Origin of the sequence: Paenibacillus sp. EKM10P (genome assembly GCF_011800655.1) — a bacterium.
Lineage (GTDB): Bacteria > Bacillota > Bacilli > Paenibacillales > Paenibacillaceae > Paenibacillus > Paenibacillus polymyxa.
This window is the reverse complement of the sequence record NZ_JAALET010000003.1, coordinates 461,372-670,170: the sequence shown is the minus strand read 5'-3', so window position 1 is coordinate 670,170 and position 208,799 is coordinate 461,372. Positions and strand designations below refer to the sequence as shown.

Annotated in this window: 203 protein-coding genes, 1 tRNA gene, 4 pseudogenes and 2 riboswitches; of the genes and pseudogenes, 126 read left to right on the top strand and 82 right to left on the bottom strand. The window is 44.9% G+C overall.

Annotated elements, in window-relative coordinates:
* Positions 1–302: 302 nt before the first annotated feature.
* Positions 303–1,391, bottom strand: coding sequence for an HD-GYP domain-containing protein (locus tag HFE01_RS12480; protein ID WP_107733625.1), 1,089 nt, complete (start codon positions 1,389–1,391; stop codon positions 303–305).
* A 206-nt stretch (positions 1,392–1,597) separates the two neighbouring features.
* The gene (gene gyrA, locus HFE01_RS12475; RefSeq protein WP_044786771.1) at positions 1,598–4,162 is read right to left on the bottom strand and encodes a DNA gyrase subunit A; all 2,565 of its coding nucleotides are present in this window, start codon (positions 4,160–4,162) and stop codon (positions 1,598–1,600) included.
* A 466-nt stretch (positions 4,163–4,628) separates the two neighbouring features.
* Between gyrA and HFE01_RS12470 the strand changes: the two genes are divergently transcribed.
* Positions 4,629–5,456: a YheC/YheD family protein gene (locus tag HFE01_RS12470; protein ID WP_016822437.1), complete on the top strand. Its 828-nt coding sequence runs from the start codon at positions 4,629–4,631 to the stop codon at positions 5,454–5,456.
* Between the two features lie 141 nt (positions 5,457–5,597).
* Here HFE01_RS12470 and gyrB read toward each other — a convergent pair whose 3' ends face one another.
* From gyrB to HFE01_RS12435, 7 genes are all read right to left on the bottom strand, one after another.
* A complete protein-coding gene (gyrB, locus tag HFE01_RS12465) occupies positions 5,598–7,508 on the bottom strand; it encodes a DNA topoisomerase (ATP-hydrolyzing) subunit B (RefSeq protein WP_016822438.1) in 1,911 nt (636 codons plus the stop codon).
* A gap of 31 nt (positions 7,509–7,539) precedes the next feature.
* Complete coding sequence (remB, locus tag HFE01_RS12460) at positions 7,540–7,791, bottom strand: extracellular matrix regulator RemB (RefSeq protein ID WP_007433255.1); 252 nt, start codon at positions 7,789–7,791, stop codon at positions 7,540–7,542.
* A gap of 16 nt (positions 7,792–7,807) precedes the next feature.
* Positions 7,808–8,923, bottom strand: a complete 1,116-nt coding sequence (recF, locus tag HFE01_RS12455) for a DNA replication/repair protein RecF (RefSeq protein WP_044786770.1) — start codon at positions 8,921–8,923, stop codon at positions 7,808–7,810.
* Between the two features lie 54 nt (positions 8,924–8,977).
* Complete coding sequence (yaaA, locus tag HFE01_RS12450; RefSeq protein ID WP_044786768.1) at positions 8,978–9,196, bottom strand: S4 domain-containing protein YaaA; 219 nt, start codon at positions 9,194–9,196, stop codon at positions 8,978–8,980.
* Positions 9,197–9,233: 37 nt separating this feature from the next.
* Positions 9,234–10,376, bottom strand: a complete 1,143-nt coding sequence (gene dnaN / locus HFE01_RS12445) for a DNA polymerase III subunit beta (protein WP_016822441.1) — start codon at positions 10,374–10,376, stop codon at positions 9,234–9,236.
* Between the two features lie 186 nt (positions 10,377–10,562).
* On the bottom strand, positions 10,563–11,909 hold the full coding sequence (gene dnaA / locus HFE01_RS12440) for a chromosomal replication initiator protein DnaA (RefSeq protein WP_044786767.1): 1,347 nt from the start codon (positions 11,907–11,909) through the stop codon (positions 10,563–10,565).
* Positions 11,910–11,923: 14 nt separating this feature from the next.
* Positions 11,924–12,214 carry a hypothetical protein gene (locus tag HFE01_RS12435; RefSeq protein WP_146169080.1) on the bottom strand — a complete coding sequence of 97 codons (291 nt, stop codon included), beginning with the start codon at positions 12,212–12,214 and terminating at the stop codon, positions 11,924–11,926.
* Between the two features lie 773 nt (positions 12,215–12,987).
* Between HFE01_RS12435 and rpmH the strand changes: the two genes are divergently transcribed.
* The 11 genes from rpmH (at position 12,988) to HFE01_RS12380 (ending at position 23,357) form a co-directional block, all read left to right on the top strand.
* On the top strand, positions 12,988–13,122 hold the full coding sequence (gene rpmH, locus HFE01_RS12430) for a 50S ribosomal protein L34 (protein ID WP_007433250.1): 135 nt from the start codon (positions 12,988–12,990) through the stop codon (positions 13,120–13,122).
* Between the two features lie 258 nt (positions 13,123–13,380).
* Positions 13,381–13,731 (top strand): ribonuclease P protein component, encoded by a 351-nt coding sequence (gene rnpA, locus HFE01_RS12425; RefSeq protein WP_013373922.1) that lies wholly within the window; start codon positions 13,381–13,383, stop codon positions 13,729–13,731.
* Positions 13,732–13,802: 71 nt separating this feature from the next.
* Positions 13,803–14,672 (top strand): YidC/Oxa1 family membrane protein insertase, encoded by an 870-nt coding sequence (locus HFE01_RS12420; RefSeq protein ID WP_016822442.1) that lies wholly within the window; start codon positions 13,803–13,805, stop codon positions 14,670–14,672.
* Complete coding sequence (gene jag, locus HFE01_RS12415) at positions 14,669–15,427, top strand: RNA-binding cell elongation regulator Jag/EloR (RefSeq protein WP_016822443.1); 759 nt, start codon at positions 14,669–14,671, stop codon at positions 15,425–15,427. Before HFE01_RS12420 ends, jag begins: the two co-directional genes overlap by 4 nt.
* 130 nt (positions 15,428–15,557) lie before the next feature.
* A complete protein-coding gene (gene mnmE, locus HFE01_RS12410; RefSeq protein ID WP_019689096.1) occupies positions 15,558–16,934 on the top strand; it encodes a tRNA uridine-5-carboxymethylaminomethyl(34) synthesis GTPase MnmE in 1,377 nt (458 codons plus the stop codon).
* A 98-nt stretch (positions 16,935–17,032) separates the two neighbouring features.
* On the top strand, positions 17,033–18,922 hold the full coding sequence (gene mnmG / locus HFE01_RS12405; protein WP_107733626.1) for a tRNA uridine-5-carboxymethylaminomethyl(34) synthesis enzyme MnmG: 1,890 nt from the start codon (positions 17,033–17,035) through the stop codon (positions 18,920–18,922).
* Positions 18,922–19,644, top strand: a complete 723-nt coding sequence (gene rsmG, locus HFE01_RS12400; protein WP_044786764.1) for a 16S rRNA (guanine(527)-N(7))-methyltransferase RsmG — start codon at positions 18,922–18,924, stop codon at positions 19,642–19,644. The genes mnmG and rsmG overlap by 1 nt, the downstream gene beginning before the upstream one ends.
* Before the next feature lie 385 nt (positions 19,645–20,029).
* The gene (gene noc / locus HFE01_RS12395; RefSeq protein WP_107733627.1) at positions 20,030–20,848 is read left to right on the top strand and encodes a nucleoid occlusion protein; all 819 of its coding nucleotides are present in this window, start codon (positions 20,030–20,032) and stop codon (positions 20,846–20,848) included.
* Positions 20,849–21,034: 186 nt separating this feature from the next.
* Positions 21,035–21,796: a ParA family protein gene (locus tag HFE01_RS12390; RefSeq protein WP_013373915.1), complete on the top strand. Its 762-nt coding sequence runs from the start codon at positions 21,035–21,037 to the stop codon at positions 21,794–21,796.
* Positions 21,789–22,631 (top strand): ParB/RepB/Spo0J family partition protein, encoded by an 843-nt coding sequence (locus tag HFE01_RS12385; RefSeq protein ID WP_090737512.1) that lies wholly within the window; start codon positions 21,789–21,791, stop codon positions 22,629–22,631. Before HFE01_RS12390 ends, HFE01_RS12385 begins: the two co-directional genes overlap by 8 nt.
* Before the next feature lie 204 nt (positions 22,632–22,835).
* Entirely contained in the window at positions 22,836–23,357 is a 522-nt protein-coding gene (locus HFE01_RS12380; protein ID WP_167437940.1) for a DUF4446 family protein, read from the top strand.
* Here the strand turns inward: HFE01_RS12380 and yyaC are convergent.
* Positions 23,311–23,916, bottom strand: a complete 606-nt coding sequence (gene yyaC / locus HFE01_RS12375; RefSeq protein WP_064963816.1) for a spore protease YyaC — start codon at positions 23,914–23,916, stop codon at positions 23,311–23,313. The genes HFE01_RS12380 and yyaC overlap by 47 nt on opposite strands.
* Before the next feature lie 250 nt (positions 23,917–24,166).
* On the opposite strand from yyaC, the gene HFE01_RS12370 reads away from it, so the two are divergent.
* The 3 genes from HFE01_RS12370 to HFE01_RS12360 all read left to right on the top strand — a co-directional run bounded on the left by HFE01_RS12370 (position 24,167) and on the right by HFE01_RS12360 (position 25,499).
* Positions 24,167–25,117: a mechanosensitive ion channel family protein gene (locus tag HFE01_RS12370; RefSeq protein ID WP_167437939.1), complete on the top strand. Its 951-nt coding sequence runs from the start codon at positions 24,167–24,169 to the stop codon at positions 25,115–25,117.
* On the top strand, positions 25,107–25,331 hold the full coding sequence (locus HFE01_RS12365) for a DUF951 domain-containing protein (RefSeq protein ID WP_013373909.1): 225 nt from the start codon (positions 25,107–25,109) through the stop codon (positions 25,329–25,331). Before HFE01_RS12370 ends, HFE01_RS12365 begins: the two co-directional genes overlap by 11 nt.
* Positions 25,332–25,408: 77 nt before the next feature.
* Positions 25,409–25,499 (top strand) — tRNA-Ser (locus HFE01_RS12360).
* A gap of 206 nt (positions 25,500–25,705) precedes the next feature.
* Here the strand turns inward: HFE01_RS12360 and HFE01_RS12355 are convergent.
* Positions 25,706–26,023, bottom strand: a complete 318-nt coding sequence (locus HFE01_RS12355; protein ID WP_016822453.1) for a hypothetical protein — start codon at positions 26,021–26,023, stop codon at positions 25,706–25,708.
* A 366-nt stretch (positions 26,024–26,389) separates the two neighbouring features.
* Positions 26,390–26,584, bottom strand: coding sequence for a YjzC family protein (locus HFE01_RS12350; protein ID WP_013373906.1), 195 nt, complete (start codon positions 26,582–26,584; stop codon positions 26,390–26,392).
* 318 nt (positions 26,585–26,902) lie between these two features.
* On the opposite strand from HFE01_RS12350, the gene rpsF reads away from it, so the two are divergent.
* From rpsF to HFE01_RS12230, 24 genes are all read left to right on the top strand, one after another.
* Positions 26,903–27,187: a 30S ribosomal protein S6 gene (gene rpsF / locus HFE01_RS12345; protein ID WP_007433230.1), complete on the top strand. Its 285-nt coding sequence runs from the start codon at positions 26,903–26,905 to the stop codon at positions 27,185–27,187.
* Positions 27,188–27,236: 49 nt separating this feature from the next.
* On the top strand, positions 27,237–27,728 hold the full coding sequence (gene ssb, locus HFE01_RS12340; RefSeq protein WP_010346813.1) for a single-stranded DNA-binding protein: 492 nt from the start codon (positions 27,237–27,239) through the stop codon (positions 27,726–27,728).
* 21 nt (positions 27,729–27,749) lie between these two features.
* Complete coding sequence (rpsR, locus tag HFE01_RS12335; RefSeq protein WP_013312800.1) at positions 27,750–28,022, top strand: 30S ribosomal protein S18; 273 nt, start codon at positions 27,750–27,752, stop codon at positions 28,020–28,022.
* A gap of 528 nt (positions 28,023–28,550) precedes the next feature.
* Positions 28,551–30,290, top strand: a complete 1,740-nt coding sequence (locus HFE01_RS12330) for an ABC transporter substrate-binding protein (protein ID WP_167437938.1) — start codon at positions 28,551–28,553, stop codon at positions 30,288–30,290.
* 68 nt (positions 30,291–30,358) lie between these two features.
* Entirely contained in the window at positions 30,359–31,321 is a 963-nt protein-coding gene (locus tag HFE01_RS12325; RefSeq protein ID WP_016822455.1) for an ABC transporter permease, read from the top strand.
* A gap of 11 nt (positions 31,322–31,332) precedes the next feature.
* Positions 31,333–32,256, top strand: a complete 924-nt coding sequence (opp4C, locus tag HFE01_RS12320; protein ID WP_016822456.1) for an oligopeptide ABC transporter permease — start codon at positions 31,333–31,335, stop codon at positions 32,254–32,256.
* Between the two features lie 13 nt (positions 32,257–32,269).
* Positions 32,270–33,253: an ABC transporter ATP-binding protein gene (locus tag HFE01_RS12315; protein ID WP_016822457.1), complete on the top strand. Its 984-nt coding sequence runs from the start codon at positions 32,270–32,272 to the stop codon at positions 33,251–33,253.
* Complete coding sequence (locus tag HFE01_RS12310; protein WP_167437937.1) at positions 33,250–34,215, top strand: ABC transporter ATP-binding protein; 966 nt, start codon at positions 33,250–33,252, stop codon at positions 34,213–34,215. Before HFE01_RS12315 ends, HFE01_RS12310 begins: the two co-directional genes overlap by 4 nt.
* Before the next feature lie 160 nt (positions 34,216–34,375).
* Complete coding sequence (locus HFE01_RS12305) at positions 34,376–35,317, top strand: D-alanyl-D-alanine carboxypeptidase family protein (protein WP_016822459.1); 942 nt, start codon at positions 34,376–34,378, stop codon at positions 35,315–35,317.
* Positions 35,318–35,550: 233 nt separating this feature from the next.
* Positions 35,551–36,612 carry an LCP family protein gene (locus HFE01_RS12300; RefSeq protein ID WP_167437948.1) on the top strand — a complete coding sequence of 354 codons (1,062 nt, stop codon included), beginning with the start codon at positions 35,551–35,553 and terminating at the stop codon, positions 36,610–36,612.
* A 45-nt stretch (positions 36,613–36,657) separates the two neighbouring features.
* Entirely contained in the window at positions 36,658–37,086 is a 429-nt protein-coding gene (locus HFE01_RS12295; protein ID WP_167437936.1) for a CBS domain-containing protein, read from the top strand.
* A gap of 189 nt (positions 37,087–37,275) precedes the next feature.
* Positions 37,276–37,578 carry a MazG-like family protein gene (locus HFE01_RS12290; protein ID WP_013373896.1) on the top strand — a complete coding sequence of 101 codons (303 nt, stop codon included), beginning with the start codon at positions 37,276–37,278 and terminating at the stop codon, positions 37,576–37,578.
* Positions 37,579–37,583: 5 nt separating this feature from the next.
* Positions 37,584–38,501, top strand: coding sequence for a DUF2232 domain-containing protein (locus HFE01_RS12285; protein ID WP_016822461.1), 918 nt, complete (start codon positions 37,584–37,586; stop codon positions 38,499–38,501).
* 11 nt (positions 38,502–38,512) lie between these two features.
* A complete protein-coding gene (locus HFE01_RS12280; RefSeq protein WP_016822462.1) occupies positions 38,513–40,501 on the top strand; it encodes a DHH family phosphoesterase in 1,989 nt (662 codons plus the stop codon).
* Positions 40,498–40,941 carry a 50S ribosomal protein L9 gene (gene rplI, locus HFE01_RS12275; RefSeq protein ID WP_016822463.1) on the top strand — a complete coding sequence of 148 codons (444 nt, stop codon included), beginning with the start codon at positions 40,498–40,500 and terminating at the stop codon, positions 40,939–40,941. The genes HFE01_RS12280 and rplI overlap by 4 nt, the downstream gene beginning before the upstream one ends.
* A 2-nt stretch (positions 40,942–40,943) precedes the next feature.
* A complete protein-coding gene (dnaB, locus tag HFE01_RS12270) occupies positions 40,944–42,302 on the top strand; it encodes a replicative DNA helicase (protein WP_013373892.1) in 1,359 nt (452 codons plus the stop codon).
* Between the two features lie 377 nt (positions 42,303–42,679).
* On the top strand, positions 42,680–43,966 hold the full coding sequence (locus HFE01_RS12265; protein WP_016822464.1) for an adenylosuccinate synthase: 1,287 nt from the start codon (positions 42,680–42,682) through the stop codon (positions 43,964–43,966).
* A gap of 229 nt (positions 43,967–44,195) precedes the next feature.
* The gene (locus tag HFE01_RS12260) at positions 44,196–44,852 is read left to right on the top strand and encodes a hypothetical protein (RefSeq protein WP_102997364.1); all 657 of its coding nucleotides are present in this window, start codon (positions 44,196–44,198) and stop codon (positions 44,850–44,852) included.
* Between the two features lie 309 nt (positions 44,853–45,161).
* Positions 45,162–46,685 (top strand): M23 family metallopeptidase, encoded by a 1,524-nt coding sequence (locus tag HFE01_RS12255; protein ID WP_102997365.1) that lies wholly within the window; start codon positions 45,162–45,164, stop codon positions 46,683–46,685.
* 232 nt (positions 46,686–46,917) lie between these two features.
* Positions 46,918–47,649, top strand: coding sequence for a response regulator YycF (gene yycF, locus HFE01_RS12250; RefSeq protein WP_013373888.1), 732 nt, complete (start codon positions 46,918–46,920; stop codon positions 47,647–47,649).
* Positions 47,646–49,475 carry a cell wall metabolism sensor histidine kinase WalK gene (walK, locus tag HFE01_RS12245; protein WP_025366252.1) on the top strand — a complete coding sequence of 610 codons (1,830 nt, stop codon included), beginning with the start codon at positions 47,646–47,648 and terminating at the stop codon, positions 49,473–49,475. The genes yycF and walK overlap by 4 nt, the downstream gene beginning before the upstream one ends.
* On the top strand, positions 49,472–50,809 hold the full coding sequence (locus tag HFE01_RS12240; RefSeq protein WP_019689082.1) for a YycH family regulatory protein: 1,338 nt from the start codon (positions 49,472–49,474) through the stop codon (positions 50,807–50,809). The genes walK and HFE01_RS12240 overlap by 4 nt, the downstream gene beginning before the upstream one ends.
* Before the next feature lie 21 nt (positions 50,810–50,830).
* Entirely contained in the window at positions 50,831–51,595 is a 765-nt protein-coding gene (yycI, locus tag HFE01_RS12235; protein ID WP_019689081.1) for a two-component system regulatory protein YycI, read from the top strand.
* A 6-nt stretch (positions 51,596–51,601) separates the two neighbouring features.
* Positions 51,602–52,408 (top strand): MBL fold metallo-hydrolase, encoded by an 807-nt coding sequence (locus HFE01_RS12230; protein ID WP_016822471.1) that lies wholly within the window; start codon positions 51,602–51,604, stop codon positions 52,406–52,408.
* On the opposite strand, the gene HFE01_RS12225 is transcribed toward HFE01_RS12230, so the two are convergent.
* Entirely contained in the window at positions 52,377–52,583 is a 207-nt protein-coding gene (locus HFE01_RS12225; protein WP_013373883.1) for a hypothetical protein, read from the bottom strand. The two genes, HFE01_RS12230 and HFE01_RS12225, sit on opposite strands and share 32 nt — an antisense overlap.
* 503 nt (positions 52,584–53,086) lie before the next feature.
* On the opposite strand from HFE01_RS12225, the gene HFE01_RS12220 reads away from it, so the two are divergent.
* A complete protein-coding gene (locus HFE01_RS12220; protein ID WP_019689080.1) occupies positions 53,087–54,322 on the top strand; it encodes a S1C family serine protease in 1,236 nt (411 codons plus the stop codon).
* 86 nt (positions 54,323–54,408) lie between these two features.
* Here HFE01_RS12220 and HFE01_RS12215 read toward each other — a convergent pair whose 3' ends face one another.
* Complete coding sequence (locus HFE01_RS12215; RefSeq protein ID WP_019689079.1) at positions 54,409–56,130, bottom strand: cellulase family glycosylhydrolase; 1,722 nt, start codon at positions 56,128–56,130, stop codon at positions 54,409–54,411.
* A 233-nt stretch (positions 56,131–56,363) separates the two neighbouring features.
* Here HFE01_RS12215 and HFE01_RS12210 point away from each other — a divergent pair, with 233 nt between their 5' ends.
* The 4 genes from HFE01_RS12210 (at position 56,364) to HFE01_RS12195 (ending at position 58,941) form a co-directional block, all read left to right on the top strand.
* A complete protein-coding gene (locus HFE01_RS12210) occupies positions 56,364–57,128 on the top strand; it encodes a class I SAM-dependent methyltransferase (RefSeq protein WP_107733633.1) in 765 nt (254 codons plus the stop codon).
* Positions 57,129–57,233: 105 nt separating this feature from the next.
* Entirely contained in the window at positions 57,234–57,401 is a 168-nt protein-coding gene (locus HFE01_RS12205) for a CxxH/CxxC protein (RefSeq protein ID WP_013373879.1), read from the top strand.
* Between the two features lie 81 nt (positions 57,402–57,482).
* Positions 57,483–58,448 carry an AraC family transcriptional regulator gene (locus HFE01_RS12200; RefSeq protein ID WP_107733634.1) on the top strand — a complete coding sequence of 322 codons (966 nt, stop codon included), beginning with the start codon at positions 57,483–57,485 and terminating at the stop codon, positions 58,446–58,448.
* Between the two features lie 4 nt (positions 58,449–58,452).
* The gene (locus HFE01_RS12195; protein WP_107733635.1) at positions 58,453–58,941 is read left to right on the top strand and encodes a DinB family protein; all 489 of its coding nucleotides are present in this window, start codon (positions 58,453–58,455) and stop codon (positions 58,939–58,941) included.
* 83 nt (positions 58,942–59,024) lie between these two features.
* Here HFE01_RS12195 and HFE01_RS12190 read toward each other — a convergent pair whose 3' ends face one another.
* Positions 59,025–59,369 carry a helix-turn-helix domain-containing protein gene (locus tag HFE01_RS12190; RefSeq protein WP_107733636.1) on the bottom strand — a complete coding sequence of 115 codons (345 nt, stop codon included), beginning with the start codon at positions 59,367–59,369 and terminating at the stop codon, positions 59,025–59,027.
* Between the two features lie 177 nt (positions 59,370–59,546).
* Here HFE01_RS12190 and HFE01_RS12185 point away from each other — a divergent pair, with 177 nt between their 5' ends.
* The 3 genes from HFE01_RS12185 to HFE01_RS12175 all read left to right on the top strand — a co-directional run bounded on the left by HFE01_RS12185 (position 59,547) and on the right by HFE01_RS12175 (position 62,190).
* Entirely contained in the window at positions 59,547–60,380 is an 834-nt protein-coding gene (locus HFE01_RS12185; protein ID WP_107733637.1) for a DNA-binding protein, read from the top strand.
* A gap of 179 nt (positions 60,381–60,559) precedes the next feature.
* Positions 60,560–61,039, top strand: a complete 480-nt coding sequence (gene rlmH, locus HFE01_RS12180) for a 23S rRNA (pseudouridine(1915)-N(3))-methyltransferase RlmH (protein ID WP_013312768.1) — start codon at positions 60,560–60,562, stop codon at positions 61,037–61,039.
* 194 nt (positions 61,040–61,233) lie between these two features.
* Entirely contained in the window at positions 61,234–62,190 is a 957-nt protein-coding gene (locus tag HFE01_RS12175; protein ID WP_107733638.1) for a hypothetical protein, read from the top strand.
* Positions 62,191–62,442: 252 nt separating this feature from the next.
* Here HFE01_RS12175 and HFE01_RS27305 read toward each other — a convergent pair whose 3' ends face one another.
* Positions 62,443–62,874: a hypothetical protein gene (locus HFE01_RS27305; RefSeq protein WP_243208181.1), complete on the bottom strand. Its 432-nt coding sequence runs from the start codon at positions 62,872–62,874 to the stop codon at positions 62,443–62,445.
* A 492-nt stretch (positions 62,875–63,366) separates the two neighbouring features.
* Here HFE01_RS27305 and HFE01_RS12165 point away from each other — a divergent pair, with 492 nt between their 5' ends.
* On the top strand, positions 63,367–63,528 hold the full coding sequence (locus HFE01_RS12165) for a hypothetical protein (RefSeq protein ID WP_243208180.1): 162 nt from the start codon (positions 63,367–63,369) through the stop codon (positions 63,526–63,528).
* A 350-nt stretch (positions 63,529–63,878) separates the two neighbouring features.
* Here the strand turns inward: HFE01_RS12165 and HFE01_RS12160 are convergent, their stop codons facing one another.
* Positions 63,879–64,481 (bottom strand): isochorismatase family protein, encoded by a 603-nt coding sequence (locus tag HFE01_RS12160; RefSeq protein ID WP_107733639.1) that lies wholly within the window; start codon positions 64,479–64,481, stop codon positions 63,879–63,881.
* 142 nt (positions 64,482–64,623) lie between these two features.
* Between HFE01_RS12160 and HFE01_RS12155 the strand changes: the two genes are divergently transcribed.
* Positions 64,624–65,466, top strand: coding sequence for a helix-turn-helix transcriptional regulator (locus HFE01_RS12155; RefSeq protein ID WP_107733640.1), 843 nt, complete (start codon positions 64,624–64,626; stop codon positions 65,464–65,466).
* 794 nt (positions 65,467–66,260) lie between these two features.
* Here the strand turns inward: HFE01_RS12155 and HFE01_RS12150 are convergent.
* Complete coding sequence (locus HFE01_RS12150; protein ID WP_090737553.1) at positions 66,261–66,683, bottom strand: tetratricopeptide repeat protein; 423 nt, start codon at positions 66,681–66,683, stop codon at positions 66,261–66,263.
* Between the two features lie 34 nt (positions 66,684–66,717).
* On the bottom strand, positions 66,718–66,876 hold the full coding sequence (locus HFE01_RS12145) for a hypothetical protein (protein ID WP_165082207.1): 159 nt from the start codon (positions 66,874–66,876) through the stop codon (positions 66,718–66,720).
* A gap of 146 nt (positions 66,877–67,022) precedes the next feature.
* On the opposite strand from HFE01_RS12145, the gene HFE01_RS12140 reads away from it, so the two are divergent.
* From HFE01_RS12140 to HFE01_RS12105, 8 genes are all read left to right on the top strand, one after another.
* Positions 67,023–67,649 carry a hypothetical protein gene (locus HFE01_RS12140; RefSeq protein ID WP_107733641.1) on the top strand — a complete coding sequence of 209 codons (627 nt, stop codon included), beginning with the start codon at positions 67,023–67,025 and terminating at the stop codon, positions 67,647–67,649.
* Between the two features lie 70 nt (positions 67,650–67,719).
* Positions 67,720–68,088, top strand: coding sequence for a hypothetical protein (locus HFE01_RS12135; RefSeq protein ID WP_025679340.1), 369 nt, complete (start codon positions 67,720–67,722; stop codon positions 68,086–68,088).
* A 632-nt stretch (positions 68,089–68,720) separates the two neighbouring features.
* Positions 68,721–70,505 (top strand): M3 family oligoendopeptidase, encoded by a 1,785-nt coding sequence (locus HFE01_RS12130; protein WP_167437935.1) that lies wholly within the window; start codon positions 68,721–68,723, stop codon positions 70,503–70,505.
* Positions 70,506–70,699: 194 nt separating this feature from the next.
* Positions 70,700–73,816: a DEAD/DEAH box helicase gene (locus HFE01_RS12125; protein WP_107733643.1), complete on the top strand. Its 3,117-nt coding sequence runs from the start codon at positions 70,700–70,702 to the stop codon at positions 73,814–73,816.
* Between the two features lie 225 nt (positions 73,817–74,041).
* Positions 74,042–76,006, top strand: a complete 1,965-nt coding sequence (locus HFE01_RS12120) for an elongation factor G (protein WP_107733644.1) — start codon at positions 74,042–74,044, stop codon at positions 76,004–76,006.
* Between the two features lie 118 nt (positions 76,007–76,124).
* Positions 76,125–76,625 (top strand): DUF4303 domain-containing protein, encoded by a 501-nt coding sequence (locus HFE01_RS12115; RefSeq protein ID WP_243208179.1) that lies wholly within the window; start codon positions 76,125–76,127, stop codon positions 76,623–76,625.
* Positions 76,626–76,658: 33 nt separating this feature from the next.
* On the top strand, positions 76,659–77,300 hold the full coding sequence (locus HFE01_RS12110; RefSeq protein WP_107733645.1) for a hypothetical protein: 642 nt from the start codon (positions 76,659–76,661) through the stop codon (positions 77,298–77,300).
* A gap of 121 nt (positions 77,301–77,421) precedes the next feature.
* Positions 77,422–77,949 carry a hypothetical protein gene (locus HFE01_RS12105; protein ID WP_107733646.1) on the top strand — a complete coding sequence of 176 codons (528 nt, stop codon included), beginning with the start codon at positions 77,422–77,424 and terminating at the stop codon, positions 77,947–77,949.
* 72 nt (positions 77,950–78,021) lie between these two features.
* Here the strand turns inward: HFE01_RS12105 and HFE01_RS12100 are convergent, their stop codons facing one another.
* Positions 78,022–78,402 carry a hypothetical protein gene (locus HFE01_RS12100; RefSeq protein ID WP_107733647.1) on the bottom strand — a complete coding sequence of 127 codons (381 nt, stop codon included), beginning with the start codon at positions 78,400–78,402 and terminating at the stop codon, positions 78,022–78,024.
* A 275-nt stretch (positions 78,403–78,677) separates the two neighbouring features.
* On the opposite strand from HFE01_RS12100, the pseudogene HFE01_RS27700 reads away from it, so the two are divergent.
* Positions 78,678–79,375: pseudogene (locus tag HFE01_RS27700) on the top strand (SMI1/KNR4 family protein); the annotation flags it as partial.
* Between the two features lie 106 nt (positions 79,376–79,481).
* Here the strand turns inward: HFE01_RS27700 and HFE01_RS12090 are convergent.
* Positions 79,482–79,721, bottom strand: a complete 240-nt coding sequence (locus tag HFE01_RS12090; protein ID WP_167437934.1) for a hypothetical protein — start codon at positions 79,719–79,721, stop codon at positions 79,482–79,484.
* Positions 79,722–79,923: 202 nt separating this feature from the next.
* Here HFE01_RS12090 and HFE01_RS12085 point away from each other — a divergent pair, with 202 nt between their 5' ends.
* Positions 79,924–80,358 (top strand): phage tail protein, encoded by a 435-nt coding sequence (locus HFE01_RS12085; RefSeq protein WP_243208176.1) that lies wholly within the window; start codon positions 79,924–79,926, stop codon positions 80,356–80,358.
* Positions 80,359–80,644: 286 nt separating this feature from the next.
* Here HFE01_RS12085 and desA read toward each other — a convergent pair whose 3' ends face one another.
* The 3 genes from desA to HFE01_RS12070 form a co-directional block, all read right to left on the bottom strand.
* The gene (desA, locus tag HFE01_RS12080) at positions 80,645–81,640 is read right to left on the bottom strand and encodes a Delta(5) desaturase DesA (RefSeq protein WP_107733650.1); all 996 of its coding nucleotides are present in this window, start codon (positions 81,638–81,640) and stop codon (positions 80,645–80,647) included.
* A 135-nt stretch (positions 81,641–81,775) separates the two neighbouring features.
* Positions 81,776–83,770, bottom strand: a complete 1,995-nt coding sequence (locus tag HFE01_RS12075) for a serine hydrolase domain-containing protein (RefSeq protein WP_107733651.1) — start codon at positions 83,768–83,770, stop codon at positions 81,776–81,778.
* Positions 83,771–83,937: 167 nt separating this feature from the next.
* Positions 83,938–85,026, bottom strand: a complete 1,089-nt coding sequence (locus tag HFE01_RS12070) for a GntR family transcriptional regulator (protein WP_107733652.1) — start codon at positions 85,024–85,026, stop codon at positions 83,938–83,940.
* A 290-nt stretch (positions 85,027–85,316) separates the two neighbouring features.
* Between HFE01_RS12070 and HFE01_RS12065 the strand changes: the two genes are divergently transcribed.
* The 5 genes from HFE01_RS12065 to HFE01_RS12045 all read left to right on the top strand — a co-directional run bounded on the left by HFE01_RS12065 (position 85,317) and on the right by HFE01_RS12045 (position 91,675).
* Complete coding sequence (locus tag HFE01_RS12065) at positions 85,317–86,930, top strand: xylulokinase (RefSeq protein WP_107733653.1); 1,614 nt, start codon at positions 85,317–85,319, stop codon at positions 86,928–86,930.
* A 1-nt stretch (position 86,931) separates the two neighbouring features.
* Positions 86,932–87,627: an L-ribulose-5-phosphate 4-epimerase gene (locus tag HFE01_RS12060; RefSeq protein ID WP_031462514.1), complete on the top strand. Its 696-nt coding sequence runs from the start codon at positions 86,932–86,934 to the stop codon at positions 87,625–87,627.
* 41 nt (positions 87,628–87,668) lie between these two features.
* A complete protein-coding gene (gene araA, locus HFE01_RS12055; protein ID WP_107733654.1) occupies positions 87,669–89,093 on the top strand; it encodes an L-arabinose isomerase in 1,425 nt (474 codons plus the stop codon).
* Between the two features lie 239 nt (positions 89,094–89,332).
* Positions 89,333–90,019: a P-loop NTPase family protein gene (locus tag HFE01_RS12050; RefSeq protein WP_243208175.1), complete on the top strand. Its 687-nt coding sequence runs from the start codon at positions 89,333–89,335 to the stop codon at positions 90,017–90,019.
* A 93-nt stretch (positions 90,020–90,112) separates the two neighbouring features.
* The gene (locus HFE01_RS12045) at positions 90,113–91,675 is read left to right on the top strand and encodes a sigma-70 family RNA polymerase sigma factor (RefSeq protein WP_107733655.1); all 1,563 of its coding nucleotides are present in this window, start codon (positions 90,113–90,115) and stop codon (positions 91,673–91,675) included.
* 137 nt (positions 91,676–91,812) lie between these two features.
* Here the strand turns inward: HFE01_RS12045 and HFE01_RS12040 are convergent, their stop codons facing one another.
* The gene (locus HFE01_RS12040; RefSeq protein ID WP_228552464.1) at positions 91,813–92,091 is read right to left on the bottom strand and encodes a hypothetical protein; all 279 of its coding nucleotides are present in this window, start codon (positions 92,089–92,091) and stop codon (positions 91,813–91,815) included.
* 621 nt (positions 92,092–92,712) lie between these two features.
* Here HFE01_RS12040 and HFE01_RS12035 point away from each other — a divergent pair.
* From HFE01_RS12035 to HFE01_RS12015, 5 genes and pseudogenes are all read left to right on the top strand, one after another.
* Positions 92,713–94,212 carry a malate:quinone oxidoreductase gene (locus tag HFE01_RS12035; RefSeq protein WP_025366231.1) on the top strand — a complete coding sequence of 500 codons (1,500 nt, stop codon included), beginning with the start codon at positions 92,713–92,715 and terminating at the stop codon, positions 94,210–94,212.
* Between the two features lie 264 nt (positions 94,213–94,476).
* Positions 94,477–96,216, top strand: coding sequence for a hypothetical protein (locus HFE01_RS12030; RefSeq protein WP_107733656.1), 1,740 nt, complete (start codon positions 94,477–94,479; stop codon positions 96,214–96,216).
* Between the two features lie 561 nt (positions 96,217–96,777).
* Positions 96,778–97,356 (top strand): TetR/AcrR family transcriptional regulator, encoded by a 579-nt coding sequence (locus HFE01_RS12025; RefSeq protein ID WP_107733657.1) that lies wholly within the window; start codon positions 96,778–96,780, stop codon positions 97,354–97,356.
* Between the two features lie 79 nt (positions 97,357–97,435).
* Entirely contained in the window at positions 97,436–98,146 is a 711-nt protein-coding gene (locus HFE01_RS12020) for an SDR family oxidoreductase (protein WP_016822505.1), read from the top strand.
* Positions 98,147–98,319: 173 nt separating this feature from the next.
* Positions 98,320–98,894, top strand: a pseudogene (locus HFE01_RS12015) (histidine phosphatase family protein).
* A 90-nt stretch (positions 98,895–98,984) separates the two neighbouring features.
* Here HFE01_RS12015 and HFE01_RS12010 read toward each other — a convergent pair.
* Positions 98,985–100,052: a DUF4367 domain-containing protein gene (locus HFE01_RS12010; RefSeq protein WP_107733659.1), complete on the bottom strand. Its 1,068-nt coding sequence runs from the start codon at positions 100,050–100,052 to the stop codon at positions 98,985–98,987.
* Positions 100,013–100,603, bottom strand: coding sequence for an RNA polymerase sigma factor (locus HFE01_RS12005; RefSeq protein WP_107733660.1), 591 nt, complete (start codon positions 100,601–100,603; stop codon positions 100,013–100,015). The genes HFE01_RS12010 and HFE01_RS12005 overlap by 40 nt, the downstream gene beginning before the upstream one ends.
* A gap of 241 nt (positions 100,604–100,844) precedes the next feature.
* Here HFE01_RS12005 and HFE01_RS12000 point away from each other — a divergent pair, with 241 nt between their 5' ends.
* A complete protein-coding gene (locus tag HFE01_RS12000; protein ID WP_243208174.1) occupies positions 100,845–101,924 on the top strand; it encodes an elongation factor G in 1,080 nt (359 codons plus the stop codon).
* Positions 101,925–101,986: 62 nt separating this feature from the next.
* Here the strand turns inward: HFE01_RS12000 and HFE01_RS11995 are convergent, their stop codons facing one another.
* Entirely contained in the window at positions 101,987–103,432 is a 1,446-nt protein-coding gene (locus HFE01_RS11995; RefSeq protein WP_107733661.1) for a DEAD/DEAH box helicase, read from the bottom strand.
* 286 nt (positions 103,433–103,718) lie between these two features.
* On the opposite strand from HFE01_RS11995, the pseudogene HFE01_RS11990 reads away from it, so the two are divergent.
* Positions 103,719–104,128, top strand: a pseudogene (locus tag HFE01_RS11990) (YjdF family protein).
* 146 nt (positions 104,129–104,274) lie between these two features.
* On the opposite strand, the pseudogene HFE01_RS11985 reads toward HFE01_RS11990, so the two are convergent.
* Positions 104,275–104,382: pseudogene (locus tag HFE01_RS11985) on the bottom strand (TetR/AcrR family transcriptional regulator); the annotation flags it as partial.
* 149 nt (positions 104,383–104,531) lie between these two features.
* Between HFE01_RS11985 and HFE01_RS11980 the strand changes: the two are divergent.
* The 3 genes from HFE01_RS11980 (at position 104,532) to HFE01_RS11970 (ending at position 106,598) form a co-directional block, all read left to right on the top strand.
* Positions 104,532–105,488 carry an endo-1,4-beta-xylanase gene (locus tag HFE01_RS11980; protein WP_013373834.1) on the top strand — a complete coding sequence of 319 codons (957 nt, stop codon included), beginning with the start codon at positions 104,532–104,534 and terminating at the stop codon, positions 105,486–105,488.
* 187 nt (positions 105,489–105,675) lie between these two features.
* Positions 105,676–106,227 carry a TetR/AcrR family transcriptional regulator gene (locus tag HFE01_RS11975; RefSeq protein WP_016822517.1) on the top strand — a complete coding sequence of 184 codons (552 nt, stop codon included), beginning with the start codon at positions 105,676–105,678 and terminating at the stop codon, positions 106,225–106,227.
* On the top strand, positions 106,227–106,598 hold the full coding sequence (locus tag HFE01_RS11970; RefSeq protein ID WP_016822518.1) for a DMT family transporter: 372 nt from the start codon (positions 106,227–106,229) through the stop codon (positions 106,596–106,598). Before HFE01_RS11975 ends, HFE01_RS11970 begins: the two co-directional genes overlap by 1 nt.
* A 108-nt stretch (positions 106,599–106,706) precedes the next feature.
* On the opposite strand, the gene HFE01_RS11965 is transcribed toward HFE01_RS11970, so the two are convergent.
* The 3 genes from HFE01_RS11965 to HFE01_RS11955 are packed head-to-tail and all read right to left on the bottom strand — an operon-like array spanning position 106,707 to position 110,342.
* Entirely contained in the window at positions 106,707–108,053 is a 1,347-nt protein-coding gene (locus HFE01_RS11965) for a GntP family permease (protein ID WP_107733663.1), read from the bottom strand.
* A gap of 26 nt (positions 108,054–108,079) precedes the next feature.
* Positions 108,080–109,618 (bottom strand): gluconokinase, encoded by a 1,539-nt coding sequence (gntK, locus tag HFE01_RS11960; RefSeq protein WP_107733664.1) that lies wholly within the window; start codon positions 109,616–109,618, stop codon positions 108,080–108,082.
* Positions 109,611–110,342: a GntR family transcriptional regulator gene (locus HFE01_RS11955; RefSeq protein ID WP_167437933.1), complete on the bottom strand. Its 732-nt coding sequence runs from the start codon at positions 110,340–110,342 to the stop codon at positions 109,611–109,613. The genes gntK and HFE01_RS11955 overlap by 8 nt, the downstream gene beginning before the upstream one ends.
* A 214-nt stretch (positions 110,343–110,556) precedes the next feature.
* On the opposite strand from HFE01_RS11955, the gene HFE01_RS11950 reads away from it, so the two are divergent.
* Together HFE01_RS11950 and HFE01_RS11945 are read left to right on the top strand one after the other, a co-directional pair.
* Positions 110,557–111,852: a GntP family permease gene (locus HFE01_RS11950; RefSeq protein WP_016822522.1), complete on the top strand. Its 1,296-nt coding sequence runs from the start codon at positions 110,557–110,559 to the stop codon at positions 111,850–111,852.
* A gap of 21 nt (positions 111,853–111,873) precedes the next feature.
* On the top strand, positions 111,874–113,019 hold the full coding sequence (locus HFE01_RS11945) for a glycerate kinase family protein (RefSeq protein WP_107733666.1): 1,146 nt from the start codon (positions 111,874–111,876) through the stop codon (positions 113,017–113,019).
* A gap of 165 nt (positions 113,020–113,184) precedes the next feature.
* On the opposite strand, the gene HFE01_RS11940 is transcribed toward HFE01_RS11945, so the two are convergent.
* Together HFE01_RS11940 and HFE01_RS11935 are read right to left on the bottom strand one after the other, a co-directional pair.
* Entirely contained in the window at positions 113,185–114,180 is a 996-nt protein-coding gene (locus tag HFE01_RS11940; protein WP_049828229.1) for a CdaR family transcriptional regulator, read from the bottom strand.
* A 277-nt stretch (positions 114,181–114,457) separates the two neighbouring features.
* Positions 114,458–115,576, bottom strand: a complete 1,119-nt coding sequence (locus HFE01_RS11935; RefSeq protein WP_107733667.1) for an RDD family protein — start codon at positions 115,574–115,576, stop codon at positions 114,458–114,460.
* 247 nt (positions 115,577–115,823) lie between these two features.
* Here HFE01_RS11935 and HFE01_RS11930 point away from each other — a divergent pair, with 247 nt between their 5' ends.
* A complete protein-coding gene (locus tag HFE01_RS11930) occupies positions 115,824–116,381 on the top strand; it encodes a GNAT family N-acetyltransferase (RefSeq protein ID WP_107733889.1) in 558 nt (185 codons plus the stop codon).
* On the opposite strand, the gene HFE01_RS11925 is transcribed toward HFE01_RS11930, so the two are convergent.
* On the bottom strand, positions 116,362–117,246 hold the full coding sequence (locus HFE01_RS11925; protein ID WP_107733668.1) for a GNAT family N-acetyltransferase: 885 nt from the start codon (positions 117,244–117,246) through the stop codon (positions 116,362–116,364). The genes HFE01_RS11930 and HFE01_RS11925 overlap by 20 nt on opposite strands.
* Positions 117,247–117,407: 161 nt before the next feature.
* Here HFE01_RS11925 and HFE01_RS11920 point away from each other — a divergent pair, with 161 nt between their 5' ends.
* Both HFE01_RS11920 and HFE01_RS11915 read left to right on the top strand, forming a co-directional pair.
* Positions 117,408–119,360, top strand: coding sequence for a BglG family transcription antiterminator (locus HFE01_RS11920; RefSeq protein WP_107733669.1), 1,953 nt, complete (start codon positions 117,408–117,410; stop codon positions 119,358–119,360).
* Between the two features lie 169 nt (positions 119,361–119,529).
* Positions 119,530–121,527 (top strand): PTS fructose transporter subunit IIABC, encoded by a 1,998-nt coding sequence (locus HFE01_RS11915; RefSeq protein WP_167437932.1) that lies wholly within the window; start codon positions 119,530–119,532, stop codon positions 121,525–121,527.
* A gap of 139 nt (positions 121,528–121,666) precedes the next feature.
* On the opposite strand, the gene HFE01_RS11910 is transcribed toward HFE01_RS11915, so the two are convergent.
* Together HFE01_RS11910 and HFE01_RS11905 are read right to left on the bottom strand one after the other, a co-directional pair.
* On the bottom strand, positions 121,667–122,008 hold the full coding sequence (locus HFE01_RS11910) for a DUF3243 domain-containing protein (RefSeq protein ID WP_013373818.1): 342 nt from the start codon (positions 122,006–122,008) through the stop codon (positions 121,667–121,669).
* Between the two features lie 115 nt (positions 122,009–122,123).
* Positions 122,124–123,038, bottom strand: coding sequence for a phosphatidate cytidylyltransferase (locus HFE01_RS11905; protein ID WP_045244764.1), 915 nt, complete (start codon positions 123,036–123,038; stop codon positions 122,124–122,126).
* 97 nt (positions 123,039–123,135) lie between these two features.
* Here HFE01_RS11905 and HFE01_RS11900 point away from each other — a divergent pair, with 97 nt between their 5' ends.
* A complete protein-coding gene (locus HFE01_RS11900) occupies positions 123,136–123,678 on the top strand; it encodes a hypothetical protein (RefSeq protein WP_107733671.1) in 543 nt (180 codons plus the stop codon).
* Between the two features lie 14 nt (positions 123,679–123,692).
* Here HFE01_RS11900 and HFE01_RS11895 read toward each other — a convergent pair whose 3' ends face one another.
* On the bottom strand, positions 123,693–124,586 hold the full coding sequence (locus HFE01_RS11895) for a diacylglycerol/lipid kinase family protein (RefSeq protein WP_017426050.1): 894 nt from the start codon (positions 124,584–124,586) through the stop codon (positions 123,693–123,695).
* A 148-nt stretch (positions 124,587–124,734) separates the two neighbouring features.
* On the opposite strand from HFE01_RS11895, the gene HFE01_RS11890 reads away from it, so the two are divergent.
* Together HFE01_RS11890 and HFE01_RS11885 are read left to right on the top strand one after the other, a co-directional pair.
* On the top strand, positions 124,735–125,601 hold the full coding sequence (locus HFE01_RS11890) for an SDR family oxidoreductase (protein WP_090889139.1): 867 nt from the start codon (positions 124,735–124,737) through the stop codon (positions 125,599–125,601).
* A gap of 160 nt (positions 125,602–125,761) precedes the next feature.
* On the top strand, positions 125,762–126,103 hold the full coding sequence (locus HFE01_RS11885; protein ID WP_090889137.1) for a zinc ribbon domain-containing protein YjdM: 342 nt from the start codon (positions 125,762–125,764) through the stop codon (positions 126,101–126,103).
* A 120-nt stretch (positions 126,104–126,223) separates the two neighbouring features.
* Here HFE01_RS11885 and HFE01_RS11880 read toward each other — a convergent pair whose 3' ends face one another.
* Positions 126,224–126,979: an AIM24 family protein gene (locus HFE01_RS11880; RefSeq protein ID WP_016822536.1), complete on the bottom strand. Its 756-nt coding sequence runs from the start codon at positions 126,977–126,979 to the stop codon at positions 126,224–126,226.
* 250 nt (positions 126,980–127,229) lie between these two features.
* Here HFE01_RS11880 and HFE01_RS11875 point away from each other — a divergent pair, with 250 nt between their 5' ends.
* Entirely contained in the window at positions 127,230–128,282 is a 1,053-nt protein-coding gene (locus HFE01_RS11875; RefSeq protein WP_107733672.1) for an LLM class flavin-dependent oxidoreductase, read from the top strand.
* A gap of 108 nt (positions 128,283–128,390) precedes the next feature.
* On the opposite strand, the gene HFE01_RS11870 is transcribed toward HFE01_RS11875, so the two are convergent.
* From HFE01_RS11870 to HFE01_RS11860, 3 genes are all read right to left on the bottom strand, one after another.
* Positions 128,391–128,900: a DUF1036 domain-containing protein gene (locus tag HFE01_RS11870; protein WP_016822538.1), complete on the bottom strand. Its 510-nt coding sequence runs from the start codon at positions 128,898–128,900 to the stop codon at positions 128,391–128,393.
* An 81-nt stretch (positions 128,901–128,981) separates the two neighbouring features.
* Entirely contained in the window at positions 128,982–130,490 is a 1,509-nt protein-coding gene (locus HFE01_RS11865; RefSeq protein ID WP_107733673.1) for an aminotransferase class V-fold PLP-dependent enzyme, read from the bottom strand.
* Positions 130,491–130,625: 135 nt separating this feature from the next.
* Positions 130,626–131,102 (bottom strand): DsrE/DsrF/DrsH-like family protein, encoded by a 477-nt coding sequence (locus HFE01_RS11860; protein WP_016822540.1) that lies wholly within the window; start codon positions 131,100–131,102, stop codon positions 130,626–130,628.
* Between the two features lie 208 nt (positions 131,103–131,310).
* Here HFE01_RS11860 and HFE01_RS11855 point away from each other — a divergent pair, with 208 nt between their 5' ends.
* The 3 genes from HFE01_RS11855 to HFE01_RS11845 all read left to right on the top strand — a co-directional run bounded on the left by HFE01_RS11855 (position 131,311) and on the right by HFE01_RS11845 (position 134,239).
* The gene (locus HFE01_RS11855; protein WP_146169082.1) at positions 131,311–132,039 is read left to right on the top strand and encodes a hypothetical protein; all 729 of its coding nucleotides are present in this window, start codon (positions 131,311–131,313) and stop codon (positions 132,037–132,039) included.
* Positions 132,040–132,138: 99 nt separating this feature from the next.
* Entirely contained in the window at positions 132,139–133,101 is a 963-nt protein-coding gene (locus HFE01_RS11850; RefSeq protein WP_019689021.1) for a radical SAM protein, read from the top strand.
* Between the two features lie 163 nt (positions 133,102–133,264).
* Entirely contained in the window at positions 133,265–134,239 is a 975-nt protein-coding gene (locus HFE01_RS11845) for an aldo/keto reductase family protein (RefSeq protein WP_107733675.1), read from the top strand.
* 84 nt (positions 134,240–134,323) lie between these two features.
* On the opposite strand, the gene HFE01_RS11840 is transcribed toward HFE01_RS11845, so the two are convergent.
* The 5 genes from HFE01_RS11840 to HFE01_RS11820 form a co-directional block, all read right to left on the bottom strand.
* A complete protein-coding gene (locus tag HFE01_RS11840) occupies positions 134,324–134,719 on the bottom strand; it encodes a hypothetical protein (protein WP_025366202.1) in 396 nt (131 codons plus the stop codon).
* A gap of 188 nt (positions 134,720–134,907) precedes the next feature.
* A complete protein-coding gene (locus tag HFE01_RS11835; protein ID WP_167437931.1) occupies positions 134,908–136,848 on the bottom strand; it encodes an ABC transporter permease in 1,941 nt (646 codons plus the stop codon).
* A complete protein-coding gene (locus HFE01_RS11830) occupies positions 136,838–137,599 on the bottom strand; it encodes an ABC transporter ATP-binding protein (protein ID WP_107733677.1) in 762 nt (253 codons plus the stop codon). The genes HFE01_RS11835 and HFE01_RS11830 overlap by 11 nt, the downstream gene beginning before the upstream one ends.
* A 102-nt stretch (positions 137,600–137,701) precedes the next feature.
* Complete coding sequence (locus HFE01_RS11825) at positions 137,702–138,706, bottom strand: sensor histidine kinase (protein ID WP_107733678.1); 1,005 nt, start codon at positions 138,704–138,706, stop codon at positions 137,702–137,704.
* Complete coding sequence (locus HFE01_RS11820) at positions 138,699–139,394, bottom strand: response regulator transcription factor (RefSeq protein ID WP_016822550.1); 696 nt, start codon at positions 139,392–139,394, stop codon at positions 138,699–138,701. Before HFE01_RS11820 ends, HFE01_RS11825 begins: the two co-directional genes overlap by 8 nt.
* Positions 139,395–139,559: 165 nt before the next feature.
* On the opposite strand from HFE01_RS11820, the gene HFE01_RS11815 reads away from it, so the two are divergent.
* The gene (locus HFE01_RS11815; RefSeq protein WP_019689016.1) at positions 139,560–140,189 is read left to right on the top strand and encodes a YfbR-like 5'-deoxynucleotidase; all 630 of its coding nucleotides are present in this window, start codon (positions 139,560–139,562) and stop codon (positions 140,187–140,189) included.
* A gap of 152 nt (positions 140,190–140,341) precedes the next feature.
* Here HFE01_RS11815 and HFE01_RS11810 read toward each other — a convergent pair whose 3' ends face one another.
* Positions 140,342–141,526, bottom strand: coding sequence for an RCC1 domain-containing protein (locus HFE01_RS11810; protein WP_107733679.1), 1,185 nt, complete (start codon positions 141,524–141,526; stop codon positions 140,342–140,344).
* A 116-nt stretch (positions 141,527–141,642) separates the two neighbouring features.
* On the opposite strand from HFE01_RS11810, the gene HFE01_RS11805 reads away from it, so the two are divergent.
* Positions 141,643–142,134 carry a hypothetical protein gene (locus HFE01_RS11805; protein WP_107733680.1) on the top strand — a complete coding sequence of 164 codons (492 nt, stop codon included), beginning with the start codon at positions 141,643–141,645 and terminating at the stop codon, positions 142,132–142,134.
* A gap of 48 nt (positions 142,135–142,182) precedes the next feature.
* Here HFE01_RS11805 and HFE01_RS11800 read toward each other — a convergent pair whose 3' ends face one another.
* Positions 142,183–142,890 (bottom strand): phosphodiester glycosidase family protein, encoded by a 708-nt coding sequence (locus HFE01_RS11800; protein ID WP_174821028.1) that lies wholly within the window; start codon positions 142,888–142,890, stop codon positions 142,183–142,185.
* Positions 142,891–143,128: 238 nt separating this feature from the next.
* Between HFE01_RS11800 and HFE01_RS11795 the strand changes: the two genes are divergently transcribed.
* Complete coding sequence (locus HFE01_RS11795) at positions 143,129–144,115, top strand: aldo/keto reductase (RefSeq protein ID WP_107733681.1); 987 nt, start codon at positions 143,129–143,131, stop codon at positions 144,113–144,115.
* Between the two features lie 114 nt (positions 144,116–144,229).
* On the opposite strand, the gene HFE01_RS11790 is transcribed toward HFE01_RS11795, so the two are convergent.
* From HFE01_RS11790 to HFE01_RS11765, 6 genes are all read right to left on the bottom strand, one after another.
* Complete coding sequence (locus HFE01_RS11790; RefSeq protein ID WP_107733682.1) at positions 144,230–144,529, bottom strand: spore coat protein; 300 nt, start codon at positions 144,527–144,529, stop codon at positions 144,230–144,232.
* Positions 144,526–144,738, bottom strand: a complete 213-nt coding sequence (locus HFE01_RS11785; RefSeq protein ID WP_107733683.1) for a hypothetical protein — start codon at positions 144,736–144,738, stop codon at positions 144,526–144,528. The genes HFE01_RS11790 and HFE01_RS11785 overlap by 4 nt, the downstream gene beginning before the upstream one ends.
* 29 nt (positions 144,739–144,767) lie before the next feature.
* A complete protein-coding gene (locus HFE01_RS11780) occupies positions 144,768–145,904 on the bottom strand; it encodes a zinc-dependent alcohol dehydrogenase (RefSeq protein WP_107733684.1) in 1,137 nt (378 codons plus the stop codon).
* On the bottom strand, positions 145,901–146,281 hold the full coding sequence (locus HFE01_RS11775) for a spore coat protein (RefSeq protein WP_167437947.1): 381 nt from the start codon (positions 146,279–146,281) through the stop codon (positions 145,901–145,903). The genes HFE01_RS11780 and HFE01_RS11775 overlap by 4 nt, the downstream gene beginning before the upstream one ends.
* Before the next feature lie 40 nt (positions 146,282–146,321).
* Positions 146,322–146,573, bottom strand: coding sequence for a hypothetical protein (locus tag HFE01_RS11770; RefSeq protein ID WP_016822564.1), 252 nt, complete (start codon positions 146,571–146,573; stop codon positions 146,322–146,324).
* Between the two features lie 73 nt (positions 146,574–146,646).
* Complete coding sequence (locus HFE01_RS11765; RefSeq protein WP_107733686.1) at positions 146,647–148,185, bottom strand: FAD-dependent oxidoreductase; 1,539 nt, start codon at positions 148,183–148,185, stop codon at positions 146,647–146,649.
* 155 nt (positions 148,186–148,340) lie between these two features.
* On the opposite strand from HFE01_RS11765, the gene HFE01_RS11760 reads away from it, so the two are divergent.
* Complete coding sequence (locus HFE01_RS11760) at positions 148,341–149,009, top strand: hypothetical protein (RefSeq protein ID WP_107733687.1); 669 nt, start codon at positions 148,341–148,343, stop codon at positions 149,007–149,009.
* A 210-nt stretch (positions 149,010–149,219) separates the two neighbouring features.
* Here the strand turns inward: HFE01_RS11760 and HFE01_RS11755 are convergent, their stop codons facing one another.
* From HFE01_RS11755 to HFE01_RS11745, 3 genes are all read right to left on the bottom strand, one after another.
* Positions 149,220–149,513 carry a DUF1330 domain-containing protein gene (locus HFE01_RS11755; protein ID WP_016822569.1) on the bottom strand — a complete coding sequence of 98 codons (294 nt, stop codon included), beginning with the start codon at positions 149,511–149,513 and terminating at the stop codon, positions 149,220–149,222.
* A gap of 145 nt (positions 149,514–149,658) precedes the next feature.
* Positions 149,659–150,033: a winged helix-turn-helix transcriptional regulator gene (locus HFE01_RS11750; protein ID WP_085980133.1), complete on the bottom strand. Its 375-nt coding sequence runs from the start codon at positions 150,031–150,033 to the stop codon at positions 149,659–149,661.
* A gap of 198 nt (positions 150,034–150,231) precedes the next feature.
* Positions 150,232–150,855: an acetate uptake transporter gene (locus HFE01_RS11745; protein WP_016822572.1), complete on the bottom strand. Its 624-nt coding sequence runs from the start codon at positions 150,853–150,855 to the stop codon at positions 150,232–150,234.
* A gap of 216 nt (positions 150,856–151,071) precedes the next feature.
* Between HFE01_RS11745 and HFE01_RS11740 the strand changes: the two genes are divergently transcribed.
* From HFE01_RS11740 to HFE01_RS11730, 3 genes are all read left to right on the top strand, one after another.
* A complete protein-coding gene (locus HFE01_RS11740) occupies positions 151,072–151,428 on the top strand; it encodes a nucleotide excision repair endonuclease (RefSeq protein WP_016822573.1) in 357 nt (118 codons plus the stop codon).
* Between the two features lie 109 nt (positions 151,429–151,537).
* Entirely contained in the window at positions 151,538–152,482 is a 945-nt protein-coding gene (locus HFE01_RS11735; protein WP_167437930.1) for a helix-turn-helix transcriptional regulator, read from the top strand.
* Positions 152,483–152,545: 63 nt separating this feature from the next.
* Positions 152,546–153,067, top strand: a complete 522-nt coding sequence (locus tag HFE01_RS11730) for a DinB family protein (RefSeq protein WP_064797576.1) — start codon at positions 152,546–152,548, stop codon at positions 153,065–153,067.
* Here the strand turns inward: HFE01_RS11730 and HFE01_RS11725 are convergent.
* The 4 genes from HFE01_RS11725 to HFE01_RS11710 all read right to left on the bottom strand — a co-directional run bounded on the left by HFE01_RS11725 (position 153,000) and on the right by HFE01_RS11710 (position 155,597).
* Positions 153,000–153,536 (bottom strand): Crp/Fnr family transcriptional regulator, encoded by a 537-nt coding sequence (locus HFE01_RS11725; protein WP_107733689.1) that lies wholly within the window; start codon positions 153,534–153,536, stop codon positions 153,000–153,002. The genes HFE01_RS11730 and HFE01_RS11725 overlap by 68 nt on opposite strands.
* 36 nt (positions 153,537–153,572) lie before the next feature.
* On the bottom strand, positions 153,573–154,313 hold the full coding sequence (locus tag HFE01_RS11720) for an SDR family oxidoreductase (RefSeq protein WP_016822577.1): 741 nt from the start codon (positions 154,311–154,313) through the stop codon (positions 153,573–153,575).
* A gap of 27 nt (positions 154,314–154,340) precedes the next feature.
* Positions 154,341–154,919: a TetR/AcrR family transcriptional regulator gene (locus HFE01_RS11715; RefSeq protein WP_016822578.1), complete on the bottom strand. Its 579-nt coding sequence runs from the start codon at positions 154,917–154,919 to the stop codon at positions 154,341–154,343.
* A gap of 132 nt (positions 154,920–155,051) precedes the next feature.
* Complete coding sequence (locus HFE01_RS11710) at positions 155,052–155,597, bottom strand: glutathione peroxidase (protein ID WP_107733690.1); 546 nt, start codon at positions 155,595–155,597, stop codon at positions 155,052–155,054.
* 234 nt (positions 155,598–155,831) lie between these two features.
* Here HFE01_RS11710 and HFE01_RS11705 point away from each other — a divergent pair, with 234 nt between their 5' ends.
* Positions 155,832–156,614 (top strand): YheC/YheD family protein, encoded by a 783-nt coding sequence (locus HFE01_RS11705; protein WP_016822580.1) that lies wholly within the window; start codon positions 155,832–155,834, stop codon positions 156,612–156,614.
* A gap of 113 nt (positions 156,615–156,727) precedes the next feature.
* Here the strand turns inward: HFE01_RS11705 and HFE01_RS11700 are convergent, their stop codons facing one another.
* Positions 156,728–157,438, bottom strand: coding sequence for an SDR family oxidoreductase (locus HFE01_RS11700; protein ID WP_064962806.1), 711 nt, complete (start codon positions 157,436–157,438; stop codon positions 156,728–156,730).
* 31 nt (positions 157,439–157,469) lie between these two features.
* Positions 157,470–158,021 (bottom strand): NAD(P)H-dependent oxidoreductase, encoded by a 552-nt coding sequence (locus HFE01_RS11695; protein ID WP_107733691.1) that lies wholly within the window; start codon positions 158,019–158,021, stop codon positions 157,470–157,472.
* Positions 158,022–158,184: 163 nt separating this feature from the next.
* On the opposite strand from HFE01_RS11695, the gene HFE01_RS11690 reads away from it, so the two are divergent.
* Together HFE01_RS11690 and HFE01_RS11685 are read left to right on the top strand one after the other, a co-directional pair.
* Positions 158,185–158,535 carry a winged helix-turn-helix transcriptional regulator gene (locus HFE01_RS11690; RefSeq protein WP_107733890.1) on the top strand — a complete coding sequence of 117 codons (351 nt, stop codon included), beginning with the start codon at positions 158,185–158,187 and terminating at the stop codon, positions 158,533–158,535.
* Positions 158,536–158,690: 155 nt separating this feature from the next.
* The gene (locus HFE01_RS11685; RefSeq protein WP_107733891.1) at positions 158,691–159,206 is read left to right on the top strand and encodes a DUF2798 domain-containing protein; all 516 of its coding nucleotides are present in this window, start codon (positions 158,691–158,693) and stop codon (positions 159,204–159,206) included.
* Positions 159,207–159,263: 57 nt separating this feature from the next.
* Here the strand turns inward: HFE01_RS11685 and HFE01_RS11680 are convergent, their stop codons facing one another.
* On the bottom strand, positions 159,264–160,004 hold the full coding sequence (locus HFE01_RS11680) for an SDR family NAD(P)-dependent oxidoreductase (protein ID WP_107733692.1): 741 nt from the start codon (positions 160,002–160,004) through the stop codon (positions 159,264–159,266).
* A gap of 159 nt (positions 160,005–160,163) precedes the next feature.
* Between HFE01_RS11680 and HFE01_RS11675 the strand changes: the two genes are divergently transcribed.
* Positions 160,164–161,051 carry a LysR family transcriptional regulator gene (locus HFE01_RS11675; protein ID WP_090889110.1) on the top strand — a complete coding sequence of 296 codons (888 nt, stop codon included), beginning with the start codon at positions 160,164–160,166 and terminating at the stop codon, positions 161,049–161,051.
* A 45-nt stretch (positions 161,052–161,096) separates the two neighbouring features.
* Here the strand turns inward: HFE01_RS11675 and HFE01_RS11670 are convergent, their stop codons facing one another.
* Positions 161,097–161,966 (bottom strand): AraC family transcriptional regulator, encoded by an 870-nt coding sequence (locus HFE01_RS11670; RefSeq protein ID WP_167437946.1) that lies wholly within the window; start codon positions 161,964–161,966, stop codon positions 161,097–161,099.
* Positions 161,911–162,045: a hypothetical protein gene (locus HFE01_RS27605; protein WP_256620833.1), complete on the bottom strand. Its 135-nt coding sequence runs from the start codon at positions 162,043–162,045 to the stop codon at positions 161,911–161,913. Before HFE01_RS27605 ends, HFE01_RS11670 begins: the two co-directional genes overlap by 56 nt.
* A gap of 170 nt (positions 162,046–162,215) precedes the next feature.
* Between HFE01_RS27605 and rlmN the strand changes: the two genes are divergently transcribed.
* The 3 genes from rlmN to HFE01_RS11655 all read left to right on the top strand — a co-directional run bounded on the left by rlmN (position 162,216) and on the right by HFE01_RS11655 (position 165,068).
* Positions 162,216–163,313, top strand: a complete 1,098-nt coding sequence (rlmN, locus tag HFE01_RS11665) for a dual-specificity RNA methyltransferase RlmN (RefSeq protein ID WP_167437929.1) — start codon at positions 162,216–162,218, stop codon at positions 163,311–163,313.
* A gap of 140 nt (positions 163,314–163,453) precedes the next feature.
* Positions 163,454–164,155: a dihydroorotate dehydrogenase electron transfer subunit gene (locus tag HFE01_RS11660; protein ID WP_167437928.1), complete on the top strand. Its 702-nt coding sequence runs from the start codon at positions 163,454–163,456 to the stop codon at positions 164,153–164,155.
* Positions 164,136–165,068: a dihydroorotate dehydrogenase gene (locus HFE01_RS11655; RefSeq protein WP_167437927.1), complete on the top strand. Its 933-nt coding sequence runs from the start codon at positions 164,136–164,138 to the stop codon at positions 165,066–165,068. Before HFE01_RS11660 ends, HFE01_RS11655 begins: the two co-directional genes overlap by 20 nt.
* 101 nt (positions 165,069–165,169) lie before the next feature.
* Here HFE01_RS11655 and HFE01_RS11650 read toward each other — a convergent pair whose 3' ends face one another.
* Positions 165,170–165,352 carry a hypothetical protein gene (locus HFE01_RS11650; protein ID WP_016822587.1) on the bottom strand — a complete coding sequence of 61 codons (183 nt, stop codon included), beginning with the start codon at positions 165,350–165,352 and terminating at the stop codon, positions 165,170–165,172.
* Positions 165,353–165,640: 288 nt separating this feature from the next.
* On the opposite strand from HFE01_RS11650, the gene HFE01_RS11645 reads away from it, so the two are divergent.
* Together HFE01_RS11645 and HFE01_RS11640 are read left to right on the top strand one after the other, a co-directional pair.
* Complete coding sequence (locus tag HFE01_RS11645) at positions 165,641–167,227, top strand: ATP-binding protein (protein WP_243208172.1); 1,587 nt, start codon at positions 165,641–165,643, stop codon at positions 167,225–167,227.
* Positions 167,224–167,961, top strand: coding sequence for a response regulator (locus HFE01_RS11640; protein ID WP_167437925.1), 738 nt, complete (start codon positions 167,224–167,226; stop codon positions 167,959–167,961). Before HFE01_RS11645 ends, HFE01_RS11640 begins: the two co-directional genes overlap by 4 nt.
* Positions 167,962–168,012: 51 nt before the next feature.
* Here HFE01_RS11640 and HFE01_RS11635 read toward each other — a convergent pair whose 3' ends face one another.
* Positions 168,013–169,032: a 2-hydroxyacid dehydrogenase gene (locus tag HFE01_RS11635; RefSeq protein WP_016822590.1), complete on the bottom strand. Its 1,020-nt coding sequence runs from the start codon at positions 169,030–169,032 to the stop codon at positions 168,013–168,015.
* A gap of 17 nt (positions 169,033–169,049) precedes the next feature.
* Positions 169,050–170,105 (bottom strand): AEC family transporter, encoded by a 1,056-nt coding sequence (locus tag HFE01_RS11630; protein ID WP_017426083.1) that lies wholly within the window; start codon positions 170,103–170,105, stop codon positions 169,050–169,052.
* A 291-nt stretch (positions 170,106–170,396) separates the two neighbouring features.
* On the opposite strand from HFE01_RS11630, the gene mmuM reads away from it, so the two are divergent.
* The gene (gene mmuM / locus HFE01_RS11625) at positions 170,397–171,344 is read left to right on the top strand and encodes a homocysteine S-methyltransferase (protein ID WP_167437924.1); all 948 of its coding nucleotides are present in this window, start codon (positions 170,397–170,399) and stop codon (positions 171,342–171,344) included.
* A 206-nt stretch (positions 171,345–171,550) separates the two neighbouring features.
* Here the strand turns inward: mmuM and HFE01_RS11620 are convergent, their stop codons facing one another.
* From HFE01_RS11620 to rhaB, 5 genes are all read right to left on the bottom strand, one after another.
* Entirely contained in the window at positions 171,551–173,839 is a 2,289-nt protein-coding gene (locus HFE01_RS11620; RefSeq protein WP_181955927.1) for a GDYXXLXY domain-containing protein, read from the bottom strand.
* A 143-nt stretch (positions 173,840–173,982) separates the two neighbouring features.
* Positions 173,983–174,879 carry a helix-turn-helix domain-containing protein gene (locus HFE01_RS11615; RefSeq protein ID WP_167437922.1) on the bottom strand — a complete coding sequence of 299 codons (897 nt, stop codon included), beginning with the start codon at positions 174,877–174,879 and terminating at the stop codon, positions 173,983–173,985.
* A 182-nt stretch (positions 174,880–175,061) separates the two neighbouring features.
* A complete protein-coding gene (gene rhaD, locus HFE01_RS11610) occupies positions 175,062–175,907 on the bottom strand; it encodes a rhamnulose-1-phosphate aldolase (RefSeq protein ID WP_123797807.1) in 846 nt (281 codons plus the stop codon).
* A gap of 51 nt (positions 175,908–175,958) precedes the next feature.
* Positions 175,959–177,215 (bottom strand): L-rhamnose isomerase, encoded by a 1,257-nt coding sequence (gene rhaA / locus HFE01_RS11605; RefSeq protein WP_167437921.1) that lies wholly within the window; start codon positions 177,213–177,215, stop codon positions 175,959–175,961.
* A 12-nt stretch (positions 177,216–177,227) separates the two neighbouring features.
* A complete protein-coding gene (rhaB, locus tag HFE01_RS11600; RefSeq protein ID WP_167437920.1) occupies positions 177,228–178,709 on the bottom strand; it encodes a rhamnulokinase in 1,482 nt (493 codons plus the stop codon).
* 328 nt (positions 178,710–179,037) lie between these two features.
* Positions 179,038–179,141: riboswitch (purine riboswitch) on the top strand.
* Between the two features lie 156 nt (positions 179,142–179,297).
* On the opposite strand from rhaB, the gene HFE01_RS11595 reads away from it, so the two are divergent.
* The 17 genes from HFE01_RS11595 to HFE01_RS11520 all read left to right on the top strand — a co-directional run bounded on the left by HFE01_RS11595 (position 179,298) and on the right by HFE01_RS11520 (position 195,366).
* Complete coding sequence (locus tag HFE01_RS11595) at positions 179,298–179,915, top strand: xanthine phosphoribosyltransferase (protein ID WP_016822598.1); 618 nt, start codon at positions 179,298–179,300, stop codon at positions 179,913–179,915.
* Positions 179,909–181,216, top strand: a complete 1,308-nt coding sequence (locus tag HFE01_RS11590; protein WP_016822599.1) for a nucleobase:cation symporter-2 family protein — start codon at positions 179,909–179,911, stop codon at positions 181,214–181,216. The genes HFE01_RS11595 and HFE01_RS11590 overlap by 7 nt, the downstream gene beginning before the upstream one ends.
* 252 nt (positions 181,217–181,468) lie before the next feature.
* A complete protein-coding gene (locus HFE01_RS27600; protein WP_016822600.1) occupies positions 181,469–181,600 on the top strand; it encodes a hypothetical protein in 132 nt (43 codons plus the stop codon).
* Positions 181,601–181,982: 382 nt separating this feature from the next.
* Positions 181,983–182,187: riboswitch (cobalamin riboswitch) on the top strand.
* A gap of 216 nt (positions 182,188–182,403) precedes the next feature.
* A complete protein-coding gene (locus HFE01_RS11585) occupies positions 182,404–183,987 on the top strand; it encodes an ABC transporter substrate-binding protein (RefSeq protein WP_167437919.1) in 1,584 nt (527 codons plus the stop codon).
* A gap of 15 nt (positions 183,988–184,002) precedes the next feature.
* Entirely contained in the window at positions 184,003–184,932 is a 930-nt protein-coding gene (nikB, locus tag HFE01_RS11580) for a nickel ABC transporter permease (protein WP_017426092.1), read from the top strand.
* 14 nt (positions 184,933–184,946) lie between these two features.
* On the top strand, positions 184,947–185,762 hold the full coding sequence (gene nikC / locus HFE01_RS11575; protein WP_016822603.1) for a nickel transporter permease: 816 nt from the start codon (positions 184,947–184,949) through the stop codon (positions 185,760–185,762).
* On the top strand, positions 185,762–186,685 hold the full coding sequence (locus HFE01_RS11570) for an ATP-binding cassette domain-containing protein (protein ID WP_167437918.1): 924 nt from the start codon (positions 185,762–185,764) through the stop codon (positions 186,683–186,685). Before nikC (HFE01_RS11575) ends, HFE01_RS11570 begins: the two co-directional genes overlap by 1 nt.
* Positions 186,682–187,458 (top strand): ABC transporter ATP-binding protein, encoded by a 777-nt coding sequence (locus HFE01_RS11565; RefSeq protein WP_167437917.1) that lies wholly within the window; start codon positions 186,682–186,684, stop codon positions 187,456–187,458. Before HFE01_RS11570 ends, HFE01_RS11565 begins: the two co-directional genes overlap by 4 nt.
* Positions 187,459–187,600: 142 nt before the next feature.
* Positions 187,601–189,226, top strand: coding sequence for a nickel ABC transporter substrate-binding protein (gene nikA / locus HFE01_RS11560; RefSeq protein WP_167437916.1), 1,626 nt, complete (start codon positions 187,601–187,603; stop codon positions 189,224–189,226).
* 46 nt (positions 189,227–189,272) lie between these two features.
* Positions 189,273–190,217 carry a nickel ABC transporter permease subunit NikB gene (nikB, locus tag HFE01_RS11555; RefSeq protein WP_017426097.1) on the top strand — a complete coding sequence of 315 codons (945 nt, stop codon included), beginning with the start codon at positions 189,273–189,275 and terminating at the stop codon, positions 190,215–190,217.
* Entirely contained in the window at positions 190,217–191,047 is an 831-nt protein-coding gene (gene nikC / locus HFE01_RS11550) for a nickel ABC transporter permease subunit NikC (protein WP_167437945.1), read from the top strand. The genes nikB (HFE01_RS11555) and nikC (HFE01_RS11550) overlap by 1 nt, the downstream gene beginning before the upstream one ends.
* A gap of 19 nt (positions 191,048–191,066) precedes the next feature.
* A complete protein-coding gene (locus HFE01_RS11545) occupies positions 191,067–191,888 on the top strand; it encodes an ABC transporter ATP-binding protein (protein WP_045244748.1) in 822 nt (273 codons plus the stop codon).
* Positions 191,889–191,929: 41 nt separating this feature from the next.
* The gene (gene nikE / locus HFE01_RS11540; RefSeq protein WP_045244747.1) at positions 191,930–192,739 is read left to right on the top strand and encodes a nickel import ATP-binding protein NikE; all 810 of its coding nucleotides are present in this window, start codon (positions 191,930–191,932) and stop codon (positions 192,737–192,739) included.
* A gap of 140 nt (positions 192,740–192,879) precedes the next feature.
* The gene (locus tag HFE01_RS11535) at positions 192,880–193,689 is read left to right on the top strand and encodes a transporter substrate-binding domain-containing protein (protein WP_016822611.1); all 810 of its coding nucleotides are present in this window, start codon (positions 192,880–192,882) and stop codon (positions 193,687–193,689) included.
* 30 nt (positions 193,690–193,719) lie between these two features.
* A complete protein-coding gene (locus HFE01_RS11530; protein ID WP_016822612.1) occupies positions 193,720–194,436 on the top strand; it encodes an amino acid ABC transporter permease in 717 nt (238 codons plus the stop codon).
* 4 nt (positions 194,437–194,440) lie between these two features.
* Positions 194,441–195,199: an amino acid ABC transporter ATP-binding protein gene (locus HFE01_RS11525; RefSeq protein ID WP_016822613.1), complete on the top strand. Its 759-nt coding sequence runs from the start codon at positions 194,441–194,443 to the stop codon at positions 195,197–195,199.
* An 11-nt stretch (positions 195,200–195,210) separates the two neighbouring features.
* Positions 195,211–195,366: a hypothetical protein gene (locus tag HFE01_RS11520; RefSeq protein ID WP_167442860.1), complete on the top strand. Its 156-nt coding sequence runs from the start codon at positions 195,211–195,213 to the stop codon at positions 195,364–195,366.
* 28 nt (positions 195,367–195,394) lie between these two features.
* Here the strand turns inward: HFE01_RS11520 and HFE01_RS11515 are convergent, their stop codons facing one another.
* The 4 genes from HFE01_RS11515 to HFE01_RS11500 all read right to left on the bottom strand — a co-directional run bounded on the left by HFE01_RS11515 (position 195,395) and on the right by HFE01_RS11500 (position 199,272).
* Entirely contained in the window at positions 195,395–196,378 is a 984-nt protein-coding gene (locus HFE01_RS11515; RefSeq protein ID WP_167437915.1) for a FecCD family ABC transporter permease, read from the bottom strand.
* A complete protein-coding gene (locus tag HFE01_RS11510) occupies positions 196,281–197,396 on the bottom strand; it encodes a FecCD family ABC transporter permease (RefSeq protein WP_243208171.1) in 1,116 nt (371 codons plus the stop codon). Before HFE01_RS11510 ends, HFE01_RS11515 begins: the two co-directional genes overlap by 98 nt.
* A 1-nt stretch (position 197,397) precedes the next feature.
* Complete coding sequence (locus HFE01_RS11505) at positions 197,398–198,375, bottom strand: ABC transporter substrate-binding protein (RefSeq protein WP_167437914.1); 978 nt, start codon at positions 198,373–198,375, stop codon at positions 197,398–197,400.
* 99 nt (positions 198,376–198,474) lie between these two features.
* Positions 198,475–199,272: a helix-turn-helix domain-containing protein gene (locus HFE01_RS11500; protein ID WP_167437913.1), complete on the bottom strand. Its 798-nt coding sequence runs from the start codon at positions 199,270–199,272 to the stop codon at positions 198,475–198,477.
* 114 nt (positions 199,273–199,386) lie between these two features.
* Here HFE01_RS11500 and HFE01_RS11495 point away from each other — a divergent pair, with 114 nt between their 5' ends.
* Positions 199,387–200,400, top strand: coding sequence for an asparaginase (locus HFE01_RS11495; protein WP_045244741.1), 1,014 nt, complete (start codon positions 199,387–199,389; stop codon positions 200,398–200,400).
* A gap of 38 nt (positions 200,401–200,438) precedes the next feature.
* Here the strand turns inward: HFE01_RS11495 and HFE01_RS11490 are convergent, their stop codons facing one another.
* Positions 200,439–201,386, bottom strand: a complete 948-nt coding sequence (locus HFE01_RS11490) for a Gfo/Idh/MocA family protein (protein WP_153794163.1) — start codon at positions 201,384–201,386, stop codon at positions 200,439–200,441.
* Between the two features lie 111 nt (positions 201,387–201,497).
* Here HFE01_RS11490 and HFE01_RS11485 point away from each other — a divergent pair, with 111 nt between their 5' ends.
* Positions 201,498–202,457 carry a helix-turn-helix transcriptional regulator gene (locus HFE01_RS11485; RefSeq protein WP_029514460.1) on the top strand — a complete coding sequence of 320 codons (960 nt, stop codon included), beginning with the start codon at positions 201,498–201,500 and terminating at the stop codon, positions 202,455–202,457.
* A gap of 42 nt (positions 202,458–202,499) precedes the next feature.
* On the opposite strand, the gene HFE01_RS11480 is transcribed toward HFE01_RS11485, so the two are convergent.
* Positions 202,500–202,745 (bottom strand): DUF6953 family protein, encoded by a 246-nt coding sequence (locus tag HFE01_RS11480; RefSeq protein ID WP_013373729.1) that lies wholly within the window; start codon positions 202,743–202,745, stop codon positions 202,500–202,502.
* 211 nt (positions 202,746–202,956) lie between these two features.
* Between HFE01_RS11480 and HFE01_RS11475 the strand changes: the two genes are divergently transcribed.
* Complete coding sequence (locus tag HFE01_RS11475) at positions 202,957–204,357, top strand: helix-turn-helix domain-containing protein (RefSeq protein WP_167437912.1); 1,401 nt, start codon at positions 202,957–202,959, stop codon at positions 204,355–204,357.
* A 210-nt stretch (positions 204,358–204,567) separates the two neighbouring features.
* Here the strand turns inward: HFE01_RS11475 and HFE01_RS11470 are convergent, their stop codons facing one another.
* The gene (locus HFE01_RS11470; RefSeq protein WP_167437911.1) at positions 204,568–206,310 is read right to left on the bottom strand and encodes an ABC transporter substrate-binding protein; all 1,743 of its coding nucleotides are present in this window, start codon (positions 206,308–206,310) and stop codon (positions 204,568–204,570) included.
* A 147-nt stretch (positions 206,311–206,457) separates the two neighbouring features.
* Here HFE01_RS11470 and HFE01_RS11465 point away from each other — a divergent pair, with 147 nt between their 5' ends.
* Genes HFE01_RS11465 through HFE01_RS11455 form a run of 3 tightly spaced genes read left to right on the top strand, consistent with a single transcriptional unit; the run spans position 206,458 to position 208,717 of the window.
* On the top strand, positions 206,458–207,969 hold the full coding sequence (locus HFE01_RS11465) for a DUF4153 domain-containing protein (protein ID WP_167437910.1): 1,512 nt from the start codon (positions 206,458–206,460) through the stop codon (positions 207,967–207,969).
* Between the two features lie 13 nt (positions 207,970–207,982).
* Positions 207,983–208,549: a hypothetical protein gene (locus HFE01_RS11460; protein ID WP_017426111.1), complete on the top strand. Its 567-nt coding sequence runs from the start codon at positions 207,983–207,985 to the stop codon at positions 208,547–208,549.
* A 12-nt stretch (positions 208,550–208,561) separates the two neighbouring features.
* Entirely contained in the window at positions 208,562–208,717 is a 156-nt protein-coding gene (locus tag HFE01_RS11455) for a hypothetical protein (RefSeq protein WP_017426112.1), read from the top strand.
* The last annotated feature ends 82 nt before the right edge of the window (positions 208,718–208,799 follow it).

Here is a 208,799-nt window from a genome sequence, read left to right as displayed (position 1 = left end):
TTATAGAAAGAGCGATTAGCTCATTTTGAAACTGACGAGATAAAATATCTCATTGTTTGATTTTGCGAACAAAATCATTTTACTCACTCGTTGTTCAGTTTTCAAAGATCAAACATTCGTTGTTTGCTTTAGAGTAACTCTCGTTCCCCTCAGCAACTTTTATAGTATATCATGTTATTCAGGTTTGTGTCAACACTTTTTTTAAAAGTGTTTTTCGCTTCTTTATTTCAACACTTGAAGCGACAAGAAAGAATATATCATATCTTCACTATATTGCGCAACTATTTTTTGAAAAGACCCAGTTAAGTAACAATACACTCGATATAAAGCTCTCTTTGAAGCATAAGGTTAATGATCTCCCCCTCTACTTGAATCAACGGACGAGTCGGGTGATCTCGATCAGCAAAAATAATTTCCCCTGTACGGTTATCATTCAGACGCACCTTGGTTCCATTATTAAATTGGGTTAACTTTTGTATGAAGACTTGCACGACACTCGGGTCCAGCTTTCCAAATGATTCTGATTTGATTTGCTCTAGAACCAGATAAGGCGATTGGGCAGGTCGGTATGTTTTTTCTAGAGTCATGGCATGGAATACATCAGCCACCCCTATAATTTTAGCGTATATATGGATTTGCTCTCCCTTAAGGCGCAATGGATATCCAGTACCGTCCACTTTCTCATGATGCTGAAGAGCTGCCAAACGTACACCTTCGTTAATAGCCTTCACATTTTTAAGCAATTGGTATCCTAGTGATGTATGGAGGCGTACTTCTTCTTGCTCTTCTCGTGTTAGTTGGGAGGGCTTGTACAGAATGGACGGGTCTATCTTAGCATTCCCTATATCATGAAGCAATCCGGCAAAAGCCACCTGCATCCAATCCTTTTGAGGCAACCCAATCCATTGTGCAATGGAGTAAGAGGTAAGGGAGGTTAGCACGGCATTGTGAAAAATATAGTCCACTTCGATCATAGCAGGCGGAGTATAGGTCATTACATTATAGCGTTGGATATATGCCAGCAAGGACTCCAGTTGTCCGCGCAACTCATATATAGATAAATTAGAGACAAGTACGGATTGAAACGCATTCTTAACAAGCATCACCATTTTGTCATACTCATCCTGGAATTGTTCGGCTTCATCTCGCCCATCTAACGAAGCTCCCTGCGATTCAGCTGTCCCAGATCGAACAGTGGTAGGCTCGCTACTGGATTTTGCAATATCATCCGTCCCTACCTCTACTTGTTGAATCAGGAACGCCTCTAAAATCTCTAAGTCACGTGGTAGCAAAATACGCCCTTTCGGTAGCAGCAGGCTGCCCATTTCAGTAAAAACGTCGCTTTGCAATTTAAGTCCTGCTTTTAATTCGGATATGGGTACAGTTGTCATGGTCAACCTCTCTGTTCTCACAACAGCTGCTCCAGCTGCCAGTTATGATGTCATTATATTACTTGGAAATGATCCTGTACATTCATTTTATGCCATTTAAAACGTGCTAGTCTGAATTGGTCAACCTGAACAAGAAAAAAAGACTCTCTTGACCAAATAGCCAGAGAGTCTCTTCAATCTAAATTTGTTGCTTCTATATTCAGGGCTTATTCGTCCCCAGAAGATTCTGAATCGTTACCTTCCGTATCTTCTGCATTCGCTCCAAGAGTTGGTTCAGCAGATGACAGAGTTAGCTCCTCACCAGTTCCTCCATCCTCTAATAAATCCTCAAGCAGTTCATCTTGCTCCTCATTCTTGTTCGCCCGACAAACCGTTGCAACCGAATCATCATCGCGAATATTAATCAATCTTACCCCTTGCGTATTCCGACCCATCGTGGAGATTTCCCCCATGCTAGTCCGGATCAAGGTGCCACTAGCTGTAATAATCATCAAGTCCTCTTCCGCTTTTACTACCTTGAGGCCGACCACTGGACCATTTTTATCGGTAACGTTAATCGTCTTGATCCCCTTGCCTCCACGGCTCTGGATACGATAATCCACAGCAGGGGTACGTTTGCCATAACCCTTGGCCGTTACGATCAGAATATCCAGGTCGGTATTGACGATATCCATGCCGATTACAGCATCGCTTTCGTCAAGACTAATCCCTTTAACTCCTGTAGCGCTACGCCCCATAGATCGTACGTCACTTTCAGGGAAGCGGATAGACATACCTTGTGCTGTACCGATAATCATTTCCTGCTGTCCATCAGTCAGCTTCACTTCGATCAGGGCGTCATCTTCACGCAGGTTAATGGCAATCAGGCCGCCTTTGCGGATATTCGCATAGTCATCAAGAGGTGTTTTCTTAATAATCCCATGCTGGGTCGCAAAGAATAGATAACTATCCTCCACAAATTCCTCAATTGGAATTACTGCATTGATCGACTCACCCTGCTCAATCTGAATCAGGTTAATAATCGGTGTCCCCCGAGCTGTCCGGCTTAAATCCGGAATCTCATAGGCCTTAATCCGGTATACCTTGCCCTTGTCCGTAAAGAATAACAAATGATGATGTGAATTCGTAATGAACAGATGCTCTACGAAGTCCTCATCTTTGGTATCCATACCTACTACACCACGACCACCGCGTTTTTGACTACGATACGTAGTAACAGGAAGGCGTTTGATATATCCAGTATGGGTTACAGTAATAATAACGTCTTCACGCGGAATGAGATCCTCATCCAGAATACTTTCTTCACCCACTGTAATTTCAGTGCGACGTTCATCGGCGAAGCGTCCTTTCAACTCATTCAGCTCTTCACTAATGATGTTGAGTACCAGATGCTCATTCGCCAAAATTTCGCGGTATTCCATTATCTTTTGAATTAGCTCGTTATATTCGTTCTCGATCTTCTCACGTTCCAAACCGGTTAAGCGTTGCAGACGCATATCGAGAATAGCCTGAGCCTGCTCAAGAGTCAGTGAGAAACGCTCAATCAGTCCTTCACGGGCTGCTTCTGCAGTTTGGGAAGAACGAATCAAGGAAATAACTTCGTCCAGATGGTCAAGAGCAATACGCAAGCCTTCCAGAATGTGTGCTCTAGCTTCGGCTTTTTTCAGATCAAATTCTGTCCGACGACGAATAACCTCAACCTGATGCTTGAGATAATAATACAAGACATCTTTCAGGTTCAAAATCTTCGGCTCATTGTTTACAATCGCAAGCATATTGATACCGAAATTGGACTGCATGGCCGTATGTTTAAACAAATTATTCAGAACGACGTTCGGGTTCACATCTCTACGCAACTCGATCACAATACGCATACCCGTACGGTCGGATTCATCGCGAAGATCCGTAATGCCCTCAATACGCTTGTCACGTACTAGTTCAGCAATTTTCTCGACCAGACGAGCCTTATTCACTTGGTAAGGCAGCTCATGCACGATAATCCGTGCTTTATTGCCAATCTCCTCTATGGTGGTCTTTGCACGCATGGTCACAGATCCGCGGCCAGTCTGGTACGCTTGACGAATGCCTGAGCGACCTAAGATATAACCTGCTGTTGGGAAATCAGGGCCTTGAATGTAGTCCATAAGTTCCATCGGCGTAATGTCAGGGTTTTCGATCAGTGCTTGTACACCATCAATAACCTCTCCCAAGTTATGCGGAGGAATGTTGGTTGCCATACCAACTGCAATCCCGCCGACACCGTTAACCAGCAAGTTAGGATAACGTGCAGGCAATACGACAGGCTCGTTCTCTTCACCATCGTAGTTAGGCATAAAATCAACGGTCTCTTTGTTCAAATCACGGAGCATTTCCATGGCAATCTTGGACAGCCGTGCTTCAGTGTAACGCATTGCTGCTGCCATATCTCCATCCACGGAGCCAAAGTTACCGTGTCCATCCACCAACATATAACGCAAGGAAAAATCCTGCGCCATCCGCACCATCGTATCATATACAGCCGTATCACCATGAGGGTGATACTTACCGATAACTTCACCGACGATTCTTGCCGATTTTTTATAAGGCTTATCTGGCGACATGCCTAGCTCGGACATCGCATACAGAATACGACGGTGTACCGGCTTCAGTCCGTCCCGCACATCAGGCAAGGCACGGCTAACAATAATACTCATGGCATAATCCATAAAGGATTCGCGCATTTCCACTCCGATATCCCTATTGATGATTTGCGAGTTATTTTGATCCGCCATGCTGGTCCTCCTTCTCATCCTTCAATACAGCGCTCTCTATGTGAAAAGCCTAACAAGACACTGCCTATATACTCCGCTCCTTGCGCAGGATTTTGGCTGAAATCCTCATCTGTATAATTATATTACTTTCACAAAAAGAGCACAATTAAACGCATTTGTCCTCTTTACAGCGTAAAACCCTCGTCATTCCCCTTCTGCCTGTAGCAGATTGCTATTTTCTTGTACAACTTACAAGCCCTGATTATAACAAATTCCCCTGAACTGGGGATTAGCCCCCACCCTAAGGGCCTTTTCCACATACAATACGTATACGGTCAGGGTTCTACTTAGCAAAATTCCGAAAAACGCCGTATTTCTCTATTATATCATTGTTTTACGCGCTTGTCCTTTAGTTTCCCTTGTTTTGTTAAAGGGTGTGAATTCCAGGTACATGACTCATATTTCGAAAAGAAAGGGATGAGAATACTTGTCTATTCAGCGAGTATCCAGTAAGTGGGCCAAAACAAATGCCATTCTTCCCCATCCGACATTGGCCGCTTATATACCGGAAACACGTTTGTACACGTTTGAGCATCTGAATGAAATGTTGGCGGTGTATGGAACTGTCTATATTAAGCCGGATAATGGTACCTACGGCAAAGGGGTTATGCGTGCAGAAAGGCAGACAGAGCAGCTTCCGCCGACAGAAGAAGGAATCATCGAGGAGAGAACTTGGTATGTACTTCGCTATGAAGTAGATATCCTCACCTTTGAAAGCCTGGATGAGCTGCATAGGGTGGTTTCTTCTCGTATAAAGAAACGTCCATATCTGATACAGCGCGGAATTCCTCTTCTTCAGCATGAAGCCCGTCCCTTCGATCTGAGGGTATTGACCCAGATGAACTTGAGACATCACTGGGAAACAACGCTTATTGTAGGACGTGTAGCTGCTCCTGACAAAGTCGTCACCAATCATCACAGCGGTGGGACAACGCGTTTTTTCAATGAACTGGTGGCTCCATATATGGATGTAAAGGAAGCCGTACGACTGGAGCAAAAATTATCGAAAATGGGCGAGCGAGTAGCCTGGCAGCTACAAAAAAGATACCCTCGTTTAAGGGAAATCGGGTTAGATGTGGGATTGGACCAGCAAAACTATCCATGGATTTTGGAGGTCAATACAAGACCAGCCATCAAAGTGTTCGCTTCCCTCCCAAATAAAAGCCTCTATCATAAAATATTCAGATATGCAGTAGGCTACGGCCGGTATACAGCATCCACAGGTAAACCTGTACGCTCTAAGAAAAAGGCCTAAAACATTGAAATTAAATATTCAAATCCATCCGGGCTGGTTAATGACAAGAAAAGGGACGCCCATTTGGGCGCCCCTTGTACACTCTTGCTTATACAACCCTAATGAACAGATAACATAGCCATCAGGATGGAATAACACACTTTAGAAATCTAGGTTTTTCACGTACTTCGCATGTTCTTGGATAAAGTCACGGCGAGGCTCTACATTGTCACCCATTAAGGTATTGAACAGCGTATCAGCCAGCATCGCGTCACTGACAGTTACCTGCAGCATTGTACGGCTCTCTGGGTCCATCGTGGTTTCCCAAAGTTGGGTCGCATTCATCTCACCCAAACCTTTATAGCGCTGTACATTGTACTTCGCATTTTCTCCAAATTCCTTGATGATCTCGTCACGTTCCGCTTCAGAGTTCGCATAACGCACAACTTTGTTACGCTCAACTTTGAATAGTGGTGGCTGAGCAATGTATATATAGCCTGCATCAATGATTTTGCGCATGTAGCGATAGAAGAATGTCAGCAACAATGTGCGAATATGAGCACCATCGACATCGGCATCTGTCATGATAATAACCTTGTGGTAACGGGCTTTGCTGATGTCAAAATCATCTCCAATCCCTGTACCCATTGCTGTTACCATTGACCGTATTTCATCACTGGACAAAATACGGTCCAAGCGTGCCTTTTCCACATTCAGGATCTTACCGCGAATTGGCAAAATCGCTTGAAAGTGACGATCACGCCCCTGCTTGGCCGATCCCCCTGCTGAGTCACCTTCGACGATGTACAGTTCACTGATCGAAGCATCCTTAGAGGAGCAATCCGCCAGCTTACCTGGGAGCGAACTGATTTCCAGCGCACTTTTGCGACGTGTAAGTTCACGCGCTTTGCGTGCTGCTTCCCGGGCACGAGCTGCTTGTAACGATTTATCAACTACACGGCGGGAGACGGACGGGTTCTCCTCCAGAAATTCCTGAAGTTTCTCTGCGAACAGGGACTCGACAATTCCTCGAACTTCACTGTTGCCAAGCTTTGTTTTAGTCTGACCCTCAAACTGTGGTTCAGGAATTTTGACGGAGATAATCGCTGTCAAACCTTCGCGTACATCGTCACCAGTCAAATTGGCATTGTTGTCCTTAATCAAGCCATTTTTGCGTGCATAATCGTTAATAATCCGGGTTAATGCACTCTTGAAACCTGATTCATGAGTTCCGCCCTCATGAGTATTGATATTGTTGGCGAAAGAATAAATATTCTCGGTATAGCTGTCGTTATATTGCAATGCAACTTCGACTTGAATCATGTCACGAGAGCCTTCGACATAAATCGGCTGTTCATGCAGGGCTTCTCTTTTTTGATTCAGAAACTGCACATATTCACTGATTCCACCCTCATAGTGGAATGTATCGCTGGCGCCTGTCCGTTCATCGGTCAAGCTAATTGCAATGCCTTTGTTCAGGAAAGCCAGCTCACGAATCCGCGTCTGCAGCGTATCATAGTCATATACGGTCGTTTCGGTAAAGATTTGTTCGTCCGGATAGAAGGTCGTTTGGGTACCTGTCTCTTCGGTGTCACCGATGACTCTGACATCATACTGTGGGGCACCACGATGGTATTCCTGCTCATATACATGTCCATCCCGTTTAACATGAACAATCATTTTGCTGGAGAGCGCGTTCACCACGGATACACCAACCCCGTGCAGACCACCAGACACCTTGTACCCTCCGCCTCCGAATTTACCACCTGCGTGAAGTACGGTCATTACGACTTCCAGCGCTGATTTTTTCATTTTGGCGTGTTCACTTACCGGAATACCGCGGCCGTTATCTGTAACGGTAATGCTATTATCTTTGTGAACGACAACTTGAATGCTGTTACAATAACCCGCCAGCGCTTCGTCAATACTGTTGTCCACAACTTCCCAGACCAGATGATGGAGCCCCTTGGCGCTCGTGGAGCCAATATACATCCCGGGACGTTTCCGAACCGCTTCCAGGCCTTCGAGGACCTGAATCTCGCCCGCATCATAAGACGGTTGATTCATAGACATGCCTTTCACCTACTTCTATAGATTTCTATGGTTAAGCATTGGCAACAAACTGGTTTGCCCGCTTTTTGAGTGTTGTTGAGGAGATGGGGGAATAATACACCGTATTCTGAGTCACTACGATGGACTTGGCTTCCTCTTCGCCAATCATCTCGACATGCTTTTGCTGTTGGGCGTGGTTCACGTATTGTTTGGAGATTTTAGAGGATTTTTCAATCGAGATATCGAAAATAGCCACAAGCTCGGACGAGCGGATGATCTTTTCTCCACCCAGATGAATATACATAGCAGTCACTCACTCCTTAGTGTTCCACATGCCCGCCGTGGACGTGATAAATATGGGCACCCTTAAGTCGTTCTGCGTTCAACGTCTCAATCCCGGTTGCCGTGATAAAGGTCTGTACCTTGCTTTGGAAAGTCTCGATCAGTTGAGTCTGACGATAGGGATCCAGCTCGGACAACACATCATCCAGCAGCAGGATAGGATACTCCCCAATTTCCTCATGAATTAATTCTATTTCGGCCAGCTTCAAAGACAGGGCCGTCGTCCGCTGCTGCCCCTGAGAGCCATACGTATGCACTTCTCTGCCGTTAATGGCAAAGGCCAAATCATCACGATGGGGTCCCGCCAAAGTCATGCCACGGCGGATTTCCTGTTCCCTCATTTGGGATAACTTTATCATAAATCGCTCCAATAAGACAGCTTCATCTTCTTCCTCTGGCTCACCGAAGGAGGGAACATAGGTTAATTTTAACTCTTCTGTCCCCCCTGCAATCCCTTCATGAATGGCTTGGGCCCACTTTTGTAGCTTTGTTATAAATTGTTTCCGCTTTTTTACAATTTTAACACCATGCTCAACAAGTTGCTCATTCCATACCTCCAGCATCAGCTGCACGGACGCCATATCTTTACCCCAAGCTTGCTTGAGCAGATTATTTCGCTGAACCAGCACTTTCTGATATTGCTGCAAATGATACAAATATCCTGGCGCAACCTGTCCGATTTCCATGTCAAGAAACCGGCGGCGAACCCCCGGTGTTCCTTTGACAATTTCCAGATCCTCGGGCGCAAACATGACCACGTTTAACGAACCGATAAAATCGCTCAGCTTTCGCTGCTCTAGCCCGTTGATCTTTGCTTTTTTGCCTTGTGTGGATAACGAGAGATCCAATCTGATTTTCCCGTATTTTTTATCCACATCGGCAGCTAGATGGGTGGAAGTAGCCCCGAAAGAAATTAATTCCTTATCGCGGGACGTTCGGTGACTTTTAGTCAAGGCCAATACAAAAATCGCCTCAACCAGATTCGTTTTGCCTTGCGCATTTTGTCCAATCAGCAAATTAACGGGCCCGAATTCATTCAGCTCCAGCTGTTGATAGTTCCGGTACTGCTGCAAAACAATGTTGTTCACAAACACATAGGGTCCCCCTTGTTATTCCGCACCTAAAAGGAGTCCTTGCCGTTCAGGCGATCATGCTCCTGCCGTAACCTCGAAACGTCCAATGTCCTCTACTTCTACGGTATCGCCTGGGTACAATTTTCTCCCCCGACGTTCTTCTGGCTCACCATTAACGCGGACTTGTCCCTCCTGCAGCAGGGCTTTAGCCATGCCTCCTGTGGATACACAATCGGCTAATTTCAAAAATTGATCGAGCTTGATGTAATCGGTCTGTATAGATATTGGTTTCAAGGCCTGTTCATCCTTTCGCTTGTTCGGGTGGGTGACGCTAGTTGGTTGTGCGATATGGCAGGATGATGTACAGCGCATTGCTGGAATCTGCCGGTTTTAAAATAATGGGGCTCATAATGCCAGTAAAAGCAATCGTCAGCTGCTCGCTGTCAATCACCTTCAGCACGTCGAGCATATATTTGGAGTTGAACGAGATTTTGAGTGGCTCTCCCTCAAATTTAGACACATTTACTTCCTCACGCACTTTACCAAGCTCAGATGAGCTGGAGGAAATCTCTAGATCACCGTTTTCCAACGATTGCATTTTTACAATATTCGTTTTTTCCTCACGGGACAACAAATAAGCACGGTCAATAGACTCGCTCAAACTTTTTGTGTCCACAACCAGTTCTGTTTTGTAGGAAGTCGGAATAATTCTAGAAGTATCAGGATAGGTGCCGTCCAAGATGCGGGAATAAAATAACACGCGATCCACCTTAAATAATACCTGATTGTCCGCTACGACGATATCCACAAGCATATTTTGATCCGGAATAATTCTGCTCAGCTCATTGAGCGTTTTACCTGCAATGACAACATTGCTAAAACGCAAGCCTTCAGAGGTCTCCAAATGAGCGCTGCGGGTGGCAAGGCGGTGGCGGTCCGTGGCGACAAATTTCAATTCACCCTCAGCCAGATTCCACAATACACCCGTCAAAATAGGTGTCGTTTCATGGGTAGAGATGGAGAATACCGTCTGTTTAATCATATTTTTAAGCAAATCACCTGGCACAGAGATGACTTGATTTTCTTCAATGTTGGGCAGCACCGGGAATTCCTCAGGGTCCAAACCAACGATTTGAATTTCAGTAGCACCGGATGAGATAAAGGTTTGGAATTGGTCTTTTACCTCCATGCGGATCTCCTGAGACGGCAACTTTTTAATAATTTCGACAAAGAATTTAGCGGGCAGCACTACACTGCCAGGTTGTTCGATCTGAACGACAGTTTGGTCACCATCCTCCATCGGAATAAAGGATTGAATAGAGATGTCTGTATCGCTGGCGGTCAGTGTGACTCCCTGGTGATTCACATCCAGCTTAATACCACTCAGAATTGGAATCGTGGTCCGACTGGATATCGCTTTGGATACATGTTGTATAGCCTCGTTCAAAACGTTTTTCAGAATGCTAATCTTCATAAGTTCCTCCTACGGGTTTTAATCCTGCAAGCACGCGTTGACGCGGGCCTTATATAGGTGATGTATATCTTTAAAATATATTAGTAATAGTAATAGGCGCACTGAATATGTGGATAACTATCTGTAACCCTAATAAAATCAAGCCTATCCACATGTGTATAAATTGTGTATAGGCTCTGAACTTGTTCAGGTTGGATTTTTGATTTTTTCTATTAGGTTGTTGATAACTTTAAATAGATCCTGATCCACTTGAATGGATTTGGAGATTTTTTCGTGCGCATGAATGACAGTCGTATGATCACGACCACCAAAAGCTTCGCCGATTTTCGGCAAAGAATAGTCAGTTAGCTCACGGGAAAGATACATGGCAATCTGCCGTGGAAAAGCTACAGCCTTCGTCCGCTTACGTGCTTTGAAATCTTCCAGTCGTAGATTATAAAATTCCCCGACTTGATGCTGTATATCCTGAATCGTGATCATTTTTGGACGGCTGGATGGGATAATATCCTTTAACGCCTCAGCCGCGAGATGGCTTGATACATCCTGATTGGTTAAGGAAGAATAAGCGACAACGCGAATGAGCGCCCCCTCCAGCTCACGGATGTTTGTATCAATTTGATTCGCGATATACATCATGGCCTCATTAGGAATATCCAGGTTTTCTGCCCGCGCCTTTTTCCGAAGAATAGCAATTCTCGTCTCCAAATCCGGCGGTTGAATATCCGTAATAAGTCCCCACTCGAAGCGAGAGCGCAGACGTTCTTCCAGCGTTGGAATTTCTTTAGGCGGTCGATCGCTTGAGATTATAATCTGCTTGCGTTCCTCATGAAGCGCGTTGAACGTATGGAAAAATTCCTCTTGCGTCGATTCCTTGCCCGCAATGAATTGAATATCATCAATGAGCAAAATATCAATGTTGCGATATTTATTCCGGAAACTCTCTCCGCGGTTGTCCCTGATGGCATTAATGAACTCGTTCGTAAACTTCTCCGACGATAAATAAACGACCTTGCTGGTCGGATTATGCTCCAAAATATAGTGACCGATAGCATGCATCAGATGCGTTTTCCCCAGACCTACACCACCGTATAGAAACAGCGGATTGTAAGCTTTGGCCGGCGCCTCGGCGACGGCCAGCGATGCCGCGTGGGCAAAACGGTTCCCCGATCCAATGACAAATGTATCGAATGTATATTTGGGATTCAGCATATGGGATACAGCTTCTTCTTGAACGACCGGCTGCTGCTGAGGTTGTTGCTGAAGGTCAACCTCGGTGGGCTTGTTCTCTTCAATAACGAACTTGACCTCTAAATGTTTGCCCAAAATCTCATAAACCGTTGCTCCGACTAACTTGGTATAGCGGCTTTCAAGCCATTCCACGGCAAAAGTTGTCGGTGCAGAAATCACAATGGAGTGGTCATTTAGTTTCGCTGCCTTGGTAGCCTTAAACCAAGTGTCGTAACTCGGCTTACTCAGCTTGGTTTGTATGATGGATAGAATTTGCTGCCATAGTTCAGAGGTATGGCTGTCCACAGACGTCACTCCTTTTAAATCCTGACATTTTGCCGAATTAAGCTGCAGAGAGCTGCTCCCGGCGCTTCGGCAAAACGCCTAAAATCACAAAAATATTGTTGAAGGCCATAAAAAGACATACCGCCGCCTAAATCATGCGGCAGTGTAGTGAGAGAACGCAGCACAAAATGCCCTGAAAAATAGTAATGGAAAATTCCACTGCTGATCAGCAGAAGAAAGGCGATATTTCTCAGGAAGGAATGTGCGGCACGATCCGTTCTCTTGATCCCGCAGGCCAAAACGGGACTGCAATATGTCGAAATCAAATGAAAAATGTAGAATATATCCCCAGAATCCCGAATACGCACAAAAATAAAAAGATGGATAAATTGAACTTGTTCACAACTTTATCCACAGGGTGTTGATAATATGGAGGGTAAAACAACATATTCACATTCAAAAGTAATATCATCATAGCAAAAGAAGCCTTGTATTTCAATGACTCGTGGTTATTTATCCACAAATTCAATCTGTTGTGTACAATTTTTATTCACAACACAAGATATTGTTTATAATTTGTTCAGTTTTCGACAATAACTCTTTTTTGCTCTAAAATGTTATGCACAGGTTATGACCATTTAAATCACAATTCCATTCTTTTTGTGGATCTGTGTATAACACCCGTTACCTTTTGGTTACACCGGGTTGTTTTTGTGTTGAAAATTTCCGGTAACGTTTCCGACAATATTTTTGACGAAACTGATAGTGGGGATTTGGAACGGCCTGGATTTAAGCCGTAAATGAATAGATGAAAAAAAAGGCGTTTTTAGAATAGGAACGTAAGCTACAGTAAAATGCTGATGAATGTTGATCATGGAGAAGAAACGAAAAAATCGGGAATAAAGGGATAGAAAAGAGTAGAGTGGGTGATGCAAAAAGAGGGAGAGGACTTGTGAATGTGAAAAAGAGGGAGAGAATTCAGAAGTACATTGACTTTGACCGCTATTTGTGGTTAAATGTACAAAGGTGTTTTTTGTGGAGATTGCTATGTTAGGTATATTCCATATAAAACGTATTCCTTGTAAGGAGGTGCAGCACAATGAGACCGACTTTCAGACCGAATGTCAGCAAACGTAAAAAAGTTCACGGCTTCCGTAAAAGAATGAGCACGAAGAATGGCCGTAAAGTTTTGGCAGCTCGTCGCCAAAAAGGTAGAAAAGTATTGAGTGCGTAATGCGTGCATAAAGACCACTACGGTGGTCTTTTTTTTCATAATTGAAGTATTTATGGATCGGATGCTTCTTCTATTGTAGAAATGTAGTGTAAAAAGAAGGACAAGTCCTACATCCTGCTCTATATTAGATGAAGTTTTTGAAAACGGATATAAAATAAGCGAGATTACCATGTTGGAATATTGTCCATACTTCTTACTATATAAGAGGTAAGGATTACTTACCGATATGTGTAAAAGAAATGAGCAAGGAGAAGCGCCGTGCAAAAAAAATTGCGTCTACGAAACCGGGCGGACTTTGGGCGCGTATACCGCCATGGCAAATCTTTTGCCAACCATCAGTTTGTGGTGTACTGGTTCCGCCGCAGAGAGGTAGAGCAGTTCCGCGTCGGAATTTCGGCTAGCAAGAAGATCGGCAATGCAGTTGTACGCAACCGGATGCGCAGGATCGTTAAGGAAATCGTGCGCCATCATGAGCAGGAATTGGTGGAGCAGATTGACCTGATTTTTATCGTTCGTAAGGGTGCGGTTACTAAGTCGTATCAAGAGCTGGAGAAAAGCGTGCTGCACGTTTTGCGCAAAGCCTCGCTGCTCAAGTCTACGCGCCGATAGTCAGTATCTTTGTCCTACAGGATATGGTATGATTTACGTTGGAATGGATTGGTTAAGAAAGGGGTTATGAAGTGTCGCGTTTGAAGACTCAACGAGGAAAATGGTTCCTCCTGATTGCCTTATTGGCACTTGTTGCTGTGCTGTCCGGATGTACCCAGGCGGCTCACAATTCTTACACGACGGCAGACTTGGCCAATGGATCTTGGTGGCAAAGATATGTCGTTTACTGGTTTTCGTATGCGCTGGATACATTTGCCCAATGGTTCTCTGGAGAATATGGCCTGGCCGTACTGATTCTGGTGATCATTGTGCGTACTATTATTTTGCCGCTTACACTCAAGCAAGTACGCAGTTCCAGAGCAATGCAGGCTATTCAGCCGCAATTAAAAGAAATTCAAGCGAAATACAAGGATACACCTGAGCGAGTCCAGCAAGAAACGATGAAATTGTTTCAAGAAAACAAGGTTAACCCAATGGCGGGCTGTCTGCCTTTGTTAGTACAGATGCCCATTTTCATCGCGCTTTATAATGCCATTTATTATAACTCGGCATTGCGGGATCATGACTTTTTGTGGCTCCAGTTAGGTAAACCGGATCACTTCTTTATCCTGCCGATTCTAGCAGCGATTACGACTTTTGTCCAAACTTGGATGATGATGAAAATGAATCCGACACCGCAGCAAGGACCCATGCAATTTTTGCTGTATGTCTATCCGGTGCTGATTCTATTCATGTCGTATAACTTCCCGTCTGCTTTGCCGTTGTACTGGTTTTTTAGTAATATTTACACGATTGTTCAAAACTATTTCCTTTATCGGAATAATGATAAGGACGCAGCATTGGCTAATGTAAAAACAGCGAGTCTCGCGAAAACAGGTTCCTCTAATAATAGTAAGAAAAAAGGCGGCAAAAACACGAAGGGGGCTAAAAAGTCGAGATGACCAAAGTCGTGACATCAGGAAAAACCGTTGAAGATGCTGTAAGACAAGGACTCTCCCAGCTGGGAGTAAGCCGTGAACGGGTAACCGTAAACGTGTTGGAACAGCCGTCAAAAGGATTCCTGGGGTGGCTAGGGGTCAAAAAGGCGAAGGTGGAGCTTACGCTGCTTTCTGAGCCGTCTCCTGAAACCACACACACGGCTGAACCTCATGTATCGGCTCAAGCACCTTCTGACGTGGGACAGGCTGTATCACAAGCTGGGTCTGTTGCGCAGGAAGCACAGATGAACATGGAAGCATCCAGGGGACATATAGATCCTTATGAAGAGGCGGTGCGTTTCATCCGTGAAACAGCTGCAGGAATGGGACTCGACGTCGAAGTCGATGTCCGTCATCGCAAGGATGAAAGTACACTGGATATCTCCGGTCCATCGCTCGGTATGCTGATTGGCCGCAGAGGACAGACATTAGATGCATTGCAGTACCTGACGAATATTGTTGCTAACCGTCATTCTGATAAATTTATCCGAATTGTGCTGGATGCCGAGCAATTTCGTGCACGTCGGCGGAAAACGCTGGAGGATTTGGCGGAACGATTAGCGAACCAGGCTGTTCGTTACGGCAAGGAAGTGGTACTGGAGCCAATGCCGTCCCAGGAGCGGAAGCTGATTCATGCCAAGCTCCAGCAGCATGCGCTGGTTAGAACATACAGCAAGGGGGACGAGCCTAATCGGCGCGTTGTCATTGCCAAGAAATAATCCGACGCAATGGCTCTCTGCAAGCTGCAGAAGCCATTGCTTTTTTTCTTATATTTCACACAATGAAACGGGTGCCGTCCTTGATGAAGGGCGGCAATGCCGTTTTTACTTGATAGGAGGTAGAAACGATATGCTGAGCGATACCATAGCTGCCATTGCAACGGCTGTCGGCGAGGGCGGCATTGCAGTTGTGCGGGTCAGCGGTCCAGAAGCGGTCACGGAAGTGGAGGCTTTGTTCCGTAGTAAAACGCCCTTAAGTAAGGCTCCAACGCACACGGTACACTATGGACATATTATAGATCCTCAAAGCCAAGAGAAGGTGGAGGAAGTTTTAGTTACAGTGATGCGGGCACCACGCTCTTTTACAACAGAAGATGTGGTAGAGATCAGCACTCATGGCGGGGTGGTAGCCGTTAAACGGGTGATGGATTTGTTACTGCTGCAAAATATACGTCTGGCTGAGCCAGGTGAATTTACGAAACGCGCTTTTTTGAATGGTCGTATTGATCTGAGTCAGGCGGAGGGCGTTATTGACTTAATTCGTTCCAAATCGGATAAAGCCTTTTCGATGGCTCTGAAGCAGGTGGATGGGCAGCTGTCCCAGAATATTCGTCGTTTGCGTCATGTATTGGTCGAGACACTTGCTCATATTGAAGTAAACATTGATTACCCTGAGCATGATGTAGAATCCTTTACGTCTGAGTTAATCAAGGATAAAAGCAGCCAGGTTATAGCGGAAATTGATCGGCTGTTGCACACAGCGGAGCAGGGGAAAATTTTGCGTGAAGGGCTGACTACAGCGATTGTCGGAAGACCGAATGTAGGCAAATCGTCGCTGCTAAACACGTTGGCTCAGGGCGAACGGGCGATTGTGACCGATATTCCGGGTACGACCCGTGACGTTATCGAGGAGTATGTGACGATTAATAATATTCCGCTCAAGCTGTTGGATACAGCTGGAATTCGCGAAACGATGGATGTCGTGGAACGGATTGGGGTAGAGCGTTCGAGAACGGCAGTTAGTGAAGCGGATCTGTTGCTCATCGTTATGAATGCCAACGAACCACTACATGAGGATGAAATGGCATTAATGGAACAAATCCGCGGTAGACAAGCGATTGTTATTATGAATAAAATGGACTTACCGGCCCAAATAGACCGGGATTTGTTGCTGCGCTATGTTCCTGAAGAGCTTATTGTGCCGATGTCTGTGAAGGAAAATGAGGGAGCAGATCGGCTGGAGCAGGCTATATCGAATTTATTCTTTAGCGGCAAGCTAGAATCAGCGGATATGACGTATGTCAGCAATGTACGGCATATTGCTTTGCTGAAGAAAGCGCGCCAATCGCTGGTAGATGCCTATGAGGCCGCTGATCAATTTGTTCCAATTGACATGATCCAGATTGATGTAAGGCTGGCATGGGAGCATTTGGGTGAGATTGTAGGCGATACTGCGCATGATGCGTTAATAGATCAAATATTCTCACAATTCTGTCTGGGCAAGTAGAACATTCAAGCATGGCTGTTTTAAGCCTGCTATCGTCATAGATACACAAGAGCATATTCGGGGTGAAGACTCGAATGTATAAGGGAGGCAAGAGAGGTATGGGATATCAAGGAGGCGACTATGATGTGATCATCGTCGGTGCAGGCCATGCGGGCGTAGAATCCGCCTTGGCAGCGGCACGGATGGGCTGTCGTACATTGATGATCACAATTAACTTGGATATGGTCGCATTCATGCCCTGCAACCCGTCTATTGGTGGTCCCGCAAAGGGTCATGTAGTACGGGAAATTGATGCATTGGGTGGCGAAATGGGTCGGAATATCGACAAGACATTTATCCAAATAAGAATGTTAAATACTGGTAAGGGTCCTGCCGTGCATGCCTTGCGCGCACAAGCAGACAAGTTCTCTTATCAGCATGCGATGAAGGAAACGATGGAGAAAGAACCGAATCTGACCTTACGTCAAGGCATGGTTGAAGAGCTGATTATAGAAGACGGCCAATGCGTAGGTGTGATTACGAAGACGGGCACAGAGTATCGTAGTAAAGCAGTTGTCTTGACGACGGGCACCTATCTGCGCGGAAAAATCATTATGGGTGAGCTGATGTATGAGAGTGGTCCGAACAATCAGCAGCCTTCGCTGAGACTTTCTGAACATTTGAGAGAGCTTGGGTTTGATCTCGTTCGCTTTAAAACAGGGACGCCACCACGTGTGCATAAGGATACGATTGATTTTAGCAAAACGGAAATACAGCCAGGCGATGATCAGCCGAAGTTCTTCTCCTATGAAACGAAGTCCTCGGATAATGAGCAGTTGCCTTGCTGGCTGACGTATACTTCAGTGGAAACACATCAGATTATTAATGATAATTTGCATCGTGCACCGATGTTCTCTGGTCTGATCGAAGGAACGGGACCACGTTATTGCCCCTCTATTGAAGATAAAGTGGTGCGTTTCAGTGATAAGCCGAAGCACCAAATCTTTTTGGAGCCTGAGGGTAAAAACACATCTGAATACTATGTTCAAGGCTTGTCAACAAGCTTGCCAGAGGATGTGCAATTAGCAGTACTGCGTACCATTCCAGGGATGGAAAAGGTAGAAATGATGCGTAACGGTTACGCTATTGAATATGATGCGATGGTACCTACTCAGTTGTGGCCTACTTTGGAAACGAAAAAGGTACCTGGCTTGTTCACAGCAGGTCAGATTAACGGGACATCCGGTTATGAAGAAGCTGCGGGTCAAGGAATTATGGCTGGGATTAATGCAGCTCGCAAGGTGCAGGGAAAAGAGCCCGTCGTACTGGATCGTTCTCAAGGCTATATTGGGGTTCTGATTGACGACCTGGTGACAAAGGGTACAAATGAGCCATATCGTTTGCTGACATCCCGTGCAGAATACCGTCTGTTGTTGCGGCATGATAACGCGGATCTTCGATTGACTCCGATCGGGCATGATATTGGTCTGATTACTGACGAACGATACGAGCGCTTTTTGGATAAAAAACAAAAGGTAGAGCAAGAAATTGAGCGTTTACGCTTAGCTAAAGTTCGCCCGGTTGATGTAAATGAGATGCTGGAGCAAGGCGGATCTGCACCGATACAGGACGGCAGTAATTTGTTAACAGTGCTGCGTCGACCTGAGATCAGCTATGCACAAGTGGCACAAATTTCGCCTTCACCTGTAGCTCTTACTGAGGAAGAGCAAGAACAGGTGGAAATCCAAATTAAGTATGCGGGCTACATTGAAAAGCAATTAATGCATGTAGAACGCCTGCAAAAGATGGAGAAGAAGAAGCTCCCAGAGGATATCGCATACAATGAAGTTCAAGGCTTGGCCATTGAAGCCAAGCAGAAGCTTGAAAAGATCCGTCCGATGTCCATCGGTCAGGCATCCCGTATCTCCGGTGTAACTCCTGCGGATATTTCCATTTTGCTGGTTTATCTGGAGCACTATAACCGTGTAACGGCAGCGAGGGGATCTTAATGGACGCGATACAACAGCAGTTTAAGCAGCGGCTGGCAGAGCATAGCATTGTGATTAATGACAGTCAGTTAGAGCAGTTTGAAACGTATTACCGTGTGCTGGTTGAATGGAATGAAAAAATGAACCTGACGGGCATTACTGAGCGAGATGCAGTGTACACCAAGCATTTTTACGATTCTGTTTCACTTGCCTTTTATGTTCCGTTAAATGATGTGGGGAGCCTGGCTGACATTGGGTCAGGTGCTGGTTTTCCTGGGATTCCCTTGAAAATATGCTTTCCACATATTCAATTGACCATTGTAGACTCATTGAACAAACGCATACAATTTTTAGCTCATGTTGTAGAGCAGTTGGGACTGGAAAATGTCGAACTGATTCACAGCAGGGCAGAGGAATTGGGGCGCAAAGCAGGATATCGTGATAGCTATGATCTGGTCACAGCCCGGGCTGTTGCCCGTCTCGCGGTACTAAATGAATTTTGTTTGCCTTTTGTCCGTGAGGGAGGCCACTTTGCAGCGATGAAGGGTAGCGACCCAACCGAAGAAATCAGGGAAGCCTCCTACAGCTTGAAAGAGCTAAAGGGAAAAATCAAGCATGTTCAGGCCTTTCAGCTACCTGTTGAGGATGCAGCCAGACATATGATTATTATTGAGAAAAGAGCAGCTACACCACGGAAATACCCGCGTAAGCCAGGTACTCCTTTGAAAACACCTTTAGTGTAAGTGTTTGAAAAAAGTGAATGTTTCACGTGAAACATTCACTTTTTTTATGGTTTATAAACTCCTTGCTTAAGATGACTCCTTGCCGAATGCCCTCTACATAATTTATTCTTTTATCCTTCTGAAAAGCTGTTAGAGACGATAGGATTATGACTGGAAAAGTGATAGAATAGAGATAATCGTTTTAGTGTAAGTTGGCTGCTTCCCGTACCCATGATTTCAGATATACATATAGGGAAGTGGGACAACAAATGTCAGGGGAGTACGTGGAGTGTACCCGCTTACGGCGCTGTTTCATATAGAAGGGTCTACAATCCCCGTAAGGAACTGTTTTTCACGAAGCGCTGTTTGTATGGTGCTATTATGAAATTAGGTGGTATTATACGGAATGAAAGAACAATTTTCCAAGCTATTTGGTTTGACGGAGCGCTCCAATGGGGACGAAATAAAACAAATTCCAGTTCGGGATATTGTCAGCAGTCCTTATCAGCCCCGCACCATATTTGACGACGAAAAGATTGATGAGCTATGCCAGACTATTAAGACGCATGGTGTAATTCAACCGATTGTCGTTCGTTTCCGTAATGGACAATATGAAATTATAGCAGGGGAACGTCGTTGGAGAGCTGTCACCAAGCTGGGTATGGAGACGATTCCAGCCATTGTTCGTGAGTTTAATGATTCACAAGCTGCATCCATCGCGTTGATTGAGAATCTTCAGCGGGAGGGCCTAACTGCGATTGAAGAGGCTGTAGCTTATCAAAAGCTGATTGACCTGCATCAACTCACCCAGGAAAGCCTCGCTCAGCGACTTGGCAAAAGCCAATCCACTATTGCTAATAAGATACGGCTGCTTCATTTGCCGGAGAGAGTGAAAGAGGCTCTAATGGAGCGGAGGGTGTCCGAGCGTCACGCTCGTGCATTATTGTCGTTAGAGACCGAAGAGCTACAGTACAAGGTTTTAGATGAAGTGATTGCTAAGGAACTCAATGTGAAGCAAACAGAGGCACGAGTTGCCTTCTATAAACAAGTATCCACGATTAAGAAATCTAAGCGGATTTCCTTTACCAAGGATGTCCGGCTTGCGCTGAATACGATTCGTCAATCCATTGATATGGTGTCTGGCTCAGGGTTGGATATCAAAACAAAGGAATCTGATCATGAGGATCACTATGAGATTGTCATTCAAATTCCCAAACGTAAGTAAGGGATGAAGCGTACAGCGGCAGCAATTGCCGCTTTTTCTGTCTAACGCCAACATAAAACCGCAGCATACTCGTATTCTATTTTGAAATTGCCGTTATCCGTAAGTTAAGGACTAAGTAACGTCTTCATAGAGCTTTTGCAATCATGGAACGTAGCAGGATTCCGATTAAATTATGAGGTGAATGAAGTGTCAAAAATAATAGCCGTAGCCAATCAAAAGGGCGGAGTAGGCAAAACGACTACTTCCGTGAATTTGGGCGCCGGACTTGCTTCCCTCGGCAAAAGGGTATTGCTCGTGGATATCGACCCGCAAGGTAATACAACTAGCGGTGTGGGTATCAATAAGGCGGATGTGGCAAATTGTATTTATGATGTACTCATTAACGAAGTTGACCCTAGCGAGGCGATTATCAGTACACAGGTTGAGGGATTGGATATTATCCCGGCAACCATCCAATTAGCTGGTGCTGAAATCGAGCTGGTACCAACTATTTCTCGCGAATTGAGATTAAAAAGATCACTTCAACTCGTCAAGCATAATTACGATTATATATTAATAGATTGCCCTCCATCACTGGGGATTTTGACGCTCAATTCCTTGACGGCTTCCGATTCAGTCATTATTCCAATCCAATGTGAATATTACGCGCTGGAAGGATTAAGCCAATTGTTGAATACCGTGCGATTAGTACAAAAACATTTAAATACCTCATTGCAAATTGAGGGTGTGTTGCTAACCATGTTTGACGCCCGCACGAACTTGGGTATTCAGGTGATTGAAGAAGTGAAAAAATATTTTCAAAGCAAAGTTTATCAGACGATTATTCCACGCAACGTGAGACTCAGCGAAGCACCATCACATGGCCAGTCCATTATTACGTATGATCCCCGGTCTCGTGGGGCAGAGGTATATATTGAGTTGGCAAAGGAAGTGGTATCTTATGAGTAAACGGTTGGGAAAGGGACTGGACGCACTTATTCCCTCCCTTACAGTCAGTGAAGAGGATAAGGTTGTTGACATTCCGCTCAGTCAGTTGCGGGCGAACCCATACCAGCCTCGGAAAACGTTTGATGAGGAGTCCATTAAGGAATTAGCGGAATCCATTCGTCAGCACGGTGTTATCCAACCCATTATTGCGCGTAGTGTCTTGAGAGGGTATGAGATTATAGCCGGGGAAAGGCGATTTCGGGCATCTCAATTTTGCGGGAATCCGACCATACCTGTGGTTGTTCGCAATTTTACAGATCAGCAGGTAATGGAGATTGCCCTGATTGAGAATTTACAGCGTGAAAACTTAAATGCAATGGAAGTGGCAGTAGCGTATCAGGGGTTAATGGATCAATTCGCCTTAACTCAGGAAGAGTTGTCCATGAAGGTGGGAAAATCACGTTCACACATTGCCAATTTTCTTCGTTTGCTCGCATTGCCTGAGGAGGTTAAAGATCATGTTTCACGTGGAACATTGTCTATGGGGCATGCTAGAGCAATAGTCGGGCTTAAAGATCCAGACATGGTAAAACAGCTGGCCATGCAATGCATTGAGCAACAGTGGAGTGTTCGTGAACTTGAGGAAGCCGTACAACAGTTGGATCATAAGCCTGGAGAAACAAAAGCTAAAGCAAAGGTGCGAAAAAAGGACCCCTATATTGACCATATGGAAGAGTCCCTGCGCGAGCGTTTTAAAACAACTGTGAAGATCAAGCACAATAAGGATAAAGGCAAAATTGAATTGAATTATTACAGCCAGCAGGATTTGGAAAGATTACTGGAGCTATTACAGTAGTCTGTAAAAATATGGACATGTCTCCTTGAGTGAAATGGAAAGTGAGATATGTCTTTGCTTTGTCTGGAATTGCAGGAATTAGAATGGTTTTGATGGATAAACTAATAGCCTTGTGTTATTTGTCTCGCTGTTCTCAAACGTTTAAAATAAAAGGTAAGCAAAGCAGTAACATGATTTTTGAGGTAGAGGGGTAGAAACAAACATATGGCTGAATTGAATGGACTAATCATGGAGCAGCTTGCTGGAATTGTTGCAGGGATCGTGCTTATTTTGCTTATCCTGTTGATTGTTGTTATTGTACAGGGATCAAAGCTGAAGAAGATGCGGCGAAAGTATGAAACCATGATGGCAGGCAGCGGGGTAGAGAATTTGGAGACGCTGCTGATTGATTTAAAGGTACAGATGGATACGATTGAAGATGAGCAGGAAGCCCACCGTGCAAGTATGAAATCACTACGCAGCAAACTGACTGGCTTGAAGGGACATATAGGCATCAAACGCTATAATGCCTTTGGTGAGAGAGGGAGCGATCTAAGCTTCTCTCTGGCTATTGTAGACGATAATCAGGACGGAATAGTATTGACCGGTATTTATAACCGGGATGGCTCATATGTGTATGCCAAGCCTCTGGAAGCGGGACAATCCACTTATTCCTTATCACCTGAAGAGAAAGAAGCTATTACTCTTGCGCAGCAAGTAGGACAGACCGGTAATGCCACTCCTTAATTGCGGAGTATAAGCTACTAGCTATGATATCTGATAACTTCATTACCAAATTTAGTCTCGTATTTTGTAACACGAAGTATTCCATGAAGCCGCCGACGTTAACGATACCAGTCAAATGGATATCGCCGACCGGCGGTAATTCTTTATTTACACCTGCTCCAGGCTTGAGAGGACCCTCTGCAACCTGAATGCATCCAACACTGGAGGTTTGTCCAAGACATGCGTCTATGCCAATGATATAAGGCTGTTCGTATCGGTCATGTATGCCGTTCAGCGTCGTTTGAAGGTTCATAGCATGTACAGGCTCATCTAATGTTCCATACAAGTTAAACAGGGGGCTTTTATAGCGTGACAAATGGGTTCCCACAAGCGGACCAAGGCAATCTCCAGTAGAACGATCGGTGCCGATGCAAATGATGACGATATTTTGTAGACTCCGCGCCTGATGCAGATGGAACAGCAAACGATGGATGATGGCTGATTGGATCCCGGGATCGGTGTGTGATATTTTTAAGCTTAGGGGTTCTTGCCCCGGAATGAAGTCAGATGGATAAGTCATGGAATCTTCCTTTCGTCCTGTAGTGGAGTGTGCAGGTTATGCTCGCCTACCTTTAAGAATATACTTGGCCTGCGGGTAACAATTATTCTCAAGATAGTAGCTAGTATATGGATAAACTTGCGTTTTTATACTCGGGAAAAGTAGATTATTCATAGTCGTATGTTTGAAGTCGGGAGATATGCTTATATAGATAGGAAATAGAATGTGGGAAATAGAAAGAGTGGTTCCCTGGTTTGAGGAGGAGTACAGCATGACCTTTATACATTGGTTGGCCGGTAATTTAGACACGGATGACGTAGTGCAAGGTGCGATTCATTGGAAGGATGCTGTATGGAAATGGCTTACAGATAGTGCGATGTGGTCGACCTTTTTGTTTGTGGTTTTGAAAATCGTAATTATTTTCATCATTACACGTATCTTTATTCGAGTTATTAATAAAATTATAGATAAGTCGATGGAGCAAAAGGGAGATAACGGCAGATTCCGATTGAATACCAGACGGTTAACGACTGTGGGCGAACTGCTAAAAAATGTAACAAATATTGTGTTCAATTTCATCTTGATTATGCTGGTGCTATCGCAAATGGGTATAAATCTAGGCCCTCTGATTGCTGGAGCTGGAGTGCTTGGGTTGGCTGTAGGTTTTGGGGCACAAAGCTTGGTTAAGGATGTAATTACCGGATTCTTTATTATATTTGAGGATCAATTTGCCGTAGGAGACGTCATTCAGACGGGAACTTTCAAGGGGACGGTAGAAATGATTGGGCTGCGTACAACCAGGCTGGTGAGCTGGAAAGGTGAGGTGTATATTTTACCGAACGGCTCCATTACGACGGTAACGAACTTCTCCATGTCCAACGCGTTGGCGGTGGTAGATGTGCCGATGAAGGCGGAGCGTAGTCTGGAGGAAGCCGTCAGCTTGGTAAAACAGGCGATCCAAGGTATCGAAGAGTCCAATGCGCAGATACTTAATATGCCGGATGTGTTAGGCGTTCAGTCCATGACTACATCAGAGTATATCGTACGTGTTGTGGCGGAATGTATGCCGAACACAGGGGCCTTGGTAGAGCGTGATATTCATAATAATATCAAGAGGGCTCTGGAGGACGAGGAACATCGTCAGGCCGCACTGGAAACGGCGATCACCCTTGAAAAAGAAGATGAGCCAGGAAGAAAAGGGGGAGAGAAGGGTGGAGCGTAAGTCGTTTGAACTAGGGGATATTGTGCAGATGAAGAAGCCTCATCCGTGTGGAACGAACGAGATGGAAATCATCCGGATGGGGATGGATATTCGAATCAAATGTGTCGGATGCCAGCATAGTGTGCTGATTCCGCGTGCCAAGTTCGAAAAGAATATGAAAAAAGTGCTGCGCTCAAAGTCCAGTGGTGACGAGCAGAATTCGGAAACCATTTGAGCAGAGAAAGTGGATCATGGTGAACAAGAAATCAGCTTGCGTCATGAAAGCAATGATGATATAATTATCCTTGCTGCGGAAAGGTACCCAAGAGGTCCAAGGGGGCTGACTCGAAATCAGTTAGGCGTCGCAAGGCGTGCGTGGGTTCGAATCCCACTCTTTCCGCCACTAACTTTATGAACTAAATCAATCTCTTACGTCTGCTGATGTGGGGGATTTTTTGTTTTATGGCAATAAATAAATCAGATTACTAAAAATGAATGTAACGATATCGAAAAAATGATTAAGAATCTATTGGTGAATGAATAAGGCGTTAGAGCAAAAGAAAGCTCCTAACAGCATTTGAAATAATTGCTGTCAGGAGCTTTCTTTTGTTATAGCTGATTAGGCGGGTAATGATAGCGTTTTGTTCTCTTTGAGCCAGAGATCATCAGAAGGATGGCTGCAATCAAATGGAGTGCCCAGCCAACAAAAGGAATCCAGGCTAGCAAGGAAGTGAGTACTCCCCAGACAGAACCGTAGATCGCTTCCTGATTGCGTAACGACAGGATAAGTGTTACTGCATGTAGGACAAGCATAAACCCTAGAGCTGAGTAGCCAGTCCCCATGACAATAGCTCCTCCCACAATCGGTACAGCCAGCACCAATTCGAATATACCTGATATCCACTTTAATATACGAGAATAGCTCATCTTTAAACCTCCGTAGATAGTAGGTCTTTGTACTTGGATATATTCTAGCAGAAGGAGCTGAATTAATCTGCATTTTACCAGTATATGCAAAAAGTCCGATAATGCAACAAAGGAGGACCACAAAGGTCCTCCATCGTAGGCGATACATTTTTAACAGGATACGATCTGTCCAATCACATCATGAAACTCGGTGTACTGACTAGCAATACCGTGTTGAAAAGACAGTGTCCTTTTACACAAACCTAACGCTTCTAATGCCCGGAATGGATCTCCTAACAGTTTGTAAGGCTACGTTGTCCAACGGAACCACACCTCTCTGTTGTATCGCCTAATCATAATATGGCCAGGATTCCGAAGAAATATACATTAGTGGACGCGAGCTTTCGTTTTTTTCTTCCACTTGCGATTATGATTGGTGGTCTTCGGAAAAGAATCGCCTCTTTCCAACGTTATTTGCTGCGGGTTTTGGATTTCAGTATGAAAGCTTTTTTCTCCAACCTCCATATATACGCCGTCGTTTGGGACCTTATCCCCGGGTACGAACTCAGTCTTTTCACCCATACGGTTGTGCCTCCTTAGATAATGAATTTGGACTGCAACGGTTATTGTGCGCTGTCTTAAACAGAAACATGCGAAATTAGGGCATACAGATAGTAGTTAATCAAAAATTATTTCCTTTATATATGCAAAATTTGTGGTGTGATATAAAATTGTATAAAACCAGTGATATGATGTGTGTGAGCAGTTTTTAGCCTTATGCTCGAAATTGCAGGTTGCATTCAGGTGCTCGATTTGGTAAACTGTTTTAGTGCGAGTTTAGGCTCGTTCCTTGCTCTCAACTGAGATTGAGGGCCTTATGTCCATAAGGAGGTGTAAAGAATGCGCAAATATGAAGTGATGTACATTATTCGTCCTGACATTGAACAAGAAGCTGTTCAAGCGACAGTCGACAAATTCCAAGGTATCATCTCTAACGGCGGTGGCGAAATTACGAATCACGATGTAACTAAACGCCGTCTTGCGTATGAGATCAAGAAATTCCGTGATGGTTCTTTCGTTCTGGTAAACTTCACAGCAGAACCTGCTGTTGTTACTGAGCTTGAGCGTATCATGAAAATTTCTGACGAAGTAATTCGTTATCTCATTACGAACGACGTAGCTTAATTATTGTACGTGATTATGTAATGAACAACGCTCAAAGGAGGGGATTGGATTGTTGAACCGTGTCATTCTGATCGGTCGTTTGACCAAAGATCCAGAGCTGCGCTATACACCGTCTGGTGTAGCAGTAACCCAGTTCACCCTGGCTGTAGACCGTCCGTTTACAAGTCAAGGCGGCGAACGGGAAGCGGATTTCTTGCCGATCGTAACCTGGCGTCAGCTTGCTGAAACATGCGCTAACTATCTTCGTAAAGGTCGTTTGACGGCTGTTGAAGGCCGTGTACAAGTGCGTAATTATGAGAACAATGAAGGAAAACGTGTATACGTGACTGAAATTGTTGCTGATAATGTACGTTTCTTGGAATCTAACCGCGATAGCGGCAACGGTGGCGGCAATAGCGGTGGAGGTATGCGTGAGGAGTCTCCTTTCGGAGGCGGTAACAGCAATAGTGGGCGCGGGAATAATAACTCGCGAAACAATCAGGATCCTTTTTCCGATGACGGAAAACCGATCGATATTTCGGATGATGATCTACCATTTTAATTGGGAAAGGACTGACAAAGAATGGGCTTCAGACAAAGAGAAGGCGGAGACGATAACAAAAGACCAGCTCGTCGTGGTGGTCGCAACAAACGTCGTAAAGTATGTTTCTTCACTGTGAACAAAATTACTCACATTGACTATAAAGATACAGACCTGCTTAAAAAATTCATCAGCGAACGTGGAAAAATTCTTCCTCGTCGTGTGACTGGAACAAGCGCGAAATATCAACGTATGTTGACAATCGCTGTTAAACGTTCCCGTCAAATCGCATTGCTTCCTTACACTACTGAATAGTAGTGGGTGGAAAAAAAGGATGTCCCCAATTATGGGGACATCTTTTTTTATGATTTTTTTTATTGACAACAAGTGCCATCTATTGTAACTTACTAATAATACAATCCATGTTTACCCATTAAGTATGATTTACCTTTTAGTGGCTTAGGAAATTACAAGCTCCCCAACTCGCCAGAGTACACATTTCAATCATTCGGAATGTTATTTTATATTACATAACACTCAGTTTTTTGTCATTTTCCACAAGTAAATTTCATAAACTTTACAAAAATAGATGTTTTGCAATTGCATATTACATAAAAAAAGATATTGACGTGATATTATTTTACACTTAAGATAAACCTTAATAAAAATGTAATGGTTGTCAGTGCACAAAATTGACCAAGGGTCTAAAACATGTGTTCTACGCTATCATTAGGAACAGTAAGGAGGATGTGCAAACTTCATTTTCAAACCTCAAGCTTTAGCGAATCACCGCAGGAATGAGACAGGCTGTTAAATAAAGACCGACTAAGGGGGATTAACAGGATGGTGCAAACGAAGAAATGGGTTTCTTTGCTTATGGTGCTTACGATCGTTGGTGTTCTGTTTGCAGGATGTAGTGGAGGTGCTAATGAGGCACAGCCGCAGCAAGGTAATGCGGATAAGAAAACAGAGGGAAATGAAGGCAGCGCACCAGTTACAGAGGGTGTAATTAAAGCGACGGATTTGTCACAAAATCCTCCGGGAGCAACAAATCGGAAAGATAACATTGTAGTAGGTATGACATCACCTAAAGGGGTATTTAACCCGTTATTCTGGCAAACAACTTACGATTTATATGTAGTCAGAACGGTATTTGATTCCTTCTTACAGGTGAAGGCAGATGGTACATATGAAAATAGTTTGGCTGAGAAGGTTGATGTATCGCCGGATGGTCTAAAATACACCTTCCATCTGAAACCAGGTGTGAAGTATAGTGACGGCACTCCAGTAACCGTAAAGGATTATGCTTTTGTTCTCAAAGTGCTGCATGATCCGAATTATGATGGAGAAAGCGATATATTATCTTTTAAGATTAAAGGCGGTAAGGAATACCACGATGGCAAGGCGAATGATATCTCGGGTATCAAGGTCATCGATGATAATACAGTAGAGGTAACCGTTACAGAAGCAACAGCTTATACGAAGGATTATCTGGGTGAGCAATACTTCATGCCAGAGGCTTATTACGGAAAAGGGTTCAAGAAGGGTAACCTGGACAGCATCAAGGCGCTTAATAATAAACCAATCGGCTCCGGGCAGTATATGCTGAAGAGCTTTTCCCCGGGTCAGCAAGTCGTACTTGAAGCGAATCCAAACTACTTCAAGGGCGCACCAAAGGTAAAATCGGTTATTTTCAAAACGACAACAGAAGAAACAAACCTGTCTATGCTGCAAACAGGCGAAACGGACATGGACAACATCACAGTTACGGAAGACAATGTAGAGGAATTAAAGGCTCTAGGCTTCTTGGACGTGAATATTATGCCGACCAATGGCTATGGATATATTGCATTTAATCACAAGGAAAAGAAATTCCAGGACCCTAAAGTACGTCAGGCTTTAACTATTGGTTTAAACCGTAAAGAGATTGTACAGGGCGTGTATGGGCCATATGCGAATGTCATTAACATTCCACAATCTACAGAATCTTGGTCTTATACGGATGAAGGCATCAACAAATATGAATTTGATACAGCGAAGGCGAAGGCTTTGCTGGATGAGGCAGGCTGGAAGGTTGGTGCTGACGGGATTCGCGAAAAGGACGGCGAAAAGCTGACCATTAACTTCTCCGCAACTGCTGATAATCCAGTAGTAGAGGCCTTGCTACCAATCATGTCCAATAACTATAAGGAGCTAGGCATCAAGCTGACTTCCGAAACTTTAGATTTTAACGCCATTATGGATAAAAAGGATACAGGCAAGTTTGATATGTTCTTCGCGGCCTGGGGCTTAACTCCAGACCCGGACACAACGACTTTTATTACGAATGGTGCACAAAACGATATCGGCTACTCTAATAAAAAGGTGGATGAATTAACGCTTGCTGGTAAGCATGAACTGGATCAAGAGAAACGCAAACAGATTTACAAACAGCTCTATCAAGAGTTGAACAAAGATTTGCCAACTATCTTTATGTACCAACGCAGAGATATGTGGCCAGTGAATGGACGTGTATCCGGCCTAGAAATTACGCCATACAAAGATTTTGAGTTCACTCTGCATAACGCTCAAATCGCTCAATAAGGGGTGCCAACCGTATGCTCAGCTCTCACGAGCTGGGCATATCACTTTATTCGTCTGGAGGAATGAATATGAAGCAGTACATTATTCGAAGACTGCTGCAACTCATCCCCACACTTATTGGCATATCCATTATCGTTTTTGCGATTTCAGCCATGGTGCCGGGTGATTACATTACAGCCAAGCAGAACCCGAATATGACCGCCGAGAAGGCGCAGCAGCTACGACATATCTACGGGCTGGATAAGCCGGAATACCAACGTTATTTTATATGGGCCGGTAATATGTTAAAGGGAAATATGGGGGATTCATTACAGCATAAGCAGCCGGTAACGAAGGTCATTGGCAATTATGTATGGAACTCTTTTATTATCGCTTTTTTTAGTCTTATTTTTAGCTGGCTCATTGCAGTTGTTGCAGGGGTATTTTCAGCTAAGTTTCAATATTCCTTATTCGATAAGTTCGTGACGTTATTCATTTTCTTATGTATGTCGCTGCCTTCATTTTTTATTGGTCTATTGGTCATCAAAATATTTGCCCTTGAATGGGGAATTCTCCCGGTTGGGGGTATGACTACAGCAGGGATGGAAGCAGGTTCGTGGGCGTATATGGTGGATGTCCTCAAGCATATGTTCCTGCCGACACTCGTACTTACGATGCTGAGTACAGGAAGCCTGACTCGTTATTTCCGTACAGGCATGTTGGAGGTCATCCGTCAGGATTATATCCGTACCGCACGCGCCAAGGGCTTGAAGGAACGGACGGTTATTTTCAAACATGCATTGCGCAATGCCCTGATTCCAGCAATCACACTGCTCGGGTTCGAGCTTCCAGCCTTATTTGGTGGGGCAATGATCCTGGAAAAGGTATTTGTATGGCCGGGTGTGGGGCAGGTCTACCTGGAGTCCATTAGTATGCGGGACTATCCGTTTATGTTGGGCTTCACCATTTTCCTGGCTGTTCTCACGCTCATCGGCAATCTACTTTCTGATGTATTGTATGGCATGGCAGATCCAAGAATTCGCTTGAAGTAGGAGGGATACTATTGTCCGCAGAAACAGTCACGATTGAAACGAATCAAAAGGCGGCGATCCGTCCTGAAGCGTCTCCATGGAGAATCGCCGTTCGCCGTTTTAATCAAAACCGCTTGGCTTTGGCAGGTCTCGTTATATTAATTCTGATGGTTATCATTTGTGTATTTGGTCCCATGATTTCACCTTATCATTTAGATGATTACAAGCTATCTGACAAAAACTTATCCCCTAATGCGAAGTACTGGCTCGGTACGGATAAGTTTGGTAGAGATATTTTACTGCGTACGATGCTGGCTGGCCGTATTTCTTTGACAGTGGGGCTGGTCGCCACGTTTATTTCGGTCATGATCGGGGCAACGTTGGGTGCGCTGGCAGGGTTTTATCGTAAAGGCGTGGATACGGTTATTATGCGGATTGCTGATATTTTTATGGCGCTGCCTACATTGCCGCTGCTTATTATTTTAGGTGCTGTTCTATCGGATTTGAAGGTTGATCCGTCGAACCGTATTTATTTTCTGATGCTTATTATTGGGGTCCTGAGCTGGACGAGCTTGTCCCGTCTGGTCAGAGGGCAGATTCTTACACTGCGTGAACAGGAGTTCATGCAGGCGACGGAAGCGCTGGGGTTGAGAGACCGCCGCAAAATATTCCGACATCTGCTACCGAACACGATTCCTACTATTATTGTTACGGCTACGCTTGGAGTGGCTGGTGCGATTATTACAGAATCTGCGCTCAGTTACTTGGGAATTGGCGTCGTGCCGCCCACACCTTCGTGGGGGAACATGATATCGGCTGCGAATAATCTGATTGACTTCCGCAAACGGCCCTGGATATGGGTACCACCGGGAATGTGTATTCTAATTACCGTTGTAGCGATTAATCTGATTGGTGACGGCTTGCGTGACGCGCTGGACCCTAAAATGAAGAAGTAGGAGACGAACGTTTATGGAAAATGCTTTGATTGAATTTCGTAACCTGAAAACCCACTTTCATACCTCTAACGGAACTGTCAAAGCGGTCAATGACGTCAGTTTTAAAATTCGTGAGGGTGAAACGCTCTGTGTGGTAGGAGAATCTGGCTGTGGTAAGAGTGTAACTGCGATGACAATGATGCGGTTGATTGATTCTCCCCACACCTCAGACGGACAAATCTGGTTTGAGGGCAAGGATCTCCTAAAACTCAATAAAGGGCAAATGCAGCAAATTCGCGGCAATGACATTTCGATTATTTTTCAGGAACCGATGTCTTCTCTGAATCCGGTGCTTACGATCGGGGAACAGATTACGGAGCCGTTGCTGATGCATACATTAATGAGTAAAAGGGAAGCACGCGCCCGGGCAATTGAACTAATTAATTTGGTGGGCATTTCGCGATCGGAGGAAATATTCAATTCCTATCCTCATGAGTTGAGTGGCGGTATGCGCCAGCGGATTATGATTGCTATTGCTTTAAGCTGTAATCCGAAGCTGTTGATTGCGGATGAACCGACAACGGCACTGGATGTAACGATCCAGGCACAGATTCTCGATTTAATGCGGGATTTGAAGGATAAGCTTAAAACGTCCATTATGCTGATAACACATGACTTGGGTGTCGTGGCAGAAATGGCCGATTATGTGGTCGTTATGTATGCCGGGAACGTTATTGAAGAGGCTCCTGTCATTGAGCTGTTCAAAAATCCGCAGCATCCGTATACTCAAGGACTATTAAAGGCAAAGCCTGTCATTAATCAGAAAATGGATCGGCTATATTCCATCCCAGGGCAGGTGCCAAACCCCATTGAGCTGGGCGAAAATTGCCATTTTCATGATCGATGCGCACATTGTATGCAAATATGCAAGGATCAGGCCCCTCCCTTGAATGAAAAGGAGAATGGCCATAAGGTTGCCTGCTGGCTATATGAGAAAGAAGGAGGGCAACGAATATGAGCGAGCCTTTAATTCAAGTGGAAGGGCTGAAAAAGTATTTCCCAATCACAGGCGGGGTTTTTCAGCGTACGGTCGGACATGTCAAGGCGGTCGATGATGTATCCTTTCATATTCATAAGGGTGAATCGTTTGGTCTGGTAGGAGAATCGGGCTGCGGTAAAAGTACGATTGGACGCACGATTCTCAGATTGATGGATAAGACAGAGGGATCAGTACGGTACAAGGGCGAAGATTTGCACGCATTAAACAAGGAGCAGATTCGTGCGCTTCGTCCAAAGCTGCAAATCGTCTTCCAGGACCCTTTTAGTTCACTGAACCCGAGAATTAAGGTGGGTGAGGCGATCGGAGAGGCTTTGCTGGATCACGGGTTGATTGATCGTAATGAGCTACGGCAGAAGGTCAACGAAACGCTGAACATTTGTGGGCTGTCCTCATATCACTATGATCGTTATCCGCATGAGTTCTCTGGCGGTCAGCGGCAGCGGATCGGGATTGCAAGGGCCTTGATTTTGAATCCTGATTTTATTGTGGCTGACGAGCCGGTATCTGCTCTGGATGTGTCGATTCAGGCCCAGATCATTAACTTGTTAAGCGATTTGCAACAGGAACGCCAACTGACGTACCTGTTCATCTCGCATGATCTGAGTGTAGTCGAGCATCTGTGTAGCCGGATTGGTGTGATGTATCTGGGCTCGATGGTAGAGTTGGCTTCCAAGGAGGAGCTGTTCAGCAATCCGCTACACCCATACACCAAGGCTCTGCTATCAGCAGTACCGATTCCAGATCCGACGATCAAAAGGCAGCGGATTGTGTTAAAAGGGGACATCCCGTCTCCGGCTAATCCGCCGTCAGGATGCAAGTTTCATACACGCTGTCCTATGGCGGAAGCGCGCTGTAGAACAGAGGCTCCAGTATACCGAGATTCGGGCGACCAGCATTTTGTAGCCTGTCATTTTGCCTAATACGGCATACTGAAGAAGCAAAATATCCGTTATCCTGTAACAGGGATTGGCGGGTATTTTGTCGTGAAATAAAAAAAGGTAAAAAAATTGTATCTTTTTTTCGAAAAATTGCAGACAAAATGGATTTTTCATCGTCTAATAAGATATGGAGGTTATTACGATGATGAAAAAACATTGGTTACGTTGGGCTATTGTCGTCCCGGTACTTATTATATTGATTTTTATTACTCTTGGACCCCGCTTGTTGATCGGAAAGCCGAATGTGGATGCAGACGCTGCAGTGCTGATGGACATGCACACCGGGGAATTACTGATGGATGTGAATGGCGATAAGCCTATGCCTTCTGCAAATATGTCCAAGCTCATGACCGAGCTATTGGTACTGGAGGATATTCGGACCGGACGGTTAGGCTGGAATGATGAGGTGCGAATTAGTCGTTATGCCAGTACGGTGGGTGGTGTGAATCTGTCTCTTCGGTATGGGGAAAGAATGACCGTATCTGAACTGTTCCAAAGTATGGTTGTGTATTCAGCGAATGACGCCGCTGTAGCGCTGGCAGAGCGTTCATCAGGGAATGAGTCCGCTTTTGTGAAGCGCATGAATGAAAAGGCTGCTCAAATTGGGCTGTCACCCGGTAGTCGCTTTAGTAATGCCTCTGGGGCTGGTCAGAGTGAATTGGGGCCGAACCATCCTAAGGATATTCGCGGAGAAACGAAAATGACGGCAAGCGACACTGCAAAGTTGGCCTCTTACTTGATTACGTCACATCCTGAGATTCTCAGAACGTCCAGCCGCACACAGATGGAATTGAAGGATAAGGGCATTTACATCAGTAATACGAACTGGATGCTGCCTTCCTTGGCTGGACCGTACTCTTATGCGGGGACGGACGGATTGAAAGCAGGGTACACAAGCGATGCTGGATACTGCTTCACTGGTACAGCTGAGCAGCATGGCAAACGATTAGTTGCTGTAGTGCTGGGTGCACCGAGCAAGGAAGAGCGTTTCGCACAGACACGGAAGCTGTTTGATTATGGTTTTTCTCTGTCCACCTCTTTTCCGGTACGATTGCAAAATTTGGTGAAACTGTCTCTGCATTAAGATAAAAGATAACTTTGAAAGCTACATAGAATACTTATATAAACGTAAATGAGGGCTTTGACCGTAAGGGCAAAGCCTTTTTTGTCATGAGTTTGAGGAACTAACCACGCCATGGCACTTTTGACAACAAGGTAGCAGACCTTTTATGCTTTGAGGGGAAGTTTCCGCTTCATGAGGGATCAATCCGGTTTAATGAAGAGATGGGATTTGTGGACGAAAGAAGGAAGGAAGCCATGATGGAGAGAAGACATAAGAGAAGGACCCGTGGAAAGCCCAAAAAGAAAAAGAGGTTTACCGCTCTATATATTTCATGTATTGTCTTGCTTTTAGTTGCAGTAGGGGGCTATCTATTCCGCAAACAGCTGACGCTCGTGGCTTTTGACTGGTTTGTGTCACCGACGCTGGAAAGCAAGCTGGAGAAATCCTACCAGCCTCGTCAATCCAAGGAACAACAGCCCCAAGAGACCGTTGCTTACCAGAAGGAGCCTTTTTCGGTGTTATTACTGGGGACAGATCAACGGCCCAATGAAAAGGCACGTGGTCGCTCAGATACGGTGATATATGCTGCTGTACGGCCCGCAGAATCGCGTGTGCTCTTGATTTCTATCCCAAGGGATACGTATGTACAGATTGCCGGACATGATTCCAATCGAGATGGCGAGGATGATTTTGATAAGTTGGGGCATGCTTATGCGTTCGGAGGCGAGAATATGTCCATGGGCACTGTAGAGAAGCTGATGGAGCATAAGGTCGATTATTATGCTACGATTAATTTCCAGGGTATTCAGGATGCCGTGAATGCAGTGGGCGGAGTAGTGTTACCTATCGACCAGCCCATCGAGAATAAAAACCCGCTGCATATCAAGTTCCGTATTGAGGCGGGCAAGCCGCTTTATAATGGTGAAGAAGCCATGTATTATGTTAGGTATCGGGAAGATAGCGACTTCAACCGTACAAAACGTCAGCAAATTTTTTTGAATGCTATGGCCGATAGGCTACTGAATATCGACGGAATCACCAAGATCCCGGAGTTGCTCGATATCATGGGGGCCAATTTCACAACGGATATGGAACCTGCCTTTATTACTGGGCTTGGCAAGCAAGCTATTTCACAAGGGAATCCACAAATCTCAAGTTTTACGATTACGGGGGAAGGGTTCAAGAAGAAGGGCCTGTACTATGACCGGGCTAATGAACAGGAACTTGAATATGCCAGACTTATGATTGCGAACTGGCTAGACTCTGATACAACCCCGCAGACGCTGAGGCTTCCCGACAAACAGGACATTCAGTGAGTAATCAATGGATTTATATTTGATTTTGAGGGGGATTCGTTTCTCATGAATATTGCTTTTTTCTTGCTTCCCAAACAAGGGGTCGCTTGTGTAACGGCGGATGCTACTCTACGGCAAACATTGGAACGAATGGAATATCACCGATTCACAGCGGTTCCTATTTTGGATAAGGAAGGTAGATATACGGGTACGGTTACAGAGGGTGACCTATTGTGGCATATGAAAGAGTCTGAGGGGAAAATCACCTTTGAAAACGCTTCTAAGTTTATGCTCAAGGACGTTCCGCTACGGGTTTCGATGAAACCTGTATCCATTGATGCCAATATGGAGGATCTGATTAATTTGGCGAAGGTACAAAACTTTGTGCCCGTTGTGGATGATATGGAAAGGTTTATCGGTATCGTGCGCCGCAGCCAAATTATTGAGTATTGTGAGAAATTTGTGTCCAAGGAATCGCTTAATACTTCAAGCTAAAATAAGCAGCAAAGCCGCACTGAAGATTACTATCACCCTAGGGGCTAACAGTGTTGACATGGGCTTATAATAAGCAGCAAAGCTGCTCTGAAAATAACGATTTACCCTATGGGGTAACAGTTATTTTCAAAATAGGATATGCTATAATGGAGAATAAAGCTTTTTCAGAGGGGTGTGACTCTTCATCATATGCCTAAAGAAATGGATGTAGTTAAACGAGCCAAGGTTATTGAATGGCTTAAAACAGAGGTGCTTGACCAAGTCTCCCGTCTGTTTAAGGCGATGTGGGAAGGCAGTACAGTCCGTATTGGTGACTGTTTGGCCAGCCTGGTGATGAGCAGTTATATTCTGGGGAGGCGTCTTGGGGTGTCTTACCGTGAATTGGATGATCTACTCATCGACAAGCTAAGAAAGCACAGAAAAGAAGGACACCAGCTGGAGGATTGGTATCAGGACATTTCCGCACTGGAAGAACATATGCGTAAGAGGTGAAAACGTTGAAATTCCGCTTGGCCACTGTAGCATGGAGCGTTATTTATTTGCTTCTGCTGCTGACTCTATTGACACCATTTAGAATTATTACCGTATTTTTTCTGATTGTGCCTGGCGCTGTATTGTTTTCATCGCTGCCTTTCAAAGGATTTCTGGTTCACGTCATACCGGTGCTTTTAATTATAGCGCTACTCGATGTGTATTCGCTGCTTCCTGCGATTTACTTTCTGATTCCTTCTATATTGATGGGACGGATATATAAAAAGGGAGGATCTGCTTTTCAGGCGTTGATGACCGGAACGGGCATTATTTTAGCCGAGTTGTTGTTTGTACTGTTTATCGCTACGTATTCCTTCGGGTTTGATCTTTCGCAGTCCCTTCGGGATCAGGCTGAGATATCGGCCAGTATTGTACAGCAGATTTTAAGTGCGAATCCGATGTTTGCGAATATGAGCTGGACAGCTGAAGATACGCAGAAACTCGGTACAATGCTGATTGGTAAAGTTCCATATGTGATGATCGTCAGCTCGTTTATACTGGCAGTGATCACACATGCTTTGGCACGTCCAGCATTGAGCAGTCTCGATGTGCCGGTACGTAAAATGAAGCCTGCCCGCGAGTGGATGCTACCACGCACGCTGATCTGGTACTATCTGCTGGCAATTGTAATTGGATGGATAGCGGATTCCTCCGATAGCAGCTGGATTCAAACGGTTTCCATTAGTATGCTACCGCTGATCCATGCATGTTTTATTATCCAGACAATTGGTTTTGTATACTTCTGGACGCATAGCCGTAAAATGAGCCCAGTGATTGCGTTGCTGCTGTCGCTCGTCGTTCTGGTGTTCCAGCCGCTCCGCATTATAGGTATTATTGATTTGGCCTTTCCGCTGCGTGAAGCTATTACAAGATCAAAGAAATAGGGTGAACAGTCATGCCTAAATTTCTACAAAAACGCTGGCACGGCTATCAGACGGTCTGGGCGTTTTTACTGCTGCTGGTGCTTGTCATATGTATTTCCATGTACAACTGGGAACTGGGTGTGATAGGACTGCTGCTATCATTCTTGCTCGGCGGATTGATGCTGAAGACGGAGCTGGATTTCCGTCGGGAACTGAATCAATATATCAGTGGCCTTTCCTTCCGGATCAAGCGGGTGGAGGGAGAAGCGATCAGTACACTGCCGTTCGGTATCATTTTATACAGTGAAAATCGGACGGTAGAATGGCACAATCGCTTTGCCAGTGAGATGTTCGAGGAGCAATCGTTGATTGGAGAGCCCCTTCAAGATTTGTTTCCTCAACTCGCAAACGCTCTAAGCACTAAAAAGGAAACGAAAGAGTCTGCTCGTGAACTAAAGGTGGAATTACAGCATGATGAGCGTCATTATCAGTTTCTAATCGTGCCTGATGAGCGTCTGATATATTTGTATGAAGTGACGGAGCTCGCGGTACTGCGCAAGCAGTATGAGAACGAGCGGTTAGCGCTTGGTATTGTCATGCTTGATAATATGGACGAGGCTGCTCAGGGAATGGACGATCAGCAGCGTACCGCGCTTATTGCGAAGGTTTCCAGCGAGATTACGTCTTGGGCCAATCAATACAATATTTATTTGCGCCGGTTGTCATCTGAGCGTTATCTTATTATGCTGAATCATAAAGCACTCCAGGAGCTGGAGCAAAGCCGATTCGTCATTTTGGATACCGTGCGGGAAATGACAGCAGATTTGAAAGTACCGATGACATTGAGCATTGGTTTGTCTTTCGGGGCAGAGAGTATCAAGGAGCTGGGCGAGCTAGCTCAATCCAGTCTAGATATGGCGCTTGGACGTGGGGGAGATCAAGCAGCAGTGAAAGCGGGACAGCGCCTGTCCTTTTACGGAGGCAAGTCCAATGCTGTCGAGAAGCGTACCAGGGTGCGTGCCCGAGTCATTGCGCATGCGTTGCGTGATCTGATGCAGGAGAGCGACCGTGTGCTGATTATGGGACACAAAATACCGGACATGGATGCAATAGGAGCAGCTATCGGTGTGTGGAAGGCTGCGGCACTTTACAATGTAGAGGCCCATATTGTACTGGACAAATCCAATCCGTCTATTGACCGAATGATGGAGCAGGTAAACAAGGATGAGAAGCTGTCGCAAGCGCTCATGACACCGGAGCAGTCGCTTCAGGTGATGACCGAGCACAGCCTGCTGGTTGTGGTGGATACGCACAAGGCGTCAATGACGATTGAGCCGCGTCTGGTGCAGACGGCCAGCCGGGTGGTGGTTGTGGATCATCACCGTCGGGGCGAGGAATTTATTAATGATTCTGTTCTGATCTATTTGGAGCCATACGCGTCATCGGCCTGTGAACTGGTGACTGAGCTGCTGCAATATATCCATGAAAAGGTCCAGCTGACACCGCTGGAGGCAACATCACTGCTGGCGGGGATTACGGTGGATACCAAGCATTTCTCCCTGCATACAGGCTCACGCACGTTTGAGGCAGCTGGCTTCTTAAGACGTAGTGGAGCAGATACAGTGATGATCCAGCGCATGTTAAAAGAGGACCTGGATGAATATATTGCTAAGGCGGAAATTATTAAGCATGCTAAAATGATATATGGGCATATCGCAATTGCGGTGACCGAGCCCGGACAAAAAATACCGCAGCTCCTGATTGCTCAGGTGGCGGATTCATTACTCAATATGACGGATGTACTGGCCTCCTTTGTGGTCAGTGAACGTCCTGACGGCCTGGTGGGGATCAGCGCCCGATCACTCGGACGCATGAACGTACAGGTCGTCATGGAACGGCTAGGCGGCGGAGGACATCTGACGAACGCAGCGGTTCAGCTGGATTGCTCGCTGGAGGAAGCTAAGCGCAGAGTGGTCGACGTACTGGCCGAAATTGATGGGGAAGAGGGGTTATTTGAATGAAAGTAATATTCATTAAAGATATGAAGGGCCAAGGTAAGAAGGGGCAGGTTAAGGAAGTATCCGACGGTTATGCAGCGAATTTTCTGTTGCCGCGTGGGATTGCCCGTCCAGCAACGGAAGGAAATATGAAGACGCTGGAAAACCAAAACGCTGCTGAGGAGAAACGCAAGCAAGAGGAAAAGGAAGAGGCACAAGTACTCGGCAAAAAGCTGGAAGAGACTACAATTCAGCTCAAAGCAAAGGCTGGAGAAGGCGGACGTCTGTTCGGCGCGATTACAAGCAAGCAAATCGCAGAGGCTGTTGCTAAAACAGGCATCAAGCTGGACAAACGCAAAATCGAGCTGGAAGAACCGATTCGTACGTTGGGCGTGACTCAAATGACCGTCAAGCTTCATCCTGAGGTCAAAGCTACGCTGAAAGTACAGGTGACTGAAGAATAATTATGGGCGGCGAATTTTTTGATCGGATTCCTCCGCAAAATCTGGAGGCTGAACAGGCGGTTATTGGGTCTATTTTGCTTCAGTCTGAAGCACTGATTACCGCAATGGAGCGGGTGCAGACCGAGGACTTTTACGATAAAGCTCATCAAATGATTTACGAAGCAATGATTGAGCTGGGTGAATCCGGACAGCCGATTGACTTGGTTACGCTGACCTCGAAAATTCAGGACAAAGGTCAGCTGGAGGATATCGGCGGTGTCAGTTATCTGGCGAAGCTGGCTCACGGGGTGCCAACAGCGGCTAACGTGGATTACTATGCCCAGATCATTGAAGAAAAAGCGATGCTTCGTCGCTTGATTCGTGCAGCTACACAGATTGTGAGCGAAGGCTATAGCAGTGGCGAGGATGTCGCCGGTATGCTGAGTGATGCTGAGCGCAAGATTATGGAAATCTCCAACGGGCGCTCAGGCAGTGGTTTTATCGCCATCCGTGATGTCGTGATGGAAGTGTTCGACCGCGTTGAATTGCTGCATCAGAACAAGGGAAACACGACCGGAATTCCGTCCGGATTCGTTGACCTGGACAAGATGACGGCGGGTTTCCAGCGCAATGACCTGATCATTGTGGCTGCCCGTCCATCTGTAGGTAAAACGGCATTCGCCCTGAATATTGCACAAAACGTTGCAGTACGGGCAAAAGAGACGGTTGCCATCTTCAGTCTGGAGATGTCGGCGGCTCAGCTCGTGCAGCGGATGATCTGTGCCGAGGCTAACTTGGACGCGAACGTCATGCGGACAGGTGAATTTAAAGGCGACGACGATTGGGCGAAGCTGACGATGGGCATTGCAGCCTTGTCAGAGGCGGAAATCTATATCGATGATACGCCCGGCATCACTGTGGCTGATATCCGTGCCAAATGCCGCCGTCTCAAGGCGGAAAAGGGACTGGGTATGATCGTTATTGACTACTTGCAGCTCATTCACGGACGCGGCAAAGCGGGCGAGAACCGGCAGCAGGAGGTATCCGAAATTTCACGGACATTAAAACAAATCGCCCGTGAGCTTGAAGTGCCTGTAATTGCCCTTTCCCAGCTGAGCCGGGGTGTGGAGCAGCGTCAAGATAAGCGGCCCATGATGAGTGACTTGCGGGAATCGGGTTCCATTGAGCAGGATGCTGACATCGTTGCGTTTCTGTACCGGGATGATTATTATAATCAGGAAACAGAAAAGAAAAATATTATTGAAATTATCATTGCCAAGCAGCGTAACGGCCCGGTCGGTACGGTAGAGCTGGTATTTCTCAAAAATTATAATAAATTCGCTAATTACGAGCGTGCCCATTCGGATGCGTTCGCCGGTTAATATATTTGTATGATTAGAAAAGGCTCTTTCGACGCGGGTATCGCGATTACGAGAGAGCCTTTTTTATAGAATTCATATATTTTCATAGAACGATTGAAACTCTCAATTACGAACAATACTATTTTCATGTAATATAATGTTCGCTTTTTATTTGACTTTGAAAAATGGTACTGGTACACTTATAGTGCTGCTTCAACGCAGTGGGGAGATCATTACGCCCGGGGCTTTCCGAACTTACGGAATGTCTGCGACGGACGTTTTTTCCTGCTGTCCGAGAACGCTCCATACCTGCCCGCTGAGGCGGTTGAAGCCAGATATGTGTTAGCGCGTCAGCTCAAAATCAGAGTGTCTGTGGGCACTCCACGGAGGAATGAAACATGTCAACTGTAGTCGTTGTGGGGACACAATGGGGAGACGAAGGCAAAGGTAAAATCACGGACTATCTGGCGGAAAGCGCTGAAGTAGTGGCCCGTTACCAAGGCGGAAACAATGCTGGTCATACGATTCTCATTGACGGTAAAAAGTATAAGCTGAGCCTGATTCCATCCGGCGTTTTTTATGAAGATAAAAAGTGTGTTATTGGCAACGGCATGGTAGTGAATCCAGCCGCTCTTATTGAAGAAATTACTTATATTCATGATAATGGATTTTCCACGAAAAATTTGGTCATTAGTGACCGCGCACATGTCATTATGCCTTACCATATGACGTTGGACGTGCTAGAAGAAGACCGCAAAGGTCCTAACAAAATTGGTACTACCCGTAAAGGGATTGGCCCTGCTTATATGGATAAAGCTGCTCGTAACGGTATTCGTATTGCTGATTTGCTGGAAGCAGAAGAATTCGAAAAGAAACTGCGCCATCTAACGAAGGAAAAGAATCAAGTGATTGAGCAAGTATACGGCGGCGAGCCGCTGGATGTTGAAGAAATATTGAAACAGTATCTGGAATATGCTGAGTTTATTCGTCCTTATGTAGCGGATACGTCTGTTGTGCTGAACGATGCAATTGACGCCAATCGTAAGGTGTTGTTTGAAGGTGCACAAGGCGTTATGCTCGATATCGACCAAGGTACGTATCCATACGTTACGTCTTCTAACCCGTCGGCTGGCGGCGTATGTATCGGTTCTGGTGTAGGCCCATCCAAAATTCAACAAGTGATCGGTGTAGCTAAATCGTACACAACTCGTGTAGGGGATGGACCTTTCCCAACGGAACTACACGATGAAGTCGGCGATTACATTCGTGAAACAGGCCATGAGTACGGTACGGTTACAGGTCGTCCTCGCCGCGTAGGCTGGTTTGACAGCGTCGTTGTGCGCCATGCCCGTCGTGTTAGTGGATTAACTGGTCTTTCCCTGAACTCGCTGGACGTATTGACAGGCCTGAAAACAGTTAAGATCTGTACAGGCTACAAATACCGCGGCGAGATCATCACGCATTATCCAGCTAGCTTGAAAATGCTGGCAGAGTGTGAGGCGGTATATGAAGAAATGCCAGGCTGGAACGAAGACATTACTGGCGTGAAGACGCTGGAGGAACTGCCGGAGACTACCCGCCATTACGTACAACGCGTATCCGAGTTGACAGGTATTCCAATCGCTATTTTCTCGGTTGGTCGTAACCGCGATCAAACGAACCAAGTGCTCCCGATTTATTTGTAAAATATCCGTAGGATTCTATGAGGGCGTCATGCCTGTTTAATCATATAACTATTCCTGCTAAATCAAGGGGAGAGAGGCAATTCATGCCTCCCTCTTCTTTTTTATATGGATGTGTTGGTGCTAGTTTTACATATTCCAAGGGTTAAAAATCGTCATATCTCGTCAATACTGGTCTATATGCACTTCATGATGTACACATGGCAAGATGCGTATAAGGAGGTAACGGGATATGAGGTGGCTTGGATGGCTGCTTAAAAAAGGAATGACGGTGGTGCTGGTCAGCGCGCTGACACTGGCAGTGACCGGTGTGGTCGTGAATGCTTATGTTCAATCGCTGTTACGGCAATTTAACATTCAGCTCGATCATCAGCCGATATGGGGATGGGGCTGGCTAAAAGGCAGCGCAAATACTGATCAAAGTACAGGTACAGGGAAGAGCAAGACGACAGGGAGCGACTCTGGAAGTGTAACACCGCCTGATAATGCTTTGCCTGTCATGGGACAGGGCTTAGAAGAAAGCGGAAATAAGACAGGTGGTGCATCCAATGACAAGGGATCTCAGGAAGGGGCCACGTCGGCCGGAACACCAGACAGCGAGCCGCGTCAGCAGGCAGAAGGTACAGCTACACCTGAAACGAGTATCGAAGGCCATGATTTGGTCATTACGCCCGACCATCTGACGGAGAAAAAGAACAATTTACCGGCGGCTCAGAAGCAGGAGATTTTTACGATTCTCATGAATAAACTTCCGCCGGAAGAGATGCAAAAAATATCAGCTGCGATGGAAGGCGGTCTCACCGAGCAGGAGCTGCAAGATATTCAGCAGGTGCTTGCGAAGTATTTGACCAAAGAGGAATATAACAAATTGATGGGTATGCTTAAATAATGCATAAATAAAACGCATAAATGTATGGGCAATGTTAATGCTCAAAACAGGACTGTAGAATCCGCGCCGGGCGCGGATTTTTTTGCGTGCTAGGAAGTAATTGGAGTGCAGTTGAATTCTTTGTAAAAGCTATGTTAAAGTAAACTGTGTTGTGAAAAGGTTAAATTTTTGAAACCTTTTACGTAACTATGCAATACTAGATAGCGACTATTATCATAGATAAGCTTGTAAAATGGCTACTTTTATCATGTAAAAGGACAATAATGAACGCATTTAATAGAGATAGGATATGCTGAAAAGGAGAGAACCATGGAGGTTTCTAAGGGGAAGTTATCACCAGACCACAGGAATGGGAATTCAAGTGTTGAAAGCAATTCTGCCGATAAAGCAGGGAAAATAGCAACATGGTGGAACGGACGGAAAAGATGGTTAAGTTGGACGGCAGGCGGCATTGTGATTGTTGGCGGTCTTATTTTTGCTAGCAATCAGTATGTTGGAGCCAATACAGTTCCTTATTATAAAGTGTATGTTAAAGGCGTTGAGGTCGGCAGTATCCTGAATGAGCAGCAGCTTAAGCAGCTGTATACAACGAAGAGCAAGCAGTATAAAGACAAGTATCCTGATGTGGAAATGGTGCTCAATACGAGCGCGGTCACGACGAGCACAGAAAAGGCATATAAGGCGGATATCGATAGCGCAGCCACGCTGAAGAAGCTGGACGGCATGCTGACTGCCTATGCCAAAGGAGTAGAAGTGAAGGTCAACGGACAGATGGTTGGCATTGTAAAGGACAAAGCGACTGCACAAGCGGCTTTAAAGCAAGTGCAGAAGAAATACACACCTGCGGGTGAAGGTACGGCGACAGGCATTAAGGGGCTGGTTCGCAAAACATCCGTGGGGAGTAGTCATGCTAGCGCAAGCACGAAGGCGCCTAAAGCATGGCTGGAGTCTGCCAGTATCCGTGAAAAGATTGCGTATGAGCCGGTGAAAGCAGATCCGAACAAGGTGCTGACGGAGGCAGAAGCGGTTAAGGTACTGACCGAGGGACGTGAAGCTCCTACAACCTATACGGTGCAAGAAGGCGATTCTTTGTCGTCGATTGCTACGAAGTTCGATACGACGGCTTGGGAGATTAAGCAAAACAATCCCGGTCTGCGTGAGTTGTACTTGCAAATTGGGGACGAGTTAAAGGTCACGGCTCCCAAGGTACCTGTTACGGTACGAACGGTAGAAAAGGTCGTCGAGCAGATTGCTATCGAGCCTGAAGTAGAGATTCGCCAGAGCGATGAATTGAAAGCAGGAGTTACGAAAGTGGTCAGACCGGGACAAGCAGGTCTTAAAGAGATGGACTACCGTTTGACCAAGGAGAACGGTGAGGTCGTGCAAGAGGAATGGCTCGGTCAAAAGGTGTTACAGCCGTCTGTTACCGAGGTGGTTCTGAGAGGAACGAAAGTCGAGGGGGAAGGCTCGGGCCAATTTGCCTGGCCGACTGCGGGTGCAATCATGACGAGCAGCTTCGGAGGACGTTGGGGACGTATGCATGAAGGTGTTGACTTGGTCGGCGATCATACGATTCAAGCTTCAGATGAAGGTGTCGTCACATTTGCCGGTCAGCAGAATGGCTACGGTAATGTCATTATGATTGATCATCGCAACGGCTATCAAACAGTATACGGGCATTTGAACAGTATTGGTGTCCATGTGGGACAGGTTGTTCAGCAAGGTGAAGCGATTGGTATCATGGGAAGCACCGGACGTTCCACAGGCACACATGTTCACTTTGAGATTCGCAAAAATAATACGCCACAAAATCCAATGACGTATTTAAGATAGATTGGATGTTTAAATCGAGAGTTATGTGATTCGATGAGGATCAAGGAGAAAGACCATGTTTTCTGCATGCTTAACAGCCAGGTGCAGGCATGGTTTTTTCTGCGTAAAGAAAAGGGTCTGGAAAAGTAATGGAATAGCGTACGGGTATGATAGAATAGAATAAGCATCTTATGGGTACTGACAAACGAAAGTTAATAATAGATGATGATCCGTGAGAAGAGGTGAACGCTGTATGCAAGGGACGATTCTAGTAGTGGATGATGAACAACCTATCGCTGATATTTTGAAATTTAATTTGGAAAAAGAAGGATACGAGGTCATTTGCGCCTTTGATGGAATCAGTGCGGTGGATATCGCGGTTAAGCAACAGCCAGACCTGATTTTGCTGGACCTGATGCTGCCGGGCATGGACGGTATGGACGTATGCCGCGAGGTGCGCGGACATCAGCTTCAGACGCCAATTATTATGCTGACTGCGAAGGATGGGGAAATCGACAAAGTGCTAGGGCTGGAGCTGGGTGCGGACGATTATGTGACGAAGCCGTTCAGCACACGCGAATTGCTGGCACGGGTAAAGGCACAGATGCGTAGACAGCAACGCGGCGTAGCAGGCACGCCGGAAAGCCGCCCACAGGAGGATAAGCAGGGGCTGCGCGTAGGCGATCTCTTTTTTGATGCGGATATGTATACAGCCTATAAAAACGGAACTCCACTTGACCTGACGCACCGCGAGTATGAGCTCCTGTACTATATGGCGAAAAATGCAGGCAAGGTCATGACTCGCGAGCATTTGCTTCAAGCGGTATGGGGATTTGAGTACTACGGGGATGTGCGGACGGTAGACGTGACGATCCGGCGACTGCGCGAGAAGATTGAGGAGAACCCGAGCAAGCCGGAGACGATCCTGACACGGCGTGGCCTCGGATATATCGTTAGCGGGGGCAAAGGTGGCCTGCGGGCATGAGATGGCTGTCCTTCTTTCGCACCATTCATGCCAAGCTGATTATTATCTATGTGCTGCTAATCTTGGTGGCCATGCAGTTGATTGGAGTCTATTTTGTCAGCTCGATGAAGAACTCGTTGACGAGTAATTTTACGCAGGATTTGCAAGCACGGGCGGAGATGCTGTCCGTGCTGGCGGAGCAGGATCTGAGTGGCAGTGATGGCAAAATGGAGGAAGATAGCGTCGAAAGTCTGCGTGCACGCGTGAATAACTTGTTTGATTTCAGCGGCGCGGAAATTCAGGTGCTGGATGCCAGTGGCAAAGTACTGATTACTTCTCAAGGCTCTCATGCTGACTATGTCGGACGTAAAAATACGCAGACAGTGGTTAGCCGCGCACTCCAAGGAATTCGTGATAACGAGGAATATATGGTGGACGAAGATAACGTCCGCAAGAAGGTCGTCGCCAAGCCTGTCATCAGCCAAGGCAAAATCGTCGGTGCAGTGTACATCGCTGCTTCGATGGCTGAGCTGTACGATACGATGAAACGCATTAACAATGTGTTTCTCTCAGGTATGCTGATTGCGCTCGCGTTGACGGCTGTGCTGGGCGTGGTGTTGGCCCACACGATTACGCATCCAATCAAAGTGATGACACGTCATGCAACGGAGGTCGCTGAGGGCAAGTTTGACCAGCAGATGCCAGTGTTTGGCGAAGATGAAATCGGCAGGCTGAGCGTGGCCTTTAACTATATGACAGGACGTCTACGTGAGGCTCTGTCGCAGAATGAGGAGGAGAAGGAAAAGCTCTCCTCCATCTTGACCAATATGAGCGACGGTGTGGTCGCTACCGACGATCATGGCCGGGTCATTCTGGTCAACCGCCGGGCCAGCGCCATGCTGGGCGTGAACGAGAATGAAATGACCGGTAGACATATCGCGGTACTTCTGGGGATCGACCCGGAGGAAACCGAGGCCCTGTACAGCGGATCGTCCGCTTCTACGCTCTTGCAGCTGGAGCCGGCCGGTCAGGATGAACCCATCGTCATCCGCGTGACCTTTACACCCATTCATCGGCGGGAATTTGGCATTACGGGCACGATTGCTGTGCTTCAGGACGTGACGGAGCAGGAGGAGATGGAGACGACGCGGCGGGAATTCGTCGCTAATGTATCTCATGAGCTGCGCACACCGCTGACGACGATCCGTAGCTACGCTGAAGCGCTGGATGACGGCGCGATGGCTGAGCCGCAGCTCGCAGAGCGTTTTGTAGGTGTCATCCGTAACGAGACGGAGCGTATGATCCGGCTGGTTACGGATTTGCTGCATCTGTCGCGGCTCGATTCCAATGAGGCGCCTCTGCGGATGCAGCCTGCCGATGTGATGGAGATGCTGGACGAGGTCGCGGATCGGTTTTCTTTTCAAATGAAGCAAAAACACATTCGCTCAGGCATGTTCGTAGAGCAGGGGATTGGCAAGGTCGTGATCGACCGCGATCAGATTGATCAAGTGCTGGACAATTTGATGTCCAATGCATTGAAATATACGCCGGAAGGTGGAAGTATCCGGATCGAGGCTCGTCGCAACCATGAGGGAATGCTGGCTATTTCGGTACAGGATACCGGAATTGGTATTCCCAAAAAAGATTTGGACCGGATTTTTGAACGGTTTTATCGTGTGGACAAAGCGAGATCGCGCAATATGGGCGGCACAGGACTGGGGCTGTCGATTGCCCGGGAAATTGTAAAGGCCCATGGAGGTCAGATTTTCCTGGAGTCTGAATATGGTCAGGGAACTTGTACGACCTTTACGCTACCTATGTCGGGTGAAGGGAGGGAAGCACAGTGAAGGAACGTTTGAAGTCATGGACGCTTGTTTTGCTGGTAGCTTCCAGCCTGGTTCAGACTTATTTTTTGATCTACCGTCTTCCGGGCAGTGATTCTGTACTCACTTCAGAAACGAACTATGTCAAAACTGAAAGCATGGGGCAGGAGAAAAAGATTGAAAATCTTGTATTCCCTGATAGGATGCTAATTCATCAAGGTGAGAAGAAACATACCGTTTTTTATCCGGGGGTTACTTTTTACGATTTGATTTATACACGGCTGGAAAGCCGAAGTTTTAACAATTTCCAACGTCGGAGTATCCAGTCAGCGGACTGGGCACGGATTCGCAGTGAGAATGAGGGGATCGAATTATCATTTTCCGGCGGGGTTCCGGTTTCATTGCTGGAGCGGGTCATGCGTCTGACGCCGGATTCAGTATTTCAGGGGGAGACGATTAACCGCATCTGGATCTATATCGACGAAAAGAATGCCAAGCCGCACGCACTCTTTTTCAGTGCCAGAGGTGATGTGGTGTATGAGGCGAACCAGTTCGATATGACGGTAGAAGACATTCGGCAGCATGTGAATTTTGGAAAAAATGCCCCGTTGTACAAGCTGGTGAATAATCAGTATTACATTCCCGTGGATGACCTGGAGACTGTACAGCCTGTGGTATATGCCGGGTTGTTTACGACAGAACAGATGCAGCGGAATTTATTTTTCGATCCGGGCATTACGCGCAATATTCAGGAAAAAGATGGTTCACAGATTTATACAGATAGCAAGCGTAGCTTACAGATCAAGCAGGATCAACGTTGGATGAGCTATACCGATCCTAGTGCACCGGGAGCGGATGGAAGCAGCCCAATTAGGGACGTGTTGGCCGCAGTTGATTTTGTAAATCAGCATGGCGGTTGGGATGCTGCGTATCAGATGAAATTGAGAAGCAGCGATGAAAATCGCACAAGTGTGATGTTCCAGCAGTATTATGGCGCTTATCCGGTGCTGGACACGCCATCGTTCCGCTTTGGTACGATCTCCTTGCAAATCCAGCAGGAAACGGCATCTGTCTATGATCGTTCATTGCTGTATCTCAAGGGCGGGGAGCAATCATCGAAGAAAGTGATGCTGCCAGGTGGTGAGACCTTGGAGAAGCAACTGCAAACGGTAGGCGACGGCAAGTCGATTAGAGATCTGACTCCTGTATATCAGCCAGAGCTGATCAATGACGGATTGAAGCTCATCCCAGAGTGGCGTGTTACGTTCAGCGACGGTTCTGTTGCAGAGATTCATGCTGTTCCTGTAACGACAGCATCCAATACAACATTAAAAAAGTCAGACCAAGAGACAAAGTGATAATAGGAAGGGGGAACGGGAATGGATTGGAGCCGCGCTAAAAACGTACTGATCTGTACATTTTTGCTGCTCAATGTGGTATTGGGTTATCAACTGTGGCATGATGCGCAGGAAACGGCCGGGCCGAATCTGGATTTTACTTCACTGGATGAAAACACGCAGCGTTTAATGGAAGAGAAAAGCATTCAGGTGCTGGCTCCGATTCCCGGAGATACCCCGCAGTTGCCCAAGCTGTCTTATACTTATGTCCATAGTGGAGAGAAAGATGAACTTGTGCAGCTGCTGAGACCAGTGGACAGCAAGCTGGTATTCACTCATGATGCGCTAGTGGAGGCTTTGGAGCCGCAAATCAAGGATATCGATAGCTATCAGTATGATCCGCTGGATGTCCAGGAGGAGTTCGTATCCGGACAGGCAGATGCTTTTGCGCTGCATCCGTTGGTACAGGGCAAGTGGCCGCTCTTTAATGTGAAGCTGGCTCTGTTTTACAGCAATCAGAAGATTACAGGGTATCGCAAAATTCAGGTAGAGCTCCAGCCCTCGGATGAGGCAAAGAAAATGCTGCCTGCGTCCAAAGCCTTGGCGAGGCTGATCGATGGCTATTTGCCGCGTGACTCCGTAGTGAAGGATATCCGGCTCGGATATTACGGACAGACCTTTAACTCCGATAGCCAGGTGGCTGCTCCGGTGTGGCGGTTTATGCTGGACAACGGAAAAGGCGTGTATTATGTACAGATGAACGGAGATGTCATTAGTCCAAAGACAGAACATACAGAAGGGTCTTGAACAGATATGGGGATTTCTTTTACCGTGCTGTCGAGCGGTTCGACCGGCAACGCTACCGTTGTACGGAACGAAGACACGACATTGCTCATCGATGCAGGTCTCAGCGCAAAGCGTATTGACGAATTGCTGAAAGAACGCGATCTGAGCGGAGAAGAGTTGGATGGTATTTTGGTCACGCATGAGCATTCCGATCATGTTAAAGGACTAGGCGCCATGGCGCGTAAATATAATTTACCTATATATGCTAACGAGAAGACATGGTTTGCCATCAGCAACGCTGTTGGGCAAATCGCGGATGATAACCGCAGAATATTGGAGACAGGCGCGACACGGGAATTTGAGTCATTGCGTGTAGAGTCTTTTGGCATCTCCCATGATGCGGCTGAGCCAGTAGGATACAGCTTTTATGATGGGGCAGAGAAGCTTAGCGTAGCGACCGATCTCGGCTATGTCAGCGATAAGGTAAAACAAGCGATATCAGATGCAGATGTATTGGTGCTAGAGGCTAACCATGATGTAGAAATGCTGCGTATGGGCCGCTATCCTTGGAACATCAAGCGCCGTATACTCAGTGATATCGGCCACTTATCCAATGAGATGGCAGGTGCGATTCTTAGCGAGCTGTTGACCGGACGGACAAAGCGGACGTATCTGGCACATTTGAGCCGCGACCACAATATGATGGAGCTTGCGAAGCTAACCGTACGCGGGGCAATGGAAGACCGCGGCTGTTTTTACAAGGATAGTGAGTTTCGATTGTGTGATACGTATTATGATCGTCCTACACCTTGGGATAAGGTAAGTGAGCCATAAAGCTGTCCAGCTCGGCGGCTTTGCGCTCGACCTCTTCACGGGTCACTATGCCTTTGTCCACCAGTAGCTCAATCAATGTACTTAGCGCCAGTGTATTACGGTAGTGCTCGTCTTTCAAATCCGCAAGCTTGGCTGCCATGCGAACTTCATCCATAGCGGAACGATGGGAATTCATCCTATATTCCTCCTGTAAAAATATTTTTAAAATGGCGTGCAATAAGCTTGGTTCTGCCTGTGGTTTTGCCAAGTGCTGTGATACAATAAAGCTAACAACAGAAAGCTTTCTGAAGGAAGGCTCTCATCGAAAGTATAGGCTGCTTTAAGCGGACGGGAACAAGCCAGAACGTCTCTATGAGACGATCATTTTGTAATAGAATAGAAGACTTGTTACTATTGTAGTCCATTGGTTTGGAAATCATTCCTCTTTTTTCCTCTATTCGGGGTTAGATTCGGCGTGTATGCTAATTTATGAGATTTGGTTGCTTAGGAAGGTTCCATTTGTGGTGATTAATAAGTAGACCGGAACGATTAGTTGCTGAATTCCGATGGTAGGGGATATTCAATCCATTTGAGATGTTCAACGGAGCAGGTTCTCTGTAGCATAGGTTGGCGCAAGCCCGAATAGCCCTAATTTTTTAGTGAGTGTCGGTGCATGACAACGAAGGGGAGAGGATTAGCATGGGCTTGTTTGATGATGATTTTTATTCAACGAAGGTGTCCACACGTGCGGCTAAAAAAACGGCATTTAAGGCGCGTCGCGGAGGACGAGGACGTTGGCCGCACAGGAATCGTCGGGTAAGTCCGGTGCAGGCTGCTGTCATTAGCGGTGCGGTTAGTGCAGTGGTTTCCGTGCTGCTGTTCAGCTTTGTTACAGGTCTGCCCTCCACTACAGCGGTAACCGGAGCAAGTCATTATCCCTTGCGGCAAGCAGCGGGCGATCCGTATGATCGGATTGTGCAGGCGGCAGCCAAGGTACGCCCAGCCGTCGTGAGCATCGTAAACCTGAAGGGGGAAGACGGTAAAAGTACGGAACAATCCGCGCTTGGATCGGGAGTCATTTTCCGTGTGAGCTCAGGCAAAGCCTTTATTATGACAAACAACCATGTCATTGAAGGATCGGATGATCTGGATATTGTAACCGTAGACGGTGTCAGAAAAGAGGCGAGGCTGGTCGGAAAGGATCGCATTAGTGATATCGCTGTACTGGCCGTTGATGATAAAGGCATTAGCACAGTGGCGGATATCGGGGACTCCAGCAAACTTCGTCTGGGCGAGACGGTCATTGCGATTGGCAACCCGCTCGGATTGGGAGACACCCTGACCTCCGGCATTGTGAGCTATACGAATCGCATCATTCCGATCTCCATTAATCAGGATGGTGTATATGACTGGGAACAGCATGTGATTCAGACTGATGCGGCGATTAATGAAGGAAACAGCGGCGGAGCGCTGGTCGATCTGGACGGACGGGTGATTGGCATCAATACGATGAAAATCGCCGATACAGGTGTTGAAGGACTGGGCTTCGCCATTCCTGCTAATGAGGTAATGAAGACGGTGAATGAACTGGTTGAGGATGGCAAGATTACCCGCCCTTATCTGGGGGTGTACACGGTGGACCTCAATAATGAATATGCACCTTTGGATGAAACTCAGCGCAAGGAACTCAAGCTGCCTGACAGCGTCAAGGATGGAGCCGTTGTTCTGGAGGCCCATGGTCCTGCCAAGGAGGGCGGCTTGAAGCTGAACGATGTCATTACAGCGTTTGATAGCGAACCGATTAACTCTACGCTTGATTTGCGTCGCTACCTGTATGATAACAAGAAGATTGGCGATGAGCTTAAAGTTACCTTTTACCGGGCAGGCAAGGAAGAGTCAGTGACGTTAAAATTAACAGATAAGCCGGAAGGCTAAGGTTGAATGATAGACTTAACTATAAAGAAGGCGCTCTCCGGCTTATTTCCGGGAACGCCTTTTTTTGATTTCTGCAGTGCCTTGGATTAAGATGTCGTACCCGTCACGCGGGTTCCGCTCTTGGTGATTTTGTATGTCACTACATCGCCGCTCCAGAAGTGGAACTTCAACGTGACTTCACCATCCTTCACACTGTTGAAAAATTCAGGCAACAGCTTGATGCCATTCGTATCATAGGCAGGGGCAAAAGTATTGCCAAACTCTTTATAAGGTGTCCAATCCTGTGGACCGGCATTGCCACCATTCGTATACACGGCTTCCATCGTCGCAAGCTGGCTACCACGGAAGTCTGTTGGAATGGTAAAGGCTTGTGTAGTCCCTTCGACAGCACTTAATTTCGGTGTATCATACACGACGATTTTAAAATTCCAATCTGCCCCCTTATTAAACTTGGTGTTAATAACGGCATTCTCACCATATTTACCGGAAGTAATTAGGCTGGTGAGCAAGCTGGCTTTGAAGGTTAATGTATCTCCACTCAGCGTATAGTCGGTGCCCTGTTTCAACTGCTTGCTGTTGGCATTGAGCGATTTCAACTGGTTGCCGTTCAGGTTTAGAGTGATCTTGGTATCCTGAACAGAAGAGCCTTTCTTCAAGTGAATGAGATCACTAGCTGCATTGGAGGAACGTCCTTTCAGGCTGGCCTTAATGACATTAAAGAGTTCAGGATCAGACCACTTGTAAGTGCTCCGATTCAAATGCTGGCCGTTATCCCAGAGCATGCCTGTTACTTTCTTCTCTTTCATGTAATAAGTCAAAAATTCAAAAAACTTCAGCTTTTCACCCTGTTCAATAACACCTGTATGTTTATCAAAACCGAGCAGGCCATATTCACCGACAATAACCGGGATTCCCTTGGCTACAAAGGTGTTATAGACATTATCAAAGGTTTGAACAATATCGTTTTGGGCCGCTTTATCAAATGTTGTATTCCCGGCAATGTTCACACTGAAAGGCCAGAAGCCATAATAGTGAACGGTTGCAATCAGGTTGGGATCGTTCAGCTTGGTTATCGTGTTATACAGTTCGTTGATTTTTGCCTGAGCAGGTGAAGTATCTAATCCAGGCAGAACAAGGGGACGAGTGGCATTCTTACCACCGGAGGCGCGAACGATTTTGTGGAAGGATACATTTAGCTCATGAAGCATCTGATTCATTTTCGCTTCATCCGTGGTTCCCCCTTCAGAAAAGCGGGGCTCGTTAATACTTTCAAACATCAACTTGTTGGGCTGATTTTTAAAGCGGTCGGCAATTTGTGTCCATAATGCGTTATAGCGTGCTAACACTTCATCATGCTTGGGCTCCATACTGCTTACCCACGTCCATGAATCATGATGGACATTAATCATGACATACAAATTGGCATCCAGTGCCCAGCGAACAACCTCTTCCACACGGTTCATGTAGGCAGATTCAACGGTATAATGGGGTGCGGCTCCAATATGCTTATCCCAGGTGACGGGAATCCGAATACTTTTGTGCCCTTGGGCAGCAATTTGCTGGATCAAAGCTTGGGTAATGCGCGGATTGCCCCAGGCGGTCTCATCCGCCCCGACAGCATCCAGCGAATTTCCTAAATTCCATCCAGGCTGCATGGCTTCCACGTATGACTGCATATTGCTTGTTGCAGCAGCTGGTTGTGCTTGTTCGTTCGTTTCAGCAGCAGCGGCAACGGATGCGAACGTGGATAACAATAGGGTGATGGCAAGCGTCAACGACAGCAATGAAATGGGTCTTCGTTTTAACATAACAGGCCCCTTTACAAAGTTATTTTTGAAAGCGCTTTCTAATAAAACACTATCATACTAATGCAATATGGAATACCTGCATAATTCAAGTAAAAATCATGTGTGAATTAGTTATTTTACAATTGTAAGCGTTATTATTGAAAAAATACAGAAATGAGTGTAGAATCTATGACCCTACGCGAAAGATGGATTCGCAAAGGGCTAATGAGTACGGAAGGGAGATGGAGCTAAATATGGGGACATGGAACACCGAAGAGGCCATTCGACGCTGGAATATGCATGCGGAAAATTTTACTGCTAAGTACACTGAAGAAGGGGATCGGTCTCGTGAAGTGCTGCTAAATCCTGCTTTGCAAGAGTGTATGGGACTGATCGCAGGCAAAAAGGTGCTGGATGCCGGCTGTGGCGAAGGTTATCTGAGCCGGAAAATGGCCAGGGCGGGTGCTTTGGTGGAGGCTGTCGATTACTCGACAGAGATGCTGAGGCTAGCCAAAGAGCGAACACCAGCAGCGTTGGGAATTACATATCACCATGGCAATCTGGAGAAGCTGGAGATGTTCGGGGACCAGAGCTTTGATCTGATCGTGTCCAATATGGTCATACAGGACTTGGCTCATTATGAGCAGGCGATTGCCGAAATGCAGCGATTATTAGTTCCAGGAGGCCGCTTTATTTTTTCTATTCTGCATCCGTGCTTTCTGACGCCGCAGAGTGGATGGGTGAAGGATGAGACAGGGAAAAAGCTGTATTGGAAAGTGGATCAATATTTCAATGAAGGCCCATTGGAGCAAGCCATTCCTTATGATCAGGAGGAAAAGCTTTTGTATTTTCACCGTACGCTGGGCAGCTATGTACAGACCATTGTCGAGGCTGGCTTGTTGTTGGATGGGATGGCCGAACCGAAGCCGTCTGCTGACATGTTGGAGAAATATCCCCATTTCCGTGAAGACCTGAACGTCAGTAATTTTCTCATTTTTAAGACCAAACGTCAGGGATAGTGGGCAAGCCCTTTCCTTTCCGCGTCAAGTGTGGTAGAACAAAAGAAGGCGGTTTTGACACACCTACAACAGGAAGAGCTTCAAACGGAAAGGGATGCAACTGGAATGTACGTGGTATGTAAAGAGCATGTGGAACTGGCAATTGATATGTTCGTCGATGAATATGAGGATGCACCGGATGTCGTCGATCTCAAAGAAACGAAATTTTCGGATTGGGACCCTCCAGTGAAGTGCAAGGAATGTGAGAAAAAAGCAGAGTTTTTGGTCGTCTAAACAACAAGCACGGGCGTTTCGGGCAGAAACGTCCTTTTTGTATACATCCCCACCATGTACTGAGACAGGAGTGAACGTTGGATGGACCCTTTGCTGCATTCACTGTTTCGTCCGCTTCAGGTCAATGGAAGTGATCCCTATACATATTATATTGAACAAAAGCCGTCTGCTGCGCTGAGAGCTTACGTAGCCTGCTATTGGGAGTCGGGTCCGGCTACTAGAGAAGTTTCTGAACGGAATATGGCAGTATCGGATAGAGGCGAAGCTTCATTAGGCTGGCTGGAGGAAGAAGAGGCAGTGGACCGGGTATTACCTGATGGTTGTACGGATATTCTATTAGAATACGACCCGGTGAGTAAGCGTCAGGAACTCTCATACTGTGGGACATTTACGAATCCGTTCGTGTCTACCAGACAAGCAGGGTCCGAAACACGTATTTTTGCAGTGCGATTTTTTCCCGGTGGAGCACACTATTTTCACGGCATGCCGACTCATTTGTTTACAGGCGGTAATTATCGCTTGGAAGACATATGGCCCGAAAGCATCGCTGTCATAGGGGAGCGTATTTTTGAGGCGCAGGACTTTAATGAACGGGTGCGCATAATGGATGAGTATCTTAACCAGCTTCTGCTGCGCCAACGTACGAACGATTGTGACCTGATGAAAAATCTGCTGCATCGCATCTTTGTGAGCGGCGGGAGTGTAGGGGTTAAGGAGCTTGCAGAGCGTGAGGCGATCAGTGAAAGGCAGCTTAACCGTAAGTTTGGTCAATGGATCGGAATCAGCCCGAAAAAGTTCAGTGAAGTCGTCCGCTTCCAGAGCGTTCTGCACAGTATTCAGAATGGTGATTCTGTCGATTCGATGGAGTTGGCATTGAAGCATAACTTTTTTGACCAAGCGCATCTAATCCGTGATTTTCGCAGATTTTATGGAGCTTCCCCGCTTACTGCGGCTAAGGACTTTCGGAAGTTGTCCGATTTTTACAATACACGTTCGGAACCCTCGGCTATACTCAAAATAGGAAGAAGAATGGCAAAGGAGAGATGAGGATATGAGTGGAACGCTGCAGGTTCGCGATCATCTGCTGAATGAGCTGGAGACCGGGGTACGGACGGGGGAAGCCTTGATTCGTAAAATACGTCCAGAGGATTGGAGCTTTCGCCCACAGGACAATTTCCGTTCGCTGCTGGAGTTAGTGCACCACTTTGTGCTTATTCCAGCTTCGGATCTTGCGATTATGCAGGAGAAGTCCGAGGGTGAAGTAGGAGAGATTGAAAATAGCCTGTCCGGAGTGGAAGATCCCGAGCGCTTGGCTGAGACTTTTAGGCAGAATTTTGAGGCATATAAGGCTTACATTCTTTCGCTTAGCGAAGGAGATTATCTGAATCGTTCGACGAAGGCCTTTTATATGGAGCATGGGCATTTGCAGGTTCAATGGCAGATTGAGACCGTGACCCATGTGTTCCATCACCGCTCGCAGATCTACAATTATCTGAAGCAACTGGGACATGAAGTGAACTTTTTTATGTTGTATGCTTGAGTATTTTTATATAAAAAGGTTTGGAGGGCACCTGTTGGGTGCTCTTTTTTGGTTTTATTTTAGGCTTTTTAGGGTGGGATGACTTAATCGAACGCGCGTGAAACTTCTTTACTAACACGTCTAAGAATCCCGATTTGCTCTTCGTTCAATCTGCTGGTCAACGCAACAAACTCATCTATGGCCTCTTGCCGAATCATTTCGTCTGCAGTCATATGTTCTTCGGAAAACATCAACTCGCTGATAGACACGTTTAAGGCGGTTAACACCTTCTCCAAGGTATCAATCGAAAAGTTCCTTTCTCCTCTTTCTAATGCACCAATATATCTATAGTCCAAGCTTGCGATGTCAGCTAGCTTTTGCTGTGTAAGTCCCTTTGCATTTCGAATAGCCCGGATTCTTGTACCGATTTGCTTGCGTAATTCAGCCATATTACCACCTCATAACAAGCTTATGGAAGATGAAGTGTAAAAGTCAGGTCAAAATATATAGTAAAAATGGTTTATATTGCGCTTTTTAAGTAGTATAATTAGTCTGTTTAGTCACTCCTCACGAGTGGTTGGCAACTCTAAATCGATAAAGAGGATATACTAGAGGAGGTAATATTTTTGCAGGAGGACATTCTTAAATCACTCAAACCAGATGTGATCGTACAACTGTTAAAAATGGCTTATTCCTTCGAAAACTGGACTCAGGTAAAGACTACATCTGGCATTTTATATAGCCGTGTCCAGCGTATCTACGAAGAACGGCAGTATCATAAAGCAATGAAATTACCCATCCCGCATGTGAATCTAGAACGTCCGTTGGTATATTATTTTGGGCTCAGTCACCTGATGTGCGGAATGGCTCACCAGCACCAGGGTGCATATGAGCAGGCAAGGGAGTGCATCTATAAGTATGCTGAGCTAGGGTGGATGGAGGATTTAGAGGAAGAAGACAATCAAGTTGTCGAGGAATTCAGGTTTTTAGCCAAAACTAATTTATATGCAGTGGATATTTTGTCTGGCAATATAGGGCTGATCGAGGAGTACGTAGCCTTTTTGCAGGATAATCTAGAGGAAATATTACCGGGGCTCAATACCATATTACAGGCAGCGCTTATGTATCATTTGGATGTGGCAGATATTTTACATACGTTTGCAGAGCAGATTAATGAATTCGAGAGTTATGAAGACGCAGAGAACATATCTTACTATTATAGCTACTGCTATCACTTGGCTTTGTACTATCGGAAGTGCGGCAGATTACAGGATGCAGTGGGACTTACTGTGCGGGCGATGCAACTAGCAGATCAGTCAGGTAACGATCGTAATTTCAAGAAATGTACGGCATTGTTCGAATCATTACGGGAATCAGCAACAGCGGAGCAAATCAGCGAATATCAACAGATGCTAATACGGTGTCTTGATGAATACGGAACTGAAAGCATTCCATTGTGATGAGGCCTAAATGAATGATCCGCTATAATCTGAACAGGGAATAGGCTTGTAACGGAGAGGAAATAGATAGGTAAGAGACGTTTCAGGTGCTAAAATAACTATGATACAGGTATGTTTTTAAGTTAGGGATCGTAAATACGATTTTACATTATCATTCGACATAGATAGGGGTATGGAATTTGTTTATTCAGCTTATAGGTGTGGGGAAGTTAAAAGAGAAGTATTTGGTCATGGGCATTCAGGAATACGCTAAACGGCTAGGGCCATACATCAAGTTCCAAATGATCGAGGTAGCGGATGAAAAGGCTCCTGACACACTGAGTGAGGCGGAGGTTCGACAGGTTAAGGAGCGAGAGGGCGAGCGCATCCTTGCTCATGTGAAAAGTGAAGCACACGTCATTGTGCTTGCCATCGACGGCAAACTGTGGAGCTCGGAGGAACTCGCAGAGGAATTGGACAAGCTCGGCACCTACGGTACAAGCCATGTTGTCTTCGTCATTGGCGGCAGCCATGGTCTCTCTGACGAAGTCCTCCGTCGAGCCCAGCAGAAGCTGAGCTTCGGAAGGATGACTTTGCCGCATCAGCTGATGCGATTGGTACTGGTGGAACAGATTTATCGGGCGGTGAAGATTAATCGGGGGGAACCGTACCATAAGTAGGAGCAAGTTTTTTATTACACACCAGCACAAAATTCGAAAGGATTTCGTTATTGGTAATTGGTTAAAGCTTGACGTATTGATTGCTTCATGTAGTTTTAATTTCTACGAGTTATGATGAATTTCCTTTCAATGACTCGATTTCCGAATCATAAATGTGAGATATGTGTTTATTTTAAATACAGAGGAGCCAGTTTATGCCCGAAAGTGCTGAACACCAGTTTTTAAAAGCTGAATTTTTAAACGTACTGGAGAATTTCTCTGCGTTGAAGCTCTATGGATTTACAGAAAGTGATAGGAGAAAGTTTGACCTCTCTTGCCTCATAGAGAGAGACTTTGCCCGTCCGTTAGTAGGACAAACCCTTTGGAATCACAAAAGAGGTATCGAAAAAGATTTACGGACACTTATTACAGATAAGGAGTCTGAGATTAAAGTTTACTTGGCCAAAGACAGCACAAGCTACCACTCAATTTTTGAGGAAATCATAGGTGACTACAAGCAAACTGAATTTGGTAAAGGTTTATTTAAGATTAAGCCAATATGGATACCTTCGGATTTTGACGCAGATAAGATAAAACATCAACAAGTAGTGAAGAGTATGGTAAAGAATCAAATAGTTGATGATATTCTATTCAACATTGTGTTTGGTAACTTAACATCGGAAAATATTAGTTTTTTTCTAGACGTATCAGGGATTCCTGGGCTAAATTTAATAATTTTATATCACGTAGCCACTGTGGGCTTTGTTAATTTTCCTGACCTATCTAAAAGATTAGGAGGGGTTAGCCCGGGCCCATTAAGGGAAAAAATATTAGTCCTTTGTGGGGCTGGTTTCCTCCAGAGACCAACTCCTGGTGCATCTCTCTACCATGTTAGTGCTAAGGGTAGGCTATTTCTCGATTTGGTGAAACGTATTTACGGTGAATTCCAGAGTTCGGATATAAGTGAAGAGTTGGCTTATATTCTAATGAAACTTGATCTTGTACCTATCGTCAATAAAAGTGAATTAGATAGTTGTAATGAGATTTTCCCTAAGAATAAGTTCATAAGTCTATTGAAAACTATAATCTCCGCTAAAAAACAGTGGGATCTAAATTTTGACAATATGAAATTTAAAAACAATTATGAGATAGGAGAGTCAACATTGGTGTGACTCCAGGTTTAATAAAGCTTGCCGTTTCAGAAAGCACGGTGAACCGTACCATAAATAGGGCGAAAAGTTTGATTATGCATCTCGAGAGAGGTGCATTTTTTCGTCCCTAAATTACAGCAAGATGTGGAAAATAGATCAAAAATCCGGTATGTTATCTTATTTTCAAGAAAAGGAAGGAGTAGAGAAAATGATATTTGAGCCACGCCACTAAAGATGAGAGTTTGCGCTAACCGGTATCCTTTCATTTTCATTTTATAGTGGTAGTGAAATGTTGCACTCGATCATAAAAGGGATTAATTTACGAAATGCTATTGTGCTTGCAGCCTGTCCATCCCGTTGATATGCATTATAATCGTTCTTGAAGGTTTCCTGCATTTCCTCCGATAAGTGGCGGATGTATCGATGCGCGCATTCACGTATTTGTTCAGGTGAGCCGAAATCAGCCACCAGGTCTAAAACGTCAAGCACATAGAATTCCATTGGATTCGTCTGCGGCAAAAACCATCCAGTCTGGATGACCTCCTCAAGGACCTCCTCAAGGATCTCCTCAAGATTAGTCTCATACTTATCCATCAATGGAGCGACCCTATTTTGAATCAACGTGATTATTTCTGCCAGTTCCCGCTCTCGGGTGGCTTCCTTGGCCAAATTCCATACCTTGCCTTTGTCCCGGAAGTTGCTCAAGCTGATCTCCCAGTATACTTTCCGCTGTGCGTATTTAAGATCCGGGAATTGGTATTAAACTCCAAATAACTGCCGGCCACATTGAAGGGGTGACTTAAAAAGCGTATCTCAGCTGTAAAGGAACCGATTTGTTTGATCATACTTCTTCTGGATTTATAGTATTTGAAACCGCATGGCGCGCAGGCCGCGGCAATCCTGAAACAACATTCCCGAAAAATATCCTTGCCAGTTGGATAATCTGTCATATCGCTTCATCTCCATATTTCTTATTTAGTTTAATCTAAAAAAGTATAGCTACACAGCAATTTTCATTTGTCTCCAAGCCTTTAGTTCCTGTATATATCCTATTATAATCTTACAGGTATAACAAAAAGCGCCTGAAGCCTTTCGTTATGATATAGTAAGGAGTAGAGGGCACCCGATGGGTGCCTTTCGACTTCGCCTTATAGATGTTATGGAGAACCGTACCATAATGAGTCTGTCACAAACGTCTTGTCTGTCAAATATGATAGCGAGCTGTCAGAGCTTGCCGCACGATTTGCGGTTGAAATTTTTCACATGGCTTTTATCAAATGGATTGAAAGTGCCGAGAAAGGCTTTGTGGAGCAGGTGCTCGCAGTTTATGAGGTGTATCAAAAACTCTGTCAGTACTGACAGAGTTTTTGATTATTGCGGCGCCGAAAGTCAGGTGACAAGAACATTGCCCAAATGAAGTCCTCATATCGAAGGCTTTTTTAATTATCGAATCAAATTCTTGTCATGTCCGCCGTGCAGCTCGATAACCCCGAGGAATAAGAGAGACAAAAAACTTGCCGTTACAGAGAGTGCGGAGAACCCTATCACAAATGACGCAAATTCGCTTCACATTCGACCTCATACTGTGACGGAGTAGGTTGGTGTGAACTTGGTGAATAAATGGCAGAAAATATGGCTAGCCATAGCCAACCATATTTTTAAAAGCATTTTTTGATTCTAGACACAATCGGGTTTCCTTTAAAGCGAACCTAAATCCCTTCTAGAATCTCTTCCGTTGTGCGAATCCGGCCAATCCTCGGAAAAATAACGTCCCGTACATGCTCATGTTCGGCCTTGGTGAACCCGGTCATCGCGTCAATTGCAAAAATAAGTTGATAGCCGTGCTGAAATGCCTCTCTTGCGGTTGTATCGACTCCGATACCTGAGGATATACCGCATAAAACGATCGTATCAATATTTCGGCGGCGCAGCTGCAGATCAAGGTCTGTGCCATGGAAAGCCCCCCATTGTTTTTTGGAGATGATATGGTCTGTCTCGGTCACTCCGAGCTCGGGAACAAATTCATCCCAGCCCTCTATCAGGTTCAGTCTAGGTGCCGTGATATCGAGCTTGGGAGAGGGTATGTCCTTGAAGTCTTTACTGGATACGTGTACAAGATTCACAAAAGCTCCCGTGTTACGAAAAAGATTGGCCAGCTTAGCTGAATTTGCAATGACCATCTCGGCAGAATAAGGAGCATACTGACTGCTAATCCATTTTTGAAGGTCAATGACGACCAGAGAAGTCTTGTTCCAATCCAATAACGGTGCTCGTTCCTCACCCTTCAAATGATTGCCATTTAGTTGATTCATATAGAATCTCCTCCTAACCTTATCTTGTAATAAAATGATGACCACATCAGTATATAATCGATGATATAGAATAACGAGAGAGGGAATTAACCTAGGAGCGTTACTCCCAGAATACAAAGAAATACTGGAGGGATGAGATGAAATGCAGGAGGAACGCGTAAAGACCGGAGAATTAGCTGAATTTCTCCGTACCCGACGGGCCCGTCTGACTCCGGAGCAGGTAGGTTTGCCTTCCGGTGAAAGACGGCGGACACCTGGTCTTAGAAGGGCAGAGGTTGCCATACTCACTGGTATCAGTGTGGATTGGTATACATGGCTGGAGCAGGGGAGAGACATTCAGGTATCCATCCAGGTGCTTGATAGCTTGTCCCGTGCGCTGCGAATGAACGACATTGAGCGAAAACATCTCTTCTTGCTCGCTGCAGGACACTTACCCCCGAGTAATCAAGCGCCACAGAACAAGGTAAGCCGGCTACTGCAGGATTTTTTGGACAGACAGGGGGAAAGCCCTGCCTTTGTGGTAAATTCAAGGTGGGATGTCGTAGCCTGGAACCAGGCCGCGATTCTTGTTTTTGGAGATTACGAAGCAATGTCGGCAAGAGACAGAAATTCGATATGGCGCCTATTCACTACGAATAATGCGAAGCGGATGCTGGGTGACAGTTGGGAAGCGAACGCCAAACATCGGTTAGCCCAGTTTCGGGCCAACTATGCAAATACAGTCGGGGATCCTTGGTGGGGAGAGTTTATTGAGGACCTGCACCAGCAAAGTAAGGAGTTCCAGGAATGGTGGCCGTTGCATCAAGTTATAAATGTGCCGGAAGGTGAAAAGCTGCTTAATCATCCTGTTGTCGGTTCCCTTCGTTTTGGTCATCTTTCCTTCCAGGCTATGGACTCCGTTGACCTCCAGGTTACAGTTAATATTCCTTTGGATACCCCAACAATTGAAAGAATGAGAAAACTTCTTTCTGCGGTTAATCGATAATTCAGCATTTGCCACGTCCGTTGAAGTTATTCCATTTTGGCAGGTGACCTTTCTTTAGCGGGATGGAAAATGAACGAACATCGTGATGTTAGTGTGATTCCAATTTGTAAAAAAATTCAAGTGGGTGAGTTGGGGATATGGCTAAAATCGTCAGCGCATGGACCTAGCCAAACGTAACGGTCGTCTCATCGTTCGGATTAATGACTCACAGGATTGCTCTAAAGTGGTTGTTTAAGCGAGACACTGTAAAGAGACCCTTTTTATTTGCCGTTAGACCCGATACGGTGAACCGTATCACAAATAATGCGAAACTTGGGACCTAATCTTCGGACAGGGGGTCGACTCCCAACGCTTCCGCCAACCTTACTAAAAACGAACATAACATACTTAGTTGGTGGATTTTCAGTAACAGTTTGGTTTAGTTAGTAAAAAGACAGTTAGGGCACATTGACCAGCCTTAACTATCCTTTTATTCATGACTCCAAACAGATTGTAGAAATCGTTAGAAATGACGCCAGCCGCTGTTGACAGCGCCTTGCAAAGAGCCAGAGAACGATAGGGCGAAACTCCGTTCAGAAGAATAATGGATACGATAGCTAACCAGAACTTTTATACAACAGGTCTGCACCGGATGGCATACAGGATGTTTATTCGTGCACCTGCGAAATTTTACCAAAGCGATGGAGAGTGAGTTTTTTTGATTTCGCCGTTGAATTCGAAAATAATATTATGGAATGGTTTGAAGGTGAAAAAATATAAAAGTACCGTAATCAGCTCTTGCGTAGTCTGAAATTTCAAATCTCTATGTTTGTCTCCAAAAACTCAAGATATTTTGGGTCGTCTTCCATAAAAATCTCAATACCGGCGCCCATGTAAGCCCGGGTTAACTCGTCAACCGCCTTTTCAAAGTTTTCCTGTTCATAATATAATTGCCCCAGCCGAAGGTGAATATACGGATTACCCAACCCCTTCGGACACTGTACGGCATTAAAAAAGCACTTGAAGGCCTTATCGTAATTCTTCATACGATAGTGGACATCCCCAATAGCTACATATATCCAAGTAGCGGCCTCCCATTCTTGATGATTTTCAGGCAATAAACGGAGGGCGGCAATATAATTTTGCTTGGCGGCATCAAGATCGCCTGCCTTCACTAAGTCATCGCCTTGTTTACATAGAGCCCTAATTGCGGAATAGGTGGAATCTGAGAGCTGCAAAGTGATCTCTCCTGTTCTATTGGATTAAGGAGTTTTAGCCAATGATCGTTTGTTGGCTTTCATCAAAAATGGTGGCGTCCAGTATTGCCGATAAATAGCCTATCGCCCAAATGATATGATCTGTAAATTCTTCTCCATGATCAGGCGGGAATATGAAGCGAATGCGCTCGACACAGTCTTTGACTTCAGGCAATCATATGAAGAGTCTACCAAATTTTTAAGCCTATTCATAGATTGAAAGCGCGTTCTAGTTTATGTGAGTACTATTTTCAAAGGGGCCATGCATGGCATGTAGTATTTTAAATGGCTTGATATAATTTAGAAGAAAGGATGATAGAGATGCCAAATGATAAACAACAGCTTCACAAGGAATCGATTAAGTACCTAACGACTGCCCCTCTTCGCGAAAATGATCCTAAGTTTATCTGCGCAATAAGTGATGTAGCCTATGAATTTTTAACAACAGATGAAGTAGGTTTGATAGAGCAACTGTATTTTAAAATGAAGATTATTGCCCTACGAAATAAGATTCTGTATGGTTTAATCCGGTGCAGACATTTGGAACTGAAGGATTTCTTTCAGAAAGCCTATAAAAAAGAACGATATTTGGATAAGAGGCTGCTCGCGATCCATGGATTAGTACAGTATGCGCCAGAAGAAGAGATCGAAAAGGTCACGGACCATTTTCTTAAGATCTTGATAAAGAGGCCCGAGACTACTCCTTATAACTACTATGAATATGAGTTTCTAAGGTCTGCTTTCGGGTTTCCTCTTCTAATTAAAAAATACGGGTATTCCTGTTTTGAAAAGGTATATCAACAAGTCGAGAAACAGTATCAGGATATGCCAGAAGCATTTAGGGGGCATTTTACCTTTGATGAAAATGGAAAGCAAGTTTCGTTGAGAACTCCGATGAAAATAAAGCAAATGATAGATCGTTTTTATGAATCACGAAATCTTCGATAAGCTGAGTCCAAGAAGTTAAAAAGCAGCGACGACTATAACAATGATGAGGTTTGTTGAAAGGAGAATAGAGATGACCGTAAAGTTTACTTTGAATTATACGGATGGAGATTTCATCGAAACCATAGAAGTTCCAATTTATAAAGCGTATCGTGAGGGTACTTCTTTTCAACTGTATCATTTAAATCGCAACCCTACTCGTATTGAACACAAGGAATTGTTGGTTATCGATGAATCGGGGATTGCTCCAGAGTGTATGTTTAAAAGTGTTACAGAATTTTGTGAAAAAATTATCCCCTATTTATTGAATAGGAAAAATGAGTCATTGTTTTTGTTCGGGGAATATTATGATGCAGAGAAAGATAAGATGATGGACATTGATGATATTGAGATTCCCTGTTTAATAGGCGGGGCAGCCACCTTACAAGAAGAGAAAAAGTAGACTGGGACCTACAGAGGTGTCGCTGAGGAACCTGAATCAATAGATTTTTAATTAGGATAGTAGTGGTTGTAATATGATATGAAAACATAGGGTCTTCGTAATTCAACCCGACGTTACCGAGGTCGTGGACGTTGTCGCCCGCTTCAAACAAGACGATGTAGGCGTTCTCGCCTAAGCAAAATTGGATTTCCGTAAGCCGTTGCAGTAAGCTTGAACAGAAAAGAGGATGTACGCTTACCAATTCTCGGATTGGGGCCGCCGACCAAGTGCGCTGAATGCGACGGGAATGCGAAAAGAATGCGGAGTACCTGATGGTCTGACCATCACCGCATAGGGGTATGAATAAGATAAAATGAGACGAGTCCTGCGGATGCGGGGCTTTTTGGTGTGAGTGAAGGAGAAGATTGGTCAGCGATTTATCACATATTAGGGAATAAGTGGGCGTGTTATACTTGACATTAACTTTGCTTAACATAGTACCGGAAGAGGTGGAAACATGTAAGTCTTAGCCGCAGAATACAATATTCGAATTATCCCAATAAAATATAACGCAGCCTGCTATACGTTCGATATGGCCGGTTGCCGGGATATGTATAGCATCGCTTGTGTTTACGATAAGGAGATTAACGGCGATGAACTTAACATGGGACTTGGAGAGTCTGTATTCCTCATTCCAGACGGAGAAATATCAAAAGGATTATAAACATGCAGCAGAGCTTGCAGATGAACTTGGTGCGAGGGCAAAGCTTCATTTGCACACTCAAGAGAAGGCTGCGATTCTAACGGAAGATTTTCTTAGGCAATATAATGCATTCAGGAGCGTGTATCTGTGCTTATTCAGCTATGCAGAACTGGTATTCAGCATTGACAACTGGAATACAGAAGCAGCAAATCAGATGGATGCATTGGAAGAAATGGCCGCGGGTTCCGAAGAAGCTCTAGCAAGTTTCAGCAAATGGCTGGCAAGCATGAGTGGGGAAGAGCTTGATACTATTATTGGCTCGGGTGAGTATGTGGGTCGGCATGCTTTTTATTTGCGTCAGCTGCAGCAGCAGTCAAGGTATTTGCTCAGTGAAGAAGCTGAGGCGGTCATTGCCCGGATGCAGCTTACCGGCGCCAAAGCGTGGGAGAGGCTGTACATGAAGATACAGTCTACCTTGCGTGTAGAGGTGGAGATGAAAGGGGCAGTGCATCAGCTGTCTTTGACGGAGCTGCGCAATCTGGTGTACGATCATGATTCTCAGGTTAGGCAGGCTGCATATGAAGCGGAAGCCAAGGCTTGCCGCAGTGTTGCCGAACAGAGTGCGGCTTGTCTTAATGCGGTGTGTGGAGAGGCGATAGGAATCTATGAGCTAAGAGGGTACAAATCGTCGCTGCATAAAGTACTGGAGACCTCACGTATGGATCAGGAGGCGCTGGAAGCAATGCTGCAAGCGATTAAGGAGAGCCTGCCAGCCTTTCATCAGTATTATCTTCACAAAGCAAGGCTTCTGGGCCACGCAGGACCGCTCCCTTTCCATGATATCTTTGCTCCGGTTGGCGAGGATTCTTCCGTCAAAATTAGCTACCCGGAGGCACAAGAGCTTATTGTTGCCGGGTTTAACTCGTTCAGTACAGAACTGGGTGCGTTCGCCCGCAAGGTGTTCATCTCCAGATGGATCGATGCGGAGTCACGGGCAGGAAAAGGGAACTTTGGCTTGTGCATTGATATCGCATCAATCCAAGAGAGCCGGATTATAACCAGCTTCACCGGGAGCTATATGGATGTTGGTGTACTGGCGCATGAGATTGGTCATGCCTACCATAGCAGCTGTCTTGCCGGGAAGACTATGGCCAATATAGATTATCCGATTCCGATTGCCGAGACGGCGTCGATCTTTTGTGAGGGTCTGATTAATCAAGAGTTACTGCTGAGTGCATCGGAAGGGGAAGTCTTGCCGATCCTGGAGCGGAGCCTCTCGGATGCCGGTTATTATATCGTTGATTTCTATGCCCGTTATCTGTTTGAAAGCCAGCTTTATGAGCATAGGAAATCAGGCTCGCTAACGGTGGAAGAACTGAACAGCCTGATGCAGGATGCCATGTCTGCGGCCTATGGAAGTAGTATTGACCCGGATTCTATTCATTCCTACCAGTGGGTTAGCAAGGCTGGTTATTATATGACAGGCAATGAGTTTCTGAATTTCCCGTATTCGTTTGGGCTGTTGTTCTCTAAGGGGCTATTCGCGCAGTATAAGAAACGTGAAGGCGGATTCGCCGAGCAATTTCAAGCCTTCCTGGCCGCCAGCAGCACCACCATGGTTGCAGATGCCGGGCAGTTAATGGGTATCGATGTGCGTTCACCAGAGTTCTGGAGAGATGCGCTGGCCTTGATTGGGGAAGATATTCAGCGCTTCGTTGGGGATTATGGAAAATAATAACAACAGGAAATGACAAGCATTTAGGAGCTGGAATAAGAATAGAATATAATACACTGTTAAAAGCAGTGAAATCTTATATAATTGGATGGTACATTGGTGAGCTCTCTAAGTTGGGGAGCTTTTCTTTTTGTCTTTAGATGACAGGGTGAGAACTTTATAATAGTAATTACAGATGATAATGGGGGGAGACCATGAATAAACGGCAAGATATTTTAAATGCTTGGATTACGATAGAACAACTATCCGAAGGTTCTATTAATAGAAAGGACAAATCGCTAAAGCTCATACATACAATGGAAGAGGATTGGAATCAGTTTTTTTCAGACTTTTTAATGAAGCAAAAAGAACAACAAAAAGTATCAGATAAGTTCTTTAAGAAATCGGGCTTAGCATTATATTTCGATATTTTTGATTTTCAAGAAGTTGTTGAACTATTGAGGGAGAAATACAAGATTGCTAAAACCTACGAGGAAGTTAGTAAATCTTATAAATTCACCTTCTCTATCTATTTTGATAACGAGTTGAATTTTCTAGCAGACAAATTGTTTTATACAATGAGCGGTTATATCCGCCAACATGGTGAATTACCGAAAGATTTTTTGAAAGTTGAAAACGCATTTAGAGAAGATTTGAACAGCAAATTTGAAGAAGGTTTTCATACCACCATCTCTGAGCTTTTTCATAAATATCATGTTTCCGTAGAAAATTTCCGCTATGCATTTGTGAAAAACCTGGATAACGGAGATGTAAATCTACATTCGTTCTTTATTGAAGATCTGAACAAAGCAAAGACAATCACTAATAAAAATTTGGATCGATATTTTAATGGCTTTTCGGGAGATAGGCACAATCTGGATGGCAATAAAGAGTCCGTTCATTATAACCCCCGAATTTTCGAGCAAACTATTTTACAACCTAAGTTCTATCCGCTCGGGCGGTTCCCAAGTAATCCTGGTTTCGCTCTTTCATTTATGCAGCAGGTTGCGGTGAATCTAGCTTTAAATGATAAAAATGATATTCGCAGTGTCAATGGCCCGCCAGGAACAGGGAAAACAACACTGTTAAAAGATATTTTTGCTGATTTAGTTGTACAACAGGCAGCGGAAATTGTGCAGCTTTCTGATAAATGGATTAAAGGGAGTCTGGTTTATTGGAAAGATTTTAAGCTTAGTGTTTTACCACATTCCATTTCAGATAAAAACATTGTTGTTGCAAGTTCAAACAATGGGGCGGTCCAAAATATTGTTAAGGAGTTACCAAAGAAAGAAACGATTGCTGGCGATTTTCAAAAGCTATTAGATGAAGCAGATTATTTTAAAGAGGTTTCCAATTCTAAATTAACCGGTGAAGGTTTTGGACAGAATCGCGAGATTAAAAGTGAGCTTTTACATGAGGAAAATTGGGGTGTGTTCTCGTTAGAGGGCGGCGCGTCAACAAACATGATTAAGTTACTTTTAACCATTAAAGCAATCGAAAAAGATTTAGAGGATCATGATCAAGCGAATACAGGTGAAAGTGTATATCAAGAATTCTCCCGTCTGTATGCTGAATTAAAAATCGAAAGAGATAAAATGCAAGACTATAGCGAGAAAATGTATGCTCTTCGAGAATTAAAAACCAAGCATAAAGAGCAAATGTTTGCATTTGAACAAGAAGAAAAAAAGAAACGAACAGATTTAATCTCACAGGAAGAAGAAGCGAGACGTGAACTAGAAAGACTGGGACAAGAAATTGAAAATCTCCAAGAGGATTGGTCAAATGCTTCTGTTGAGATAGAAAACCTAATTGATCTACAAACTCAAGCTAAAAGGAATTATGACGTAGTTACTTCTCAAAAGCCAAGTTTTTTGTGGCTTCAGAAAATATTTAATAAGGCAAAAGTTGAGCAGTACTTCAAAGATCTGAATAATGTGAATGATCATTTAAATGATCTATCTAAACAAAAAACGAAATGGTTAAATGACCGTAGGCGACTCGAAAATAGGTTAAGGGAAAATGTTGCGAAAAGTGAGTATGTCCAAAAACAAACTCAGGACACAAGAGCTAACTTCGATCGATGGATAATCAAACAACAAAATGGTTTTAAAAAAGTGGAACAAGAAATTGTATTGTTAGAAAAACTCAAGTATCAAAGTGGCATTAAGGAACCAGATTTTTCACAATCGTATGATGAGCTGCAAAAGTCTAATCCATGGTTTACAGTGAAATTCCGTAAATTACAATCAGAGCTATTTATTTTAGCTTTAAAAGTTAGAAAGCAATTCCTGTATGAAAACAAAAGCAATTTAAAAGCCGCGATAAATATTTGGAATAAGCAGTCTGAATACTTGGGAAAAGAGAATGGACAGCAGCTAATTTCAGAATCATGGAATTGGTTGAATTTCGCGATCCCCGTTGTCAGCACTACTTTTGCTAGTTTTGGTCGAATGTTTAAAAATCTTAATGAAGATTCAATAGGTAATCTGTTTATAGACGAGGCGGGCCAAGCGCTGCCACAAGCTAGTGTTGGTGCCATTTTTAGAAGTAAAAAGGTTATGGTCGTTGGGGATCCATCACAAATAAAACCCGTAATGACGCTAGGTTCAAATGTTTTAACCTTAATTGGAAGACACTATGAAGTCGATGAGAAATTTGTTTCTGCTGATGCGTCTACTCAAACCATTGTGGATGCCACAAGTCAGTATGGTTTCCAGAAAAATGAGGATGAATGGATTGGCATACCCCTTTGGGTACACAGACGCTCGAACTATCCGATGTTTACAATTTCAAATGAAATTTCGTATGAGGGATTGATGGTACAAGGTAAATCAGCAGATGAGGCACAAGGGAAATCACAATGGTATGATTCAACTGGTAAAGCAAATGACAAATTTGTTAAGGAACAAGCTGATTTATTGAAAAAAATGATTGATAAACGTTTGCAGGAAGATCCGGATTTAGCGGATGAAATCTATGTGATCACCCCATTTAGAAATGTGGCTTATAAGCTTGTTCAGGTTTTAGATGAAATTAAATTCACAAAACGAGAAAACGGGAAGACAACGAATATTGGTACAGTTCATACTTTTCAAGGGAAAGAAGCCAAGGTCGTCTACTTTGTTCTTGGCGCGGATTCTGATAGCAGTGGGGCAGCAAGATGGGCTGTCTCTGATCCCAATATGATGAATGTTGCAGCGACGCGAGCTAAAGAAGAATTTTATGTGATTGGCGATAAGAAATTGTATGCCTCACTCGGTAGTGAAGTGGCAAATAAAACGATGTCAATTATTGACGACTATAACAATAATAAGGTCGGGAATGATGGTTAGGCGAAGTTCTCCAAGTTGGAGTAGATTCGAAGGGTAGTTTCCTTTAATAGTATATTAATTATATTTTAATCTGGAGAAATCGTTCAATATAAATGCAATTCGTTATTTTTATCTTCTGTCTATGAAAAAAGACCCTCTCTCAAAACCAACTTCTACCCACTCTCCCGATTTCTATGCTTTAATAAAATGAGTAGTATCAACAAGAAACGTTGAAAGTGGGATTCTATGAAGCGACTAACGATTGGCCTGTTCGCCCATGTGGATGCAGGTAAGACGACTTTTGCGGAACAGCTGCTGTACCATACGAACAGTATCCGGTCCCGGGGGCGGGTGGATCATCAGGATGCGTTTCTGGACAGCCACGACATTGAGCGGGCAAGGGGTATTACGGTGTTCGCAGATCAGGCGGTAATGGAATATAAAGGAGACAGTTATTATTTAATAGACACGCCCGGACACGTCGATTTCTCTCCAGAGATGGAGCGGGCGATTCAGGTCATTGATTATGCCATCCTGATTGTAAGCGCTGTTGAAGGTGTCCAGGGCCATACGGAGACGGTCTGGCAGCTGCTGCGCAAGCATCGGATTCCGACGTTCCTCTTTATCAACAAGACGGATCGGATCGGCGCGGATGCAGGCAGAACCGAGGCAGATATCCGTCAGCAGTTGACAGGGGAAGTATGCTGCATTACACAGAGCTTGGCTGACGGCATAGTCGGCGAGCCGCTGCGGGAGGCCATGGCGGAGCGGGACGAAGCCTTGCTGGAGGCATTCCTGCAGGGGAGAGAGGATTACGGCTTCTGGCTGGAGGCCTTGCAGAGGATGATAGCGGCGGGTCTTCTCTTCCCCTGTGCTTACGGCTCTGCGCTTCAGGATACAGGCGTCATTGAATTTCTGGATCAGCTGCATCTGCTGACGACAACCACTTATGACGAGAATGCTTCGTTCCAGGGGCGGGTTTATAAAATTCGGCACGATGCAGGCGGAGTGAGACTCACGTTTATTAAGGCGCTGGGTGGTCGGCTGAAGGTGAGAGAACAGCTTAGTTACGAGAGCGGCGGGGTTCAATATGACGAAAAAATTACGCGGCTCTTCTTGTTTAACGGCCTTAAATCGCAGCCGGTGGAACAAGTGGAGGCCGGCGATGTGTTTGCGGTTGCCGGATTGTCCGCCGCCGAGGCCGGACAAGGCCTGGGGTCGATATCAGACAAGTTAGCTTACGATTCGGAGCCGACGTTACAATCTAAGGTATTATTCGACAATTCGATACATGTACAGAAGGTGCTCGGTGCTTTTCGCACACTGGAGGCGGAGGAGCCGTCTCTAAACGTCGTTTGGGATGAAAAATTGCAGGAGATTTCTATCCGCGTCATGGGATTGATTCAACTGGAAGTGCTGGTGCAGCTTGTTAGAGAGCGGTTTGGCTTTGCTATCTCTTTTGGACAACCGGAAATCTTGTATAAGGAAACGATTCAATCGGCTGTGAAAGGGTACGGCCACTTCGAACCGCTCAGGCATTATGCGGAAGTGCATCTGCTGATTGAACCGGGAGAAAGGGGCAGCGGCATTATGTTCGATAGCAGATGTCATGCCGATGATCTGAATGTCAGCTATCAGAATCTGATTCGGAATCATCTCTATGAACGGGAGCATCACGGACTGCTGACCGGCATGCCGGTCACCGACGTGAACATTACGCTGCTGAGGGGGCGCGCGCATAAAGAACATACCCATGGTGGCGATTTTCGTGAGGCTGCTTTTCGAGCACTACGGCAGGGGCTGGAGAAGGCGGGCAATGTGCTGCTGGAGCCCTATTACGATTTCAAAATCAAGGTTGCTATCGATGAAATGGGCAGGGTGCTGTCCGATATTCAGCGTGCTTCGGGTATTTTTAATCCACCGCAGACAACCGGAACGCAAGCGGTGGTCACGGGCAGGGTGCCCGTGTCGACTTTCATGAACTACAGTACCGAATTTGCATCCTTTACGCATGGACGAGGCAGTATCCGTTGCGTGTTCAGCGGCTACGATCGCTGTCATAATACGGAGGAAGTCATAGAACGGATGGGCTACCGCAAAGGGGCAGACCCACTGTATACATCCTCCTCTATCTTTTGCGCCAAAGGGGCGGGTTACTCGGTGCCATGGGATGAGGCGGAAGCCAAGATGCACCTTGAATTAGAACCTTAATCGTACACATTTCCAGGATTCAGGCGAAAAGTAGGTAGATTTAGGACGAACAACTTTTATAATGGAAATAAGATATATATTTTATAGGGCTAAGGGGCGATTGTCATGGAACCGACGCATGAAATACAGGCGCTGGCGGCAGAAATTGCTGATGTGGCTAGGACGTCCTTTCGCACTCTTTTTGAAAATGGTGAACGTTACTATTACTGCACGCTATTTACGGCTGGAGAGGGAAGCGGCCAGGCAAGGAGAAGAAAGTGACACACCAGGGTCAACGATTGCGGAACTCATCAAATGGTCTTATGCCGATTCACCCTATTGTTGTTACGAGGATGAGGACTTCGATGATGTTAAACAATTATTTATGGAGCGTCCTTCCATTGCGGAGCTTGAAGCTGATGAATGGAATCGTGAATTTGATTCGAGGCTGAAGGCCATGGAGCTGGCGATGGAAATGCTCGATGATGAAGGCGTGTTTGCCTTGAATCAACCGCGAGAGTCTGTATGTGTCCTTGTCGAGATCATGCCGCCAGATGAGATCAATACCGAAATCGCCCTGCGTTTGAATCAGGCAGAGTCACCAGCTATGCAAGCATGGCTGGTGGAAGCAGCGGAGTAAGGGGGTTCGCATTTCTTGAGGGAGAGTTGTAAAATGCCTAATGAATATCAAATGAATATTTTAGCTGAGAGAACGGAATGTATCCTTTATTATGCGGGGTCGATCCTATCGAACAAGCATAGTGCGGGCTGGATCGGCGGGAATGCGCCCGAATTTTTTGATAATCAATCGGACCTCATCCACGAAGATAACCAAAAATATGTTTTTTACTTGAGCCTCGTCCATCCCTTTAAACCGGAGAGCATGATTTCGATCTTCATCCCTGAAGACTATGAGGAGTATTTAGAAAACAACATTTATCCTAATTGCTCGGTCAAGGTGATTGAGCATCCCACTTCAACTGAAAGTGTCAAAGATATGTTTACTAACCCAGGGCTTGTAAAGCATGCAATTTCAGATGGGGAATTAAGCCATGACAAAAAATCGATGGATCAGCCTTTTTTGATCAAACTGGGCGGAAACCCGAGACTTATTCAAAATGAAGACTATTATTTTACGAAGCTGAAAGAGGAGTCCTTTTCCTTTTTATTGCAGGTAGATGAAGATGGTTACCCCGAAACGTTACTTCAGGAGGATTACAATTATCCTTTTGGTTTTGGATCACTATATATTTTCGCCAACGTGGGGGCGACTGAGATACACCATCCAGTAGCAGGTTTTTGGCAATTCTCTTGATTTGGCGTGGGGCTAACGAGCACGTCAGGCGATTTTTGGCGTGCGTATGCCCCATTCGCACAAGCAGGAAGCCCGCCCCTGGCGTAAACTGAATTATAATCAGTGAGCGAGGTGAACTTCCATGGCACAATCGAAAGAGATGCGTGCACGGGCTAAGAAGTTTCAAGGCCGTCCGGTCTGTGTCACCCTGCACAGCGGAGAGACTTACGTCGGCTACATCACCGACGTTAATCGCGGCGGGTTGATACTTGCCAGTGCTGGTGCTCCTCCACGCGCTTCTTCCGGGAAGCAAGATTCCCGATCTCTCAAACGCAGAGCCAGTTCGCATGCCCCGGGCGTCCGTCTCGGCAACCGGAAAAGCGGCACACGTAAACCGTCTAGCCGTTCGCGCTTTCGCAAGCAGGACGCCAAGGTGTCGGCATTCCTGCCGATGATGGGCTCGCTGTTAGGCGGCCTTGGCGGCTCCACTGCAGGCGCAGGAGGGCTTGGTGGTATGCTCGGCGGCGGCTTGCGACTGTTCGGCATGATCCAGAAATTTGTCCCGGTTGTGAAGATGGGCTACGGCATGATCAAGTCCATTCGCCCGTTTCTCGGCGCTGTTAAAGGCTTGATGCCCTCGGCTAGTCCGACTACGCCGAATAACGAATAATCGTACCCCTGTGGACTTTAAGCCCCCTTTGAGTGGTCAGGTCAAAGGGGGCTAGCCCACAAGCCATTAGGACTACCACTGTCTAATCCAAATTGGATTTAGCTCGGAATAGCCCATCTCCTTTAATAAATCCCAGGCATTATCCAGAACCTGAGGTTTCCCCTGGGTCAAAAGCTCTTGTCGTTTTGCCATCAAGTAAGAGATAATTTCAGCGATATGCTTGGGTTTACCCAGATGGAGGACAGTTTCCATGTTATTATTTTGTGCTGAAATATCATAAAAGGCCCAATAAGTACGAGGCTCTTCATCGGGAGGATCTGCCTGGAAGATGAGCGTGACTTTGATGTTTTTATTCTCTTTGGGAGATAGGTTTAAGACGAAGCGGGACCCGCCTGAATACCAATAAACGAATGCATAACCGTCGACCGTAATATTTCTTAATTGGCTTTTCATTATTTTCTCCCTCACTCTATGTTGTTTAAAATGAACTGCGTTTAATGAGTTTAATTAAATAATTATGTCGTTAATTTCCGAGAAATGAGGAGTGGCTTACATGAATAACAAGGTGATTATAGTCTAATCCACATATAGATTCCATTCATATGGATTTTTCCTGTGGTACTCTAGATACATATCATTTTAAAGAGGTACGACCCATAGAAAAAACAATAAAATTGCTGGATAAGCAAACAAGGAAACCTGGCTATGGTCAACAGGAGAGTTCAAATATGTGGTTTAGGAAGAAAGAAACGCAACTGGATCGAATAAAAAACAAACTGAGTCAAGCCATGCGCAAAAACGCGGACTTCTCGGTGTTTGGAGCATCCTCACATCAATATAGGGTTAAAGAGAAGCTTACAGCAAAAGAGCTAGAGGACTGGCAAACCCTCAATCAGGTCACACTTCCTGAGCCTTACGCGCTGTTTTTAATGAAAATCGGCAACGGAGGCGCCGGACCCTACTATGGAATTTATTCACTTGGAAAGGCAACTTCCTACACCGAGCGCCAGGTGCTCCTTGCAAAATCCGTTCTGCATCCCGGGATGACCAAAGAGGAATGGAACCATCTGATTGAGCCCCTGACCAGGGACGAGGACATTCCCGATGAGGAAAATGACGACACCTGTAATAAGGTGTTGGGCGGCATGTTGTGCTAGGTACCCAAGGCTGCGAATACGACATGTATCTCGTACTTGAAGGGAAATATAGGGGGAGAATTGTGTACACCTCCGATTTTCATCCCGATCATCCTTTTTTCTTTGTCTATGAAGGCAGCTTTCTGAATTGGTATGAGCGCTGGCTGGATGAAATTATTCTGGATTATGATATCGGGTGGTTTGGCAGTCGAATGCCGGGTGATGAGAATGCACTGATCCAGATTTATCAGAGCGCTCCAAACGAAGAAATCCAAACAAAAGCGCTAGATTAGGGGATTATGATAACATGCCGGTCAACTCTATAAGGCAAATAAAATCAAAAAGGCCGACTTTTCGGAGTGTCTGGGCACCGGAATAGTCAGCCTGTTGTGGAGATTATCCTACACCATCACTTTCTAACAAAGAATAAAAATTATCACGGTCTTGGTCATCAAATTTGCCAAGTGTCCTTACCCTAACAAATTCATGTCCGCCATACATGTCTATTTCCTCACCGTACCTATTGTAGAGCGCGATCATATTGCCATCCTGATTCAACTCCAAGTACCCATAACATTGTGCTTCAGGCATTTTACCGTAAAAGAGCGTAAATTTGATTTTGATCACTCTGTGCATGCAGATCCTCCCTTCCTGTCTTTCGTATTGGCTTTGAATATATACAGTGTTCTCCATAAAATGTCAAGAGATAAGGTTTCTACGTGACAACGGCGGAGGAGTGTACCAGCAAGTTGTGGACGCAGAACCGTAACATAAGTAGCGGCAAGTTTTTTGGGGCATAATGAGATAAAAGGAGTCCTATATCGTTGATTTTAATAATGTGTCTACAGCTGGCTTAGAGTCTTCACCTGTAGTAGAGGCGCTTGCTGGTTTGCGTGCTAATGAAGCCCGTTACTTTATGAACAAATACAAGCATGAATTTACGGTTGTGTCAGCTAGTGAAAGTCAGGAGACTCTTAATTATGTGAACCGAATTCTGAAAGAGCGTGATATTGTGTTTGCGGCCAAACCTTTAGAAACATCACGTTTTCAAGTAGAAAATATTAAATTTGCTTACGTCTTTTATGAGGATGGTCTTGCGGTCAACGTCATGTATACGGTTGATGACACTAAGAAGCGGGCCGTTGGTTTTAAGCTTTCTGAGGGGATGGAGGTACCCAAGGAGTTAGAAGGAAAGTTTAAGTTTGCTAGACAGAAGTCAAAGCTAGCTGGAACAATTCGGGGTTCTTTTTTTGTAATTAAAGGAGGATATTAATCTTGACCCGTCAGCTTCTTGAAGTCGTCCGTAAATATATCCATTTTCCTATATAAAGTCCTTATCGGGTGGCTTTCGCTTGCCCATAACATACTCAATGGGCGAGATGAACCAAAAAGCGCGAGTCACTGGGAGAGTCCCCCGCACTCGCGCTTTTTTTCGTTAATCCTGAAGTAAGTACTGTCCCTTATGGTAGAAAATCCACTTTTCAGACAACTTCCTGAATAGCGTAAGAATTAATTATATGAGACCATACCAAATTCTCTGTTAACAACAAAATATTAGATTAAAGCAAATAACTAATCTCTTTGAAACTTACAAATTTCTTGTTACGTTCATCCCAGAGCCTGAATCGAATTGCCGGTAGGCTGGAAGTAATCGTAATCATATTTACCTTCTGGAGAGGTGGCGTGTTGTCATGAGCCTTTTCCAAATAATAGTTCGGAATTCTCGGACTCAGATGGTGCACATGGTGAAATCCGATATTACCTGTCAGCCACTGCAGCACTTTTGGTAGCTTATAATAGGAACTTCCCTCCACGGCTGCTTTCACGTAATCCCATTGTTCTTCCTGCTCGAAATACGTATCCTCAAACTGATGCTGCACATAGAAGAGCCAGATACCGATACTCCCCGAAAGTATGAATATCGGTCCCTGAACGAGTAGGAACGCCTGATAGCCCACGGTGAAGATGAGCAAGGTGGATAAGGCAACGATGACCAGATTCGTTATATACGTGTTATAGATCTCTCTCCGTTTGGCCTTCTTCCTGTTAAACCTGTTCTTGATAAGGAAGATATAGATTGGACCAACCCCGAACATAACAAGTGGATTCCGGTAGAGACGGTACATCATCCGTTTCCAGGCTGACGCAGATACATATTCCGATACCGTAAGGATCCATATATCCCCTATCCCCCTTTTATTCAAATTACCACTAGTGGCATGATGGATTGAGTGGCTTTTCTGCCATTGATGATAAGGAAAGAAAGTCAGGACACCTGTTATCGTGCCTAAGATCTCATTGGCCAACCGATTCTTAAAGAAGGATTGATGACAGCAATCATGAAAAATGATAAAGATCCGGACTACAAATCCTGAAGCTAGGACCGTTATTGCCAGAGTAAGACAGTAGGAAATCGCCAGACTTTTGTAGGCAAGGTACCAGAGCAGGAAGAAAGGCACTATCGTATTGAATATTTGCTGTAAACTGTTTTTTAGATTGGATTTTTCGTATGGCGAAACGTCTATTTTCAAATTACTTTTGCTTGAGTTACACATGATTTACTCCTGATGTTTTTTATCATCGTTGCTGATGCCAGCTTCCGCGGTGATCCTGCTTGGTATTGACAAAGACTCACCATACGAATACTTTTAAGGATTATTGTTTTACCTTTTTCTATTTAATCTTTTGAATTAGTGACTGATTGGCAACGTATAGTAATTAAATGCTTGATCCAACAAGGCACTGGCTTCTTGACGCTTCAAAAGCTGTTTGGAGCGGAAGTCTATGGAGCCGTCTACATTGATCTTGGTATTCGGGTCCATGATACCTTGGGAAACCAAAGCTGTGACTGCTTTAACTGCCCAAGCATCCGTTTCGCCACTTAATTTAACCTTAATTCCAGGCTCAACCTGTTTCAGATTCTGGATCATTACCGCCGCCATTTGTCTAGTGATAGGAGAATTAGGCTGATAATTACGTAGTCCGGTCATCATCTGCTTCTTATTCGGTTCAATCATGAAAGGTTGTTTATACCACCCGTGGGCGCGCAGCAGCACTTCTGAGAATTCTCCCTGAGTCATCGTTCCTTTCGGATCGAAGAGGTTGGCTGACTTTCCGCTCATGACTTCCAAAGCATTAAGGTTGTTTATATATGAAATATATTTACTATCCGCAGGTACATCAGAAAATGGTGAATCAATGTTTATTTTTTGCGCATAAGCAACGAGATCTGGGAGCTGCATGTAATACAAATATGCAATATGGCCTGCTTCATTTTTATTAAACGTCAATTTATTACCTGATTCATCTTCAAATAATAAAGGGTGGATCATTTTTAGTGTATGTTTGCCTGATGTTCCTGTCTCCATTATTAATTTCCCGTCCGAATACGAAACCTTCGTCCTTAAGGCAGCGATACGCGTGTTTTGGTATAATCCCACGTAGTCTTGGGCCTGCTGCTCACTTAATGTTGCGTAGGTTGACTTTAGAACCTCTGATTTTCTCGGATAATAATGATTCATAAATTCTTCATACACGTCAAGACTCATCATGGAGTCGTTATTGTAGGACATGTACATGGCTGTATTCTTCTCAGGCAGAATAACAATCAAGGAAGAATGCCCTGTAACATTCCCTCCTTTTAGAATCACATGCTGATTATTCATCTTCTCTTTGAAGTAGCCTTCAAATCCGATTGTTGTAACCGGGAACTCCTTGTCAGGGAATAATTGGTATGTGTGCATTTGCTCTATGCTCTTTGGACTCACCACTTCTTTACCTTTGTACTTGCCCTTGTTCAGGTGCATAATGAGGTACTTTGCCATGTCATCTGCTGTTGAAACGATACCGCCTTCAGGTTTTTCCGTTGGTTTAAACCCGTCCAAGGGAATCAGTTCACCTGTTGGTCCATAGTGAGCAGCCATTCTGCTTAACAATTGGGGGGTAAACCGCACACTCGTCGAATTCATGCCTAACGGTTTGAAAATATTCTTTTCCATATATTTGGAATATGACATACCGGTTACGTTTGCTACTGCATATCCCGCTAGCATGAAGCCAAAATTGTCATAAGTGTACGCTTCTCCTGGAGGCCTGACAACAGTTGGCATATTTGATGCAATGTACTTCTTCATTGGAAAATATTTGTCCGCGAATTCTGGATGCATTTCCATGAGAATATCTGGTTCATCAAATCCACTTGAATATGTAAGTAGATCAAACATCGTCAGTTTTTTTCCTGTTTTATTCGGAACCTTTATTCCTCCTAAATATTCTTGGATATCGTGTTTTAAATCCATTTTCCCTTTATCGACCAACTGCATTGCTGCCAATGCAGTGAATGACTTTGTAACAGAGCCGATTTGAAAAACGGTATTTTTATCAACAGGGATTTTTTTGCCCTTGTCGGCATACCCGTAACCTTTGCTTAGCATCACTTTCCCACCTGCGACGACCACAAAATTAGAACCAACGGTATTAAACTTTTTCATTTTGTCCGCAAAGACACCATCTGCAAAAGCCTCTAGTTCCTTGGCATCTCGCGGCCCCTCCAAGCTAGCCTTTTCAGATGCAACTGGTATGTTAACGGGTGCGGCAACTGACGCGCCGTTGGGTGCCATACATGCGGTAGTTATCGTAGTAGATAATAGTAGAACCGCGAGAATGGTGTAAATCATTTTTTCCATGAATGGTTTCTCCTTGAAATGTATTTTTGCCTTATCGTCCGGCAAAACCAAGTATGGCAAAGGATTTGTCATACCAACAAGTTACATTTCGTCACCCACCATACCAAATCACTCCAAAGTGTCATATGACAATTAGGCACTAGGTTTTAAAGGGGCTATGAACCCCTTCACTTCAATTTCTTCTTTACCGTCTCTCCTTCAATTAACACGGGCTGATAATAGGTTTGGTTGCTTAGATCCTTCTTCCCTTGTAGTTTCTTAATAACCCAGTCGGCGGCATCACGGCCCATTTGTTCCTGTGGGTGTGTCAATGTTGTTAGTTTGATGTTTGCATTTTTGGAAATATAGGAATTGTCTTGGCCAATAATGGACAAATCTTCGGGAACGGATATACCAAGTTGTCTGCATACATGTACAACTTCTAGTCCGACCTCGTCGTTATAGCAGACAATTGCGGTTAAATCGTCTCTTTGTTCGGTCAGAAATTTCTTCAAGTTGGTGGATAGGTCCTGCTTCGTTTCTGTATAGAATGAGAGCACTTGCTCGGGGTGAAACCGTAATTTGGCTTCTCCAAGCGCTTTGATATAGCCCTTCATTCGATACTTTCCTTGTAAATCGTCCATTTTGGCAATGATGCCAATCTGTGTGTGTCCGTTAGCGATCAATTCTTTGGTTGCCAGATAGCTGGATTGTACGTCATCGAGGCAAAAGAAGGGAACCTCCAACTCTTCATAATAGGCATTAATCATGATGAATGGAACATCCTGTTCCTTGAACGTCAGATAGTAAGCGATATTGGGATTATATAGATTGCTCTTCGTAGGCTCAATGATCAAACCATCGACACCAAAGGACAGCATCATCTCCAAAGCTTTCTTTTCCTGTGCGACATCATTATTGGTACTGGCTAATAGTAATGAATAATTATCTTCGTTCAATCTGGCTTCAATCCCGCGAATAATAGAGGGAAAGATGTAATCAGAGATGTAGGTTGTGATGACTCCGATGGTTTTATTGCTGGAATTGCCACCGGTTTTTGACCGAAATTGGTTGCTGACATAGGTGCCAGATCCTTTTTCACTTCTTAAAAAACCTTCGTTAGATAGTTCCAAAATAGCCTTTCGGACCGTCTGGCGACTAACTTTATACTTATCCTGCAAAGCGAATTCCGTTGGGATTTGTTCTCCTACGCTGTATGCCCCTGAAAGAATGTTGCTTTTTATATCTTCAAGGATGACCTGATACTTTGGTTTCACTTTATTCCTTCTTTCCAAGTTGTTCTAATACTAATTAATGTATCTATAATATTTGTATGTACATATTTTAGCATAATTATGAGTTTATTATAATCTATTGTCCTATCTGTATAAATACTAAAGTTAAAATAGAAAAACACTCGGTTCGTCAAAGCATTTGTAAGTATAACTATGGTTTTGTGTTGACAAATGTACGAACAAAAAATATACTAAGGCTGTAAACAAAAGAAAGCGCCTTCTTTCAATTATTGCGATTATAACAGTTGTTCAGAGAGAGGAGTAACGTGAGCATGGATCAAGACATTAAACAAGCGATTACTAAGGGAGAAACTTCACTTGGTATCGAATTTGGATCCACACGTATCAAGGCAGTGCTGATTGATCATCGTTTTGAAACAATCGCATCTGGAAGCTATGAGTGGGAAAACCTCTTGGTAGATGGCTATTGGACGTACAACTTAGAGAGCATTATTACAGGTCTACAAGAGGCTTATCGTGAAATGAAACAAGAGGTTGAACAAAAATACGGAATCACCCTTCATACGGTTGGTTCTATAGGATTCTCTGCAATGATGCACGGCTATATGGCTTTTGACAGCAAGGGCGAGTTGCTTGTTCCGTTCCGTACTTGGCGGAATGCGACAACCGGTGCTGCAGCAAAAGCTTTAACTGATAAATTCCAATTCAACATTCCTGAGCGATGGAGTATTGCTCACTTGTATCAAGCGATATTGAACGAAGAACAACATGTTCCTCATATTGATTTTATTACGACGTTGGCTGGATATATTCACTGGCTGCTGACTGGCAACAAAGCCATTGGCATCGGGGACGCTTCGGGGATCTTCCCAATTGATGAGACTACACATGATTATAACGAGTCGATGGTTAAGCAGTTTGATGAACTCATTGCAGCCAAAGGCTACGATTGGAAGTTACAAGACATTATTCCTAAAGTTCATATCTCAGGCGAGCAGGCAGGTGTACTAACCGCAGCGGGAGCCAAAATCTTAGATAAATCCGGAGATTTACAACCGGGTATTCCGCTTTGTCCTCCAGAAGGTGATGCGGGAACAGGAATGGTCGCTACGAATAGTGTGAGAAAACGTACTGGCAACGTGTCTGTGGGAACCTCAGTTTTTGCCATGATTGTATTAGAGAAGGATCTTTCGGCGGTATATCCGGAAATTGATCTGGTGACCACACCGAATGGTAATCCGGTCGGAATGGTTCATGCTAACAACTGTTCAAGTGATCTCAATGCTTGGCTGGGCTTGTTCCGTGAATTCTATGAGGCCATGGGGCAAAAGGCGGACCCGAATCAATTATTCAGCGTGTTGCTGAATAAGGCCCTGGAAGCAGATCCAGATGGCGGCGGCTTACTTAGCTACGGCTATTTGTCAGGAGAAAACATCACCGGAATAGAGAAAGGCCGGCCATTGTTTGTCCGTTCTCCTGAGAGCCGTTTCAATTTGGCCAATTTCATGCGCACTCATCTGTTCACTGCATTTGCTGCTTTGAAAATCGGGATGGATATTTTGACGAAGAAAGAAAATGTCGCAATTGACAGCATTCTGGCCCACGGTGGTTTATTCAAAACTCCTATTGTCGGACAAAAAATTGTCGCGGCAGCTATGGATGTTCCGGTATCCGTGATGGCAACAGCTGGAGAAGGCGGAGCGTGGGGTATGGCTATTCTGGCTTCTTACATGATGAACAAGGATCAGCAAGAAAGTCTGGAAGACTTCCTCGACCAAAAAGTATTCAGAGATGTTGAGGGACAAGAAATTCATCCCGACGGTTCCGATGTTAAGGGATTCGAAACATTCTTGGAACGCTACACACAAGGCCTGGCGATTGAGCAGGCTGCTGTAGATAATCTAGTGGAAAACTGGAGGAATTGACGTGTTAGAGCAGCTGAAAGAAGAAGTATTTCAAGCCAATCTGGATTTGCCTAAACATGGACTCGTGAAATACACCTGGGGTAACGTAAGTGCTGTTGATCGTGAGCGCAGCTTATTCGTTATCAAACCGAGTGGTGTTAGCTATGACACGATGAAACCTAGCGATATGGTAGTTGTTGATTTTGACGGCAATGTTGTTGAAGGAGAGATGAGACCTTCATCGGATACACCGACTCATGCCGTACTTTACAAGCACTACGCAGAAATCGGCGGTATTGTGCACACGCATTCGACCTGGGCGACCGTTTGGGCTCAAGCCGGCCTGGATGTACCTGTAATGGGGACTACTCATGCAGACACCTTCTATGGTTCTGTTCCTTGCGCTCGTTTCTTGACACAAGACGAGATTGATCGTGGTTACGAAGCCGAAACAGGCCGTGTCATTATCGAAACTTTTGAGCAGCGTGGGTTGGATATTTTAGCAGTGCCAGGTGTCCTGCTTAAGGGTCATGCTCCCTTCACCTGGGGCAAAGATGCGAAATCCGCAGTTATGAATAGCGTCGTATTGGAAGAAGTTTCGAAAATGAACCTATTCGCACGGGAATTGAATCATTTTGCTGAAGAATTGCCGCAGCGTATTCTAGATAAACACTATTTGCGCAAACATGGGAAAGACGCTTACTACGGGCAAAAATAAGACCAACTAAACTAACAAACGAAGAAAAGAGGATGAATGTTATGTCAACAGTAGGTACAAAACAGTTCTGGTTTGTCGTAGGTTCACAACATTTGTATGGGGAAGAAGCATTAGCAGAAGTGAAAGCACACGCACAAGAAATGACCGATGCCTTAAATAAAAGCGGTGTGTTGCCTTATCCGCTCGTATTGCAGGATCTGGCAGTTAGTGCAGACAAAATCACCAGCCTCATGAAAGAAGTCAACTATCGTGATGAGGTTGCTGGTGTCATCACTTGGATGCATACTTTCTCACCTGCAAAAATGTGGATTCGCGGTACTAAATTGTTGCAAAAACCGCTGCTTCATTTGGCTACTCAGTATAATGAAAGCATTCCTTGGGCTACAATTGACATGGACTTTATGAACCTCAATCAGGCAGCTCATGGTGACCGTGAATATGGATTTATCAATGCCCGTTTGAAAAAACAGAATAAAGTGGTTGTAGGGTATTGGGAACGCGCGGAAGTGCAAAAGCAAATCGCTGAGTGGATGGATGTAGCGGTTGCTTATAACGAAAGCTTCAATATCAAAGTTGCCCGTTTTGGCGACAACATGCGTAACGTTGGTGTTACGGAAGGGGATAAAGTCGAAGCCCAAATCCAATTTGGATGGACCGTTGACTACTTCGGAATTGGCGACCTTGTTCAGTACGTCAATGCTGTGAAGGAAGAAGAAATTGATGCTTTATTCGCAGAATATGCCAAACTGTATGAATTTGATTATGGTACTTACAGCAAGGAAGCTTGGGAATCCAGCGTAAGAGTGCAAGCAAGCTATGAAATTGCTATTAAACGATTCCTGGATGATGGTGGTTATACTGCCTTCACTACAAACTTTGAAGATCTCTACGGTATGAAACAGCTTCCTGGTCTTGCCGTTCAACGTTTGATGGCACAAGGATACGGCTTCGCTGGTGAAGGAGACTGGAAGACTGCAGCGCTCGATCGTCTGCTTAAAGTCATGAGCCATAATCAATCCACTGGCTTTATGGAAGACTACACCTATGAATTAGCAGCTGGTCAGGAATCGATCCTTCAATCGCATATGCTTGAAGTTGATCCAACGTTGGCAAGCAACAAGCCTAAAATTATCGTTTCTCCGTTAGGTATCGGCGATCGTGAAGATCCAGCCCGTCTGGTGTTTGACGGTAAGGCAGGAGACGGTGTGGTTGTTTCCATGGCTGACTTTGGCACACATTATAAACTGCTGATCAATGAGGTTACTGCATTTGAACCAACAGTTCCTGCTCCCAAACTTCCAGTGGCCCGTGTACTGTGGAACGTGAAGCCAAACTTCCAAGATGGAGTTAAAGCATGGATTGAGAACGGCGGCGGTCACCATACTGTAGTTTCCTTGAATCTAACTACAGACCAAATTGTTGCTTATGCAAAACTGGTTAACCTGGAATACGTAATTATTAAATAATTATAGATCATCTATAAAAGCATTGGGTCAGTCCTCAGGACCCAATGCTTTTTATTGTTTCTCAGAGGATTTTAATTCTTAAGGATGTGATACTATGGCGAATTTACCATCTGCGGCAACAAAATTGGTTATGGTTGAAGGTATACCTGGCTCTGGAAAATCTACATTATCCCAATATATACAGGACACCTTAAACACGCAACTTACGACATCCCGCTGATTATGAATCGGTTGCATGTGTGCCGAATGAGGAACTTGATAGGCTCCGGTCTAGCTATGCCGATGTATTTCATGATATTGATCCATTTGTATCGCTAAGCGGTAACGACTCATTAATCGCATACGCGCTTGCGCAGCAATTAGCTCAAAATGAAATTCCTTCTAGTTTGTATGAGGAAATCCGGCGCTATGAAATCTACGATGGAATACCTGTAGAAAAATATGGCGAGTTGATGGTTCAACGTTGGAGTTCTTTTGCTAAGAATCAGCGAGAAAAGGATAAGCTGGTCATACTCGAATGCTGTTTTTTACAGAACCCAGGGTGTGCATTACTCGCTCGACATGATGCTGGAGATGATCGACTTGTTCAGCACGTATTACAGATTGCGGAGCAAATTCAGGACCTTAATCCAATTTTGTTCTATCTGAAGCAACCTAGTGTCCGTGAGACGATTGAGCGAGTGAAAACGATGAGGCCTCAAGAGTGGCTAGATTTTGTGATTTGGTACCATACGGAGCAGGATTATGGAAAAAATAAGGGGTTGCACGGGTACGATGGATATATACAGTTCCTTGAACATCGACGAGAGCTAGAATTGCACATTATTGAGCAGCTTCCTTTTCAAACTTTTATAATGGATAACTCCGATTATGATTGGGAGAATCAACAGCAGACTGTTTCGAACATCATGATGAAGTATTTATAATCTCGGGAAACGATAGTTTAATTAGACAAAGTAACCATTTGCAGCCTTACCGGCACTTATATATAGAATTTACATACAGAGGAGGTGCAAGAGGTGCAGCGTTGGATTGAGGAAGCCCGGCTAGGCGATCAAATCGCATGGGAGCAAATTGTACAGCATTTCAGTGGGATGGCTTTTTCAGTAGCATATACGAGGTTGGGGGATTGGGGTCTGGTTGAGGATACAGTTCAGGAGGCGTTCGCTGAAGCTTTTGCCAATCTCCATAAATTACAGGAAGCAGAGGCGTTCCCTGGATGGTTCAAGATCATTGTCGAACGTCAATGTCATCGTCTTCTACGCCGGAAGAAGCCCACGATGATGCCGTTGGACGAAACTATAGTCATGGATGTAGAGAAATTTGATGTGGAGCTTATCGCTGAAAGAAGGGAATGGCACCAAAAGCTTCATCAATCCGTCGAGGGTTTATCTGACAAGTTGAAACTGGCGGTTCAGCTGTACTATTTTCAAGGGTATTCAATCGGTGAAATATCAAGCTATCTATGTGTATCTCCATCCGTGCTGAAAAAACGATTGTTCGATGCCCGCAATAAGCTGAGAGCCTCGCTGCTTGTCAGCGACTTTGTATCCATGTTTAACGATATTTACGAAGGAGGGGAATCGGTGCTACATATAGTCAACGGAGACCATGTTGGTGACAAGCTGAGGAAAGGGAACATTCGCGGAGATATCCTGGTCTGGAGAGAGGTGTATCCGGTAGGTCCGGTTTTCCTTGAAATGGGCGAGCCCTCATCTAGAGCAGCAAGAGTGGAATATTTGGAGAGAACTCTCGGGATTCCAGCAGAAGAATATGTATCCAATTGCGAGGCTCAGGAGCAGACTCTGCATAACTTTCATAAGTACGACGAAGTCGTGCTATGGTTTGAGCACGATTTGTTCGACCAGCTGATGCTAAGTTACTTGTTGTACTGGTTTTCAATGCAAACCCTAGGCCAAACCAAACTGAGCTTGCTGTGCATCGGCAACTACCCAGGTATTGAACCGTTTAGGGGCTTGGGACAGCTTACAACGAAGCAGTTAGAAAAATTGTCAGGCACGTGGCAGCAGATTGGCCAGCAGGAGCTTGAGATGGGCAAAAGAATCTGGGAAGCATATACCTCCCCGGATATAACGCGGTATATTGATATTTTGCACGAAGACACATCTGCCCTGCCTTTTGCTCATGCGGCACTTGAACTGCACCTATCTCGTCTACCTTCTACCGTCAATGGGCTGGGCATCGTAGAGCAGACAACTTTGGAACTCATCCAGCAAGGAGTAAATACTCCACATGAATTGTTTAAGCAGATCGGGAACCGAATAAGTGGTTTGGGCATGGGTGATTTGGAATTTTGGTACCGTTTGAGGAATATGTCGGAGCAACCACATGCACTATTGGAGATTCAAGGTCGCCACTCATTTCCTGATCATCAAAAGAAAACAACTCCATTCTTTGAGCAATGCGTTGTTGCATTAACGGAAGTAGGGAGGAATACAGTGGCGGGAGTACATGACTGGGTGAAGATAAAGGGAATAGACGAGTGCTATGGTGGTTTATGGCTACAAGGTGATTTGGCATGGCGTTGGGATTCAGAGGGAAAGCAGTTGGTGTATACGTAACTTATCCTAAATAACAGCAAGTTCTCTATAAAGTGACTAAGAGTGAGGCATGAAAAATGAGGTGTCTTTCCATAACAAATAGGCCATTCCTTCGGGGAAGGCCTTTTGCTTGATTTAGAATGTGGAACAGGCTTAGTTCATATCAAAAGTCCAGTCACATCCTGATACCCCATACTAACCAACAATTCATTACCATTTAGCTCATGCACTTTCTTCACTGTCACATCTAACTCCATATCAAGTATATACTGCAACACTTCAGCAACATACTTAGGTTGGTTCAGATTAATAGAATATTGTTTACCCTCTTTCATCACACGTAATCCCTCATTCAAAGGGCTACCAGTGACAATTGTATCTTTAGTAGTAAACTGAATTATAAATTTTATATCTTTATTTTCAGAAATAATAGTCAACTTGGATCTACAGTAAATATCTCTGACTGTTTTATAACTCCACAAGTACGTATTCCCACTAACTACTATTTTCCTCATAGCACTCTAGTCCCCATTCCTACAAGGTTTACAGAATCATTACAGATTCTGCTTCTTCAGCATTTCAGTCCGAAAACCGTTCTTCCCTGACAAAAGAAAATATTCCAACAATAGCCCAGGTCATGGGGGATCTTCGCCTTATGTCCCTTATTTTACTTGATTTCTATGCATTGTACAGTTTGCGTACAGTCCCAAGATGGATCGCGCATTAATTCTTGAAATCCTACATAACAATTCCTGGTTATTCATATACATAAACTGTTGATTTAATTATTGGGAAGCTGTATTCCACGAGAGTAACAAAATCAGCTATGTTTCTTATAAAAAGCTGAGTTCAATTTTTATTTTCGCAAGAAAATTCTCACTTTTTAGCAGAAATGATTTATAATTATCAGATAAAAGTAGATATAATTTTTAAATGATTATATTTAAGTTATAATGGAGATAGAAAAGGTATGTTCCTGAGTGGAGCCTTGCTTCTTGAGTCAGTTAAGCAGGAGGGCCTGCTCTTTTTTGCAAATATAAGAGATAAGGAAGGTTTTTATGAATAGTATTCAGAAAAATACAGACGTTATCTTAATTGGTGCCGGAGTCATGAGCGCGACTTTGGGATCATTGCTGAAAGAGTTAGCACCGGAATGGGAAATTAAAGTGTTTGAGAAACTGGCAAGTGCAGGAGAAGAAAGCTCTAACGAATGGAATAATGCAGGCACGGGTCATGCTGCACTGTGCGAGCTGAACTACACATCCGAAAAAGCGGACGGATCTGTAGATATTCGTAAAGCGGTTAATATCAACGAACAGTTTCAGCTCTCAAGACAGTTTTGGTCTTTTCTTGTCAACAGTAATTTGATTCGTAATCCACAGGACTTTATCAGGCCCATACCCCATATGAGTTTAGTAATGGGTGAAAAAAACGTATCTTTTTTAAAAAAGCGCTTTAAAGCGCTTTCAAGTGTTTCGCTATTTCAAGGCATGGAATTTTCCGATGACCCTGAAAAGCTGAAGGAATGGATTCCGCTAATTATGGAAGGTCGTACATTGAATGAACCGATTGCGGCAACCAAAATCGACTCTGGAACAGATGTCAACTTTGGTGCTTTAACACGCATGTTGTTTGACCATTTAAAAAGCAAAAACGTCGAGATTAAATACAAGCATAGTGTAAAGGATATTAAACGTGCGAGTGATGGCTCGTGGAAAGTCAAAGTGCATAATCTGGATAACGGAAAAATCGAATATCATACTGCCAAATTCGTTTTTATCGGTGGTGGGGGCGGAAGTCTACCTTTACTCCAAAGAACTGGCATTCCTGAGTCCAAATATATCGGGGGATTCCCGGTAAGTGGACTATTTATGGTATGTAACAATTCTAAAGTGGTCGCCCGGCATCATGCAAAAGTATACGGTAAAGCGAAGGTCGGTGCTCCACCTATGTCTGTCCCGCATCTGGATACTAGATACATCGGTAACCAAAAAGCGCTGCTGTTTGGACCGTTTGCCGGCTTCTCACCAAAGTTCCTGAAAACGGGTTCAAATCTGGACCTGATTGGTTCCGTAAAACCCAATAACCTCATCACGATGTTGGCGGCAGGGGCAAAAGAGATGGCATTGACCAAATACCTGATTCAGCAAGTGATGTTATCGAATGAAAAGCGCCTGGAGGAATTACGCGAGTTTATTCCCAACGCCAAAATTGAGGACTGGGATATCGTGGTAGCAGGTCAGCGTGTGCAGGTGATCAAAGATACAGAGGGCGGTAAAGGAACCCTTCAATTTGGTACGGAAGTGGTTAGTTCCGCTGACGGCTCGGTGGCTGCATTGCTCGGTGCTTCTCCGGGGGCTTCTACTGCTGTCCACGTTATGCTGGAGGTATTAGAGAAATGCTTCCCACAACATATGGAAAAATGGGAACCAAAAATAAAAGAGATGATTCCTTCTTATGGATTGTCGTTAGCGGAAAACTCAGAGCTTTACCAACAGATCCACAATACCACTACAGAGGTGCTGGGTCTGGGCGAAAAAGAACCGCTGCATCGTTAATTATTGGCTGCAGATACGGATTTTAAATTTTATTCGATAACATTATTACCTTGCCTTTCAAAGAAGACTATTTTTCCTAAAAACCGATTGTAAATGAATCTATACGATTGAAAAGTTTCTTGAGTTTAAAATACTGTTCCATGAGCGGTGGAGAGTCTCCCCACCGCTAAATTACTTGCTTATGAATATAGAGGTTATTAGTAATTCCTTATATATAAAAATTAAATTTTTATTATAATTATTTAGCCAAAAGGATGAACTAAAATGGACTTTTCTTCTATAATATCGATTGATAAACTTCAGGATGGGCTTATTAAATGGTCTAACCATAAAAATAATTATGATCAATATAATCCAACAATGAAAATCAATGTAGATAAATTCTTTGATTATTTATATTCAAATGCGTTGTTTTTTTCTGGAGAAAATAGTGAGCTTTTGTTTCAGATATTTTTTATTGCTGAAAAATATAGTACTTGTAGTCATTCATTAAATATGATTGATCTTCAAGATGAGATTAATTTGATAGAATCAAAAACGATTGGATCTTTATCTATTCCTGGACATATAAATTGCTCTATGGAAGAAAATTTGTATGCTATTTTAAATAGTCTCTGCAATAAATATAAAACAACATTAGTAAACTTACTTTCTTTTCATTCTAGAGAAAATCTTTTAAAAAGCTTTTATATGAATGCTAGTATTGTGAGTTATATCTCTGCCCAAGCTTATAATTGGAAAACAGATATTAATATAGAAGCAAGGACGGATATCAGTTATATAAACTTGATTTCGGAAACATTCTCCACTATATACGAAAAAAATAAAAATATAGTAAGTAATTTTTTTGGTAGTGAAAAAAAATCTTTCGAGTATTTAATTCATTTTATCTTAAATAGCCAAGTGGATTTTGCAAAAAGAAATAATGAAACGATTGAAATAAGAGAAATATTAAAAATTACTAGGTTACTTATTAGTACAGAACAATTACGAAAAAACCTTCCGTATATATACGAAATAGGTGGGACAGTAAAATTAGAGAATAATCAAATATTAGTTGAAGGATCGCTAAATGATAAGATTCATAGTTATCTAAATATTAATAATGAAAAAATAATTAACATACAAAGTGAGGAATTAAGAGAAATTTATAAGGAATTTGAGAAAAAAAGAGGGTATTCTCCATTTTTATTAGAAGAGTATTTGTATAATTATGATACAAAGTTTTTAGAAACAAGAACATTGGCGACACTAATTGAAGAGGATGCTCTAATTGAAGATATATATTCAAAGACTAAGCAATCTAAACTAGAAATAATTAATATGTTGGGGGATTTAACTTTAAAACCCACTGATGAAAACAATATTTATACTATAATTTTTAGAAATGATAATAGACTTTTTCGTACGCCATTAATAAAAGTCTCTAATTATTTTCTGATTTCGTTTTTTGTTCTTATAGAGTCTGCAATCTACTTTAGGTATAGAATTCTCAAAAATGAATTAGATGAAAAACTAGATAAAAAGACAAAGAATTTGGTGAAAGAAAAGTTTGATGAAATAGATATAAAAAAACTAAGGGGAAATTTTGAAAAGAGAGACGTTCATTATGAAATTAATTATCCACTGAATCAGCAATTAAAATGTAAGCATTTATTTGAGAACAAAAAGGGGATTCCTCAAGAAATAGACTGCTATTTTATAAAAAATAAAAAGTTGTACATTATGGAATTGAAAAATAGAGATTTCCAGAGAAATTTACACGAAATTAGTAGAGCATTCCAAAAAACAAAAAAATATTTAATTGGCTTAAATAAGCTTAGAGATATTATTAATCAAAATAAGAAGCTAATGGAAGAAGTTCTTGGTGGAGAATTTAATGAGATTCATATATTTTTAACTCATAAATTTCCACATTTCTTAGATGGAACTTATGATAATGAGAATGAAGTTAATATATGCTCCTTTGAAGCTTTCCTGAGTTTTTGCAAAAAGACCATTTGATATTCAATTAAATAAATAACAAGTAATAGTAAAATACAGAAAGAAGAATTGCTAGAGTTTGAAATCATCCGTTTACGAGAACAATTTTCGACCGATAGGATGTTATAAATTAATTTTTAATGAATACTTTGAATTTTGGGAAGCCGTTTTCTAAAGAAATAAAAGAAGCATCTTCTTTTCTGATGCTTTTTTTCTCCATGATCCTTTTATGACTTGACGTGATTAAACTATTTCTCACTAAATATACTTGTCCGTACTCATCGTAAATGATTCATGATAATTAACCCCACATTTGAGGCTGTCTTGGAGAATTCAGGTGAACATTGAGAAGCTATTTAGTAAGTTTTCTAGGTAACAAAAATTCAATTATAGGGATTTCTTAGGCATGTATCCAGAATAGAAGATATAAGATTGGTGAAATAATTCTTTACCGATCGTTCCCGATATGTTAGGATAAAGCCAGACAGAGAAGAAAGACATATCAGCGACCAATGTAGAACGATCGTTTCCAAAAGGTCATGCAAATTAATCCAAACCTATTCTAAACAGGGGGTAGCTACGATGGCCAGGAGCAAAGAATTTGAGGAAAACGTTGTTCTGGAAAAAGCTATGAAGCTGTTCTGGGAGCAGGGGTATGAGAAAACCTCGATGAATGATCTTGTCGAGCACATGGGGATCCATCGAAGAAGTATCTATGATACTTTTACCGACAAGCACACCCTGTTTCTTAAAGTGATGGACCGATTCGGAGAGCGAGTTAGTGGTAGATGGTCGGCAGGGATCAAGCAATCCCAGACGGCTAAGCAGGCACTTCAGTTCATTTTCGACTTTATCATTAATGGTGAAGAGGACGTACCGCCCGGTTGCATGTTCGTGAATTCGGCTGTCGAATTAGCAGCTCGGGATGAGGAGATTGATGCGATAGCGACGAAGGCCTTTGCAAAATCGGAGGAGCTGCTTGCAGAAATCGTAACGTGGGGACAGCAAAACGGCGAATTCACACAGCAGTACGAAGCGAAGGAATTGGCTGAGTATCTGCAAAATGCATTAGCGGGACTGAGGGTGATGGTGCGGACTTCCGTTCCGAAAGAAAAGCTGCAACGGATAGCCGAGTTAAATCTACGTACTTTAGAGACATAGACGATACACGAAAACAAATTTTTTTCATGTTATTAGAACGATCATTCTCAATTTTATAAAAATGAGGAGGAAATAAATCATGACAAACAAAATCGCGTTAATTACCGGAGCAAGCAAAGGAATCGGACTGGAGATTGCCAGACAATTGGGGCGGCAAGGGATAACGGTATTGGTTGCTGCGCGCACAAAAACAGCAGCAGATGAAGCAGCGGCCGGGCTATTGCAAGATGGCATTCAGGCAGTCGGCGTGAAGCTGGAGGTTACGAATTCTGCACATATCGCGGAATTGGCGCAATTCATTGAGAAGACTTACGGTCGGCTGGACATTTTGGTCAACAATGCAGGCATTTTGGCAGAAAAAGCGGGTTATGACGGGGATGCTTTCAGAGATACTTTTGAGGTGAACACGTTCGCACCCTATTTGATTACAGAAGCACTGTTGCCATTACTGTTAAAGAGCGAAGCAGGCAGAATCGTCAACCAAAGCAGCGCTATAGGCTCGATTCAGTTCCAACTTTCCAATGAACGGGTGCAGCGGCTTGCTACCCCGGCTTATGCCGCATCTAAAGCAGCTTTGAATATGCTGACGGCCTACTGGGCGCAAAAAAACAGTGGGACGCATCTGAAGGTTAACTCCGTACACCCCGGCTTGGTCAAAACGCAGATGGGTGGGGAAAAGGCGGAACTGTCGGTGGAGGATGGAGCAAAAACGGCGGTCCGACTGGCGACCCTGCCAGAGGATGGTCCAACAGGCGGATTCTATTACATGGATGATCAGCTTCCGTGGTAAAGCGTTATGCATGAAAGAAAAAGATAATATATGACATTGTAACAGCAATTATCAGTTCGTGTATGGTGAGTGCAGACTGGATTGGTCATACCGAAGGATTTGCTCTAAAATTATAACCAATGGGCGGTTTCAGGAATCACGAGAGCAAAACGATATCCTTTAAGGAGGCTATTTTGGAAACTTTCATTTACATGGTGAGACATGGCGAATCACCGAAGACGGAAGGAAATGAAAGAACTAGAGGGTTGACGGATAAAGGGAAGTCAGATGCCTATCGAATAACGGAATTACTGAAAGGAGAGGGGATCGGGGTCTTCGTTTCAAGTCCATATCAACGAGCAATCCTAACCATCCAAGAATTAGCCCGATGTTCAGGACAAGAAGTTTTGGTATTCGAGGATCTTAAAGAAAGGATCTTTTTGAATGAAGACCACCGAATGCCCGATGAGGAATTATTCCCTTTATTAGATAAGTCATTTTCTGATCCAAACTTTGCTTACAGGGAGGAGAGTCTAATACGATTTGTCAGAACCGAAGTATAGCAGTTCTAAAAGAATTGTTAAAAACCTATCGAGGACAGAAAGTTGCATTAGGCACTCATGGGGCAGTTATGACTTTAATGATGGGGTATTATGACAAGCAGTACGACTTGGATTTTCTACTACACACATCCAAACCAGATGTATACAGAATGAAGTTCAACGATCAGGAGTTAGTCGAGGTAAAAAGGTTATGGTGTATGCGGTAGTGGTTTGTGAGGAAATGGTATAGGGACTATTCTTTAAAAAGAGACTACCCTTGGCGAAGGGCAGTCTCTTTTTAAATCTTACCGTTGTAGCTATTGTGGTGAACCATTAAGCAAATCTTCGGCTATTTTAACCAAATCTTCTTTGGTCAGCGGGCTGTCTTGGTTATCGGATATGTTGTAGTGTAAATGTCTTTTTTCATCGAGCCATCCCAGTCGGTTTTTTCCTGCTTCCAAGGGCTTGCTTGCTTCACTTGCCCTGATGTAATAGACCTTGGTTCCTTTGATTGTCACTTGCTCAGCCGAATCCTGTTCATTTTGCATGATGGTCGTCTTCGTGACTTCAGGAGTGTATTTGGTGACGGTAATGTTTACATAGTCGTTTCCTCTCGCATACCGGGCAAAGGAGGAGTCTGACTTGTCCCAGTTCAGCTTTTGAATAAACAGATTTTCACCCTCCGGTGCAGCTTTGGCCTGTTGCATCAGTTGATCGGTTAAAGCGCGATATTCCTTTTTATCCATCATTCCAGGATATGCAGCGACTGGATAGACGTATCCAAATTCAAACTGATAGCCATCCGGTAGGTGAGTAGGGTTGTTGAATAAAGGAGCCTCAGTCCGCTTGATTTCATCTTGTAAGCTGTTGAAACTTAAAAGTTCAGCCGGTTTGTACGCAAACAGGGCCGGATTAGATAGGTTTTTTTGATTCATAGAATCGTCCTTGACGTAATAGGCAGCATACTCTCCTGGCTGCAAACGGCCTTTCACCTCTTTGTCCCACTGTGCGTAGGTCGAGGTATATGCTTTGGAGGCGTCCGTTTCGGTAGGGGGTTTGGCGGTATTTAATACGACATTACCCGTGCTGTTACGGAATTCCAGATATTGTGAAGCTGCGTATCCGGTCACAGAGGCCCCTACTACAAAAAGCAAAATCATGATGGGGACAGTCAAGCGAGGCTGAAAATAGATTTTTCCGATATTTCCTTTTTTGGGCATCGCCTTTTGGTAGACCTGTTCCATCACTTTGTCAGAGACGTCAAAAGCCTGAATTTTCAAAGCGTTCTCTGGCTCGGTTAGCTTGTCCATGTTTTTTAATCCCCTGTCTTGCAGATCGGTGTATTTCAGGCTTTGTTTTTGAATTCTGTCTTGTAACTCACGCATTTGTGGTCCTCCTTTAGGGGCTCCATTATTTTTTTGAGCTTTGTTTTTGTCCTGCCGTATTTTTTCTTGATAGCGTCCTCGCTTTTGTTCATGATTTCCCCGATTTCTCCAAACGTTTTTTCTTCAAAAATGCGCAGCACCAGCAGGTTACGCTCCTCCGCGTTCAGTTGCTTCAACGCTCGGCTCAGCGGTTCACTGAAAAGCTGACGTTCCATAACCTGCGCTGCACTGTCTGAAGTCATGTCAGCTGAGGTGAACAGGGTAAGTTTAAATTTGCGCTGTAGATTCTTCCTGCGAATCAGGTTCAGGCAGTGATGATAGGCCATTTTATACAGCCATGAGGAAAAGCCCACTGTCGGCTTGTACCTGCTGATTTTCTCAAAAGCATTGACGAAAATATCCTGCACAGCCTCTTCTGCCTCCTGCTCACTTCCTAATAGCCTCCAGCAGTACACAAAAATCTGACGCTGATACTCCTTTACAATGTAGGCGTAATCCTGGATTTCGCCGGCTTGAACTCGTTTGATTCTGTATTCGATGTCCTCATTCAAGGATTTAGGCACCCCCTCTGATCAAAAAGCAAACTATATCTGTATAACAAACGAAGATGACCAAAAGGGACACCTTGTCTAAAATTTTTTTAAGTGTTCTAGCGACTCTTTAAGAGAATACGATAAAGCAGAACAATTATCACCCACGTAGTTAGTTTTATAGAGTTAAAGGTATATTGTGGAAGTGGGGGGATGGTAAAATGAAATTAAGAATTGATAAGAAGGAGGTCTACGGTTTCTAATGAATGAAAGTGCTAAGAAATATAATTTTGATCGTGTGATGCTTTACCTTCATGATCAAATGAAGCTGCTGCCTAACCTGGAATCAAAATACATTGGATTAACCATGCCATTTCCTCGACAAGCTGCACTACGGAATAGGATGATTGAGAGTATTGAGACATTGATAGCACACGATGAGGACGTTTGTATTGCTGTTCATTTTAATCAATCTGATGCTGGGGCTATTGAATATGAGAACATAATTTTTATAGGAATGGATTACTTGCATCTCAAGAGAATTGCTAATTTTATGAATAGACAAGACGTTAACCTGAATATCAAAGACACCTGCATACTTTATAGAGAATGTACTGCTGACTTAAACATAAATTTGAAAGGCAATCATTCCAGAATAACAAGTTTGAATGACCTCTTTGCAGGAGTCGAAATTCATATTGATCGTTTAAAGGCTGGAATGGGATATCGATATGAAAATATACAAGTGAATGAAGATATTATTCATTATTGCTGTCATAAAGATGATGAGGAAGGTAAGGAGCTTGGATACCAATTATTCGTAAAATCGTTAGATTACTTTTCCAAGAAATTGTTAGCTGAAGGATTTGTATTAGGGTATCCTGCTGTAGATTCTAAAATTAAAATAATGAAGGCCTCTTGTTCAATGTGTTTTTATCGAGATTATTATTACATTAGTGGAGCACATATATCACTCAAAACCGCCATGCAGCAAGCAGATTGGCAAATATGCGAACCATTGATGCAGGCCCATATGATCTGTAACAAGCTATATTTTGAAGAGAACTCCTTTTTTAGAGGGGTAGAAAATCTATGTATACTCGAGGACGAAGATGATTATAAGTTATCGTTTAAATCTAGACTTTCCACAATCATTGATATTCTAGAAGAGATGTATAACCATAAAAAAGATATTTCAGACTTCCATCTACAATTGGACAGCTATGTGCCAGTTGAAGGTGTTACTCAGTTAAAAGAGAAATTCAAAGTCATTTATAATATCGCTAAATGGAAAGATGAATTAGAGGAGCAAGAGATGAACTCGGCCATCCCGCCTGTATAGCTTACAAAAACCTTCGGCTGTTCTGGACGGGATGGCCTCACTCTTTTTATGCAGCGTACCTTCTACTTATGCCCTTTGCGTACCTTTAACAGCTTGCCCTTTACGGTCGTATTCTTCATAATTTCAAGCACCAGTGGGCCCTTGCCATTCAGAATCTCAACATCTGTCACATTATCCAGAATCGTAATGATCCCGATATCATCTGCCGTTACCCCGTCAAGCTTAGCGATGGTACCCACAAAATCGACAGCTCTAAGTTTTTTCTTCTTACCGCCGTTAAAATTGAGCTTCATAATCTGTTGGTTTAATTGCTCGCGCTTGTCGTTTTTGAGGACAGTTTTTACATGTAGATTCCGCTCGAAATCTTCTCTGCGGAGATCTACAGCCTCTTTTGAGGGGGCTTTTACTTGCGGAATTGCAAATCCAATATATGCTTCAATATCAGCTAATCGGTTGCTGTCTTTAGGAGTGATTAGAGTAATGGCTTTCCCCGTTTTGCCAGCACGTCCTGTACGGCCTGTACGATGAACATAGCTTTCCTTTTCAAGGGGAATATCGTAGTTGATGACATGGGTGATATTTGTGATATCAATCCCTCTGGCGGCTACATCCGTTGCGACCAAGTAACGAAATTGTCCCCTTCTGAATGCGTTCATTACCTCAAATCGCTCATCCTGCTCCATGCCGCCATGAATGCGATCACATGGATATTCGAGGTCAGCCAATGCTCTGAATAGTGTATCTACATGCTCTTGCGTACGGCAGAAAATGATGCAGCTGTCAGGGTTCTCAACAATGAGCAGATCCTGTAGCAGAGCCAGCTTGTCTGCCTCTCGCACCTGAATAAGAGAGTGATCAATCGTGGCTGTGGTTACACCCGTCGCCTTAATCTCAATTTCCGCAGGATCGTTCATATATTTACGTGATAGTTTGGCTACATCTTCGGGATAAGTAGCGGAAAACAACATCGTAACCCGGTCACTAGGCAACGCCTGAATAATCGACTGAACCTGCTCGATAAAGCCCATATTCAGCATCTCATCAGCTTCATCAATCACGAGATAGGCAATTCGATTTAAGGATAGCGTGCCTCGTTCAATGTGATCCAGTACACGTCCAGGCGTACCTACAGCCACATGTGTTCTTTGTTTTAGCTCGGCCTTTTGTATATGAAAAGGATGTTTCCCATAAAGGGGCGTTGCTTTGATCCGCTTAAAGCGTCCAATATTCGTGATGTCTTCAGTAACCTGTAATGCGAGTTCACGAGTTGGTGTCAGGATTAAAGCTTGGGGCTTATTCTCATTCCAATCTACTAGCTCACAAAGTGGAATACCATATGCTGCTGTTTTGCCGCTGCCTGTTTGCGATTTGGCCACAAGATCCTTCTTCGCAAGCGCAACGGGAATAACCTCCGTTTGAATCTCTGTTGGCGTCTCATAGCCCAAGCTATTCAGAGCCCTCACAATTTCTTCACTTAATGGATAATCTGCAAAATGTTTCTGACTCATTCTCAACCTCTTCTGCGCTGTATTTAAGTACCATTACATATATCATGTCATCGTGTACCGAACTTATACTCATCTAGTATACTCTATATCTAGGTTCACTCTAATACATATCAGCGATTAACTTGCTGTTTTCCAGTAAGGCAACTATACTTTTTCTGAGACGAAAAAACACAGTCTGGTTGGTAGTCCAGACGCATGGACGACTCTATATTAGCAAGAGTGCCATGTCAGTAACCTTCCCCCCTCGGGATGTCCATCGTTTCGATTTAAAATGAGGGGGATTCAAATGAAGCTTACGATTTATCATGATGGACAGTATTGGGTTGGAGTCGTGGAGAAGCAGGACCAAGGGAAATTGAAGGCAGCCAGGTACATTTTTGGTACAGAGCCTAAAGACGAAGAAATTCTCCATTTTATCCGAGAGGAAATGTGTGAACTTGTTAGTCGGCTGTCACAAGAGGTGGCTGTAAAGGGGTCTGAAACGAAGAAGATCAATCCAAAGCGGCTAGCAAGGCAGGCAGCGTATGAATTAAGGCGAAAGGGAGTCTCCTCCAACGCACAAGAGGCCTTAAAGTTAGAGTATGAGAAGCGTAAGTTGGAGAAACGTACTTACTCCAAACAACAAAAGGAATCTATGAAGGCACGGATAAGGGAATTAAAGGAAAGAAAGCGAAAGAAAAACATCGTGGACATTAATAAAACCTCCATCCTTATACGCAATTGTAACGCATTGTTTTATATCAACATATGTGAAAATATGTGTTACGCACAAAGGGCACCCGACTGGGTGCCCTTTAAACTGTCTTATAGAGATTGTTATCCGCTAAAAGAATCCATTCAACTTACTTAAGCAGTGTCAGTGTTACCTCTATTGTATTATCAATAAATGATCGTTCTGGACGAGACTTTATCATGACGGTCAGACCAATTAACGATACAACTAATGCCTGCTGCCCTGCAATGATGTAAGATTTTTCGGGTAAAATCTATACTTTCACATGTAGCAGAAAACAACTATTCATTCTTATAATTGGAAATGTAAGCGCTTAAATTATTGAGGAAGAGTATTATCAAATTATACGTGTGAGGAGGAGATTTTATGTTAAGAACTAAAGTGGGCAAGCTGGTGAGCAGTTTGGCGTTGGCGGGTGTGTTGTTATCATCTGTTCTGGTCAACCAGGCTGATGCTGGCCTGGCAAATGGAAGCAAATTTCTGGGGAATATCATTGCGGGCAGTGTCCCTCCTAGTTACGGGACATACTGGAATCAAGTGACGCCGGAGAACTCGACTAAGTGGGAATCGGTTGAAGGCAGTCGTAACAACATGAACTGGTCGCAGGCGGATACCGCCTACAATTATGCCCGTAGCAATGGTTTCCCGTTCAAGTTCCATACGTTGGTATGGGGTGCCCAGGAGCCAGGATGGGTTAAAGGACTGTCGGCTGCTGATCAGAAAGCGGAAGTGACTCAGTGGATTAAAGCAGCAGGTCAGCGCTATCCGAATGCGGCGTTTGTAGATGTGGTGAATGAGCCGTTGCATCAGAAGCCGTCCTACCGCAATGCCATTGGTGGTGACGGGTCGACCGGATGGGATTGGGTCATATGGTCGTTTCAACAGGCTAGACAAGCTTTCCCGAATGCCAAACTGCATATAAATGATTATGGTATTATCAACGACCCTTCTTTAGCCGACCAATATGTCAATATTATTAATCAGCTCAAGAGTAGAGGCCTGATTGACGGTATTGGCATTCAATGCCACCATTTCAGTATGGACAACGTCTCAGTCAACACGATGAATACTGTACTAAATAAGCTGTCGGCGACCGGGTTACCGATCTATGTGTCGGAACTGGATATAACTGGGGATGATAACACCCAACTTGCCAGATACAAAGAGAAGTTTCCAGTCCTTTGGCAAAACCCCTCAGTGAAGGGAGTTACGCTTTGGGGGTATATCCAAGGACAAACTTGGAAAGATGGTACACATCTGCTGAACTCTAACGGCACGGAACGCCCTGCGCTCCAATGGCTGAGACAGTATCTGAAGAGATAAGCTATAGGTGGCACTTAAAACCCAACAGATGCGGACTTTTGCTAAATATCCGGGCTGGGTAGTTGTTTATTTAAAGAAGTCTTGGCTGAAATGTTACACGCCCAAGGCTTCTTTTTATTTAGCTTAAACGTTTTTTTACTTGAAATAAAACCGTCCGGACGGTATAGTTAAATGGGCGGTGATCAGAATGAACACAACTAAAAAAACATTAAAAAGAGAATTAATCCTTAAAGCGGCTTCTATAATTGTACAAGAAGAAGGAGTAGAAAAATTAACGTTAGAAGCGGTGGCTAAGAAAGCGGGAGTAAGTAAGGGAGGATTGCTTTACCATTTTCCGAATAAAGATGAATTGATTCTGGGAATGGTTGAACAGCTATCGACCAGCTTTATCGCCGAATTTAATGAAAGGGCAGAAAACGATACACATTCCCAAGGTAGATGGACTCGCGCTTATATGAATACGTCATTTTCCGGGGATCAGGATGCAAGTGACCTGTATACCGCTCTCTCGGCAGCACAATTTACGAACCCTCACATGCTCAAGCTGCTTCAGGATGAGTATGCGAATATCCAAAATAAAATCGAAAACGACGAATTGGACCCAGTCCGTTCTACGATCGTCCGATTAGCTATAGATGGTTTGTGGTTTGCCGAAATGTTCGGACTCGCTCTTCCCAATGAAGAATTGAAGCAAAAAATTATAGAAGAATTAAAGACATATATAAAGGAGAATGAATGATGGCTTATTTTTTCTTGGCAATCTCTATTGCTAGTGAGCTTATTGGTACTTCAATGCTAAAAGCTTCAGAAGGTTTTACGAGACTGTATCCGACTCTATTCACGATTGTCGCGTTTGTAATCTCTTTCTTCTTTATTTCACTAACCCTCAAGACACTTCCTCTTAATATGACCTATGCCATCTGGTCAGGGGTGGGGGCTGTTGCTACAACGGTGATTTCAGTATTGATCTGGAAGGAGAAAATCAACACAGGAAGTATCGTAGGGATTGCTTTAATTGTTATTGGCGTGGTGGTATTGAACCTATTTGGTGCAGGACATGGTGAGGCAAAAGGAACAACAGAAGCAACCAGTTCAATCGTTCAAAAGTGAAATAAGGTGATATCACTCCAGTTCGTAAATAGGCGGTAGTTACTCACTTATCGACTTAGAAGATTCTAAGAATGATAAGTGGGGAATCTACCGCCCGGAAATCATGGTTTATACGAATAAACTTAGTATTAAGATGAATCCTAATCCGGCTACAGAAATAATGGTCTCAAGCAATGTCCATGTGGCAAAGGTTTCTTTCATGCTTAAACCAAAATACTCTTTAAACATCCAGAACCCGGCATCGTTAACATGTGAAGCTATTAAGCTACCCGCTCCCGTGGCAAGCACGACTAAAGCAAGATTAACGTCAGATTGTCCTAACATCGGAATCACTAAACCAGCGGTTGTTAAGGCTGCAACAGTTGCAGAACCCAGGGAAATACGTAAGATTGCAGCGATGATCCAGGCTAGCAGAATTGGTGATAATGTAGTTCCATTGAATAAATCGGCTACATAGTCACCTACGCCGCCATTAATGAGTACTTGTTTGAAGGATCCGCCTCCCCCAATGATCAAGAGCATCATCCCAATATGAGTAATAGCAGTTGTACAAGATGCCATTACATCTTTGATTGGAATTTTTCTTGCGATCCCCATGGTGTAAACGGCAACCAGTAAGGAAATCAACATGGATGTTGATGCATCACCAATAAATCGGATCGCGGCCAGTAAACTATTATCTTCAAACCCCATTGTTTTTTGAAGCAAAGTAATAATCGTAGCAATCGACATTAAGATGACAGGAAGCATTGCCGTAAATACACTGATTCCGAATCCAGGAGTTTCCTCAGACTTAAATACTTTTTGTTCTCCTAAAGAGGCAATATTACCGGTTTTCGTAAATGAGGCAGGTACGAGTTTTTTGGCAAGCTTCGTAAATACAGGGCCAGCCAAAATAACAGTTGGAACAGCAATAATGAAGCCATAAAGTAAAACCTCACCCAGATTCGCGCCATATTCACCAGCAATAACAGTTGGTCCTGGATGTGGAGGTAAGAAACCATGTGTTACGGATAAAGCAGCGACCATCGGAATACCGAGATATAAGATAGAAACCTTTAATTCTTTTGAAATGGCAAATACAATTGGAATTAACAATACTAATCCTACTTCAAAAAATAACGCAATCCCGATAATGAATGAAGCAGCTACGACCGCCCATTGAATATTTTTTTCACCAAATTTGTCAACGAGGGTCATGGCAATTCTTTGGGCACCACCAGAATCCGCGATCAACTTCCCTAACATCGCTCCGAGTCCAAAGATTAACGCTAAGTGACCCAATGTTCCGCCCAATCCAGCTTCAATGGTTTTAACAATTTCCTCTAATGGCATTCCAAGGGCTAAGGCTACACCGAACGATACAATGATTAAGGAAATGAAGGTGTTTAATTTGAAGCCCATGATTAAAACGAGTAATGCTAAAATTCCAATCCCTACAACGACTAATGGCATTGTAATTACCCCCTGTATTTATCCTTTTAGTGTTTAATTAAGCCTCTTTGGTAATGAGCAATCCGTGTATAATCTTCTTCCAATACTCTGGATAGGTTAATGAAAATCGGTAGCAACTTCCTATATTCCTTGGTTGCTTCTTCTTTGGGTGCATGTTTGTTGGTACTGCCAATCATTTCAGAAACCACTTCAAATGATTGGATTTTTCCAATGGCATACAAGCCTAAAATACAAGCTCCTAGACAAGAACTTTCGTAGCTTTCCGGAACGACGACTTCAGATGCGAATATATCAGACATCATTTGTCGCCAAACATCTGACCTTGCGAAGCCTCCTGTAGCTTGGATCCGGGTCACGGGACTGTCCATGCATTCGGTTAGGGCCAAAAATACGGTGTATAAATTGTAAATGACTCCTTCTAAGGCTGCGCGAATCATATGTTCTTTCTTATGCGACATCGTTAAACCGAAGAATGAGCCACGTACGTCTGGATTCCATAAGGGTGCACGTTCACCAGCGAGGTAGGGGTGGAATAACAATCCCTCAGACCCTGGCCTTACGCGTTCAGCAATTTTGGTTAACACATCATATGGATCAATTCCTAGTCGTTTCGCTGTTTCTACTTCTGATGAGGCAAGCTCGTCACGAATCCAGCGAAGGACCATCCCGCCATTATTAACCGGTCCGCCAATGACCCAGTGCTTTTCCGTTAACGCATAACAAAATATTCTTCCCTTTTCATCTGTTTGTGGCTTGTCTATGATGGTTCGAATGGCACCGCTTGTCCCAATGGTGACGGCAACTTCGCCTTTTCGTATCGCATTGACACCTAGATTAGAGAGAACTCCATCGCTGGCTCCAATGACAAATGGTGTTTGTGGATCGATCCCCATCTCTTCTGCTAAAACTGAATTACAGTCGGTAAATATTTTGGTTGTGGGTACGAGCTCAGATAGTTGGGAACGGGTTATCCCCGCAATTTTTAAGGCCTCTTCATCCCAATCCAGATTTTCGAGATTCATCATGCCCATGGCTGAAGCCAGGGAATAATCAACAACATATAAATCAAAGAGCTTTTTGAAAATATATTCTTTAATTCCGATATATTTTTTAACTTTGATAGCGATTTCAGGAAGATCATTCACAATCCAAGCTATTTTAGTTAAGGGTGACATGGGGTGAATGGGTGTTCCTGTTCGTCTATAGACTTCTTGGCCATTCAACTCATCTTTTATATGATGTGCCCACGCTTCGCTGCGATTATCTGCCCAAGTGATACAAGGCGTAAGTGGTTGATCATGTTCATCCATTGCAATGACACTATGCATGGCACTGCTAAATGAAACAAACGATAGCTTTTTCTGTGAGTGTTGTTTCATGATATTCGAAGTCGCTTGTAGGACTGCCTGAAAAATCTCCTCGGGGTTTTGTTCAGCTGTCGCTATATCTGGTGTATAAAGCGGGTACCCGATATTTTCTTGTTGGATGACTTCGCCTTTTTCACTGAATAAAACGGCTTTCGTACTGGTGGTTCCGATATCTATACCTAACATGTAGTTAGTCATTTTGTGGCACGACTCCTTTGGACAGCAGTTGTTGGGACATCCATAAGTCTTCTACTTTACCTTGAACATCATCAAAGTTTTCATGTAAAGACTTAATCATAAGGTCTCTATCTTTTGCTTGGATTGCTTCAATATAAAGCTCATGATTTGATACAATGCGTGTAAAGTCTTCATACTTTTCTTTGAAGCGCATACGCATCGACAACAGAATGAGACTTTCCATCACGGGCTTTAAATTATTCCAGATCATCAGGATGTATGAATGATTAACTGCACGAATAATCGTTTCATGGAACAAGACATCTTGATATGAAAACTCATCGGCATCACTATATTTGACTGTGACTTTCATCATTTCAAGTATTTTACTAAGTTCCTTTGCTAAATCATGAGTGTCCATCTTTATAAGACGTTCAAATACGAAGGATTCTATAAGTAGACGAACATCATAAATTTCTTCTATTTCTTTCTCTGATAGACCAATAACGACCGCACCCATTCTTTCGAGTCGGATGATATTTTCAGAAGCCAATATTTTTAACGCTTCACGAATGGGTGAGCGACTTACAGCAAAATCAGCAGCTAATTTATTTTCAGATAGTATGGTACCGCTTTCAATTGCGCCAGAAATGATGCGCATTCTAAGCTCGGATGTTACACGATCCCCAGCAGAGGCTTTGAGAAGCCATTTGGAGGGATATAGGAATTCACTGGACAGAACCATAAATTCACCTTCTCATTAATCAAGTATACTTGTATACAAGTATTATAATCTAAAATTTTAAATTTGCAAGCGTATTCATTAAATTGATACTGTATGCCTGTTCGGGCTTTTTTGTGCAAATGCACAATCAATTTCGTCTGTTCTTCAATATAATTCACACACTGCAATCGATATAATGAAAGCGTAATCAAAAATTGCCCGGGGGGTTAGACAGATGGAAGGGTTAACGATCAGTTGGATAGGGGCTCTAGCAGGGCTGGCTATTGCAATTATTTTGATATTAAGAAAGCTGAATCCGGTTTACGCTTTATTTTTGGGAGCTATTGTAGGCGCTTTATTGGGCGGAGCCAATCTGGAGCAGACGATCAGCGTGCTAATTAGTGGTACGCAGAGCGTGATGGGGACGGTCATTCGTGTGCTCGCGGCAGGTGTATTGGCAGGCGTGATGATGGAGTCTGGGGCAGCGGAGACAATTGCACAGGCTATTGTAAAGAAGTTTGGTGGCAGTAAAGCGATCCTTGCACTAGCGTTAGCGACGATGATTATTACAGCAGTAGGCGTATTTATTCCCGTGGCCGTGCTCATTGTGGCACCTATTGCCTTGTCGGTTGGGAACAAAATGGGGATTTCCAAGCTGGCTCTTCTGCTGGCCTTGTCTGGAGGCGGAAAGGCGGGGAACATTATCTCTCCGAATCCCAATACGATTGCGGCGGCGCGTGGGTTTAATCTGGATTTAAGCCACGTTATGTTGGCGGGTGTGGTACCTGCGATATGCGGATTAATCATGACGGTTCTGGTGGCGTCTATGTTGAAAAACAAGGGCGTGAAGGTATCCGAACAGGATATTATGGATAGTGATGTCGATACGTCGAAGTACCCAGCATTGGGACGGGCGATTGTAGCCCCGGTGGTAGCCGTTATTTTGCTGATGATTAACCCGATTGGTTCCATCTCTGGCATTGAAGCACTGTCGAACTTCAAGGTTGACGCGATGTACATTTTGCCGATCGCCGGGATTGTAGGTATGCTGGCCATGGGACAAGGGCGCAATATCCTGAAATATTCGGCTTCCGGTTTGAATAAAATGACGGCAACCGTGCTTATCTTGATCGGTGCAGGTGGGATTGCGGGTCTGATTTCTGCGTCTAATTTATCTGCTCAGGTAGTTGGCTTGATTGAAGCTTCGGGAGTTTCTGGCACATTTTTGGCACCGCTTGCAGGGATTCTGATGGCGGCCGCCACAGCATCGACTTCAACTGGCGTTATTTTGGCGACTGGCTCGTTTGGGGAAGCCATTCTGAACATGGGGACAGCCCCGTTAGCTGCCGCTGTGATGGTGCATACAGGAGCTACCGTCATTGATTCCTTACCACAGGGCAACTATTTCCACGTTACGGCAGACAGCATGAAAATGAGCATTAAGCAACGGATGGGATTAATCCCTTATGAAGCTATTGTGGGCGGGACTATGGCGATTGTAGCAACCATATTGTATGGATTCATACTTTAATATTCACGATGGGGTGACAAAATGAGAGAGAAAACATTTGTACTGGCACCGGATTCTTTTAAAGAAAGCATGACGGCAAAGGAAGTGTGCATTGCAATGGAGAAAGGATTGCGCAAGGTCTATCCGACAGCCCATTATGTCCACGTTCCGATGGCAGACGGTGGTGAAGGAACAGTGCAGTCACTGGTGGATGCGACAGGCGGGCAGCTTCGTTACATGGAGGTGACAGGACCGCTTGGAGAACCTGTAAAAGCGGCATATGGCTTGCTGGGAGACGGCACCACTGCGGCAATCGAAATGGCATCTGCCAGCGGAATCCATCTGGTTAATAAGGACAATAAAAACCCGTTAAAGACAACAACCTATGGTACGGGTGAGTTAATACGTGAGTGTCTGAACCAGGGAATTCGAAAAATTATCATCGGCATTGGCGGAAGTGCGACGAATGATGGCGGTACAGGTATGGCGGAAGCGCTGGGGGCTAGATTTCTGGATGCGGCAGGCAATACTCTTCCACGCGGCGGCGGCAGTTTGGGCGAGCTGGACAGCATTGATATTTCATCATTGGATGACCGCCTGCAGCAGGTACAATTGATTGTAGCCTGTGATGTAACAAATCCGTTGTGTGGGGAGCATGGGGCATCTCGTGTATTCGGCCCACAAAAAGGGGCAACCCCGGAAATGGTGCAGCAATTGGATGCTAATCTTGCCCATTATGCGGATGTGGTGAAGCAGCAGCTGGACAAGGATGTGCGCGATCTTCCAGGCGCGGGTGCAGCAGGCGGATTAGGTGCCGGGTTATTGATTTTTACTCAGGCGACGCTGCAAAAAGGCATTGAAATTGTGATTGAATACACCGATTTAAAACAGAAACTCGCCACGGCCGATATCGTATTGACGGGAGAAGGCGGCATTGATTTTCAGACCAAATTCGGTAAAACTCCGTACGGAGTAGCTCAGGCAGCCAAACAATCGGGCAAGAAGGTCATTGCGGTTGCAGGTTATATCGGGGAAGGGATCGACACGCTATACAAGGAAGGAATAGATGCGGTGTTTGGCATCGTGCCGGGAGCTTCGGAGCTGGGTAAGTTGCTGGCCGAAGGGCCACAAAACGTAGAGCGTACGTGCGAGAATATTGCGAGAGTACTCCAAATCAGTGAGAAATGAACGGATTGATAGGCGAGGAACATAAAACGGCATAATATAATTACAATGGAATACGAGTGCTCGCCTGTAATCCCGGTTTTCATTAGCCAATGGAGATTGGCAGAGAAATTCGGGAGTGACGGCGAGCGAGAACTATCGCAGCATGTTCTGGCGTGATCCGGTTGTTCATTGATACAGCGCCAATAAGCCGTGCGTAAGTTCAAAAAGCTGAAGGAGATTCCGGGGATCTTTGCCAGTTAAGGTATGGATGCGCTTCAAACGGTATTGCAGTGTATTCCGGTGAATGTTTAATTCATCTGCGGTGAAGGAGACACTGCCATTATGATTAATAAAGCTCCGCAGCGTATCCAGCAAATCCACGGTATCTTCCAGCTTGCTGACCAGGTGGATTGTGTTAGTCAGGTTGGTTTGGCTTAATTTGACCAAGAATTCGACTTCTGCAAAAGAGACAATCTGCACAGGTGGACGCAGAGCTAGTACAACATTCATAGCGGACTTGGCTTGCATATAAACATCCGCAATGCTGTGCTCTTGTCTGCTGATGGCAATCAGCACATCAGGATGGCTGCGTACAAGTGGTTCCAGTAGCTTGGTCGTTGGTTCCTGATTTTGCATCAGGATGAGATAACTGTCTTCCTCCATACGAAAGGATGGATGCTGCATGAATATATTGGATAATTCGGCGAAATGAGCAGGATCGGAAGGAAGATGCTTTACATATACGGCCGAAGTTTTGAGAAGCAAATCAATGTGATATTGAGCAGCTTCTTTTTTTATTTTTTGGGTATAGGCTCCCTGATGATTTAACAGCATTTCCAGTACGGATTTTTTGCGGTTGGCCTCATGGGCCAAGTGCTCCAAGGAAATACGCTGTTCAATCAGGAGAGACACCGTAGTTTTAACAATGTTGCAAAAAGGACGAACTTCGTCAGGATTGCCTGAAATACCAATGACACCAACTAGCTCATGATGAATGACTATCGGTTCATTGGTTCCTTTTTTCTCGTAATGTCCGTCCTGCCACACTTCAATCATTTTCCCGGTTTCGAGCGCCTGAACAGCCCCTTGGTGAATGGTTCCGATTCGTTCACTCTCGCCGCTGCCAATGATGATGCCTCGTTCATTCATAATATTGATATTGTATGGAATATCCTTCATCATTTTGTCTACGATGTCTTGGGCTTGTCTTTCGGAGAGCGGAAACAGATCAGGATTCCTCCTTTATCTAGTGATGTAAGGTGTTTTACTGTATCACATTAATTGAAAGGGCTTTCAAATCGTTGTGCATCTGAACAATATAATAAAACAGGGCGCCGAACATGTCAGCCTATTTTATCATAGATATCAAGAATAGTTGTATGCGAAAAAACAGGGCTCCGAGGAGCACCTGTCTTTTGCGTCTTATTCTTTCATTATTCGTCCTGGTCCGTCACGCTGTCTAAGGTCGAACCTCACGAAAGCTATAGGTAATATCATGAATTTCTTTCTTTAAACGGCTATATTTTGATGCAGGCGTATACCCGATGATCTGGTAGAAATTATTATCAGTCTCAATAATGGCTACATGGGTGACATAATGGTTTATATCTTTCTGCCCTTTAATCGTGAACTGAGTGGCAGGATATCCTTGAATCGTGGTGTTGGATGAAGGTCCTACCGTAGAGAGATTAAACTCTTTGGTCATGTTGTTTTGAATTTTCTTTGTGTAGTACTGGCGCGTTACATTACCCAATTTCTCCTTCGAATTGGATCGTACGATAACAGACTTTTCAATGTAGGGATTGAATATCGCAATATCTGCTTTTCCTTCCCGGTCCGGGTCTGTTGACCAATCTAACGGAGCGGAGATCTGAACATGTCCATCTCTACTTACAAAACTCTGCTCCTGCTTGCTTACCGGAGCTTCACTGGACTTGTAACTGTTTGCCAGTACAAAAATAGCATTTACAAACGAGGCTCCCAAGATCACCATTGCGGTAAAAAATATGAAGAGCGACCGTCTCATTGTCCTTTTGCTAATCGGCTCCATGTCCCGCACCTTTACCACATATGTACCTGCAGCTAAATCACCAATTCGTTGTCTAGAGGCAGTTACTAACACGCTGATACCAGCAGGTAGTGAACCCATTAGCAATGGATTGGTGTCTATTAACCTGAGCAGCGTACGAATGAGTGATTTAAGAAAACCAGGAGGTCTTCCTTCTCCGGTAACCACCTTAATACGAAAAACGAATTTGCCAAGCGTATAGCCTGTGTAACCTTCCAAGAGCAAATAATAGCAGAAGAAAGCTATAATCAGAATGCAACGGGAAGCAATCGCTAAGGGCAACAACCATCTGTCTGTTATCTGAATGACTGAGATAAAGAAACAAATATACCCGATTATAAAAAATATAAAATCAAAAAGGGTTGCTCCCCAACGTCTAAACAAAATAGACGAACCGTAGGTTTTTGATATTTCGGCCATTCTGTTTGTTTCCCCATAGTTTTGCCCATGCCGAATGTACTTCTCTCTTGCTGCTACTTGTGAATTCTGTGGTATGTGCTGGTCTTCCAAATCGTACACCTCATTTTAATAATCCATAATTTAAAAACACACTCCTTATATAACGGTCTTTTTATCATCCATGATTAGGAAAACATTCTATAAACAAAGAACTAATTATAAATATCCCTTTAGAGGTATTCTTTCATTTACATTATAATTGGAAGAAGAAAGTAATGATCATCGAATATTGAACTTAGCGGCATAGGTATGCAAGGAAAAGCTTGCGAAAGTGAACAACGGAGAAGGCGGTGAGAATATGAAACGTGAGTTTCCGGTTATAACAACCGAACGTCTTGTATTACGAAAAATGGTAGCGACGGACAGCAAGGATATGTTTGAATACTTTTCAGATGAGCAGGTGATGAAGTTTTACGGGCTGAGCCCATTTGAGTCTGAACAGGAGGCACTGGATGAGATCCGTTGGTATGATCGGATTTTGGAGACAGACCAGGGAATCCGCTGGGCTCTTCAAACGAAGGAAGGTAAAATCATCGGTTCTTGCGGATTTCATAACTGGGATCAACGTCATCACCGAGCAGAAATGGGTTATGAATTGTCCAGAGCCTATTGGGGCAAAGGGTTAATGTCAGAGGTACTTGCAGCTGTAATCGACTATGGATTTCATACCCTACCGTTGAACCGCATTCAGGCGCTAGTAGAGCCGGAGAATACACAATCCTTGCGTTTGCTTGAAAAAGCAGGCTTTCGGCAGGAAGGAATCCTGTCCCAGTATGAATTTACATCCGGGAAATATGATGATCTTTGCATGTGCGCACTCGTTAAATCAGAATATATCAATCGTTCTCAGAAATGAGAGAAGTAGTTGGATCAAGGGGTATACACATTTCATATTGCTCAATAGGGTCCTTCGAGAAGCCTGTTTTTTGGATAAAGCCTTCAAGAGAGTTATTGTCGGACAGGCAGATATATACCTTCTCGGCCTTTTGGGTTTCTGCCGCTTTATGAAGTAGGGTACGTCCAAGGCCTTGGTTTCGATGTTTGGGATCGACCCAAAGAAAGTTGATTTTACCTTGAGCACCCATAGCAATCATGCCGAGTCGGGTGTGATCGACTGCATAGATGCCGAGAAAAACTTCTTGTGTGCTGTTGGCGTAATAAGGTGTGTCACTTTGCCAATGGATGTGACAGTCGGTGAGGGTTGTACGGAAATCTGCGACATCATCAAACATAAGTTTTTTAAGAGTGTACGAAGATGAAGGAGCGGGAGAGACCGATGGGAGCATAGCGTTATAATATTTCAGCGTATAGCGTGCCTGATAGCCGTGCCTTTTATAGAATTGGACAGCTCGGTGATTATCTCTGATGACTTCGAGCCATAGCTGCTGGCAGCCCGCGGAGATGGCCGTTTGTTTATGCAATTCGAGCAACCTGTTGCTAATACCCTGGCCACGGTAAGCTGGACCGATGCATAGCGTACCGCAACGCATGGTCTGGCACCCGTCAAACTGCCGGATACCGCCGAGAATTAAGCCAATTGGCTGATCTTCATCCATGGCAAGGAAAGAGTGGCTCCGTGAATTACCCTCTGGACCGAAAAAACGTGCCGCGAAATCGTCCTGTTCCATGGTCAGGCGAATGGAATAGTCTGAGAATCCGAGCGAAAATGCCTGGAAAATGTGCTCCATGCTGACTTCATTGCATCTCAAATAGGTGATCACTGTTCTTCCTCCTGAAAATCCAGTATATTGGGATTGTCTTATTATACACTCCGTATGTTGCTGTAGGGTTACAATGAGTATATCGATAAGCTAATATAAGGCTAACAAAATATAACCCGGTATGCCTGGACATTCTTTATTTTGGAAGATAGGAGATTGGAATGAACAAAAGGCAAGTAGAAATTTTCCGCAAGTTGTTAACTGAATCGAACCGACTGTGGTTAGTGCAGGATCTGGCCGATCAAACGGATTGCTCAGAAAAGACGATTCGAAACGATCTAAAAGTAATTGAAGAATATCTAGTCAAGCACTCCAATGCCAATCTGGTGAGAAGACCGGGACGTGGCATTTATTTGGAGATCAGTGAAGCGGAGCAGGCTGATTTATTTCACCGGCTGTATGCAGGCGATAGTACAGCCCAGCATGAATCGGATGAGGAGAGGGTGCTGCATCTCGCCTATCGGCTCTTGATGGATGCCAAGCCTGTAACGATACAAGATCTGGCCTCTCAGTATTATGTGAACAAGACGGTGATCCGTAGAGATATGGAAAAGATTGATGACTGGCTGCACAGCTTTGATCTTGCCTTGATTACCAAGCAGCGCGTAGGCTTGACCATTCAAGGCACTGAGAAAAACAAGCGGATCGCTTTGGCACGGATGAATCAGCTGATTGATAGTCCTGAGTTGACGGGACAGATGATGCGCAAGCAGTTTGAGCCACACGAGATTGCCACCATCCATCATGAATTAAAAGTATTTCAAAAGCATCATGAACTCAGCTTTACGGATGAAGCCTTTGAGGGTCTCATGCTCCATATTCTCTTAATGGTCAAACGAACCAAGCTGGGACAGCCCATTTCTCTCTCCGAACAAGACATTGCCTTTTTGCAGGAGAAGGTTGAGTTTACATGGGCTACTGCGTTTTTACGGCAGCTGCAAAAGCTGTTTTCCGTACCTTTTTCCAAGGAAGAAACGGCCTATCTAACCCTGCATTTGCTGGGCGGAAAGTTTCGTTATCAGCAGGAGGATAGCAAGGGGAAACACAGCGATCTGGCAGACAGCCATCCGCTTTTGCCTAAACTGATTGAGCAGTTAGTCCGGCGGATGTCGGAGCTGAATATGATTGACTTTTCCAAGGATAAGATGTTGCTGAAAGGGTTGAAAGTCCATTTATATACGACCCTGAATCGGCTTCAATATGGGTTGACGGTGTCTAATCCTATGCTGACTGAGATCAAGAAGATGTACCCTTACATGTTCGACCGGGTTATTATTACGCTGGAAGAGGTAGGGAATTTGGTTCGGTTATCGTTCCCCGAGGAGGAAGCGGCGTATTTAACGCTACATTTTCAGGCTTCTGTGGAGCGACTTCACCAGAAAGAAAGTCATCCTCAGAGGGCCATTATCGTGTGTCACATGGGCATTGGTATGTCCCAGCTATTGCGCACAAAGGTGGAACGTAAGTTTCCGGCTGTACATGTGGAGACAACTCTTTCGAAGGCAGAAGTCCAGGACTATCTCGCAACCCGGGAGGTGGATCTGATCATTACAACCGTGGATCTTCCAGAGCTTAGTGTTCCGCATATTCTCGTCTCTCCATTGCTAGATGCCAAGGATGAGCGTCAACTGGAGCAAGTGATCAGACGAATGGATGAGCCGGAACCTAGAGTCGCAGATGAATCTGTATTTTTTAAGTACACAACACCTTTTTTAGTCTTTCCCCAGCAAGAAGTGCAGCGTCCCGAACAATTGATTTCCAAGCTGGCGCAAATACTGGAGGACAAAGGATATGTGGAAACAGGTTATGTGGACAGCGTATTGGCGCGAGAGAAAATGTCGGCTACGACGATCGGGGGAGGCATAGCCATCCCGCATGGCGGCTCAGAGTGGATAAGGCAGTCCGCCATTGTAGTCGCTACTTTAAAGAAGCCACTTACTTGGGGAACCGAGAAAGTGGAGCTTGTGTTCTTGCTTGCGGTAAAACAGGATGGGCGGGAAGAAATGCGGCAGTTATTTAAGGAGTTGTCCCTAATCAGTGAGCAGCCAGCTCTAGTTCATGCTTTATCCAAGGAGACCGATGCGATGAGACTATTAGGGAAGCTAAAGGGATAGACTAAATTAAAAGCCATGCTTTGGAGCAGGACTTATAGATAAGTCCTGTTTTTTTGTCCGTATTATTCTATTTTTCCGAAAGTTCCGGTAAAAAGTTCGCCCGATAACAGCAAAAAAGGCGGTTATACTATCAATGTAAGCGGAAACACCAGAGAGAAGGGGAATGACTATGAAGATATTAGCGATTACCTCATGTCCTAACGGAATTGCACATACGTATATGGCAGCTGAGAATCTGCAAAAGGCAGCAGCCAAGCTGGGTATCGAGATGAAGGTCGAGACACAAGGCTCCATTGGGGTAGAAAATCAACTAACTGAGCAGGAGATCCGTGAAGCGGATGGCATTATTATTGCAGCGGATAAGACGGTGGTCAAAGACCGCTTCGTCGGCAAGAAACTGCTGGTCGTTGGAGTACAGGATGGGATTCGCCGTCCGGAAGAATTGATCCAGCGGGTGATGAAGGGGAATGTGCCTGTGTACCAGGCAGAGTCACGTACCTCCGAAGCTAGCTCACAGGAGAATAAACCGAAGCAAAATCCTATCTATCGCCACTTGATGAATGGTGTATCTTATATGGTACCCTTTATCGTAATTGGAGGATTGCTCATTGCCATTGCGTTGACGATTGGCGGTGAGAAGACACCGGGCGGTCTGGTTATACCGGACGGTTCATTTTGGAAGACGGTTCAGGATATCGGTTCGGCTTCATTTACCTTTATGATACCCATCCTCGCTGGGTTCATCGCGATGAGTATTGCGGATAGACCGGGGCTTGCACCGGGTATGGTTGGCGGATTCATTGCTGCGAACGGCAGTTTTTATGGAAGTGAGGCGGGAGCCGGATTTATCGGCGGAATTATCGCTGGTTTCCTGGCGGGTTATGTTGCACTGGGTATTCGGAAATTGAAGGTTGGGCGAGCATTACAGCCGATCATGCCTATTATTATTATCCCTGTGTTGTCATCCTTAATTGTAGGGTTAATCTTTGTCTTTATCATCGGTTCTCCAGTCGCACAATTGTTTGAAGCTTTAACGGGTTGGCTTGCAGGTATGCAAGGTACAAGTTCAATTTTATTGGCACTGATTTTAGGTGCGATGATCTCCTTTGATATGGGTGGTCCAGTCAATAAAGTCGCATTTTTATTTGGCTCGGCCATGATTGGTGAAGGGAATTACGAAATTATGGGACCGATCGCCGTTGCGATTTGTATTCCACCGATTGGAATGGGACTTGCAGCAATGATCAACAAGCGTAAATTTGCACCAGCAGAACGCGAGGCTGGAAAGGCGACATTCACGATGGGACTATTCGGTATTACTGAAGGAGCGATTCCCTTCGCTGCACAAGATCCATTGCGTGTTATTCCTAGTATCATGGCAGGGTCTATGGTCGGTTCAGTCATTGCGATGTTGGGAAATGTAGGAGATAAGGTAGCTCATGGTGGACCGATCGTAGCCGTCCTTGGTGCAGTGGACAATGTATTGATGTTCTTCATTGCCGTTATTGTCGGCGTAGCTGTGTCGGTCATCCTGGTGAGTCTGCTGAAAAGAGATATTGCAACTGCAAATCCAGCTGTTGCTGGAGAAGAGACATCTGGGGATTCTGCCGCAGTAACGGAACAATCCATGATGACTACGACTGCCGCCGAGTCATCAGCTGTAGCAACTGCAAATAACGATCCAGCCGTATCTTCGCAAGCCATTCACATTGAGAAGTTGACAGATATTGTAACGATGGATCTGATTGATCTGGATCTGGAAGGAACGACACAGGATGCCGTGATTGATGAAATGATCGGAATACTTGAGAGAAATGGAGCCGTAAGTTCTGCCAGTGGTTTTAAACAGGCCATATTGGACCGAGAGAAGGAAAGCTCCACAGGCATTGGAATGAATATTGCCATCCCTCACGGTAAATCGGAAGCTGTACTGAAGCCAAGCGTGGTCTTTGGATTGAAGCGGAGTGGAGTGGACTGGAAAAGCTTGGACGGCAGTGAAGCGAAACTAATCTTCATGATTGCTGTTCCGCGTAATAGCAAGGACAATGCACATCTGAAGGTGCTGCAAATGCTGTCTCGTAAGCTGATGGACGATCATTTCAGAGAAGCACTTCTGGCGGTTACTACCAAGGAAGATGCATATGAATTGTTGTCCCAGGTACATTAATTCCATACGCTAAGCAGAACATATTGTAATCCCTAACGGAACGCGCTGCAACGATAGTAAACGCAAAAGCAGTCTATCCTCATTCAAGGATAGACTGCTCCTTTATAGTAAAATATTGTTTTTCATCAATTAAATATTTCTACGAGGATTGAGCCACGCGTACGAGCATATGAGCAAGCGCGTGCTGCTGCTCTTTGTCCCCTACCTTCCACAATTCCTGAAGAAGCTTCTCCTCGCTATTGCGCGGTTCTTCCTTGGCTGCCAGATAGCCTGCGATCTTCTCAGCTGCTTTTGCCATCACTTCTTCATTCAAGCCGATTTTTTGAGCCATTTCAATTTTGTCGCTCAAATAACTTTTGAATGAATCAAAGCTGCCCAAAATGTCATCCTTTTTGCTGTCGTCTATCCGATTTAACGCGTCATCTACTTTGTTCAGTGCCACTTCGCCTTCCTTATTTACAACATGATTGTGCTCTGCCATTTCTAACGCCTCCTCAAGATTGTTTTCTAGGATAAGGACTGCTTGCGGTACAGTAGTACTTACCCCGGCTCACTAAAATGAAAACGGTGAGAAGCGGAGTGCCGGGAGACAATTGCTACATAAAGTCGAAAAAATAACGAATTACGTGAAAAAAGACGGGCGAGGTGTAGGTCAAGCTATCCACCCGGCTTAAGTAGCTTTTTTTCAAAGCATCGAACTTATCATCATCACCGATTAATAAATCTCGCTTCAGCACGGAAACCGTTAAGCTCCCGAAGAAACCGCTCAAGCTAATCAACATGCCGAAAATAATCCCAAATTTCAGATCAAACGGCGTCAGGTACGGATAGATTAGATAGGAAGCCGCTATGGTTACGGGAAAAGCGAATGCAAAGCCTTCCCAAGTTATATTGGGATTGGATGTCGGGACGATTTTCCGCTTGCCGAAATAGAGCGATGCCAGATAATGTGCGACATCATTGAGTTGTGTCAGTACCACTAGAAAAAGTACAAGTTTCGCTCCGTATTGCGGCGTAGCAAACTGAAAATATGCCAGGTGACTCAGTCCAAAAACCATCAGCATGAGTCCCCATTGAGTCGAGCTGACACTGCGCAAGAAACCAACGGTTCCTTTATTGATCAATCGAGGGAGCGGCAGCAGCAAGAATACATAGATAGGGATAAAGACAATAAACATTCCATACCACCCGATATAAATCCAATAAAACTGTACAGGAATCGCCAAGTATGCCCATAAAAATAACCTGCGGTCAGCTTTTCTAGATCTAATCATGGAGAAGTATTCTTTTAACGCAAAGAAAGTAAGCACCATCAAGGAAAGCAGTGAAACGATCGGATTGAAAAGTGTTGCCAGGCAAAAGATAAAGAACATGCCCCACCAGGTCTTAATGCGAAGCCCAATAGCTGCATAGTCTTTGTTTGGCTGTGTTTTGGCTACCACTATATAAATCAGATGGATGATTAATAAGGCTATACAAATGAGGGTTAACGTGAATAACGAGCTGTCCATTGTGACTCACCAACTTATAGCAAAATAGGATTCCATGAAGGGGGTCCTATGTTATTATGAAGGAATAATTCAAACTTGATAAGGGGAAATTTCGTAAATGGTAGCTGATCAGTCCGTTTTTATCTTGCTTACGAATACGGGAACGTTTCTTACGAGAGTCATTAAAAGCTATACAAGAGCGCCATACAATCACGCCTCCATTTCCTTCGACCGAGAACTTTCGGAGTTATACAGCTTCGGGAGAAAGACCCCCAGTAACCCTCTGGATGGTGGTTTCGTGAAAGAGGATATTAAAACAGGTACATACAGCAGATTTCCGAATACAACATGTGTTATCTACGAGCTTCAAGTAACCAATCGCGAAGTCGAAAAAATGAAGAGAGTTCTACACGTTTTTATCCGAAGCCGACAAAAATATATGTATAACTTACTGGGCTTGATTGGCGTTGCACTCAAAGAACCAATAGAGTTCAGTAATTCTTATTTTTGTTCGCAATTCGTCGCGGAAATTTTACAGCGATCCGGCATAAAAATATGGAACAAATTGCCTGCCCTTATCACACCAGACGATTTTCGGCAAAGTGACCGATTCCATTTGATCTACGAAGGAAAATTGAGCGAGTATGAGCCTCAAGCCTGAGGATAAGCACCGTATTACTCAGACTCCTCAGGCACAATCACCTCGATATGACGCGGTAGAATACGAACCTCAATAGGCAAAGACGGTCCTTCCTCACCATCTACATTCGTACTGACCGATTCTGCGGAGCTGACACTTACATGCTTTGCGGTAAAGTAAACGACGTCTTTATGATCCTTCAAGTTGCCTAAAAATAAGGATATACTGGCTGTCACCGTATTCAATATATTGAGGTTTTTGAAAATAAAGCAGTGAAGCAGGCCATCATCAACTGCTGCCCCGGGCACCAGTTTCTCAAATCCGCCAACTGAGTTGGTTAAAGCAGCAAGAAAGAGTGGGGATTCGCCTTCCCAAGTCTTGTCATCATAGCGAACGATAAGCGGATGGGCAGGATGGTTGATCAGTTCTTTCATACCTTCTTTAATGTAGGCAAATGTGCCAAACATGGATTTATCGTCTGACGACACAGCGGATAGCGATTCGGCAAGCGAGCCAGTGGCAACAACATTAGCAAACATTCGACCGTTTAAGAGGCCCATATCTACGGCTTTCACGCGAGCAGAAGTGAGTGTACGGATCGCCAGTTCGGGACTTAGCGGAATTTGTAAGGCACGGGCAAAATCATTGACCGTCCCAAGAGGGATGACCCCCAGTTTTGGACGATGGTCTTGATCCATGAAACCATTAATGGTTTCGTGGAGCGTGCCATCTCCACCGAGGGAAACGACTAAATCATAAGTTTCCTGACAAGCAGTGACGCAAAAACGGGTGGCATCAAGTTCTTGTGCCGTCTCTTCGACTGTAACAGCGTATCCTTGCTCACGTAGAATTTCTTCTACGTTTCTGACATGTTGGAGGGACTCCTCTTTGCCGGAAGAGGGATTTACAATGACCATAGCTTTCTTCATACACATATTCCTCTCTTTGTGGAAGGTCTGGGTTACCAGGGTTACCAACCCTTACCCGTAAAGCATACCTTTAGACTCTAAATTAGACATGTATCATATTTTTAGTTACTATATAAAAGTAAATAAAAATATGAATGGAGGATTTCGTATGAAAATCGCATTAACAGGAGCAACGGGGCAGCTGGGGGCTATTGTGGTAGATACATTGCTTGCATCCGTTCCGGCACAAGATCTTATTGTTAGCGTAAGAAATCCGGAAAAAGCCGAGGGGTTACGTAATCGTGGCGTTGACGTTCGTCATGGCGATTTTGATAAGCCGGAAACGCTGGATCAGGCATTTGCTGGTGTAGACCGACTATTGATTATATCCGCAGATGGAGATAATGATACTAGAATTCGTCAGCATAAAGCGGCTGTTGATGCTGCTGTGCGTGCGGGAGTGGGCTTCATCGCGTATACCAGTGCTGCCAATGCCGCTGACAGCACTCTATTCCTTGCACCCGTACATCGTATTACGGAGGAGTTCATACGTGAGTCGGGTATTCCTTATTCCTTCTTGCGTAATAATTGGTATCTTGAGAATGAAGCAGGCACGATCCAATCCGTACTCGCAGGAGCTCCATGGCTAACCTCGGCAGGGTCCGGTAAAGTAGGCTGGGCAACCCGTGCTGATTACGCGGAAGCGGCTGCAGCCGTGTTGTCTGGCGAAGGGCATGAGAATACCATATACGAGCTCTCCGGTAAGCCGATTACCCAAGAAGAGTTGGCAGCCATACTTGCCGAGGTCCTAGGTAAAGACGTTCCTGTACAGCAAGTGGACGATGCTGCGTATGCCGAGATTATGCTCGGTGCGGGAGTACCGGAAGGTGCCATCCCTATTGTGGTAGGCATTCAACAGGCGATTCGCGAAGGAGCCTTGGATGTCGCAAGCAACGATTTAGAGAAGCTGTTGAAGCGTCCCCTTACACCGCTTAACCAAGGGATTAGTGAACTAGTCAAGCAAATTCAAGCATAATAACCGTACTGTCAAAAACGGATGCTACCTAGGAAGGTTAGCATCTGTTTAGTTACATTCATAAGTGGAACCGCGACTGATTATCCAATATACTTGTAGGGAACTCCAAGCCAAGGTAGGCTTGGAATAGAAAAAATATATGAATGGAGTACATAATACCATGTCTAATTTGCCAAACTGTCCTGAGTGTAATTCAGAGTACACCTATGAGGACCGCACTCTGTTCATTTGCCCGGAATGCGCTCATGAGTGGTCTGCCGAGTCAGAATCCGTAAGCAGTGAAGATGTAAAAGTCGTCAAAGATGCGAATGGTAACATTCTAAAGGATGGTGACTCTGTAACGGTCATTAAAGACCTTAAAGTGAAGGGAAGCTCTTCCGTCTTGAAAATCGGCACCAAAGTAAAAAATATCCGTTTGGTGGAAGGCGATCACAATATTGATTGCAAAATCGATGGTTTTGGAGCAATGAAGCTAAAATCGGAGTTTGTCAAAAAGAATTAAAGTGTACAGCAGAGAAACTATTCAGTTCCATGAGGATTAAAAAAAGGAGAAGCCGAGGCTTCTCCTTTTTTACTAGCATTTGGCATCATTGGGCTTCCAATGCTCATGCCCACATAGATGTCATAGTGGTGCTAGCCATACAGTTCCGGTTCCCCTGTATACATTAACCAGCCCTTCGCCGGAAGCGGCCGAGCCCATTTTGGTTTTTCCCGATTTTTCGACGGTGAACTGTAGGGTGTTGGACCACATAAGGGCAAAGTTGCCATCCACCTTGAGCACATCATTTTGCAATTCTATAACGACCGCTTCATCAGAAGGGATCGGCGCTTGAAGTGCCAGCACTCCTTTTCCACGGGCGCTTAAATTAAATAACCCTTCTCCGCCCAGTGCAGCAGAAGAAAGATTACTGCGTGCAACGACGGATATGTCCAGCGTGGTGTCGCAAGCTAAAAACAATCCGTCTTCGATGGCAATGTCATCATTATCCACATCAATGAGCCAAATATATTGGTAGGTAGGCTCCAGCATAATGGTCCCCGTGCCTTTATAATGCGGTTTAATAGCACCTGTCCCCGTTACAGCACCGGATACCAAGTTTCGCATTAAGCCTCCGACGCCTTTTACACCGGTAGTCATTTCCATGCTGCCTACAGTATACTGCATGGCACCTGCCCTCATCATAATCTCACTATTATTGATTTCGATCATGAGCTGCTTGCGGCGCATGTTACTTTTGCTCATATAGTAATTGTCTTTTGCAGCTGCAACCGAGGTGCAACTCAAATCTGTTATGTATTCCAGTACCGTAAATCCACCTAATTGGTCAGTGATGGCAACATTGCTGTTATCCTTTAAATTATTAATGACAAAAGCCATAATGTATGTGCCTCCTTGTTGTTTTCATGGTGTGGGGATGGAAATCTTATTTATTCCATACCATAAATTCGACAAAGAGACTGCTTTTCCTGCGTGGATCTCGGCACTTCTCTCGCCTGATTTTCAGACTCAGAAAAGGAGAGCTTGAAAAAGATGCGAAAAAGGTTCAATATAAAGATATCGGTTTTTAAAATGATTTACTTTGGAAGCAGCCGAATAAAAATGAAACATACAATAGGGGGTAGCATAAGTGGAGATAGGTATAAGCACGTTTGTAGAAACAACACCGGATCCCCAAACCGGTGAGGTCATCAGTCACGCACAACGGATACGTGAAGTGGTCGAGGAAATTGTACTTGCTGATCAGGTAGGACTGGATGTGTACGGCGTGGGAGAGCATCATCGTAAAGATTATGCAGCATCTGCTCCGGCTGTTATACTGGCTGCTGCTGCGGCACAAACCCAACGAATTCGCCTAACCAGTGCGGTTACGGTGCTTTCATCGGATGATCCGGTGCGTGTGTTTCAGGACTTTGCTACGCTGGACAGTATTTCGAATGGACGAGCTGAGATTATGGCAGGCCGAGGTTCTTTTATCGAATCGTTCCCGTTGTTTGGATACGACCTGGATAACTACGATGAGTTGTTTGATGAAAAGCTGGAGCTGTTATTGAAAATACGTGAATCCGAAAAAGTGACCTGGAAAGGTGGACATCGGCCCGCAATCAACAATTTGGGCGTGTACCCGCGTCCGGTGCAAAATCCTTTGCCTGTATGGATTGGGAGTGGAGGCAATCAGGAATCAGTGGTTCGTGCGGGCTTGCTTGGATTGCCGTTGGTGCTTGCCATTATTGGAGGCAGCCCTATGCAGTTTGCACCCTTGGTGGAGTTGTACAAAAAGGCAGCTAAACATGCAGGTCATGATACATCGCTGCTTCCAGTTGCATCCCACTCGCATGGTTTTATCGCGGAGACTACCGAGCTTGCAGCGGATAAGTTTTTCCCTTCCACTCAGCAGAGCATGAATGTGCTTGGGCGTGAACGTGGTTGGGGTCCTTATACTCGTTCCAGCTTCGATGCCGCGCGCAGCTTTGAAGGAGCATTATATGTGGGCGATCCTGATACGGTAGCCAAGAAAATCATTCACCTCCGTAAACAGGTAGGCATTACACGGTTTCTATTGCATGTGCCCGTCGGTACGATGCCGCATGATGATGTCATGAGAGCTATTGAATTATTGGGAACAGAGGTAGCGCCACGGGTGCGTGAAGAGATATCAAAGTGGGAATCCGAGAACAAATAGGCGGATTGACCTCAGTATCGAGAAAGATAAAGGAGCAGACCATGTGAGGAGGTCGCTCCTTTTTTGGTTCTAAATAATCTGTACAGGTGGGGCCAATCAGATCATTGTTTATTTGGTCCGTTTTTTATGCGTGATGCGTCTTTGCAGGAGAGGCTTTCCTTGTTTTAGTCTCTTAGGTTTTGCAGGAACTCTGCGCAAGATAGGTTTCTCTTGAGTTGCTTTGGAAGGCAGCGTCATGCGGAGTGTGGTTGATGCAGGTTTTCTTTGACTGCTGCTTGTTATAAAGTCGATAGTATAGTTCAAGACGAACGGGCTAACCGCAATTCTCCGCAGTCCCACGTTTCTACAAGTGGTACAGCCTGTATCCCAGCACCAATCGAAGGCATTTTCAGGAACTTGAGTGAAGTATGAACCTCGCCATGTACGTCCAAAGTCATCTTCGGCATAATAGAAAAACGTATTACCTCCGGCGAAGCCGCTCCATACTTGAATCGTTTGACCGGGGTTCACACGAAACCAGCCTGCTTTAGAGTAGTTAACAGGAGTACAGCTGAAGTCCGGATAGGCAAAAACTAGAAAGATAGCCGCATTGGTGCTGTTGCGAAAATTGACACCCATTGTCGCCCCTTCTTTCCTCATATAGTAATCTTACAGTGTAGCTTATGAGTATTTTGAAAGAAGGAAACGGACAAGAGTCTTTTAATTGCTAAAGTTGAACCATTTGCTGATGTCTATTTTGTGATGTTCATTCATAGATCGCCATTCGTTTGATTCCGGTTGATAGGTATAATCTTTTTGCCAGGTTATGATGTTTTCCACGATAGCCCGTATGGAAGAGACAATATAGGAGACTTCCTGATTGGTCATCATGGGATGAAGCGACAGACGCACCCAGCCCGGCTTTCGAGATAAGTCTCCCTCATGAATCAGGTCTGTCATTTGCTTAGATGCTTGCTGGTCGATGCCCAGCAGATAATGTCCATAGGGGCCTGCACATGAACAGCCGCCTCGGACCTGAATGCCAAATCGATCATTTAGTAGTTTTACAATCAGGTTATAGTGAATATGACCGACAACGAAAGAAACGATTCCCAGCCGATCTTGGCTGCTTCCTCCCAAAATATGCAGACCTGGTATGGTGCCCAAGCCTTTTAGCAATAATGAGGTCAGCTCCTTTTTACGCTCCAACATGCGGCTGTATCCCATTTGTTCCTTCAGCTGAATACAGAGCGCGGTTCGAACAGCCTGTAGAAAAGGAGGGGTCCCTCCATCCTCGCGTGCTTCAATACTATCCTTATACTCGTATCCACCCCAAGGATTGGTCCAACTCACCGTACCGCCCCCGGGTTGATCGGGAGCACAATGGAGGCACAGCCGCGAATCCATAATGAGAACGCCGCTTGTACCGGGGCCACCAAGGAATTTGTGAGGGGAAAATACAATTCCGTCCAGTTTCTCAAGGGGATCTGTAGGGTGCATGTCGATCTCCGCATAAGGTGCGCTTGCCGAAAAATCAACGAAACATACGCCGCCATGTTCATGCATTTTGCGGGATAACTGGTGAATCGGCACTTCAAACCCTGTAACATTGGAGCAGGCGGTAAAAGCGCCAATCTTGATCGGGCGATGCTGAAATTGAAGCAGCAGTCGTTCGAGATGAGCTGGATCGACCATTCCTCCAGGACCTGGAGGAAGACACACAACGTCTGCAATGGTTTCTGCCCAGGAAATATGATTGGAATGATGCTCCATGTGTGTAACAAAAATAACGGGACGGTCTTTTTCAGCGATGGGGTAGAGGGGCTTTAATTTTTCATGTATTTTCAATCCTAATAGTCGCTGAAGCTTATTCACCGCACCTGTCATCCCGGACCCGGCGAATAGAATGATATCATGTTCATTGGCATGAACGTGGTTCTTAATGATTTGTTTTGCTTTTTCATAGGCTTGGGTCATTAGAGTACCTGTCAAATTAGACTCCGTATGCGTGTTCGCCACAAATGGACCTAATTCATGAACTATTTTCGACTCGATGGGGCCATACAAACGACCGCTGGCTGCCCAATCCGCATAAATCAGCTTTTTAAGCCCATATGGAGATTCAAAGGTCTGGTGATAACCGATTGTATTTTCGCGATACTTTTGGAAATAAGCCTCGTTAGAAGGCTGATACCTACAGTTACTACTTCCGATTCGAGCCATGAGCATACGGCGCCTCCCAAGTCGTTCTATCTTCTTAGGGTACGTAGGGAGGCTGGAATAGGTTAAAAAAAATAGGCGAATGTCATCATTTAGTCAAAATAAAAAGCCTCATCCAATAGCAGGATAAGGCATGAGGATATATTAGATAAAAAGCTGCATATCCGACTCAAGCGCATCTTTTAGATACGTTTTTGCCTCGATAATTTCCAGTTCAGGGATGAATTCTTCCGGTTTAAAACCCATAATATCCACCGATAGCTTGCAGGCATAAAATTTGACGTTTTTCTTCCGGGCTCCTTTCAGGAAATGGATCAGCTTCGGTGCCTCATTGTCTTCCAGCATTTCCGTCAGCATCAGCTTGCCCAGACCGCTAAAATTCATATGGGATAGCGGTAAAGCTTCAGGCCCCTTGGGAGTCACCAGATCCATAAGTTTCTCGTAAATGGTCTTGTCCTCAAGCGTCATTTTATCGGGATCACGAACCAATGATAATCCCCAGAATGCAAAGAACATCGTAACCTCGACATCCAGCTCCCGAGCTGTATTAGCCAAAATCAGTCCGGCCATTGCTTTATCATAATCGCCGCTGAACATCAGCAGATTCATCCTTTTGTCCACGATCTTCCGCCTCCATTACCAACAGATATATTCAGTATGGATTTGGAAAGGAAAACTATGCCCAGTTCACATATTGATCACAATTGTAGGAGATGTGTCGGATTCAAGAGCACTATTCAATATATGTTATTATTATCTATGGAAATTATATAGCACCATTGTTTATGGAATATAAGAACAAATGAGGAAGGAACGGGTTTTGAAATTTATGAGAAAAACATCGTCTATAATGTTTTTGTTTTTATTGCTGATTGTGACAGCATGTGGAACCCATCAAGAGAAGAATACGGATTCATTTTCAAAAGCCTCAATCTCCAAAAATATGTCCTCCGAGCAACCGATAAATTCTGAAGAGAAGAAGGAAGATGCAACTGATGCAGGCCAATCTATGAAAGTGGTCGTATCTAAAGAAAAAGCTATAATACGTTCAGAAGAGGGAAATTCGTTAGTTCATGCAGATTGGACGTCAGGCCAACCTGATGTGGAGTTACCCCTTCAAATGGGGGCAACTAAGGCTGAACTCGTATTAGGGATGGATCATCCTAACGGAGTGAAAACATTGGTGGTATTCCCTTCCGAGTCTACAGGTAGGCCACTCGACTTGTCTTCAACTGGAGAATCGGAAGCCTTTGACGAGTTTGGTGAATTGAAAGCAGGCTATAGGCTTCAAGCGAGCGTTTACGATTTTGATCATGATGGAACCAACGAATTAGTCATTGCAGCGGGTGACTTAGCTACGAATGCTGAGATATGGGTTTTTTCATTTACAAATGTAGAAAACATTAAAAAGATAGATCCCTTTCATCAGGAGTTAGCTGTAACAGGGCAATCCTATATTACTTTAAATGGACATGAATTAGATGTGCCTTATGGCTCTCAAGGTTTATTTGAGACTTATAAGTATATAGATAAAGAATTTCTTACTCCGGTAAAGTAAGCTCGCCGTTACCAATGTCATATCTACAAACCGCTCCCATTCTGTATAATCTCAAGGGAATTCAAGACACAAGCCTGAGATCGGGAGGACAATAAGAAAGTGAGTATAGAGAACAAGTATAAAGCACTTGAGCTGGAGAAGCCGGGCATTTATGAGCTAGAGGGACTGGAAGTCGGGGTCACCTCTAATTGCAACTTCAAGTGTGATTACTGCTGTGCTTATCAGCGGAACGACGGGCAATGCATCAGCAGTAAAGAGGTCAAAAGTATCATTGATGATATTCCAACGTTAAAACGTGTGCGGCTGTCCGGGGGGGAAGTGACCTTGAAGTATGAGGACTGTCTGGATATTGTGGCTCACTGTTCGAGCAAAGGAATCGCTACCCAGCTCAATACCAATGCCAGCTTGCTCAGCCCTGAACGAATTGAGAAGCTGCGTGACGCGGGGCTTTCCAACATTCATATCTCCTTCAACTTTACGGATGCCGATAAATATGCACAGTATTATCATGTTCACCCTCGCATGTATGAGAAAATCGTTCAAAATATTCGGTTGTGTACCGAAGCCAAGTTGGAAACGGTGCTGGAAACTTTGCTATTTGCAGAGACACAGAACAATATGCCAGCAATCAGTGAAAAAGTATACGAACTCGGTGTGCGCATCCACGAAATCCAAAACAGCATTGTGATGGATCATACGAATTGGAACGCGATCTCCACCAAGGAAGCACTTGTCCGTTCCGTTCATGACCTGATTGCACACAAGAAAGACGATACCGTGCTGTATTTCACCTGTATGGACCGTTTTGCTGAGGCGCTGGGCTTCAAGGAAGAGCCAGGTGTATATTTTTCCAACTGTGTTGACGGTAAGAAACAGCTTCATCTTCACGGGAACGGGGATATTCTGATCTGTGAACTTTGTCATCCTGTGGTCATCGGTAATATTTATAACGGAACGTCCTTAAAGGATATTTACAAAAATAAGCCGAAGCAACTTCAGGAGTTTCTCGACAAACTGCCTTGTCCTGCATATGATGCGCTTTTTCCTGTAGGAAGCAAGTAGACATGATTTGAGATTATGAGACTACAGCATCTACCACCCTAGCAGTCGGGGTGGTAGATATCCTTCATGTAACTCCATGAATCCTTTATTATCCGTTTTAATGAAAGGGTTTACATGATAAAATATATAAAAATGCGAGCTTCTTAGGAAAGAAGGAGTAGATATGAGATATAGAAATGTAGGCAATAGCGGTCTTAAAATTAGCGAAATCGGACTGGGGAGCTGGTTAACGTACGGTACAGCCGCCGAGCAGGAAGCAGCTCATACCTGTATTGCCAAAGCCTTTGAACTTGGAATCAATTTCTTTGATACCGCGAACGCGTATAACCGTGGAGAAGGCGAGAAGGCTATGGGAGCCGCTTTGAAGCCTTATCGAAGAGAGAGCTATGTGCTTTCTACCAAGGTTTTCTTTCCTATGGATTCTGGTCCCAATGACAGAGGGTTGTCACGCAAGCACATTATGGAACAATGTGAGGCGAGTTTGAAGCGCCTCGGCACAGATTATATCGACATGTACTTCTGCCATCGTTATGATCCAGGCACTCCGTTGGAAGAGACACTGCGGGCACTAGATGATCTTCAGGCTCAAGGCAAGATCCTGTATGCTGCGGTTAGTGAATGGAGTGCTGCCCAGCTTACGGATGCCTATGGTATTGGAAAAAGGCTGAATCTGCGCCCGCTGATTGCCAATCAGCCGATCTATAATATGTTCGAGCGTTATATCGAGCATGAGGTACTTCCCGTATCCGGTCAGGTAGGCATCGGCCAAATTGTATTTTCACCTCTGGCCCAAGGCGTCCTCACAGGTAAATACAAGCCGGGACAGCCTATACCGACGGGTAGCCGCGGGGCTGATGCCTCTGTCAATAATGTCATCAGCAGTTATATGAACGATACTGTTCTCAACTGCGTTCAGGAGCTGGATCAGCTGGCGAAGGACTTGGGTATCACCTTGTCACAACTCGCGCTTGCCTGGATTCTGAGAGAACCGGGGATCAGCGCTGCACTAATTGGGGCTACTAAACCGGCACAGATCGAGGAAAATGTGAAGGCAGTCGAGGTGACTTTGCAACCGGAGACCTGCGCGCAAATTGAGCAGATTCTGAAGCAAGCAGAGGGTTTTGAGCCTTTGCGCTAAGCATTCACACGAGCCTCTATTGAGGGAAGCCATCAATAACAAAGTCTCGCTCTTCCTGTCCGTAACAGAGAAGGGCGAGACTTTTTAACTGGCATCAAGCATGGCATAGATGCCTGAAACCACACTAAATGCAATTCCGCTCACTAAAACAAGGATTTGCTTCTTGCTGAGATCTAGGGGATCAAAAAAGATGGGCAACAGCCATTTTAGGGTGATAACAGCCCATAGGCCCTCCAGTAACCCTAGTATCAATACCTTTTGCCCCCAGTGAAGCTTCATTTGCGGTGTTAGCGGACCTTCAAGAAACAGGTCACCTGAAGTATGAATATTCCAAGAAACAATAACTACGAATATAAGAAGAGTTAATAGTGTTGACATAATATAGGCGATATCTTTTTTGGCCTTTTTCGTAAGTTTTGGCGATTTTTTAAACTCAGGCAAGCCAATCAGGAAAAAAACGATTCCCATAAAAATAGCCACGCCTATAAAGGAACCCAGTATAATATTCGCTATGATGCCGATGCCATTGATGATTAATAATAAAATAAGCTCCCCCCCTTGGGGTTACGATGATAGTTATTTTATTGTACACGCAGGAACAAAAATGCTCAAATATTTGGAAAAGCCCCCGGCACTTGTGCTGAGGGCATTTTTTGATTTTTTGCCAGTTATAATGCTGATTTAATGACCTTTTTATAATACAGAATGGATAGCACTCCAAAGATGGAATATAAGGCTGTGTACAGTACCATCACGATGATCATAGGCATCCAAACTTCGGTCCCAAACAAGAACCAGCCGGATTGGACGGCGAAATAGCTGTGTGATAGGCCGATCACTAACGGAATGCCGAAGTTAAAGAGTTGTTTTATTTTAATGCCTCGCAGCAGGTCACTTTGGGTGAAGCCTAACTTTCTCAATACAGTATAATTGGCCTTTTCGTCTTCGCTCTCATCCATTTGCTTAAAATAAAGGATGCAGCCTGATGTAATGAGAAAGGTGAGTCCCAAAAAGCCAACGACAAACATGATCACTCCCATATTTCTCTTCTGATTACTGCTCATTTCAAGCTGTGATGTTTGTTGATCATTAAAATTCGCAGCTGCAAAGAGGCGATCGGCTTCTTCAATCTGCGCTGAGTTTAGCATATCAATTCCAATATATAAGGATGACTTCTTTTGGATCTCTGGATTTACATCTTTCTTTAACCGCTCAAAAATGGTTTCGTCTACAATGACAGTGGGTACTCCCCCAGCTGCAAAATAGTAGGGAATCACATAATCCTTTTTTAGACCCACATATTGTTGAGGTATGACTTCTGTTTTCCCCTTCAAATCCAAGGGTCCAAAGTCTTTCAAGGACATGAATTTCTGTAACATATCATTATAGCCCGTTAAAACCGTTTGGCCTGGAGATACATCCGTATCTTCCACAGATTGGTCGCTTACGACAGGCAGTGTCATGGAATCCGTACCCTCATTTAATTGTTCCATAGGAGTCTCCATAATTTGCGCTGTCTTCACACTGACTTGAATCACTTCAATTTTCTTTTCTCGATACTGTATATCATGCTCATGAAGTAACGCTTTGAATTTCTCCGCATCCGGCACATTCGTCATGGCAAAATGGGAAGGTACATTATCCTCAGCTGCTTGATCCGCAGAATAATAGGCGATATAGCTTAAGGATAGTAAACCGATAGCAAGTGCCGATACTGTCGTAATAATGGTTAACAACAAAGCATTGGATTTCATGCGGAACATAATGGATGAGAGGGACAGCACCTCATGAATGTTTAAGTAGCCGCCTTTACTTTTTCTGATGATATTGGAAATAAAGCGGATGGACCCTTTATAAAAGAGAAATGTTCCGATGATGACAGAGCCCAAAATAAACACCATTGCCATAAATAGTTCATTTAGGGATGTAAAGTCTCCACCAAATAATCTGGAGGAAACATAGTAACCTAACGCGATGAGTGAGACGCCAATGATCCCGATAATCATCTCAAAGATCGTTATTTTCTTGATTTTCCCTTCGGTGGTTGAGGTCACTCGGAACAAAGACAAAATACTTTGTCTTTTGATAAAAGAGTAATTCATGACCATAATCAGCAAGTAGATGACAACAAAAACGATGAGTGTTTGAGTCAGTGCTTGGTTCGAGAAATATAGAGTGGCAATAGCCTCGACGCCCGTCGTCTTAAATAAGATCATGATCACTAATTTGGAAAAAGAAAATCCAACCCCAATTCCAACGAAAAGAGAACCGAAGTATAAAATTAAGTTTTCAGCACTTAGAATGCGAAAAATTTTACTTTTTGTCATTCCGATCAGTTGAAATAGGCCAATTTCTTTACTGCGTCTTTTTATAAAAATATTATTAGCATACAAAAGGAAAATGCATACAATAGCGACCAGTAAGACGGATGCTGCCCGTATAGAAGCTGCGCCTTTAACAGAGCCCTTCACTTCGTCCATGGAGGGATCGTATTGTAATGTGACAAAGGCGAAATAGAGCGCAACACTGAAAATGAGAGCAAAAACATAAAGGTAATAATTTTTCAGGTTTTTTTTCAAATTCTTTAGAATAAGCAGATTAATGTTCATATTGGACCCCGCCTAAGACTGCTTGGGTTTTCATGATATCCTGGAAGAAGCTTTGCCTTTCCTGCACGCCTTTATGAAGCTGCGTATACATTTGCCCATCCTTCATAAAAATGACTCGGCTGCAATGGCTGGCTGCAACAGGATCATGCGTGACCATAATAATAGTTGCTTTGCGCTTTTGGTTCAGCTGCCCCAGCTTGTTTAATAGATCAGAAGCCGACTTCGAATCAAGCGCACCCGTAGGTTCATCGGCAAAAATAATCGTAGGCTCATGAATAAACGCTCTAGCCGCAGATGTACGCTGTTTCTGTCCACCCGAAATTTCATTGGGATACTTGTCCTTGAGCTCATAAATCCCCAGTTCTGTAGCCACCTCCTGAAATCTTTGGTTGGCCTCTTTTTTAGGCGTTTTGGTGATAGATAGGGGCAAAAGGATGTTCTCCTTCACGGTGAGCGTATCCAGCAGATTATACTCTTGAAAAATAAAGCCTAAATGCTGTTTGCGGAATTCAGCCAGTTGCTTTTCTTTCATTTTCGTCATTTCGATATCATTGATCTTAATGGAACCGTGGCTTACTTTATCAATGGAGGAAAGGACATTTAGCAGAGTGGTTTTACCTGAACCGGAGGCTCCCATAATACTGACAAATTCACCTTCCTCAATAACGATATCTATTCCCTTCAAAACCTCCTGCATATTTAGCTTATTACCATAGCTTTTGTGAATCTTATGGGCTTCTAAAATATTCACTTCGATGCACTCCTTATTGTTCTTGTAGCCTTATTATAAAAATCGTGCCGATGCTTTTCCCTTGATTGGGCGAACAATACATAAAAGCATGTGACATCTCTGTCACATGCTCATCATACTTACGAAATCATTTCGTTTGGGGAAAAGTAAAGTGAAGGTAGTACCTGTGTTCGGTTTGGAGTGCACATCTATATGTATGAGCAAGGACTGCGCTGCCTTTTTCGTTAAATATAACCCCATGCCTGTTGAAGTATGATCGGAATGTTGGGTCGTGGATGTAAAACCTTTCTCGAAAATACGAGGTATATCCTTCGGATCAATCCCACGCCCAAAGTCTTGAACCTCAAGCTGTATTCGATCCTTATGTTCATAGCTGTGAATGATAATATCACTGGCATCGCTATATTTGATGGCATTGGTTAAGAGCTGTCTGATGATAAAAGCTAGCCATTTGGCATCACTTAGCACTTCTATGTGCTCAAGTCGGATGTCAAAACCGATCCCTTTTTGGATGCACCATGACTGTAATGCTTTGATCTCTTTAAAAACCAGAGATTTTAAATCTACTTGCTCGACGTACAAATCGTTTTCAATAAAAGATATGCGCTTCTGGTGCAACTGTTGGTCCAGCAGTAAATGAATTCGCAGCCATTCATAAGTTAGCTGAGCCTTAAGAGATTTGTCATCCAGTCGCTCAATCATCAAATGCATAGCGGTTAAAGGTGTTTTCACCTCATGAATCCATGATAACAGTTCATCCTTTTCGTGTTCCAGAGTCAATTGATTTTGCGAGATCATCTGTTGTAGTCGTTCGGTCTGATGGACAATTTTGTGTTCAATGATTCGCTCAAATGGACTTTCAGGTTCGCCCATTCCGGTTAATTGGAGAGGCCCCTCCCATTCTTCCAAGGCCCTATAGAACTTGGTTTCCTTGGGATAGCGAACGATTAAAAAAACCAGGAAAACCAACATAGATAAGAAAACGACATACAGGATCGGCATTAACGGGATGGCCGTATCCACATAAGCAATGAGAAGGATCAGCATTTGTTGGCATACAAAAAGTAGAATCCAGCTCCGCCTCTCTGTAAGGTATTTTTTAATCATAGGCAGGTGCCTCTTCTGTAGCCATGTAGCCTTGCCCCACTTTTGTTTCAATGAAACAGCCCAAATCCAGCTCGTCCAATTTTTTACGCAGGCGGTTCAAGTTGACGGTCAGGGTATTGTCGCTGACAAAACGTTCATCATCCCAGAGGCTTTTAATTAATTCCTCTCGTGTGACAATTTTATTTTTTTGTTCAATCAGCAGCTTCAAAATAAAAATCTCGTTCTTGGTTAATTCGATGGAGCCAGCCTCATTGGCTACTACATTTTTTTCATAATCGACCGTCGCTCCACGCCATGTTTTCAGGGAAACAGGTTCGGTATTGTAATTATATACACGGCGAAGTGTCGCTTGTAATTTTGCAATCAGTACATCAAAATGGAAGGGTTTTTGGATAAAATCATCCGCTCCAAGCTGCATTGACATTACTATATCCGTAGGGTGATCCCGCGATGATAAGAAGATAATCGGGACGTTAGAGTGGGATCGAATCATTCGACACCAATGAAAACCATCAAATTTAGGCAATTGAATATCAATCACGACCAGATCGGGCTTTATCGTTGTGAATTCTTGAATGACTTTACTAAAATCCCGGATGCCGTACACATCATAGGCCCATTGAGTTAACCTGTCCTTTATTTCATGGAACAAAGTTTCATCATCTTCAATCAGCAAGATTTTAAACAACGCTTTCACCACTTTTTACTTTTTTATATAAAGTGTATAGCAAAATTTGTTTATGTGCTATATGTGAAAGAGTCAACTTGATATTGCGATAATCTGCTGTTAATAGTTGAGGTTTATAGTTGGTTTATATCTACTATTTCATACCGTTAAAGGATGGATGTATTGATGGGAATTCACACCTATTTTCGATCGCTAAATGAGTTGGAAAGAATTATTCGTTGTCCAGGCAAGTTTAAATTCGAGGAACATAGTGTATCGGCTCATTCCTGGAAAGTAGTGCAATATGCCAAAACCCTGGCTGATATCGAAGAGAGAAACGGCCTCAATATTGATTGGAAAAAGCTATACGAGATTACCAGCAGTCACGATTACGGCGAGATTTTTATTGGAGACATTAAAACGCCTGTTAAGCATTCCTCCAAGGAACTACGGTTATTAATCCAGCAAGTTGAAGAGGGTATGATTGAGTATTTTATAGAAGAGAATATTCCCGAGGATTTTAAAGCAATTTTCCGCAAGCAGCTAAGAGAAGGTAAAGATGATTCTGTTGAAGGCTTAATTTTAGAAGTAGCGGATAAAATGGATCAGGTGTATGAAGCGTTTGCCGAGCTTCAGCGGGGGAATACCGAAAAGGAATTTATCGTGATGTATCGCAATGCGCTTGTAAAAATCAAAAATATTAATTTGAAATGCGTTGAGTATTTTTTGGAAAATATCCTGCCGGATATGGTTAAGGAAGAAACGCCTTCATCCATTGATATTAAAAAGATCACGGAAGAGGCTTTAGCTCTGTAAATGAATTTTCTCGCCGTCTTTCAGAAGCCGCGAAGCGCTTCTGTTCATACATAACAATAGTTTTTTATAATAAAGCAGGTTCTATATGAAAATAAAAAAGCAATCAGGACAGTTGATTGAACCTGCCCTGATTGAATTGGAGAGAACGGAGCTTATTTGGAAAATGGATTCGGGAAATTCGTTTTCGTAGCAGCATATTGTTCCTTGGTATTGCCAATGCCCAGTTCACCATTTCTGTTAAATCCCCAGGACCAGACTGTTCCATCGGCTGTCAAAGCATGCGAATGGTTGCCTGCTGCACTAAAAGCGACTACATCGGTTAGAGGCGTATTCATCTCATCTACAACCTGAGTCGGGACTTTAATCGAAAACACATCAGTCCCATCACCTACTTGTCCTTCATTATTGGTTCCCCACCCCCAAAGGGTTCCGTCATTTTTCAGTGCGAAAGTTTGGGTTTTGCCTGCTTTCAGTCTATTTACATCGGAAATATTAATCAATACGGGGGATCTTCTAAAGGTAGAGGTTCCATCCCCCAGCTTACCCGAAGTATTGCTACCGGAAGCGTATACTTCTCCGCTATTCGTTAACACATAAATGCGGTCAGCTCCAGCGGTAAAGTTTTTGATATCATCAATTCGGTATTGAACAGGGGTAAGCTGGTTTTCTTTATCATCCTGTCCCAGAGCGCCATCAAAGCCACGTCCCCATACCCATAACTGATTGTTTTTGTCTAGAGCCGCGCCAAAGCTATCACCAGCGTCAATGGCTACAATATCTTCTAAGCCTTGTACCTGAACAGGTTTCACGGAAAAGGCGGAAGCCCCTTTTGTGCCAATGCCCAGTTGTCCAAAATTATTTTCTCCGTAGGCCCACACGGTACCGTCATTTTTGAGGGCAAGCGTAAATTGACCTCCCGCTCTCACTTCCTTAACATGATCAATATATTTGTTTTTCACAGGGACTCTTGCCGTATCCCGCTTGTTCCCTGTTCCTAGTTCGCCGTAACTTGCAAAACCCCAAGACCATATCGTTCCGTCTTTTTTGAGCAAGGTTGAGTGCAAATCACCAGCATCAATCATAGCGATGTCAGATACATCTGCTTGCATCGGACTTGTTTTATTATTCCCTCCGCCATTGCCTACACCGAGCTTGCCATTGCCGTTACTTCCCGTTGCGTAAAATGAAGATCCATCTTCCATGGCCAGAAAAGCGTTAGTGGTCCCTGCCGAGAGCAAATGATCGTAATTTACAGTAGAATCAGCGCTTGCCGTAATAGAGCTTCCTACTAGAAGTGTTGATGCAGTGAGGACTGCTAAACCGAGTTTTTTTAACATATAATTGCACACCTTTCAGAATGTAATAGATAAATACAGATTAAAGCAACCAAATTGTTCCTGTTTGCGTCGTAATAATGAACATATTCTTTAAACCAGATTCGGGAGGATCACTTATGAAAAATAGAGCTTCTGCTCTTGTTTTTGCCTTGCTTGCGGCAGCTTTACTGCCTGCATGTTCTACAAAAGAATCGGCTACGCCGGTTAACAAATCTAATGGAGCGGTGGTTCGATCTATTTTTGACTTGGATCATCTGGAAAGTACAACAGTATATACAGGGCGTGCCAAGATCGAAAGTATTGAAAGGATTAAAAAAGAAGTAGAACAACCCTTAGCAGCCCCTACCATGGACTATTTGATCCGATTTGAACGGCCTGTTCAATTTGCTAGAGAACTACCCCAAAGTGATGATCCAGCGGAAAAACCTATTCAATCGGTCTATATATCCGTTCCAGATACACATATTTATAAGCAGATGGATGGTCAGCAAAGGCAATTAATCCGTCCAGCAGAATTACAGGTGGGGCAACCGATTGAAGTCTCCTATGTGTACCCTGCAACACCTGTTTTCCTAGCATTGGAAATTATTGTGCTGGATGATTTGTAGAGGAGGCCGATAAGGCCTCCTCACTCCTATGGAAGCACGTCATAAGCCTTAGGTGATGTTAATAAGTTTTACCATGTTGTAGATATAACGTGTTTGCTCATATTTGACCATGGTGCCTGCCGAGTTTTTGACCTGAATGCCGGATGAGCCTCCACCATCCAGAAGAATGGCTTCGAAGCAATCCTGCTTGATAAAATAGTTGCGAAGTTGTTTCAGCGTCGCATTTTCATGAACAACCAGGTAGACCTGCCAAATGTTATTGACGACTTTGAAGCCCAAGCCTGTCCGTCCGATGGATTCGGTGTATCGCAAGGTTCCGTTCAAGTCGAAATTTTCAATCTCTTTCAGCTCCTTGAGCCAAACATCTTCCTCATTCTTCAGTGATAGACTACCGCCGCTAATAATGGATTTGTACTTAATTGCCGTTCCCATTTGTTTTTTGAGATCCGTCACACTTGAAGTACGGGTAATTCCTATTTTTGTTTTGTTGCTTTCCGTAAAAATAAATGCAGTACCCCGACTATTCTCTTTGGCATTTGCCTTAATATCGTGAGTATTATTAGGTGTCACCGCAATGGATAAACCTTGAGTCGGTGGCGTTGTAGTGCTGATAGGGTAAAAGAAGCCCCCATTAATCCCGTAGTCGGTTTGCTGTGTGATCCGGCTTCGAATATTTTTATTTTGAATATTCGAGGCTGGCGTAATAATCACATGGAAACCATCAGACGTTTTGGTGTAAGAGTAGTTTGCTGGCATGGGAAACCTCCAATTAGATGATTTTGAAACAGAATCTCGCGCGATAATTCGTTTCTCATATATATAGGAAATTTACAGCGGCCTTTTACAACCTTGAAATCAAATTTTTCTAAAAAAATTTGAAACGTCATATACGAGATACCACTTGACTTAAAGTTAACTTTAAGTAGTAACATACGGGGTGTAACGTGGTGATTAGGAAATACGTAACTATTCTGACAATTTGGGAGTGATAAAATTGAAAAAGAAACAACTGGGTAACAGCGACCTTCAAGTATCTGCTCTGGGTCTGGGCTGCATGGGAATGTCCGAGTATTATGGTGAGTTGGATGATCAGGAATCGATCAAAACGCTTCATCGTGCGTTGGAGCTGGGGATCAACTTCTGGGATACAGCAGATGTCTACGGCGTGGGGAAAAATGAAAAACTGATCAGCCAAATCCTGCGGAGCCACCGGGATGAGGTGGTGTTGGCTACCAAATTCTCCATTATGCGCGGAGAGGATGGGGGATTCCTGGGTGTTAGCGGCCGTCCTGAATATGTAAAGCAGGCATGTGATCGCAGCCTGCAAAGATTGGGTGTAGATGTGATTGATTTGTACTACCAGCACCGGGTCGATCCGAATGTGCCTATTGAAGAGACAGTAGGGGCGATGAGTGATCTGGTTCAAGCGGGAAAAGTCCGCTATCTGGGGCTATCTGAAGCGTCTCCTGCACTGATCAGACGTGCTCATAAGGTACACCCGATTACAGCGTTGCAGACAGAATACTCCTTATGGAGCCGGGAAGCGGAAGATGAAGTGATACCCACATGTAAGGAGCTGGGCATCGAATTTGTAGCCTACAGTCCACTGGGCCGCGGATTTTTGAGCGGGCAAATTCAGAAGTTTGATGATTTCGCAGAAGATGATTTCCGTCGCACGGTGCCGCGTTTTCAGCCTGAGAATTTCCAAAAGAATCTGGATCTCGTGCAGCATGTTAAGGATCTTGCGGCTCAAAAAGGAGTCAAGCCTTCTCAGCTTGCCTTGGCCTGGCTACTTGCACAAGAGGGAATTGTACCAATCCCCGGCACCAAACGGGTCACGTATTTAGAGGAAAATGCAGGAGCAGTTGATGTGCGCTTGTCCGCAGAAGAAATGGAGACGATTAACGCCATCATTCCTAAAGGAATGGCAGCCGGCCTTCGTTACCCGGCAGAGCGGATGCCAAATTGGCAAGCCGAATAATAAGGATCACGAGATAACCCCTTAAGCCGTCTTTAACACGAATCGGCGTGAAAGACGGCTTAAGGTTTTATATATAAGCAGGAACGTGCTTCGTATAATGCCGAAGGCATCCTTTTACAAAACAGGAGCTTGCAATGCAGTATTGATATTTTGCAGATCCACCAACAGCTGCTCTTTTACGTTCCAGGGGTGATACCAGCCACGTTCGATCATGTACGTTGAAATTTGCTCATGCATATCGATAGCTTCATCCAGTTGTTTTGTAAGCATAGCTTTAATTTCTGGAGTTCCCGCTTCCGTTACGGCCATAGCGTAATTTCTCACACCGCTTTTGGCGGTGTTTAAAAAATCAGCAGCAATCACTTGGTCGGTTAACGTATTGAGTCCGGTCAAATACTCCAAGAGTATATTCATTGCTTCACCTCCTGTGATGACGAGGCTTGATTTAAAACATTACTAAGCTCTTGCAATTGTCGTGTTGTTAGGTCAACGTCCTTTTGCAAAATAGCTTTGAGAACCGGATCAGAGATCAATGCTTGCATTGTTTTAGACTTGGTAAGACACACTGTTTTGAATGCTGACAATTCATGGACTTCAAGTGTTTCGTGCAGGCCATACACCATATAACATTTGCCTCCAGTCCAATATATAGTTAAGGTTTAAGTACAACTTTGATGCAATTGTCTTGTCTGGTATCGAAAATTTCATATCCGCGCTTGGCATCGCTTAGTGGAATGACGTGTGTGACAACGTCACCAGGGTCAACCTTCCCCGTATCTATCAACTCATACATGTAAGGCATATAGTGAATAACAGGAGCCTGTCCCGTACGCAAATTAACATTTCGCTGAAAAATATCTCCCATCGGAAAACCGTTATATCGACCGCCGTATACCCCGGTAACTTGAATGGTACCCCCTTTGCGGACAGCCTGTGTAGCTATGACTAAGCCTCCCAAAGCTCCACCGTGAAGTTTAAGACCTGAAGCCAAGGATTCCAGCGGAGACATTTTGCCGCTCATGCCGGAGCAGTCAATAACTACGTCTGCGCCTCCTTTGGTCATCTCCTTCAGATAGTTGCCGACGTTTTCTTGCGATTCCACATTCACGATCTCCACATGATTGGTGCGCTTTGCGTGTTGCAGACGATAATCCAGATAGTCTGCCGCAATGACTCGTTTTGCCCCTTTGAACCAGGCGAATTTTTGCGCTAATAGACCTACTGGCCCACAGCCAATAACAATGACAGTATCCCCAGCCTTCACTCCGGCATTATCGACGCTCCAAAATGCAGTAGTCATAGCATCAGCAATCAGGCAAAGCTTCTCGTCAGAATGTTCGCAACTCTCCGGAATTTTGAAATGAGTGAAGTTGGCAAAAGGCACACGTAAATATTCAGCTTGTCCACCTGGATATCCACCGGTTGTTCCGGAATAGCCAAAAAAACCGCCCATCTCTCCATTTTCATTCGAATGATCACATTGGCTTTCCAATTGGTTTTTACAGTAAAAGCATTCACCACACGCGATGTTGAACGGAATGATCACGCGATCTCCCTTTTTCAAGTTAGTCACGCCGCTGCCGACTTCTTCTACAACCCCCATCGGCTCATGCCCAATTACATAATTCTCTTGTAGATTCGGAATCATTCCATGAATGAGATGCAGATCTGAACCGCAAATAGCGGTTGTTGTCAGTCTGACAATCGCATCATCGGCTTTTTGAATACGTGGGTCCGGAACGTCTTTAACGACAACATTTTTGATACCTTGGTAGGTCACTGCCTTCATGCCTGCTTCCCTCCAATATGTTCGTCCGGCGTGCGGTCAAACATACCTTTGCGTGTGTTATCGTCTGGGAACAGTTCCATCTTGCTAATGTCCACCGTCTTATTGGCTGACAGTTGATCCAATTGATATTGCTTTTGCAAATCATAAGGATGAAACCATTTTTTTCGTACCATCAGTTCAGTAATTTCCTGATGAAGCGCGATACCTTGATGCAGTTGATGGCGCAATAGGGTTCTGGCATCGGTAGAGACGGTTTCTGTTAAAGCTACTGCTGTGTTCCGAACCCCTTCCTTGACGCGAACCAGAAAATCCATTGCAATTGTCGTGTCTGCCATTTCGGGCATATTTAATGAGTTTTTTGGGTCCACATAATCCATTTTGGCGGACTGGGTCTGGCTAGGTGTCACATCATTCACCTCAATTTAAAATTGGTGTTGGACGGGAGTCAGGAACAGGTGCTTGAAACGGTGCTTTAGCGTAGATTGCTTGCAAATCAGCAATAGCCTGAATAGATTGCTGAACATCTTTTTCCATTAAATCCTTTAGCTCTTGATCGAATACTAAGCCCTGCATTAATTTGGACTTGGCTAAACATAACGTTTTGAAGTTAAGCACTTCATGGATCTCTAGGGACTCATGCGCCGCTAATGTAGGCTGTTGGCTTATCATAGGATCACCTTTCTTTTATGATTCTCGAAGGTATGTTGTCCAGCATAACTAGGTTTATTCCGAAAGGATCGTTCTATTCGGCTTCAACCTTGCCAAGTGCTTTTTTAGCGGGTCCCTCAATTACTTCGCCTTGATATGAAAAGCGAGAGCCATGACATGGGCAATCCCATGTTCTTTCCGCCTCGTTCCAGTCAACTTCGCAGCCCATATGAGTGCACGTTGTGTCCACTAGGTGCAGTGTCCCCTGTAAATCTCGGTAAGCGCCTGCCCTTTTGCCATTCAGCCGAATGACTGCCCCTTCGTCTTGCTGGAGTTCTTCGGCTTTTTTGTGGCTGATTCCCAGCTTCCCGGCAATCAAGTGTTTAGCTACATTCGCATTTTGTGTCACAAATGTTTTAATGTCGGGGTCCGCATGAAATCTTGAAGGGGAGAAAAGATCCTGATACGGGCTTTCCTTTCTGGTAATCAGATTCGTATTTAATAAAGCCGCTGCGACACTTGTGGTCATCCCCCATTTTCTATAACCCGTAGCCAAGAGGATGTTAGGAACATCGGCTAATTCCTGCCCGATATAAGGGAGCTTGTCTAACGAATACAGGTCCTGGGCCGACCAGCGATAGACGATTTCCTTTAATCCAAATGTTTGCTCTGCGAACTTTTCTAAGGCTTCATAGTATTGAAATGTGCAGATTCCTTGACCCGTTTTATGGCCTTCGCCACCGACGATGACCATCGGTTCACCGTTTATTAGTACAGAGCGAAGCGAACGTTTGGGGGTTTCTGCACTTAGGTACATACCACCCGGATAGGTTTTGTCCGTCTTGACCGCTAGTACATAAGAACGTTCGGCATGCAATCGCGCAAAATAAAGACTGTTGGGATCATTAAACGGAAAATGAGAGGAGGATACGACATGGTTGCAGGTAATTTTATGCCCGTCGCTTGTTTTAATGATGGCAGGGTTTCCTTTATCCACACCCACAACGGTGGTCTGTTCATAGATTTTCCCGCCTTGCCGAATGACTTGATTTGCCAAATACCTTAAGAAAGGAACCGGATTAAACTGAGCCTGGTTTTCCATCATAATAGCCGCTTTAGTTGAGAAGGGTAGAGGTGTTTGTTCGACATAACTTCCCGGGATGCCAAGTTCCTTGTAAGCTTTATATTCATCGGATATTTTTTCCACATGCGTATCTGCACTTGTATAAACATAGGCATCTTCTTCTGTAAATTGACAATCAATATGATTCTCTTCTACCGTTTGTCTGATGAATTCAAGAGCATCACGGTTGGCTTCGTAATAGAGCCGGGTTTTCTCCTTGCCAAAATGTGAAAGAAACTCGCTGTAGATCAAATCATGCTGTGCGGTAATTTTGGCGGTCGTATGGCCTGTCGTTCCATGAAGTATCCGCCCTGCGTCGACGACTGCGACATTTAGTCCTTTTTTGGACAGTAAATAAGCAGTGGTAATACCGGTGATCCCCGCACCTACAATAGCAACATCCACCTGAATATCCTCATTAAGCTTAGGAAAGTTGGGGACGTCGGTTGAAGCTAACCAATACGATTCTGGAAATTGCGGAAAGGCGACAAGATTTTCATCTTGTTTCATTTTCACAAGCACCCCTTTGATTACAATTATTGTATACATTGTTATCATTGTATGATTTTATATACCCAAAAAAGGATACTTTCAGCCAGCCTTCATCTTGTTTTCAGCTTGACCGGGTACAATCAAGGCAATTTTCCTGGGGAGGATGCATAACAATGAAAACAAAGATGAAAAAGACGGTTTGGATTCCGGCAATCATCGCAGTTACGGTAGCGGCTCTACTTGTAATCTACTATTACTACATGTCCTCGGTTTCCGGCGGCAAGCTTGGCATGCGACCTCCGGGAGGCGGCAATGTACCAGGGCACATGGGCGGACGTCCCGACGGAAAAGGTGGTGGGGGAAACGGGGAAATATTTAATACCTTGGGTACGATCTCCGTTTTTCTTGGGGCGGCCTCTTTCTGTTGGTTCTGGTTTAAGAAGAAACTGAGATCACCGTCAATGTTGGTTCAAAAGGCTGGAAAGTTGTTTCACTCCTTGCATAAATTGCTGGGTTGGGCGACCTTGATTCTTATTGCCGTTCATGGTGTCTATTTCCTGATTACCAAATTTCAAGATCACAAAACCTACTCCGGCCTAGCAGCCTTTGCAATTATACTGGCTATCTCCGGGTACGGCTTCTATATTAATAAAGTACGTAACAAGTGGATGCGAACCATCCATCGTACACTTGGACTACTGTGGGTTCCCGTGCTGCTACTGCATGTCGGCGGATCAGCAATTATAGCGTTCATCGCCACTCTTGCCGTGGGGGGACTAGTCTGGACAATCGACAGAATGGCGGAGAAAACGATGAAGCCTGTCGCAGGGGACACTCTATAATTTTATGGAATGGTGTTACCTTCATTCCGGGGGAGAACAAGATGCTGGCGGAGGTGTACGGTTACATTTTTTACGTTGTACTAGAAAAACTGCTGCGTCCTTAATAGGACGTAGCAGTTTGTTTTATTTAATGACTATGAAATTAAATAAGCTAGTTACCTAATTTGAATGCGAATTGTCCTAATATATGCAAAGTAGCAGAACAGGAGTTTATGCTCTTCCGTTAACCAGAATAACATTAGCTTGAGTTCCTGATTGGCGCAGCTTAATTAAGGGCGCGTAGTCATCGGAATAATAGAACTGCTTGGCAGCCTCGTAAGTCGGGAATTCGTGAACTACGACTATTGACGGCTTCCATGTGCCTTCCAGTGTCTCGGGCTGTGGATCTAGCGTAAGGTTGCGGAATCCCGGAACTTTCTGCAGCAGCGCATCTGCTAGCTCTGCGTATTGTTTGAAAACAGCTTCTTCCTCTACTTTTATATCTACGATAACATATGCGCTCATATTCATTCTCCTCTGTATGTCGGACGGTGATCATACGTCCTAGGATTTCGCCGGCGAGCATCTTTAGCTTAATCCGACACGCGGAGATTTGTAAATTAGGCACTTTTTTTATCCTCAGTTTCATTTATTACACCGGTTCGTTATTTCAGGTTTGAAAGTCGGAGAGATGATGTTCGGCCTGAAATCGTTCTCCCCAAGCCTTCATTTGGGTGAGTATTGACTCAAGCGAAGCCCCGAGCGGGGTTAGCGAGTATTCCACTTTTGGCGGAACAAGGTGATGAACTTCGCGGTGAATGAGACCGTCTGCTTCTAACTCTCGCAGTTGGAGGGTCAGCATTTTTTGGGTGGCCGTGGGAAGTGCTCGCCGCAGTTCTTGAAACCGCTTAGTTCCACCCAGCAATTCGTACAGAATGATTCCTTTCCACTTTCCGCCGATAATGCTTAAGGTTACTTCCACCGGACAGCCTTTAGTCGGCGTGCAATTAACTCCATTGTTCAGCCGTTTTCTCAACGATATCATCTCCTTTCACTTTGTTATTATACCAATACTGCACTTGCAGTTTAGTTCAGATACAGCGATACAAGGCAACACTTGATTTCAAGTTAACTTTAATAAGCAGCATCTAGTAGCAAGCCGAGTAATTCCAGCCTTATATCCCCAAAGCCATCCTTAACGCGGATCGGCGCGAAAGGCGGCTTTGGAGATATACGTATGCAACTAAGGACGTGGTTTGAAAATGCCGAAAGGTCGTCCTACGGGCAGGAATGTACGGCCAAAATGTGCATTCAGGACAGCAGCTCCTGTACCGTACAGCGAGAGTAGACCGATGCCCATTTCAGCATAAGCAGCGATGGTATGGAACACCTCTGGGGCGATGCCAAATGCATCGAAGCTAAGGCCGAGGAACAGAAAATCAATCAACACAAAAATAAAAAATAGAACCTTATGCGTCTCCATGGCTCCAATGGTCATGAAGAGCGTAAAGATGAGATAGCCGGCAAAGGCAAAGCCGAGCTGTCTGCCATCCACCGCTGATGCCAGCTCTGAGCCGAATACGCCCATTTTAATCATCCAGCTACTAGCTACGGCTAACCAGAAGAAGGCGTAAGCACCAAATGCCGTCATGCCAAAGGTGTTGTTATGCTTTGCATCCTGAATGCAGGCAAACAGCTGTGCAAAGGCACCAAGAAAAATAGCCCAAGGAATAATAAAGCTCAAGCCATCAGTGAGACCAAGCTTTTGGGATGAAGCTACAAGCGTTACAATGGCCAAGCCAAACAGGCCGATCGCGCTCGGATCGGCCGTTATGATTTTTACGTTAGAATGAGATTCATTTTGCATGAAAAAATAGAAGCCTCCAATAATATTCAAGTACGCGTCAATCTGCCGATGCCAGAATCACACTGACATATTGTAACGGAAACCAACCTACTCGCATAGTAGGTAATTCATAAAATTCCTACCGATCTGTTTAGTGACGGGCAAGGATTTATTAAATGGTGTTAGCGCAGGATTTATGATAGTATTTACACCTATATAGAATGAGGAAGTGACATAGTGATTAATATAACGATTCCAACTCCAGATATCACGATTACCAAACAGGTTAACCCTGAGCTCAGCCATATTTACGGATTTACAGATTTCCACCTGATTCCTAGAGATAAGGCTGGTATCTTTATGTTTTACAACGCACAGGAGGAATTGCTGTTCGTTGGTAAGGCAAGAAAGCTAAGACCAAGAATCAAAAAGCATTTTGAAGATAACGTATCGCCGATCAAGGCCAATCGGAACGAAGTGGCGATTATTGAGGTCTGTATTGTGGAAGATGCGGTAGATCGTGAAATTTATGAAACCTACATCATCAATTCGCAAAAGGCTAAATATAACGTTGAAAAAGTGTTTTTTAAATAAAGAAGCAACTGCTTTATGACAAAAGAGCAATAAGCCGCAGTCGTGCACTGCTCTTATTGCTCTTTTAAATTCGTGCATTTAGATCCTTTCAAGGACGGGGCGATATAGTATGAACAAAACCGACCGCTTGCTGGCTATCTTGCTAGAGTTACAACGTAAGGATATTATACGGGCCGAGGATTTAGCGGCGATTTTCGAAACGAGTGTGAGAACGATCTATCGGGATATTCAGGCTCTCAGCGAATCGGGCGTACCGATTGTAGGAGCACCGGGTATTGGATATTCTTTGATGGAGGGATACTTCCTGCCTCCTGTAAGCTTTACTGTAGAAGAGGCTGTAGCGCTGCTAATCGGAACAGATTTTGTCGAACAAAAATTTGATACAGACTATGGCATGAAGGCGCAAACTTCACGCAGAAAAATCGAAGCTATTTTACCAGAGAGCGTTCGCAGGGAAGTTGCCCAGGTGCGAACGACTATCAGACTGCTGGCGGTGAGTAAAGGGACAAACCATAGAGAGAAAACGTATTTGGAAACGCTGCGCATCGCTGTATTGGCTAAACAGAAGGTTCGGTTTGGTTACTCCAAAAAAATGCCAGAGGCTGACGGGAATCGCCAAAGCGTACGTGTGGTCGCTCCTTATGGTCTGGTACTGCTTCATGGTTCGTGGGTTTTGATTGGACAATGCGAATTGCGGCAACAGCTGCGCCATTTCCGTTTGTCGCGTATGAACGATCTGATCATGCTGGAGGACAGTTATCAGTTGCCTATTGATTTTAATTTGCAGGATTACAAGCAATCCGATGACCGCCACATAAATGTTCACATACAAGTCCGTTCGGATATTGTAGATAAAGTGAAGGAAGCGAACCATTTTTACATGGAGTCCATGGAGGAGCGTGAGGATGGAATCCATGTATTTTTCCGTGTTAGACACCCAGAGGAATTACTATCATGGATACTTGGTTGGGGCGCAGATGTGGTAGTGCTGGAGCCTGAATCGCTTCGCGAGCGTGTCCGTACGGAAGTGGAAAAAATGTTGAAATGCTACTGACATAATGCTGTCAGTAGCATTCTTGTATAGTAAAGCTACTTTGATAGAGAGGGGCATTACTATATGAATACAAGCGAAACATTACAGCGTTTTGAAGAAACGGCACAGCACTATCTTCTTGAATTGGACAGCTTTACCCTGGAGCAATTGCAGTACACACCGCAGGAGGGACAATGGTCGCTTGGACAAATGTATCTTCATTTGGTGAACTCTGCTCTTTATATGCATCTTAGGAACATAGAGCTTTGTCTACAGTCTAATGGGGAAAAAGGGACTAAAACGGAGGCGGGAACAACCGCATTTAACTTGGGAAGCTATCCACCCATACGTATTCAAGTCCCACCATCTCCGCAGTATACTCCCCCCCAACCGACGAGCAAAGAAGAGATTGCAGAAGGATTAAACGTGGTGATCCGTAAAATGAGAGAGATTGAGCCAACCGTTGAGAAATCAACAGGGTCGTCTACTTCTCCTCATCCCGGATTTGGCGCGTTGAATGCGGGAGAGTGGTTTAGACTCATCGAGATGCATTATCGTCATCATCTTTCGCAGATGGAGCGCCTGAAGCACGCAATAGCCGGTTAATCGTCTCCCGGCGTAGCCCGATGAACTGTCCGATTTCCTCTTGCGTCAGTACGTCTGTTAACGTAGCGGGTGCGATGTAGGAGTGGAACCAGCGTTGAAGCTTCCGAAGCTTCTCGGCAGGCGATACCTCCGTGAGCTGGTCAATTCGTTGCTGCATCATGCGCAGCTTATCCTGTAGCTGCAAAGCGATGGCTCGGCATTGAGCCGGGTCTTGCTCCAGCTTCAGGTACCATTCCTTTTGCGACAGAACCTCAATCTCTGAGGTGACCAGCGCCATCGCGGTACCATAATAAGGATTGGGACTGATGAGAGAGTGATGCGGGATAATTTCATCGGGCACAATTACATTAACTAAAATTTGCGAGCCATCTTCATGGACTCGGATAATTTTTAACAAGCCGCTCTTTAAGTGATATAAAGGGCCTGTTTCCCCTTGTCGAAATAAGGTCTCGCCTTTGTGTAATATCATGAACGTGTATAGCCTCCATTTCATGTATTCCAGCTTTTAGATGAATCCGCCATTCACGCGGATGGTCTGTCCGGTAACCCACTGCGATTTAGCGCTGACCAGAAACTCAATCACATCAGCGATATCTTCCGGTTCACCGAGACGACCCATAGCATTCATTTTCTTCATGCCTTCGATCTGTTGCTCTGTTTTTCCTGCCTGAAAAAGCTCTGTGTTGACAGGACCGGGAGCCACGGCATTGATCGTAATTTGCCTGCTTCCGAACTCCTTGGCCAGCTGACGGGTAAATTGCTCCACTGCGCCTTTCGTACCCGCGTATACGCTATAAGCCGGAAACATTTGTCCGATCACGGACGTGGACAGATTCACGATTCTTCCGTAGTTCTCCATGTATTTCATCGCTTGCTGACAGGCAAAGAAAGTACCTTTTACATTCAGTGCGAATTGTTGGTCAAAATCAGCTTCGGTCACCTCAGCCAGAGGTTTGGTAATCATCAGCCCGGCGTTGTTAACCAGAATATCCACTTTGCCGAATTCAGCAATCGTATTTGTAAATAAGGCTTCAATATCGCCCATCTTGCTCAGATCAGCGTGGAGAGCTATGGCCTTTCCGCCTTTTTGAAGAATGCCTGCTACCACTTCTTTAGCTCTGTCCGGACTACTGGCATAATTGACGACTACACTAGCACCTAGATTAGCCAGCTGCTCGGCAATGGCACGTCCAATTCCCCTGGAGGAGCCAGTGATAATCGCTATTTTTCCTTCCAAATGCTTCATATGTGTTTGGCCTTCTTTCTATATATTTTAAGATATCCCTTTTTCTAAAAGCATCCACACTTCTGCAAACTCCTGATCAATCGTCGGATTCTTCCATTCATAAGCATGTGCGGGATGATGAAAACGGGCTGTGGCATAGAAAAGCGTACGCGCCAGTTGGGGCGGCTGATCCGCTGTGATACCCCCGCGCACAATAATATCAGCGAGCTGATCCACAATGTGGGCGATATGTTGGTCGATTAAATCCGCGGCTTGCTCGGTGACCCGGGTATACATCTCGAACATTTCCTCGTCATCGCGGGCATAATACTGCTTAAGTTCGACCAAGGTCTGTATATATCGTTTTAAGTGCGATATTCCTAGCACAGATGAATCCTGGCATATCTCCGTTAACGGATCGATAATCTTTTCATTTAGCCATTTTTCGGTCACGCCTTCAAGAAGCTCGGCTTTACTTTTAAAGTGTCGGTAAATAGTGCCGTGACTTACTCCTAACACTTTGGCAACATCCGTCACGGAGCTTTTGGTTACACCAAAACGTCTAAGGGTGTCTTCTGTCGCGATAAGAATCTGTTCCTTGGTCAGTATATCTGAGGACTTTTCCATAGAGACACGGTTGACTTACCGTGTGAGTCACCTCCTTGAAGTCAGGATAACACAAAGAGTATCAAATGACAAATATACATTTTTGTCATTTGATACTCTTTGTTTAAGAATCTAAAGAAGTGACCAAGAAAACTACAATAGCGATTCGATGACAGGGTCAATAGCACAGGTTGCCGTTGTTACTTCAAATCTGGCTTTTACATAGCCGCCGCGATCAATCAGGAATTTGGAAAAATTCCACTTGATACCGTCGCCAACGTATATTTCTGGATATTTATTCTGCAAGAAATCGTTCATCCATTGACCGTCTTTGGCCTGGGTATCGAAGCCTTGAAACGGTGCCTGTTGGGTCAGATATTGAAATAAAGGATGAAGGGAAGAGCCTCTTACCTCCGTCTTCTCAAATAATGGGAAGGTTACTCCATGCTTAATTTGACAAGTTCCCTGAACCTCCGAATTGCTACCCGGCTCTTTTTCATTGAATTGGTTACAAGGAAAAGCAAGGATTTCAAAACCTTGTTCTCTCCGTCTTTCATAGAGCTTTTGCAGATCAGCGAATTGGCTGGAGAAGCTACACATGCTGGCAGTGTTTACAATAAGGAGAACCTTACCTCTATAGTCTGACAATTCAATCGGTTTCCCGTTAATTGAGGTTGCTTGAAAATCATAAACAGACATGTTATCGTTCCTCCTCGCGTTATTTTTTAATACATCATATATCTAGAATTGTTATTGGTCCAATATATTATTGGGATTAACTTTATAGGTATTTGCAATAATTGCGTCATGTAAAGACCCATAGTACCCCTCTCTCACTCTTTGAAATCAAAGAAGACTTGGCTTAGAGAGAGTAGGAGATTTGCCTCTTACATAGCAAACTGTGGCATTCGCCGTTACCAAGATAGAATATAGATGCATATTCATGTAGTGTGTGCAAAAACCCAACAGAATCGAGGGATATTCGTGCCCATTGGAAAGATGATTCAATACAAGGAAATGCAACAACATCCCATTTTACGCTCGCACTTGCCCGAAACCCGCTGGATTACGAATGCAAGGACTTTACGGATGCTGGATACCTACCGCACTGTCTTTATCAAGCCTAATTATGGCAGTGGAGGAACCGGCATCATACGCGCGAAAAAGGTAGGGAGGAGATATGAGGTTCGTTGCGGCTCCAGTCGCAGAGTCGTTAGATCCCACGCTGTAAGAAGAGCAATTAGAAGCTATCGGAGACCTCATCGTCGTTATTTGGTACAGCAAGGACTTAAGTTAGCCAAGTACAAAGGTTCAATTTTTGATGCCAGAGTGTATATGCAGAAGCCAGAATCGGAATGGGTCATTTCAGGGATAACCGGCCGTGTCGCTGCACCTCGAAAGGTCGTTACCAACTATCGGAAGGGAGGACATGCGGCGCCGTTGTCCAAAGTGCTTTTAAGGGTTTTTAAAAATGACAGAGCGAAAATGAAAGAGATTTTGGACCAGGTCATTGAGCTTTCTAGAATCATTGCCGACACGATTGACCAAAATCATCCGGTTCGCGAGCTGGGCATCGATCTTGCTATTGAAAAGAGCGGTCAAATCTGGATTATTGAGGCCAATCCGCATCCAGGACATATGTTATTCAGGCAGCTCCCTAATCATAAGATGATTCGCAACATTTTGAGAAACAAACGTCGTATTCATCATCATTAGGATAAAGTGTTTTAAATCATTTATGAATAAGATAAGGAGGAGAACGCCCAAGCAGAGGTGCGGGAGCGTTCTCCTCCTTTTGTTGTATGACTGATCGATCTTAGCCAAAGCTTTTATGTTAAAATGTGCCCGCCATCCACATGGAGGACTGTCCCGGTCACAAACTGATTTTCAATCAAATAAAGTACGCCTCGTGCCACATCCTCCGCAAGTCCAACTCGTTTCACAGGAAGCCTATTCGCCACCGTACCATAGAATTGATTACGCGTGTTTTCAGACATTTTACTGCGGGAAGGTGTATCAATAATGCCAGGGGAGACGACATTCACGCGAATAGGAGCAAGCTCTAACGCCAAAGTCTGACCAAGATTCGAAACTGCTGCATTCACAGCCCCAAGTGCTGAGGACCCGACCATCGGTTTGTATGCCACCACTCCTGAAAATAAGGTAATGGAACCCTGGGTTGAGAGTTGGGAAGACCCATATTTAGCTGCATAATACTGGCCCCAGAACTTATTTTCGAATAGTTTGCGGGCATCTGTCGTTTCCGATTGAAGGAATGATCCACCTGATGTTTCTGCCGCGCTCACTACAAGATGGTCATAGGAGCCCACTTTTTCGAAGAAAGACTTTACCTGCTGCTCATCTGTCGTGTCCAGCACATATATTGTTGCACGAGGGCCCAGCATCTCTTTGGCCTTGTGCAATTTATCTTCAGAGCGGCTGGCAATAATCACTTCTCCTCCTAACGAAATGATTTGCTTAGCTGTTTCTAAACCAATACCTGAACTTCCACCTATAATCACAATCTTTTGGTTTTGCAAATGAATCCCTCCTATAGTTTAGCTGGATTTGTTACTCATGGAATACGTCTTTCAAATGAACTGCGAGATCAGTAATAAACTGATATATATTCGGGTTTTTAATGACGTCGTAGCATGCAAAGCTTTTTAAGGGCTCCATACCGAGAAATGCATGTGCAGAATGCAAATGACGGAGTGCTGCCTCTAGGCCATTGCCCTTAAAAAATTGAGTTGGATCATTAAAGGCTTTTTCTGGAGCATTCCAGGTCGTCGATAACATATATTTCTTATTGGTTAATAAACCTCCGCCCCCATATGTGCGAGAACCCGTGAAGAATACACCGTAGGCATAGACCTCATCCATATAGGTTTTTAATAATCCAGGAACACTGAACCAATAGATAGGTGTTTGGTAAATGACTACATCCGCCCAGATAAATTTTTCCTGTTCCTCGCTGATGGTATAACCATTCTGAACAGACGTTGTCTTAATTTTGTTCTCTTCGCTTAAGAGACGCACCATATGGTCCATCAATGTTTGGTTCAGATTTCCTTCAGAAGAGTCATACTTTTGGTGACCATTAATGATTAATATATTTTTCAACTCTTCACCTCCTCGTAGTAGAGAAAACATTATTGGCTACGACGATATTGTATATGTAGTAAGTTCATTTATGGAAGTAGTGATATTTAATTCATATAGTTTCCTAAAGGGAACTATTGTGATACCATTGGGTTTAGCAGATTTTTTTGTGGAGGGAGTTCCTATGCATGTCCCAGAACCTATTGAATTGACGAAAGGAATACCAGGCCAGCCGTGCCCTATTGCCCAAACGCTTGATTTAATCGGAACCAAATGGACTTTTTTAATTATTCGTGACCTTCTGATCGAAGGAACACTGAGATTCAGCCAGCTTCAGAAATCCATGAAAGGAATTAGTCCCAAGACGCTTTCTCTGCGCCTAAGGGAACTCGAAGACAACGGTCTATTAGAAAGAAAGGTTTATCCGGAGGTTCCCCCGCGGGTTGAATATTCGTTAACGGAAAAAGGGAAGCGCCTGGAAGGTATTTTTATTGAGCTGAAGAGATTTGGCTTAGATTTAAAAGTAGATCATTGAGGATTTAACTGAAACATGCAAGGTATCGTTGAGATGAACGATGCCTTTTTTGTGTTCTAAAAAAGAGTGTCTATCGAATTGTTCACAAAATGTTCACTTATGTGAGAGTTTCGACTATTTATATAATTAGCAAAGCAAAAGAAGGGATGATGGAATTGCCAACAACGAAGAAAGAAAATTTTTATTTTGGTTTAATGATGTGCTTGGGGATGGTCGTATTCATGACATTGTATAATCTATATACAAATGGCTTGATTGGCACCATGTCTCTAAAGGCAATGCTTCTTCAATTTATTTTATGTTTTATCACTGCTTTCGTATTGGAATTATGTATTGTCGGTCCAGTAGCAAAGAAAATAGCCTTCTCATTACCGTACGACAAATCCAAAAAGCTATTTGTAATTCTATCCCTTTCATGTTGTATGGTCATTGGCATGGTTCTCTGTATGTCACTTTATGGTTTGGGGACGGCTTACTTTTTTAATAGTCTTTCCGAAGGCTCATTATTTAAAAATTACTTTTCTTTAGTTGTTAAGAATTTTGCGTTTGCTTTTCCTCTACAGCTCTGCATTGTAGGGCCGCTTGTTCGCTATTTATTTGTTAGATTCGTGAAAGGTACAAGTATGGGGATGCCATTAGGCAAAAACGTAGTTAACGACGGTATTCGATAGCTCAACAGCCGCCTTCTGTCTGAGAAGGCGGCTTGTTTTATCCAGAAGCTCAGTACCTTATAGCGTTTGCCCGCTGTCTACCGTAATGATCTGGCCTGTCATGGCTTCCTGTTCCAGGGCAGAGCAGACCATGCTGGCAATATCCTCAGGTGTGGAAATGCGCTGTAGCAGCAGATGAGGAGCCAATTGTTTCATTTGTTCTTCCCTACCTGCCCACCATCTTGTCGCCACCGCGCCTGGTACGATGCAATTGACTCGAATATCAGGTGCCAGCGATCGTGCTAACGACTTAGTCAGCCCGTGAACGGCTGCTTTGGATACTGCATAGGGTAGCGAGGAACCTAGCCCTGTTTGTCCAGCTATACTTCCCAGATTGACGATAGCTCCTTGTTGACGATGCTTCATATAAGGAGCCACGGCTCTGGCACAGTAAAACATGCCTTTCACATTAACATCCAAGAGATCATTCCACACTTCTTCTGTAACGGCCTCTAGATCGTCCATCGGAATATGATGTGTAATGCTGGCGTTATTCACCAGCACATCAACTGTGCCGTATTGCTGAACAATCTGCTCGATCATCGCTCGAACTTCCTGATCTCGGGAAACATCTGCTTGTAATGCAATTGCACGTCCTCCCTGCTCAAGTATCATACGTACAGTTTCCTCTGCATCGTCTTTAGAGCGGGAATAGTTTACGACGACTGTAGTCTTTCGATCCGCCAGCTCCATACATATCGCTCTCCCAATTCCTGTGCCGCCACCTGTAACCAGTGCTACTTTTTGATATAAATTCATGTATATTCGCTCCTTATCCAACTCGCTAGTTTTGTGTGACCCAAATAATACAAACTGATATAGATCATTGTAGAGGATGTATTATATTATGTATAATTGAATTAACTGAACTTGAAATTCAATAAAACTGAATTAAACGAGCGACTTAGGAGTAGGAGAATGGATATTAAAGCACTTAAAACATTTCAGATGATTGTGAATTGCGGAAGTTTTATGCGTGCAGCGGAAGCGTTGAATTATGCACAATCCACCGTGACGATGCAAATACAGAGACTGGAATCCGATCTAGGAGTTCAGCTGATTGAACGGGGCAAGAAAATAAAGTTAACTGAAGCGGGCAGGATGTTTTACGAGCAAAGTCTGCATATTGTAAAAGATATGGAGCAATTGCAGGAAAATATGGAGAACCTGCAAAAGGGAACCGCAGGCGACATTCGCATAGGGGTGACTGAACCGACCGCCAGTTACCGACTACCTGAAATTTTAAAGCGATTCTTAAACCATTATCCTTACATTCGGATTTCTGTTGAGTTTGGGAATACCCCTACATTAAGCGAGCGTATTCTCAAAGGGGATGTGGACATCGCATTATGCTCTGCTCCGGATTTGGGTACAGAACTATATTTTGAACCTTTATTTAAGGAGAATTTTGTAGTTTTGATGCCTGAACATCACCCTCTTGCACAAAAGGAGTGCATTGGACCCGCAGATTTGCAAGGGCATCGCCTACTTATTACGTCGTCCATCTGTCCCTATCGGCGTAAACTTGAAATGGTCATGAAGGAACATGGAATAACCACGTTAGACACGATGGAAATTGGTAGCATGACGGCTCTGAAATCTTATGTGGAATGTGAATTGGGGATTGCCCTTGTGCCCCAAATTCTAGTCCATCCTGTCCCGGTAGGAACAGCGGTGAGGCAATTAAGCGGCAGCCTGATCGATATGACCTTTGGTCTTCTTTGTAAAGCAACTGAGGCACCGCTAAAGCTAGCAAGCGCAAGGCTTTATTCTGTGTTAAAGAAAGAACTGGGGCAATTGTCCTGAGCATACGATAACAAACCGACTGCAATAGGCAGCCGGTTCGTTTGTTTATTTTTTCGTAATCGGAATCCATACTTCACTTCGGTAGTCCTCAGCATGAGCATCCCCCATGGTATACACTTCCAGCTCGGGACCGCCCGAATGCTCATAATTGCTGGCAGGGAACCATTCTTGGTAAATTCTTTGCCATACCTTCTGGATCGAGTGAGGCATAGGGCCGATGGATGTAAACACGGCCCAGGTGGCAGCCGGGATGGTTCTGGCTTCTAATCCGTTCGAGGCTGCTACGTCTTCGTTACCCTCTGCGGCGATAAGGTAGCTAAACGTCTCCTCACCATGCTTCATGTCCAGACATATACCGAGTATATCGTCGCCTGTCCCCAAGGCATGAATGCGATCTGATGTGCCATCTCCGTTAAGCCGATCCCAGAATTTTGGGATTTCCCGAAGATTTTCACCGTTCTTAGTAGTAACTTGAATGGACTTCCCAATGACCGTAAACGCCGCCTTCTCTACAATTTTATAATCCATTTCCTGATCTCCCTTCAGCGATAGGTGGAAGGTGATGCGCGGAAAGGCTTTCAGGTTCACTCCCGGGTTTCTGGCCTCAGAGGGAGAAATACCGTGTACCTTTCGGAACGCTTTAGAAAAAGATTCGGGGGAATCATATCCGTATTTGAACGCAACATCCAGTACTTTGGTGGTAGAAAGACTCAACTCCTGAGCAGCCAGGGTCAATCGACGTTTGCGCACATATTCTGCTACCGTAACGCCAGTCAGCATATAAAACATCCGTTGAAAATGAAAGGGAGACGAGTAGGCCGCCTTTGCAATTTCATCGATATTGAGGGGTTGCTGCATTCTATCTTCCATTAGATCGAGTGCGTTCTTGATCCGAACCAACCATTCCAACCACATCACCTTCCTTGGTTGTAATCATATCATTCACGGTGTCCGTCATCCTGTCTTTGCGTGCTGTTGTTGAACAGGGTTTCATCAGCCTGCCCCCTTGTGTTCATAATTAAAATTTGGGACAATAAAAGAAGTGTTTGAATAGCGCAGAGCGCTCAAACATGCTATGATGCAATGATAGTTGAGACGAGTCGTGATGGCTAGGGTTTATATATAGAAATACGAATTTTAACGTTTGTGAAAAGAGGATCGAACATGAAAAAGGAATCCATTTATGGATTAACGTTAGACCAATTGACAGCATGGCTCATGGAGCATGGACATAAAAAATCTCGGGCATTACAGGTATGGGACGCATTGTACCGGAAACGAATTACTGATTTTGCGGCGATGACAGAGGTTCACGAGAGTTGTACTGGCTTGTTGGCGGAGCACTTCTCTATTGAAACCCTGGAAGAACACGTGAAGCAACAATCAGCAGACGGGACGGTCAAGTTTTTGTTCCGCTTGCAGGATGGGAATTTGATTGAGACGGTATTAATGCGGCATAAGTTTGGACTATCCGTATGTGTGACGACCCAGGTGGGATGTAACATTGGATGCAGCTTCTGTGCGAGCGGATTGTTGAAGAAGAGCCGTGACCTTTCCAGTGGTGAAATTGTAGGACAAATCATGAAGGTGCAGCTGTATCTGGACCAGGAACGTCCGGGCGACCGGGTCAGTCACGTTGTGGTAATGGGGATTGGCGAACCGTTTGATAATTTTGTGAACCTGTCCAATTTCATTCGGGTCATTAAGGATCACAAAGGGCTGGCAATTGGGCCGCGGCATATTACTGTGTCTACCAGTGGTCTTGCTGATAAAATTATTGAGTTTGCAGATTCCGATCTGCACGTCAACCTTGCGATCTCCCTCCACGCTCCGAATAATGAGATTCGTACCCGCATTATGAAGATCAATCGGGCGATCCCGATTGAGAAGCTCATGCAGGCGATTGATTATTATTTGGACAAAACCAATCGTCGGATTACGCTAGAGTACATCCTCCTGAAGGATGTTAATGACGGTAAGGAGCATGCGCTCGAACTGGCTGAGCTGGTGGGCCATCGTTGCAATCTGGCGAATGTGAACCTGATTCCGTACAATCCGGTGGATGAGCATAGTCAATACCAGCGGAGTGAGTCGGAGTCGATTACTGGCTTCTATGATGTGTTGAAAAAGCAAGGCATTAGCTGTAGTGTTCGGCTGGAGCACGGAGTCGACATTGATGCGGCCTGTGGACAGCTACGCAGCAAGCAAATTCGCAAGGATGCGAGCGGCAGCCGCAATGCGGAGCGCGAAGCGATTAGTTAAAATGTACGAGCGTACTCTCTAACAGGAGTACGCTTTTTTTATACATGAGTCATGGAACAAAACGCCAACTATAAATGTGAAAATAGTCACGTAATAGTTGCTGCTTTTACGTTATAGTGAGTGGTTAGTGGAGGGGTTATATGGCTAACGTAATTTCAAATGTGGCGCTCGTTCCGGGCATTTATGTAATGAAGATAGAGGGCAAATTTAAAGGGAAAATGGGTCAGTTCTACATGCTGCGCAGCGGGAATGGTTACCCACTGCTGCCAAGACCCATCAGCATTTATGATATCGGGGAAGAGAGCATTTCCTTTTTATACCGGGTTGTTGGAGAGGGGACCCATCTATTTTCCCAATTACAGCCTGGTCAGGAGATTCAGTTGGAAGGACCTTTCGGAAACGGGTTTCCGCAGGTCGAGGGCAGTCTAGCTTTAATCGGCGGTGGCATGGGTACAGCACCTTTGTTGTTGGCTGCAAAATATTACCCACATGCAGACGTTTATCTGGGTTTTGCACAGCAAGCCTTTGGGGTTGAAGCGTTCGAGGCTGCGGCAGCATCTGTACAGGTCAAAGTAGGGGGAAGCATCGTCGAACGGGTCGATCCGGCTCGTTATGCGAATATGTTTTCCTGCGGGCCCACTCCGATGTTGCAAGCACTCGCGCTGAAAACGGCGGGTACAGCGTCCCGTTTATATATTTCAACAGAAAGACACATGGCCTGTGGTATTGGCGCATGTTTGGGCTGCACCATGCGTACCCGTGAAGGCAATCGGAGGGTATGTAAGGAAGGGCCTGTATTCCCGGTGGAGGAGGTGGAGTTCGATGATCTCCATGGCGTGTAATATAGCAGGTGTACCGTTCAAAAATCCAATTATCATGGCATCGGGTACGTTTGGATTTGGGCGTGAGTTTGCGGAGTTCTATTCTCCTGAACTTCTCGGCGGCATCGTCGGCAAGGGACTAACCCTTCATCCGAAGGCGGGGAATACGGGGCAACGAATACATGAGACAGCATCAGGCATGCTGAATAGTGTAGGATTGGAAAATCCAGGCGTGGCGGCTTTTTTGAAGGATGAACTGGATGACATGACTCGCTGGAATACAGCTGTTATTGCCAATGTGGGCGGCTCCAATCTGGAGGAATACGTTCAGGCCGTAGCCATGATTACGGAAAACGCGCAAAAACGCCGTACAATGAACCGCAGAGGCGTTGACATGCTGGAATTGAACATTTCATGTCCCAATGTGAAGCAGGGTGGAATGCAATTTGGTATCCAGACGGAGGTAGCACGGGAGGTTGTGCGTCAGGTGCGCAATGTGACGGCACTTCCGCTAGTTGTTAAGCTGTCTCCAAATGCAGAGAACATCACGCAAATGGCAGTGATGTGCGAGGATGAAGGCGCGGACGGCGTTTCGCTGATCAATACATTTTCTGCAATGAAAATAGATATACGTCGGCGTCGCAGTGTCTTTGCCAACACGTATGCAGGCCTTTCCGGCCCGGCAATCAAGCCGATTGCCTTGCGCATGGTTCACCAGGTGGCGCAGGCGGTATCGATTCCCGTGATCGGGATGGGCGGGATCAGCTCGGTGGAGGACATTATTGAATTCACCATGGCAGGGGCCGCCGCCATTCAGGTGGGAACGTATAATTTTGTCCATTTACATGCAGGGGCTGAGCTGGTATATGGACTAGAACAATGGATGCAGCAGGAAAAGGTGCAGTCGTTGGATGAGATACGAGGAATTTTGTGAAGTTTGGACTCGTTTGTGCATAAACTTAAGCATACAAAACCGGCTTGTCTTTTTAGGCAAGCCGGTTTTGTATTTTATTCTACCGAACCAACCAGACTCGACTAATGGTTAATATCGCATTTGTTCAAGATGAACGAAATTTGATTTTCCAGCCGATGAATGGCTTCCTTGGATGCCTGGTCGTTGGCACCTTGTGCCTGAAGCGTAGCGAGCTCCTGCTTGAGCTGGTGAAGGTCTTGTCCTGCATGGGAGCAGTCGTAATTGCTTTCGAGATTGTCAATCATCCGTTATCCTCCCTTTCGTTAGGTATACGTCCTTATTATGGAGGATTGATCTTTCCTTATTCAGCATATTGTTCTATTTCAGGTACAGACTACGTTAATTCCCGATGAGGCGCGTAAAGCTTGCAGAATAAGAAGGGAATTTGTCAAACAATGTCGAATAAAAAGGGATTATAGGGGCAAGATAGGCTCTTCTTCTCATGGAGAGCTTGATAAAGAAGCTGGGTGATAGGGTTGCGGTTAAAAGGCAAGTTGAAACCGAGAAGACAATTCAAAGTTTCGCTACAATTCATGATTATTATTTTGGTTGTTTTAGTTATTATTATTTCCTTGATTATATCCTTGCTTCTCATTCGTAATTTCGTGATTAACAAGCATTTTGATAATACGAAGGAAAAACTTTCGGGTATTGCCAAGGTGGTTGCCAGTGACAACGATGTGATTCGTAATGTTGAGCGGGGAGTTCCTGTGAGACAGACCCAGGATTACTCGCTTGGAGTCATGCATAACGTTAATGTAGATTTTGTAGTCATACTGAACCACGATTTAATTCGGCTATCACATCCGAATGAAACCATGATTGGCAAGCCGTTCTCTGATCTGAATGATGCCAGAAAGGCGCTATCCGGTCAGGGACATTTCTCTGAGAATATCGGTGTTTTGGGTCAAGGCTACCGTTATTTTACGCCGATATTCAATCAACAGAATGAGGTCATTGGCATTGTATGTGTAGGACTGACCATGAGAACGCTAAATCATGATTTGATGCAGGCGCAGTATACCATTTTTGGAGGACTGATGCTGGGGCTCTTTAGTGGAGTTCTGGGGGCGATCATTCTGGCGCAAAAAATCAAAACGATTTTATTTGGGCTGGAGCCACAAGAGATAGCAACACGATTACGTGAAAAAGTAATTATTGAAAATGAAGTCTCTGAAGGCATTATAGCCATTTCCGCTGATAAGAAAATTATGCTTATGAACAAGGAAGCTAAGGCCAAGTACCAATTGGCGAATCAAGACAAGAAAGCTCCGATTGGCGAGCAAATCGATACCAACTTTTATAACGCGCTCTTCAAGAAAGTGTTTGATGATAAGAAGAAGATCAAGGACCGCTCATTTTATGTGAATGGTATAGAAGTCATTGCGACAGTAACCCCTATACATGTAGAAAATGAGTTTTTTGGGGCAGTGGCTACGCTGCGCGATCAATCCGAAATGATTCATCTTAGTAATCAGTTAAGTGGCACCAAATATTATATTAACTCTCTTCGCGGACAGACGCATGAGTTTATGAACAAAATGCACGTGATCTCCGGACTGATTGAGATGAGGAAATATGAAGAGGTCAGTCAGTATATTCAGCAGCTAAATCACCGGTATCAAAATGAAGTAGGCTTTCTAACAGAGAGAATTAAGGTTCCGGCGTTAGCAGGTTTTATTATGGGAAAAATCAACGAAGCACGCGAGCAAAATATTTCGGTGTTACTGGAAGAGAGCTCGAATGTCTCTAATGTGGAGATGCAGGACATTGTTCATGATGTTATACACATATTGGGCAATTTTTTTGACAACGCTATAGACTCCATTTTACAAAAAAAACAACCCGGCAAAATTGAATTGAAATTGAATTATGAGTGCGAGGGAAATGTGTTCATTTTGAAAGTGAAGGATAATGGTATGGGGATTGATTCCGAAATGCAACAAAGAATATTCGAGCATGGCTTTTCAACCAAAGGAGAGGACAGGGGTTACGGCTTGAATCTGGTTAAAACCATGGTGGATAATCACCAGGGCATCATTGAAATGGACAGCCAACCTGGCCTGGGAACAAGTATCTATGTAGAGTTGCCCTGTACATTGGAGGTGACGAGTGAATGAAGGTACTCATTGTGGAGGATGATCCCATGGTTGCTGAGCTCAACCAACAGTTTATTGAGCGTATGGACAACTTGGATGTGGTAGGTAAAGCAGATACCGTCCAGAAAGCGCAGGATTATCTTCAGAAACACACACCGGATTTGGTATTACTGGACGTGTATTTACCCGGAAAAAGCGGATTAACCTTGCTATCCCATATGCAGGAGCATCAGTACCATGCTTCGGTTATTTTAATTACGGCTGCAAAGGATATCCAAACGGTGAAGGAAGCTGTTTTTTATGGAGTGGCGGACTATCTAATCAAGCCTTTTACATTCGAACGTTTTAAGCTGGCTGTGGAGAAAATCCAGCGTCTGGCCACGGTAATGGAGGAAGGGAACGGAATTAATCAGGCTGTCATTGATCAATATTTTAATAAAGAAGAGCCTATGGGTGTGGAAAAGAAAAAAACTACTGAACATCTATCCCCAAATCTATCAAAAAATCTGTCTAAAAACTTGTCCAAACTGACCATGACTACCATACTGAAGAGTATCCAAAATCTGGACGGACCTTTTTCGGTTGAAACCTTAGCCAGAGAAGTAGACTTGTCCCGTATTACAGTCAAAAAATATATTCAGTTCCTTGTAGACGATGGCCTCCTGATCGAATCGATAGAATACCACAAGGTAGGAAGACCACTAATGCTCTATCAGATCAATTCGGATATAAAAGAACCGCCATTTCCAGTATGATCTGGAGATAGCGGTTCTTTATTGTCCAATGAGTGTGCCAGACTTCCTAATTTATTTCATAGCGAGAACAGGAAGTGGAACCAGATTATCCGAAGAATGAGTTGTAATGATATCATGGAAGTTTTCGTAGCTGGTTTCAATCATGTTGGATAACGCAGTAACCGTATTCGAGCCCGCATGAGGGGTTACCAAAACTCTTGGATACAGCTCCACAAGCTTCTGGATTGTTGGGTCCGGGAGCATTTGCCATGGGTCAAATGCTTTGAAAAATAGTTCTTCCTCTTTAGGAAAGACATCTGTTCCGAACCCTTCCAAATGATTGCTGAGCAAAGCGTCCAGAATGGCTTGGTTATCTTGTAATTCCCCGCGTGAGGTGTTGATGAGAATAGCTCCCTTTTTCATTTTTGCTAAAAAGCTGGCATTAATCATTTGGTCGTTCTGTCCCGGCAGGTAAGGAACATGCACACTGACGATGTCACTCTCTGCCAGTAACTCATCCAAGGTTGTGAATGGAACGACGGCCTTGGCCGCGTCCGATTGGTACACATCATAGCCGATAACAGAAGCACCTAATCCTTTAAACAATCTGGCTTCCGTCAGACCAATGCGACCGACCCCGATAATCCCGACTTTACAATTGTGAATCTCTTTGCTGAACGTATGCTCGTCCACAATAAAATTTTTGAAAGAGCTTTTGGTAGTCATATAAGCGGTGTGACGGAGCAGCATCATAGCCAGCGTTAGGGATAACTCTGCAATAGCATTCGGAGAGTAGGATGGGACGCGTGCGACCTTCATTCCAAATTCGCTGCAAGCATCCAAATCAATGTGGTTGATTCCGACCGTTCTGGTGAAAACATATTGAATGCCGTACTTATTGAATTTTGTAAGATTTTCTCGATTGGCAGCACAGTTTCCTCTTAACAAAACAGCATCGTGATGCTGCGCCAGTTCTGCATTGCTGGAGGTCAGTAGCTCTTCTACCAGCGTCAGTTGAAAGTTATATTTATTAAGCTCATGGAAATAGGGCTTCTCATATGAACGGGCACCATAGCAGATGATTTTTAACATGTTGTTTTCCCCCTGGTTTAGAAAATTCCAATTTTATCGATGACATTGAGCGTAATGATCCACACTGGGATCATGACGACGGAAGTAATAGTTGATAGAAGCGAAGCGTTGGAAGTCAGTACAGCTTCCTTATCAAAACTGATAGCATAGGCTGCGGCTACGGTAGCTGTAGGAGTAGCCATCATAATGACAATAGTAGATAAAGCGACAGTATCGACCGACAGAATATGAGATACAGTCAACAAAGCCAGCAAAACGATGTTCACAATAGGTACTAGCCAAACTTTAACAAGGCTGTAATACCATGATGTCTTGTCTGTAGCTGCCGATTTGAAGCTGATCTCACCCAAAGTCGAGCCAATGGATAGCCAGGCCAGTGGAGAAGCTAGTCCGGCAAGGTAAGTCATGGGCTTGAACAGCCAGACAGCGGTTTGGTCAATTCTTAGAAAAGCAAACTGCTGAATGGTTCCATCCTCTGTAGCCACACTCATTTGTGGTAAATAACCCTGGAACAACCAAACAAACAAGCCTATAAAAGTCGCGATAACGATCGGATTCAAAAACATAGTTTTGAGATTTTTAAGCTCCATTTTTAAGCCGCTCATTTTGATATAGCCATAAGAATATAAGAAAATGCGGTAGCCTATATTAAAAATGGAACTGTACATGACTCCGGTAGGACCGTAAATGGCACCGACGATGGGAATTCCAAAAAAAGTAGTAGAACCGAAAATGGTTAGTACCCGTAAAACATCCTGCTTATCCTTGTTGTAGCTCAGGAAGAACGGCTTGGAGATAAAGATGAGAATGATATAAATGAGAATCCCCCATATTAAAACATTCATGCCTTGTTTTAATATGGTAGGATTGATATCCTGCATGAAAGAATTAAAAGCTAGTGCTGGTAGAGCCACAGTGAGAACAACCTTAGATAGCATCTTTCCTACGGCTGCGGTAAAAATCCCCTTCTTGCGGCAAAAGAAGCCGAGCAGGATAATAAAAACGGTAGAAGCGATAGAACTAACAATGCTGTTATCTGTTAAGGTCGCTGTAATCATTTCCAGTAAAGACATAGATAAAACCCTCTCTTGTACCTTTTTTCACATAAATGATGATGCAAAATGTGACAATGCAATTCCCTGATCTTTTGGCCAAAGTGTTTGGTTTGCACCTTTATAGTAAAAAAACTTTGTGAAAAAAAGAACAATATCTAATTAATTTAACTTATGAAACTAATTTAAAAAATTTATACGTTACATCAGGATGTAAATGTGAGGTGCTTATCAACATACATGCTATAATATAAAAAATTAATTCCAACCTGATTAGTGGGTTAAATGGATAAGACAAGCAGGAGGGTCCGCATGAATCCGATACAACGTATACTGAACAAATTTCAGCTGATCGTGCTGGACGGCGCAATGGCGACTGAACTAGAACGTCACGGGCATGATCTAAACGATAGCTTATGGTCAGCCAAAATCCTCTATGAACATCCAGATTCGATCAAGCGTGTACATCGAGATTATTTTGAGGCTGGGGCAGACTGTGCGATTACGGCGAGCTATCAGGCCACTGTGGAGGGCTATGTTCAACGCGGGCTGAGCGAAGATGAGGCATTGAAGCTTATCCAGTCATCGGTGCAGATTGCTGTACAGGCACGAGATGAGTTTTGGGCCGATGTGACGGCTACTGCGAGTCAGCAGACTCGTCCCAAGCCGCTGGTTGCGGCCTCTGTCGGACCCTATGGGGCGTTTCTCGCTGATGGTTCAGAGTATCGCGGCGATTACAAGCTGAGCGAGGAGCAGCTTATGGAGTTTCACAGGCCGCGCATGAAAGCTTTGATCGAGGCGGGAGCAGACATTTTAGCTTGTGAAACGATACCCTGCATGGTTGAAGCCAGGGCCATCGCCTGGCTGCTGAAGGAATTCCCCGGCACGTATGCCTGGATCAGCTTTAGTGCAAAGGATGAGCAGCATATCAGTAACGGTGAGTCTATCGCCGCATGTGCAAAGTGGCTGAATGAGCACGAGCAGGTGGCTGCAGTAGGGATCAATTGCACGTTGCCCAAATTCATTCCATCCCTTATTCACGAAATACACAGCCATACGGATAAGCCGGTGGTGGTATATCCCAATCTGGGGGAGGAATATGACCCGGTCACCAAAACATGGCAAGGCCATACTTGTACAGAAACGTTCGGACAGAGTGCCCGTCAGTGGTATGAAGCAGGAGCGCGTATGATTGGTGGCTGTTGTCGGACTCAGCCACAGGATATTAGAGAAATCGTGGCATGGTCGAGAGAGGTATAACGAGGATAAACTTTTAGGGAAGGTTATCATGAAGTTTTCCTCCATTGCCGCAAAAGAACAAGCAGGCTGAACCGAGTTATAATCCAGTAATGGAGCAACCTGGTTCAGCCTGCTTTTTGTAAAGAATGAATTTCTAAAGCCTCGCTTCGTTCGCTATTTCTCTACCTCTCTACCTCTCTATCTCTCTATCTCTTTGCCAATCCGGATCAGCTTTCCACCAAACGTTCCAGCAACGCATCTCCATTGCGGCTGACCCGAATATAGGCGTAACGAGCGTTCTGTTCAACAGTACGCCCGGTTCCTTCAGGGATGAAATAATTCTCAATACCGTACAGAATACGAGAACCATTCCATTGTCCGTTAAGAATGATTTCATGATTGGCAAGCACTTCACCATCTTGATATAGACGATCAGCGATGTATACTCCTTGGCTATCTGGTGTGAGAACGACTTTAACTTTGCCTCGGTTCCAATCCTTCTCCTGAAGAGGGTCCTTGGAAGGAGGGGTAGAAATATCGTAATTCAGTGCCACATAGTCGCCCTGCAACAGGGAACGTGGGTCTATAGGAGCTAGCTTGAGCTTAACGGAGGCACCTGTGGCGAGCAGGGTTTCACTTCTCGCCGTCTGATAGCCGATAATCCCCAGCTGTAGTACGATGACGATGGCAATGAGTAACGGGCTTAAGCGCATAAAGCTAAAGCTGCGGTGGTCGGCGTCGAATGCTGCTTTGCCGCTATGAGCCATTCGTCGATCGAACCACCAGGTAATTCCGAGTGTAATGATCCCCAGCAGCACCAGTGTAAAAGATTTATACAGCAGCGTCCACAATAAATCATAGTATTTGAAGCCGATAAAAATAAACCAGAATACGACGCTCGTAATGGCCTGCGATTTGTGTTTGTGACGAATAAAGGCAAAGACCATCCATGTAACGATAACAAAATAAAAAATATTAATGAACATATAGGAGTGTGGAATGACATCCTCAAAAAACGTCGCCCAAAACAGGAACAATAAGCTGAAGAATAATGCACTATCCCGAAGATGTTCTTTTAACTCTGTCTTGAGCACAAAGTAGCTTACCCCATATAACACGGCATTGAGCACGAATAGGGCGAAGATGATGAATTCATAGGTCCAGTTCCAACCATACCATTCTTGATACTGCTTTAATAAAACAGTCGCCATATTCAGGTTTACAAAAGTATAGGCAAAAAATTGCTGCCTTTTCCCCTTGGAGCGAAACCATCCGGCGATGGAAACGATCAGAAATAATACTGAAAGTAACGTCTGGTCTGACCATAGAATGGCCGCCAGACCGGTAATATAGCTGATGGTCAGCAGTGTATAACGGACTACAGAATCCAGCTTGGACTCCGGTATGACAATCATCGTAATCATCAGCAGCAAAGACACACTCAGCAGTACATATTCGGTGTGATTTACGTTTGTGCTAATCACAATCAGTCCAATGAGGGATATACTGCCAATCAATACTCCAACCACTTTGATTACACGGGATACGGTTTTGCTGATCCATTCACTACTGCGGTCTTCGGAAACAGTTGTCTGCGCATCGGATTTTGCGATATCTTCTTTGTTCTCATTGGGTATTTCTCCAGCCTCCGGGGACGGTTTTCCCAAACGATTTAAATAACGAAAAAACCATACGTTACCCGTCAGTAGCAGTGCCACAAAAATCAAACCGAAAACAAAGAATAGAGATGAAGAGTACGCCTCTGCCAGCTCTATAAATTTAAAGACAGCAAAAGCCGAGAGCGCCAATGCATTTAAGGTCAGTAACGTTTTATTCAGCCGAACCTTGATAAATATATAAAATCCTAAAGCAATCACAGCGATATGCGGTATATTCATGATCAGGCCATACCCATCGAATGCAAAGGAGTTGGTCATCGCCAACATAGCTATATGGAGAACAGTAAAGCTCATATATTGTAGTGGAGCAGAATGTATACGATGAAGGAACGTCAATAGAAATAGAACCAGATTGAATATTGCGAACACTCCAGCAATGGACAACGATTCCAGTTGGCTATAAGCCGCGCTTTGCATCGTTGGATAAAAATAAAGCCATACCCCCAAATGAATCAATACATAAGACAGCATATAAAAAGGATTATAGCGGGTGATCCAGCTAAGCAGTAAAGCCGGCACTGACCAAATGAGAAACAATCCATAGCTGTCTGCATGGGAGTTGTAAATTTGACCGAGTAACGCCACGGAAACGCCGAAGGCTACACAGCCAGCCAGCAGAAATATATTGGACAGAAAAGCTTGTTGCCCGGGAACAGCACGAACACGTGCAAATACAAAAGACAAGCCATAGAACAAAACAATAAGCGCAATAGCTAGCACAATTTTGGCTGTCCGATCCAGTCCGCCCCAATTGGAGGCGAAAAAATAAATAATCGCAGCCAGTATCAGTGAGATGCCCAGCAGATAACCTGTACGTATAGCATTAAATCGCAGCATGGAATTCACGTACCTTTCCTGTTGGTTTGATGCCTATTATAGCGTTGATAGCGCTCAGAACCAAGTACAAATTAGGATCAGGTCATAAAAAAGGGAGAGCCGCCGTATGATGGTGGTTCTCCTGTATCGTTGCTGGATTCCGACTAAGCGTTGGCAGTGCGGATCTCTTGCCGGGACTGATGCCGGAAGCGATATTCTCGGGGTGGGATTCCTGCTGTTTTCTTAAATGCCTTGGAAAAGGTGGACATGTCGGTATAACCGATAGATTGGGCGATGATCGACAGATTGTAAGTGGTCTGTTCCAGTAATCTTTTCGCTTCGTTAATCTTGAGGGTTTGCAAATATTTGGCGGGGGAGATAAGGAAGGTAGAATGGAATTTACGTGAAAAATGCGCACGATCCACACCTACATGCTCAGCAATTTGCTCAATTGTAACACGGTCACAATAATGCATTTCGATGTAATCCTTCCCCTGCTGGAGCCAATAATCAGAGCATACAGAGTTGCACAGAGCACCAGATGTGTTGCGGGACAACTCCTCGAAGATCTGATGTAGTGTAATTAAGCGGGCCAGATCGCTGCCCTGTCTGTTGTGGTCGTTGACGATGGAAAATAGGTTGGAGATCAGTTCGAGGATTTCCTCGCTCACTGCGTTAGCTATAAATGGCTTAGAGGGGTTAATCCCGATCCGCTCCAGTAGCGCCAGAGATTTCGGTCCCTCAAAGGCAATCCATACCTTTTGTAACGGGTGCTCTTGGTAGGTGTAAAATTCATGGGCAAGATGCGGAAAAAAACAGAATACATCAGACTTTTGCACACGATACTTCTCTTCCTTATAAATGAACTCAGCTTGACCTTCAAGTACAAAAATAAAATAAAAATAAGGGACAGCCTTGGGGCCGACATGACAGCTTGTCTTCGAAATATCCATACCCAGTCTGACTGGCCAAATGGCACTGGATTTTTCCAGTTCGGTTGTTGTGAAATAATGGTCTTCCACGATGTCGAAGTGATCTTCATTCTTTGTTCTTCTCATCATTGTCACCTCTCCTTTGGTGGAGATAAGGAAATTTTGATTTTATTGTATATAAAGGAAAGTACAATTACAAGTTAATTCATTGGAATTAAGGGTTATAAAATTAAAACGGTAAAGGCTCCATGGCTGGTTTGAGACGAGCCGTGGAGCCTTATAGAGTTCTGCGTTATACGATTAGCCTGTGTTTATACGTTCAGGATTCCTTCTTTTGGAGTAACATTAAAGGCTTTAGCCAGATCTGATAGCTCCTGATCTGTAATCCGTTGCTGGATATCATGCTTAGCAATCAGCATATAAATTTGCGCTGCTTTTTCAATCGTTTCAATCAGGCCAAACGCTTCATCAATGGAGCTACCTGTTCCGAAAATGCCGTGATGAGGCCATAATACAGCGTGATGATCCTTCATTTTTTTCGCTGTTTCGCGGCCGATTTCGCTGGAGCCTGGCACCATCCAAGGGATTACACCGATACCATCTGGAAAGACTACGATACATTCGGTACACATTTCCCACAGCGTTTTGGTGAATTGGTTTTCGTCCAAACTATGAATAAAGGTCATGGCAATGACATGAGTGGCATGATTATGGATCACAACCCGATGGTTAGGATCGACCTTCAATCGCTCAATATGGCTCATAAAATGAGACGGCAATTCGCTGGTAGGAACCGCGTCATGCTCGAGGCCCCACAAAATTTCTAGCTGCTCACCATCTTGGGATACACGCAGGACTCCTAAATTGGCTTCCGGATCGGCAATAACATTTTTGAAGTACTTGCCTGATCCAGTGACGATAAAATATTTGCCTGCCAGTTCATTCACGGGGAAAGCAGGTTTAATCGTTCGAATAACTTTATGAATATCAATATATTTGGCAACCTCGGCTTCATCCAGAATATAGCTTACATTTCCTCCGTTGCGTTCATCCCAGCCGAATTTCCACATGTTTTGCGTAATTTCCGCCATCTCGCGAACAAATGGGATATCCAGTCCTGATTTTCGTTCTTTTTGATTCTCCAGCACAGTAGTCATGGATGATCTCTCCCTTTGGATGATATAAATATAAAATGATCAGTGCAGTAGTTACCGTTTCAGCAGGACTCGTTGTTCATAGTTTTTAGCCTCGGTTAGCCATTCCTCACGAACAGGAACGCCGTTTTGAGCGCAATAGTAATCCCATACAGCCCCAAACGGATAGGATTTAAACTCTTCCACCAGGGCAAGTCGCGTAGTGAAGTCTCTTTCCTCTTCGGCTTTTTTCAGTTCCTCAATCGGCTCCAGCATGGCGCGAAGCAACGCTTTGATGGTGTTGCGTGTTCCGATGACCCAAGCAGCCACGTGGTTGATACTGCCATCAAAGAAATCAAGGCCGATATGAGTGCGGGAAAGCAGTTCACCGCGAACGAGCTCACGGGCAATGTCCAGCAATTCGTCGTCCATCGTCACGACATGATCGCTATCCCAACGAACAGGTCTGCTGACGTGTAGCAATAATTGATCGGTGAACATCAGCACAGAGGACAGTTTGTTCGAAATGACTTCTGTCGGGTGGAAGTGACCGGAATCGAGACAGATAGATTTCCCCCGTGTCAGGGCGTAACCCATATAGAACTCATGAGAGCCGACGACATAGCTTTCCGAACCGATGCCGAACAGTTTACTTTCAACTGCATCGATGTTGTAATCTGCACTAATTTCCTCGCTGAAAATCTCGTCCAGAGCGTCCCGCAGACGTTCTCTTGGAGCCAAGCGATCCACCGGGGTATCCTTGTAACCATCCGGCATCCAGTGATTAGTGACACAAGGCTGACCGAGTTCCTTTCCAAAATATTCTGCAATTCTGCGTGATTTCTTACAGTGTGTGATCCAGAAATTGCGAATTTCCGGGTCCTTGTGGCTTAGGGTGAAGCCGTCTTCCGCTTTAGGGTGGGAGAATAGGGTCGGATTAAAATCAAGTCCAAGCCCTTGCTGTTTGGCCCAGTCTACCCAGTTCTGAAAATGGCGTGGCTCCAGTTGATCCAAATCTACTTGTTCTGTAGTATCTGCATAGATCGCATGCAGATTAACCTTGTGTTTACCAGGGATGAGCGATAGGGCTTTTTCCAAGTCCTGACGTAGTTCATCTGGCGTACCTGCTCTGCCCGGGTAGCTACCTGTTACGGCAATTCCCCCGCTAAGCTGTTTATCTTTAAACAGGAATCCTTGCACATCGTCTCCCTGCCAGCAGTGCAGTGATATTTTGATTTGTGAGAGCTTCTGTAAAACGTCATCCACCTGAATACCGTGGCGGGCATACAGCTTTTTCGCTTCGTTATAACTCGCTTCAATAGCTTCGTTCATGGCTTTACTCCTTTATTGAGATATGTGAATAGGGGGTGTTGCTTGTATCTTGAGGCGTTCCCAGCGATCCAGAAGCTCTCCCATGCCTTCCACCGGTTGCGGCTCATATAGCCGAGTCGGGAAGGAATTGGCTATGGTTCGGCCAGCAGCTTTCAGATCTCCAAGAGCACCAGAACTGATTAATTGCACGACAATATTGCCGATGGCCGTCGATTCGGAAGGTCCTGCCTGCACCTCAATTTCTAAAAGGTCGGCTGTTAGCTGACATAGTAATTCGTTGTTAGCGCCTCCGCCGACAATGTGCAATCTGGTAATCGTTTCGTCTGTTAAATGTTGTAGCTCATGTAAAGCATCCCGGTAGCTTAAGGCCAGACTCTCAAAAATACAGCGGGCGAGCGCGCCAGGTGTGCGTGGGACAGGCTGCCCGGTTTTTTCACAGAACCTCTGAATCTCAAGGGTCATACTATCCGGATTTAAGAAAGAGGACTGGTTACAGAGGACGAGACTGACAAATGGTGTCTCTGCTGAAGCCAATTGGGCCAATTCGGCAAAGCTATGTGCAGAACCACCTTCTCTTCTAACCTCCTGAATCATCCATAAGCCCATGATATTTTTCAAAAAACGGTACGTGCCGTAAGCGCCCCATTCATTGGTGTAGTTCGCCTGCATAGCTGTCTCGGTATTCAAGGGTTGGGATCGTTCCATACCCAATAGCGACCATGTTCCGCTGCTGATATAAGCCCAAGACTCCTCTCGCGATGATGGAACACCTGCAACCGCTGAGGCGGTATCGTGTGTAGGCACAAGGATGAGCTGACAGTCGGGAAGATCGTATTTCCGAACAAGCTCCGGCAAGATGGAGCCCAGAACACGACCAGGCTCAGCCAGCTCCGAAAATTGATTGCGCCGAAGCTGGAGCAGGGAGAGCAGGTCCTCATCAAACTCTCGGGTGTTCACGTTGAGAAGCTGCATCGTGGATGCATTGGTCATTTCATTGACCATAATGCCTGTCAGGCGATAGTACAGATAATCGGGTACCATCAATATTTTATCTGCTTGGGCGAGTTGTTCCCGATCATGGGCGAACAGTTGATATAGGGTATTAAAGTTTAGTTCCTGGATGCCCGTTTTCTCATATACCTCTTCTCGGCTGATGAGCTGGTGCAGCTTATCGGGGGCATGTAGAGTGCGTGCATCGCGGTATGCGTACACCTCATGGATGCGATGACCTTCCTTATTAAGTAACACGTAATCTACAGCCCATGTGTCAATGCCGAGCGTACAGGAGTCAATCCCGTTTTGTTTGGCTTTTTGTAGTCCCTGGATGATCTCATCAAATAAATTGTCTATATTCCAGTAATCGTGCCCGTTCCTCTCAGTAAAGGAGTTGTTGAAACGATGAAGTTCTTGCAAGTGAATTTGTTCACCTTGTAGAGTTGCACTCACGAGTCTTCCGCTTGAAGCTCCAATATCAACAGCAAGATAGTTGTTCATATCTAATCTCCTTGCATGGATGAAATCCCGGCAGCCTGAAAGACTGCCTTTTGTTTCTTAACTAATTCCATACTACTTCCGTTTGTCTGTGCAGTCAACATAAACGGAAGTATAATTTTTGGTTTTTCTTTTGAATTTAAAAATAAAATTAATTTTAAATGTTGTTTTGTATTGTTTTTTGTTTTTTAATATCTGATTTCTACTATATATATACCTCAAACAGGGATCGGTGTGTTGTTGCGATATTCAAATTGTGGAAGGTTCTCCAAATGCCGCTGTTTGTATGAAAAATAGTCTTGAAACCGCCCGCCAGAGGGTGTAGTATACAAGATATCAATTTCATATGACTCGTATAATATTGGGGATATGGCCCAAAAGTTTCTACCGGATGACCACTGTAATCGTCCGACTATGAGTGATAGCGCATCAGCTTCGGATGAATGCGGGCATTTTATTTGTGCGCCAATCCGTCAGGGATTACGACCCCAAGGACAGGCTTCACTTGAGAAACGACTCAAGGGAGCTTGTCCTTTTTTGGTTTTTGCAGGTTTTATTCTATTTTAAGTACAGAGGAGCGATATTCGCATAATGAAAGCTTTGGAAGAACGTATTCGTCAAGAGGGACAAATTTTATCCGATACGGTGTTAAAGGTAGATTCATTTTTGAACCATCAGGTGGATACAGCATTAGCATTGGAGATTGGTAAGGAGTTCGCACGTCTGTTCGGCAGTGCTCCAATTACCAAGGTGCTTACTATTGAAGCTAGTGGTATTCAATTTGCTATGGCCACTGCTATTGCTTTGGGAGTACCGTTCATTTATGCGAAGAAAAAGAAGGCGATCACGCTGAATGAACAGGTATACTTCGCAGAGGTTCACTCGTTCACTCGGCAGGAAACCTATCAGGTGAGCATTTCCCAAAAATATCTCGATGCCAGCGACCATGTGCTGATCGTGGATGATTTTTTGGCAACTGGTGCAGCTTTGGTCGGACTTACCGATATTGTGAAGGAAGCAGGAGCAGAGCTGGCCGGAGTTGGCTGCGTAATTGAAAAGAGCTTTCAGGAAGGCCGTGGACTGTTGGAGCAAAGAGGTATTGCCGTACGTTCTCTAGCGCGTATCGCTTCCATGGCACCGGGCGAAGTCCATTTTATAGAGGAAGCTGGCACGGTAATTCCTCCCGTTAAGGAGAATGTGGGATGTTAAGTAAACAAAAATTATTTGCGCTGGGTTTCCAGCATGTCATGGCGATGTACGCCGGAGCCATTGCTGTCCCTCTAATTGTAGGGGGAGCGCTGCACCTGACGCCAGCCCAGATGGCTTATCTAGTGGCTGCTGATCTATTCACTTGCGGGATTGCTACATTATTACAGATTATGGGCACACGTTTTTTCGGAAGTAGACTGCCTGTCATTTTGGGCTGTACGTTTACGGCAGTAGGACCCATTATCGCAATTGCTTCGACATCAAATCTGGCGACAGCGTACGGTGCCATCATTTTGTCCGGTATATTTGTGGTGCTTGCGGCACCGTTGTATGGCAAACTGTTACGCTTTTTCCCAACAGTGGTTACCGGCTCGGTCGTTACGATTATCGGTCTATCCCTTATTCCGGTGGCGATGAACAATGTAGCGGGTGGTCAGGGCAGCGCGGATTTTGGACAGCCGCGTAATTTGCTGCTGGCGCTGGTTACACTACTGGTTATTCTGCTTGTCAATCGAGTAGCCAAGGGCTTTTTACGCTCGATTTCCGTTCTTATTGGTCTGTTCGCAGGTACTGTAGTCGCCTATGCGATGGGAATGGTGCATTTTGCTCCCGTAGCGGATGCTTCGTGGGTGAGTATTGCGCAGCCGTTTTATTTTGGTAAGCCGGAGTTTAGCATTATGGCAGTATGTACGATGATTATCGTCAATATTGTGAGCATGGTCGAGTCTACAGGGGTTTATCTAGCAGTAGGTAAAGCGATTGATCAGAAAGTGGAGCAAAAGCAAATCGTCAATGGACTTCGTTCGGAAGGACTTGCAATTATGTTGGGCGGTATTTTTAATGCGTTCCCTTACACGGCCTTCTCCCAAAATGTGGGTTTAATCTCGCTGACTCGCGTCAAATCCCGTAACGTTATTTTTGCTGCGGGCGGCATCATGGTCGTCCTCGGTTTGCTGCCTAAGCTGGCTGCCTTGACGACAGTGATTCCTAACGCTGTGCTGGGCGGGGCGATGATCGTCATGTTTGGCTCGGTTGCTGCATCAGGCATGTCTATTTTGTCAGAAGTGGATCTGCGGAAAGAAAGCAATCTGCTGATTGCAGCATGTAGTATTGCCGTGGGCCTAGGCTCAGCTGTTCTGCCGCAAATGTTCGACCAACTGCCGAGCTTTGCCAAAATGCTGCTGCAAAACGGCATCGTATCTGGCTCGATTACGGCAATTGTCTTGAACATTGTTTTGGCAAGAAAACAGGGTGAATCGGTCAAAGGCGTTAATGTCTCAGAAGTTCCACAGAAGGTTTGATGAATAGGAAATAAACAAAAACAGCCGGAGAGAGGGCGTTGCCTCTTTTCCGGCTGTTTCGCATGGGGTTATCCAGAACTAGTTATTTATTAAGCAGCATGAAATTATTGATAATACCCTCTTTCTGTATGAAGATCGGGGTTTGGATTTTCGAGTGGTAGGAAGAGGCATGGTATAATCTACCTTAAGGACTTTGGATAGTGGTGGATGTTTTCGGATCACGGCGCAGCTTCCCGAAAGGGGGTGAAGCCGATGGTCAACCTTGTGTCGTGCTATGATGTGCTGCGTTGGATGGTTACGTTACTAAGCCTGGTGTTTAGTATTCGTAAACTTTATCGCTGGCTGCGTCGGAAATTTCGGAACAAGCGAAAACCCACCGCGTAATTAGGTTGGCCCCTAACGGTGGGTTTCGTTCGCATTAACATTCAGTTATGCAGCGCGCCGTGGTGGTGATCCACAGCCTTTCAAGTCCTAAGAGTCTTTGCCGTTGGAGCGGCGAAGGCTCTTTTTAGTATACGGATACGGTGGTTATCTCTATACCTAATTTTAACACGTGAATTGCGTGCACGCAACGTTAAGACATACCTTCAATTGCGCGCAAGCAATGAATAGCCTTGGTCTTGATTCACACTATATTATTCAAATTTAAATTATTACGCAACATTTGTTGACAAGCCAGTAGCAACAAAATAAGATAATCCTAAATCGTAATAAAAAGGAATAAAGAAAGAAAACAGGTGTGAGCCGGACAACTCTATATACGAAGTTTCGTAGAGACGATGTAGATAGTTGTTGAGCGTGTTCACTTAAAAGGGAAGTTCGGTAGATTCCGACACGGACCCGCCACTGTATACAGGCATCAGCAGGGTAATGCTGGAGCTTTCAGAACAAGCCACTGGAACTGTGAGGAACCGGGAAGGCCTGAAAGATACGCTTGGAGTCAGGAGACCTGCCTGTTTTGACATCACTGTCAGACCCACGGGATGCTGGGGAGGTGGTTAGGCGTGCTGCATACGGAATGTCTGAAACCGATCTGATCCCTTCTATGTTTTTGGAGCTGGCTTTGAGGTGAGTTTTGACATTTTATAATGAAAGCATTTCTGACTGCTGATCAAGTGGTTGGGAATGCTTTTTCGCGTTTTGCGTTAGGTTTATACGATTTTACAAGATAGAGGGGGAAATGTGGGATGATAGGCAATCGTAATAGGCGTTCATGGTTCATATGTACAGGATTGCTGCTGCTGATGGCAGTTATGACTCTTTCGGGATGTGGCGCAGCCACAAAGACGGAGGATAGCTCGGGCAAGGGTGAGAACACGTCTGCACAACAGACTCAAGCAGATAAAAAGCTAGTGATGGCGTATACGTGGAAACCATCCGGCGTCGATCCGCATGGAGACAATAGCTGGGATGTGATGCGTTCCGGTGCCGGTGAGACACTCATTCGTTTGAATGAAAAGCTGGAGCCTGTGGCTTGGCTAGCCAAGGAGTGGAAACATGATAGTCCTAATGTGTGGTCGTTCAGCGTGCAGGATAAGGTCACGTTTCATAATGGAAAGAGCATGGATGCAGTAAGTGTAAAAGCATCTTTGCTGCGCTCAATCGAAAAAAGCCATCTGGCGAAGGATTTACTGGATGTGAAGTCCATTGATGTAACTGGTCCGCTGACGCTGAAAATTACGACAAACCAGCCGAATGCAGCGCTGGCATCCAATCTGGCTGATCCGTCAACGATCGTGATGGATGTGGCATCCATGAAAGATGAGCAGAGCTACCCTGCAATGACAGGTGCTTTTAAAATCAAAGCCTTCAACAAGGATCAATCCTTGGTCGTCGAGCGTTATGACGGATACTGGGGCGAAAAGGCGCGCTTGGCCGAAGCGACGATGAAATTCATTACGGACGGTAATTCGCGCCTGATGGCGTTGCAATCTGGTGAGGTGGATGTAGCCACGGATATTCCGGTAGATAACGCAGAGGTATTAAAAAAGAACGACAAGCTACAAGTGCTGTCGGCTCCATCCTTGCGCACCCATATGATTGTGTACAACATGGAATCACCTGTGTTCAAGGATGCAACCAACCGTAAGGTGGTGGACAGTCTGATTCCGCGCGCATCCATTGTGAGCGCCGTCATGAGGGGATTTGGTACGGAAGCAAGCAGCCCGTTTCCGGGCATTCTTCCCTTCGGTAAGACTGAGCGTAAAGCATTGGACGGAACGGCGGAGCAGTTGTTGACGAAGGATGGCTGGCAGAAGGATGCCCAAGGTACGTGGACCAAGCAGGGCAAGCCATTCGAGGTTACGCTGCTGACCTTCCCACAGCGTCCGGAGCTGTCCGTCATGGCTGAGGTGATTCAGAGCCAATTGCTAAATGAGGGAATCCAGGTCAAGATTCGCAAGGTGGAAAATATCGATGAGGCGTTGACCAAAAACGATTGGGATTTTGCTATGTACAGCATGCTCACGGCCCATACAGGGGAGCCGCAGTATTTTATGGACATGTTCTACTCCTCTACAAGTGAAGCCAATGTAAGCCGTTATGCTTCCAAACCGCTGGAGAATATTCTTCACAGCCTGAAGTTGGCGAAGGATACCGCACAGCGTAATGCGGTAACACTGCAAGCGCTGGATATCATCAATACAGATTTACCGCAGTCGTTCATTGTGCACCCTGACAATGTGTTTGGTGCGAAAAAAGGAGTAAAGGGCTTTACACCTCATCCGATCGAGTATTACTACATTACAGCGCAATCTGATATTGCGGAATAACGAGCAACGTATCCTATGATTCGTTTTATATTGGAACGTGTGGCGCAGCTGCCCATCATTGTATTCGTTGTATCTACGCTGACTTTTGTACTGATGAGGCTGGCTCCTGGTGACCCTGCTCTCATTTTGCTCACCGCGCATAATGTTCCTGCTTCTGGGGAGGCGCTAACCGCGCTGCGAAACGAACTGGGCTTGAATGAGCCGCTTCATATTCAATATGTGAACTGGCTGAGGGATGTGTTCACAGGACATTGGGGAACCTCGTATGTGTCCAAGGAGTCAGTGCTAAACGAACTATGGAGCAGACTGCCCGCTACGGTGGAGCTAGCTTTGGCGGGCTTTGCCGTCATGACGGTGCTTACGCTTGGGATGGGACTGGCTGCCTCGCTAAAAGTCAGCGGTCCACTAGATCGTCTGGGCAGGCTGTTCGCTTTGCTGGGATCGTCAATTCCTTCTTTTTGGCTTGGGTTTCTGCTGATCTATCTATTTTCCGTTCGCTTGGGCTGGCTCCCATCCATGGGAAGGGAGGACTGGACACATTTAGTACTCCCAGCGCTGACGCTTGGTGCAGGATTGGGAACGGTGCAAGCCCGTGTATTGCGTGCTCAGATGCTGGAGCTGAGTGACCGGAATTTTGTGAAGGCAGCGAGAGCTCGCGGTTTTTCACGTATGCATATTCTCTTTTTTGAGATATTTAAACATGCCGTTCTGCCTATGATCACGCTATTAGGTACGAATCTATCATTTATGCTGGCAGGTAACGTCATCGTAGAAACCATTTTTTCATGGCCAGGGTTAGGAAAGTATTTTATAGATGCAATTACGCAGCGGGATTACCCGGTGATTCAGGGATATGTTATGTTTGCCGCGTTTTTAATTGTAGGTGTTCAGTGTTTGGTGGATGTGGTCCAGACGGTGATAGATCCAAGGCTGCGTTTGCGTTAAGGGGGAAGCTGAAAATGAAAAAGATACGGCTTTCCTTTAGAGGAAGCTTGCTGGCAGGGGGCGCACTATTTGGCCTGATCGTGCTGCTTGGGTTGCTGGCTCCCTGGGCCGCTCCGCATGATCCTCTGCATGTGGACCTTCTGAACCGTTTGGCACCACCCAGCCGTAAATATCCTTTCGGTACGGATCATCTGGGTCGGGATGTGCTGTCACGGCTCATTTATGGAATTCGGACAAGCGTATTAATCGCTTGTGCGATTACGGTAGCTACGCTGTGTATTAGTCTGCCCACAGGCTTGCTCATTGGTTATGTGCGAGGACGTGTGGATCAGCTGATTATGCGGGGAATCGACGGCGTACTGGCTTTTCCCGATATTATTTTAACGGTGGCGATTGTGGGTATTTTGGGGCCGGGTTTCGTCAACATGACCTTAGCGATTATTGCGGTACGGTGGGCGGGCTATGTCCGCTATATCCGCAGTTTGGTTCAAAAAGCCTGCCAGGAGGACTATGTACGGTATGCCCGTTTGTCCGGCAATTCACACATGCGCATACTAAGGCGTTATGTATTGCCACAAGTATGGCCGCAATTATTGGTATATGCGGTATGGGATATCGGACACGTGGTGTTAATGATCGCTGGACTCTCCTTTCTTGGACTGGGTGTACAGCCGCCCAAGCCAGAGTGGGGCGTGATGCTGCATGATGCAACCTCGTATTTTCAGGTGGCTCCGCATGTTATGATCTTTCCGGGTTTGGCGATTATGCTGTTTGTGCTTGCCTGCCAGCTTCTGGGTGATCATTTTTCAGAAAAGGGGGCGGCGAAATAGTGGGAAAACGACCAGTCATAGGGTGGAAGGATACGATAGAGCGAGCTTACGTACAAAAACCGTTGTTACACGTGGAACATTTGGAGATTAGTCGTACAGGTGCAGGAGCAAGCGGAAGCGGGAACGGGAGCAATCCGCTACTGCGAGATGTGAACTTTTCCGTCTACCCAGGGGAAATTGTGGCTCTGACTGGACCAAGTGGATGTGGCAAGAGCCTGACCGCACACGCAATCGCGGGTATGCTGGACCCAGATGTTGGTGTTACGCAAGGGTGCATCTACTATAACGGGGAAGACATTATCCCGTTCCATGAACAGCGCTGGCAAAGACTGCGCCGTGAGGATATTGCCCTGCTCATTCAACAATCGCTGAGCGGGCTGAACCCGATCCGTACCGTCCGCGCCCAGCTGACGGATACGCTTAGACTGCACAGGCGGCGCCAAATGCACGCCCAGAAGGAGCAGGGCCAGGCTGATCTTGCCCCGTCCCACACTGCATCACAGCAGACCCATCGACGACAGGGCGTAATGTCACGGATGCGACAGATGCTGAACCGTGCCACGGAGCTGGCTGGAGGCCGCACTACTCCAGGGCAGGAAGCTTATTTGTGTTCTCTGCTCCGCAAGGTCGGTTTTGCCGATCCTGAGTATATTCTGTCATCATATCCTTTTGAACTAAGCGGAGGTATGTGCCAAAGGGTGCTGCTGGCTGCAATGTTAAGCTCCGGCCCGCGCCTCTTTATTGCCGACGAGCCCACTACAGCGCTGGATGTGATCAACCGCGACAAGGTTCTGTCATTGCTTTTACAGTTGAGAGAGGATTTCGAGCTCACTATTTTGTTAATTTCACATGATCGTCAGGGTATGAGTCGCGTAGCAGATCGAGTATTGGAGATGACCCCGGAAGGGAGGATGCAACCGTGATATTGGAATTGAAGAACGTCACCAAAGCTTATCCTGTCCGCAGACGGAGAAAAGGCTGGTTCAATACGAAACACAGTGAGCAGGCTATAAAGAAAGTGAGCTTGGAATTACGACAGGGAGAATGCCTTGGACTGGTTGGAGAAAGCGGAAGTGGCAAAAGCACGCTGGCACAGTGTATCCTGGGGCTAGAGTCGTTGACCTCGGGGGAAATCTGGCTGAATCAGCAGCCCATACATACCGGAAGGATGAAAGATATTCATCTGTACAAACGAATTCAGTTAGTCACGCAGGACTCGGCCTCCTCACTGCATCCCCGTATGACCATTCGAGATATTCTGATGGAGCCGATCCGGAACTATTTTCCTGAGCGAAAAGTAAGGGCACTGGATATCTGCCTTTCCTTACTGGAATCGGTAGGGTTGGAGGCTGACAGTCTGAAAAAATACCCTGCGCAGCTAAGCGGTGGACAAAAACAGCGGGTGTGCATTGCTCGGGCGTTGGCCGTTGAACCAGAAATCATCCTGTTCGATGAATCCGTCGCCAATCTGGATACGACAACCCAGTCCTCCGTGCTGAACATGCTCAAAAGAATGCAGCTCGAACGTCAGTTGTCCTATCTTTTCATCACCCATGATCTTCAATCCACCCGTACGTTCTGTGATCGTGTTGCCGTCATGGTTCAGGGAGAGATCGTGGAAATATTCGAGGATTGGGATGAAGAGCTAGTGAAGCATGAATACACGCGTACTCTATTTCAAACGTTGGCGGATTAATCCATAAATTTAATATTATACAAATTCAAAATAAATAAGAGCTTTGCTTGTCGAATATTGTTGACAAAATATAATGTGGTACCTATTCTAAATATGATTATGATAATCATTATCACATATATAGAAAAGGGGAAATACATTGATGTCCGTTCGACACCGCAAGACTGCCACCTTTATGTTGGTGACGCTCCTCTTATTATCCGTTATTCTGGGCTGCGCGAAGCAGGAGAACACACCTGCATCCACCTCTACTAACGGAGCTGCCAATGAAAAGTCGATCACGCTATCGTGGCCACGGGACATTGGTACAATGAATCCTCACGTATACAACCCTTCCCAGCTATTTGCACAATCCATGATTTATGAGCCGTTAGTCAGCTACAAGCAAGGAGGCAAGCTAGAGCCTGCTTTGGCTGAATCTTGGACCATATCCAAGGACGGCAAGACATATACGTTTAAGCTGCGTAAAGGTGTGAAATTTTCCGATGGAACGCTATTTAATGCCGCGATTGTGAAAAAGAACTTTGACGCTATTATGAAAAATGAGAAAACGCATAGCTGGCTTGGTATAGTAGGCGTTCTCGATAAAACTGAAGCTGTAGATGACAGTACGTTCCTAATGACGCTCAAAGAGCCATACTACCCAGTTATTCAGGATCTGTCTGTCGTTCGCCCGTTCCGTTTTTTAGGTGAAGCCGGGTTCCCGGATGATGGAGATACGTCCAAAGGGATTAAGAAACCTGTAGGTACAGGACCTTGGATGCTGGATGAATACAAGCAGGATGAGTATGCAACCTTTAAGCGTAACCCGAATTATTGGGGTACTGCACCGAAGGTGGACAAAATTACGGTCAAAATTATTCCCGATGGTGAAACACGTGTAATGGCCTTTGAAAAAGGCGACCTGGATCTGATTTATGGAGAAGGTGTTATTAGCCTGGATGCTTTCAAACAGCTTCGCGACACGAATCAGTATGTTACCACGCTGTCCGAGCCTGTCGGCACAAGAAGCCTGTTGCTCAACTCGTCCAATCCCAAGCTGGCAGATCTTCGGGTACGTCTGGCACTCCAGCATGGATTTAACAAGCAGGCGATGGTGGAAGGCGTAACCTCGGGGCTCGAGGAAACAGCGGATACCGTTTTATCCAAAAACTACCCGTATACGAATGTCGACTTACAGCCAATAGGCTATGATGTGGAAAAATCCAAAGCATTGTTGGATGAGGCTGGCTGGAAGCTGCCCGCAGGCGGCACAGTACGGGAGAAAGATGGACAACAGCTGGATTTTGAGCTGATTTTCGATAAGACCGATCCGATCCAAAAGGCGATGGCTGAAACCATTCAGGCTGAATGGGGAGAGCTGGGTGTCAAAGTGAATCTGACCGGACTGGAGCTGACGGTTCAAATCAAGCGGCTTAGATCCAACCAGTTTGATCTGTATTTCTGGTACAACTACGGTGCGCCTTATGATCCGCATTCCTTTATTAATGTTATTGCCAAGAAGAGCTTCGGAATTTCTGAGGTGCTGAGCGCCCTTCCGATGAAGAAGGATCTGGATCAGCAAGTACACGAAGCACTTTCATCGACAGACGAAACTAAGCGTCAGGAGCTGTATGCCTCAATCTTGAAGACACTTCAGGAGCAATCTGCAATTGTACCTATTTCGTATATTAAGAAGACGGCAGTGTATCAGAAAAAGATTACTAACTTTGTATTCCCAGCTAATAGGGATGAAAATCCATTTGAGGGAATTGAAATTGGGAAGTAGCTGAAACGGGAAGGTAACGTTAATTTACAGGATAGGAGGACAACTTATGATTAGCTATATCGGGAAGCGAATGGTAGCGGTCATTCCTATTGTTCTCTTTGCCACCCTCGTTACCTTTGCACTCATTCATATTTCACCGGTTGATCCGGCTGAAGCTTATTTGACGGCTGCTCATATTTATCCTACCCCGGAAATTCTGGAGCAGAAGAGGCATGAGTTCGGGCTGGATCAGCCATTGCTGACACAGTATATGCATACACTTCAAAGAATCAGTCGGTTGGACTTTGGTACTTCGTATCTAACCAACAAGCCAGTGTGGGATGAGGTGAAGGCTCGATTGCCTGCCACTGTTGAGCTGGCCTTAAGCAGCATGGCATTATCCATCGTGGTGAGCATCCCGCTGGGTGTGTTGGCGGCGATGCGTAAAAATGGCTGGATCGACATACTGAGTCGAGGGATTTCGTATTTCGGGGCATCTATTCCCCAGTTCTGGCTGGGATATTTGTTAATCTTCTTTTTCTCTGTACGATTGGACTGGCTACCTGTAGAGGGTCGGGGAACGTGGCAGCATCTGGTGTTGCCGACGTTGACTCTGTCGCTGGTTCTGATTGCTTTATATACGCGTCTGTTGCGCTCCAGTGTGCTGGAACAGCTTCAGGAAACGTATGTCCAGTATGCCAGAACCAGAGGAATACGCGAGCGTGTGATTATGCTCAGGCACATACTCAAAATGGCCATTACTCCGCTAATAACAAGTATGGGCATGAATCTGGGCAAGTTGCTGACTGGAACGATTATTGTGGAGCAGGTGTTTTCATGGCCTGGGTTTGGCCGTTATTTCGTGGAAGCCATTTTTAACCGGGATATTCCCGTCATACAATGCTATGTGTTTTTGGCGGCATGCCTGTTCATCGTATGCAATTTGCTCGTTGATCTGGTGCACTTGTATATGGACCCCCGAATTTCTTCGAAGGGACGAGCAGAGCAGTGATGATAAGGTTGCGTAAAATGTTCAAAGGTCAAAAGGTAATCGTGGTTTGCTCTGTCGTGCTGGTAGCCCTTTTTATCATAATGGCGCTGGCTCCGTGGCTAGCTCCTCATGATCCGGTTAGAGTCAATTTACTGCATAGGCTGGAAGGCCCCTCAAAAGAGTATTGGCTGGGAACGGACCATCTGGGTCGGTGTAATCTATCCCGGCTGCTGTATGGAGCGCGAATTTCGCTCGGCTTTGCGACATTAATTTTCTTGTCCTCGCTTAGTATCGGTGTTGTGATCGGATCAGTTGCAGGTTATTTGGGCGGTTGGGTCGATAGTGTACTGATGCGGTTTTGCGAAGGCATTATGGCGTTTCCCAACTTGGTGCTTGTGCTCGGCATTGTTGGTATTTTTGGGCCAGGTCTCATGCAGGTGCTGTTTGCCTTGATGCTGGTGCAGTGGGTGTACTATGCCCGAATGTGCCGCAATATGGTCGTCAGTCTGAAAGAGCAGAATTTTATAGCGACCGCAAGGATTAGCGGCTCCTCCTCAGGGGCCATTATCCGGCGGCACATCATTCCGAATGTGCTGCGGCCGATTGTGGTCATTGGTACGCTGGAGATGGGCTGGGCGATCATGGATATCTCCGCGTTGTCATTCCTGGGTCTAGGCATCCAGCCGCCGACTCCTGAATGGGGAGCCATGATTCATGAGGGAACGGGATACATCCGCAGTCATCCGGAATTAATGATTTATCCGGGTATCATGATTCTGCTGGTGGTAATGGCCTTCAATATATTGGGAGAGGCGTTGTCCGACCGATATGGAATTGCCAAACGTCAGTAAAACAGGAGTGGGGACAACGATGGAGGACACAGCCAAGACGCAGGTGCTGGAGGTCAGTGGCTTGCAGGTAAAGCTCAAAACTGATGCAGGGGCGGTATCTCTGCTGGAACCTATCCATTTTGAACTGAAAAAGGGGCGGGTTCTGGGTCTTGTCGGCGAGAGTGGTAGCGGTAAAACAGTAACCTGTAACGCGCTGCTCCAGCTACTGGATCGCCAGACGATGGATGTGGAAGGCAGTGTTCGTCTGAACGGACGTGAGTTGAATGGAATGCCAGCCGAGGAGATGCGCCGCATTCGGGGCAAGGCAATTGCTTTTATTATGCAAAATCCGATGAGGGCTTTTACGCCAGTATATACGATTGGGGATCAGTTTATGGAAACGATCCGCACGCATACCGGATTAAGTAAACGACAGGCCCGTGATCTTGCTATAGCGGCTCTGGAAAATATGAATCTGCCCAATCCAGCCAAGCTAATGAAGTGTTATTCGTTTCAGTTGAGTGGCGGGATGCTGCAACGGGTCATGATCGCCATTTCCATGTGCCTGCGGCCAGCAGTGGTTATTGCGGATGAACCGACGACGGCACTCGATGTGGTTAATCAGCTACAGGTGCTGAGAGAGTTGGATCGCTTACGTACGGAATATGACACGTCTATTTTGCTGATCTCGCATGATCTGGGTGTCATCTCCCAAATGGCGGATGAAGTGGCAGTGATGCAGCGGGGGCGTATTGTTGAGCAGGCAGAGGTGTTTCAGTTGTTCGACCATCCACAGCATGAATATACGAAAATGCTGTTGCAGGCCAGACCTAAGTTGTCCCTTCAGGGCATAAATCAGTAGGGCGATGAGTTGCCTGTTGGATACTTTCAAAAGGGGAGCGAATGCATGTGCTGCAAGTGAAGGAAGTAACTCATAGCTATAGAAAGCGCAAATGGCTGGGCCGCTCCGAATCACGTCTCCCTGTGCTCACTGATGTGTCGCTTACCATAGAGAGCGGATTTTGCCTAGGACTGCTTGGAACCAGTGGAGCGGGGAAGAGCACGCTGGGCAAGGTTATTCTGGGGCTGGAGAAGCCGCAGGAGGGTCAGGTGCTGTTTCAGGGGCAGGACATCTATAATGGAAGTCCTCAAGTACGCAGGGGATTGCGACGGGATATGCAGGTTGTATTCCAGGACTGCTATTCTGCTGTAAACCCTCGCATGACCGCCGGACAGATTATCGGAGAGCCCTTGGACAATTACGAGCGGTTATCAGTGCAGGAACAAAAAAGAACGGTAGAAAATCTGCTGGAGCGGGTGGGTCTTAAGCCGGAGGATCGGAATAAATATCCGCATCAATTCAGCGGCGGACAATTACAGCGGATTAACATTGCACGGGCGATTGCGCTCAGACCCAAGCTGATCGTACTGGATGAGTCCGTCAGCAGTCTGGATATGGTTCATCAGATGCGCATTTTATCCCTGTTGGAAGAGCTGAAAACTTCATTTGGATTGTCATATCTGTTTATCACACATGATATTCGAGCGGCCTACGCCGTCTGTGATGGCATTGCTGTGATGGAACAAGGGAAATTAGTCGAGCACTGTGCTGAGAAAGATCAGATTTTTGAATCTGCTCACCCGGCTGTACAATGTTTAATTTCGTCCATTTTGCCGGAGCATCCAGCAGACCGTCTTCCGCTTCATGAATAACAACTGACCCGCAAGGGTCTTTTTTTGTGCGGCATCTGGTTAGATAATCAAAATGAAATTTGCTAGTTGTATTATTTGAATAACTCGTTATAATATAAAATCATAGTAAATTACTTGGATTTTAAAAGGGGATGTCATTTATGAAGAAATCTGCTTGGGTAGCAGCGATTGGGCTATCTCTTGTGTTAATAACGGGTGCCTTGAGTGGTTGTTCCTCGAAGGAAGCGGCATCAGGGGATAAGGTACTCTATGTGGGGACACAAAATGACTACCCGCCGTTTGCCTTTACGAATGATAAAAATGAGCTGACCGGATACGATGTGGAAGTAGTCAAGGAGATCGATAAGAAGCTGGACGGCTATAAGATTGAATTTGTACCTTCGGGCTGGGATGCGATATTCCTTGCGCTGGATGCGAATAAAGTGCAGATCATCGCAGATGAAGTTGCCAAAAATCCTGAGCGTGAGAAGAAGTATTTGTTTTCGGATGAGTCCTATTTCTCGGCTCAGTCGGTTATTATTGTGAAAAAGGGTAGAACGGATATCCATTCTCTCAAGGATTTGGAGGGCAAGAAGGTAGCCGCCTCGGTAGGCGATTCCTATACGCAGTTGCTGGAGCAGTATAATGCGAAGAACGGTAACAAAATTATTTTAAAATATAATGATACAGGCACTTCGTCCGACAACCTTCAAGATGTGCAAAATGGCCGAGTGGACGCTTATGTGAATGATCCAGTGATGGCGGCAGCAACGATCAAGAAGGAAGGCTTACAGGTGGAAGCTGTGGGCGAGCCTGTGCAAAGCGATAACATCAATCTAGTGTTCAAGAAGGATAAGCAGGGTGAAGAACTGAAAGCTAAAATCGACCCGATTATTAAAGAGCTTAAAGCGGACGGAACACTGAAAAAATTGTCTGAACAGTGGACAGGTGGAGAATTTATTCCTCAGTAATCACAATGTAAAGAATAGAGTGGGGTTCCTATGGAAAAGCTGTTTGATTTAGATTATATGCTGAAAAGCCTTCCCCAGATCGTGGAGTATCTCCCCGTTACCTTATGGATTGCGTTTGTCTCCATGCTGCTGGGTGCGATCATCGGGTTAGCTACGGCCTTAATCCGGATATACAAGGTGCCTGTCTTGGCACCCTTGTCTACATTGTATGTCTCGTACATCCGGGGAACACCGCTCATTGTGCAGCTGTTTCTCGTATATTACGGAATACCCAAGTTTTTGTATTATTTTCAGAGCGAATATGGCTTCTTGCAGCAATTCAATGTCTATGTCATTCCACCCGAGCTGTTTGCGTTGCTCTCATTTTCATTGAACCTGGGGGGGTATTTGTCGGAGACGTTCCGGGCAGCGATTCATTCGGTCGATCGGGGACAGTTTGAGGCGGCCAATTCCATCGGAATGAGCCAAACACAGATTATGCTTAAAATTGTATTGCCGCAGGCGCTAACGGTGGCTTTGCCCAATCTGGGAAATACGCTGATCAGTACAGTGAAGGATACGTCTTTTATCTTTATGATTGGTGTCGTCGATATGATGGGGCAGGCCAAAATTATGGGCGCGCGGGCGTTGGCTTTTTTTGAGGTCTATGTTGCGGTGTCTTTGATCTACTGGCTGGTGTGCATCATTATTGAGCGCGGGCTTGTTGTGCTGGAGAAACGTATTCGAATTTACGAAAGAAGTGAGTAAGGGCATGATTCAACTTCATCAAATTCATAAGCATTTTGGGCAGCATCATGTGTTAAAGGGCATAGACCTGACAGTAGGTAAGGGAGAAGTGGTGGTCATTCTGGGCCCAAGCGGATCGGGGAAGTCCACACTGCTGCGCAGCATTAATTTTTTGGAACAGCCGACCAGCGGTAGCATTGAAATTGATGGTCTGAAGGTAGATGCGGCCAAGGCCGGAAAAAAGGACATTCTCGGACTGCGGATGGCAACGGCAATGGTATTTCAGCAATATCAGCTGTTTAAAAATTTGAATGCACTCCACAACGTGATGATTGGTCTGACCAGTGTGAAAAAGATGGATCGCAAGCAGGCAAGGGAGATCAGTGAAGGCATTTTGGAAAAGGTCGGGTTAAAGGATCGTATGACCTATTATCCTGCCCAGCTTTCGGGTGGACAGCAGCAGCGTGTTGCTATTGCCCGCGCTTTGGCGCTGAATCCGCAGGTGCTGTTGTTCGATGAGCCGACATCCTCGCTTGATCCTGAACTGGTGGATGAAGTGCTGTCCGTGATTCAAAAGGTGGCGAGTGAAGGCAATACGATGATTATTGTCACGCATGAGCTTGGTTTTGCGAGGGATGTAGCGGATCGGGTCGTGCTGATGGAGCATGGTGCGATCGTAGAACAGGGACCGGTGGAGCAGTTTTTCAATCATCCGAAGGAAGAACGGACACGGCAATTTTTGGGCAAAGCTCTGGGGCAAAGAACGTTACAGGAGCAACCGTAAAATTCCGTACAATGACGTGGAAAGGGGTAGAACTTAGAGTAAAAAGCACGTTAGACTTATCGCAGGAGAAGGGAAACCTGCGTATGTCTGACGTGCTTTTTGGCGTGCTATATATAGATGCATCAGGCTACTGGTGGATGTACCCGGAGAATCCTCAGGTAGGATGAAAGGTCTTTTCCTGTGGGTATCGGGGAATCAGAATGATCTTCTGCTGCGTTCCTTCCGCAGTAAATACACAAAATAAGGAGCGCCCACAAGTGCTGTCATGATCCCGATGGGTATTTCACGTGGAACAATGAGCATTCTGCCCAAAATGTCGCCCAGCAGCATCAGATTCGCTCCCAGCAGGGCAGCCAGCGGAATCAGCCACTGATTGTGGCTGCCAACAAATCTTCGAGCCATATGGGGTGCCATCAGTCCGATGAAGCCGATGGCGCCGACCGCCGAGACTGAAATTCCGGCCAGTGTAACGGCAAGCAATAGAAGCAGCAGGCGCTGGCGAGTCATATGTACCCCGAGAGAAGTGATGGTCTCATCGCCAAGCTGGTAAATATTCAGCTTTCGGTAGCTGCCCCAGACCAAGGGTAGCAAGACAATGATCCAGGGCAGCAGTGAGATGACCTCCCGCCAGCTCCGGCCCCATAGGCTGCCTGACATCCAGAGCAAAGCCGTGTTCACATTGGTCGGGTGGGTTACGATGAGATACTGCGTGGCTGCCATGAGGACGGCCCCCATAGCGACCCCGACCAGAGCTAGAGCTGCTGGAGCCAGCGTAAGTCTACGGCTGAGCAGCAGCAGAATCAGGAATGTTCCCACGGCTCCGCCAAACGCCGCCAAGGGCAGGATATAGGCTGGAGACTGGGGGAACAGGAAAATCACAGCCGCCGCTGCAAATCCGGCTCCTTTGGAAATGCCGATCACGTCAGGACTGGCTAGCGGATTGCGAATCAGACTTTGCAGAATAGCTCCTGCCACGGCTAGTCCCATGCCTGCCAGCAGTCCAACCAACGTCCGGGGCAAGCGAACCTCGTATACGATAAAATGAAAACGGCTGTGCGTATCCAGCAGAGCCGAGCTGATATCACGCAAGGGAATAGGAAGTGCTCCCACACTGACCGAAACGATGCCGAGCAGGAGCAGCAAAAGCAAGGCGGCCACAAGATGGAAAGTTCTGGTCATCGTGTCCCCCTCCTTTTTTACGGGCCAGATAGATAAAAAACGGCCCTCCGATAGCAGAGGTTACAATTCCCACGGGCGATTCGAACGGAAACGAAATGATGCGGCTGAGGAGATCCGCATACACCAGCAGCAGTCCTCCGCCAAGCGCTGTCATCGGAACGAGCAACGAGAGACGTGTTCCAACCAGCGCCCGGGCGATGTGGGGTACGATCAGACAGACAAAGCCGATCGGTCCGCATACCGCCACGGCTGAGCCTGCCATTACGATAACCAGCAGCAGAGCCAGCGCTCGAACAAGAGGGACGCGCTGCCCTAGTCCGGCTGCGATCTCATCCTCCAATAGCAGCAGTCGCAGGGCTGGCAACAGCATAACGAGCAGCGCAAGACTCACGATGAAAAAAGGAAAAATCATTCGTACCTCCGTCCAGCCCGCCTGACTGACAGAGCCAGCCAGCCAGAAAATCATGGACTCCGTAGAGTACTGATTTAATATAATGAAGCCCTCTGTTAGTGACGACAGCATGAAATGAATGGTGATGCCCGCCAGCGCCAAGCGAACAGGCTGCTTGTCTGCGAATCCAGCCAGCGACCAGACCAGCCATGCACCTGCCGCTGCCCCAGCAAAGGCCATCAGCATCGTGGATGTTGCCGATAGCTGTGCGGATAAGACGAGTCCCAGCACCACGGCGAGAGAAGCCCCAGCGTTAATGCCAAATACATGTGGTGAAGCCAGCGGATTTCGTGTGGTGAGCTGGATCAATAGCCCCGCCAGCGCCAGCAGGGTACCGACCATGCAGGCGGTCAGGGTGCGCGGCAGGCGCAGCGTCTGAATATACAGATGTACCTTGTCACTGTGCTGATAGGTCAATGCCTGATACAGTTCAGCCCACGATATAGAGGCGGGGCCCCATTTGAGGCTGAATAACAAGCCCAGGATTAATAAAATCAAAGACACTAAAAACAGGAAGAGCAGAAACCGCGAACGGCTCTGCTTCTTGGTGGATATGGAATGGATCATTTTACTTCTCTCCCAGGCTGTTTACGATGTCCTCGGCTATTTTTTCACTTCCCAGCATCCCGCGGGACAAGGACCAATTACGTCGTTCTACCGTAAATACACGGTTGTTTTTAACTGCGTCTAATTTTTGCCACAAGGGATTGCCTTCCCACTGGTTCACGATCGTTGCAGGGTCTGTCGGCATCAGGAACAGTACCTGTGGGTTGGCTTCAACCAACTGCTCCAGTGTCAGCTCGGGATATGCCTTGTCGCTGTGCACCGGATCGGTAAAGCCTAACAGCTTTACAATGGAGCCAGTATATGCATGGTCCGAATGGGCGAAGAAGCCTTTAGGATTGACGACAGCAGGCAGTACGGTCAGAGAGGTGCTCTTCAGCTTCTTTTTGGCTGCATCCATTTTGACCTGATGTTCTTTCAGACGTTTTTGGGCCTCTTCACTTTTACCTACGGCCGTAGCGAGGATCGTGTAGTTTTTTAGCATATGCTCATAGTCTGCCTGAAAATCGTCCAGTGCCAGCACTGGGGCAATGCCTTTCAATTGAGTCAAAGCATTTTTGTGCTTATTAATATCCACAATAATCAGATCAGGCTGCAATGAGCTGATCAGTTCAATATTGGGTTCATAACGGGAGCCTACGGAAGTGTAGTCCTTCAGCTTGCTTTTCACGGAATCCATGAACAGTTCAGGCGTACCGTCATCAGCAATTCCGATAGGCTGCACACCCAGAGTCACCAGCATGTCCGTAAAGCTGAAATCCATTGAAATAATACGTGCAGGCTTGCCTGGTAAAGTGACAGTTCCGAGTGCGTCCTGAACGGTGATACGGTCTCCGTCAGATGAGCTGTTCGCTGGTTGGGAACCCGTCGAATTGTCGTTTGCCGCAGTCTGATTCGTGGAGGATGAACTACAAGCTGCCAAGCTAATAGCGAGCAGTAAGGTGAAGGCGAGGCCCAATATACGTGTAAACCAATGATGCATCCTGTTTCCCCCTGATAATAATAATTATTCTCATTTGAATTTTAGCGGTAACCTCTCTTTTATACCATGTCTGATTTGTAGACGTCACATGTTATATTATTAGATTCTTTGAAACTGGGTGGGGGAGCAGCCGACTTCTTTTTTGAAAATACGACTAAAATGAAAATAATCCGTAAATCCGACCCGTTGGGCGACTTCCTTGGCTGGAAGTCGGGTCTGCTGGAACATTTGCTTCGCTTTTTGGATACGGAGATGACGTAAATACTGGGTCATGGTCATGCCAGTGGCTTTTTTGAACAACACCGTGTAATGTCCTTCACTCATGCCCGCCCGATCAGCCAGAAGCGGCAAGGTCAGCTTGAGCATATAATGCTCATGGATATAAGACAGGGATTGTTCAATAGATACCGATGAGTTGTGGTTGTCCTGCACCATATGCGTCTCATAGATATAAATGAATAGCAAGCGCTCCAGAAGCAGTCTTTTTCGAAATTGCCGGGCCGCCTTTTCCACGCCAGCTTCATCCTGAATGCTTGGGGCTGTTGTTCGTAGCAGCTCGTCCAGCATATATTTGATTTTGTATTCACTCAAGGTACGCAACGGACCATGCAGCGTCCAATCCGTGGATTCGCTTCGCAGCACACGATACGTAAGCACGATATATTCGGCTTCCCGGGTTTTGGGGACCTGAATGCTGCAAGCGCCATATTGATTATGAAAGGCAAAGCCCTGCGTGAAAATAACCGGCTCTTGGTCTTTAGCTGAGAGAGTGACATGTCCGTGCAGCGCAACAATCAGGAGATGGCTGTCGGAGCCAGGATGCAGGGTCTGAGAGGTGTTGCCGTATTCGATATGCTCCAGCAACGGGATGACGGTTGCTAGCTGCTCCAGATTCATGAATGCACCATCCTTCATTATTTCTTTTCTTTAGCAAAGTAGCTAATCACCCTTATTCATGATAAATTCTAAGAACAATAAAGTGAAGTTGTAATCGGGAAGGAACATTGGCAAATGAAAAAGGTTCTGTTCATTAATACCGGAGGAACAATTTCTTCCTCCTATCAGGAAAACGGCCTGACTCCAACTCAATCGGCTGAAAATATTTTGGCTGAAATTCCAGAGCTCCAGGAAATTTGCGAGATTGATGCCTACAATTTGATGAGCATTGATAGCACCAATACACAACCAGAGGATTGGGCTTCCATCGCCCGGATGGTACATCGTTCGCTCGATCAATACGACGGTATTGTTATTGCCCATGGCACGGATACGATGGCTTATACGGCTTCAGCCCTGAGCTTTATGTTGGGGACTGTGGACAAACCCGTCGTTGTGACAGGGTCGCAAGTATCCATATTGGCGGAGCACAGCGATTCCAAAAAAAATGTAATTGACTCATTCCTGACCGCATGTGGCGAGGTAGCAGGGGTTTTTGTCGTGTTTAATGGCAAGATTATCAACGGCAGCCGCAGCTCGAAGATCAGAACACGCAGCTATAATGCTTTTGAGAGTATTAACTATCCGTACATAGGTCTCGTGGAGAACGGCAAGGTGGTCTATACGGAGGGCGTATTTGCAAATCGTGATACCGTTCGTCACCCGTACAATGACAGGTATGCTTCTGAAGTATTTCTGCTCAGGCTGATTCCGGGTACAAACCCGGCGATTTTTGATGCTATTCAGAGCTTGGGCTATAAAGGTATCGTCATTGAGGGCTTTGGCATGGGCGGTGTGCCTTTTAAAGAAAGGAGCCTCATCAGTAAAATTGAGGATCTGATGAAGGACGGTATGAGTATTGTTGTTACTACTCAATGTCCTTATGAGGGCGGGGACCTGACGATTTATGAGGTAGGGCAGAAGGTGCTGGAAAAGGGTGTTATTCCGGGGTATGACATGACAACAGAAGCGCTGGTAACGAAAATGATGTGGGCGTTGGGCCAGACAACTGACCCGGCTGAGGTAGCCAAGATTATGGCAACGAACTACGCGGACGAAGTGTCCCTGCCTGCGGATACAGCTTCCTGATAGGAAGCTGATTTCCGAAGGTACGGGCTAACTACCGGCTAACGCCGAGCTTGCTCCAGTCTGTTTTTAATCTCAATGGCCATTTCCAGTGCTTGTACGGCCGACTCCAATGGAATCAGACATTCCGCATGTCCGCCAAAGCAATCAAGTGCATGATCCCAACTTTTTTCGTATGGATTGGCGGATTCGAGGTTGATTTTTTGCTGTCCTGATGCGGTATACTCAAATAATGCGGTGGGTATGGGATCGTTTTCGTCACTCTCATGAAATACCAGCTTGGCTTTTTCAAAATAAGCTTCATAGGCCACCGTGAAAGGATAGCTTTTCGGCATATGGGAAGAAGCGATGACTTCTGTGAATGTATCCCGATGCTGAAAATAAGCCCGAACTTGTGCCTGTTCGGGATGGACTACCTCTGTACCCCACACTGTATATGGATCACATGGACCCCATAGCCAGGTGAATAAATCCAGTTCATGAATCATGAACTGCGTAGGGATGGAACTTAGTCCAAGGTCTCCCCATAGGGGAGGGGTTTCTCTTTTCAAGGACAAGGAAATGAGTTTTCCGTATTTTTGTTGGTGATAAGCCTCGTACAGATAGGTATAGGCAGGATCAAACTTAATGAACTGGTTGACCAGAATTTTTTTGCCATATTGCTTCTCAGCTTGTTGCATAAGAAGAGCGTCTTCGAGATGAAAGCAAACCGGTGTTTCACAAAATACATGCTTCCCGTGCTTTAGCGCATCAATGGCATGTGACCTATGCAGGTGGGAGGGCAGGCATAGATCGACGATATCCACGTCCGGATCCAGCAGAATATCCTCTATATTTTGTGTGACTTCTACGTTTAGCTCCTCTTTCAATTTTTGCAGCTTGATTTCGTTCCTTCCAAATACAATGAGTCTGTTTACCTTGGGATGGTTGTTTAACAGCGAGGCATGATACGCGCCGAATCCCGTCCCCAAAATTCCAATATTCATCATCCATTACACCCCTTTACTTCTATGATACACACCTATTGCTGCCAACAGGGTGTCAACAATCTTTGCATCATCTTTTCATTTCGGGTTAACCATCTATGTGGAGGTATGACTGTGAGACTGCATCGTTTAATCGCGATTTTATTATGTATCGAATCTAGAGGGAGAATGAAGGCCAGGGAATTGGCGTTGGCACTGGAAACCTCTGTACGCTCCATTTACAGGGATATCGACCTTCTGGCTGAAGCCGGAGTTCCGATTGTTACCGCATCCGGTCCGAAGGGCGGAATTTATTTAATGGAGGGTTATACGGCAAACCTGAAGCAGTTGAATGGCGGGGATGTCATTCAGTTGTATTTAACGGGGATGGGCATTTATACGGGCGGGTCCACGGAATCGGGTTTGAAGTTAAAGAATACTTTGCTCAAACTGGAACAGACGATGCCGGCCCCCTATCAATCCGATATTCAAAAAGCCAAAGCTCGGTTTTATTTTGATGATACACCGTGGTGGACGGAACGTATAGCGATTCCTTGCCTGGAAGCCGTGAGAGCGGCAGTATGGGGGTCCTATAAAGTAATGATCCAATATGAGAAAGCTGACGGCTCTTGCACTTCTCGCCATGTACATCCCTATGGACTTGTGGTGAAAAAAGGAGATTGGTATCTGATTGCCTTTTGTGAAGTCGGGCAGGAGATTCGGACTTTTAAGTGTGAGCGAATTATGGAGGTTCAGCCGTCTGTTGAAGTCTTTAAGGTTCCTGAGGATTTTTCACTGGAATATTATTGGACAAGTAAAGAAAGCGCTTTTAAGCAGCTTTGTAGAGAGAAAGAATACTATCCTGTTCTGGTCCGAGCGACTAAGAAGCAAGCTGGAATACTAGCGAAAAGGATGGAAATCATCCAGTCTGTACAGGAAGGCAATCACTTCATTCTAACCGTCAACATGTATAGCTATGAAGCGGCCTGCCGCGATGCGATGGATTGGATCGGCCGGGTTGAAATCGTGGAGCCTGCAATACTCCGACAGTTTGTGAAGGAGGAAATTAGCCGACTCCAGAGGATATACGGTTAAATCATCAAAAAAACATCTGCCTATAGCAGATGCTTTTGCTTGTTAAGTCCAGGCCCAGAGGAATGCATCGCGATCCCAGGCGATTCGGCCACCATGTAGTTTGCGAAATGCCTTTTTGATTTCTTTTTCCAAAGATACATGACCATGCTCGCTTATAAACACATACTGCTCTCCGTATTCAGAGCGTACATATGCAATGGCATCTTCTTGTTTCAGAGTGCCCACTTCACGGATTTGCGCGACCATCCATTGTGCAATTTGTTGTTCTATAGTTGGGGTGTTGTCCATTTGTCGTATCCTTTCCTGCGACCGATTGGTTGTAGCTGTTCAGCTCGCCTCCTGTAGTATACGGCAATTCGGAGAATTATTGAATTTTTTGATATAAATGTACTTATGCAGTTGGCTAAGTGGGCTTTCTTTTGTATAATTAAGGGAATATTCACGGGAATTTTCTTTTTTTGTATTGAAATCATGCAAGTTATCCCTGGGGGTGCCTGATTTGAAGGAAACAACCACTATTCGCGCAGAGCTGGAGCAGTACATCAGACGAGAAGGAATTACGATTAGTAAGTTTGGGGAGAACACAGGTATTAATGCAGGAACAATCAGTGCCATTATCAACGGCAACCGGCCAATTGCGATGCTGCTGCTGGATCGGATTGCTGCAGGTATGGGGCTTGAAGAAGGAAGCCTCTATGAGCTATACATTGATGAATTTATACGGAATACGGCACCGAATTGGCGACGGGTTCGGCCCTTTTTGCATCGCTGTGCAGAGCTGAACAAACTCGATTGTATTAAGCAAGTCGTGGAGTTTATCATGGACTATCTCATATACGCCCCGGCTTTGTTTGAGACAGCGGAAGAATTATTCAGCGAAGGTAGGTTGGAGGCTGCGGCCATTATTTATAAAAATGTCGCGGAAAGTGAGAAGTATCAACATTCGGAGCGGCTGGCGCTCTGCCAATACCGTTTATTTACGATTACCATTGGCGATGATCAGGATGAAAATTTATGGGCAGCCACACATTTTGAAAGCTTTGTAGAGCGATTGGGTGAGGCAGACCAACTGGATGCCTTAAGAGATTTGGCTAATACGTATGCCTCCTTGCGGCGTTGGGATAAAGTAGAATGGTTTGCTGAAAAAATGGCTCAAAAAGCCAAAGTACAATACGAGCAAAAATACGGAAATACCAGAAAATCAGAGCGTGGCAAGGAACCTAAGGGCCCTTTGTTTATGTATATTGTATACTCTTACGTACTCCGTGCCGGGGTGTGGGATGAGCGCGGGGATTATCAGAAGGCACTGGAATATGTATCCCTATACTCTGATTTGAGCTGGGTGCAAGAGGATACGGAGGAAGCTCGGCATTTGAAGGCCCTTTGTAGCAACTGGGCTGAGGCCAACAGGTATTTGTATCAGTTGATGTCCGGTAGCCTGGATGTGATTCCACAGTATGTAAATTATTTGGAAAAAAATGAGGGCGAAATTCTGGTGGGGTTACATAAGATAATGGTAGCGGCCAACCGTTATGATTTTAATGTAGATCATGTACTGCAGCACTTTGAAAAACAAATTGAGGCATTTGCAGATCAGCATGCCAAGGTAGGCACCTATACCGAGCAAATGTCAGCAGATCTCTATGCACGATTTTTGGCAGAGATGGCTTGTTACGATCTCAACAAACATCGTTATTCCAAAGGTATGAAATTCCTGCTTGAGAGCCTTTCCTATTCTGTCGTGCTGAATGGTAATCCTGTCACCATCAAGTGTGTAGGACTATTTGAAAAGTATCGGCATACTGCCACTTCTGAGGACAAAGAGGAATATAAAAACTTACTTGGAGAGGTAGAGTACATCTATGATAAAAAAGATCGTTTTTTCTCTGCTCGCATTTAATGTTTTTATCCTATTGAATTTTCCACCCGTCACCCCTCCTATAGAAGACCCTAGCGATGTCCACAGTCATGGGCTGGGGGGATGGGCATTGTCATCTCCTGAACCATCGGCTTAGAGGGTCTAGATAACATTAAAAAAGGTATTCTCTTATGAAGAGGATACCTTTTTTATTTGCAAGTGCATTTGAAGGTTGAAGGAGCGTCCTTGCCGTCAAGTGTGAGGAGTTGGAGGTTGGGCAGGCGGAAACCAGACATGACGAAGATCCACCCAACCTTGGCTGTTAAAGGATACGCCGCGAACAGTAGGAAGATAGGCCGTCTGAACGGGCTTTTCATATAAAATATGCAGCTGGTGCTCATCCATGAGCCGAGTTTCGATATGTTCAAATTGCTGTGCTCTAACGGTATGATCGGCTTCCCGTGCAATTTCGCGCAGCAGTCTTTCGATATCCACACGGCTATGCGGCTCCACATGCCCGGATACATTGAGATACAGATCAAACAGACGCAATTGCTCATCACGGTCACGAAACAGAGAAAAGATGATTAAGTCTGACTCCATACGAATAGATGAACTTTTGAATTCATTCATGGATGCGGCCACAATGTTACACGTATATCCACAGGATTCGAGCTGAGCTGCGACCCGTTCTGCATCCGCTCTATACTCGGGAATGGTGGCAATTTGTAACGCCACCAGTGGTTCGCATGAATCGTTAGCGTTAGATGAATCCACTGCTGAAGGAAGGGGGCGATGATCCAGACATGCTACAATCCGAGCACGTATTTCCGGGTTGCGCAGCGGTCCATCCTTGTGTGTGTTACATGTGATAAATTTGCGTACCGAAGCCGCCGAGTGAATCTGGCTCCATGCGGTATCCGTGTCTCTTGCCAGTATAGGATTATGGATAATGTGAAAAGAAGAAGCGGTGTCTTCCATATCCGGCGATTCCAGCTTAGTCGCCCACGGGAGTTGAACGATTTCCACCCGATCTAGATGAGCACGACCCTGAAAATAAGGCGCAAAAGCCTCAAGTAAGCACAAGCTTTCGTTCATTTCCGTGACCTTGAAAGCCCCCGTACCGATAGGACGAACGCCAAAGGCGGCTTCACCCACCTGATTAAGCTCACGCGGTACAATGGCAGCCCGGCTGGTACACAGGAAGGATAAAAATAGCTCGTTCGGCTCCTTTAGTACAAAGCGTACCATCGTCGGACTCAACGCTTGAACGTGCTGAATTTGCCGGACGATAAAATGGTAAAGTCTCCTTCCCGGCGCCCGACTCAGTCGCTCAAAGGTATAGACGACGTCTTCCGCGGTCAGTATTTTGCCGTTATGAAACAGCACTTCTTTACGCAGGAAAAAGGTCCACTGCGTACGAGTAGTGTCCACCTCCCAAGCGTGCGCCAGTCCCGGCAAAATCTCACCGCTCTCGTTCGCCCGGCGGGCCAGCCCGTCAAAGACATGGCTGGATACGAAGGACTCGGCGAGCCAGTTCAAGTACAACGGGTCCAGCGTATAGAGCTGCTGGCGAATAGGCAGACGCAGCGTGTCGATCTGCTGCTGATCACTGCGCACCTCCGCGTGATGCCCGAAATAATTCAGCAGCCAGCCCTGTAAATGCTCCTGCATGGTGGAGGAGCGTGAATGAACTCGGATTTCATCCAGTGCGCGTTTGATATCATGGCGGTCTATGGCTTGCATCATGGATTGCACAGCAATGTCTTCCGGCTGAATAAGGAAGCGCAGACTGGAGCGGCGGCCTCTGCCTCGGCGAGGAGTCCATTGTATCCAATCGTGCTGTTCCATTTTCTGAATGATCATCAAGGCATTGCGGTGGGTGCAGTCAAAAATAGCCGCCAGCTCATCCAGCGTAGTCTCTATGGTATGGTTCTCGTCCCTGTCGTCAGCTGCGTGGGAGTGAAGCCGTAAAAATTGGGCGTGAAGTTTCATTCAGGAATGCTCCGTTTCCCCTATGCTTGAGTAAAAGCGCAACTGCTTTTATAAAATAGGAAATTTTATTTTGATTAATTTCTCTTTATCTTCTTATTTTATCATCTACAATAAGGGTTATAAAGCATAGTTGTGGAGGTATTTACCATGCATGACAAGGTGAATGGATCGTCTTTGCCGAAAGCGTCGTTGTTGTCCGCCTTTGCCGGCGCCATTGTATTGGCGCTGGTCCATCAATATCTGTTCTTCGGACATGGGCTGGGCGTGTCTATGCCTATTTTCGTTATTGTATTTTACGTGTATATGTATTCCTTTAATCGAGATCGTTGCCAGCCCATTACATGGATAGGACGTCTGCTGTTTGTGGTCATTATGATGCTGGCACTGACATATGTGCTGTTCGATAACCCGATCTTTTATGTGTTAAATGCCCTAGCTATATCTGCTCTGATTAGCGTACATATGGTGTTGCTGTTCGGGGAAAAAAGGCATAGCTGGTCAGAAATCGGTATTATCGGTCAGGCGCTAAGCCATTGGTTTTATCAAAATTTCCGCCATATCGTGACTCCGTTTCGAATGTTTAAGACGGCAGCCTTTCGGAATGTAAAGGATGAGCGTAAGCGTGTATTGGGTAAAGTGATAATCGGTCTACTTATTGCCTTGCCGTTGCTACTCATTATTATATCTCTGCTGGCTTCCGCAGATGGGGTGTTCGAAGAGTTGTTATCTGGCATACCCGCATGGATTGGCACATTAACCTTTGGGAGTGGTTTGCCGCGGCTGATCTGGGCCTGCTTTTTTACCTTCTGTTTTTTCTGTTACTTGTGGGGATTCGTACAGCCTGCTCCGCGGAATACGGAAAGAGAGGCTCAGTCAGCAGCAGTACCTTACCACGAGCCGGTCGCAATCAAGTTTGATCCTGTCATTACCGCTACAGTGCTGATTGTCATGAACCTGGTGTATGTTGTGTTCGTCGTGCTGCAGTTCGGATATCTGTTTGGTGCATGGGAAGGTGCTTTGCCAGAAGGAACCTCGTATGCTGAATATGCGAGAAGAGGATTCGGGGAGCTGGTTATGGTAACAGGTATCAATTTTGTGCTGATGATCAGTGTATTGAAATGGACTGAATTCGGCTCAGGTATAGTGCAAACATTGAACAGCGGCCTGCTGTACATACTCGTCGGTTGTTCGGGTGTGATGCTGTACTCGGGATATACCCGGCTGGTTATGTACGAAGAAGCATACGGATATACGTATATCCGTTATCTGGTACACGCATTTATGATTTTTCTGGGCTTGCTGCTGCTCGTTGCGGCCGTGCGTATTCATGTCCGCCAGCTTCCGCTGGCGAAATATTATATTGTACTCGCTCTAATCGCCTATGTCGTCGTGAATTATGTGGGTATTGATGTACGGATAGCTGAAAATAATCTCGAACGGTATCGTACAACATCGGTGATAGACAAGGAATATTTGAGTGAGCTATCAGCGGACGCGATTCCACTACTGATTGATTTTAGCCGTAAGGAACACGGAGCGCTGGATGAGTTTTTACAAGCCCGCTTGATGAGCATGACGAGAGAAGAATCGAGTTGGCCCGAATTCAATTGGGCTAAGTATCGAGCGCAACAGGAATTGCACGCCTATATTTTGGAATGAGAGGTGTTTGGGAATGATCGGAACAGATACGTTACAAGGTATGGTACTAGAGCTACGGGATGAAATGTCACACTACCAGCATCAGTTTGGTGTAAGACGGAACGATTTCCTCGTGGAGGCTATGTCCTACGGAATGAGTAAGGAGGAAGCCCGTGCTTATGCTATCCAGCGTATTGGCCCGGTCGTTCCCGTCACCTGTATGCCTACGTTGGCTCTAGGGAAAGTGAGACCGCTCAGTCCAATGTTGGCAATGCGGTACCAATATGCAGGGGATTGGAAGGACATCCATGAGCATCTGCTCCTTCCTGATGAAGTGCTCCGGATCGCAGGTACACAGCATTTTCGCAGCTGGATCAGCGATATGCGAAATTACTGGGTGGAATCGGCCCCTTACCGATTCGGGGATGATCGTCTTTCGCTGCTGTCGGTTGCAAGCGAGAAAGAAGGTCACTTTTCCATGCTCGTCTGGAAGGAACCTGGTGAAGAGCCGGAGGTATGGACGTATGCTTCCCAGCATGAATACCGATTCAGTCATTTGCTCCACTGGTTCAAGTGGATGAACGGGCGCAGTGAAGAATGAGAGGTACAGATGATGAAAAAGAATCGTAATTGGATCGTGCTGTTTATTGGCATTGCTATAATGGTGGGGGTTGCAGACTATTTTACACCAGCTAAGCCTGCGACTACTCCTGAGCTTATCGTTCCAACCGTAATCAGTGAAGAAAGCCTTCAGCTAAGTGATGACTAAACAATAAGGGTCACATTATGGCTGCTGTTAAGTTGATTTTGAGCAAAGTCTCTGGTTTCGATTGAAATTAAAAAAATATAGT

What these genes read in the sequence shown, in the direction of transcription:
- HFE01_RS12480 (WP_107733625.1), bottom strand. Translation starts at nt 1,391, where the DNA reads ATGACAACTGTACCCATATCCGAATTAAAAGCAGGACTTAAATTGCAA.
- gyrA (WP_044786771.1), bottom strand. Translation starts at nt 4,162, where the DNA reads ATGGCGGATCAAAATAACTCGCAAATCATCAATAGGGATATCGGAGTG.
- gyrB (WP_016822438.1), bottom strand. Translation starts at nt 7,508, where the DNA reads ATGTCTATGAATCAACCGTCTTATGATGCGGGCGAGATTCAGGTCCTC.
- remB (WP_007433255.1), bottom strand. Translation starts at nt 7,791, where the DNA reads ATGTATATTCATCTGGGTGGAGAAAAGATCATCCGCTCGTCCGAGCTT.
- dnaN (WP_016822441.1), bottom strand. Translation starts at nt 10,376, where the DNA reads ATGAAGATTAGCATTCTGAAAAACGTTTTGAACGAGGCTATACAACAT.
- rpmH (WP_007433250.1), top strand. Translation starts at nt 12,988, where the DNA reads ATGAGACCGACTTTCAGACCGAATGTCAGCAAACGTAAAAAAGTTCAC.
- jag (WP_016822443.1), top strand. Translation starts at nt 14,669, where the DNA reads ATGACCAAAGTCGTGACATCAGGAAAAACCGTTGAAGATGCTGTAAGA.
- mnmE (WP_019689096.1), top strand. Translation starts at nt 15,558, where the DNA reads ATGCTGAGCGATACCATAGCTGCCATTGCAACGGCTGTCGGCGAGGGC.
- mnmG (WP_107733626.1), top strand. Translation starts at nt 17,033, where the DNA reads ATGGGATATCAAGGAGGCGACTATGATGTGATCATCGTCGGTGCAGGC.
- rsmG (WP_044786764.1), top strand. Translation starts at nt 18,922, where the DNA reads ATGGACGCGATACAACAGCAGTTTAAGCAGCGGCTGGCAGAGCATAGC.
- noc (WP_107733627.1), top strand. Translation starts at nt 20,030, where the DNA reads ATGAAAGAACAATTTTCCAAGCTATTTGGTTTGACGGAGCGCTCCAAT.
- HFE01_RS12385 (WP_090737512.1), top strand. Translation starts at nt 21,789, where the DNA reads ATGAGTAAACGGTTGGGAAAGGGACTGGACGCACTTATTCCCTCCCTT.
- HFE01_RS12380 (WP_167437940.1), top strand. Translation starts at nt 22,836, where the DNA reads ATGGCTGAATTGAATGGACTAATCATGGAGCAGCTTGCTGGAATTGTT.
- yyaC (WP_064963816.1), bottom strand. Translation starts at nt 23,916, where the DNA reads ATGACTTATCCATCTGACTTCATTCCGGGGCAAGAACCCCTAAGCTTA.
- HFE01_RS12370 (WP_167437939.1), top strand. Translation starts at nt 24,167, where the DNA reads ATGACCTTTATACATTGGTTGGCCGGTAATTTAGACACGGATGACGTA.
- HFE01_RS12355 (WP_016822453.1), bottom strand. Translation starts at nt 26,023, where the DNA reads ATGAGCTATTCTCGTATATTAAAGTGGATATCAGGTATATTCGAATTG.
- HFE01_RS12350 (WP_013373906.1), bottom strand. Translation starts at nt 26,584, where the DNA reads ATGGGTGAAAAGACTGAGTTCGTACCCGGGGATAAGGTCCCAAACGAC.
- rpsF (WP_007433230.1), top strand. Translation starts at nt 26,903, where the DNA reads ATGCGCAAATATGAAGTGATGTACATTATTCGTCCTGACATTGAACAA.
- rpsR (WP_013312800.1), top strand. Translation starts at nt 27,750, where the DNA reads ATGGGCTTCAGACAAAGAGAAGGCGGAGACGATAACAAAAGACCAGCT.
- HFE01_RS12330 (WP_167437938.1), top strand. Translation starts at nt 28,551, where the DNA reads ATGGTGCAAACGAAGAAATGGGTTTCTTTGCTTATGGTGCTTACGATC.
- HFE01_RS12325 (WP_016822455.1), top strand. Translation starts at nt 30,359, where the DNA reads ATGAAGCAGTACATTATTCGAAGACTGCTGCAACTCATCCCCACACTT.
- HFE01_RS12315 (WP_016822457.1), top strand. Translation starts at nt 32,270, where the DNA reads ATGGAAAATGCTTTGATTGAATTTCGTAACCTGAAAACCCACTTTCAT.
- HFE01_RS12310 (WP_167437937.1), top strand. Translation starts at nt 33,250, where the DNA reads ATGAGCGAGCCTTTAATTCAAGTGGAAGGGCTGAAAAAGTATTTCCCA.
- HFE01_RS12305 (WP_016822459.1), top strand. Translation starts at nt 34,376, where the DNA reads ATGATGAAAAAACATTGGTTACGTTGGGCTATTGTCGTCCCGGTACTT.
- HFE01_RS12300 (WP_167437948.1), top strand. Translation starts at nt 35,551, where the DNA reads ATGATGGAGAGAAGACATAAGAGAAGGACCCGTGGAAAGCCCAAAAAG.
- HFE01_RS12295 (WP_167437936.1), top strand. Translation starts at nt 36,658, where the DNA reads ATGAATATTGCTTTTTTCTTGCTTCCCAAACAAGGGGTCGCTTGTGTA.
- HFE01_RS12290 (WP_013373896.1), top strand. Translation starts at nt 37,276, where the DNA reads ATGCCTAAAGAAATGGATGTAGTTAAACGAGCCAAGGTTATTGAATGG.
- HFE01_RS12280 (WP_016822462.1), top strand. Translation starts at nt 38,513, where the DNA reads ATGCCTAAATTTCTACAAAAACGCTGGCACGGCTATCAGACGGTCTGG.
- rplI (WP_016822463.1), top strand. Translation starts at nt 40,498, where the DNA reads ATGAAAGTAATATTCATTAAAGATATGAAGGGCCAAGGTAAGAAGGGG.
- dnaB (WP_013373892.1), top strand. Translation starts at nt 40,944, where the DNA reads ATGGGCGGCGAATTTTTTGATCGGATTCCTCCGCAAAATCTGGAGGCT.
- HFE01_RS12265 (WP_016822464.1), top strand. Translation starts at nt 42,680, where the DNA reads ATGTCAACTGTAGTCGTTGTGGGGACACAATGGGGAGACGAAGGCAAA.
- HFE01_RS12260 (WP_102997364.1), top strand. Translation starts at nt 44,196, where the DNA reads ATGAGGTGGCTTGGATGGCTGCTTAAAAAAGGAATGACGGTGGTGCTG.
- HFE01_RS12255 (WP_102997365.1), top strand. Translation starts at nt 45,162, where the DNA reads ATGGAGGTTTCTAAGGGGAAGTTATCACCAGACCACAGGAATGGGAAT.
- yycF (WP_013373888.1), top strand. Translation starts at nt 46,918, where the DNA reads ATGCAAGGGACGATTCTAGTAGTGGATGATGAACAACCTATCGCTGAT.
- walK (WP_025366252.1), top strand. Translation starts at nt 47,646, where the DNA reads ATGAGATGGCTGTCCTTCTTTCGCACCATTCATGCCAAGCTGATTATT.
- yycI (WP_019689081.1), top strand. Translation starts at nt 50,831, where the DNA reads ATGGATTGGAGCCGCGCTAAAAACGTACTGATCTGTACATTTTTGCTG.
- HFE01_RS12230 (WP_016822471.1), top strand. Translation starts at nt 51,602, where the DNA reads ATGGGGATTTCTTTTACCGTGCTGTCGAGCGGTTCGACCGGCAACGCT.
- HFE01_RS12225 (WP_013373883.1), bottom strand. Translation starts at nt 52,583, where the DNA reads ATGAATTCCCATCGTTCCGCTATGGATGAAGTTCGCATGGCAGCCAAG.
- HFE01_RS12220 (WP_019689080.1), top strand. Translation starts at nt 53,087, where the DNA reads ATGGGCTTGTTTGATGATGATTTTTATTCAACGAAGGTGTCCACACGT.
- HFE01_RS12215 (WP_019689079.1), bottom strand. Translation starts at nt 56,130, where the DNA reads ATGTTAAAACGAAGACCCATTTCATTGCTGTCGTTGACGCTTGCCATC.
- HFE01_RS12210 (WP_107733633.1), top strand. Translation starts at nt 56,364, where the DNA reads ATGGGGACATGGAACACCGAAGAGGCCATTCGACGCTGGAATATGCAT.
- HFE01_RS12205 (WP_013373879.1), top strand. Translation starts at nt 57,234, where the DNA reads ATGTACGTGGTATGTAAAGAGCATGTGGAACTGGCAATTGATATGTTC.
- HFE01_RS12200 (WP_107733634.1), top strand. Translation starts at nt 57,483, where the DNA reads ATGGACCCTTTGCTGCATTCACTGTTTCGTCCGCTTCAGGTCAATGGA.
- HFE01_RS12195 (WP_107733635.1), top strand. Translation starts at nt 58,453, where the DNA reads ATGAGTGGAACGCTGCAGGTTCGCGATCATCTGCTGAATGAGCTGGAG.
- HFE01_RS12190 (WP_107733636.1), bottom strand. Translation starts at nt 59,369, where the DNA reads ATGGCTGAATTACGCAAGCAAATCGGTACAAGAATCCGGGCTATTCGA.
- HFE01_RS12175 (WP_107733638.1), top strand. Translation starts at nt 61,234, where the DNA reads ATGCCCGAAAGTGCTGAACACCAGTTTTTAAAAGCTGAATTTTTAAAC.
- HFE01_RS12160 (WP_107733639.1), bottom strand. Translation starts at nt 64,481, where the DNA reads ATGAATCAACTAAATGGCAATCATTTGAAGGGTGAGGAACGAGCACCG.
- HFE01_RS12155 (WP_107733640.1), top strand. Translation starts at nt 64,624, where the DNA reads ATGCAGGAGGAACGCGTAAAGACCGGAGAATTAGCTGAATTTCTCCGT.
- HFE01_RS12140 (WP_107733641.1), top strand. Translation starts at nt 67,023, where the DNA reads ATGCCAAATGATAAACAACAGCTTCACAAGGAATCGATTAAGTACCTA.
- HFE01_RS12135 (WP_025679340.1), top strand. Translation starts at nt 67,720, where the DNA reads ATGACCGTAAAGTTTACTTTGAATTATACGGATGGAGATTTCATCGAA.
- HFE01_RS12130 (WP_167437935.1), top strand. Translation starts at nt 68,721, where the DNA reads ATGAACTTAACATGGGACTTGGAGAGTCTGTATTCCTCATTCCAGACG.
- HFE01_RS12125 (WP_107733643.1), top strand. Translation starts at nt 70,700, where the DNA reads ATGAATAAACGGCAAGATATTTTAAATGCTTGGATTACGATAGAACAA.
- HFE01_RS12120 (WP_107733644.1), top strand. Translation starts at nt 74,042, where the DNA reads ATGAAGCGACTAACGATTGGCCTGTTCGCCCATGTGGATGCAGGTAAG.
- HFE01_RS12115 (WP_243208179.1), top strand. Translation starts at nt 76,125, where the DNA reads ATGAAATACAGGCGCTGGCGGCAGAAATTGCTGATGTGGCTAGGACGT.
- HFE01_RS12110 (WP_107733645.1), top strand. Translation starts at nt 76,659, where the DNA reads ATGCCTAATGAATATCAAATGAATATTTTAGCTGAGAGAACGGAATGT.
- HFE01_RS12105 (WP_107733646.1), top strand. Translation starts at nt 77,422, where the DNA reads ATGGCACAATCGAAAGAGATGCGTGCACGGGCTAAGAAGTTTCAAGGC.
- HFE01_RS12100 (WP_107733647.1), bottom strand. Translation starts at nt 78,402, where the DNA reads ATGAAAAGCCAATTAAGAAATATTACGGTCGACGGTTATGCATTCGTT.
- HFE01_RS12090 (WP_167437934.1), bottom strand. Translation starts at nt 79,721, where the DNA reads ATGCACAGAGTGATCAAAATCAAATTTACGCTCTTTTACGGTAAAATG.
- desA (WP_107733650.1), bottom strand. Translation starts at nt 81,640, where the DNA reads ATGTGTAACTCAAGCAAAAGTAATTTGAAAATAGACGTTTCGCCATAC.
- HFE01_RS12075 (WP_107733651.1), bottom strand. Translation starts at nt 83,770, where the DNA reads ATGGAAAAAATGATTTACACCATTCTCGCGGTTCTACTATTATCTACT.
- HFE01_RS12065 (WP_107733653.1), top strand. Translation starts at nt 85,317, where the DNA reads ATGGATCAAGACATTAAACAAGCGATTACTAAGGGAGAAACTTCACTT.
- araA (WP_107733654.1), top strand. Translation starts at nt 87,669, where the DNA reads ATGTCAACAGTAGGTACAAAACAGTTCTGGTTTGTCGTAGGTTCACAA.
- HFE01_RS12035 (WP_025366231.1), top strand. Translation starts at nt 92,713, where the DNA reads ATGAATAGTATTCAGAAAAATACAGACGTTATCTTAATTGGTGCCGGA.
- HFE01_RS12030 (WP_107733656.1), top strand. Translation starts at nt 94,477, where the DNA reads ATGGACTTTTCTTCTATAATATCGATTGATAAACTTCAGGATGGGCTT.
- HFE01_RS12025 (WP_107733657.1), top strand. Translation starts at nt 96,778, where the DNA reads ATGGCCAGGAGCAAAGAATTTGAGGAAAACGTTGTTCTGGAAAAAGCT.
- HFE01_RS12020 (WP_016822505.1), top strand. Translation starts at nt 97,436, where the DNA reads ATGACAAACAAAATCGCGTTAATTACCGGAGCAAGCAAAGGAATCGGA.
- HFE01_RS12010 (WP_107733659.1), bottom strand. Translation starts at nt 100,052, where the DNA reads ATGCGTGAGTTACAAGACAGAATTCAAAAACAAAGCCTGAAATACACC.
- HFE01_RS12000 (WP_243208174.1), top strand. Translation starts at nt 100,845, where the DNA reads ATGAATGAAAGTGCTAAGAAATATAATTTTGATCGTGTGATGCTTTAC.
- HFE01_RS11995 (WP_107733661.1), bottom strand. Translation starts at nt 103,432, where the DNA reads ATGAGTCAGAAACATTTTGCAGATTATCCATTAAGTGAAGAAATTGTG.
- HFE01_RS11980 (WP_013373834.1), top strand. Translation starts at nt 104,532, where the DNA reads ATGTTAAGAACTAAAGTGGGCAAGCTGGTGAGCAGTTTGGCGTTGGCG.
- HFE01_RS11975 (WP_016822517.1), top strand. Translation starts at nt 105,676, where the DNA reads ATGAACACAACTAAAAAAACATTAAAAAGAGAATTAATCCTTAAAGCG.
- HFE01_RS11970 (WP_016822518.1), top strand. Translation starts at nt 106,227, where the DNA reads ATGGCTTATTTTTTCTTGGCAATCTCTATTGCTAGTGAGCTTATTGGT.
- HFE01_RS11965 (WP_107733663.1), bottom strand. Translation starts at nt 108,053, where the DNA reads ATGCCATTAGTCGTTGTAGGGATTGGAATTTTAGCATTACTCGTTTTA.
- gntK (WP_107733664.1), bottom strand. Translation starts at nt 109,618, where the DNA reads ATGACTAACTACATGTTAGGTATAGATATCGGAACCACCAGTACGAAA.
- HFE01_RS11955 (WP_167437933.1), bottom strand. Translation starts at nt 110,342, where the DNA reads ATGGTTCTGTCCAGTGAATTCCTATATCCCTCCAAATGGCTTCTCAAA.
- HFE01_RS11950 (WP_016822522.1), top strand. Translation starts at nt 110,557, where the DNA reads ATGGAAGGGTTAACGATCAGTTGGATAGGGGCTCTAGCAGGGCTGGCT.
- HFE01_RS11945 (WP_107733666.1), top strand. Translation starts at nt 111,874, where the DNA reads ATGAGAGAGAAAACATTTGTACTGGCACCGGATTCTTTTAAAGAAAGC.
- HFE01_RS11940 (WP_049828229.1), bottom strand. Translation starts at nt 114,180, where the DNA reads ATGATGAAGGATATTCCATACAATATCAATATTATGAATGAACGAGGC.
- HFE01_RS11930 (WP_107733889.1), top strand. Translation starts at nt 115,824, where the DNA reads ATGAAACGTGAGTTTCCGGTTATAACAACCGAACGTCTTGTATTACGA.
- HFE01_RS11920 (WP_107733669.1), top strand. Translation starts at nt 117,408, where the DNA reads ATGAACAAAAGGCAAGTAGAAATTTTCCGCAAGTTGTTAACTGAATCG.
- HFE01_RS11915 (WP_167437932.1), top strand. Translation starts at nt 119,530, where the DNA reads ATGAAGATATTAGCGATTACCTCATGTCCTAACGGAATTGCACATACG.
- HFE01_RS11910 (WP_013373818.1), bottom strand. Translation starts at nt 122,008, where the DNA reads ATGGCAGAGCACAATCATGTTGTAAATAAGGAAGGCGAAGTGGCACTG.
- HFE01_RS11905 (WP_045244764.1), bottom strand. Translation starts at nt 123,038, where the DNA reads ATGGACAGCTCGTTATTCACGTTAACCCTCATTTGTATAGCCTTATTA.
- HFE01_RS11900 (WP_107733671.1), top strand. Translation starts at nt 123,136, where the DNA reads ATGGTAGCTGATCAGTCCGTTTTTATCTTGCTTACGAATACGGGAACG.
- HFE01_RS11895 (WP_017426050.1), bottom strand. Translation starts at nt 124,586, where the DNA reads ATGAAGAAAGCTATGGTCATTGTAAATCCCTCTTCCGGCAAAGAGGAG.
- HFE01_RS11890 (WP_090889139.1), top strand. Translation starts at nt 124,735, where the DNA reads ATGAAAATCGCATTAACAGGAGCAACGGGGCAGCTGGGGGCTATTGTG.
- HFE01_RS11885 (WP_090889137.1), top strand. Translation starts at nt 125,762, where the DNA reads ATGTCTAATTTGCCAAACTGTCCTGAGTGTAATTCAGAGTACACCTAT.
- HFE01_RS11880 (WP_016822536.1), bottom strand. Translation starts at nt 126,979, where the DNA reads ATGGCTTTTGTCATTAATAATTTAAAGGATAACAGCAATGTTGCCATC.
- HFE01_RS11870 (WP_016822538.1), bottom strand. Translation starts at nt 128,900, where the DNA reads ATGGGTGTCAATTTTCGCAACAGCACCAATGCGGCTATCTTTCTAGTT.
- HFE01_RS11865 (WP_107733673.1), bottom strand. Translation starts at nt 130,490, where the DNA reads ATGCTCATGGCTCGAATCGGAAGTAGTAACTGTAGGTATCAGCCTTCT.
- HFE01_RS11855 (WP_146169082.1), top strand. Translation starts at nt 131,311, where the DNA reads ATGAGAAAAACATCGTCTATAATGTTTTTGTTTTTATTGCTGATTGTG.
- HFE01_RS11845 (WP_107733675.1), top strand. Translation starts at nt 133,265, where the DNA reads ATGAGATATAGAAATGTAGGCAATAGCGGTCTTAAAATTAGCGAAATC.
- HFE01_RS11835 (WP_167437931.1), bottom strand. Translation starts at nt 136,848, where the DNA reads ATGAACATTAATCTGCTTATTCTAAAGAATTTGAAAAAAAACCTGAAA.
- HFE01_RS11825 (WP_107733678.1), bottom strand. Translation starts at nt 138,706, where the DNA reads ATGATTAAAAAATACCTTACAGAGAGGCGGAGCTGGATTCTACTTTTT.
- HFE01_RS11815 (WP_019689016.1), top strand. Translation starts at nt 139,560, where the DNA reads ATGGGAATTCACACCTATTTTCGATCGCTAAATGAGTTGGAAAGAATT.
- HFE01_RS11810 (WP_107733679.1), bottom strand. Translation starts at nt 141,526, where the DNA reads ATGTTAAAAAAACTCGGTTTAGCAGTCCTCACTGCATCAACACTTCTA.
- HFE01_RS11805 (WP_107733680.1), top strand. Translation starts at nt 141,643, where the DNA reads ATGAAAAATAGAGCTTCTGCTCTTGTTTTTGCCTTGCTTGCGGCAGCT.
- HFE01_RS11800 (WP_174821028.1), bottom strand. Translation starts at nt 142,890, where the DNA reads ATGCCAGCAAACTACTCTTACACCAAAACGTCTGATGGTTTCCATGTG.
- HFE01_RS11790 (WP_107733682.1), bottom strand. Translation starts at nt 144,529, where the DNA reads ATGAATATACTCTTGGAGTATTTGACCGGACTCAATACGTTAACCGAC.
- HFE01_RS11785 (WP_107733683.1), bottom strand. Translation starts at nt 144,738, where the DNA reads ATGGTGTATGGCCTGCACGAAACACTTGAAGTCCATGAATTGTCAGCA.
- HFE01_RS11780 (WP_107733684.1), bottom strand. Translation starts at nt 145,904, where the DNA reads ATGAAGGCAGTGACCTACCAAGGTATCAAAAATGTTGTCGTTAAAGAC.
- HFE01_RS11775 (WP_167437947.1), bottom strand. Translation starts at nt 146,281, where the DNA reads ATGGATTATGTGGACCCAAAAAACTCATTAAATATGCCCGAAATGGCA.
- HFE01_RS11770 (WP_016822564.1), bottom strand. Translation starts at nt 146,573, where the DNA reads ATGATAAGCCAACAGCCTACATTAGCGGCGCATGAGTCCCTAGAGATC.
- HFE01_RS11765 (WP_107733686.1), bottom strand. Translation starts at nt 148,185, where the DNA reads ATGAAACAAGATGAAAATCTTGTCGCCTTTCCGCAATTTCCAGAATCG.
- HFE01_RS11760 (WP_107733687.1), top strand. Translation starts at nt 148,341, where the DNA reads ATGAAAACAAAGATGAAAAAGACGGTTTGGATTCCGGCAATCATCGCA.
- HFE01_RS11755 (WP_016822569.1), bottom strand. Translation starts at nt 149,513, where the DNA reads ATGAGCGCATATGTTATCGTAGATATAAAAGTAGAGGAAGAAGCTGTT.
- HFE01_RS11750 (WP_085980133.1), bottom strand. Translation starts at nt 150,033, where the DNA reads ATGATATCGTTGAGAAAACGGCTGAACAATGGAGTTAATTGCACGCCG.
- HFE01_RS11745 (WP_016822572.1), bottom strand. Translation starts at nt 150,855, where the DNA reads ATGCAAAATGAATCTCATTCTAACGTAAAAATCATAACGGCCGATCCG.
- HFE01_RS11735 (WP_167437930.1), top strand. Translation starts at nt 151,538, where the DNA reads ATGAACAAAACCGACCGCTTGCTGGCTATCTTGCTAGAGTTACAACGT.
- HFE01_RS11730 (WP_064797576.1), top strand. Translation starts at nt 152,546, where the DNA reads ATGAATACAAGCGAAACATTACAGCGTTTTGAAGAAACGGCACAGCAC.
- HFE01_RS11725 (WP_107733689.1), bottom strand. Translation starts at nt 153,536, where the DNA reads ATGATATTACACAAAGGCGAGACCTTATTTCGACAAGGGGAAACAGGC.
- HFE01_RS11720 (WP_016822577.1), bottom strand. Translation starts at nt 154,313, where the DNA reads ATGAAGCATTTGGAAGGAAAAATAGCGATTATCACTGGCTCCTCCAGG.
- HFE01_RS11715 (WP_016822578.1), bottom strand. Translation starts at nt 154,919, where the DNA reads ATGGAAAAGTCCTCAGATATACTGACCAAGGAACAGATTCTTATCGCG.
- HFE01_RS11710 (WP_107733690.1), bottom strand. Translation starts at nt 155,597, where the DNA reads ATGTCTGTTTATGATTTTCAAGCAACCTCAATTAACGGGAAACCGATT.
- HFE01_RS11705 (WP_016822580.1), top strand. Translation starts at nt 155,832, where the DNA reads ATGCATATTCATGTAGTGTGTGCAAAAACCCAACAGAATCGAGGGATA.
- HFE01_RS11690 (WP_107733890.1), top strand. Translation starts at nt 158,185, where the DNA reads ATGCATGTCCCAGAACCTATTGAATTGACGAAAGGAATACCAGGCCAG.
- HFE01_RS11680 (WP_107733692.1), bottom strand. Translation starts at nt 160,004, where the DNA reads ATGAATTTATATCAAAAAGTAGCACTGGTTACAGGTGGCGGCACAGGA.
- HFE01_RS11675 (WP_090889110.1), top strand. Translation starts at nt 160,164, where the DNA reads ATGGATATTAAAGCACTTAAAACATTTCAGATGATTGTGAATTGCGGA.
- HFE01_RS11670 (WP_167437946.1), bottom strand. Translation starts at nt 161,966, where the DNA reads ATGTGGTTGGAATGGTTGGTTCGGATCAAGAACGCACTCGATCTAATG.
- HFE01_RS27605 (WP_256620833.1), bottom strand. Translation starts at nt 162,045, where the DNA reads ATGAAACCCTGTTCAACAACAGCACGCAAAGACAGGATGACGGACACC.
- rlmN (WP_167437929.1), top strand. Translation starts at nt 162,216, where the DNA reads ATGAAAAAGGAATCCATTTATGGATTAACGTTAGACCAATTGACAGCA.
- HFE01_RS11660 (WP_167437928.1), top strand. Translation starts at nt 163,454, where the DNA reads ATGGCTAACGTAATTTCAAATGTGGCGCTCGTTCCGGGCATTTATGTA.
- HFE01_RS11655 (WP_167437927.1), top strand. Translation starts at nt 164,136, where the DNA reads ATGATCTCCATGGCGTGTAATATAGCAGGTGTACCGTTCAAAAATCCA.
- HFE01_RS11650 (WP_016822587.1), bottom strand. Translation starts at nt 165,352, where the DNA reads ATGATTGACAATCTCGAAAGCAATTACGACTGCTCCCATGCAGGACAA.
- HFE01_RS11645 (WP_243208172.1), top strand. Translation starts at nt 165,641, where the DNA reads ATGATTATTATTTTGGTTGTTTTAGTTATTATTATTTCCTTGATTATA.
- HFE01_RS11640 (WP_167437925.1), top strand. Translation starts at nt 167,224, where the DNA reads ATGAAGGTACTCATTGTGGAGGATGATCCCATGGTTGCTGAGCTCAAC.
- HFE01_RS11635 (WP_016822590.1), bottom strand. Translation starts at nt 169,032, where the DNA reads ATGTTAAAAATCATCTGCTATGGTGCCCGTTCATATGAGAAGCCCTAT.
- HFE01_RS11630 (WP_017426083.1), bottom strand. Translation starts at nt 170,105, where the DNA reads ATGTCTTTACTGGAAATGATTACAGCGACCTTAACAGATAACAGCATT.
- mmuM (WP_167437924.1), top strand. Translation starts at nt 170,397, where the DNA reads ATGAATCCGATACAACGTATACTGAACAAATTTCAGCTGATCGTGCTG.
- HFE01_RS11620 (WP_181955927.1), bottom strand. Translation starts at nt 173,839, where the DNA reads ATGCTGCGATTTAATGCTATACGTACAGGTTATCTGCTGGGCATCTCA.
- HFE01_RS11615 (WP_167437922.1), bottom strand. Translation starts at nt 174,879, where the DNA reads ATGATGAGAAGAACAAAGAATGAAGATCACTTCGACATCGTGGAAGAC.
- rhaD (WP_123797807.1), bottom strand. Translation starts at nt 175,907, where the DNA reads ATGACTACTGTGCTGGAGAATCAAAAAGAACGAAAATCAGGACTGGAT.
- rhaA (WP_167437921.1), bottom strand. Translation starts at nt 177,215, where the DNA reads ATGAACGAAGCTATTGAAGCGAGTTATAACGAAGCGAAAAAGCTGTAT.
- rhaB (WP_167437920.1), bottom strand. Translation starts at nt 178,709, where the DNA reads ATGAACAACTATCTTGCTGTTGATATTGGAGCTTCAAGCGGAAGACTC.
- HFE01_RS11595 (WP_016822598.1), top strand. Translation starts at nt 179,298, where the DNA reads ATGAAAGCTTTGGAAGAACGTATTCGTCAAGAGGGACAAATTTTATCC.
- HFE01_RS11590 (WP_016822599.1), top strand. Translation starts at nt 179,909, where the DNA reads ATGTTAAGTAAACAAAAATTATTTGCGCTGGGTTTCCAGCATGTCATG.
- HFE01_RS27600 (WP_016822600.1), top strand. Translation starts at nt 181,469, where the DNA reads ATGGTCAACCTTGTGTCGTGCTATGATGTGCTGCGTTGGATGGTTACG.
- HFE01_RS11585 (WP_167437919.1), top strand. Translation starts at nt 182,404, where the DNA reads ATGATAGGCAATCGTAATAGGCGTTCATGGTTCATATGTACAGGATTG.
- nikB (WP_017426092.1), top strand. Translation starts at nt 184,003, where the DNA reads ATGATTCGTTTTATATTGGAACGTGTGGCGCAGCTGCCCATCATTGTA.
- nikC (WP_016822603.1), top strand. Translation starts at nt 184,947, where the DNA reads ATGAAAAAGATACGGCTTTCCTTTAGAGGAAGCTTGCTGGCAGGGGGC.
- nikA (WP_167437916.1), top strand. Translation starts at nt 187,601, where the DNA reads ATGTCCGTTCGACACCGCAAGACTGCCACCTTTATGTTGGTGACGCTC.
- nikB (WP_017426097.1), top strand. Translation starts at nt 189,273, where the DNA reads ATGATTAGCTATATCGGGAAGCGAATGGTAGCGGTCATTCCTATTGTT.
- nikC (WP_167437945.1), top strand. Translation starts at nt 190,217, where the DNA reads ATGATAAGGTTGCGTAAAATGTTCAAAGGTCAAAAGGTAATCGTGGTT.
- HFE01_RS11545 (WP_045244748.1), top strand. Translation starts at nt 191,067, where the DNA reads ATGGAGGACACAGCCAAGACGCAGGTGCTGGAGGTCAGTGGCTTGCAG.
- nikE (WP_045244747.1), top strand. Translation starts at nt 191,930, where the DNA reads ATGCATGTGCTGCAAGTGAAGGAAGTAACTCATAGCTATAGAAAGCGC.
- HFE01_RS11535 (WP_016822611.1), top strand. Translation starts at nt 192,880, where the DNA reads ATGAAGAAATCTGCTTGGGTAGCAGCGATTGGGCTATCTCTTGTGTTA.
- HFE01_RS11530 (WP_016822612.1), top strand. Translation starts at nt 193,720, where the DNA reads ATGGAAAAGCTGTTTGATTTAGATTATATGCTGAAAAGCCTTCCCCAG.
- HFE01_RS11525 (WP_016822613.1), top strand. Translation starts at nt 194,441, where the DNA reads ATGATTCAACTTCATCAAATTCATAAGCATTTTGGGCAGCATCATGTG.
- HFE01_RS11520 (WP_167442860.1), top strand. Translation starts at nt 195,211, where the DNA reads ATGACGTGGAAAGGGGTAGAACTTAGAGTAAAAAGCACGTTAGACTTA.
- HFE01_RS11515 (WP_167437915.1), bottom strand. Translation starts at nt 196,378, where the DNA reads ATGACCAGAACTTTCCATCTTGTGGCCGCCTTGCTTTTGCTGCTCCTG.
- HFE01_RS11510 (WP_243208171.1), bottom strand. Translation starts at nt 197,396, where the DNA reads ATGATCCATTCCATATCCACCAAGAAGCAGAGCCGTTCGCGGTTTCTG.
- HFE01_RS11505 (WP_167437914.1), bottom strand. Translation starts at nt 198,375, where the DNA reads ATGCATCATTGGTTTACACGTATATTGGGCCTCGCCTTCACCTTACTG.
- HFE01_RS11500 (WP_167437913.1), bottom strand. Translation starts at nt 199,272, where the DNA reads ATGAATCTGGAGCAGCTAGCAACCGTCATCCCGTTGCTGGAGCATATC.
- HFE01_RS11495 (WP_045244741.1), top strand. Translation starts at nt 199,387, where the DNA reads ATGAAAAAGGTTCTGTTCATTAATACCGGAGGAACAATTTCTTCCTCC.
- HFE01_RS11490 (WP_153794163.1), bottom strand. Translation starts at nt 201,386, where the DNA reads ATGATGAATATTGGAATTTTGGGGACGGGATTCGGCGCGTATCATGCC.
- HFE01_RS11480 (WP_013373729.1), bottom strand. Translation starts at nt 202,745, where the DNA reads ATGGACAACACCCCAACTATAGAACAACAAATTGCACAATGGATGGTC.
- HFE01_RS11470 (WP_167437911.1), bottom strand. Translation starts at nt 206,310, where the DNA reads ATGAAACTTCACGCCCAATTTTTACGGCTTCACTCCCACGCAGCTGAC.
- HFE01_RS11465 (WP_167437910.1), top strand. Translation starts at nt 206,458, where the DNA reads ATGCATGACAAGGTGAATGGATCGTCTTTGCCGAAAGCGTCGTTGTTG.
- HFE01_RS11460 (WP_017426111.1), top strand. Translation starts at nt 207,983, where the DNA reads ATGATCGGAACAGATACGTTACAAGGTATGGTACTAGAGCTACGGGAT.
- HFE01_RS11455 (WP_017426112.1), top strand. Translation starts at nt 208,562, where the DNA reads ATGAAAAAGAATCGTAATTGGATCGTGCTGTTTATTGGCATTGCTATA.